Source organism: Phyllobacterium sp. SL163, assembly GCF_049896885.1.
Lineage (GTDB): Bacteria > Pseudomonadota > Alphaproteobacteria > Rhizobiales > Rhizobiaceae > Phyllobacterium > Phyllobacterium calauticae.
In genome coordinates this window covers 112,074-341,193 of the sequence record NZ_JAFCVE010000008.1, presented here as the reverse complement: position 1 = coordinate 341,193, position 229,120 = coordinate 112,074, and the positions used below count along the sequence as shown (strand labels likewise).

The following is a 229,120-nucleotide window of genomic DNA, read 5'->3' as shown; positions in this document are numbered from 1 at the left end:
CGGGCCATGCTGCTCGTGGGCACCAAGCGGAAGAAGGGCAATGGTTCTGGCGGAAGAAGCGGGCATGGGACACTCACGCGGTTTGACGGACCCTGTTAGCATAATTGTCGCGATGCCACGAGGATAGGCGCCGGAGGCCGGATTTTTACAGGCTTATTTCAAGCGCAACAGCAATTCGTCGGCAAATTTCATCAGAATGTCATATAAGAATTGTAACGCGGATTCATCGGGGGGATTGGACTTATGGTGCGGAGCTGAATGTTGGGGCGCCAGGATCTGTTTTCCATACAATTGCGGACTGCGCAGCACCGATATTCTTCGCCTGATAATTGCCATTTACCAAAAAGAGCTAGCCGCCTTATCATCAACCGGACAATGGGTTCATAGCGAGCAGGAATTTGAATGGTCAAGGAACGCAAGCCTCTCATCCTTCATCGTCTGCAATCAACCGCTCGCTTGACGCGAACGGCACTGGCCACCCGGCTGCTGGCCCATGGTTTCTACGCCGGGCAGGATGCCGTCATGTTGCAACTGGCCCATGAAGACGGCCTTTCGCCGAGCGTTCTGGCAAAACGCCTGGGTGTCCGGCCGCCGACGATCACCAAAACCATCTCCCGGCTGCAAACGCAGGGTTTCGTCAAGAAGGAAGGGTCGGCGACCGATCAGCGCCAGGCCCATATCTTTTTGACCGATACCGGCAATGAAGCGATCCGGGCGATCGAAAAATCCATCCGCAAGACTGAGAAGGATGCGATGAAGGGCTTCGACAAAAAAGAGCGCAAAGCCCTGATCAAAATGCTGCAGCGGCTGGAGATCAATTTGTCGGCTGCCGAATTGCTGCGCCAGACCGGCTCGGAGGACGATCACGAGGAGGACGAGGGGGAAGAAGAGTAATTTTCTCGTCGCTCGTGGTGATTTACCGTTACAAATGATGTGAAATTGCTAACATGACGGCACGTCCCGCCGTCTGATTGGTTAGCTCCTTGCCTGTACCCGCTCCTTCCTCCCAGGAAGCCGTTCCTGCTGCCGCAATTCTTTATATCTTTGCGGCGGGCATCCTGTTTTCCTGCCTGGATTCGAGCGCCAAATATCTGGTTCTCCAGGGTATTCCGCCCGCATTCATTTCGTGGATGCGGTTTGCCGAGCATACGGTGCTGGTTTTCATCTTCTTTCGCGGCTGGACCAATCCGGCGCTGTTCAGGGTCAAGAGCATCCGCTTTCAGCTGCTGCGGGGCCTGTGCCTGTTCGGTTCCACCTATTTCAATTTCTATGCGCTGCAGACCATGCAGCTGGGCGAGACGATCACGATCACCTTCGCCGCCCCCATGGTCATTGCCGCCCTGGCAGGGCCACTGCTGGGGGAATGGGCCGGCTGGCGCCGCTGGGCGGCGATCATCGTGGCATTCATCGGCGTGCTGATCATTGCGCGGCCCGGCTTCGGCACGCTTAATCCCGGCTTGCCCTATTCGATACTGGCCATGCTCAGCTATTCGCTCTATGTGCTGCTGACCCGCCGCATGGCTGCCACCGAATCACCGGAAAGCCTGATCTTTTTTTCCGCGCTTGCGCCTGCCGTCCTGATTTCGCCCGCCATCACCCAAGCCGTGATGCCGCAGACATGGTTCCAGATTGCGCTTCTGCTCATGCTCGGTTTTTTCGGCGGGGTAGGGCACTATCTGATCATTCTGGCCTACCGGCGCGCAACCACGGCCGCGCTTGCGCCCTATCCGTTTCTGCAGATCGTCTGGATGCTCGCCTTCGGATATGTGTTTTTCGGCCAGTTTCCCGATGTTTACACGCTTGTTGGCGCCGTTATCGTCATCGGCAGCGGGCTTTACGTCGTGCATCGCGAACACCGGTTGCGGCGGCGGTCCTGATCGCAGTCCGCATCCGTACGTCACCGGTTCAATTGCTGCTTTGCGGGCACGGGCGGCGAAAGGGCTTTGATTTATCGGGTTGCAGTGGCATAACGCCAGAGAATGACACTATACTTGTCTGGCTAGACGGCGGGGAGGCGGTTTTTGGCGCAAAAGATCAAACTATCGACAATTGCCGACGCGCTGAAAGTGTCCACTGCAACCGTATCGCTTGCATTGCGCGACAGTCCGCTTGTCGCCGATCAGACCCGCGAAAAGATCAAGGAACACGCGCGCGCCATCGGTTATATCTACAACCGCCGGGCGGCCAGCCTGCGCACGTCACGCTCGGGCATTGTCGGTGTGGTGGTTCACGACATCATGAACCCGTTCTTTGCCGAAATTTTGCGGGCAATCGAAGGAGAACTCGATCGCTCCGGCCAGACCTTCATCCTGTCGAACCATTACGACCAGCTCGACAAGCAGCGCACATTCATCGAGACCGTTCTGCAATTGGGCGGCGACGGTGTCATCATGTCGCCTGCCATCGGCACCCCTGCCGAGGATATCCGCATGGCGGAAGACAATGGTCTGCCGGTCGTCCTGATTGCGCGTACGGTCAAGGATGCCAACGTGCCGGTGTTCCGGGGCGATGATTCCTACGGTATCAGCCTGGCAACGAATCATCTGATTTCACTCGGCCACACGCGGATTGCCATGGTCGGCGGCACCGACCAGACGTCGACGGGCCGTGACCGCTACGAAGGTTATCTCCTGGCGATGCAGAAGGCCGGTCTTGAGGTCAAGCCGGAATGGCGCATTCCCGGGCCGCGCACCAAACAGGCCGGTTTTGATGCCGCGCCGCAGTTCCTGGCGCTGAAGGATCATCCGACGGCGGCCGTCTGCTGGAATGATCTGGCCGCCATCGGCATGATGAACGGCATTGCCCGTGCCGGGCTGGTGCCCGGCGTGGATATTTCCGTGACCGGTTATGACGACCTGGAAGAAGCAGCGATTGCCACGCCGGCGCTGACGACCGTGTGGAACGGCCAGCGCGAGGTCGGCCAGCGTGCCGCGCGCGCCTTGCTCGACCAGCTCAACGGGGCGGATACCCATGCGCGGCAGGAGCTGATCAAGCCGGAACTGCGCATCCGGCAGTCCACATCCAAACCCAAGGAACGGTAGTCCGGTTCAAGGCTGCGTTTTCAACAGGCGGCTTAAAGCTTGATTAAGGCTGTTTGCCTAAGGTCCCTCCAGGCCAGTAATCCCCGGGGAGATCGTCGTGAAGCTGAGTTTGCCTGCCGGGATTGGCCTTGCCGCCTTTTTCGCCGCCGTTGCGGTGCTTGGAGATTTTTTGTCGTCCGCCAGCGCGCCGCCCGTGCAGGTCGATCCGACGACGACCGCTTCCATCGGACTGACAGATTTCGACCGGCCCGCCTTTCTCATCAGCAGCCCGGGAGGCGCGGCAAAGTGCAAAATCTTCCCGCAAGGCAACGGCATTGCAGGGCATGACGCGCTGCGCGTCGCCAAGGGGTGTGCGGCGCTGTATGCGCCCCTGGCCGACGCGACGGAGTGGCGCAACAATCAGGACGGAACCATCGCTCTGGCGGATCAGTCCGGGAAAACCATCGTTGAATTCAGCCCCGGCGATGGACGGGCCTATGTCAGCGTTGCGCCGCGTTCCGTCCTGCTCTCGCTGTCGGCGAGCGGGCTGAATCTGTTCTAGCGGGGATTATTCCGCCGCCTGAAGCCTTTCACGGGTGGCCTTGTGCGCCCGGGCGGCATCACCGAAAGCGGCAAAAATCTTGCGCGACGGACTGTCGCTTTTCACCCAATATTCCGGATGCCATTGCACGCCGACAGCAAAACCGCGGGCGTTTTTGACCGACACGGCCTCGATGGTGCCATCCTCCGCCACCGCTTCGATATCCAGCTGGGCCGCCGGCTTGTCGATGGCCTGCCGGTGCACGGAATTGACCTGAACCGTATCCGCCTGCATGACATTGGCGAGGCACGAGCCCGGCTTGATGCGCACGGGATGGCGGATGGCAAAACGCTCCGCCTGCTGCTCGGATTGCGGCGCCCGGTGATCCATGCGGCCATCCAGTTCCTGTATCTCGGTGGCGAGCGTGCCGCCAAGCGCGACGTTCAGCTCCTGAATGCCGCGGCAAATGGCAAGCAGCGGCACACCGCGCTCGATGGCGCGCCGGATCAGGGGCAATGAGGTCGCATCACGGGCGGGATCGTAGGGCTCGTGTGCTTCGGTGGGTTCGACGCCGTAGAGCGCGGGATGGACATTGGATTTGGAGCCTGTGATCAGAACCCCGTCCACGCCGTCAAGAATGGCATCGATATCGAGGCCTTCGCCGAAAGACGGGACAATCAGGGGGATGACGCCCGCTGCCTCGTAGGCAGCCTTCAGATACTGATCGGGCGCTGCGTGCCACGTGTAATTTTCAAAGGCACGAACGTCTGATGTGATGGCGACGAGTGGCTGCCGCATGGGGATGCTCCATAAACAAATCTTGATAGAATGTAGTGCAGTTCGAGGGTGTTTCCAATGGGTCCGGCCCTGAGAGCCTTTCGGCCGCAAAGACGGCTTTTCTGTGAGGTTTCCCCGGATTTTCGCCGGCTTTGCACCGCGCCCCGTTTGTGTTTTCAGCGACTGGACTTGAAGAGTCGAGTGTGTATGGTGGTCGGCGGACCGGGAGAAATGGACTGTTTGTCCGGGGGGTCTGAACCGAAATACTGGAGGAGAATATATGGATCGTCGTTCATTCATCAGGAATGCCGGATATGCCAGCGCGGGGGTGGCTGCGGCTACCACACTGGCCGCGCCGGCAATTGCGCAGTCGATGCCGAAGATCACGTGGCGCTGTGCGTCGTCATTTCCAAAATCACTCGACACGATCTATGGCGGCGCCGAGGTTCTGTCGAAATACCTGAAAGAAGCCACGGACGGCAATTTCGTCATCCAGCCCTTCGCGGCCGGCGAAGTCGTTCCGGGATTGCAGGCTGCCGATGCGGCCGCAGCGGGTACTGTCGAACTGTGCCACACCGTTGCCTATTATTACTGGGGCAAGGACCCCACCTGGGCTCTGGGTGCAGCCGTACCTTTCGCGCTCAATGCCCGCGGCATGAATGCCTGGCAGTACCAGGGCGGCGGCATTGACCTGATGAACGAGTTCTTCAACAAGCAGGGCCTGCAGGCCTATCCGGGCGGCAATACCGGCGTGCAGATGGGCGGCTGGTTCCGCAAGGAAATCAAGACCGTCGAGGATTTGAAGGGCCTCAAGATGCGCGTCGGCGGTTTTGCCGGCAAGGTGCTGGAAAAGCTGGGTGTCGTGCCGCAGCAGATCGCCGGCGGTGACATCTATCCGTCGCTCGAAAAGGGCACGATCGATGCCGCCGAATGGGTTGGCCCCTATGACGATGAAAAGCTCGGCTTCCAGAAGGTGGCGCCCTATTATTATTATCCCGGCTGGTGGGAAGGCGGTCCGACCGTCAGCTTCATGGTCAACAAGCAGAAGTGGGATTCGCTGCCGCCGAGCTATCAGTCGCTGTTCCGCACGGCGGCCCAGGCAACCGATGCGAACATGCTGCAGAAGTATGACTATGTGAACCCTCCGGCCATCAAGCGGCTGGTTGCCGGCGGTGCGCAGCTGCGTCCGTTCACCCCGGAAATCCTCAATGCCTGTTTCGAGGCGGCCAATACGGTCTATGCCGAAATCGAAGCGACCAATGCGCCGTTCAAGAAGATCTGGGACTCCATCAAGGCTTTCCGCAACGAGCATTTCCTCTACGCTCAGGTGGCCGAATACACTTTCGACACGTTCATGATGGTCCAGCAGCGCAACGGCAAGCTCTGAGCCAGCCGTTTTGAGCAAACAAAAGCCCGGCAGCGATGCCGGGCTTTTTCGTGTCCTGCCGTCACATTTTCGGTGGCTGGCTCAAATCCGGTGCCGCGGGTTGCGCGGGCGCCGCCGGATTGGGCGCGGGACCACCAAGCGGCGGTGCACTGAGGTCGGTGCCCAGTCCGCCGCCAAGGCCGCCACCCAAACCGCCTCCAAGCCCGCCGCCGAGATCGGAATTGGGAATCTGGATGGTCGCCGGATTGATCGTGCTGGCAGGGCCGGTGTAATGCATGACCATTTGCGGGAACATGATCGTCAGGGCCACCATGACGATCTGGATGCCGACGAAGGGCACGGCGCCCCAATAGATCTGCCCGGTGGTGATCGGCTGGATTTTCTTGCCCGTGATCTTGTCCATATAGGGCACCTTGGCCGCCACGGAACGCAGATAGAACAGGGCAAAACCGAACGGCGGATGCATGAAGCTGGTCTGCATGTTGATGCCGAGCAGCACGCCGAACCAGATCAGGTCGATGCCGAGCTTGTCCGCGACGGGCGCAAGCAGCGGCACGATGATGAAGGCCAGCTCGAAGAAATCGAGAAAGAACGCCAGGAAAAACACGAGGATGTTGACGACGATCAGGAACCCGACCTGTCCGCCCGGCAGGGATACCAGCAGGTGCTCGACCCAGACCTGGCCGTTGACGCCGTAGAACGTGAGCGAGAACACACGGGCTCCAAGCAGGATGAAGAGCACGAAGGATGACAGTTTGGTCGTTGACGCCAGCGCCTGATTGATCACGCTGAAACTGAGGCGACCCTTCGAAGCGGCCATGAGCAGCGCACCGACGGCCCCCATGGCGCCGCCTTCCGTCGGCGTGGCGATGCCGAGGAAGATCGTGCCGAGCACGAGGAAGATCAGGGCGAGCGGCGGAATGAGAACGATGATCACCTGCTGCGCCAGCCGTGACATCAGGTTGAGGTTGAATGAGCGGTCCGCCAGCGCGAATGCGTAGACGGCGATGGTGCCGATGGTCGCGCCCCAGATATCCGCGTTGGTTCCCGCCACGGGTCTCAGCCAGACAATCGCGGCGTAGGCAATCGCACCGGCAATGGCCAGGGCGACGATGAGCGATGTGACGCCCGATCCCAATGTGCGCGCCTCGACAGGAAGAGCCGGCATGGATTTCGGTTTGAAGATGGACAGGGTCAGGACATAGGCCATGTAGAGACCGGTCAGCACCAGCCCCGGGATCAGCGCGCCATGATACATGTCGCCGACGGAACGCCCAAGCTGGTCGGCGAGAACGATCAGGACGAGGGATGGCGGAATGATCTGTGCCAGCGTGCCGGATGCGGCGATGACGCCGGATGCGACACGGCGGTCATAGCCGTAGCGCAGCATGATCGGCAGCGAGATCAGGCCCATGGAGATGACCGATGCCGCCACGACGCCGGTGGTGGCCGCGAGCAGGGCGCCGACGAAGATGACGGCATAAGCGAGGCCGCCGCGAATCGGACCGAACAGCTGGCCGATCGTATCGAGCAGGTCCTCGGCCATGCCGGAGCGCTCGAGGATGATGCCCATGAAGGTGAAGAACGGAATGGCAAGCAGGGTGTCATTCGACATCACCCCCCAGAACCGTTCGGGCAGGGCGTAAAGAAAGGGCCAGTCGAGGGTGATCGTGCCGTTGGAATAGGGGGCAAGCTCGACGCCAATGAAGAAAAACAGCAGCCCGTTTGCAGCAAGGGCAAAGGCGACGGGGTAGCCGATCAGCATGAAGACGATCAGCGAAACGAACATGATCGGCGCCATGTTCTGCGCAATAAATTCAATCATTGCGCGCCTCCGCCATGGCGACTTCCTGTTCCGCAATCTCTTCGAGGCTGAGAGGCGGATTGGGATCGGGGATATCGCCGCGCATCACCGCAATCTTCTTGATGATTTCCGAAATGCCCTGAATGGCCAGAAGCAGGAAGCCGACCAGCAGGATCAGCTTGCCGGGCCATTGCACCAGCCCGCCGGCGCTGGGCGAGCCTTCGCCGCTGCGATAGGACAGGCTGACATAGGGGACGAAGTAAAAGCACATCAGCAGGACGAAGGGCATCAGGAAAAACAGATGCCCGAGCAGATCGATCCAGTGCTGCACCCGGCGCGAAAAGGCGCCATAGACGATGTCGATGCGGATGTGCTCGTTCTGCTGCAGCGTATAGGCCGCGGCCAGCATGAACGCGCCGCCAAACAGGAACCACTGCAATTCCAGCCAGGCATTGGATGACTGGTTGAACACCTTGCGCACGATGGCGTTGCCGGCGCTCACCACCACGGCCAGGAAAATCAGCCAGGCGACGTTGCGGCCAATAAATTCGTTGAAACGGTCAATGGCTCTCGATACGGCAAGCAAAGCCGACATGCAGTTCCTCCCCCTCAGTCCGGCAACCCTCCGTTGCCGGGAAAAGCACCCGGACAGCCCTTGGCCGCTCGTCAAAACGGCGGCAATGCCTTCGTTGCGGCTGTCCCTCCCGATATTCCATCTGAACTGTTACCAGCCTCATACCGGTGCAGCAACCCGGGATGTTGCAGCCCGGCCTTTGTTTTCATGACGGCGGCGGTTCGGTGGTTGTCATCGCTGCATGGGCAGTCTAACAGTGGATAAAACAATCCGGGGTTGGTATTTATTGTAATGACAAGTGCCTCTTCTCTTTCCGTTGCAGGAAAGACCATTGCGGTAACAGGCGGGTCCTCAGGTCTGGGGCTCAGGATGGTTCACGTGCTTGCCGCGCATGGCGCGAATGTTGTCTCCATTTCGCGCACACCCGCGCCGGACAATGAGCACAGCCCCAATATTCTCAATATTATTGCCGATGTGACGGTTGCCGACGATATCGAGCGCGCGTTTGACGAGGCCGAGCAGAAGCTTGGAACGGTCACGGTGGTTTTCAACAATGCCGGTGTCGCCACGATGGAACGGGCGCTCACCACGACGCGCGAACAGCTCCGGCATATTTTTGAAGTGAATGTCGAGGGTGCGTTTTTCATTGCGCAGGAAGCGGCCAAACGGATGATTGCCGCCGGTGTCGGCGGATCGATCATCAATTCCTCCAGCATCCTTGCCGATGCGCCGGTCAAGGGGTCGGCGGGCTATGCCATGTCGAAGGCGGCGATCAGCCAGATGACCCGCTCCCTGGCGCTGGAATGGGCGTCCCATGCGATCCGGGTGAACGCCATTGCGCCGGGATGGTTTCCGACGCGCCTCAACGAATCCATCATGAGCGGCCCGGCACACGGATTCCTCAAGGGCAAGAACCCGATGCGCCGCCTCGGCGAGCCTGAGGATATCGATGGCACCGTTCTGCTGCTCGCCTCCGATGCCAGCAGCTACATCACCGGCACCGTCATCACCATCGATGGCGGCCACAGCCTGCAGGGTTAAATTCGCTCCGCTTCATTGTTGTTGGTGCGCACCGCGAGAACAAAGACCAGCAGCGCGAAGACGGCGGCATCGCGCCACAGGACCGGAAAATATCCGCCCCACAGGGATTCGACGACACCGACAGCCGCTGCGCCTAATGCCGCGTGGAGCGGTCTCGACAGGCCTCCGGCGGCGGTGATGAACAGGATCTTCAGGCCGAAGATCATTCCGGTATTGAAGCTGACATTGCCGTAGTACAGCGCTGCAAGAAAGCCGGCGAGGGCGCAGACCGCACAGGCGGCAAGGATTGCCCGCGTCCGCACGCGGCGCGGATCAATCCCGCACATGGACGATGCAAACGGCTCGTCGCTCACCGCACGCCATATCCGCCCTGCGGATGTGCGGTGCATGATCAGTTCACCGGAGGCGATGACGATCAGGGCCACGCCGATGTTGACGAGCTGAATCTGTGTCAGGCTGATGTCGACGGCCGCGCCCAGCACGTGCACCGGCTCGGCCAGCATGGGCGGAAGCCAGTAGTCCCTGGTATCGGCGGCAAGGCGCGACAGTTCCATCAGGAAAATGCTGAGGCCGAGCGTCGCCACCAGAATCGTGTTCCTGTTCCCTGCCTCGAGCGGCGTGTAGATCAGTCTGGCGATGGCATAGCCGCCGAGCCCGACATACACCGCAGCAACGGCCAGCCCGAACCCGAGCGCCAGCGGCAAGGTCATCCACAGGACCGTCCAGCCGAATGCGGTGGCCAGAATGAAGGTCTGGCCTGAAAAGGCAAAGAGGGCGCCGAGCGACAAATCCGTTCGATGGGTCAGCCCGTGGATCAGGACATAGCCGTAGGCCAGCAGCGCATACAGCGCGGCGTTGTGGATGCCATTGATCAGCAATTGAAGGAAATAGGCCATCGGTCACCCGCAGATTTCCTTATATACTAACTTGCAAAAACGATTTTACCAGTTAGAATTTCGCCATGACCTTTGACTGGAATGCGCATCGATTCAGTGGCGGCGTGCTGGCTCTCGACCTGGCCAATACGGTGGTTTTTCGTGACGCGCCCGACCGCGCGCTGGACCGGTTTTCAGACCGTTCGGAACTGCGGGGATTTGCCGAAGCGGCAGCGCAATTCCGGCAGGCGGAGTGGGGCGATGCCCGCTTCCACCCGCCGGTGCAGCCAGCGCAGATCAACCGGCTTATCGATGTGCGTGAAGCCATCAATGCGCTCTTTCGCACGGCCGTGCGAGGTGGAGGGCTCCCGCCTGCGAACATGGCGGCATTTCTGCAGCTTGGCTCGGCGCTGGTGTGCGATGAACCGGGCAGGCAGGATCTGGCGTTGCCGGGCGCGGGCAAGGGCGAACGCGATCTGTCGCTCGGCACCGCCGCTTTCCTGTCCGCCATGCGCCTTCTGGAGCCGGCGCGGCTGGAGCGGATCAAGATCTGCCCGAACTGCCATTGGCTTTATCTCGATGAAAGCCGCAACCGCAGCCGCCGCTGGTGTGACATGACCGTATGCGGAAACCGGGCCAAGGCGCAAAGACACTATCGCCGCAATCGCGAACCATCGGAGTCCGGCCATGGGTAAGAGCATGAATCACTGGCGCCGGCTTGTCCTGTTGCCCGTACTGGCGGGCGCATTGGCCCTGGGGGCCTGCCGCGATTCGGGCGAGGGGGATTACCTCGCCGTTGCCGGAAAGCTGTTTGTCTTCAACTACCGGATTGCCCAGGCAACCTATCATCTGACGCTGACAAAGGTCCGCAAGGTGCCGGGTGATGCCATGCTTGAGACCACCTTTGAAAACCCGGCCGGAGGAGAGCCGTTCATCGTCCGGCAGAATGTCTGGCCCGCAGCCGAAAAGATTTCGGTCGACAGTCCGCCGGTCAAGTGCGTGAAGGCCGATCGCGGCTACAAGGTAACGATCCGTCTCAGGGATGCGGGGGGCAAGCTGCTGCAGACAATCGACCGGACGATGATATCGGACACGGATGAATCGGTGCTGCCCAACAGGCCGCTGGTCATCGGTCCGTTCTACGATCCCAACCCGGACAAGGACAAGCCCGACAGTAATGCTGTCGCCTGTCCGGCGTGATCCTTGCTGCCAAAGGCATCCATACACGGGATGGCGGTTTCATGCCGTTCGCTCAGTCGCTTTAGGAATTGGTAATTGTGTTTCCCATTTGATAAATATCAGTTTGACATGGGGGGCAAATAAATATTCTAAATGCATGCCTCATACATAATCTGAGTATCGTTGGCGTTTGTTCGAAAGTATTCGTTAACGTATCCAATTATGGGTACAGTTATTCACGGACATTTTGATGAAAATTGAACGCAACGAGAGTATTTTTCTCGAAATTTTGTTCCTTCGCACGCTTTATGCGAACAAGAAGGCTGTCTGGTGGACCTCGGTCATCCAGATTCTTGCGACATTGGTTATTTATGTCAAAACCGATCATCCCATTTATGCGGCCTTTGCCCTCGCATTCTTCTTGATTGTCCTTGGGCGTACTGCAAACGCCAGCGCATTCGAACGAAAAGATCTTTCGTCCGCCACCATGGCGGACCTGCGGACATGGGAGTGGCGCTATCTCCTCGGGGCCATCAGCACGTGCATCCTTCTCGGCCTGCTTTGTCTGGTCAGTATCTATGTTCTCGCGGACCCCTCGGCTGCCATCACCAGTGTCGCAATCGTTGTCGCGTCGATGGTGGCGCTGGTGACGCGCAACTACGTTTCGCCGACGGTCGTCATCGGCATGTCCATTGGCATTCTGGCGCCGCTGTTCCTGACATTCGTGCTCCTGGGCGGCATTTACAACTGGCTGCTGGCGCTGCTGATCCTTCCCTATTTCTGGAGCAATATCCGCATCGCATCCAAGCTGCGGCAATCGCTCTGGGATGCACTGCTGGGCAAACAGCAACTCAGCGTCGTTGTCAGCCATTTCGATGCCGCGCTGAACGGCATGCCGCAAGGGTTGCTGATGTTCGACCGCAACCAGACAATCACCGTCGCCAATATGAAGGCGGCGAAAATGATGGGCTTTGACGAGCCGGAGCAGGTTCACGGCCATTCCCTGCAGAGCCTGCTGCGGCTTGCCCGGGTCAAAGCCTATTTTCCCGAGGAGACGCAGGCTTCATTGTCCGGCAAGATGCAGGACCTGCTCAGCGGGCGCAAGGAGCGCGACATGTTCATGTCTCCCGCCAAGCGCCATTATGAATTCACGGCAACGCCGGACCCGCAGCACGGCACGGTACTCATTTTCCAGGATGTGACCCGGCGGGCGGAAGCGGAGGCGCAGATCAGCCGCATGGCGCGCTATGACAGCCTGACGGGCCTGCCCAATCGCAGCCAGTTCGCCGAGATCGCCAGGACCTATACCGATGGCATCGAACCGGGCACGCAGATCGCGCTTATGGTTGTCGATGTCGACGGCCTGAAGCGGACCAATGACACGTTCGGTCATCGCATTGGCGATGAATTGCTGCGCGCCTTTGCCGACCGGCTTGCCTCGATCGACGTGAAGCACCCGGTCATTTCCCGCTTCGGCAGCGATGAATTCGTGCTGCTGTTTTCCGCCGCCACGCGCGATGACGTGCTGCAGAGTGTCGAGCGCATCATGGCGGCCATATCGGGGCAGTACACGATTTCCGGTCATGAAATCCTGACCGGCGCGCATGCCGGGGTGGTGATCGTCTGCGCGGCGGAGTTCGATCTTGCGGTCATGCACATGAATGCCGATCTGGCGCTCGATGTCGCCAAGAAGGACAGCCAGAAACAGTGGGTGGTTTTCGTCGAGACGATGGACCATTCCTTCCGCAGCAAACAGCGGCTCAAGTCGGATTTGCGCAAGGCCATTGGCGAGGGCACCCTGTCGGTCGCCTATCAGCCCATCATCAATGTCCGTACCCTGCGCATGGTCGGGTGCGAAGCGCTTTCGCGCTGGAACCACCCGGAATACGGTCCGATTTCCCCGGCGGAGTTCATTCCCATGGCGGAAGAGATGGGGCTGATCTCCGATTTGACCCAAAACGTTGTGGAACAGGCGATCAAGGATTGCAGCCTTTGGGGGTCGCGGATTGCGGTCTCCATCAACCTGTCGTCGCATGACCTGCAGAACATGGACATGGCCGACATCATCCGTTCTGCCCTGCATCGCCACAATGTGGAGCCGGAACTGATTGAAGTCGAGGTGACGGAAGGCGCGATCATTACGGACCGCGAGGCGACGGGAGGCGTTCTCCAGAGCCTCAAGGCCATGGGGCTGCAGGTTGCCATCGACGACTTCGGCACCGGCTATTCCAGCCTGAGCTATCTGAAGGATCTGCCGGTCACCAAGGTGAAGATCGACCGCTCCTTCATCACCGATATCACCGAGGAAGGCCGTTCCCTGAAGCTTCTGCGCGGCATCGTGCAGATGACGCATGAGTTGGGCCTGTCCGTGACAATCGAAGGTCTTGAGACGCGGGAACAGTTTGCCTTGATCAACCGTTGGATCGGCGCCGAATATGTGCAGGGCTTTCTCTATGGCGCGGCCACCACGGCGGAGAATATCGCCAAGAACTTCGATATCGAGATGGTGCAGTTGCCGGTGAAGCCGCGAAACAGCGAGATCGCGGCAGCCAGCTGACCGGCGGGCAGCGGCAACTGCTGCGCCGTGTTCTGCGTGCTTGTGCTTGACCTGCTCCCGATCTTGTCGAAAACTCCCGCCGCTGACCAAGCCAGACTCAACAGGAAAGTATCGCTGTCATGATTGCACAAATTGCCATTGCGCCGCTCGTCGCGCTGATCGCCGGGATCATCATCCTGATCGCGCCGCGCCTGCTCAATTACGTGGTTGCGCTCTATCTCATCATCATCGGCGTGACCGGACTTTTCCCGCATCTGCTCAGCTGAGTGCAGCGGGGAAGAAAGGCCCGGCTGATAAAATCAGCGCAGTTGCCATTTTTATCGATTGAGAGGCTTTTCAGCGACCATCTGCGCATTGCGCTGCTGCGGGCTTTTCGCTATTGCCAATAGGACTAAGACTTTATGAGGTTTGAAGATGGCTGAACATCACGACACGGCGCCCGCAGAACTGGGTGCACCCATGGACTACAACGAGCATGAAAAGACGTATGATCTGTTCATTGCTCTTTCAAAATGGGGTGCGGTTGTCTGCATCGCTTTGGTAGCTGCGATGGCGTTCGGCTTTTTCGCTGGCGGGTTCTTCTCCGCAACTATTCTGTTTATTCTTATTTGCGTTGCTGCCTGGTTCGTTCTGTAAACACGCTCCATCAGCGTTGTTCATGAGCCGGGCGGATAATCCTGTTGACATCCGCTTGCATGAGCGGGCCCATCACCAGGATTGCCAATCGTCATAGCGGGGCAGGCGCGCTGGTCTTCGGGCCACTGCCTGTATAGTGGCAACATGCTTGGGGGTGAGGGCTTGGCTCAGACACTGTTCATACCGAAAGAGACCGACGTAAATGAACCGCGGGTTGGCGGTTCGGCGGAAACGGTCAAGAAACTGATCGGTCTTGGTTTTTCAGTCATTGTGGAAGGCGGCGCGGGTGTCCTGTCCCGCATTCCGGACCGCGAATTCGAAGCGGCGGGCGCGACCATCGGCAAAACCGCCGACATCCGCAATGCCGATGTCGTTCTGAAAGTCCGGCGTCCATCCACGGCTGAGCTCAAATCCTACAAAAAGGGCGCTGTCGTCATCGCCATGCTCGACCCTTACGGCAATGATGCTGCCGTCAAGGAGCTGGCCGATGCGGGTGTCAGCGCCTTCACCATGGAATTCATGCCGCGCATCACGCGGGCGCAGGTCATGGACGTGTTGTCGAGCCAGGCCAACCTTGCCGGCTATCAGGCGGTGGTCGATGCGGCCGGGGAATATGACCGGGCCCTGCCGATGATGATGACGGCGGCCGGTACCGTTCCTGCGGCCAAGATCTTCATCATGGGCGTCGGCGTAGCCGGTCTGCAGGCGATTGCCACGGCGCGCCGCATGGGCGCCGTCGTCACCGCGACGGACGTGCGCCCCGCCGTGAAGGAACAGGTTGCTTCGCTCGGTGCGAAATTCCTCGCTGTCGAGGACGACGAGTTCAAGGCGGCTGAAACCGCTGGCGGCTACGCCAAGGAAATGTCGAAGGAATATCAGGCAAAGCAGGCGGCGCTGGTTGCCGACCATATTGCCAAGCAGGATATTATCATCACCACCGCGCTCATTCCCGGACGGCCCGCACCGCGGCTCGTCACCCGGGAAATGTATGCGCGCATGCGTCCCGGTTCGGTCATCGTCGATCTCGCTGTCGAGCGCGGCGGCAATGTCGAAGGGGCTGTGGCGGGCAAGACCGTCGATGTCGACGGTGTGAAGATTGTCGGTCATCTCAATGTCGCCGGCCGTATTGCAGCGACCGCCTCGCAGCTCTACGCCAAGAACCTCTTGGCTTTCGTCGAGACGCTGGTCGACAAGGATGCCAAGGCCGTCAAGATCAATTTCGATGACGAGCTGGTCAAGGCAACCGTGCTCACCCATGACGGCAAGGTGGTTCATCCGAACTTTGCCGCAGCGGCTGCAACGGCTGCCGCACCTGCGGCGAAACCCATGGCCAAAAAGGCTGCGGTGAAGGCAGCGCCAGCCGCACCGGCTGAAGCAAAGGCAGAGCCCAAGAAGGCTGCGCCGAAAAAAGCTGCCGCACCCAAGAAAACCGCGCCCAAAACGGCGGCCCCCAAAACGACTGAAGGAGAGGCGTGATGGCTGATACCGCACTTGAAAAAGCGCTTGATAGTCTCAATCAGGCGGCCGAAACGGTTCGCCAGGTGGCTGAGAACATGCCGGAAGCAGCCGGTGCTGCGGCCCATGCGGTGACCGGCGGTGCCGTTGATCCCTTCGTCTTCCGCCTCGCGATCTTCGTGCTGGCGATCTTTGTCGGCTACTACGTCGTCTGGTCGGTAACACCGGCCCTGCACACGCCGCTGATGGCCGTCACCAACGCCATCTCGTCGGTTATCGTCGTCGGCGCACTGCTTGCGGTCGGCCTGTCGGCCAGCGGCTTTGCCACCGGCTTCGGCTTCATCGCCCTGGTGCTTGCCAGCGTCAATATCTTTGGCGGCTTCCTTGTGACCCATCGCATGCTCGCCATGTACAAGAAAAAAGAAAAGTGAGACCTGGGCAATGAGCGTAAATCTCGCAGCTTTTCTTTATCTTGTCTCCGGCGTCCTGTTCATTCTGGCGCTGCGCGGCCTGTCGCATCCCACCACAAGCCGTCAGGGTAATTTCTACGGCATGATCGGTATGGGCATATCGATCCTCACCACACTCACCCTTGCCGAGCCGAGCTTCAGGGGTCTTGGCCTCATCGTCATCGGTCTTGCCATCGGCGGCGGCGTTGGTGCCTATACGGCCAAGCGCATCGCCATGACGGCCATGCCGCAGCTGGTTGCCGCCTTCCACTCGCTGGTCGGTCTGGCCGCCGTCATGGTGGCTGCGGCGGCCATCTACTCGCCCAACTCCTTCGGGATCGGCGAAGTCGGCTCCATTCACGGGCAGGCGCTGGTGGAAATGTCGCTGGGTGTCGCCATCGGCGCGATCACCTTTACCGGCTCCATCATCGCCTTCCTCAAGCTCGACGGCCGCATGTCGGGCAAACCGATCATGCTGCCGGGCCGCCATGTGCTCAATGCGGGCTTGGCAATTGCCATCGTCGTGCTGGTCGTGGCGCTGGTGATGAGCGAAAGCCATTTCGTCTTCTGGCTGATCGTCCTGCTCTCGCTGGTTCTGGGTGTGCTGATCATCGTGCCGATCGGCGGCGCCGACATGCCCGTCGTGGTGTCGATGCTCAACTCCTATTCGGGCTGGGCTGCAGCCGGTATCGGCTTCACCCTCGGCAATCTGGCGCTGATCATCACCGGCGCGCTGGTGGGCTCTTCCGGTGCCATTCTGTCCTACATCATGTGCAAGGGCATGAACCGTTCGTTCATCTCGGTCATTCTTGGCGGCTTCGGCGGCGAGACCGGTGGTGCTGCGGCCGGTGAAGTCGAACAGCGCCCTGTGAAGCAGGGCTCGGCTGACGATGCCGCCTTCATCATGAAGAACGCCTCCAAGGTCATCATCGTGCCGGGTTATGGCATGGCGGTGGCGCAGGCCCAGCACGCCCTGCGTGAAATGGCCGACAAGCTGAAGGCTGAGGGTGTGGAAGTCAAATATGCCATCCATCCGGTCGCGGGCCGTATGCCCGGTCATATGAACGTGCTTCTGGCCGAAGCCAATGTTCCCTATGACGAAGTGTTCGAGCTGGAAGACATCAACTCCGAGTTTGCGCAGGCCGACGTGGCTTTCGTCATCGGTGCCAATGACGTCACCAACCCGGCAGCGAAGACCGATCCGAAATCGCCGATCTTCGGCATGCCGATCCTCGATGTGGACAAGGCCGGTACGGTTCTGTTCATCAAGCGCGGCATGGGTTCCGGCTATGCCGGCGTCGAGAACGAGCTGTTCTTCCGCGACAACACGATGATGCTGTTTGCCGACGCCAAGAAGATGGTCGAAAACATCGTCAAGGCTCTGGATCACTGATCCGGTTGCTGACGGAACAAACGGAAAGCCCGCCAAACCGGCGGGCTTTTTCATTTCAAGGTCTGTTGGATTGTCCGCTGAATCTTTTGCTCAAACGCCGCCAGCCGGGCAGGGGCCAGTTTCTCGCAATTGTAGAGCGACAGCATGGAGAAGCGCGCCTTGGGTGCGCAGGTGCCGATGATGGCCGTGCCGAGGATACGGCGCACCGGACGGAACATGATCAGCCGGTCGATCCACCAGGGCGATCCGAGCGTGGTGATGGCGATGCATGCGGTCATGGCGTTGAGACGGGGGATCATCCGGCCGAAGTCCGGCGCATGATCGTAGGCGGTGCCGGGCACGAAGACCCGGTCGATCCAGCCCTTCAGGATGGCAGGCAGTCCGAACCACCAGGTGGGAAAAACCAGGATGAGCACATCCGCATTCTGCAAGGCGGTGGCGTCGTCCGTGACTTCGGAGGCATCGTATTGCGTGGTGTAGTAGCTCTGCCTTTCCTCGGGCGAAAGCCTGGGATCAAAACCACGCTGATAAAGATCGAACAGCTTGAGTTCATGCGGTGACGCGGCAATCTGTTCCGCCACCAATGCGGTCAGGTGCCCGCACAGGCTTTCTTTCAGGGGGTGAGCGGAAACAACGACGAACCGCTTCATGGGATGGGATCAGGAGCGCGTGCGCGCCAGACCATCAAGGGCAGGCTTGTACTTGGGATCGAGCTGCGCCGCCTTGGCATAGGATTTCGCCGCACGGGCCTTGTCGCCGCGATGCTCGTAGATCAGCGCCTGATTGGCCCAACCCTCGGCAATCGTGCCGTCCAGCTTGATCGCGTTGTTGAAATCGTCAAAGGCGTTGTCGTCATCGCCCATGGCCACATAGGAAATGCCGCGGCCGTTATAGGGCTCGGCGGCATCGGGCTGCAGCGAGATCGCCGTGGAGAAATCTTCGATCGCCTGCTTGTGCTGGCCGCGCGCCTGATAGATCAGGCCGCGATTGTGATAGGCGCGGGGATCGGTCGTGTTGAGCTGGATAGCCTGCTGGAAATCGCTGAAGGCGCGGTCGAGCTGTCCCGACAGACGGTAGAGATTGCCGCGGCCGATATAGGCGGCGTCATATTGCGGATTGATCTGGATGGACTTGCTGTAGTCCGCTGCCGCCTGGGCCGTGTTGCCCATGTTGCGGTAGACCAGCGCGCGGTTCGCATAGGCCTGGTAGAAATTCGGGTTCAACTGCAACGCCGTGTTGAAATCCTTGATCGCATCGCTGTTGCGGCCGGCCCGGCCGAAGGCGGAGCCGCGCACATTGTAGGCTTCGGGATCGCGGGGATTGCTGCGGATGACGCTGTCGAGCGAACTGATGTTCTCGGAAGACCCTTGCGCCTTGTCGATCCCGGTCATGTCGCTGGTCGAGGTTTGACACCCGGCAACAGCCAGGGTGAGAACCGAAGCGATCACCAGTCCGGTGGTGCGCAACGCCTTGAATGCCGATTGCGGGTCGCGATACGAAACCATTTCAAGTGAATGTGTCATACTCTTGGTATCCCGTTCAATCCAAAACGCAAAAAGGGCGGTGTGACGCAAGCCACTCCACCCCGTTATTGTGTCAAGGCGTTAATAAATGCTGATCAACGAGCCGCAGAAGCGCGGACCGGTGCCTTGCGTGCTGGCATTGGCAGAAGACCTTCGCGCTGTGCCTGCTTGCGGGCAAGCTTGCGGGCGCGGCTGATGGCTTCTGCCTTCTGGCGGGCGCGCTTGATCGAGGGCTTCTCGTAATGATCATGCATCTTCATTTCGCGGAACATGCCTTCGCGCTGCATCTTCTTCTTGAGAACGCGGAGAGCCTGATCAACATTGTTTTCGCGTACGAGTACCTGCACGTTTTATCCTGTATCTCTTAGAATTTCGTTGAGCTTGAATCCGAACCCATATCCTTGGTCAGTGGGTCAGCAATCCAAACTTCGCGACGGTCATCCATCGCAAACTGACGAGGCCATTATCAGAATGGCAATGGAATGTCCATGGTGAAGCTGTTTAAAATGGCGGATATTCTTCCCCGCCGCCGGTTTACGCGCCCGTGCAATTTTAGAATAACCGGCACGGAACGCCAATCTCCGTCGCAAAATGGCAAAAGACCTTTGAGCGGATGCGTTACTGATGCATAAAAGTGCGATCCTGCGCTTGAAAATCGATGTCGATTTCAGGACAGGATACTGCTCTCGCAAATCGTGGAACAAAACGCTCTGCCAAGGTCACCGGTACGGCCGAAAGCTCTGCAAAGGATTGAATGATGCGGAAATATTCAGTGTTTGCTTTGGCCCGCGAGGCATTGCGTGCCCACAAGGGGTGGGAACAGCAATGGACGTCGCCCGAACCCAAGTCGGAATATGACGTCATCATTGTTGGCGCTGGCGGACATGGTCTTGCCACTGCCTACTACCTGGCGAAGGAGCATGGCATTACCAATGTCGCTGTTCTGGAAAAGGGCTGGCTGGGCGGCGGCAACACCGGCCGCAACACCACGATCATCCGGTCCAACTATCTCTATGACGAATCGGCCGGCATTTACGAACATGCGGTGAAATTGTGGGAGGGCCTGAGCCAGGACCTCAACTACAACGTCATGTATTCGGCGCGCGGCGTGATGATGCTGGCGCACAACATCCACGACGTCCAGGTATTCAAGCGCCATATCCATGCCAACCGGCTGAACGGCATCGACAATGAATGGCTAACGCCCGAACAGGTCAAGGAATTCTGCCCGCCGATCAACCTGTCCGCCGATGCGCGCTATCCCATCATCGGTGCGGCCCTGCAGCGGCGCGGCGGCACGGCCCGTCATGATGCCGTTGCCTGGGGCTATGCCCGCGCGGCTGCCGATCGCGGCGTGCATATCATCCAGAACTGCGAAGTGACCGGCATTCGCCGCGCTGCCAATGGCGCGGTTGTCGGCGTCGATACCAATCGCGGCCCGATCAATGCCAAGAAGGTCGGTGTGGTGGCCGCCGGTCATACCTCGGTGATCATGAATATGGCCGGCGTGCGCATGCCGCTGGAAAGCTATCCGCTGCAGGCGCTGGTGTCCGAGCCGGTCAAGCCGCTGATCCCCTGTGTGATCATGTCGAACACCGTGCACGCCTATATCTCGCAGTCCGACAAGGGCGAAATGGTCATCGGTGCGGGGACGGACCAGTACACGTCCTATTCCCAGACCGGCGGCCTGCACATCATCAATCACACGCTGGACGCGATCTGCGAAATGTTCCCGGTGCTGACACGGCTGAAAATGCTGCGGTCCTGGGGCGGCATCGTCGACGTGACGCCGGACCGTTCGCCGATCCTCGCCAAGACGCCCGTCCCCGGTCTCTACGTCAATTGCGGCTGGGGAACCGGCGGGTTCAAGGCAACGCCCGGCTCCGGCAATGTGTTCGCCCATACGATCGCCCGGGATGAGCCGCATCGGATCAATGCGCCGTTCACGCTCGAGCGCTTCACCACCGGGCGCCTGATCGACGAAGCCGCCGCCGCCGCCGTGGCGCACTGACAGATTCAAGAAACGAGACGACGACAATGCTTCTCATCAAATGCCCCTATTGCGAAGAAGAGCGCCCGGAGCTGGAATTCCGCAACGCGGGTGAAGCGCATCTCGTGCGCTCCCCGGCCATATCGGAACAATCGGACGAAGACTTTGCCGCCTTCCTGTATTTCCGCCAGAACCCCAAGGGGCTGCAGTTCGAGCGCTGGCGGCATATTCACGGCTGCGGACGTTTCTTCAATGCCGTGCGCGATTCCGTCTCCGACAAGTTCCTGACCGTTTACAAGGCGGGCGAACCGCGCCCGGATGTCGAAACGCTTCTCAATCCGGAAACCGTTTCCGATGCTGAACCTGCAAAGAAACGCGCCCCCCGCGCCAAGAAAGGGGAGCTGTAAGCCATGAGCACTCCATCCCACTCCGGAAGCAACCGTATTGCCGGTGCCGGCCGCCTGGTCCCGGCGAAGACCGTCCGCTTCACCTTTGACGGGCAGAGCCTGACGGGTCTTGAAGGCGACACGCTGGCCTCGGCGCTGCTGGCCAACGGCATTCATCTGGTCGGCCGTTCGTTCAAATATCACCGTCCGCGCGGCATCCTCTCCGCGGGCAGCGAAGAGCCGAATGCGCTTGTTGATATCGAGCGGGACAAATCCCGCAAGCAGCCGAACGTGCGGGCGACGGTGCAGGAGATCTATGACGGGCTGCAGGTCAAGTCGCAGAACCGCTGGCCGTCGCTGACCTTCGACGTCGGTGCGATCAATGACGTGTTTTCGCCCATGCTGCCTGCAGGCTTCTACTACAAGACGTTCATGTGGCCGAAGTTCGCATGGAAAACCATCTACGAGCCAAAGATCCGTGCGGCGGCCGGTCTTGGTGTTGTTCCGGGTGAAGCCGACACGGACCGTTATTCCAACCGTTTCGCCCATTGCGATGTGCTGGTGGTCGGCGGCGGCGCTGCCGGTCTTGCCGCTGCGCTCAGCGCCGCGCAAACCGGTGCCAAGGTCATCATCTGCGATGAGCAGGCGGAAGCGGGCGGCGCGCTGCGCTACGAGACCGACGTGACCATCGACGGCAAGCCGGGTTATGACTGGGCGACGGAGACGCTGGCATCCCTGCGCGCCATGGACAACGTCACGGTTCTCACCCGCACCACGGCGTTCGGTTACTACGCCCAGAATTTTGTCGGCCTTGTCGAGCGGATCAGCGACCATCTGAGCAATCCCGGTTCCGACATGCCGAGGGAGCGCCTGTGGCAGGTGCGTGCCAGGAAGGTCATCCTGGCGACCGGTGCCATCGAACGGCACATGGTTTTCGCCAACAATGACCGTCCCGGCATTCTGCTGGCTTCGGCAGCGCGCGCCTATCTCAATCAGTATGGTGTCGCGGTCGGCCGCAAGGTTGGCGTCTATACCGCCAATGATTCCGCCTATGCGGCGGCCATCGATCTGAAGCGCGCCGGCGTCGATATCCCTGTCATCGTCGATACGCGCGACAATCCATCCTCGCCGGTAATCGAGGAAGCCCGTTCGCTTGGCATCGACGTCGTGACCGGTCATGCGGTGTTCAGCGCCGGCGGCAAACGCCGCGTCTCCTCCATCAGTATCCGCCCCAACCGGGGCGGCAGGGAGCGCAAGGTCGTGGTCGATGCGCTGATCATGTCGGCGGGCTGGACGCCCTCCGTGCACCTGTTCTCGCAGTCGCGCGGCAAGGTGGCATGGGATGCCGCCAATGAGCGGTTCCTGCCCGGCACCTATGCGCAGGATTGTGTCTCGGTCGGTGCCTGCAATGGCAGCGACGGGCTGCAGCAGGCGCTGGACGAAGCCGTTGCCGCAGGCGGCAAGCTTGCCGGCGAGACCGGTTTCAAGGGCAAGACCGCAACGCTCAAGGCGACAGGCGGAACCGACTGGGTGCTCGGCATGATCGGCTCGGCGCCGGGTGCCGGTGCCGATACGACAGTCAAGGCTTTCGTCGATTTCCAGAACGACGTGACCGCCAAGGATGTTCGCCTTGCGGTGCGCGAAGGCATGCATTCCATCGAGCATGTCAAGCGTTTCACCACCAACGGCATGGCGACCGATCAGGGCAAGACCTCCAACCTGCACGGGCTGGCCATTGCCGCCGAAGCGCTCAACCGGCCGATCCCGGCCGTGGGTCTGACAACCTTCCGGGCGCCGTTCACACCCGTGACCTTCGGCGCCATCGTCAACCATGCCCGCCATGACCTGTTCGATCCCACCCGCCGCACGCCGATGCATGCGTGGCATGCGGCACAGGGCGCGGCCTTCGAGGATGTCGGACAGTGGAAGCGCGCCTGGTATTACCCGCAGGCGGGTGAAGACATGCATGCGGCGGTGAACCGCGAATGCGTCGCCGTGCGCAACCAGGCCGGCATCTTCGACGCCTCGACACTCGGCAAGATCGAGGTGGTCGGGCCCGATGCGGCAAAATTCCTTGAGCTGCTCTACACCAATCCATGGGAAAAACTCGGTGTCGGCCGCCTGCGCTACGGCATCATGCTGCGCGAAGACGGTTTCATCTATGATGACGGCGTCGTTGGCCGATTGGCCGAGGACCGCTTCCACGTGACGACGACGACCGGCGGTGCGCCGCGCGTCATGAACCACATGGAAGACTATCTGCAGACGGAATTCCCGCACCTCAACGTCTGGTTGACCTCGACGACCGAGCAATGGGCCGTCATTGCAGTGCAGGGTCCGAAAGCCCGCGAGATCATCGCGCCGCTGTTGGAAGGCATCGACCTTTCCAATGAGGCCATGCCGCATATGAGCGTGCGCGAAGGCAGGATCTGCGGTGTGCCGACACGGCTGTTCCGCATGTCCTTCACCGGTGAAGCGGGCTACGAAATCAACGTGCCTGCCGACTATGGCCGGGCCGTCTGGGACGCCATCTACGAGCGCGGCAAGCCGCTGGGCCTGACGCCCTACGGCACCGAGGCCATGCACGTGCTGCGGGCCGAGAAGGGCTATATCATCGTCGGCCAGGATACGGATGGCACGGTGACGCCGCAGGATGCGGGCCTGACCTGGGCCATCGGCAAGAACAAGACGGACTATGTCGGCATTCGCGGCCTGTTGCGCCGCGACCTGGTGGCGGATGGCCGCAAGCAGCTGGTTGGCCTGAAGACCAAAGATGCCCATGTGGTGCTGGAGGAGGGCGCGCAGATCGTCGCCAACCCGAACCAGCCCGTGCCGATGACGATGATCGGCCATGTGACATCCTCCTACTGGTCGCAGAATTGCGGCCGGTCGATTGCCATGGCCCTGGTGATCGACGGAACAAAGCGGCTCGGCGAAACGCTCTATGTGCCGATGCCCGATGGTGTGATCGAAGTGGAAGTGACCGGAACGGTGTTCTTCGACGAAAAGGGAGAACGGTTGAATGGCTGACCTTGCTCAAACAGCGCAGCGTGCGCATCCATTGCAGACCGGCCATGCCGGGGTCGGGTCCGTATCGGTAACCCTTGCTGATAACGCCACCCGCGTTTCGCTGCGGGCGCGGCCCGATGCGGTGGCGGCGCTGTCGAAGGCGCTCGGCCTTTCCCTGCCGCTGAAGCCGAAGACAACCACCAGTCAGGGCAACCGCGCGGCCCTGTGGATCGGTCCGGATGAATGGCTTCTCATCGATGCGGACGGCAGTTCGCTGGTGGCCGATCTTGCCAAGGTGAAGGTGCTGCATTCCGCCGTCGACGTCTCCCATCGCAATGTCGGGATCATTGTCTCCGGCAAGGGCGCCGATGCTGTTGTCAATGGCGGTTGCCCGCAGGACCTGTCGCTCGGCGCCTTTCCGGTCGGCGCGGCCTCACGCACGGTGCTCGGCAAGATCGAGATCGTGCTGTGGCGGACGGCCGAGGACACGTTCCGGGTTGAATGCTGGCGCTCCTTCTCCGGCTATGCCTACAGCTTTCTGCAGGAATCCGCGCGCGACGTTGCAGTCTGACGGTTGGACCGGAAACAACGACGATCTTTTTTGCCGAATGCGCGGGTATTTGACAGCCCCGCGTAATAATAGTGTGCAGATTGATCGCCGGTGAAGTTATCGATCACAATTGCGCCGTGCTTTGCCATAATGAGAATGCCGATGGCTGCCGATTCGCGCGGTCGCGTCGCGAGAGTGGTTTATGGCTGTCAAAAAGCGCCTTGTTATCAATTTTACAGGCTATGAAGGCCTGCATCCCGATGCCGTGCGCGGGCGCTATCTCAATGCCTCGGCCGATTTCAACACGCTCTGGCACACGAAAACCAAAGCGGGGCCCATGCAGCCGGAAGGGCCGAACATCGCCTCAATGCAGCTCGACACGACCGGGGCGAACTGGACGGTCGAAACCGAGTTCTGCCAGTACGGCACGGCCGATATCTTCGATGCCTATTCCGCGCGCAATGTCGTAACGCGTTTTGCCACCGGCCTGATGGCGTTTCTCGATATTCTCATCACCGGCACCTTCTGGCGGTATCTGCGCACAAGCTGGCGGTTCTGCATCTTTTTCATGTGGCCGTTTGCGCTGACCTGTTTCATTTCGCTGGTCGCGCTGCTGATCGGGCTTGGACCATTGTTTGGCGGTTTCAGCGCCTACCACATGTTTTGGACCATTCCCCTTGCGCTCGGCATCGCCCGCCTCCTGATCCGCTGGCCGGGGGAAAAGGTGTTCCTTTCCTACCTCTTGGATGACTGGGCGGCGGCGTCAGACCGGATTTACCGCCGCAGTCCGGCTTTGCTGGAACGGCGCAAGGCTTTTGCCGACCATCTGACCGAGAAGCTGCGGGAGAGCGGCGCGGACGAGGTGGTCATCATCGGGCACAGCCTTGGCACGGTGCCCGCTGTCGAGGCCATTGCCGATGTCTGGCGCAGTGCGCCGCAGCTCATCAGGCAGCAGCCGGTTTCGCTGGTGGCGACCGGCTCGTGCCTGTTGATGATCGCCTTTCATCCGCGTGCAACGGATTTGCGGGAAGATGTGCGGGTTGTTCTGCAGGATACGCCGGTTCTGTGGGCGGAGTATCAGACCATTGCGGATATCGTGCATTTCTACCGGTCGAACCCGGCGGCGGCGCTGGGGATAATCCCGCGCACCGAACCGCTGATCCGGCGTATCCGGTTCAAGCGCATTCACAGTGCCAAACGCTATGCGCGTGCCAAGAAGAATTTTTTCAAGATGCACCTTCTGTTCCTGAAGGGCGCGCAGATCCGCAATGCCTACGATATGGGCATGTTCGTGCAGGGGCCGTTTGCCTTCCAGGATCTGGCCGCGCGTGACAGTGCGCCGCCGCTGGACGATGCCGGGCGGCTTGTCGAGGCGGTCCGCGCCTGATCAGTCCATTTCCGGCGGATGCTCAAGCACGGCAATCGTCAGCCAGTTTGCAACGAGTGCCGGTTTGATCGAGCCTTCGATTTCCAGGGTGACTTCGTAGTTGTTGAGCACGCGGCCGGACGGGCGGATATCCGCATCCACCAGCTTGAAGCGGGCACGCACCTGCTTGCCGGATTTGACCGGCGCCATGAAGCGCACCTTGTCGAAACCGTAATTGATGCCCATCGTCGCGCCTTCGATCATCGGCAATGCCTCATAGGCGAGCGTCGACAGCAGCGAGATGGTCAGGAAGCCATGGGCAATGGTGCCGCCGAACGGCGTTTCCTTGGCCGCGCGCTCCGGATCGGTATGGATGAACTGGTGATCATCGGTCGCATCGGCAAACTTGTCGATCATGTCCTGACTGACCACGCGCCATTCCGAACAGCCGATTTCTGTGCCGACACCGGCCTTCAACTGCTTGAGCGTGATAGCGTTCTTCATGGTTCCAAGGCTTTCCGAAAATTGGATCAGATCATCGATGGGGCTGTCGATAGACTTTTATGCGCCAAATGTCATCCCTTGCGCGCTGCCGTATTATTTCAAAGCCGGAACGCACCGTTATGATCAGCACGTCAGAACGCCCGGGGGGCCTTGCTCCTTCTTGCTTGACGCCAGTTCAATATGGGCAAGCATGCCTCTGATCAGCGTATCGAAGATCAGCCGAAAGCGGTGTGAAGACCGCAGGTTTTCGTGCATGGCGATCCAGGTGGGCAGCATGATCGAAAACGCGCCGGGCAGCAGGCATACGAGGTCAGGATTTGCCTGACCGAGACTGTCCTGGCATATGCCGATGCCAATTCCTGACCGGATAGCGGCGAGTTGGGCCAGATTGTTGTCCGTGCGATAGCTGAACTTGAGCTCATGCGACATCGGAAAACGTTTCTCGATGCTGCGTATGAAGGCGGTCTGCCTGTCGAACCCGATGAGCCGGTGATTTTTCAATTCTGCCAGCGTACGGGGCACGCCGTATCTGGCAAGATAGGCACGGTGTGCGTAGAGCCCGAGCGAAATGCCCCCGACATTGCGCACAAGCAGCGCCTCCTGCGTGGGCTCTGCCATTCTGACAGCAATATCAACCTCGCGGTTCAAGAGATTTTCGACCGTATCGGAGGCGGATAACTCGATGTGCAAGTCGGGATATGTCTCAAGCAGCGGCGCGAGTATCTGTGGGAGAACTTCGGTGCCGATAACCTCGCTCGCGCCAATGCGTACCGTGCCTTCCACAGCGTCACGCTGTGCTGTTGCCAGACGGACCAGTGCCGCGGCATTGGCAGCCATGGCGGCAGCGTAGGGTTGCAGTTCCAGCGCGGCATCGGTTGCAAGCAGGCCGTTCGGCGAGCGGGTGAAGAGCTGGGCGCCAATAAGGTCCTCCAGCGTATCGATATGCCGTCCCACGGTAGGCTGTGTCAAACCGAGCTCGCGCGCCGCTGCGGACAGCGAGCCGTGCCGGATGACATGAAGAAAGGTCCAGTAAAGATCCCAGTTCGGCATCTGTTGCATTATTTATGTATAGCTAGTCAAGGAATTTTGTCAATTTTGTTTATCACATTGCTGGTGCACTCTTGCCTAGACAACGGAGAAAACGCGCATGCAATCAACAGAACAGAAGATGGCGCTTGTATTGGGCGCAACAGGTGGCATCGGCGGTGCGGTAGCACGCAACCTCCTGAAGCGAGGCTGGCATATCAAGGCCCTGACGCGCGACGTCGGCAAGGCCGGGAAAACCGCGGGTGATTTCGAATGGATTGCGGGTGATGCCCTCAATCCGCAGGATGTCAGCAATGCAGCAGAGGGCGTGTCCCTGATCGTCCATGCCGTCAACCCGCCCGGATACCGGGACTGGGAGAAGCTTGTTGTGCCCATGCTCGACAATACCATCGCGGCGGCAAAACGGGTGGGCGCCCGCCTGCTTCTGCCCGGCACTGTCTATAATTTCGGACCCGATGCCTTTCCGGTTCTGGGTGAGGACAGTCCGCAACATCCCGTCACGCGAAAAGGCAGGCTGCGTGTCATGATGGAGCAGCGTCTGAAGGATGCTTCCGCATCCGGTCTCGACGTGCTGATCGTGCGCGCTGGTGATTTCTTTGGCCCGAAGGCCGCAAACAACTGGTTCTCGCAAGGGCTTGTCACGCCGGGAAAGCCGGTATCGCTCGTCAGCAACCCTTCAAGGCGCGGCATCGGACACCAATGGGCGTTTCTTCCCGATGTCGCCGAAACAATGGCTCAACTGGTCGACCGGGCCGAAACCCTTCCCCGTTTCGCGGTCTATCACATGGAAGGCTTCTGGGATGCGGACGGCATCCAGATGGCAGCGGCCATCAGGCGTGTGGTTGGCCGCCCGGTGAAGGTCAGATCGTTTCCATGGTGGATCGTGCCGATCATGGCACCCTTCAATGCATTCATGCATGAGTTGAAGGAGATGCGGTATCTGTGGAAGCAACCGCTGCGCATGACGAACACGCGGCTGGTTGGCATACTCGCGGCCGAGCCAAGGACACCGATCGATGAGGCAGTACGGCAGACACTGGCTGACCTCGGCTGTCTCTGACAGCCCGGGTTGCCTTTGGCGGGTGCCGCCTTCACGCGGCAAAGCTGCCACGAACCGCAGATGCAAGACAGAATATGGTTCAGGGAAGTTCGGATGGTGGGCGTGACAGGGATTGAACCTGTGACCCCTACGATGTCAACGTAGTGCTCTCCCGCTGAGCTACACGCCCATCCGACAGGGGCGCATACACCATATTGATTCCGGTCCGTCAATAGGGTTGGAAGAAGTTATCAGGCTTTCTTCACCGGAGCAGGCAGATAGGGCCTTTGATCAGGCCGCTACCAGCATTTTTTCAATCTCATTGACGAGATCGCGCAGGTGGAAAGGCTTGGAAAGCACTTTCGCATCCTTCGGCGCTTTCGAATCGGAATTCAGCGCCACGGCGGCAAAGCCGGTGATGAACATGATTTTCAGGTCCGGGTCGATTTCCGACGCACGGCGTGCCAGCTCGATGCCGTCCATCTCCGGCATGACAATGTCGGTGAGCAGCAGTGAAAACGGCTCTTCGCGCAATCGGTCGTAGGCGCTGGCGCCATTGTCGAAAGGCGTGACGTGATATCCTGCCTTCTCCAGCGCCTTCACCAGGAAGCGCCGCATGTCATTGTCATCTTCTGCTAGCAGGATTCTCTTCATCAGTCCGTCCGAATTGTCTGTCGCCTGATCATCCCCAGACAGGCGCCCCATCATGCTTAACAAGACGCTTTTTTGGTAAAGATCGCGTGAATGATTTGCTGAAAATAAGGGGGAACCCCGGAAAAGTCGAGCAAGATCGCAGCCGGGCGGCTGAAGAATGCGCCTGGTCCGGTCAGCCTGGAAAAGTTCCGCTGCCTTTGGCGGCTGATCAATTCCCTCCGGGGCGAAGTTGCTCTAAAGTAACGGCATATTCAAGCAAACCGTCGAAGTGAATGATGACCCTCGAGCGCGATTTCCCTGACAAGCTGCCCTATGAACTGCGCCGGCCGGCTGACCAGCGTATTCCGTTTGTGTTCAATTCGCCGCACAGCGGTCAGGTTTATCCGCCGGCCTTCCTGCAGCAGTCGCAGCTCGATGCGCAAACGATTCGCCGCTCGGAAGACTGTTTTGTCGATCAGCTCTTTGCCGCCAGCGTCATGCTCGGTGCGCCGATGCTGGTGGCGCATTTCCCCCGCGCCTATCTCGACGTCAACCGCGAGCCCTATGAACTCGACGCGAAGATGTTCAGCGATTCGCTTCCCTCTTTTGCCAATGCAAATTCGGCCCGGGTTGCCGGCGGTCTTGGCACCGTTCCGCGCCTTGTCGGCGAAGGGCAGGAAATCTACGCGCAGAAACTGCCTGTCGAGGAAGCGCTCGGCCGCATCACCACGATCTACAAGCCCTATCATGCGCTGCTTGCCGGGATGCTGGTGGAAACGCGCAGCCGCTTTGGCTATGGCGTTCTCGTCGATTGCCATTCCATGCCCACCGGTATCCGGTTTCCGGAAAGCGGCCTGCGCCCGGACTTCATCATCGGCGACCGGTTCGGCACCAGCTGTTCGCCGGAATTGACGCACACCGCCATCCACCTCCTGCGCGAGATGGGCTATGCGGTGGCGCACAACAAGCCCTATGCGGGCGGGTACATCACCGAGCATTACGGGCGTCCGCTCAAGCGTTTCCATGCATTGCAGATCGAGGTCAATCGCGGCCTTTATCTCAATGAGCACAATTACGAGCGCAAATCGGGCTTCGGGCAGCTGCAGCGCGATATCAGCCAGTTCCTGGCCGATCTCGTTTCGCTGCCGGACTTCCACTTCCTCGATGTGCCGCTCGCGGCGGAATAAGGTCTTGTTGCTGTTGCCCGTCCGCAAACAAAAAAAGACCGCGCAAGTGCGCGGTCCAAGTCTAGGGAGGAAACGCCCAAGGAGGGCATAGACAGGTCACCCCGTCTGTTAACCAATCTATGCTGCATCGCACAAATGTCAAGTGATTTGTGCGTTTTTTTAAGCAACATCATTATGTGCCTAAAAAAAATGCAATAATTTAGCCGACAATGCAGGTAAATGAGAAAATTTTGATCGCGAGGAACCATTTTGGCCATTGAACTTTCGTTTTTGCGGCGGATTGCCGAGGTTGCGGCAGCGCAGACATTGCCCCGCTTTCGCACCGTTTCGTCCATCGACAACAAATATCAGGTGGGATTCGACCCGGTCACCGAGGCCGACAGGGAAGCCGAACGGGCGATTCGCGCGCTGATCAACAGCACCTTTCCCGCTCACGGCATCATGGGCGAGGAGTTTGGTTCGGAAAATCTCGACGCTTCGCATGTCTGGGTGATCGATCCCATCGACGGCACGCGCGCCTTCATTTCAGGCCTGCCGGTGTGGGGCACGCTTGCGGGCTTGACCATTGATGGCGATGCGGTGGCCGGCGTCATGGCGCAGCCCTTCACCGGTGAGCTGTTCATGTGCGACGGCACGGCATCTTATTACGAGGGGCCGGGTGGCGCGCGCCAGCTGAAAACCCGGCAGAACCCGGATATCGCCCAGGCCACGCTGTTCACCACGACACCCGCCCTATTCAAGGACAAGAAGCGCGAGGCCTATGACCGTGTGGAGCGCAGCGTGCGCATGCCGCGTTACGGCGCCGACTGCTATGGCTATGCCATGATTGCCGCCGGTTTCGTCGATCTGGTGGTGGAGACCGCCTTGCATCCCTACGATATCGTTGCGCTGGTGCCGATCATCGAAAAGGCGGGCGGTGTCATCACCAATTGGGATGGCGGCCCGGCGGAAAAGGCCGGCGATATCGTGGCGGCGGGCTCAAAGGAACTGCACGCGCAGGCGCTGGAGCTTCTCAACCGCTGAAAGCTCACATCTGCGTGGCCTGTTCGTTCTCTATACCAGCCATGTCGCCGCCGGTTCCGGGAATGAAGGCATCGAATGCCGCGAAAAACTGTTCGCGGTAAAAATCCTTTTCCTGCAGGATTTCATGCTTGGCGCCGTCGATGGTGACCAGTGTCGCATTGCGCAATTGCAGGGCGAACCGTTCGATTGCCGGAGTGGACACAACGCTGTCCGCCCCGGCGGCGACGACAAGGCTGGGGATGCGGATCGCCTCGATATAATCGGGATTCGTCACGCGTTTGATCGCCTTGGCCGCCGACGCTATCCACCCGGCGGTCGGGCCGCCAATGGCGAGCTCCGGCGCGGTTTTCACTATTTCGCTGTTGCGCAGGTAGCGCGCGGCGTCCGATGTGACCTCGTTGAGGGCGAAGGGCTTGATCACCGGCTTGCCGCCGCGGATGTACATCCCGCCGAGACCGGTCAGCCGCAGGCTATTGGCGACGGCGCTGAGCAGGATCTTGCCGAGCCGGCTGCCGTTGACGTCGAGTAGCGGCACCATCAGCACCATGCGGCGGATGCGGTTTGCCAGGGCAGGCGCAGCGAGAAGCGCCGCCAGCGCGCCGGTGGAATGGGCCAGCACGTAAAACGGTCCGCGGCAGTCGGGCAGGAGCACGCTTTCGAACAGCAGCTCCAGGTCGGCCGCATAATGGTCGAAACTGCGGACATGGCCGCGCAGAGGGTCCTTCAGCAGGCGGCTCGAACCACCCTGGCCGCGCCAGTCGAAGGTGGCCACGGCAAAACCCCGCTTGGCAATGTCACGGATGGTCTCGAAGTATTTTTCAATGCATTCGTTGCGGCCCTGCAGGATGATCACGGTGCCCTGGACGGGATGGGTGGTGGCGGGGAAAATCGCGTAACGCAGCTGCCTGCCGCCCTTGAGCGGCAATGCGGCAACGCGGGCATCCTGCGGTGTCGGGTTGGCGGCTGTTTCGACAAGCGGATGGGTCATGAATACCGGTCAGTCCTCGTCCCGCCCATGGGGGGATCACACGGGTGCATTTGCATCTTTTGATAAAATGCATGGCAATAAAGGTCAAACCGGGTTCTCGTAAAAACAAAAAAATGACCGGAAACCCTTGGGAGGGCTTCCGGTCAGTACATTCCAGGCGGAAGGGACGTTACACCTGGAACGATCTCAGGAAATCAGTAACCGTTCGCCGGGCGGATCTCGATGCTGAACCCGTTGTCACTGCGGCGGTCGCGGTAGCCGCGCCGATCGCCCATCACGCGGGTATCGAGGATGTCGCCATCGCGGGATACGGTGACCAGAACCGGCGCGCCGCGGCGCCATGCCTGGACAAAATAACGGCCGCGTTCGAAGTTCACATCGCGGACACGGTAGCCGCGGCGCTCCAGCATGCGGGTTACTTCGCGCGGACCGATCTGGTCGCGGAAGCGCTCATCGCGGCGCCATTCTCCGCGCCGATCACCATAGAAACGGCGGTCCTGAACGAGCAGGCCATCCATGTCACCGCCGCCATCCATGTAGATTGCCCGGTCACCGCGATAGGTGAAGTCGTCGGCCATGGCCGAGGCAGAAAAGCCTGTGACCAGCAGGGCGGCGGCGGTCAGTGCCAGAACAGTCTTTTTCATCATCTTGTCCTCGTCTCTTGCCGGTCAAATCCCGGCGTTGGATGTGTTTATAGGGGAGGGCGTGTGAACGTATCCCGAAGGGCGCGTTCATCTGGCGTTCATCGCTGCGGGATGCGTTCGGAGGTGTAAAAACCGGAACATCCGGCAGCAAAAGGGGGCTTGAAATGGCTCTGGCCGTTTCCCAAATACCTGATGTGACCGCCATAACGGGGTCACTGGTTCAGCGGGACTTGCCGATTGAGGGAGTCTCTTGACGAGCCAGAACACGCAACATTGTCGCTCTAAAGGAGGGCTTACTATGCGTCACGTGGATTTTTCCCCACTCTATCGTTCGACTGTCGGTTTTGACCGGCTTTTCACCATCCTCGACTCGCTGGCTCAGCCAGACGGTGCTCAGTCCTATCCGCCCTACAATATCGAGCGGACCGGCGAGAGCACCTACCGCATCACCATGGCCGTTGCCGGCTTCTCGGAAGACGAAATCCAGATCGAAGCCCATCGCAACCAGCTCAAGGTAACGGGCGAGAAGGCTGCCGAAACATCGGACGATAATGCCGAAACCCTGTATCGCGGCATTGCTTCCCGCGCGTTCGAGCGCCGCTTCCACCTTGCCGATTTCGTTGAAGTCAGTGGTGCCAGCCTGAAAAACGGCTTGCTGCACATTGATCTCAAGCGCGAAATCCCCGAGGAAATGAAGCCGCGCAAGATCGCTGTCACTGCCCTGTCGGAAAAGACAGCCAAGCAGATCGAAGCCAAGACCACGAACTGAGCTTTTATGGCTTGAGTGAAAGAAGCGGCGCGTTTGCGCCGCTTTTTTTATGTGATCAGGTCGCCGAAGCGGCGGATGTCTTCGGAGGTCGTGGCGAAGCTCGTGACAAAACGGGTGATCGTCTCGTCTTCGGCAACGTGGCCCTTTTCGGCTTGGGGCGTGTGCCAGTCATAGAAAACGGCGCCCGCCGCCTGCAGTTTTGCCGATGTCTGCTTTTTCATGATCGCGAACACTTCATTGGCGCGTGGCTGCCAGGCGAGACGCAGATCGTTCGAATTGCTGATCAGCTTTGCCAGTTCCGCCGCCATGGCATTGGCATGCGTTGCCGTTTCCAGCCACAGCCCGTCGGCAAAATAAGCCTCGAACTGGGCCGCGATGAAGCGGGATTTTGAAAAATTCTGTGCCGACCGCATGCGGATATAGGGCATCTGCCTTGCCTGTTCGGGGTTCATGAAAACCAGCGCTTCCGCACACCAGCAGCCATTCTTGGTGCCGCCGAATGACAGGATGTCGACGCCCTGTTTCCAGGTCATTTCCGCGGGGGAACAGCCAAGCGAGACAAGCGCATTGGCAAAACGCGCGCCATCCATGTGCAGCGGCAGGCCGTTTTCCCGGCACAACGCTGAGATGGCGGCGATCTCGGCCAATTCATACAGTGTACCGCTTTCAGTCGACTGCGTAATGGAAACGCTCATCGGCTGGCCCGCATGGACGTGGCCTTCGGGGAAGCCGTTCAGGGCGGCTTGCAGATTATCGATGGCAATGCGGCCGGTTGGCCCGTCGATGGCCTGCACCCGTGCGCCGCTCGCGAAAAATCCGGGGGCACCTGCCTCATCGGCAATCATGTGCGCTTCGCGGTGGGCAAAGGTGATGCCGCCCGGACGGACGATGCTGGCCTGTGCCAGGGAATTGGCCGCTGTTCCGGTCCCGACAAAGAAGACGACGACGTCGCGCTCGAAAATTGCGCTGAATGTCTGCTGGACGGCGCGGTCGAGATCGCCCGTGCCATAGGCCGCGGCGAAACCGCTGGCATGTCTGGTCAGATTTTCGGCAATTTTCGGATGGGCTCCGGCCCAATTATCGGATGCGAAAAGCATGAAATAACCTCGGATGTGAAACTGACGCCGCCACGCTTACGCTTTTCCCCGCGGGCTGGAAAGCAGAAGATGATGTCTTTCCCGCAAGGGGTTTTCGAGGTGTGTGGCGGAACCATCTGTTTTTCCTTGCCTATTTAGGGGAAAACGCCTGCCTCGAAATGAAATGCATAAATCACCCGATGTTTGCGCAATGATATTTCGTCCAATGCTGTTATTTTTTGCTTTTCCATCTTGTTTGTTTGGAATTATTCTGGCATACGAGGATATGACAGCAATGCTGTCCTAATTTGCACGATCCAAACGCGGGATGGCAAGCAAGGGTGCTTCCGTCCTCAAAATGGTGACCGCAGTTTGCAACCGGAAGATATGCCGCACCAGAAGGGGCAGGAATATATGCTATTCCGTCCCGCGAGGAATTGACCGCCCCAAGGGGCCCATTTGGAGGGAATGACGATGTCGGATTTGACGCCATCTGTAACGACTGAACTTGCTCAGGCCGTACAGAACCGTGCGGTCAAAACCAATAAATCGTCCGGCATTCCCACCCGACAAGGCTTGTACGACCCGCGCAATGAACATGACGCCTGCGGCGTCGGCTTCGTCGCGCATATGAAGGGCGTCAAGTCGCACAAGATCATTGAAGACGGGCTGTTCATGCTCGAAAACCTGACGCATCGCGGTGCCGTCGGCGCCGACCCGCTGATGGGCGATGGCGCAGGCATGCTCGTGCAGATTCCCGATGCGTTTTTCCGCGCGGAATGGGCCGAAAAGGGTGTCGAGCTGCCGCCGGTCAATCATTACGCGGTCGGTTATCTCTTCATGCCGCAGGATGCCGAAGAGCGCGCCCATATCGAAACCGTCATCACGGATGTGATCGCCTCGGAAGGTCAGACGCTGATCGGCTTCCGTGATGTTCCCGTCGACAATTCGTCCCTGTCCAAGGCGCCGCATATCGCGGCGACGGAACCGTTCCACCGCCAGGTGTTCATCGGGCGCAACCCCAACATCGAATCCAATGAGGATTTCGAAGGCCGGTTGTTTATCCTGCGCAAGGTGATTTCCAACCGCATCTATCAGGAGAACGGCGGCAAGGAGAGCGACTTCTACGTCGTGTCCATGTCGGCGCGCACCATCGTCTACAAGGGCATGTTCCTCGCCTATCAGGTCGGCGCCTATTACAAGGATCTGAAGGATCCGCGTTTCGTCAGCGCGGTGGCGCTGGTGCATCAGCGGTTCTCGACCAACACTTTCCCGTCGTGGAAGCTGGCGCATCCCTACCGCATGGTTGCGCACAATGGTGAAATCAACACCCTGCGCGGCAACGTCAACTGGATGGCGGCGCGTCAGGCCTCGGTCGACAGCGAATTCTTCGGCAACGACATCTCGAAGCTCTGGCCGATTTCCTATGAAGGCCAGTCCGATACGGCCTGTTTCGACAACGCGCTGGAATTCCTGTTCCAGGGCGGCTACTCGCTCGCCCATTCGATGATGATGCTCATTCCCGAGGCATGGTCGGGCAACAAGCTGATGTCGGACGACCGCAAGGCGTTCTACGAATATCATGCCGCCCTGATGGAACCATGGGACGGCCCGGCAGCGGTTGCCTTCACCGATGGCCGCCAGATCGGCGCGACGCTCGACCGCAACGGCCTGCGTCCGGCCCGCTATATCGTCACCGACGATGATTTCGTCATCATGGCGTCGGAAGCCGGCGTGCTGCCGGTGCCGGAAGAAAAGATCGTCAAGAAGTGGCGGCTTCAGCCGGGCCGCATGCTGCTGATCGACATGGAAAAGGGCGAAATCGTCTCCGACGACACGATCAAGTCCGAGATCGCCAACCGGCATCCCTACAAGACATGGCTGAAGAACACCCAGCTCATCCTTGAAGAGCTGAGCCCAGTCGAGCCGCGCGCGCTGCGCAAGGATGTCAGCCTGCTCGACCGCCAGCAGTCCTTTGGCTATACGCAGGAAGACACCAAGCTGCTGATGTCGCCGATGGCGACGACGGGGCAGGAAGCCATCGGCTCGATGGGTACGGACACGCCGATCTCGGCCATGTCCGACAAGTCGAAGATGCTCTACACCTATTTCAAGCAGAACTTTGCGCAGGTCACCAACCCGCCGATCGATCCGATCCGCGAGGAACTGGTGATGAGCCTTGTTTCGTTCATCGGTCCGCGTCCGAACATTTTTGACCTGGTCGGCACGTCCCGCCGCAAGCGTCTGGAAGTGCGCCAGCCAATCCTGACCAATGGCGATCTGGAAAAGATCCGCTCCATCGGCCACACGGAAGACCGCTTCGATACGAAGACGCTGGATATCGCCTATAATGTCGAGGAAGGCGCGGCTGGCATGGCCGGTGCGCTGGAGCGTCTGTGCGAACGCGCCGAGGCGGCCGTGCATGGCGGCTACAACATCATCATCCTGTCCGACCGTCAGGTCGGGCCGGACCGCATTCCGATCCCGGCACTGCTGGCGACGGCTGCCGTCCACCACCACCTTATCCGCAAGGGCCAGCGCACCTCCGTCGGTCTGGTCGTGGAATCGGGCGAGCCGCGCGAAGTGCACCATTTCTGCTGCCTCGCCGGCTATGGCGCGGAAGCGATCAACCCCTATCTTGCCTTCGATACGCTGCTCGACATGCACAAGCGCGGCGAGTTCCCGCCGGAAGTGGACTCCAAGGAAGTCGTATCGCGTTACATCAAGTCCATCGGCAAGGGCATCCTCAAGGTCATGTCCAAGATGGGCATCTCCACCTACCAGTCCTATTGCGGCGCGCAGATTTTCGATGCGGTCGGCCTCAAGTCGGAATTCGTCGAGCGCTTCTTCTTCGGAACGGCGACGACGATCGAAGGTGTCGGCCTGGAGGAAGTGGCTGAGGAGACGGTGCGCCGCCACCGCGATGCATTCGGCAATGACCCGGTCCTGCTCAGCACGCTGGATGTCGGCGGTGAATATGCCTACCGCATGCGCGGCGAGGCACATCTCTGGTCGCCGGATGCGGTAGCCAAGCTGCAGCACGCGGTGCGCACGGAGTCGGCCACCACGTTCAGGGAATACTCCGATCTGGTGAACAGCGAGTCCGCCCGCGCGCAGACCATACGCGGCCTGTTCAAGATCAGGATGGCTGGAGATGCCGGGCGCAAGCCTGTCTCCATCGACGATGTCGAACCGGCCAAGGATATCGTCAAGCGGTTCTCGACCGGCGCCATGTCGTTCGGTTCGATCAGCCGCGAGGCGCACACGACCCTTGCCGTCGCCATGAACCGGATCGGCGGCAAGTCGAACACGGGTGAGGGCGGGGAGGAGCCTGACCGCTTCTATCCGCTGCCGGACGGCAAGCCGAACCCGGAGCGCTCGGCCATCAAGCAGGTCGCATCGGGACGCTTTGGCGTGACGACCGAATATCTCGTCAACTCCGACATGATGCAGATCAAGGTGGCGCAGGGTGCCAAGCCCGGCGAGGGCGGCCAGCTGCCCGGCCACAAGGTCGACGCGACGGTTGCCAAGACCCGCCACTCCACGCCGGGTGTCGGCCTGATTTCGCCGCCGCCGCACCATGACATCTATTCCATCGAAGATCTGGCGCAGCTCATCTACGATCTGAAGAACGTCAACCCTGAAGCCGATGTTTCGGTCAAGCTGGTGTCGGAAGTCGGCGTCGGCACGGTTGCGGCCGGCGTTGCCAAGGCGCGCGCCGACCACATCACCATATCGGGCTATGACGGCGGCACGGGTGCATCGCCGCTCACTTCGCTCAAGCATGCCGGTTCCCCGTGGGAAATGGGCCTTGCCGAGACCCAGCAGACGCTGGTGCTCAACGGCCTGCGCTCGCGCATTGCCCTGCAGGTCGACGGCGGTCTGCGCACCGGCCGCGACGTGATCATCGGTGCCCTGCTGGGCGCCGACGAATTCGGCTTCTCCACGGCGCCGCTGATTTCCGCCGGCTGCATCATGATGCGCAAGTGCCATCTCAACACCTGCCCGGTCGGCGTGGCAACGCAGGATCCGGTCCTGCGCAAGCGCTTCAAGGGCACGCCGGAACACGTCATCAACTTCTTCTTCTTCATGGCGGAAGAGGTGCGGCAGTTCCTGGCCGACATGGGTTATACAAGGCTGGAAGAGATCGTCGGCAAGGCCGAACTGCTCGAAAAGCGCGAGTTGATCGATCACTGGAAAGCCAAGGGTCTCGATTTCACCCGCATCTTCCACAAGCCGGAGGCGGCGGAGGAAAAGACGCGCTGGACCGAGCGGCAGAACCATCCGATCACCGATATCCTGGATCGCAAGCTGATCGAGCAGGCCATGCCCGCGCTGGAGAACAAGATTCCGGTCAAGATCGAAATGCCGATCAAGAATGTTGACCGATCGGCGGGTGCCATGCTGTCGGGTGAGGTGGCCAAGCGCTACCGGCACAAGGGTCTGAAGGAAGACACGATCTCGGTCACGTTCACCGGGACGGCCGGCCAGTCCTTTGCGGCATTCCTCGCACGCGGTATCTCGTTCGAGCTGATCGGCGACGGCAATGATTATGTCGGCAAGGGCCTGTGCGGCGGACGTATCGTTATTCGCCCGCCGGACAACACGAAAATCGTGCCTGAGAATTCCATCATCGTCGGCAATACCGTGCTGTACGGGGCCATCGAAGGCGAAGCCTATTTCCGCGGCGTCGCGGGCGAACGCTTTGCCGTGCGCAACTCCGGCGCCATCGCGGTGGTTGAAGGCACGGGCGATCATGGCTGCGAATACATGACCGGCGGTGTCGTCGTGGTCATCGGCCAGACCGGACGCAACTTCGCGGCCGGCATGTCCGGCGGTGTGGCTTACGTCCTCGATGAAGCCGGCGATTTTGCCCAGCGCTGCAACATGGCGATGGTCGAGCTGGAGCCGGTGCCGGAAGAGGATGATATTCTCGAAAAACTGCACCATCACGGCGGCGATCTGGCCCATAAGGGCCGCGTCGATGTCTCGGCCAATATGACCAGGCATGACGAGGAACGCCTCGTGCAGCTCATCTCGAACCACATGCATTACACGGGTTCGGGCCGGGCGAAGGAAATTCTCGACAATTGGGAAGCCTTCCGGCCGAAATTCGTGAAAGTCATGCCGGTCGAATACCGCCGGGCGCTCGAAGATATGGAGCGCATGCGGATGGGTGTCGCAGCGGAATAAAATCAACGCACTCCTGCTTCGAGCGTCATCACAATGATGCTCGGCATGGGGTCCAATGCTGCCCAGACCCAACACGGGAACGGGTGGTCCTCCAAGGGTGAGGGGAGCAGTTTTATGGGTAAGGTTACAGGTTTTCTCGAGATCGACCGGCAGGTCGGAAAGTATCAGCCCGCGTCTGACCGCATTCGCCATTTCCGGGAATTCACCATTCCCATGACCGATGGCGAAGTGAAGAAGCAGGCCGCCCGCTGCATGGATTGCGGCATCCCGTTCTGCCACGGGCCGACCGGCTGCCCGATCCACAACCAGATTCCGGATTGGAACGATCTCGTCTACAACGACAATTGGGACGAGGCGATCCGCAACCTGCATTCCACCAACAATTTCCCGGAATTCACCGGCCGCATCTGCCCGGCCCCGTGCGAGGAAGCCTGCACACTGAACCTGGAAGACGTGCCGGTGTCCATCAAGACGGTGGAACAGGCGATTGCCGACAAGGCCTATGAAAAGGGCTTTATCATCCCGCAGCCTGCGGCATCGAAGACCGGCAGGAAAGTGGCCGTCATCGGCTCCGGCCCGGCCGGCCTGGCCGCGGCGCAGCAGCTTGCCCGCGTCGGCCATGAAGTGCATGTCTATGAGCGCGAAAGCCGCGCTGGCGGCCTGCTGCGTTACGGTATTCCCGATTTCAAGATGGAGAAGCATTTCATCGACCGCCGCGTGGCGCAGATGGAAGGCGAAGGCGTCACCTTCTTCTACGGCGTCAATGTCGGCATCGACAAGCCGGTGCAGGAACTGCTCGATACCTATGATGCGGTGCTCTATTGCGGCGGCGCCGAAACGCCACGTCCTGCGGGCATTCCGGGTGCCGATCTCGACGGCGTCCACGATGCCATGAACTATCTCGTGCAGCAGAACCGCCGCGTCGGCCGCGAGAACATCGAATCCGTGGCCTGGCCGAGCGATCCGATTGTGGCGTCAGGCCGCCATGTGGTTGTCGTCGGCGGCGGCGATACCGCCTCCGACTGTGTCGGCACCGCATTCCGCCAGGGCGCGGTGAAGGTCACCCAGCTCGATATCCGCCCGCAGCCGCCGGAAAAGGAAGACAAGCTCAGCGTCTGGCCCTATTGGGCGACGAAGATGCGCACGTCCTCCTCGCAGGCGGAAGGCGCGGACCGCGAGTTCCAGGTGGCAACGCTTGAATTCATCGGTGAAAACGGTGCATTGACCCATGTCAAATGCTGTGAAGTCGACGAGGCGCGCAAGCCGGTTCCCGGCACGGAATTCTACATCAAGGCGGATCTCGCCTTCATCGCCATCGGCTTTTCCGGTCCGTTCGAAACCAGTGTTGTCAAGGAACTCGGCGATGCGCTGGAGATGCGGGCGGATCGCCGCGGCAACCATTCGATTGCCGCCGATGACAAGGATTACCGCACCAGCGTCGACAAGCTGTTTACCGCCGGTGATATCCGCCGCGGCCAGTCGCTGGTCGTCTGGGCGATCCGTGAGGGCCGCCAGGCGGCACAGGCCATCGATGTCGCGCTGATGGGATCGTCGGTTCTGCCGCGATAGTCAGGCCGTTATCTCGGTGCCGCGTCGGACTTTGCCGGCCATGCATAGTCGTTCATGCGGCCCGGCTGGGCGTCCGGCGCCTTGCCTTCGAGAAGCAGCTTGTCCTGCGCCGACTTGTCGGCGGCCGCGGCTTTCGGTGCGGCGCCGAGGAGATCGGTGCCGCCATCCAGTTCCGGGTCGCTCAGGCTGATCGGTGCGATGCGGTCGACCTTGACCGGTGCCTGCGGCGTTTCCGGCAGTGCCTGCACGGGCGAGCCCGGCTTGACGGCGGCGATGGCCGGTGACGTGGCGTTGCCCAGCATCTGGCGCAATGGTTTTTCCGCATAGAAGGCCAGTTTGCGCTTGCCTGCAGTGGTCAGGCCGACGCCGTCATTGTTGCGCAGGCGGGCTGTCTGGCCGGAGATGTCAAAGCCCGACAGCGTAAAGCTGCCGCCCTGGTCGACAAAGCCTTCCCAGACATCGACGAATTTGCCGTCGGCCTTCTCCGTCGCATTGCGGTAGAGCTCATTGAACGCCAGCAGGTCGGTGCTCATGTTCTTGAACTTGAACGAGGGCTGGCCGACCCACACCACGGGGTGCCCGGTCTTCTTGACCGCTTCGAGGAAGGCGTTGATGCGGCCCTGGTATTCCTTTGTCCAGGCTTCGCTCTGCGGCGCGGGGCCGTTGGCGAATTGCTGGCGGTCATTGGCACCGATCATCACGACGACAACGGCCGGTTTTTCCGCGTCGATCAGACTGCCGATGGTGGCGGGCCAGTTGCGGTGGTCGCTGCGCACGAAACCGGATGAGCCGTCGCTCTTGTCGACCACGCGCACGCCGGGCGAATCCATGAAGGCCGCGTTGAGGCCTTCGGCAAGGCCGCTGGCCATGAAGTCACCGACAACCAGGATGGTTTTGGCATCGGCCAGTTTCGACGGAATGACCGGTTCGTCCGCCGGCGCGGAGGGTTGGCTGGCGGGGGCTGCCGGTTGCGGCCGCGGCCGCTCGGCCCGCTTGGTCGTGCGGTTCTTGGAGGGGCGGACGGGCCGGTTGTTCTCATCGAAAATCATCCGGTCGGTATTTTCGCGGTAGACTTCGCGGCGCGAGCCGAAGAGCATGTCGAGCAGCGTGCGCTGCTGGGCGGCGGCGATGTCGGTAAAGACAAGGCCGCCGGCCGCACCGAGGGATACGGACACAACGATGCAACGGATGAGGCGAGCCGGCCGTTTCATTGTATCCATCGTATTCCAAACCTTATCGCTTGCGGATAATGGTCAGCACTTCCTTGCTGGGATGACCATCGGGATCGAGCCCCATTTTCTTCTGGAACGCCTGGATGGCATCCCGTGAGCCGGAGCCGATTTTCCCGTCCACTTCGCCGTCATAATAACCCAATGCGCGCAGATGTGTCTGCAATTCTTCACGCTCCTTCATGGAGATGGGCGTGAATGGGCGATTCCAGTCGCGGCGCAGCGGCGGCGCACCGCCGATCTGATCCGCAAGAAGACCAACGCCAAGGGCATATTTGTCGGCATTGTTGTAGTTCTTCAAAACGGAGAAATTCCGGGTCATCAGGAAGGCGGGCCCCTCGCGCCCGTCGAGCACTTTCAGCTGGGCCTTTTCATTGCCGCGCGGGAATGGCTTGCCGTTGGCGCGCACCACGCCGAGGCTCTGCCATTCCGCCATGGTCTTTGAGCCAGCGGGAAATTTGCGCCCGGCCGGAAGGGTCACTTCGTAACCCCAGGTCCGGCCCGATTCCCAGCCATTCTTGGCCAGGAGATTGGCGGCTGTCGCCAGCGCATCGGGTACGGATGTCCAGATATCGCGCTTGCCGTTGCCGTCCATGTCGACGGCATAGGCGAGATAGCTCGTGGGAATGAACTGTGTATGGCCAAGGGCGCCCGCCCAGGAACCGGTGAGGTGGCTGCGGTCGATATCGCCGGTCTGCAGGATCTTCATCGCCGCAATCAGCTGGGTGCGGGCATATTTTGCCCGGCGCTGGTCGGCATAGGCGAGGGTTGCGAGCGAACGCACGGCGTCGCGCATGATGTCGGGCCGCTGCATGGCTTCGCCGTAATTGGTTTCCATCGACCAGATCGCCAAAAGGATATTGCGGTCGACACCGAATGATTTTTCGATGGCGGCGAGCCAGCGGCTGTATTTGCGCGCCATTTCCCGCCCGGTGGTGATGGAATGCTCATTGACGCGGTTATCGATGTAATCCCAGACCGGTGCCGTGAATTCCGGCTGATAGGCGGCTTTCTGCAGCACTTCGGGATCGATATCCTTGACGCCGGCAAAGGCGCGCTGGAACGTCGAGGCAGAAATTCCGCTCTGCAGCGCCGTGGTGCGGAAATTGGCAATCCACGTCTGGAACTTTGCATCGGCGGAGGCACTCGTCGCCGTGACTGCAAAAGCCAGGCTCGCGGTTGCGGCCAAAATCATGATTCGCTTTGCAAAACTCGACGGGCTCTTGAACATGTTGTCTCCTTGAACTGGGTTTCCACCTATTCCGGCAAACAATAAATTATGCACATCAAAGTTAGGAATTGGTTTACCATGCATATTTGACGGGCGGTTCCTGCGGGAACATTACCGGTCGAAAAAAATGTTTATTATGCAGCTCAAACTATTTTCATTCTTTGCAGGGCAAATGTCCATTACCAATGTTAACTGAGTTTTTGTGTGAGATGGGGAATATATTGTGACGACAGCGAAGAGAATCCGCAAAGCCGTTTTTCCAGTCGCAGGTTTTGGCACCCGCGTTCTTCCGGCAACCAAGTCTATCCCGAAGGAAATGCTGACCGTTGTCGACAAGCCGGTCATCCAATACGTGGTGGACGAAGCCCGCGAAGCCGGTATCGAGCACTTTATTTTCGTGACCGGCCGCAACAAGGCGGTCATCGAAGATTATTTCGACGCCCAGTACGAGCTCTATTCAACCCTGGCCGAGCGCGGCAAGACGGCGCTGCTCGACGAGTTGCAGAGCATCCAGCCGGGACCCGGCACGACCAGTTTCACCCGCCAGCAGGTGCCGATGGGGCTGGGCCACGCCGTGTGGTGTGCCCGCGATATCGTCGGCGATGAGCCTTTCGCGCTGCTGCTGCCCGACATGATCATGCAGCCGGAGAAAAACGGCTGCCTTGCCGACATGGTCGAGCTGTATAATCAGGCGGGCGGCGGCAACATCGTTGCCGTGCAGGAATGCGATCCGGAAGAAGCCCACAAATACGGCATCGTCGGCAAGGGCAAGGATGTCGGCAACGGTTTCGAGCTCACCGAAATGGTCGAGAAGCCGGCCAAGGGGACCGCGCCGTCCAATCTCTACATCAACGGCCGCTATATCCTGCAGCCGGAGATTTTCGACATTCTCGAGCATCAGGAGCGCGGTGCCGGCAATGAAATCCAGCTGACCGACGGCATGCTGAAACTGGCCAAGGAGCAGGATTTCTTCGGCTATCACTTCCAGGGCCGCACCTATGATACGGGCTCGAAGGAAGGCTTTGTCGAAGCCAATGTGGCGTTTGCCCTGTGGCGCAACGATATCCGCAACGGTGTCATCGACAATATCGGCAACATGCTGAAGACCATCCAGCCGCGCAAGGGTTGAGATGCGTTGAGGGGGGGATATCACCCCCCTCTGTCCTACCGCTGCAGCGTCAGGCCCATATAGACGCTGCTTTCGCTGGTCTGGCGGGTATCGACCTCGCTGCGTGTGACGCGGTGCCGGGCGCTGACATCCAGCCCGAGGAAGCGGTTGAACCAGTAGGTGGCGCCGACTTCCGCACCAAAGCCCTTGTCGAGGCCGCTGCCATCCTTGTTGTCGCGCAGCGACGCGCTCAACTCGGCATTGACGCTGAGGTTTGAGCGGATCTGGCGCTTTACGCCAAGCCGTCCCTCATAAAAGATCGAACCGCTGTCATTGGGCGTTGTCCCGCCTTCGACACGGGTGAGCAAACCAAGATTGACATCGGTGCCGCGCTGCGGCGACCATTTGATGGCCCCGTCGACGCTCAGACCATCGATATTGGACAGCCGCTCATCGTCGATACTCTGGCGCAGATAGCCCAGCGCCAGCTCGCCCGAGAGCTTCTCGCCGAAATCGGCCTCGATACCGCCGCGCAGCGCGGTGCGCATACCGGAGCGGCGAAAGCCGTTGGAATCTTCGGTTTCATCATAGATCAGCTTGCCGATCTCCACTTCGGCGAAGGGTTTGATCGCCGGGGACATTTCGAAGCCGCCGCGCAGGGCGATGCTGGCAAAGGTGTTGTTGCGATCCTTCTGGCTGAGCGTTGTCCCGTCGGGGAACTGGGCCTGACCATAGGTTGTCCGGTCGACCTTGCCCTTCACCTGGCCAAAGAACCGGCCAAATTCGTGCCTTATGCCCAATGTGCCATCCAGTTCCTGCACGCCGGGCCTGTTGGATGCGCCGACAACCGCCGTCGGCGCGCTGGCATCCTCCTGCCGGTAGCGGTAGCCGCCTTCGCCGGTCACGGTCGTGCGGTCGCCGAGATCAAGCTTGAAACCACCGCGCAGCCCGACATTGGGCGCGGAATACTCCTGGCCAGACAGCGTCTTGTCGTAGAGACCGTCGAAATCGAGAAAGGCCGAATGGCGCGACCAGTCCGTCGTCGCCCGCAGGCGTAGCCGTGTTTCCGAGAGAATCGCGCTCTTGCCGGTTGAACTGCCGTCGGCGTTGGTCGTGGCGCGCAGGCCCTGCGAAATGGATGGCCGCAGCGTGACCGTACCGGCCCTGATGCCGAAGGGTGCAAACGGGTCCGGATCCGGCCGCACGGTCCGCCGCTCGATGGCCGGTTCAGACACGCTGTCCCTGCTTTCGCGCTGCACGCGCGGATTGCCGTCCGTATCGTCGGCAATGCTGCCGGTGGTTGGTGTGGCCGGCGTCTGTCCGTTGCGTTGGGCGCGTGGAAGAGGACGTGTTCGCTGCGTTGCTGCCGTCGTGCGGTCGGCCGGAAGCGGAACGGTGCCTGGCGTGGCAGTGGGACGCGGATTGAGCGTGCGGCTGTTGTTCACCGGTCCGGATGACAGCGAGGTGTCATTCGCCGTCCCGGTCGCCGTCGGCGGAGCGCCCACATCGTCATTGGGCAGGGCGCCCGGACTGACGGGTTCATAGGGGTCCGACGGAATACCGCCCGCGGTGGCGGGTGATGGCGCCGGCGCTGCGGCAACCACAGGCGCGCGCCGCACCGGGGCGCGCGGCGCATTCTGCTGGGTTTGCAGGACATTCTCGTCCACCGCGCCGCGCAGGGGCACGGCCTGCTGGGCCATGGCCGTTCCACTGGCGGAAAACGCAACACTGCTCATCAACCCCGTCCACAGACACAGGTTGATCGCAGAGGTGAAGCTGCCGCGATAGGCCGGTGCTCCGATGCGGGATTGCCGATGATACATAAATAGCATTGCCAATGAGTTCGAACGTTTATGGAGCGTAAACTGTCATGGTTAATGACTGGTTTCCGCTTCGGCTGCCGGACAGGTTTGAAAGGGGCGGCGCAACAAAAAATGGACAGCGGCGCGGCAAAGCGCTAACGGTTCTCGCCATGCAGGCAATAAACGATAGCGAACTGGACAAGACCGCAGCGGTGGACTCCGCCAAGCGGACGATTTCAACCGAAAGAGACGGGCTGAGCGCGCTGCGCGATGCGCTGGATGGCAGCCTTGCGGATGCCTTCGGCAAGGCCATCGAACGCATTGCGGCAGTCCGGGGCAGAATCATCGTCACCGGGGTCGGCAAGAGCGGTCATATCGCTTCCAAGATCGCCGCGACCTTTGCCTCAACCGGGACGCCGGCCTTTTTCGTGCATCCGGCCGAAGCCAATCACGGCGATCTCGGCATGATCGGCAGCGACGATGCGATTCTGGCCCTGTCATGGTCGGGCGAAACGGCGGAGCTGAAGGGGATTGTCAGCTATTCCAGGCGGTTCCGCATTCCGCTCATCGCGGTTACATCAGGGGAAAACTCGGCACTGGCCCTCGCCGCCGATGTCGTCCTGCTGCTGCCCAGGGTCACCGAGGCCTGCCCGCACGGGCTGGCGCCGACCACCTCGCCGCTGCTGCAGCTGGCCATGGGCGATGCGATCGCCATTGCCCTCCTGGAAGCGCGGGGCTTTACCGCCGTTGACTTCAAGACATTCCACCCCGGCGGATCGCTCGGCGCGAGCCTGACCCATGTGCGCGAGATCATGCATCGCGGTGACGAGATTCCGCTGGTTCCGCTGGGGACGCTCATTCCCGATGCGATGAAAGTGCTGTCCGGAAAGCGTTTTGGCTGTGTTGCGGTTCACAATGAGGACGGCTCGCTGGCCGGGATCATCACGGATGGCGACCTGTCGCGCAACCTTCACCGCAATCTGGTGACGGTGCGGGTCGAGGAAATCATGACCCGCAATCCCAAAACCGTGCCGACGAGCATGCTGGCGAGCGCCGCGCTCGCCCTGCTCAATGAGCACAATATCGGGGCGCTGATCGTGACGGAAGACCGCTTCCCCGTCGGTATCGTGCACTTCCACGACCTCTTGCGGATCGGCGCCGCCTGATTTCAGTGTCTGCAGGCTCGTGGTGCGTGGTTCGACAAGCTCACCATGAGGGATGGAGTGGGCTGTAGAGCGCTGTATTCTGCAACGTTTATGATTAGCGTTGCACCAAACCACTTCCCTCATGGTGAGCTTGTCGAACCACGCACCGCACATTAACGTCCCTGAATCAAGCCACTTCGACCGTCAGCGTTCCCTGATCGGTGCCGGTGATCCTGACCCGGCTGCCGGCGGGCAGATCGGGGCCTTTGACACGCCACAGGCTGTCGCCGATGCGGGCGCGCCCGTGCCCGTTCACCGTTGCCTCCTCCAGCACGACGATCTGGCCGATCATCTGTTCGTTGCGCCGGTTGAGCAGTGGCTCATCGGTCGGCACGTCAGCCGCGCCCATCAGCCTGCGGCCGATGAAGACGGTGATGACAGACAGAATCAGAAACAGGATGATCTGCATCTGCCAGCCGAGGGCGAGCATCGGTCCAAGCACGAGGATCGTCAGGAAGCCGACGATGATGGCGGCAATACCGAACCACAGCAGGAAGATGCCGGGCACCGCCACTTCGAAAATCAGGAGGATGAAACCGAGCACCACCCAGTTCCACGGGCCGAGTTCATAGAAGAGATGTTCCAACATCAGTGCAACTCCTCCATCGATGCGTCAGGTCGCCGAGCCGGTCCCGCCGCCCGTGCCGGGAACGGTGCGCCCGCGCCCCGGCTGTGCCGGGGGCGATGTCCGTTCCGTCTGCGCCGCATCGCCGAATACTTCCCTGGCGATTGCGCCGATGCCGCCGAGCGTGCCCACCAGTGACGAGGCCTCCATCGGCATCAGGATCAGCTTCTGGTTGTTGCTGGTCGCAAACTTGCCAAAAGCCTCGGTGTATTTCTGCGCGACGAAGTAGTTGATGGCCTGCACGCTGCCCGCGTTGATCGCGGCGGACACGAGTTCGGTCGCCTTGGCTTCGGCCTGCGCGAGGCGTTCGCGGCCTTCGGCCTCGCGGTAGGCGGCTTCACGCTTGCCCTCCGCTTCGAGAATCTGCGCCTGCTTCAGGCCTTCGGCGCGCAGGATCTGCGCGGCGCGGTTGCCTTCGGCCTCCAGGACCAGCGCGCGCTTGTCGCGTTCCGCCTTCATCTGGCGCGCCATGGAATCGATCAGGTCCTTTGGCGGATTGATGTCCTTGATTTCAACACGGGTCATCTTGATGCCCCAGGAATGGGCGGCCTCATCCACCACCCGCAGCAGGCGGTCGTTGATCGCGTCGCGATTGGACAGGAGCTCGTCGAGATCCATCGAGCCCATGACCGTGCGGATATTGGTCATGGTGAGGTTGAGAATGGCGTTCTTCAACCCGCTGACCTGGTAGGCGGCCTGCGGTGCATTCAGGATCTGGTAGAAGGCGATGCCGTCGACGGCAATATTGGCGTTGTCCTTGGTGATGACCTCCTGCGTCGGCACGTCAAGCACCTGTTCCATCATGTTCAGCTTGGCGCCGATACGGTCGAAGAACGGAACGATGAGATTAAGGCCGGGTGCGAGGGTACGGGTATACTTGCCAAAACGCTCGATGGTGTAATTGTAGCCCTGCGGCACGGTCTTGACGCCCGCAAACAGCACCACCAGAACCAGAAGAACCAGCACCGGAATGGTAAAATCGAAACCGCTGAACGGCATTGTACTCCCCCTTGCCTGACATCAGGATCAATGTCATCTCGCATCATCATCCTCTATATGGATGAGGCCAAGATAGACCAAAGTCTTGATCTCAGAAAGGCTTAAGCCGGGAATTATACAGGCGTTCCGTCGGCTCAGATCCAGCCCTGCAATTCGCGCCGCACCAGCTCTTCGATTACCCGCATGCCTTCCTCGGAATCATTCAGGCAGGGGATATGGGTGAAGTTGATGCCGCCATGCTCGCGGAAGGTGTTGCCGGCTTCAACGGCGATTTCCTCCAGCGTTTCCAGGCAGTCCGCGACGAAACCCGGATTGAACACGGCAACGGATTTTACGCCGTCCGCAGCGAGCTTTTCCATCGTCTTGTCCGTATAGGGCTGCATCCACTCTTCCGGGCCGAAGCGGGACTGGAAACAGGTGATCAGCTTCTTCTCGTCCCAGCCAAGCCGCTCGCGCAGCAGGCGCGTGGTCTTCCAGCAATGGCAGGGGTAGGGGTCACCGCGCTTGAAATAGCTTTGCGGGATGCCGTGATAGGAGGCAACCACCACCTCCGGCTCAAAATCCAATGTCGCAAAATGCTTCTCGATGGAGACAGCAAGCGCTTCGATATAGACAGCCTCGTCCTGATAGGAGGGGACGGTGCGGGTGGCGGGCATGAAGCGCATCTTGGTAAGCGCCTCGAAGAATTTATCGTTGACCGTCGCCGTGGTCGTTGCCGAATATTGCGGATAGAGCGGGAACATGACGATGCGCTTGCAGCCCTGCCTGTCGAGCCGTTCCAGCGCCTCTTCGATGGAGGGCTGTCCGTAGCGCATGCCCCAGTCGACGATCACATCGGGATGGGCGGCGAGGCTTGCAGCCAGCTTTTCGCTTTGCGCGCGGGTATAGGTGCGCAGCGGCGATTCATTGCGCTCGCGGTTCCAGATCTTGTCATAGAGCGCGCCGGATTTTTTCGGGCGGGTGTTGAGCACGATGCCATACAGCACCGGCAGCCAGATGGCGCGCGGCCATTCGATCACGCGCTTGTCCGACAGGAATTCCTTGAGGTAGCGCCGCATGGAGGTGACATCCGTGCCGTCAGGCGTGCCCAGATTGACCAGAAGCACGCCGACTTTCGAGGTTTCGATGCGCGGATGGTCGCCGGGCTTGCTCATTGCCACACCAACCTCACCAGACATCACCATCTCTTTCAACTCCTGCTTTGCGGTTGGAACCTAGTGGCGGGAACCGGGATTGCAAGGGCGCGAAAAGACGCAGCAAAATGGGGTAAATCGCAATCCGGCGGGGAAAACCCTGGCTGCTATGAAAGAACCCGGTACAACATTCAAGTTGCACCGGGTCGAAATAACAGACCTGGGACCGTTTGTCCTAGGGGATTACTTCGGCGGGATTGTCATGGCGCCGCCGATGGGCAGTTTGCCGGCAATCATCCGCGGATTGGCTGCCGCCAGCTTTTTCCAGTCCGAACCCTTGCCGTAGACCTGCTTGGCAATATTCCAGAAATTGTCACCGCGCTTGATCGTATAGGTCGATGGGGCGGCAGCGGCAGCGGGTGCCGGTGCTGCTGTTTGCGCCGCAGGCTTGGCGGGCGGTGCCGGGTCCGCTGCGGCTGGTGTGGCCGCTGCGGCCAGAACGGTTATGCGCCCGTCCGTATAGGGCTTGTAGGGCGTGTTCTTGGCGAGATAATCCGATACCACGGCTTCAAGGCCGGGGCCGTAATCATAGGCGTTCTGGGCATTGCTGGCGAAAATCTTGTAGCCGTCGCCGCCCGCGCGCATGTAATTGTTGGAGACGACGCCGTAGGTGGCGGCCGTGTCAATCGGTTTCCAGCCGCTGCCGTCGCGCACCTCCACGGCGGAAACGCGCTGGCCGACGGGTTTCGACACATCGAATGCGTATTTGAGGCCGGAAACCTGCGCGAAGCGGCCCGCACCCTGATCGATCTGGCTGACGCCGTTTTCCAGCGCGGCCACGACGTCGGCCCCCTTGAGCTGGAAGGTCGACAGCGTGTTCTGGAATGGCAGCACCGTCAGGACTTCGCCCATGGTCACATCCCCGGCATCGATGGATGCGCGCAGACCGCCGCCATTGATGATGGCGATGGTCATGCCCTGATCCTTGACCCGGTCGAGCATGGCGTCGGCGACGAGATTGCCCATGGAGCATTCGACCACCCGGCAAACTTCGCGGGCCGCTTCGATGACACCGGTGGATTCGGCCACCTTTTGGGCTTTCAAGGCTTCGATCGGCTTGGCCAGTTCCTTGACCCGCGCGAGATAGGCGGGATCAGGCACCACGGAGGAATCGAGCAGGATCGGCGCGCCCTCGCTCCTGATGACATTGCCGTCATCGTCGAAGGTCACCTTCAGCTCGCCCAGATATTTGGAATAGGATTTCGCCTGGACGATTGGCACATCGCGGCCGGATGGCCCCTTGACGAGGGTCGGGTAGGGTCCAAGTGCCTGCGGATCGGTGTTCGACAGCAGGGTATGGCTGTGCCCGCCGACAATCACGCTGATCCCGGCAACACTGGCGGCGATCTGCTTGTCCTTGACATAGCCGTCATGGTTGAGCGCGATGATCTTGTTGACGCCCTCGGCCTTCAGCGCCTCGACCTGCTTTTTCAGGGTCTCGATCTCATCAGCGAACTTGACCGTCGGTCCGGGCGTTGAAATATCCGCCGTGTCGGTGGTGATGGCCGACACGATGCCGATCTTCTGGCCGCCGATGTCCTTGATGACATAGGGCTTGTACTTGCCGGCGATGGGCGAGCCGTCAGCGGCGATGGTGTTGGCCGAGATGACAGGGAATTTCACCTTGCCGAGGAATTTTGCCAGCGTGTCGACGCCATCATCGAATTCATGGTTGCCGAGGGCCATGACATCATAACCGATGCCGTTCATGAATTCGGCGGTGTCGTCGCCCTTATAGGTCGTATAGAACAGCGAGCCTTGGAATTCGTCGCCTGCATTGAGCACGATGACATTGCCGCCATCCTTGGAGAGGGCGGCGCGGCGCTCGTCAATCTTGGCTTTTACGCGGGCAATGCCGCCAAAGCACTCGTTCTTGCTCTCCTCTTCGGCGGAGCAGGTCGAATCATATTTGTTGATCGATTCCTGGCGCGAGTGAAAATCGTTGATGTGCAGAATGGTGAGCGTGTAGTCGGCCATGGCCGCACCGGCGGTCATGACGAGGGCCGAGGTGCCGAGCAGAATTCTGGCGAGGATTTTTGACATGAACTGTTCCCCTGTTGCGATCGCCTGATGCTGTCACCGGTCGTTGGCATCCGTGTGACAGATGCGCCGATGCTTTCATTCCTTGGCGTGGCATGCAAGGGAAGAGCGGCGGTTTTTGCCGCTCAGGGTAAAGGCAGAACCGGCCGGCGCAGCTGCCTGCGCGGGCCGGCGATGGTGTCAGCCTGTCTGGCCGCCGCGGCGTGTCAGCGAGAACTGCTGGCCGCTGGAGGAGGTGCAGTTCAACTGGCCGGGATTGACGAGGGCGCAATTGACCTTGGACTGCGTGCCGCGGGCAAGCGAACGCAGGTTGATCTCGATGAGGCTGGCGGAGGCAAAGCGGTAGCTGCCTTCAGCCAGTTTTTCCTTGGTGTCATTGGCGCGGGTCTCGAAAACGCCGCCGTTGAAATTCGAGAAGGCAACGCCCGATGTATCAAACCATTGGCCCTGCACGGCGTCGGTCGGGCGGGAAGCCTGCACCGGTCCGCTGTCGTGAATGGGGCCGCTGGTCTGGCAAGCAGCAAGTGCCACTGCCATGGTCGCTGCGCTGAAGGCCAGTGAAATACGTTTCATCCGATCAATCTCCTGATGGGTTGCCCTTTTAAATGCCGTGAAAACCAAGCAAAAACAAGACATAAGTTTAATAAGCCGCAGAGTTTCGCCGCGTGTGGCTTCCGCAAAACTGCCATGTTGTCCGTTGGCGGGCGCTCATGTCAGATCGGTGTTCACCCCCTCTGGCCTGAAACTTATCCAACACTTCCCATCCGCGCTTATTCTTCTCGTGTCCTTTCCGGCGGGAATGCTTCCGGAAACTTTCGAAAGTCGGGAAAGGATCGGCGCTTCGGCCTGTGGGAGAACCCCTGGGCGGGGGAGGTTCAGTCCAATCGTGCGATATTGGGCAAGACCGATTGCCGGGGCGGGTGGTCCAAGGGATCGCAACAACCGCAACACCAACCAAAGACCTCAGCGCTCCCGATGGACCGCCCGTCTTTCCCACCTTCTCAACAGCCAGACGCGAAAGCGGGCGTGGCAAGGGAGAAGAGCGTTGCAGAACAACCATGCGTGGTTCGACAAGCTCACCATGAGGGAAGTGGAGGATTGCAGGGGGTATACTCTGCAACTTTTGCGATTAGCAATACAGCGCCAACCTCCCTCATGGTGAGCTTGTCGAACCACGCACCGCAGCCACGCAGCGGATATGAAAACGGCAACCCTTGGGTTGCCGTTTTTGATCAATGCACGAGAATGTTGCGGAACTGCCAGGGGTCGCTGGTGTCGATGTCTTCCTTGAAGAAGCCAGGACGGTTTTCCAGCGGCGTCCAGTCGGTATAGTGCCCCTTGAGCGGCCCGAGATAGGGCTTCTGGATTTCAAGGCAGCGGCGGAAGTCGATCTCGTCGGTTTCGACAATCCCGGCTTCCGGATTTTCCAGCGCCCAGACCATGCCCGAGAGAACAGCCGAACTGACCTGAAGACCGGTGGCGTTCTGGTAAGGCGCCAGTTTGCGGGCTTCCTCGATGGTCAGCTGCGAGCCGTACCAGTAGGCGTTCTTGTCGTGGCCATAGAGCAGGACACCGAGCTCATCCGCACCATCGACGATCTCGGATTCCTCCAGAACGTGGTGGATTGCCTGCGGCTGGCCGGCAGCGCCGAACATTTCGTCAAGCGACAGCGTTGCCACGTTGGACGGATGATAGGCGTAATGGCAGGTCGGCCGGTAGGCAGCCTTGCCCTTCTTGTCGAACACGGTGAAGAAGTCGGCAATCGAGATCGCCTCATTGTGCGTCACCAGCAGGCCGAACTGCGGTCCTTCGGTCGGACACCAGGTGCGGATACGGGTATCGGCGCCGGGCTGTTCGAGGAAAATCGCGGCCTTGTTGCCCTTCTTCTGCTTGCGGGCGTTCTTGGGCAGCCATTTTTCATGCGTGCCCCAGCCCAGTTCCGCCGGCTGCAGGCCTTCGGAAATGAAGCCGTCCACCGACCAGGTGTTCCAGAACACGCCGAACGGCTTCGGTTCGCCCGCGCGCTGGGTGTCGCGTTCGGCAATGTGAATGCCCTTGATGCCGGTCTGGCGCATCAGGCGCGCCCAACCGTCGCGGTCATTGCGCGCCGGTTCGGTGTGCTCGATACCCAGATCCTTGGCGAGATTGACAACCGCCTGTTTTACGAACCACGACACCATGCCGGGATTGGCACCGCTGCAGGAGACGGCCGTGGTGCCGCCGGGCTTGCGGCGCTTTTCCGCCAGCAGCGTTTCGCGCAGCGCATAATTGGTGCGTTTCGCGTTGTCGCCGCCCGCATTGTAAAATCCGGCCCATGGCTCGATGACCGTGTCGATGTAGAGCGAGCCGAGCTTGCGGCACAGGCGCATGATATCGACCGACGATGTATCGACGGACAGATTGACGCAAAAACCCTGGCCATCGCCTGCAGTCAGCAACGGCTTCAACAGCGTCTTGTAATTTTCCTTGGTAACGGCTTCCTGAATGAAGCGGATGCCACGCTCGTCGAGCAGTTTCTTGTTGGCATCACTCGGGTCGATGACGACCAGGCGGGACTTATCGAATTTGAAGTGGCGCTCTATGAGGGGCAGGGTACCCCGTCCGATGGACCCGAAACCGATCATCACGATCGGACCAGTAATTTCTCCATGTACAGGCCAATTCGCCTTCGTCATTTTTTTGCTACTCCTAATTTTTTAATCTCCATCAATGAGGGCAGCGGTTATTTCACCGCTTCAAAGAAACCATAGAGCATAGTGATGACAAAGAGCAAACAACCGTTCACCCAAAAGGGGTGAAAACCGCAACTACTGTTAATTGAAATGCTTCAAAGCGACTTTAAAGCCGCGACAAGCCTGTCACGGACAGCCATGATGCCTTTGTAATGCGCCTGCGCCTCGCTCAGCGACTGGAGCTGATGGGCAAAGGCTTCGGCCACGCCGCGGCATTGCGGGTGTTTTTTCAAGGCACTCACCGGATCGAGATGAATGCGGATGGTGAAGAGAATGTCGCCGGATGCCGGCAGTTTGCGCAGGGTCTGGCGTTCGACGCGGACAAAGCTCTGGGCAACGATGTCCGCGTCCGTATAGCGTGCGCCCTTCTGCTGGCTCGACAATGGGTGGTAGAGGTCGCCGTCCGGCTGCAACGACCAGTTCATGCGATAGACCGAACGGTCCGGCCGCAGATTGTCGAACATGCGGCTGATCAAGCCCGCATTGCGGGTGCCCGCGCCGAAATCCGGCACCGGCGCATGGATGTCCTCCATGGAGCGACCGAACTTTTCCAGAAGGGTCCAGGAGGAGGGGAAGGACAGCGATGCCGCCGCCAGATGCCAGCCGCGCCGTTCGTCCTTGCGCATCAGGACGAGGTCTTCCTGCACGAGATTGGCGGCGCGATGCAGAAAGGGCGAACCGGCATCGCCGAGCGGAACCTGTTCGTCCCAGCCGGTAACCGCGATGGTCCCGCCGTTCCGGCGGTAAAGCGCGGGATAGTGCTCGGCGAGATGCGCGCTCAAGAGGTCGAGTACTTCCCTTTGCGCGTCGCCGGTTCCCGGCTCCTCGACGAAAATCTTCGCCGCATGCAGCCCGAACAGCCGTCGCTTTTCCCTGAGGTAGGGAACGAGATTGCCGTCAATCTCGATCCAGTCCTTCAGGTCCAGCTGGTGCAGCCCGATGGTGAAGGGCTGCGCCGAACCGTCATAGGGCGTGTGGGCGGGGGACGTGTGGGTAGGCGCACTCATTCGGCGTTGTCCATCGCCTCCAGCTCGTCGATGATGCCTTCGATGACGAAAAGGCCCTTCTGCCAGAATGCCGGGTCGGTGGCATCGAGGCCGAACGGCGCCAGCAGCTCCGAATGGTGTTTTGTGCCGCCGGCCTTCAGCATGTCGAAATATTTTTGCTGAAAACCCGCATCGGCATTCTGGTAGACCGCATACAGCGAATTCACCAGGCAATCGCCGAAGGCATAGGCGTAGACGTAGAACGGCGAATGGATGAAATGCGGAATATAGGTCCAGAATGTTTCGTAGCCGGGGCCGAAGCGGATCGCCGGTCCGAGGCTTTCCTTCTGCACATCCAGCCAGATCTCGCCGATGCGGTCGGAGGTCAGTTCGCCATTGGCGCGCTCGGTGTGCACCCGGCGTTCGAACAGGTAGAAGGCGATCTGGCGCACGACCGTGTTGATCATGTCCTCGGCCTTCTGCGCCAGCATGGCCTTGCGTTCGCGCTTGTCTCTGGTTTTTTCCAGCAGCGAGCGGAAGGTCAGCATTTCACCGAAGACGGAAGCGGTTTCGGCGAGCGTCAGCGGTGTTGAGGCCATCAGCGCACCCTGATCGCCGGCCAGAACCTGATGCACGCCATGGCCGAGTTCGTGGGCAAGGGTCATCACGTCACGCGGCTTGCCCATGTAGTTGAGCAGCACGTAGGGATGGACCGAAGGCACGGTCGGATGGGCGAAGGCGCCCGGCGACTTGCCGGGGCGCGTGGGCGCATCGATCCAGTTCCTGTCGAAGAAGGCGCGGGCGATATCGGCCATTTCCGGGGCAAAGCCGTTATAGGCAGACAGCACGGTATCCCTGGCCTCGGTCCACGGGATCACTGCCTGCGGCGTCTCCGGCAAGGGTGCGTTGCGGTCCCAGTTGTTGAGGTAATCAAGGCCGAGCCACTTGGCCTTCAGCGCGTAATAGCGGTGCGAAAGGCGCGGATAGGCCGCCTGTACAGCCTCGGCCAGCGCATCCACCACCTCCCGCTCGACGCGGTTGGCCAGATGGCGGCTGTCGGCAATATCCTGGAAACCGCGCCAGCGATCGGAGATTTCCTTGTCCTTGGCCAGGGTATTGGTGATCAGCGTGAAGGTGCGCAGATTGTCCTTGAATGTCTTCGCCAGGGCGTCGGATGCCTTCTTGCGCACGGCTCCGTCGGCATGCTGCAGCATGTTGAGCGTCGGTTCGAGTGCAAGGTCCTCGCCGTCGACATCAAACCGCAGTGCCGTCATGGTTTCGTCGAACAGGCGGTTCCAGGCGCCGCGCCCGGTGATTGATTTCTCGTGGAACAGCTGTTCGATCTTGTCATCGAGCTGGTAGGGCTTGTCCTTGCGCAGGTCGACCAGCCAGGGCCGGTAATGGCCGATGGCGGGATTGCCGTCCATCGCCTTCTCGATCACCGCATCGTCGATGCGGTTGAGTTCGAGACTGAAGAAGATCAGGTGTGCGCTGGCATTGGTCATCTTTTCCTGGATGTCGCCATAGAGCTTGGCGCGCTTCGGATCGGAAGTATCGCCCGCATAGACCAGCCCGGCATAGGAGACGATCTTGCCGATCAGTTCTTCCAGCGCTTCGAATTCGCGGATCGCTTCGGCAAAGGTGCCGCCCATTGGCTTGGCGGCTTCTGCGGCCAGATTGCCCTTCCAGCGACTGGCGAAGAGCACGGCAAGTTCATCGGCCTTTTGCAGGTCCGTCTTGAGTTCGGTGCTGTCCGCCGAGGGATAGAGATCGGCAAGGTTCCACTCGGGCAGGACGCCGAGAGCGGTCTGTTCCGCCTTGGCGGCGGCAGCGCCAGACTTTCCGGAAGGCATGTGGTTCGTGATTTCGAATTTCATTTTGGCACCGTTTTTTGGCAATCAAGCGCTTGTTCAAACGCGAATCATGAGGGATAGTTTCGGCGAGCGAAAGCTTAAAAGTCCATTGGCGATTGTTCCAGTTGCGTATTCCGCGTTTACAAAACGTGCGTGTGTAAGACCTAAGAAGGGTGGATTCTCACGCCAAAAGGTCTTAATGGTGCTGTTAACCACCCGTTGACCATGTCTTGAATCAGCTTTTCGCGTCTGGGTTTTTGCCATGCTCTCAACGTATTTGTTCTTCAATAAGTGACCATTAACCATTAAATCGGATAATCCAGATATTCGGGGACTGGAAAAAACGGTCAAGGTTGGGACGACATTGTCAAACATGATTCATGCACAGAACGGCAAATCGACGGCAGGTTCTTTTGTACGCGCCAGCTGGTTTGTGTTCCTCATGGTCTTCGGCTCGATGCTGTTTGCATCGGCACAGGCTTCCGCTGAGACACGCACGCTCAAGCTCTATTTCATCCATACGAAGGAACGTGCGGAAATCACGTTCAAGAAGAATGGACGCTATCAGCAGGACGGCCTGAACAAGCTCAACCGCTTCCTGCGCGACTGGCGCCGCAACGAACCGACGAACATGGATCCCCGCCTGTTCGATCTGGTCTGGCAGGTTTATCAGGCTGTCGGCGGCTCCGATTATATCCACGTGGTTTCCGCCTACCGCTCTCCGGCTACCAATTCGATGTTGCGCTCGCGCAGCCGCGGCGTCGCCCAGAAAAGCCAGCACATGCTGGGGAAGGCGATGGACTGGTATCTTCCCGGCGTGAAACTCTCGACCCTGCGCGTGACCGCGCTGAAGTTCCAGGCTGGCGGCGTCGGCTATTACCCGACATCCGGCTCGCCTTTCGTCCACACGGACGTGGGCAATGTCCGCATGTGGCCGCGCATGAGCCGCCGCGAACTGCTGGCCGTGTTCCCCGATGGCAAGACGATGCACATCCCCGCGGATGGCAAGCCGCTGCCCGGCTATGAACAGGCCGTTGCCGCCTACGAATCGCGCAAGCGCAGCGGCGGTTCCGTTCAGGTTGCCAGCAATTCCTCCAGCTCCGGCCGTCGCGGCAAGACCCTGTTCGGCATGCTCTTTGGCGGCGGCGGTGCCGACGACGAGGAGGATTCCAGCGAAGGCAGCGTCGCCGTGGCCTCCGCGCCGACCCCGTCGCGCGGCGTAGCCCGTGTCGCACGGCCGGCTGCATCGGATGATGACGAGGGCGGCGGTGCAACATCGTTGCCGGGCGTGGCGGTCGGACAGTCCGCCCCTGCAGCAGCGCCGGCGGCGGCCGCTGCACCGGCTCTGCCGACCCGCAATGCGCCTGCGCCTTTGACAGCGCCGCGGCCTGAAACGCCGGTCGAAGCCTCGCCGGAAGACAATGCCGCGCTCGCCTTTGCCGTTCCCGTGCCGCTGCGCCGTCCGGATTATGCGCCGACGCCTGAAGCGGGCGCCCCGGCCACACTGAACGCGCTCGCCGAGGATCAGTCGACCGTTGTCGCAGCCCTGCCGACGCCGCGTCCGACCGACAGCGCCGGTGCGATCCGTGACATGATCGCCGCCAATGTGAACACCCCGGCCAATGAGCCCGCACCGGCCCAGCCGGAAATGGTCAACGCGCTGGTTCCCGTTCCCTTCGACAAGCCGCAGTCCGGTCCCAAGCGCACCGACATGATGGTGGCATCGGTCGTGCCGAACCCGCGCCCGGCCATGCCGCCTGCGCAGGCACAGGTCGCCGCTGCGTCGGAACATGATGTCATTCCGGTTCCGAACGAAGATCTGGAAACGATCATCAAGCAGTCCGATGCCGTCCATGCCAAGGCACCGGCCGTTGCCGTGGCCCAGCCGGCCCAGGCCATTCCGACAGTGCCGGCAACCACGGGCGGCCGCGTCGTGCGCAACAAGCCTGCGCCGACACAGAACACGCAGCTGGCATCCGCTGAGCCTCAGCCGTCGCTGCGCCGCACCATGCTGGATGCGGGCGGTTCGGCCGATCCGGTTGCCATGCTCGACAGCGGTGTGATCACCACGGGCAAGACCTCGAAGCCGCGCCGCCAGACGGCCAAGAACCAGGGCGCCAAGGCCATTCAGGTTGCCTCGGAAGTGCCGGACCGGGCGCTGTCCAGCCAGCAGGTCGCCGAGACATCGCCGAACGTCGAACCGGCTGTCCTGCGCAACGAAGCCATGCGCACTGCGCCGACGACGGTGTATACGGCAGGCTTCCAGCAGGCGCTGCCGGTGGCCGACACCAACAAGTTCACGGGCAAGGCTGTGACCTTCCTGTCGATCGCGAAGTTCACCGCAACCAACTGATCGCCTGTTCGCGGGTCAAACAAAAGGGCGGCCCGTTGCGGAGCCGCCCTTTTTCATGAATTCCACTATCTGTTGCATCCTGCCAGTGCGTGGTTCGACAAGCTCACCATGAGGGAGGTGGTTTGGTTTACATGCCAATCGCGATGGTTACAGAATATACCCCTTGCAATCCTCACCCTCCCTCATGGTGAGCTTGTCGAACCACGCACCAAGCGGCATGCTGCTTGAAAATAGCGCTTTATGCTTTTGCCAGTTTGGCGGCCTCGGCGGCGAGCTTGGTGATGTCGTCCCACTTCCCGGCCTGAACCAGATTTTCCGGGGCAACCCAGGAACCGCCGACGCAGACGACGTTCGGCAGATCGAGATAGGTCTTCGCGTTGCCAGCACCGATGCCGCCGGTCGGGCAGAACTGGATACCGGCAAAGGGTGACGACAGAGATTTGAGGAAGGACGCCCCACCTGCCTGCTCGGCCGGGAAGAATTTCAGCATGGTATAGCCTTCTTCGCGCAGGGCCATGATCTCAGCCGGTGTGATCGCACCGGGAAGCAGAGGCACCTTGCCGGCGCTGGCAGCCTTCAGCAGCTGCGGCGTGGCGCCGGGGCTGACGATGAAACGCGATCCCGCGGCGCTGGCCTCTTCATACTGGCGCGCATTGAGAATGGTGCCGGCGCCGACGATGGCCTCGGGCACCTCATTGGCGACGGCGCGGATGGCGTCGAGCGCGGCGGGCGTGCGCAGGGTGATCTCGATCGCCGGAAGGCCACCGGCGGCCAGCGCCCGGGCCAGAGGCGCCGCATGGGCGACATCGTGGACGAGAATGACCGGGATAACCGGCTGGCCCTTCAGAACGGGTAATAGCAAATCGGTCTTCTGGGCCATGTCAAACTCTCCGCGGTTGATGGGTTCAATCGATTTAGTCATACCGGGCCGCTTTGTCCACCGGTTGCTGTGGTGCCGCGAGATTCCGCCGCGGCAAAACGGCGCCAGGCGAGGGCCAGTTTGGCATCATAGCGGTTCTGTGTGAACTTTGGACCATTATAGGCGCGGGCAAACCTCTTCCAGTCGTGCTGTGCCAGGGCGGGCATGAGGTTGTTGTGCCCGATGAAGCGGATCATCAGACGAAGCTGCCCCTTGAGGCAAGCGCGCGCCTCGGCGGCGAGCGCCTCGACGCTGTCATGGCCAAGGCATTTCCAGTGGGCACCCATGACCTGGCCTATCCCCCAGGATACGGATTCAAGCGCCGCCTGCCGGTCTATGGCGATGGCTGCCTCCAGCAGCTGCCAGCGCGCCGCCTGCGATGCGGGATTGCGGACCGCACCGGCGGCAGGGTTGGCAAGACCCCTGCTGCGGGCGACCTGCCGCTGCGCGTTAGAGAGACGCTGGTCGAAATAGTGCCCCTCGAAGCGGATGGGCGGTTCGCTGCGCCCATTAATCCGGTAAAGGCAGACGCCGCCGCTTTCCACCTCGGCGACGGCCAGCAGCACCGCCGGTTCGATCCCGGCCTGCTGCGCCTCGTCACGGATGTCGTGTATATCCTGTTGTGAAAACATATTCTCAGTCCCTCGGGAATTGTACCTGTTCACCAGGGATTATCCGGGGCCTTGGGCCGCGATGGATAAGTAAACGCTGCAAATCTCTTGAAATCATCGCTTAGGAGCAGTAGTTGCAGGGGATCATGACCGATCACACCGCAAACTTGCCCTTCAAAGTGGCAGCACTCTACCGTTTTGCCCGGCTGGAACATTACCAGTCGTTGCAGGAGCCGCTGGCGCAGCTATGCTGCGGGTCGGGCATCAAGGGCACGCTGCTGCTGGCCGCCGAAGGCATCAACGGCACCGTGGCCGGCACGCCCGAAGCCATTGACAGGCTGGTCGCGTTCCTCGAAGCGGAGCCGGCCATTGCCGGCATGGAACTGAAATTTTCCCACGCGAGCGAAATGCCGTTCAAGCGCATGAAGGTGCGGCTGAAAAAGGAAATCGTCACCATGGGCGTCGAGGATATCGACCCGCTCCAGAGCGTCGGCACCTATGTCCCCGCGCAGGAGTGGAACGCGCTGATTTCCGATCCCGGCACGATCGTCATCGATACGCGCAATGATTATGAGACGGCAATCGGCACCTTTGCCAATGCGGTCGATCCGCAGACAAAGACGTTCCGTGAGTTCCCGCAATGGGTGGAAAACCACCGGGGCGAACTGGAAGGCAAGAAGATCGCCATGTTCTGCACCGGCGGCATCCGCTGCGAGAAGGCGACGGCCTTCGTCAAGGGGCTGGGCTTCGACGATGTGTTCCACCTGAAGGGCGGCATCCTCAAATATCTCGAGGACGTGCCCGCCGCCGAAAGCCGCTGGGAAGGCGAATGTTTCGTCTTCGACGAGCGCGTCTCGGTCGGTCATGGCCTGGTGGAAGGGGCGGCGGAGCTGTGCCACGCCTGCCGCAATCCGATTGCGCCGGAGGACAAATTGTCCCCGCTGTTCGCGGAAGGCATTTCCTGCCCGAAATGCTATCACGAGCGGACGGACGCTGACCGCGCCCGCTTTGCCGAACGGCAAAAACAGGTGAAACTCGCCAAATTGCGCGGCGAAAAGCACCATATCGGCTCCTGATCACAAAAAATCCATCTGTCATTGCAATGACGCCATGCCGACCCTAACTAGGTCGGGACGCATCCGTGCAGCCATGAGGAGATTTGCATGTTCGACCCGAAGAAGATTCTTGATGATTTTCTGGGAAGCAGTATTCCCGGAACTGGAACCTCCGTTCGAGATACGGCCGGCAAGGCAACACAGATGGCCAAGGACAATCCGCTGGCTGCCGGCGCTCTGGCCGCTGTGCTGCTGGGCACCGGCACGGGCCGCGACATCGCCGGCGGTGCGCTGAAGCTCGGGGGCCTCGCCGCCGTGGCCGGGCTCGCCTACAAGGCCTATCAGAATTACCAGTCGGGCAATGCACCGGCCGAAATGGCAAAGGCCGGGGAGCCGGACCTGCTGCCGCCGCCCGACGATTCAAGCTTCCATCCGGCAACGGCGCCGCAGGGCGAGCATGAGTTTGCGCTTGTGCTGGTGCGCGCCATGATTGCCGCTGCCCGCGCCGATGGCCATGTGGATGAGGCGGAACGGGCACGCATCGTCGAAAAGCTCTCGCTTTCCGGCATGAACAGCGACACGCAGGAATTCCTGGCGACAGAGCTGAACGCCCCCGTCAACGTCGACGCGCTGGTTGCCGCCGCCGCCACCGATGCACAGAAAGTCGAACTCTACACGGCATCGCGCCTGGCCATCGAGGCCAAGACCCGCGCGGAACGCGGCTATCTCGATCTCCTGGCCGGACGGCTGAAACTGCCTGACAATCTCATCGATCATATCGAGGCCACCGTGGCCAATGTGAAAACGCCCGCGCCGCAGGCGTAACGGCGAGCGCACCGGTCTGGAAGACACCCGCCCCCACAGGCGGGTGTTTTGCTCTCGACAAGACAAACGACTCCAGTCTAGTTTGACGCGTTCTGACTCGGGGCCGAGGGTTCGTCAGGACATAAGGGCAGTGTCGATGGCTGCCATTGCGTCAAGGGTTTTGAGAGCGTCCGGGTCGCGCGCGCTTTGTTCGGACCCACCATCATGTCTCTATGTATGCAACTGGATGCATGGCCGGTGTGAGACCGCCATGGATTCGTGGACAGGGGTGGACCTCATGAAAAAAATTCTCATTCTGGGCTTTATGGTTCTGGCGGCGATGGCGGGTGTCAACGGTGCCTCTGCCGCCGAGAAGGTAACGGTGTTTGCGGCTGCAAGCATGAAGGAAGTGGTCGAAACGGCGGCTGCGAAGTTCGAAGCAAAGACCGGCACGAAAGTGACCTCCTCCTTTGCCGCATCGTCGGTGCTGGCCAAGCAGATCGAGCAGGGCGCGCCTGCGAACATCTTCATTTCCGCCGATCTCGACTGGATGGACTATCTCGAACAGCGCAATCTCATCGACAAGCCATCGCGCAGGGTCGTTGCGGGCAATGCATTGGTGATCCTGACCAAAGCCGACAAGGGCGATGCAGCGGCCATCCTGAAGGCCGGGCGCTTTGCCATGGGCGATCCCAGCAACGTGCCGGCCGGCAAATATGGCAAGAGCGCACTGGAAACATTGAAAGTCTGGGACGACGTCGCCAAGAACGCCGTTTTCACCGAGAACGTGCGCGCGGCGCTGGAATTCGTGCGCCGCGGCGAGGCGAATTCCGCCATCGTCTACGCCTCGGACCATACGGCCGCGCCCGAACTGATCGAAGCCTATCGTTTCGCCGGTTCGACCCATAAGCCCATCCTCTATCCGGCCGCGCTGGTCGGCAAGGAGCCTTCGGTTGAAGGCAAGGCATTCCTCGATTTCCTCGCCAGCGATGAAGGCCAGGACATCATCAAGTCGAAAGGCTTTGTCGGCGCATCTGACAAGGCAGGCTGACAGTGCTGGGTGAGACAGAATGGGCCATCGTTCTTCTGTCGCTGAGGGTCGCGCTGGTCGCGATCCTCGTCGCTCTGCCCTTTGCCTTCGTTTTCGCCTGGATTCTGGCGCGCTTTTCCTTCTGGGGCAAAAGCCTGCTGCAGGCGCTGATCACCATGCCGCTGGTCATTCCGCCAGTGGTCACGGGCTATCTCCTGCTGGTGTGGTTCGGCGCGCGCGGCATGCTGGGCGGTTTCTTCAATGACGTGTTCGGGCTGACGTTTTCCTTCCGCTGGACCGGTGCGGCGCTGGCGGCGGGCGTCATGGCCTTTCCCCTCCTGGTGCGGCCGATGCGCCTTTCCATTGAAAGCCTTGATCGCGGCCTTGAGGAGGCGGCGCGCTCCCTCGGTGCCGGCCGCGTCGTGGTGTTCCTGACAGTGACGCTGCCGCTCCTGCTGCCGGGTATTCTCGCCGGTGCGGTGCTGGGCTTTGCCAAGGCGCTGGGCGAATTCGGCGCGACGATCACTTTTGTGTCCAATATTCCGGGTGAAACGCAGACCCTGTCGCTTGCCATCTATTCGCTGCTGCAGAGCCCGAATGGCGATGTGGCCGCGCTGCGCCTGATCCTCGTTTCCGTGGTGATCTCGATCGTTGCGGTTGTGGCATCCGAATGGCTGCAGCGGCGCCTCAGCGGAGGCCGGGCATGAGCGAGACGCTGATTGTTTCCGTTGAAGGGCAGGTCGGGACATTCCCCGTCGCTGCCGCGTTTACGGCAGGCGGCGGCGTCACCGCGCTGTTCGGCGAATCCGGTGCCGGCAAGACGACGCTGCTGAAAATGATCGCCGGGGTGACGCGCCCGGCCAAGGGCCGGATCGCCATCCGGGATCACGTGCTGTTCGACAGCGCCAGGGGTATCCATCTTGCGCCGGAACAGCGCCGGATCGGCTATGTCTTCCAGGATGCGCGGCTGTTTCCGCATCTTTCGGTCAAGAACAACCTGACCTATGCGCGCTGGGCGGGGCGGCGCAGCGCGGGCCTGTCCTATGACCGGGTGGTGGCGCTTCTCGGCCTTGAACATCTGCAGCAGCGCGCACCGGCACTGCTGTCCGGCGGCGAGCGCCAGCGCGTGGCGATCGGGCGGGCGCTTCTGTCCAATCCGGCACTGCTTCTGATGGACGAGCCGCTGTCATCTCTCGATCATGCCCGCCGTCAGGAAATCCTGCCTTTCCTCGAAACCCTGCGTGACGAAACCGGGTTGCCGATCCTTTATGTCAGCCACGAGATCGACGAGGTGGCGCGGCTGGCCGACGAGATCGTGCTGCTGCAAGGCGGCCGGGTCACGGCGAGCGGACCGGCCGAGGCGATCTTTTTGCGACTCGGTAGCCATGACGATGCCGGAGCTCTGGTGACGGGCGTGGTCACGGCAAGCGACGAGGCGTTCAGACTGACATCGCTCGACATCGGCGGCCAGCCGTTCCAGATCGCCAGGCTCGGCTTTGCCGCCGGAACAAAGCTGCGGCTGCGGATAAGGGCGCGGGATGTGTCGATTGCGCGGGCATTGCCCGATGCCATCAGCGTGCGTAATATCCTGCCCGCGCGGATTACCGGCATGGAGACCAATGACGGTCCGGACTGCGACCTGACCCTCGACATTGGCGGACAGACCATCGTTGCGCGGCTGACGCGCAAGTCGGCGAGCGAGCTTGCGCTGAAACAGGGCGAGGCGGTGTTCGCCCTGGTTAAAGCCGCATCGGTGGATCGCGGCGTGCTGCGCGGCTGAAACCTATCTGGCGAGGAATCGTTCGATGCGTTCGATGGCACGTAGGATGTTTTCCTCCGAATTGGCGTAGGAGAGGCGGATATAGCCCTCGCCGAGAATGCCGAAATCGGGGCCGCCGATCAGCGCCACACCGGCTTCATCCAGCAAGGCCGCAGCCAGCTGCTTGGCCGGCCATCCCGTCTGCTTGATATTGGGGAAGGCATAGAACGCGCCCTTCGGCGTGGCGCAACTGATGCCGGGCAGGCTGTTGAGGCCGTCGACCACGATCCTGCGGCGGCTGTCGAAAGCGCGGCACATCTTTTCGACATCGTCCTGCGGACCGTCGATGGCGGCGATGCCGGCATATTGGCTGGGAGCGTTGACACAGGACCAGCAATTGACCGCGAGCTTGCGCACCTTGTCATAAAGGCTGTCCGGCCAGATCGACCAGCCCATGCGCCAGCCGGTCATTGCCCATGTCTTGGACCAGCCATTGAGCACGATCAGCCGGTCGCGGATCGACGGGAAGGTCAGGAGCGAGCAGTGTTCCTCGCCGTCATAGGTCATCACGTCGTAGATCTCATCGGACATGATGGCGACGTGCGGATGCGCTTCCAGCCCCTTGACCAGCTTTTCAATCTCGGCCTTCGGGGTAACGCCGCCTGTCGGATTGGCCGGTGAATTGAGGATCAGCAGCCGCGTCTTGGGTGTGATCAGGGCAAGCGTCTCCTCAGCGGAGAAGGCAAAGCCGTTCTCCTCGCGGATCGGCACGGGAACCGGGGTGGCACCGGTGAATTCGATCATCGAGCGATAGATCGGGAAGCCGGGATCGGGGTAGAGGATTTCCGCGCCGGGTTCACCGAAAATCAGGATGGCGGCAAACATCGTGACCTTGCCGCCGGGAACGATGATGACGTTCTCCGGCGAGACTTCCACGCCCGTGGTGGTCAGCGTGCGGCGTACCACGGCCTCGCGCGCAGCGAGCAGTCCGGTTGCTGGCGTATAGCCGTGATGGCCGTCCCTGAGCGCCTTGATGGCCGCCTCGACGATATGGCCGGGTGTTTTGAAATCCGGCTGGCCGATGCCGAGATTGATGATGTCTTTGCCCTGTGCGGCGAGGGCTGTGGCGCGGGCGAGAACAGCGAAGGCATTTTCTTCACCGATACGGTCGAAACCGGAGATGGTACGCAGCATTATCTTGTCTCACATACAATTTATGTCTTCTGCTTTGTGCGGTTCCGATTGTATGGAGTCAAATACTCATATGCAAAACAGGTCCGCTAGTATGACTGATCTCAAAGACTGGACACCGCGCCCTCTGCCCGCCCGCGAAGCCATCGAGGGGCGATACGTCACTCTGGAGCCGCTGGATGCCGCTAGGCATGGCGACGGGCTTTACGAGGCATCGAGCGTTGCGGATGCGGCCGACCGTTTCCGCTATCTGTTCGAAACGCCGGCGGGCGACCGCCCGGCATTCGACGCGTGGTTGGAAAAGGTTTCGGCCAGCAAGGACCCGCTGTTCTTTGCCGTCATCGACAAGGCCTCCGGTGCGGTGGCCGGTCGGCAGACCCTGATGCGGATCGACCCGACATTCGGCGTCATCGAGATCGGCAACATCTACTGGGGACCGCTGATCTCGCGCAAACCGGCGGCCACCGAGGCGCAGTATCTCTTCGCTTCCTATATCTTCGATACGCTCGGCTATCGCCGCTACGAATGGAAATGCAACAATGCCAATGAGCCGTCCAAGCGGGCGGCCGAGCGTTTCGGCTTCACCTTCGAGGGCGTTTTCCGCCAGCACATGGTGCAGAAGGGTGAGAATCGCGACACCGCATGGTATTCGATCATCGACAGCGAATGGCCGGCGCTGAAAGCCGCCTATCAGGCATGGCTGTCGCCGGATAATTTCGATGCACAAGGCATGCAGATCAGCCGGCTTGAGGATTTGCGCGCGGGTTAGAGCTTGCGTTCGGGCGCAACGGGGCTAAAAAGGCTGCGACAGTTGTGCCCCAGGAAAGACAATGACCGTGAGTGATCCCAAAAGCCGCAATGCTGCCATCGCCGCAGCCTGTATCATGCTTGGTTTCGGGTTTGCCGCGTTCTACATGCCCAACATGATGATCGCGCTGGGTGCCCGCTCGCCGGTGCTGGCGGGCGTTTTCGCCGCTGTCTTTGTGGTCGGTTTTTTTCTGGTGTTCTGGTTGCGCGGCAGGAGCCAGCGCCGCAAGGACTAGAGCCTTTCCGTTAAAAACGCAGCGCCGCCGTCAGCAGCAGCACGCCGACCAGCACGATGAACAGCGCACCGCCGACTTCGATGGTGTTCTGAACCCGGGTTGAAAGCGCGCCGCCGCCGGAAATCCTTAAGGCGACATTCTTGGCCGTGACCGCCAGCGTCGCCAGCACCGCCACGGTGATGAAGGTGCCGAAGGCCATGGCGAAGACCGAGAGCACGCCGCCGAGCATCAGCCCGTTCAGCAGCGAGAATGTCAGCACGATCAGCGCGCCGGAACAGGGGCGCAGGCCCACCGCAACAATGGCCGACCATGCGGTCTTCCAGTTGAACTCGCCGCCGAGCATCGCCGGATCGGGCGCATGGGAATGTCCGCAGGTGGCGCAGACCTCGCCCGCCGCATGATGGTGATCGTGATGATCATGCGTGTGGTGGGCGTGCGCATGCGCCGCGTGGCTGTGATCGTGGTGGCCATGATCGTGATGGTCATGCCCGCAACCACGATCATCGTCATGGCTGTGATGATGATCGTGGTGGTGGTCGGTCAGGACGGAACCGTGATCGTGCTTTTCCGGCATGAGATGGGCGACGCGCGGGCCGAACAGGAGCGGCAGCTTGCGCCAGAGCAGCGACAGGCCAAAGGCGATGATCAGGACGAAACTGGCGATCTCCATATAGCGCGCCGCGTCGTTCATCGACACGGTGGTGCCGCGCAAGACGAGCCAGGCCAGGCCGACGATGAACAGCGCGGTGATGGCCTGCAGCATGGACGAGGCGAAGGACAACAGGATGCCGCGCTTCAGCGTGGTCTCGTTGGCGAGCATGTAGGAGGAAATCACCGCCTTGCCGTGTCCGGGGCCGACCGCATGCAGGATGCCGTAGAGGAAGGAAAGGCCAACGAGGACAGAGGCCTGCCAGGGGTCCTCGCGCATGGCTTTGAGTGCATGGGTCATGGCGAGGTAGAAATTGCGCTGCTGGATGTTGATCCAGAGGATGATTTCAGCGAAAGGCCCGGTCGGCTGCATCGCCACCTCGTTCGAGCCGATACCGAGCGACGAGGTTTGCGCCCATGCGTGGCCGCCAAACAGCGCTGCGAGAATCAAGGCACAAACGAGGGTTGTTTTCCGCATCATCTTATCCTTTTGCCGGGCAGTCGATTTCCAGCTTGGTCGCGAAGATTTTCGACATGTTGGTCCCGGATGGGTCGTTGAAGAAAGAATCGGTTAGCGTTGCCTGATTGGCGGCAAGCGCCTCGTCCGGATTGGGCCGCACCACTTTGGATTTGCAGTTGGCGGGCAGGCCGGTGACATGAATATCACTGTCATTGACGTAGTCGATCGCGGTGTAGAACGTCGGATCATAGACGCCGAAACTCGTGACCTTGCCGAGCTTCAGCGGCTGCTTCGGCTTGCTCTCGAAGATGATCAGCAGCTGGTTGTTCTGGAAATCAGCGATCAGATGCTCCGGCGGCGCCATGACGACCTTCTTGTTGTCGAGCGTTACGGTCTGGAAATAGTCGAATTCGGAAATCGACGCGTTGATCGTGTTTGCAAGGTCGGTCAGTTCCTTCTCGTCCAGCTTCAGGTCGCCGTTCTTGTCGAATTCGACGAGGACGGTGCTGGAAAAGAGATCGTCGAAACGCCAGACATGGCCGAGTTTCTGCACGGTTCCGTCGGGATTGATGGTGACGTCGAGGCGCGCTTCGGCGAAGACATGCGGGTGCACATACGCCGGTGAGGCGATCATCATGCCTGCTGCGAGGGTTGCGATGAAAATCGCGAATCTTTGGTGCATTATTCCGCCTGTAACATGAGCGCAAAGGACATTCCGAACGTGTCGAAATTGGGACGATATAACATATTCACGCCCTGCGGTTGTCCTTGAACCATTTTGCCAGATAGTCAACAAGCACGCGCACTTTGGCCGGAAGATAGCGGCGATGCGGGTAAACCGCATAAATTCCGCCATCGCGCAGCGAAAAGTCCTCGAGCACACTGACCAGCCTGCCGCTTTCGATATCCGGCCTGGCGATGAAATCCGGCATGGAGCCGAACCCCAGCCCGGCCAGCACGGCGCGGCGGGTGGAAAGCGGGCTGTTGATTTCCATCTGGCCGGATACCTGAACTGAAATCGTCGGGCCGCTGTCGTTGAGAAACTGCCAGTTGTTGCGCGAGCGGTTGTTGGTATCGATGATGCAGGGCAGGGACGCCAGCTGTTCGGGGCGGGTCGGACGCCCGACCCGCTCGATCAGATCGGGAGAGGCGCACAGCAGCGTGCCGAAGGGGGCGATGCGCTTGGCGATGAGCGAGGAATCCTGCAGCCGGGTGATGCGGATGGCAAGATCGAAACCCTCCTCGACCAGGTCGACGAACCGATCATCCAGGCGCACGTCGAGAATGATATCCGGCTGCGCGATGCAGAAGTCGATCAGGCATTGGCCGATATCCGCATCGGCGAAGGTGCGCGGCGCCGATATCTTGATGCGGCCTTTGATGTCGCTGCTCGATTCGCGCACCGTTTCCTGCAGGCTTTCCACCTCGCGCAGGATTTCGCTGGCGCGCTGGTAATAGGTGTGCCCGGCTTCGGTCAACGAGAACTGCCGGGTGGTGCGGTTGAGCAGCAGCGCGCCGAGCTCGTCCTCCAGCTCCCGCACATACTTGGACAACAGCGCCTTGGAGCGGCCGATCTTCCGGGCTGCGGCGGAAAACCCTTCCGCCTCCACCACATCGATATAGGCCCGCATCCGGGTGAGTGTGTCCATGTCAGTGGGTTCCTTCCGCGGCGGACAGGATGGCGCTGCCAAGCCGGATGAGGGCGCTGTCGCTGCCCTTGGGGCCAAGCAAGGAAATGCCGAAGGGTGCGCCGTGCACCGCGCCGAGCGGCAAGGTGATCTGCGGAAAGCCCGAAAGGACGGACAGGCAGAGCAGGTGCAGGGCGCGTTCCCGGTAGGTCTGCAGTTCGTCGAAGGGCGAGCTGACCATGGGCGCGGCACCCGGAACGGTCGGCAGGACCATGACGCCGTCATCCCCAAGCACATCGGCAAGTTCGCGGCGGAAGAGATCGCGCCGCCGGGTCTGTGCCTCATAGGTCTGCGTATCGATGGCCGAACCATAGTCGAAGCGATCCTTGACGCCGGGGCCAAGCTGGCGATCTCCTGCCGATATCCAGGCGCCATGGCTGGCCCAGGCCTCGAAGCCCTGGATCTGCCGGAAGCACAGATAGAGATCGTCCATGGAAGCCGTCGACTGGCGGGCGGATTTGGCGTGGCCGAGATGGGCGGCGACGTGCCGGTACATGGCGCGGAAGGCGGCGTCTTCGGCCTCGCCGAGCAGATAATGCTCAAGCAGCGGGATGAACAGCGGGCGGTTGAGCTTGAAATCCTCTGCATCCGGTCCAAGCAGGACCGCGCCGACCTTTTCGTAGAGGTCCCTGTCGCGGGCGAACCAGCCGAACGTGTCGAGCGAGGGGGCAAGCGGCATTGTGCCGGCAAGCGATATGCGGCCGTGGGTGGTGCGCAGGCCGATCAGTCCGCAGAAGCTCGCCGGCGCGCGGATCGAGCCGCCGGTGTCCGATCCGGTGGCGATGTCGGCCAGCCCGCCGGCCACGGCCGAGGCGGAACCGGACGACGATCCGCCGGTTACCCGGTCCGGTGCCCTCGGGTTGACCGGAAAGGGGTAGTGGCTGTTCTGCCCCATCAGCGAAAACGCCAGTTCGTCCGTCTGCGTCTTGCCGATGAAACGGGCGCCGGAATCCAGCAGTTTCTGCACCGACGGCGCGGTAATACTTGCGGCTGATTCGTGATTTTTCGCCGGATTGCCGCATTGCGTCGGCAAACCGGCCACGTCGAAGATATCCTTGACGGCGAGCGTATAGCCGCTCAGCGGGCCCTCCACGGATGGAAAGGCCTGAAAAGGCAGATTCAGCAGGGCATTCAGGGGCGAAATCGTGCTCATCGTTCAATGATTCTATGTGATTTGACCCCCTTTGTTCAATGAATAAAAAAAATTCGCAGATGCGAGATTTGTCATTGATTGGACACAAGTTTGGACTTATATCGCCCTTGCCCAAAGTCGCACGTGCCCCATGGGTGTCCGCCGATCTTCATTATGGTGAAGAAACGGTATGGTACCTGGAACTAACCCCTCCAGTCAGTTTGACGGCCTACTGCCAGACTGAGGACATCTTGAAGCAACGACGGTGCGGGCCTTTCTGGTGTCTTTCGGCTGTCCACAAGCCGGAATTACTGAAGAGGCACACCTTCATTGCCGGTAGTGCGGATGGTATCATCCAAACCAAGGCAGACAAAGCGGATCAACGCTGGCTTAGCGTAGATCCATCGCCGCATGAACTTGTCCGTGTTTCCAGCATCTCCAAAGGCTGGCTTCGCGCGAGATGGATTCACGCACTTTGTCCTGGCGGTCATACGGGGGAGAAACCCCTGCGATCGCGACTTGTTGAGGCGGCCGGAAGTGCCGTCACGATTGGAGACCCAAGATGGCTACACAGCGCATTCTCGATTTCATCAATACCCGACGCCCGAATGGCCCTTGCATGGTGCTCGACCTCGAAGTCGTGCGCGAAAATTTCCACAATTTCGAGATGGCCTTGCCGGACTCAAAGATTTTCTATGCCGTGAAGGCCAACCCTGCGCCGGAAATCCTGCGCCTCTTGGCTTCGCTTGGCTCGAACTTCGACACCGCGTCGGTTGCGGAAGTCGAAATGGCGCTGGATGCCGGTGCATCGGCTGACCGCATTTCTTTCGGCAACACCATCAAGAAGGAGCGGGACATTGCCCGCGCCTTCGAACTCGGCATTCGCCTGTTCGCCGTCGATTGCGTCGAAGAGGTCGAAAAGGTTGCCCGTGCCGCTCCCGGCGCCCGCGTGTTCTGCCGTGTCCTGACCGATGGTGCCGGCGCCGAATGGCCGCTGTCGCGCAAGTTCGGCTGCGTGCCGGCCATGGCTGTCGACGTTTTGCGCGCGGCGCAGAAGCTCGGCCTCGAATCCTACGGTGTGTCGTTCCATGTCGGTTCGCAGCAGACGGACCTGGCTGCCTGGGACCGTGCCCTGGGCGATGCCAAGCAGGTTTTCGACGCGCTGGCCAAGGAAGGCATCACGCTGAAGATGGTCAATATGGGCGGCGGTTTCCCGACCCGTTACCTGAAGGACGTGCCGACCGCACAGGCCTATGGCCAGGCGATCTTCCAGTCGCTGAGCAAGCATTTCGGCAACCGCCTGCCTGAGACCATCATCGAGCCCGGCCGTGGCATGGTCGGCAATGCCGGTGTCATCAAGGCGGAAGTCGTGCTGGTGTCGAAGAAGGCCGACAACGACAATGTCCGCTGGGTCTATCTCGACATCGGCAAGTTCGGCGGCCTGGCAGAGACCATGGACGAAGCCATTCGCTACCAGATTACCACCCCGCGGGATGGCGATCGCAGCGAACCCTGCGTGCTGGCCGGTCCGACCTGCGACTCCGCTGACGTGATGTACGAAAAGAACCCCTATCCGCTCCCCATTTCGCTGACCATCGGCGATGAGGTGCTGATCGAGGGAACAGGTGCCTACACCACGACCTATTCCGCTGTGGCCTTCAACGGCTTCGAACCACTCCGATCATACGTCATCTAAACCGGCTTCAAACCCGGTTGAAACGTTCTGCCCGGCAACGCGCCGGGCAGCGGTGACACGCACATGACACGATTGGTCGAGACAATGGACGCAGCAGAAAACATCGAACAGAACCTGGTACCCGACGGCCTGTATTTCGCCGGCGCGGGTGCCTATGCCATCGTCAACGAACTGCCGCAGGACGAGAAGGCGCGCGAAGATTTGCTCGACCGCGCCATGGGCGAGGGCCGCCGCCGCAAGTCGTCGGAAAAGCTGCGCCGTGGCCGTCTGCCGTCGGAAGGTCTTGCTTTCTCGGCACGCGGCGCGGGCGGTGCGCTGCTCGGCACGGTCCGGCTCTGGGACATCCAGGCCGGCCATGACGCGGCGGGCAAGGGCGTGCGCGCGCTGCTGCTCGGACCGCTTGCCGTCGATCCCGCGTCGAAGGATCTCGGCATCGGTTCGGCGCTGATGCGCCATGCGATCAAGGAAGCCGCCCGGCTCGGCCACGGCGCCGTCATCCTGGTCGGCGACCCTGAATATTACGAACGCTTCGGCTTTACCGGCGCGAAGACGGCAGGGCTTGCCATGCCGGGTCCGGTCGAACGCCGGCGCTTCCTCGCGCTTGAATTGAAGCCGGGGCATCTGGATGGCGCCAAGGGCCTGCTGACGTCGAAAGGCCGCCGCTCGTCGCGGGCGATGCGGATCATTCCGGTGTCGCTGCGGTTCTCCGCCTGAATGAAAAAGCCGGCCCTTTGGCCGGCTTTTTGTTTAGCGGGCGAGGAATTCCTGGATCGCTCCGATCTCGCTCTGCTGGATTTCATGTCCGCCGGGATGCCAGGCAATTTTCACGTCGGTGCCCTGTGCCGCAAGATAATCCGCCAGCGCCTGCGTGCGGTCGGGCGGGCAGATCGGATCACGCTGCCCGGCGGTGATCAGTATCCGCTTTCCCGCCAGTTTCGGCTGCGGCGCCGGTGTCCAAGGAATCAGCGGATGCATCAGGACGGACGCGTCAAACAGCTCCGGTTGGTCCAGCATGACCGAGGCAAGAATGTTGGCGCCGTTGGAATAGCCAAGACCGACAACGTCGGATGGATTGGCAGCGTCCTTGTGCGCTTTGACAAAATCCGCCATGGCCCGTGTCCGCACGGCGAGATCGTCCATGTCGTAGACGCCCTCGGCGGTGCGGCGGAAAAAGCGCGCGGCACCATGTTCCGAGACATCGCCGCGCGGCGAGACGATACCCGCTGACGGGATCAGGCGGCGGGCGAAATCGAAGAACTGGTTCTCGTCGCCGCCCGTTCCGTGAAAGACGAAGAACAGGGGGCTGTTCGGGGTTTGCGCCGCATGGATGCGGTGCTGATAGGAATGCGTCGACATATCCGTCCCTTCCGCCCGGTGCTTTTGCACCTGGGCCATGGATTGCACTGTGTTGCCTCACATATGGAATGCCTGATGCCATCGCGGAAGCTGCCCGCCGCTTGATGGATTGTCTCCGTGGCGGAGACAGTGAGCGTGCATGGTTCCGAAATCTTTGACAACGCTTGCAATGGAGTTGGTGCGTGGTTCGACAAGCTCACCATGAGGGAGGTGAGTTGGCCGCAAGGCCAATTCTGCAATGTTGCAGAATACGGCTCCCTGCAATCCTCCACTTCCCTCATGGTGAGCTTGTCGAACCACGCACCAGATGGAAGTGCAAAGGAATGCGATTGATGTCCTTTTTTGTCCGCTTCTCGTCCGCTGCATGCGTATCTGCCGATTGCATCGCATTGTACTGTTGGGATATCAACACACAGGAGATGCCAGAAATGTCCGCAGATACCGCTCTTATCGTCATCGACGTGCAGGAATCCTTCCGCCAGCGCGCCTACTGGAACGAAGCCGAAGCACAGGCTTTCATTGCCAATATCCAGCGGTTGATCGATGGCGCCAAGGCTGCCGGCCTTCCGGTCATCCAGATTTTCCATGTCGACGGCGATGGCCCGTTTGCACTGGACTCCGGCTTCATCAAGCCGCTGGCGCCGGTTTCTCTCGAAGCCGATGTCGTGTTCCACAAGGCCCGGCACAGCGCGCTTGTCGGCAGCGGGCTCGATGTCTGGCTGACCGAGAACGGTATCCGCAAGCTGCTGGTGTCGGGCATCCGCACCGAACAGTGCTGCGAAACCACCACGCGCCATGCCTCGGATCTCGGCTATACCGTCGATTACGTCTCCGAGGCGACGCTGACCTTCGCCATGACCAATGCCGCAGGGCGCACCTTCAGCGCCGACGAGATCCGTGCCCGCACCGAGCTGGTGCTGGCCGGGCGCTTTGCCCGGATCGTCACGGTCGATGAGGCGTTGAACGGGGCGGGGCAGGCGCTGGCCGCATGAAAACGGACGGCACCCGGCATATCGATGTTCTGGTGGTGGTGCCCGCAAGGGCGCTGCTGCTGGATATTGCCGGACCGGTGGAGGTGCTGCGCAAGGCCAATCTGGAACAGGACACGGTGCATTTCGACGTGCGCTATGTCGGCCCGCTCGCCAGTGTCACCACGTCCATCGGCTTGACCATCAGCGGCATCGAGCCGTTGCCCGACCATGTGCCGGATGATGCGATGATCATGCTGGCGGGCGATACCACGACGCTGCTGGACACGGCGGCGAGCCGCGAGGCGGAGGCGCATGGACACCGCGATGCGGACATCGTCGCCTGGCTGAAAGCGCATCTGGGGGAAACCCAGACGCTGGTGACCATCTGTTCCGGCGCCTTGCTGGCGGCGCGTGCCGGCCTGTTCGATGACCGCATTTGTACCACGCACTTTGCTTCGGTTGACGAGCTGCGCGCGCTGGTGCCGACGGCGCGGGTGCTGGACAACCGGCTCTATGTCGAGGACGGCAACCGTTACTCAAGTGCTGGGATCACGGCGGGTATCGACCTGATGCTGCATCTGGTCAGCGAGATGGCCGGTCCGGCCTGTGCCGTATCCGTTGCCCGCTATCTGGTGGTCTATCTCCGGCGCAGCGGCACCGATCCGCAATGGTCGCCATGGCTGGACGGACGCAATCACATCCACCCGGCGATCCACCGGGTGCAGGACCGGCTTGCCGCCGACCCGGCGCAACACTGGACGCTGGAAAGCCTGGCGGATATCGCCGCAACCAGCCCGCGGCACCTGTCGCGCCTGTTCAACGAACATGCCGGAATGAGCATTCCCGATTATCTCAACCGCCTGCGGGTGGCGCTGGCGCAGGAAATCCTCAGCCATACGCGGCTGGATATGGAGGGTGTGGCGGAGCGCACGGGTTTTGCCTCGGCGCGGCAGCTGCGCCGGGCGTGGGGCCGCATCCACGCCACCCCGCCGAGCGGAGCGCGGGGAACGTAGGTAGTCAGTTGGCAGTAGTGGTGCATGGCATCTCGGTCGTGCGTGGTTCGACACGCTCACCATGAGGGAGAGTGAGGGTTGCAAGGAGCACTATTCTGCAACAGATCAATTTGGCTTGCAGCCCGCACCATCCCTCATGGTGAGCTTGTCGAACCACCAACCATGCCCCATGCAATCAGCCCAAAAAGAAACCGCCCCGTTGGCGGAGGCGGTTTCAGGCAATCATTTTAGCACGTGATATTGTCAGCCGACATCCGACCACGGGCCGTGGAAATCGCCTTCCTTGTCCACGCGCTTGAAGCCGTGCGCGCCGAAGAAATCCCGCTGCGCCTGGATGAGATTGGCCGTGCCGCGCGCCTGCCGGTAGCCATCGAAATAGCCGAGAGCTGCAGCCAGCGCCGGGGTCGGCAGACCGGCCACGGCCGCCTTGGCAACCACGTCGCGCAACGCCGTCGATGCTGTCTTCATGCGTTCGACGAAGGAGGGCGCCAGCAGCAGATTGTCCTGGCCGCCACCGGCGAAAGCCGAGGCGATCTCGTCGAGGAACTGCGAACGGATGATGCAGCCGGCGCGCCAGATTTTCGCCGTGGTGTCGAGCGGGATGTTCCAGCCGTGCTCGGCCGAAGCACCTGACATGACGGCAAAGCCTTGCGCATAGGCGGCAATCTTGCCAGCCAGCAGGCCCTGTTCGAGTGCGTCGATGAACGACTGGTCGGTGCCCGCAAGCTTGGGCGTGCCGAGCGAGGCATAGGCCTTGGCCGCCTTGGCGCGTTCGCCGCGCAGCGCGGAAATGGAGCGCGCGGCAACCGCCGCTTCAATGCCGGTTGCGGGGATGCCGAGCATCTGCGCCTCGATGGCGGCCCAGCGGCCGGTGCCCTTCTGGCCAGCACTGTCGACGATGATCTCGACGGCCGGCTTGCCGGTTTCCGTGTCGGTGGCGGCGAGCACCTTGGCGGTGATTTCGATCAGGTAGGAATTGAGCGGGCCCTTGTTCCATGTGTCGAAAATCTTGCCGATCTCAACCGGCGACAGCCCGAGACCATCGCGCAGGATGCCGTAGATTTCGGCGATCATCTGCATGTCGGCATATTCAATGCCGTTGTGGATCGTCTTGACGAAGTGACCGGCGCCATCGGGGCCGAGCAGCGCGGAACAGGATTCGCCCTCATACTTCGCCGAAATGGCTGTCAGGACCGGCTCGATCCGCGCATAGGATTCGGGCGTGCCGCCGACCATGATCGATGGACCATGCCGTGCGCCTTCCTCGCCGCCGGAAACGCCCATGCCGACGAAGGTCGGATCGTTGGCGCCGAGTTCCTTCAGGCGGCGGACCGTGTCGTGGAAGTTGGCATTGCCCGCATCGATGATGATGTCTTCCTTGGCAAGGAAGGGCTTCAGCGCTGCAATCTGCTCATCGACGGCCTCGCCGGCCTTCACCATCAGGATGATCGGGCGGGGGGCGCGGATGTTTTTGGCCAGGTCTTCCAGCGTTTCGCAGGGAATGATCTTGTCTTTGAGGGAGCCCGCTTCCTGATGGAAGGCGTGGGTCTTTTCCACCGTCCTGTTGTATACCGCGACGCGATAACCGTTTTCGGCAATATTGAGCGCGAGATTGGCACCCATGACGCCAAGGCCGATCAATCCAATGTCAGCTTGCTGCATGATTATGTCCTTGCTTTATTCGATTCGAACGCAGGCCCAGAGCCCGGGTGAGCATTTGTATATCAATGTGCCTGCCGGGCAATGACAATCTCAGCCGTCACGCAACTGTTCCATGTCGCGGATGCGTTCGGCGCTGCTGTTCTGCAGCTTGTGCGTCACCCCGGCGATCAGGGTTTCCGCCATCAGGAAAAGCGTGGTGGAGGAGTCCCAAGGCGAGGGGACGGCCGTGCGCCCGGCGATGACATGGCGGGCGAAGCGGGCGATGGGGGACAGCCACTGGTCGGTGATCAGCACGATCTCGACACCGCGCGCCTGGGCCTTCTCGGCGAAGCGGATGAGGCTGTCCTGATAACGGCGGATATCGAAGATGACGAGGACATCCTTCCTGCCCATGTCGATCAGCTGGTCGCGCCAGTTGCTTTCCTGGCCGGTGAGATGGGTGACGCCGGAACGGATGATCTTCAGATGTGCCGCCATATAGATGGCGATCGGATCGGTGAAGCGACCGCCGAGCAGATAGACGTGGGTGCGGGTGCGGCTGAGCGCCTCCGTCGCATCGTCCAGCTGCTGCGTCGAAAGATGGTGAAATGTTTCACGGATGTTCTCGATGGCCGCTTCCATGAGGGGGTAAGCGGCGCTGCCCTTGGATGACTGAATGATCGTCGCGCGGTTGAGCGGCGACTGGATCTGGGCTGCCAGCTCCTGCTGCAGGGCCTGCTGAAATTCCGGATAGCCCTGAAAGCCGAGACGCGAGACGAAACGCAGGATCGTCGGCGAACTGACCCCCGCCTGCGCCGAAAACTCCGCCACCGTGCGCAGGCCGATCAGCGGGTAGTTGGCGATGAGGGTCTGCGCGGCCTTGCGTTCCGACGTCGACATGGCATCGATTTTTTCGCTGATCAGTTCGGAAATGCTTGTTCCCATCAAACTTCTTTCGGTCAAAGTCAAGAAACGCAATTTTCGCATTTGACAATTTTGTGACTTGTGTATCAAATCATACGTGAGTGGAAATAAAAATACAAAATGTAATACAAAGTACAAATTGCCGAAGAGGGCAAAATGGGATTATCGCAGGCCACGCACAGTGTCTGGGAGCCGGTCCGGGTATCCAACCCCGATGGTGGCTCGCCGTTTGTCATTCTCTGCGATCACGCTTCCAACCACATTCCCGCGCCCTATGGCCGTCTCGGGCTCGAGCCGGACGATCTGCAAAAGCATATCGCCTGGGACCCCGGCGCGCTGGGGGTCAGCCAGGGGATGGCTGCGCTGCTGGATGCGCCGCTGGTTGAATCCTGCGTCTCGCGGCTGATCATCGATTGCAACCGGCCGCTCGAGGCGCCCGATCTCATCCCGGCCACGAGCGAATTGACCACGGTGCCCGCCAATACGGGGCTCGATGCTGCGGAAAGGCAGCGGCGCATCGCGCTGTCGCATCAGCCCTATCATGCGGCCATCGAAGAACTGGCACGGGAGCGTGCGCGCAAGGGTTTTCCGGCGCCGGTCTATGTGGCGGTGCATTCGTTCACGCCGGTCTATCGCGGGGTCGAGCGGCCCTGGCACATCGGCATCATCCATGACGATTACGATCAGGTTGCGGCACCCCTCATTGCGGGCCTGCGGGCGCTCGATCAATACTGCGTCGGCATCAATGAGCCCTATTCGCCCGCCGACCGGGTCTATTACACGCTTGACCGCCATGCGTCGGCGCAAGGGCTTGCCGCGGTGATGATCGAGATCCGCAACGATCTCATCACCACACCCAAAGAAGAAAAAGCATGGGCCGGGACACTCTCGGCCATTTTGAAGGAAATTGCCCAAGGGCCGCTTTCCACAACCAGGAAGGCTGCAAACAGGATCGCATAAGGATTGGTATCTGACGTTAGAAATTTCTCAAGAATAACGGGGAACGTGAGTACGATGACACACCAAGATTATACCGACGTGGATAAATCGGAGGACATCAAAGTTCTCCACGGCATGGGCTATGCCCAGGAACTGGAACGGCGCATGAGCCGTTTCTCCAACTTCGCCATCTCGTTTTCGATCATCTGCATTCTGTCCGGCGGCATCAATTCGCTGGGGCAGGCGACGGCGGGTGCCGGCGGTGCCGCCATCGGCATCGGCTGGCCGCTCGGCTGCCTGGTCTCGGCGGTCTTCGCCATCGCCATGGCGCAGATCAGCTCGGCTTACCCGACCGCAGGCGGCCTCTATCACTGGGGTTCGATCCTCGGCAATCGCGGCACCGGCTGGCTGACAGCCTGGTTCAACCTGCTCGGCCTGATCACCGTGCTCGGCGCGATCAATGTCGGCACCTATTATTTCTTCATCGGCGCCTTCGGCACCTATCTCGGGATCACGGATTCCATCACGGTGCAGATCATCTTCCTGATCATCCTGACCGGCATTCAGGCCCTGGTCAACCATATGGGCATCGGCCTCACCGCCAAGCTGACCGACTTTTCCGGCTATCTGATTTTCGCCACGGCGATTGCCCTGTCGCTGGTCTGCCTCGCTTCGGCCAAGTCGTTCGAATTCAGCCGCCTGTTCACATTCGCCAACTATTCCGGCATGCCGACGCCGGCAGCGGACGGATCGATGACCGGCAGCCCCGTCTGGCCCACGAGCTCGAGCCTGTGGGTATTCCTGCTCGGCCTGCTGCTGCCGATCTACACGATCACCGGTTATGACGCATCCGCCCATACCTCGGAAGAAACCGTCAAAGCCGCGCATTCCGTGCCGCGCGGCATGGTTTCGTCGGTGCTCTGGTCGGCCGTCTTCGGCTATATCATGCTGTGCTCGTTCGTGCTGATGCTGCCAAGCATGGATGCGGCGGCGGCACAGGGCTGGAACGTGTTCTTCTGGGCGATGGGCGAACAGGTCAATCCTGTCGTCAAGAACATTCTCTACTTCCTGATCTTCATCAGCCAGTTCCTCTGCGGTCTGGCGACGGTAACCTCTGTCTCGCGCATGATTTTCGCCTTCGCCCGCGACAAGGGCCTGCCGGGATCGAGCCTGTTGTCGAAGGTCAGCCCGCAATACCGCACGCCTGTCGCCGCCATCTGGACCGGCGCCACCCTGGCGGTGCTGTTTGTCTGGGGGTCGAACATGGTGTCCATCGGTGACACGCCGGTCTATTCGGTGGTCGTTTCCTGCACGGTCATCTTCCTGTTCTTCTCCTTCGCCATTCCGATCGCGCTGGGCTTTTTCGCCTGGGGTACGCCGAAATGGAACAAGATGGGACCATGGAACCTGGGTGAAGGCATGTTCAAGCTGTTCGCCATCCTGTCGATCCTTGCCATGGCGCTGATCTTCGTCATCGGCATCCAGCCGCCGAATGAATGGGCTCTCTACATCACCGTCGGCTTCCTGGTGGTAACGGCTGCTGTCTGGTTCGGCTTCGAACGCCGCCGTTTCCAGGGCCCGCCCATCGGCGATGCCGTGGCCAAGCGTGCCGCCGAGATCGCTGCCGCTGAAAAGGCCGTCGGCGAACGCGGCTGATTGCAAAACGGGGGCGGCGGGCTCGGCCGGTCGCCCTGTCTTTTGACCCAATCCAAATTCTGTTTGAGGATAGACAAGAAATGCCCGGACATTGGAGTTTCGACGAATTAAAGCGCCATGTAACCAATGGCGAAATTGACACGGTGCTGGCCTGCTTCGTCGACATGCAGGGCCGCCTGATCGGCAAGCGCTTTCATGCCAGCTTCTTCGTCGACTCCGCCCATGACGAGACGCACGGCTGCAACTATCTCTTGGCCAACGACATCGACATGGAGCCGGTGCCCGGCTACAAGGCGGCCAGCTGGAAACAGGGCTATGGTGATTTCGTCATCAAGCCCGACCTTTCCACCATCCGCCATATTCCGTGGCTGGAAAAATGCGCGCTGGTCCTGTGCGATATTCTCGACCATCACCATCACGAGGATCTCGCCCATTCGCCGCGCGCTATCCTGAAACGCCAGTTGGCGCGGCTGAAGGAGCGGGGCTATCTCGCCTACTTCGCCTCGGAGCTGGAATTCTACCTGTTCGACGAGACCTATGAGAGTGCGCGTGCCAAGCACTGGAAGGGCATGACCACCGCATCGCCCTATATCCAGGATTACGTGATCCAGATGACCACCAAGGAAGACGCCGTCATGCGCGCCATCCGCAACGGTCTGTTCGATGCGGGCATTCCCGTCGAAAACTCCAAGGGCGAATGGGGCCCGGGCCAGGAAGAAATCAATGTGCGCTATGCCGAAGCGCTTGAAATGGCCGACCGGCATGTGATCATGAAGAACGGCTGCAAGGAAATCGCCACCCAGATGGGCAAGGCGATCACCTTCATGGCGAAATATGATTATGCGCTGGCGGGCAGTTCCAGCCACGTGCACAACTCGCTGTGGAGCGCCGATGGCAAGACGCCGCTGTTCTATGACAAGAACGCCGAACACACCATGTCGCCGCTGATGCGGCAGTGGGTGGCCGGGCAGCTGAAATATGCCGACGACTTCACCTTCTTCCTCGCGCCCTACATCAACTCCTACAAGCGTTTCCAGGCGGGCACCTTTGCGCCGACGAAGAACGTCTGGAGCCTCGACAACCGGACGGCGGGCTTCCGCCTATGCGGCGAAGGCACCAAGGGCATTCGCATCGAATGCCGCATCGGCGGGGCTGATCTCAATCCCTATCTCGCCTTTGCCGGTCTGATCGCGTCGGGTCTGGCAGGCATCGACGAGAAGCTTGAACTCGATAAGCCGTTCCAGGGCGATGCCTATGGCGGGGCGCGGTTGCGGGAAATCCCCAAGACCCTGCGCGAGGCGACCGAAACGCTGGCGAAGTCGAAGATGCTGAAGACGGCGCTCGGCGACGAGGTGGTCGAGCATTACGTGCATACCGCCAAGTGGGAACAGTTCGAATATGACCGCCGCGTCACCGATTGGGAGTTGCATCGCGGTTTCGAACGGTATTGAAGATCACGGCAAAGGCCTGTCCCGCGGCATGCGTCCGCGGGGCGGGGCCAGCTTTTGGAAAACACAGGCTAGAGGTTTACCCATGACCGAGACGGTCAAACTGATCACCCCCATCGACGGCTCCGTCTACGCGGAACGTCCCGTTGCAACGGACAAGGCCATCGACGCGGCCGTGGAAGCGGCAAGGCAGGCGCAGGCCGGCTGGTCGCAGACCAGCATTGCCGAACGCGGCCGGCTCTGTCTTGCGGCGCTGGATGCCTTGCTCGGCATGAACGACGAGATCGTGCCGGAGATTGCCTGGCAGATGGGCCGCCCCGTGCGCTATGGCGGCGAAAAGGGCGGTGTGGAGGAACGCACCCGCTACATGGTCGCGATTGCCGAACGGGCGCTTGCGCCTGTTATCGAAAACGACAAGCCGGGCTTCCGCCGCTACATCAGGCACGTGCCGCTGGGCGTCGTCATGGTCATTGCGCCGTGGAATTATCCATATCTGACCGCCGTCAACACGATCATCCCGGCGCTGATGGCTGGTAATACCGTCATCCTCAAACATGCGGCGCAGACGCTGCTGGTGGGCGAGCGCTTCGCCCAGGCTTTTGCTGCGGCCGGGCTGCCGAAGGGCGTTTTCCAGAATATCGTGCTGAACCATGCCCAGACGGAAAAACTGCTGGGGTCGGGCCGGATCGACCATGTCAATTTCACCGGCTCGGTCGGCGGTGGCCGCGCCATCGAAAAGGCGGCAGCGGGCACCTTCATGTCGCTCGGGCTTGAACTCGGCGGCAAGGATCCGGCCTATGTGCTGCCGGACGTCAATCTCGACCATGCGGTGGCCAATCTGGTCGACGGCGCCTTCTTCAACTCCGGCCAGTGCTGCTGCGGCATCGAGCGCATCTATGTGCATGCGGATGTCTATGACCGTTTCGTCGACGGCTTTGTCGACCTGACCAAGCAGTATGTGGTCGGCAATCCGCTCGATGCGGCAACGACCATGGGACCGATGGCGCAGACGCGCTTTGCCGAACTCATCCGCGAGCAGAAGGCGGAAGCCCTGCGCAAGGGCGCCAAGGCGCATGTCAATATGCGTGTTGCCAATGACGCGGCCGGGTCGCCCTATCTTGCGCCCGAAGTGCTGACCGGCGTCGACCACCAGATGAGCGTCATGCGCGAGGAAAGCTTTGGCCCCATCGTCGGCATCATGAAGGTGCGCAATGACGAGGAAGCGCTGGCGCTGATGAATGACAGCCAGTACGGCCTGACGGCGTCGCTGTGGACCACCGATACGGACCGCGCCGCCGCCATCGGCGAGCGGATCGAAACCGGTACGGTGTTCATGAACCGCTGCGATTATATCGATCCGGCGCTGGTGTGGACCGGCGTCAAGGAAACCGGCAGGGGCGCCGCCATGTCGGCCATCGGCTATGGCAACCTGACCCGTCCCAAATCCTTCCACCTGCGTGAAGCGATCTGATTTTCTGAAAGAGACACATGATGAGCAAGCTGATCTCCAAATGGAATTACCCGACCACCGTTCGCTTCGGCGCGGGCCGTATCAAGGAACTGCCCGAGGTTCTCGAAGCGACCGGCATCAAGAAGCCGCTGTTCGTCACCGATCCCGGTCTGGCCAAGCTGCCGGTGGTGGCGAGCACGCTGAAAATCCTCGACGATGCCAAGGTTCCCTACGGCGTTTTCTCCGAGGTGAAACCCAACCCGGTCGAATCCAACCTCACCGCCGGCATTGCCGTGTTCAAGAAGGGCAAGCATGACGGCGTCATCGCCTTTGGCGGCGGCTCGGCGCTGGATCTGGGCAAGCTTATCGCCTTCCAGGCGGGCCAGACCCGGCCGGTCTGGGATTTCGAGGATGTGGGCGACTGGTGGACGCGCGCCAACAGCGATGTCATCGCGCCGATCATCGCCGTGCCGACCACGGCGGGGACGGGTTCGGAAGTGGGCCGCGCCGGTGTCATCACCAATGAAGAGACCCACACCAAGAAGGTGATCTTCCATCCGAAGCTGCTGCCGGCAATCGTCATCGCCGATCCGGAATTGTCGGTCGGCATGCCCGCCTTCATCACCGCCGGTACCGGCATGGACGCGCTGGCGCATTGCCTCGAAGCCTATTGTGCACCGGGCTATCACCCGATGGCCGACGGCATCGCGGTCGAGGGCATCCGCCTCGTGTTCGAAAACCTGCCCAAGGCCTATGCCAACGGCAAGGACCTGACGGCGCGTGCCCATATGATGAGCGCGGCGGCCATGGGTGCCACCGCCTTCCAGAAGGGGCTCGGCGCGATCCACTCGCTGTCGCATCCCATCGGCGCGCTGTATGACACCCACCACGGCATGACCAATGCGGTGTTCATGCCCTACGTGCTGGCCTTCAACCGCGATGCGGTGGAAGAGCGCATTGCGCGGCTGGCCAGCTATATCGGCATCAAGGGCGGGTTCGACGGCTTTGCCAAGGCGATCATCAAGCTGCGCAAGGAACTGAAGGTGCCGCATGCGCTGCCCGGTCTGATCAAGGATCTCAACATGAGCAAGAAGCAGAAGGAACTGATCGCCGACATGGCGATTGTCGATCCGACCGCTGGCGGCAATCCGGTCAAACTGACAAAGAAAGCAGCGCTCAAGCTGCTGGACGAAGCGATTGAAGGATAGGCTCCGGCCTGCTTCAATCGTCAAATTAAAAGGCGCTGGAAACAGCGCCTTTTTGCTGGGCTCTGGTCAAGCAGGAATGACAAGTGTCGGGTGATAGCGCCAAAGCTTCGCGTCCGCCGTCAGGAGTGGCATCGCTTCATGCAGAGCTTGGGCAATCATGATGCGATCAAACGGGTCCGCATGATCCGGGTATTGGGCCAGCGAAGTAAGCGCCAGTGTGTGGTCAACGCTGACTGGCAGTTCGGTCATTCCTGTCTGATGAAACGATGACCTGGCCTCAAGCGGGTGAAGAGCCAACTGTCCTTTGCCGTGCTTGATCGCGATTTCCCATATGACCGCGCTGCTGATGAACAAGGAGTTTTCGGGATCGTCAGCAATATCCTTGATTTTCTGCGAAGCGTTGGGGTTGCCCGCAGCAACCCAGATCGCGACGTGCGTATCGAGCAAGACCTTCATGGAAAAATGTCTTGCTCGCCACTCGCTGCAAAATCTGCTGCTATCTCGGCATCGCCTGCTTTGAACTCTTCCACCGTTTCAGGGAGGTTCAAGCCAGCAAGAATATGGTGTGCTGCGCCGAAGCGTTTCGGAGCACTATAAGCGACAAGTCTGGCGACGGGCTTGCCATTACGTGCCAGAACGATCTCGTTGTCGCGACCAGTTTCCAAACCCTCGACCAGGCTTGAAAGCCTGGTTTTGGCTTCGTGCATATTCACGGTGACCATGGACAATATCCTATTAGCTAATGTAGTCTAGCTAATAGCATGATTGCCGATTGCAAGCAATATTGGCCTTCAGTGCTCCAGAACCAGCAGGTCCTTGGCGGCAAGGCTGACCTTGACGTCTTCACCGGGAACCGGCGGCGGCGCGCTGGGATCGTTGAACGTATCGAAGGACACGGTGTTCTGGCCGAGCGAGGCGCGGATGCGGATGACCGAGCCGAGGAAGTGCACGCTGTTGATCTTGCCGTCCAGCGTCGTCTCGCGATTGCCGGTGGCTCCGCCGAGGCTCACGGCCTCCGGGCGCACAGCAAGGGAAATCTTGTCGCCAGTCTTGTGGCCGTTGAGGCGCTTGAGGCCGATCGACACGTCCTTGCCGTCGACGGTGATGGTGCCGGTGGCCGCATCGCGCACAACCGCATCCAGCGTGTTGAGCGTGCCGACGAAGGACGCGACAAAACGCGATGAGGGCTGGTTGTAAATCTCAAACGGCGCGCCGACCTGCTCGGCCTTGCCTTCATACATGACGACGATACGGTCGGAGATCGACAGGGCCTCTTCCTGGTCGTGGGTGACGAAAATCGTGGTGATGCCAAGTTTGCGCTGGATCGCCCGGATTTCCTCGCGCAGCGACACGCGGATCTTGGCGTCGAGCGCCGACAGCGGCTCGTCGAGTAGGAGAACCTGCGGCTTGGTGGCAAGGGCGCGGGCGAGCGCCACGCGCTGCTGCTGGCCGCCGGAGAGCTGATAGGGGAAACGTTCGGCCAGATGGTCGAGCTTGATCAGCGACAGCATCTCGTGCACCGTCGCGTTGATCTCCGCCTGCGGCTTCTTGGCAACCTTCAGGCCGAAGGCGACATTCTGCGCCACGGTCATGTTGGGGAAAAGCGCATAGGCCTGGAACACCATGCCGATATTGCGCTGGTTGGGCTTGAGGTTGACGACGTCCTTGCCGCCGATGCTGATCGTGCCGGATGTCGGGGTTTCGAAACCGGCGACCATGCGCAGCACCGTTGTCTTGCCGCAACCGCTGGGGCCGAGGAAGGAAATGAATTCACCCTTCTCGATGCTCAGGTTGAAATCATGAACAACCGTCGTGGCTCCAAAACTCTTTTTCAAATGGCTGATGGTGAGAAATGACATTGGCAAGGTTCCCGATTATCGCTTGGTTGCAGCGAGGGATTTGTTGAAGCGGGTGACGACCTGGATAAGCCCCATACAAACCCAGGTTATGGCAAAGGCGATGACGGAGAGCGCCGCCGGTTCATAGGCGCGATTTGCGCCGAGCAGCTGCAGGAACGGTCCGAAAGCCGGACGGTTCAACAGGGCTGCCATGGTGAATTCGCCGATGACGATGGCGAAGGTCAGGAACGCACCCGACAGCACCGCAATGAGCACATTGGGCAGGATGATGCGTGCCATGATGGTTATCCGGCTTGCGCCAAGGCTTTCGGCGGCTTCCGTCATGGTGCGGATATCGATGGCGCCAAGGCCGGTATCGACGGCGCGGTACATGTAGGGCAGCGCCAGTGTCGTATAACCGAAGCACAAAAGGATGTTCGTGCCCATGGCCGAACCGGTCAGCGGCAGCATCGAGGAGGTGTTATACAGCCTGATATAGCCGAACACGATGACAATTGCCGGAATGACCAGCGGCAGCAGCGTGATGAACTCGATGAACGGCCGCCAGCCCGGCAGGCGCAGGCGCACCCAATAGGCCGTGGGAACGATGAGCAGCACGCCGACGAAAATGGTGGCGACGGCCATGACGACGGAATAGGCGAACGTCGCCTGGAAGCCGGGATCGCTCAGCACGACCCAATAGGCATCGAGCGAATAGACCCCGCGCCGCATGCGCAGCGAAAACTCAAACAGGCCGATCAGCGGCAGGGCAAAATAGAGAATGCCGAATGCGAGGGCGAGCCAGGACCAGAAACGGTTCTTCTTCATTTGAGCCACCGTTCACTGCGGGCACGCATCCAGATGTAAATGCCGTTGGAAATGCCTGTTATGATGATCATGCCGAAGGCCAGGGCGTAGCCGAGCTGCGGGTCCTGCAGGACATCGCCGCGGATCTGGGCGTAGAGGACGATCGGGACGATGCTGAGCGATGAGCCGGTCAGCGCATAGGCCGTGGCGATGGCACCGAAGGAATTGGCGAAAAGCAGAAGAATGGTGCCAAGCAGGGCAGGCCACAGGATCGGGAAGGCGACCATGCGCCAGTATTGCGGCCCGGTTGCGCCGAGAATGAGCGCCGCTTCCTTCCATTCGCGCTTCAGCCCGTCCAGCGCCGGGGTGATGATCAGCACCATCAGCGGAATCTGGAAGTAGAGATAGGTGATGGTCAGGCCCCAGAAACTGAGAAGATTGAAGCCATGCGCGTAGAGATTGAACCCGAAGACGTTGACCAGGAGGTAGGTGACGAGGCCTGTCCGTCCGAGTGTGAACAGAAAGGCATAGGCCAGCGGAACGCCGGCGAAATTCGATGCGACGCCGGAAAACGTCATCATGGGTGCGCGGATCCAGCTCGGCAGGCCGCCCAGAGTGATGGCCGCGGCAATGGAGAAGCCGATGAAGGCGCCGAGCAATGCCGATGTCAGCGAGATTTTGATCGAAATCCAGTAGGCATCCATGATGGACGGCTGGAACAGATTGACGAGATTGGCGAACGTCAGATTGCCCTGCGCATCCTGGAACGCCCCGGCGACGAGATAGATCGTCGGCAAAACCAGAAACATCACGGCAAACAGGAAGAACGGCATGACACCGAGCCAGTCAAGCGACAAGCGCTTGCGCTCCTGGGTGGCGGCAGGTGGACTAGAGGAGGTGCTTGCTTCTGAAATCACACTCATGGATTTTGAAGACCGCTTTCTGAGCTGCATTATAGACGCTACCGCATCAATTGCGAAGCGAACAAACTGACCGAGGGTTCGAGCAGGGCGCGCCTTGTCTCTGAAAAAGGGAATCCCCGCGGATGTTTCCACGGGGATCCGATGGTCAGAGATTACTTGACGTTGGCGCCGACAACCTTGTCCCAGCCCTTGGTGATGACTTCCTTGGCGGCAGCCTGTTCATCAAGCGTCGGGAAGAAAGCCTTTTCGTAGGCTGCTGCTGGTGGCAGCTTGTCGAGGACTTCCTTCGGTACCTTGTTGTTCTTTATCAGATCCTTGAAGCGGGTCGGATGGCAATAGCCCTTGAGGTAACCGATCTGGCCTTCGTCGGAATAGAGATATTCCATCCAGAGCTTGGCGGCATTGGGATGCGGTGCATAGGCGCTGATGGCCTGGACATAGACACCGGCAAGAACGCCCGATGCGGGAACAACGACTTCAACCGGCGGATTGCCCTTGAGCGTATCACGACCGGCGAGGGCGTTATAATCCCAGGTGATGATGATCGGGGTAGCACCCTGTGCCAGTGTGCCTGATTTGCCGATGACCGGGACGAAATTGCCGGCTTTGTTGAGGTCAGCAAAATACTTCAGGCCGGCTTCGGCAGCAGCGGCACCGGGCTTGGCACCGGTGGATGCACCGGCAGCCTGTACGGCGAGAATGGCCTGGTTGGACGCGCGGGGATCACCGGCAAGCGCCACAGTGTTGGCGTATTCCGGCTTGAGCAGGTCAGCCCAATCCTTCGGGACATTCTTGACGATGTCGGTGTTCACTTCGAGTGACATGACGCCGTAATAGTCGCCATACCAATGGCCATCGGCATCCTTCAGTTCGGCCGGGATCGAATCCCAGGTGGAAACCTTGTAAGGCTGTGTCAGGCCGTCTTTCTTGGCATCGGGGCCAAAGGAAAGACCGACGTCGATGACGTCAGGCGCCTGCGGGCCCTTGTTGTCCTTGTTGGCCTTGATCGCTTCGACTTCGTCCTTCGATCCGGCATCCGGATTGAGTTCGTTGACGGTCAGGCCGTACTTTGCCTTGAAACCGGCAATGATATCGCCATAACCACACCAGTCGTGCGGCAACGCGATGGTCGTCAGCGACCCTTCCTTTTTCGCGGCGGCAACCAGATCAGCCGGCGCATCCGCGAACGAAAGCGTGGTGCTTGCGAACAGCAGCGCTGTCGATAGAGAGAGCAAGCGTTTTGAAGAAACAACCATTTTAACACCCCTGTTTAAGCGACAAACGTCATTGGCTCTGTTTTCGACGTTCCTGCCTCCCGATATAGGGCTCTCATGTCAGTTAGATGACAGGCCTGCGAACGTCTTTTGCTGAGCAGTGGAAAGAAGTGAAACATTTTTTTGGTGGCTTAGCAATTCGCGCGTGAGAGAATTATGACAGTGTCCGGACAGTCGGCTGAATTGCTCCTATAACGACAAAAAGATTGGCATGAGCGGCAATTAGCCGAATAATGAATGTCGCATTTGATTTCCTGCGACATGCTCATCCACAAGGATCGGCGGGGGCTCGAAAAATCCGGTTAGCGGACTAACATTATTTTGCAAAATTCGGGAATCTGCCGCGTCTGGCGGATACCGTGGCACAGCCGTTTTCCGGTGGAATCGCCGTGCTGGATTCGGGTCGCAATTCGGCGCAAATCCTGCTAGAAAACCGGGCATCATGACGATCAAAGATTGTACAATCGCACTGCTGACCGGTGCCCTCGCGCCGCTCGGCGACAAAAAAATACCGAGCGGGATAGCAAAAAAGCCGGTCAACGGGCGGCTCTGGCTTGGCGAGACCGGTTTTGAGGGGGATGCGCAGGGCGATCCTGTGCGCCATGGCGGCATCGAGAAGGCCGTCCACCACTATCCCTACGATCACTATGACAAATGGGTTGCCGATATCGGGGCAATCCCCCTCCTCGAACAGGCCGGGGCCTTCGGCGAGAATATATCGACCACCGGGCTTGATGAGACCACGGTGGCGCTCGGCGATGTATTCCAGCTAGGCGGCGCGCGTGTCGAGGTCTCGCAGGGACGCCAGCCCTGCTGGAAGCTGACCGCGCGTTTCGGCGTCGCCGACATGTCCATGCGGGTGCAGAAAACGGGACGGACAGGCTGGTATTACCGGGTTCTGCAAAGCGGCTATGTCGCGCCCGGTGATACGCTGGCGCTCATTGACCGCACTTCGCCCGAGTGGACCATCCACCGACTGTGGCGCACGCTGTACGTGGACACCATGAACCTCGATGAACTGGCGCAGATGGCCGCGCTGGAACGGCTTCCCGATGGATGGCGCCGCTATGCCGAGCGCCGTCTGGCCACCGGCAAGGTCGAGGACTGGTCAAGCCGCCTCAAGGGCGAACAAGAAGGGCACTAGTGCCCGCCGCCTCCGCCGCCCGAGGCAGCGGGTGCCGGTTTGCGCATGAGCACGGCAAAAAGCGCCAGCGAGGCGAACAGCATCGTCAGGATATAGAAGACGTCCATGAACGACATCAGCGAGGCCTGCTGATGCACCATGCCGGAAATTCGGCTGAGTGCCGCGGACGAGCCGTCAATGCCGTGCGACTGGAAATTCTTGGCCATGCTGGCCATCAGATTCTCGGCTTCCGGATTGCCCCAACGCACCTTTTCGGACAGCTGGGCGTAATGCTTGACACCGCGATCCGTCAAGATCGTGTTGATGACGGCAAGGCCCACGGCACCGCCAAGGTTGCGTGTCAGGTTGAACAGGCCCGAAGCGTTCTTCAGGCGGGACAGCGGCAGGGTGCCGAGCGCCAGATTGTTGATCGGCACCATGCACAGCATCAGCGAGCAGCCGCGCAGGATCTGCGGCAGCAGCAATTCATAGAAATCCCAGTCGGCGGTGAGGCCGGTCATGGTCCAGGTGCCCGCGGCAAAACCGATGAAGCCGATCATCATCATCAGGCGCGGATCCATCCGGTTGGACAGGAAGCCGGCGACAGGGGCGGTCATGAACATGGCCAGACCGCTGACGAACAGGGCTTCGCCGATCATCAGCGCGTCATATCCCCGGATGCGGCCGAGATAGAGCGGATAGAGATAGGTCAGGCCATAGAGGCCGACGCCCATGATGAAGGAGAACACCGAGCCGAAGGCGAAATTGAGGTTCTTGAAGGCGCGCAGGTCGACGATCGGCTCCTCGGCGGTGAAGGCACGATAGAAGAACAGCAGCGCACCGAGGACGAGAACGATGGCGAAGAAAAAGATCGTGCTGTCCTGCAGCCAGTCATTGCGCGGACCTTCCTCGAGCACGTATTCGAGCGAGCCGAGGAACGCGCCCATGCCGGCCAGACCCCACCAGTCGAACTTGCTGAACAGCGACTTGTCGCCCTTGTCGAAGTCGATGAGGTTCCAGGCGGCAAAGGCAACGATGATGCCGGGAATGACGTTGACGAGGAACAGCCAGTGCCAGGAAAAGGCGTGGCTGAGATAGCCGCCGACGGTCGGCCCGATGGTCGGCGCCAGCGTGGCCACGAGGCCGATGATGGGCGAGACGATCGAGCGCTTGGAAGGCGGGAAGATGGTGAACGCAGCGGCAAAGACGCTGGGGATCATGCCGCCGCCGATGAAACCCTGGATGGCGCGGTAGACAATCATCTGGTCGATGTTGGTGGCCGTGGCACACAGGACGCTGGCTGCGGTGAAGCCCGCCGCCGAAATGGTGAAGAGCACGCGTGTCGACAGGAGCCGGCCGAGGAAGCCGGACAACGGGATCATGATGACTTCGGCGATGAGATAGGAGGTCTGCACCCAGGAAATCTCATCGGAGCTTGCGCTCAAACCCGCCTGAATTTCGGCAAGCGATGCCGAAACGATCTGGATGTCGAGGATGGCCATGAACATGCCAAAGACCATCGCCACGAAGGCGATGGCTTTCTTCGGATCGATGTGATCGGACGGCACGGCCGGTGCCGCTGGCTTTCCGCTGATGGTCGTGCTCGACATGATCTCGGGTCCGGTGCTGGTTGCGCTTACTTGGCCGGTGCCGTGCGGGTATCGACGTCAACGATGACGCTCAAGCCCGCCTGAAGCCTGCCGGATGCCAGAATGTCGGCGGGCAGGGCGATGCGAACCGGGACGCGCTGGACAACCTTGGTGAAATTGCCCGTGGCATTCTCGGCTGGAAGCAGCGAGAACACGGCGCCGGATGCCGGGGCAATCGAGGCGACGGTGCCTTCAAACGTGTCACCGGAGAGCGCGTCGACCCGTACCCGTACCTTTTCGCCCGGCACGATGTCCCGCAGCTGCGTTTCCTTGTAATTCGCGTCGATATAGAGCGAATTGACGGGAACGAGGGCGGCAAGCCGCTGGCCGGGGGTGACGAGATCACCCTTCTTGGCCGAGAGATTGCCGACAACGCCATCGAGAGGCGCACGGATGACGGTGAAGGAGAGGTCGCGGGCGGCCTTATCCTTGCTCAGCTGCAGCGAGGCAATCGATCCCTCGGCTTCCTTGTACTGGGCTTCCAGCACACCGACATTGGCGACTGCCGCAGCGATCTGGGCATCGGCGGCAACGAGGTTGGCCTTGGCCTGATCCAGCGCCGCGGTGGCATCGTCGAGTTGGGACTGGGAGGCAAAACGCGTGGCATGCAGCTGGCCGGCGCGGGTTGCGGCGGCTTCCGCATTGGTCAGGACCGCCTGTGCGGCGACCTTGCTGGCTTCGACCTGCTTGACGGATGCCTTGGCTGCTTCCGTCTGGGCCTCGATGCGCAGAAGCGTCAGGCGCTGTGTCGCGATCTGCGCCTCGGCCTGTTCTTCGGCGATGGTATAGTCGCCATTGTCGAGCGTGATCAGCGGATCGCCCGCCTTGACGCGCTGGTTGGCGACGACGTTGATCGTATCGATATAGCCGGTGATCTTGGGCGCAATGGCGGTGATGTCGCCCTGGATGTAGGCGTCGTCGGTCGAGACCATGAAGCGGCCCGTTGTCCACCATTCGTGGCCATACCAGGCACCGGCGCCGACAGCGGCGACAATGATGACGGGCAATATGAAGCGCTTCACCGAGCGTTTTGGCGGTGCCGGGGTCGCAGTGACCACGTCGTGCTGCGGGGCTTCACTTTTCACCGGTGCTTCGGCTTTGGAAGCAGGGGCGGGTGCAGGGAACTGACGAATCTCAGCCTCGTTGGTGGATTTCGGCGCGGACATAGAGAGCTCTTTCTACAGATGTTCAATCTGAAAACTGATTGAACCAATCGGTTCGATCGTTGACATAGCGCAAATGAGAGCGCATATCAAGGGGATCGAACCGCTTGGTTCGAAAAAGAATCGAAAATGAGGAAACTTGACTACTATGTCGTCTACCAAGGCACCCGTTATGGACCCAGGCATGACCGCTTCCGAACGTCCCGGCCGTCTGGCCGCAGGGCAGGATCCCGTCAAACGGCAGCAGATACTGGATGGGGCCAATCGCGTTTTTTCGCAGATGGGTTTTGATGCGGCCAGCATGAATGACATTACCCGCGAAGCGGGCGTGTCGAAGGGCACGATCTACGTCTATTTCAACAACAAGGAAGAGCTGTTCATTGATCTGTGCCAGCAATACAAGGCGGCGCTGTTCGACGGTATCTATCATGCGCTGGAGAGCAACAACAGCGACCTGCGCGAAGCCTTGATCCAGTTCGGCATCTCACTGTCGACGCTGATTACCTCGAATGCTGGTATCCGGGCGCAGCGTGTCATCATCGGGGTGGCGGAGCGCATGCCCTCCATGAGTTCCAGTTTTTACGAAAAAGGGCCGAAAAAGGGCCTCGCCCTGATGCGCGCGCTTCTGGACAAGCACGTCGCGGCGGGATTTCTCGCGATCGAGGATACGGAGCTGGCGGCCTATCAGCTTTCAGACCTTTTCCATTCGGGCCTGCTGCGCCGCCGCCTGTTCGGCCAGATGGAGCAGGAACCGGAGCCGGAGCAGATCCGCAAGACCGTGACTGCGGGTGTCGACCTGTTTCTCAAGGCCTACAAGGCCTGATCAGGCGGTGCCGCAGGCGGCACAGACGCCACGGATTTCGATGGTGGTCTTGGTCTGTTTGAAGCCGTTCTGCGTGGTCCATTCGCGCACCCGCTGGGTGATGATATCATCGGAAAATTCCGAGACCTGCCCGCATTTCTCGCAGATGGCGAAGGCGATCATGCCGTGATTGTGGCTGTGATTGTGGGGATGCGCGCAGGCGACAAAGGCATTGATGCTTTCGAGGCGGTGGACCATGCCGTAATCGAGCAGCTTTTCCAGGGCGCGGTAGACCTGCAGCGGCGCACGGAAACCGTCGCCGCGCAGTTGGTCGAGGATGGTGTAGGCGCTCAAGGGCCCTTCGGCGCGCGACAACGTATTGAACACCAGGGTCTGGTTCTTCGTCAGCTCATGGGCGGTTGTCATTGCCTTCGGGTCTCCTGAACGTACACGTTTAAGTCGCTAGCGCGTGATATTGCCGTAAACAAGTCCGTTTCCGTAAAAATCTGCTGTCTCTAAGATAAGCAGCGGCGTCATCGGCTGCCAGTGGATAAATTAATTTCGTCTGTTCTCAAATTTGCCATTGTTGACTAATGTAATAACATCACATATCGAGACGTCAAGAAGATGCCGGATGGACGTGACCGACCGAACACCGCCGTCCGGAGCATGCGGATAGACCATGACTGACCAATGCCTGACCTTTCGTGACCTTACCCTGGGGTATCGCAGTCACCCTGCCGTTCATCATCTGAGCGGTGTGGTCGAGCGCGGTTCGCTGACGGCGGTCGTGGGTGCGAACGGTTCGGGCAAGTCGACGCTGATGAAGGGTATTGTCGGTGTTCTCAAGCCGATGTCCGGTTCCGTCGTGGTCGAGAAGGACGTTCGCGTCGCCTATCTGCCGCAGCAATCGGAACTGGACCGCTCGTTTCCGGCGCGGGTCATCGATCTCGTTTCGCTGGGGCTCTGGCCCAAGCGCGGCCTGCTTGGCCGCTTTACCGCCGGTGACCGTGAACAGGTTTCGCGGGCCCTGATGGGCGTCGGGCTGGGCGGTTTTGAAAAACGTCCCATCGACAGCCTGTCGGGCGGGCAATTGCAGCGCGCCCTGTTTGCCCGGGTGCTGGTGCAGGACGCTGACCTCATTCTGCTCGACGAGCCGTTCAATGCCATCGATGCCAAGACGGTCGGCGACCTGATCGCGCTGATCAAGCGCTGGCACGGCGAAAAGCGCACCATCATGGTGGTGGTCCACGATCTCGACCTGGTGCGGGAGCATTTTCCTGAAACCCTGCTGTTGGCGCGCAAGCCCATTGCCTGGGGTGCCTCGCGGGAGACGCTTCGTCCGGAAAACCTTTTGCATGCGCGGCAGTTCCACGAGGCCTGGGCCGAGAGTGCGCCCTGGTGCGAAGACGATGCCCGATTGTCCGCGACCGGCGGTCATGAACACGATCATGCGCATGATCACACGCATCATGCGCATCATGATGGTCACAGCCGGGCGGGGGGCTGATCGGGATGTATGATTTCCTCATTGCCCCTTTCATCGATTACAGCTTCATGCAGCGCGCCTTGCTCGGCTCGCTGGCGCTGTCGCTCAGTTCCTGCCCTGTCGGCGTGTTCCTGATGCTGCGGCGGATGAGCCTGACCGGCGATGCCATGTCGCACGCCATCCTGCCGGGAGCCGCCGCCGGTTTCCTGCTCTACGGCCTGCAGATCGTGCCGATGACCATCGGCGGGCTGATCGCCGGGGTGATCGTGGCGCTCGGCGCCGGGGCGGTGTCACGCTTCACGATCCAGAAGGAAGATGCCTCGATGGCGGCCTTCTACCTGATATCCCTTGCGCTGGGGGTGATGATCGTTTCGCTGCGCGGTTCGAATGTCGACCTGATGCATGTGCTGTTCGGCACGGTTCTTGCGCTCAACAACGAGGCGCTGAGCCTGATCGGCCTGATCTGCGGCGTCAGCATCGTGACCCTCGCCATTTTCTGGCGCGGCCTGGTGGCCGAGTGCCTTGATCCCCTGTTCCTGCGTTCGGTCAGCCGCATCGGCACGCCCGTGCATTTCATCTTCCTGGCGCTGGTGGTGCTCAATCTCGTCGGCGGCTTCCAGGCGCTCGGGACGCTGCTGTCGGTCGGCCTGATGATGCTGCCTGCCGCCGGCGCGCGCTTCTGGACGACCCGTGTCGGCCCGATGTGCGCGGTTGCAATCCTGATCGGGATGATATCCTGCGTTGCAGGCCTGCTGATTTCCTATCATTTTGCCCTGCCGTCCGGCCCGGCGATCATCCTTTCCGCCGGTGCGATGTATATCGCGTCCATTCTCATCGGCTCACGCGGCGTTCTCAGCAGCCGCATGCGTTCCCACCGCCACAGAACCGCCTAAACCTCGATAAAGGAGACTACCAATGCGCAAAGCTCTTAAACTCGCTACAACTCTGAATGTTATACTGTTACTGTCTGCGGCTTCATCCACCGCTTTTGCGGCTGACCTGAAGGTTGTTTCCAGCTTCTCCATCATCGAGGATTTTGCCAAGAACGTCGGCGGCGACAAGATTTCGCTGACCAATCTGGTCGGCCCGAACGGCGACAGCCATGTCTATGAGCCCAAGCCGTCCGATGCGGCGGCGCTGGCAAAGGCGGATGTGGTTCTGGTCAATGGTCTTGGATTTGAAGGTTTCCTGCCGCGGCTGGTCGAGGCCAGCGGCACCAAGGCGCCCATTGTCGAACTGACCAAGGGTATCGAGCCCCTCAAGGCGCAGGAAGAGGAAGAAGGCCATGCGGAGGCAGGCGCTGAGCATCACCACGATCACGGTGCCTTCGACCCGCATGCGTTCCAGTCGATCGCCAACGCCAAGATCTATGTGAAGAACATCGTCGATGCCTTCTGCAATGCCGACAAGGCGAATTGCGATACCTACAAGAAGAATGGCGCGGACTATACCCAGAAGCTGGATCAGACCGAGATCGATGTGAAGGCCGGTATCGCTGCCATTCCGGAGGCCAAGCGTCTGATCATCACCTCCCACGATGCATTCGGCTATTTCGAGCATGCCTATGGGCTGAAGTTCCTGGCGCCCGAAGGTCTTTCAACGGATGCGGAACCGTCCGCGGCCGATGTCGTCGCGCTGATCAAGCAGGTCAAGGAAGACAAGGCCTCGGCGATCTTCGTCGAGAACATCACCAATCCGCGCCTGATCGAGCAGATCGCCAGCGAGACCAAGCTGAATGTCGGCGGCACACTGTTTTCCGATGCTCTGTCGGAACCGGGCGAAGGCGCCAGCACCTATATCGACATGATGCACCACAATATCAGTGCCTTCAAAAAGGCCATTATCGGCAGCTGATAGACCGAAGCGGAAAAAGCGGGGGATGACTCCGCTTTTTTCATTGGCAAGAATGTAATGTTATTACATTATATCGACGGACTCCCACGACGCATAAGGAACAAGCATGTCACGACATCTGAAGAAAGTTTTGCCCCTCGCCATGGTCTTTGGCTTTGCCGCCTTGCCTGCACTGGCCAATGAGCAGACCGCCTGGCGCGTTTTCGTCTCGGACCATGCGGAGCCGACCATCCGCGTGCTCGACCCGCGAACCGGCGGGATTATCGATACGTTCAAGGTGAAGGCGCCGGTTGGCCTGTCGCTGTCCGACAGCGGGAAAACAATTTTTGCCGTGCAGCGGGACGGCGGCGAGGTGGCGGTCCTGTCGACTGGCATTGCCGTTGAGGACCATGGTGCCCATGGCGATCTCAAGGTCGAGGCGCCGAAACTGCTCGATCTGAAACTGGAAGGTCAGCGGCCTTCACACTTCGTCGATCACAACGGCAACATCGCCCAGTTCTTTGACGGCGATGGCGTGGTGAAGGTCGTCAGGGAAAGGGATGTGCTTGCCGGAAAAGCCGATGTGCGCAGCATCAAGCTCGCGTCACCGCATCACGGCGTTGCCGTCTCCTATGGCGGCACGGTGCTGGTGACGGAGCCGCATCCGGAAAAGCCGGTGGATGAATTGCCCATCGGTATCAAGGTTCTCGGCAGCGACGGCTATCCCGTCGGCGCGCTACACGCATGCCCTGACCTGCATGGGGAAGCTTCGTCCGGCAATATTCTGGCTATCGCCTGCAAGACCGGACTGCTTCTGGTCAAATCCGGCGCGGATACGCCCGAGATCAATCATCTCGCCTATGCGACATCGCTGCCGGATGCAAAGATCACCACGCTTCTCGGCGGCAAGGGCCTGCAGTATTTCCTCGGCAATTACGGTCCGCAGGCGGTGGTGCTGGTCGAACCGGGCAATGCCGAACCGTTCCGCCGGATCGAACTGCCCGCCCGCCGCGTGCATTTCGCCGTCGATTCAGCGCGCCCGCGGTTCGCCTACATCTTCACCGAGGACGGACAGCTGCATCAGCTGAATGTTATTACCGCCAAAATCGAAAAGTCGATCAAGCTGACGGAACCCTACAGCATGGATGGTCACTGGAGCCTGCCGCGGCCGCGCATTGCTGTTGCCGGTGACGAGATCATCGTCAGCGATCCGCTGAAAAGCCGCCTGCACGTGATCAAGGCGGCCGCCTTCGCGAAGGACCGCGAGATCGCGCTCGAAGGCAAGCCTTTCAATGTCGTGGCCGTCGGCGGCTCCGGCGAAGTTCACGACTGACGTTATCCGGCCTGCTGCGGCCCTCGCGGCAGGCCATTGCAAGAGGGCAATAGCCATGCACAACACAGCCATACCCAACCGTCTTCCGGTCACGGTGCTCTCGGGCTTTCTCGGAGCCGGCAAGACCACTTTGCTCAACCATATTCTCAACAATCGCGAGGGGCGGCGCGTTGCCGTCATCGTCAACGATATGAGCGAGGTGAACATCGATGCCGCACTTGTACGCGACGGCGGCGCCAATCTTTCGCGCACCGATGAACAATTGGTCGAAATGACCAATGGCTGCATCTGCTGCACCTTGCGCGACGACCTGCTGCAGGAGGTGGAAGCCCTGGCCAAGCAGGGACGTTTTGATTATCTCCTCATCGAGTCGACGGGCATTTCCGAACCCTTGCCCGTGGCGTCGACCTTCGATTTCCGCGACGAGAACGGCCGCAGCCTGTCCGATGTGGCAAAACTCGACACCATGGTGACCGTGGTCGACGCGGCGAATCTCCTGAAAGATTACGCCTCGGCGGATTTTTTGAAGGACCGGGGGGAATCGCTCGGTGATGCCGACAACCGGACGCTGGTCGATCTGCTGGTCGACCAGATCGAGTTTGCCGACGTCATCATCCTCAACAAGATTTCCGACTCGTCTCTCTATGACCGGGACCTGGCGCGCAAGATCATCCGCGCGCTCAACCCGGATGCAAAACTCATCGAGACGGATTTTGCCGATGTGCCGCTTAACGAGGTGCTCAATACCGGCCTGTTCGATTTCGACAAGGCGCAGGAGCATCCGCTCTGGTTTAAGGAACTCAACGGCTTTGCCGACCATGTGCCGGAAACCGAGGAATATGGCGTCCGTTCTTTCGTCTACCGGGAGAGGCGTCCGTTCGATCCGCAGAAGCTCCATGCCTTTCTCGACAGGAACTGGCCCGGTGTCATCCGCTCCAAGGGGTTCTTCTGGCTGGCGACACGGCCGGATTATGTCGGCGAACTCAGCCAGGCCGGTGCGCTGGTGCGGGCGGAAAAACGCGGGCTGTGGTGGTCGTCGATCCCGCGCAACCGCTGGCCGGAGCATCCGGAATGGCTGAAATCCATGAAGCCCTACCTGCACAAGGTCTGGGGCGACCGGCGGCAGGAGATTGTCTTCATCGGCGTCGATCCGATGAATGAAGTGCACCTGCGGGCACAGCTGGATGCCTGTCTGGTGGACGCGGATGAGTTCACGCCGGGCAAGTGGGAAGACCTGTTCGACCCATTCCCGAGCTGGGTCCGGCAGGCCGCCTGATTTCGGCCGGACTGATAGGGTTATCGCTTGGGCACCGCACGACAGACACGACAATCATACCGCTGGGACCATAGGCCAAATCCAGCGGGTCGTGTTGCTGGACGATGCTCCATTCCCGTCCCGGGGTCAGCCGGGACGGGAATATTTTTGGTGGGGTCAGATATAGGCGGCGGTTTCGGTGGGCGAAATCCGCACCTTGCCGATGTTGCGGCCGTCCATTTCGACGATTTCATACTCGTAATCATCGACCTTCAGCTTTTCGCCCTGTGCGGGGATGTGGCCGAGATTCCACAGGATGTAACCTGCCAGCGTCGTGTAGCGGTCGCCGTCATCGACGAGGTCGCGTTCGATCAGGCCGCCGAGGCGGCGGATGTCGATATAGGCGTCCACCACCATGCTGCCGTCTTCCGACCGCTCGAGGATCGGGCTTTCCTCGCCTTCATCCGGGAAGTCGCCGGCGATGGCCTCAAGAATGTCCGTCGGCGTGACCACGCCCTCGAATGAGCCGTGTTCGTCGAGAACAATCGCCATCTGCACCGTCGTGCCGCGCAATTGCTCCATCACGCGCAATACGTTGGCATTCTCGTGCAGGATCAATGGCTGGCGGGTCACCTTGTCCCAATCGATCTTGCCGCCGTCGAGAATGGCGAACAGCAGGTCCTTGGTCAGGGCCACGCCGACGAATTCGTCAACCCGTCCGCGGGCCAGAACCACGCGGCTGTGGGAGAGCGTGCGGATTTCCGCCAGCAGTTCCTCGTTGGTCTCGTTGAGGTCGAGCCATTCGACCTCGTTGCGCGGTGACATGATGGACCGCACCGGCCGCTCGACCAGGTCGAGAACGCCGCGGATCATTTCCTTTTCTTCCGGGTGGAAGACTTCGCCCGCTGCCGTCTGCTCGGCGATCACATCCAGCGCATCCGAGTGATGGCTGGCATCGCCGGAACGGCCGCCGCCCAAAAGGCGCAGCACCGCGCCTGCCGTGCGGTCACGCAGGTCCATCGAGGTAACGCGCTTGTCGCGGTTATGCCGTCCGACCTGATTGGCCGCTTCGATGAGGACGGAGAAGCCGATGGCGGCGTAGAGGTAGCCCTTCGGAATATGGAAGCCGAAGCCTTCGACGATCAGGCTGAAACCGATCATCATGAGGAAGCCAAGGCAGAGGATGACAACGGTCGGATGGCGGCTGACGAAGGCCATGAGCGGTCTGGACGCAAGCATCATGACGCCTACCGCCACGACAACGGCGATCATCATGACTTCCAGAGATTTGACCATGCCGACGGCGGTGATCACGCTGTCGAGCGAGAAGACGGCGTCGAGCACGACGATCTGGGCGATGACCTGCCAGAAAACCGCATGGGCGACGTTGGATTCCTTGGCGGACATATGTCCTTCAAGACGCTCATGCAGTTCCATCGTGCCCTTGAACAGCAGGAACAGTCCGCCGATGATCAGGATGAGGTCGCGCCCCGAAAAGCCGAAACCCGCCACGCTGAACAGCGGTGTCGTCAGTGTCACCACCCAGGAGATGGAGGCAAGCAGCGCCAGGCGCATGATCAGGGCGAGGGACAGGCCGACGATGCGCGCGCGGTTGCGCTGGCTCGGCGGCAGCTTGTCGGCAAGAATGGCGATAAACACGAGGTTGTCGATCCCGAGTACGATCTCGAGCACGATCAGCGTGGCGAGACCAATCCAGGCATTGGGGTCGGCAATCCATTCCATTGGGAAGTCGGTTCCTTCTAAGAGATGCGGGTCAGGGCACGACATGGCGTGCGGATGCGGCTGGAAAAGCCAGCGCAAATCCGCCCGCGATGCAGGCCAAATCGGATGTTGGGGAGAAAAACGGGAATTGTTGCTGACGCTGCGTGGGCAGAGTCAGCTTGCTTCGCAAGTCCGGACTTGGAGGCTCTTCAGATTGTTCGTCCGGCATCGAGGCGCGGTCAGTCCCTGTTTGACTGGCGTCATGGGTGAAACTTACGGGTGCCAGATGCGCTTATAATGGCAGTCAGTACGGCTGCGTTCAAGAGGATGTGGCGAAAATTCGGCAGCGGGGCCGCAAATCCGCCTATCCGGCAAAGCCACCCGCATCGAGGAATGCCTGTTCGTCCGGCGTGGATTTCCGCCCGAGAATGGCATTGCGATGGGGAAAGCGGCCAAACCGGTGGATGATGTTGTAATGATCTTCGGCCCATTCGAGCTGGCTCGGGGCCGATGCGGTGTAAAGCTTCACGCAGCGCAATTGCTCGTCGATGTCTTCCGAATGCATGAAGGGCAGATAGAGAAAGCCGCGCACGGATGGCTCGAGGGCAAGATCATGGCCTCTTTCCAGCGCCTCTCCGGCGTAATGGCGCGCCAGCGAGTCCGTCGCATACATGTGGCCGGTGCCGCGAAAGCAGTTGCGCGGGAACTGGTCGAGCAGGATCATCAGCGCCAGCGCGCCGTCGGCGGTTTCGATCCAGTGGTCATAGTCGCGCCGGGCGGCAGCGAAATGCCTGTTGTGAAAGGTCTGGTGGAACGTTTCGTCAAACGCCGCGTCCTTCTTGAACCAGGCGTCGGGTCCGGCCTTGCGCCAGAAGCCGACAATACCGTCGATGATGGCCTGATCGGTTTCAACCATTGCTTGTCCTTCCATGGTGGTTGCAATCAGTTTGCACTGTCGGCGGTTTGCGCCGCCGGCAGCACGCGGGCGGTTTCTTCGCTCAGAGCCCGGCCGGTTTGCCGTGGTTTGACCAGGGGGCCTGGCACCGGTGCGTTGCCCCTCATCAGATCGTTGCCGGCGCGGATGCCGCCGGCGAGCTGCAGGTCGAGGCGTTCGGCATCACGCTGGCGCACGTCACCGATGATCTCCGCCGCTTCCTCGGGCGCGACGCCGAGGCCGATCAGCGTGTTCTCGCCAAATGACAGGGCCGATTCGAAGGTTTCGCGGATCTGGTACTCGACGCCGGCTTTGATCAGCGCCAGCGTGTTGCCGCGGTCGAAGGAGCGGGCATAGACCTGCACCAGCGGATATTCCGCCTTGATATGCTCGGCGATGGCGAGAATGGTGTCGGGCTTGTCGACGCAGATGAGGACGGCCTGCGCACGGCCGGCGCCTGCCGCATGCAGGATGTCGAGACGCGTGCCGTCGCCGTAATAGACCTTGAAGCCGAATTCGGCTGCGGCCTGGATCATTTCGATATCATTGTCGATGATCGAGACATCGACGCCGCGCATCAGCAGCGGTTGGCTGGCGATCTGCCCGAACCGGCCGAAACCGATGACGAGGACGCTGCCGGACAGGCCTTCCGCGACATCGACGCCATCCAGCGACTGCTTTTCGCGCGGCAGGATATAGCGCAGGCCGATGATGGCGATCGGGGTGAGCACCATGGAGATGATGATGATGGCCGTCAGCATGGCATTGGCACGGCCATCGAGAATGCCGACCGACGTGGCGGTGGAATAGAGCACGAAGGCAAATTCGCCGCCCTGCGCCATCACGACGGCGCGCTCCAGCGCTTCCGTGTGGGACGAGCGCATCAGGCGGGCGACGATATAGATCGCGATGCCCTTCACCACCATGAAGGCGGCGACGTAGAACAGCACGCTGCGCCAGTTGGCGGTGACGACGCTCAGGTCAAGCGACATGCCGACGGCGAGAAAGAACAGGCCGAGCAGGATGCCGCGAAAGGGTTCGACATCGGCTTCGAGTTGATGCCGGAAGGTGGATTCGGACAGGAGCACGCCGGCAAGGAAGGCGCCCATCGCCATGGAGAGGCCGCTGACCTGCATGACAAGCGCGGCACCGAGCACGACGAGGAGGGCGGCGGCAGTCATAACCTCGCGCGCCCGGGACTGGGCGAGGAAGCGGAAGAGGGGGTTGAGCAGATAACGGCCGGCGACGACGAGACCGACCACGGCGCCGACGCCGATGCCGATATCCATCCAGCGCAGGCCCGACGGCGGCGCATCGGTGGCGGCGATCGGCGCAAGGAAGGCGACGAGCGCGAGAAGCGGCACGATGGCCAGGTCTTCCAGCAGCAGGATCGACACCATGCGCTGGCCCTTGGTGCTTGATATCTCGCCGCGTTCTTCCAGCAGCTGCATGACGATGGCCGTCGAGGTCAGGACGAAACCGGCACCGGCGACGAAGGATATGGCGACGGGAAAGCCGGTGGCGATGCCAACCCCGGTGAGCAGGAGTGCACAAACGCCGACCTGCAGGGCGCCAAGGCCGAAAATCTCCTTGCGCAGGCCCCAGAGGCGGGAGGGCTGCATCTCAAGGCCGATGATGAAGAGGAACATGACGACGCCGAGTTCGGCGACGTGCAGGATCGTCTGCGGATCGGAGAAGAATTTGAGGCCGAATGGCCCGATCACCAGACCGGCGGCGAGATAGCCGAGGACGGAGCCAAGCCCGAGCCGCTTGAAGACGGGCACGGCGACGACGCCTGCGCCCAAAAGCACGACGGCACTGAGAAGGTCCGGTCCATGAAGCTCCGCTGCCATTGTATCTCCCGCCATTGGTTATGCTGCTGGTTACCAGAGGTAAAGCGCCGGGGGCTGGCAGGCAAGGGTGAGCTTGTCGAACCACGCACTGTGATCCTGCAACCATCACCGAATGATAACGGAAACGGGGTGGAACTCCGGCCTACAACCCCCACAGCCGCTTGGCGTTGCCGGAAAACAGCCTGGTCTTTTCGCTTTCACTGCATCCTGAAACCAGCGCGTGCGTGGCGGCGATCCACGTGGCAAGGCCGCCGCCCAGCGTGCAGACCGGCCAGTCGCTGCCCCAGACAATCCGGTCCCAACCGAAACTGCCGATGACATGCTGCACATAGGGTTTGAGCGTCTCCGCGCGCCATGCCCCGTCGGCATAGGCGACGATGCCGGAAATCTTGGCGATGACGTTGGCACGTCCGGCGATTTCGGTGATCTTGCCGCGCCAGATGGCAAAATCATCGCCCTTGATGTCAGGCACGCCGCAATGATCGAGGATGAAGGTCACGTCAGGGGCAAGATCGACCAGGGCGATGGCCCTGTCCATCTGGCGCGGCAGCACGCACAGATCAAAGGTCAGGCCCGATCCGCCCATACGCCGGATGTTCTCGCGGAAGACGGAACTCTCCGACAGATCGTCCGGCATGGTGTGCAGGATGCGGCGAAAACCCTTGATGAACGGGTTGGCCTTCTGGCGTTCAAGATAAGCGGCAAAACCGGCCTCTTCCGGGCGGCATGCGGCAATTGCCCCGGCAATCAGGCTGCCCTCCTGCTTCGCGAGGCTGGCGACGTAATCGATTTCCGTCTGGATTTCGGATGGGGTCACATCCACTTCCATGTGCAGTGCCCGGACTATTCCTGCCCGCTGCGCCTGCAGTGCATATTCGCCGTAGAGAAAATCCCGGTTGAGCGCCTCGACGCCGGCAAGCCACGGATAGTGCAGGGCCGACTGGTCGATGAGATGAAGGTGTGTGTCGATGAACATGCCTGATCTGCTCCCGTTCACGCGTGGCGCACAACACTGGAATGGATGACATCCGCGCCCGCAAGCTCGGAGAGTTTGTGTGCCGTCGTCACCAGCATTTCGCGCGCCTGATCGACGTCCGGGGCATCGGGGATGTTCAGGAGCTTGATATAGGGACAGGTCAGGGCCGCAATGGACCGGCCATCGGGGCCGAGAATCGGCGCGGATATATTGTAGACGCCCGCGGTCTGGGCGCTGGGCATGATTTCATAGCCGCGCGCGCGGATATGATCGAGCCGTTCGCGAAAATCCACCGGCTGGGCAATGTCATCGGCATGTTTTTCATATTCGGCAATCATCATGGCGCGTTCCTCATCCGAGCGGAACGCCAGCAGCACGTGACCGGAGCCGGTATTGAAGAGGCTGATATGCGAGCCGACGCGGATGGAAATGCCCCAATAGTCCGGCGCCTCCTGCTGGGCGATGACGACTGCGGCGCCGCGGTCAAAGACGCTGAGCTGGTTGGCCTGCTTGGTCAGGACCGCAAGATCGCGCATCAGCGGCGTGGCATAGGAAGCGAGCCGGCGAACCGGCGCATGCAGCTGGGCGAGGCCGAACAGTTTGAGCGTCAGCGAGTAGCGGTCGCCTTCGAGCCGGGTGACATAGCCGCGCCGGACCAGCCGGTCGAGCATGCGGTAGAACTCATTGGGGCTGCGGCCGAGATGCTTGGCAATTTCCGCCTGGGTGAGGCCGCCGTCGATGCCCGAAAGCAGTTCGAGAATGTCCAGTCCCTTGTCGAGTGCCGGGGCGCGATACCGGTCGCTGTCGTCTTCTTCCAACATGGTTGTCCCCCTCATTTCACTCAATGCATATACGAAGATTATCTTCATAGGAAAGCGTTTCCGCGCTTGACGGTCAAGCCTGTAAATGTTTGTATATGAATGACACGCCCATATATGGGTGAAGAAAAGTGCCGGGAGGCGGCACTCTGGATGTTGGGAGGAACTGCATGAAAAACCTGCTAGCCAGTGTTTCGGCCGGCGCTATCGCGCTGTTGAGCACAAGTTTTGCCTTTGGCGCCGAACTGCCGGGCAAATTCGAGGGCGTCACCATCGACGCCAAACTGATCGGCGGCCAGCAATATGAGCCGCTGTACGAGCGCATCGGTGAGTGGGAGAAACTGACCGGCGCCAAGGTCAACATCCTGTCCAAGAAGAATCACTTCGAGCTCGACAAGGAGATCAAATCGGATATCGCCTCGGGCAGTCTGAAATGGTGCGTCGGTTCGAACCATTCATCCTTCGCGCCGCAATACCCGAAGATCTATACGGATCTGACGGCGCTGATACCGGCGGCGGAAGTCGCGGCTTTCGTGCCGGCCAACATCAAGGCCTCGACGCTTGACGGCAAGCTGGTGATGCTGCCGCGCGCGCAGTTCGACGTTTCCGCGCTGTACTACCAGAAGAGCATCTATGCCGACGAAGCCAACAAGAAGGCCTTCAAGGCCAAGTATGGCTATGACCTGACGCCGCCCGATACCTGGCAGCAGGTGACGGACCAGGCGATGTTCTTCACCAAGGCGCCGGATTTCTACGGCACGCAGTTTGCCGGCAAGGAAGAGGCGATCAACGGCCGCTTCTACGAAATGCTGGTCGCTGAGGGCGGCGAGTACATCGGCAAGGATGGCAAGCCCGCCTTCAACTCGGCAGCGGGCATCAAGGCGCTCGACTGGTTCGTCAATCTCTACAAGGCCAAGGCGGTTCCGGCGGGAACAACCAACTATCTGTGGGACGATCTCGGCCAGGGCTTTGCCTCCGGTTCCATCGCCATCAATCTGGACTGGCCGGGCTGGGCAAGCTTCTTCAATGATCCGAAGTCCTCGAAGGTTGCGGGCAATGTCGGCGTCAAGGTTCAGCCGGCGGGATCGTCGGGCAAGCGGACCGGCTGGTCCGGCAGCCATGGCTTCTCGGTCACGGAAGCCTGCGCCAACAAGGAAGCCGCCGCTTCGCTCGTCTGGTGGCTGACCAACGAAGACAGCCAGAAGCTGGAAGCGAAGGCTGGCCCGTTGCCGACGCGTACGGCGGTCTGGGCTTGGGATATCGAGCAGGCCAAGAGCGATCCGTACAAGACGGAGGTTCTGGCGGCTTTCCAGGAAGCGGCGAAGAATGCCTTCCCGGTTCCGCCGCTCGCCGAATGGATCGAGATTTCCAACGCGGTCTATCCGGAGCTGCAGGCGGCCATCCTCGGAGACAAGACCTCCAAGGAAGCGCTCGACACTGCTGCCCAGAAGGCAACCGATATCCTCAAGGATGCCGGCAAGCTTTGATGCGGTTGGGAGGCGGGGTGATGAATGTCACCCCCCTCTATCCTGCCGGACAGGGGGGTAACGCATGCGACCTACCCGAGAGCAGAGATTAAAAGGCCAATATCTCCGATGAAATTTCCCAAACTATCAGCGCCGACGCTCCTGCTGCTGCCTGCCATTATCGTGCTGGCAGCGGTCATCGTCCTGCCCCTGCTGTTTTCGCTCTACTCCAGCTTCACGCCGTTCCGGCTGACGAAACCCGAGACGATCTGGGTTCTCATCGGGTTCCGCAATTATATGAGTGCGCTGACGAGCTTGGAATTCTGGACCGCGTTCGGACGGACGGTTCTCCTCCTGACCATCGCGCTCAACGCCGAAATGTTCCTTGGCCTTGGCCTTGCCATGCTGGTCAACAAGGCCACGCGCGGCCAGCGCCTGTTGCGCACGCTGATGATGTTTCCGATGATGTTCTCGCCGGTGCTCGTCGGCTTCCAGTTCAAGTTCCTGTTCAATGACAATATCGGCTTCGTCAACAATGTGCTGCAGTCGCTGGGGATAACCACATCGGCCATCCCGTGGCTGATCGACGGCAACCTGGCGCTGTTCTCGATCATTGTCGCAGAAATCTGGTCATCGACCTCGGTGTTTGCCATTCTGATCCTTGCCGGCCTGCTCGCCATGCCGCAGGAGCCCGTGGAAGCCGCGCGGGTCGATGGCTGCACGCCGTGGCAGACCTTCCGCTATGTCACCTGGCCTTACCTCATGCCCTTCGCCATGATCGCCATGACCATCCGCTCGCTCGACGTGGCGCGCGCCTATGACATCGTCAAGATCATGACCGATGGCGGTCCGGCCAAACGCACGGAACTGTTGTGGACGCTGGTTGGCCGCACGGCCTACAGCGATGCGCGCATGGGCATGGCCAACGCCATGGCCTATATCTCGATCCTGCTCTCCATCCTGTTCACCGTGTATTTCTTCAGAAAGCTCGCCGCGGCGCGCCAGCAGATCGGAGCGGAGTGGTAAGATGGATCAGAACAACGCACATCGTCTCAAGCGCCGCGGCCTGAAAGTCCTGCATCTCGTCGGCCTGTTCCTGGCCATGCTGGTCATCTGCCTGCCGGGACTGTGGATCGTCCTCAATTCGCTCCGCCCGACGGTGGAGATCATGGCCAAGCCGCCCGTGTGGATTCCGCAGGATATTTCGCTCGATGCCTACCGTTCCATGTTCGGCGGCGCCGGGCAGGGCGGCATTCCGGTCTGGGAGTATTTCCGCAATTCGCTGATCATTTCGATCACCTCGACTATCATTGCGCTCATCATCGGCATGGCGGGCGGCTACGCCTTTGCCCGCTACAAGTTCAAGGGTAAGTCGGCGGTGTTCCTCGGCTTCATGCTGACCCGTGCGGTTCCCGGCATCGCGCTGTCGCTGCCGCTGTTCATGATTTTTGCCCGGCTCGGCATCATCGATACCCATTTTTCCATGATCCTGATCTATGTGGCGCTGAACGTGCCCTTCACCATCTGGCTGATCGACGGGTTCTTCCGGCAGGTGCCGAAGGATCTTGCCGAGGCCGCACAGATCGACGGCTGCACGCGCTGGCAGGCCTTCTGGCAGGTGGAGTTTCCGCTGGCGGGTCCGGGTATCGCCTCGGCGGGTATTTTCGCCTTCCTCACCTCGTGGAACGAATATGCGCTGGCATCGCAGATCACCCGCTCGGTCAATTCGAAGACGCTTCCCGTGGGGCTGCTCGATTACACGTCGGAATTCACCATTGACTGGCGCGGCATGTGCGCGCTCGCCGTGGTCATGATCGTTCCGGCGCTGACCCTCACATTCATCATTCAAAAGCATCTGGTGTCCGGACTGACGTTCGGCGCGGTGAAAGGTTAAAGGCTCTACCCATGGCACCCGTAACCCTGAAAAAGCTGGTCAAGCGCTACGGCAATGTGGATGTCGTCCACGGCATCGATCTTGAGGTGAAGGACCGCGAATTCATCGCGCTGGTCGGGCCGTCCGGCTGCGGCAAGTCGACGACGCTGCGCATGATAGCCGGGCTGGAAGACATCAGCGACGGCGTCATCGAGATCGGCGGCAAGCCGGTCAACGATCTGCCGCCGCGCGCCCGCAACATCTCGATGGTGTTCCAGTCCTATGCGCTCTATCCGCACATGACCGTGCGCGAGAACATGGGTTTTTCGCTGAAGATCGGCAAGGTGCAGCAGGCCGAGATCGACCAGCGCGTCAATGAAGCCGCTGCCATTCTCGATCTGGAAAAATACATGGATCGCCGTCCGTCACAGCTCTCCGGCGGCCAACGCCAGCGCGTGGCCATGGGCCGTGCCATCGTGCGCAAGCCGGAAGTGTTCCTGTTCGATGAACCCCTGTCCAACCTCGATGCCAAGCTGCGCACGCAGGTGCGCACCGAAATCAAGCGTCTGCACGCCAAGGTGCAGGCGACGATGATCTACGTGACCCACGATCAGGTGGAGGCGATGACGCTGTCCGACCGTATCGTCATCATGCGGGACGGCTATATCGAACAGGTCGGCACGCCGGAGGAAGTGTTCAAGCGTCCCGCCACGCGCTTTGTCGCGGGTTTCATCGGCTCGCCGCCGATGAACCTCAACGAGGCCACGGTCGATGGCGGCAGGCTGGTACTGAAGGGCGGCCAGAGCCTGCCTTTGCCGCTCGAATTCCGCAACAAGGTGGTTGCGGGCGAAAAAGTCATCTTCGGCCTGCGGCCCGACGATATCTATCCGACCGGCCATGGCCTGAGTTCCGGTGAAGCAACCGACGTTCATGAACTGTCGCTGCCGGTCTCGATCACCGAACCGCTCGGCAACGAGACGCTGGTGTTCATCACGCTGGGCGAAAAGGAATGGGTATCGCGCATGCTCAACCCGCGCCCGCTCGCGGCGGGCGAAACCATCAAGCTGAGTTTCGACCTGTCGCAGGCGCATCTCTTCTCGGCTGAAACCGGCAAAACCCTGCGGAGCTGACCATGGCCAGAATCGAACGCGTCGAATTGCGGATGGTCGACCTGCCGCCGAAAGTGCTGCGGACCGATGCCATCCAGAGCTTTGTTTCGCAGGAAACACCGATTGTCACGATCACCGACAGCGACGGCGCTGTCGGTACGGGGTACAGCTACACGATCGGCACCGGCGGTTCCTCGGTGATGCGCCTGCTCTCGGACCATCTGGTGCCGCGCCTGCTCGGCAGGGATGCGGACCAGATCGAAGCGATCTGGCGCGAGCTTGAATTTGCCACCCACGCGACAACCATCGGTGCGATCACCGCGATTGCGCTCGCCGCCGTCGATATCGCCCTGTGGGACCTGCGGGCGAAGAAACAGAACCTGCCTTTGTGGAAGCTGGCGGGCGGGGCAAAAGACCGCTGCCCGCTCTACACCACCGAAGGCGGTTGGCTGCACATTGAAGAACAGGCGCTGGTGGATGATGCCTTGCAGGCGAAAGCCAAGGGGTTCAAGGGCGCCAAGGTGAAGATCGGCCGTCCGCACGGATCGGAAGATCTTGACCGTCTGTCGGCGGTGCGCGCTGCGGTGGGTGCCGGTTTCGAGATCATGACCGATGCCAATCAGGGTTTTACGCTGGATGAGGCCATCAGGCGCTCGCAGGTGCTGCGCGATATTGACCTCGCCTGGCTGGAAGAGCCGCTGCCCGCCGACGACATCGACGGCCATGTGCGCCTGTCCGCGGCAACGCAGACGCCGGTTGCCGTCGGCGAGTCGCTCTATTCGATCCGGCATTTCCGCGAATATATGCAGAAGCGTGCCTGTTCCATCGTGCAGGTGGATGTGGGCCGTATCGGCGGAATCACGCCCTGGCTGAAGGTGGCGCATACGGCGGAAAGTTTCGATATGCCGGTCTGCCCGCACTTCCTGATGGAGCTGCATGTCAGCCTCACCTGCGCCGTGCAGAACGGCAGGTATGTCGAATATATTCCGCAGCTGGACGACCTGACACGGACGCAGATGCGCATTGAAGATGGCTATGCCATCGCCCCATCGGAACCCGGCATCGGCATCGATTGGGATTGGGATGCGGTGAAGGCACGCAGCATCGATGAATTCACCACGGAAATCCGGAGTTAGGCTGATGCAGCGCATGGGCATGATGATCGGGCTGAACGGTGACAAGGTGGCGGAATACAAGCGCCTGCACGCGGCTGTCTGGCCGGAAATCCTGGCGCTCATCTCCAGCTGCAACATCCGCAACTACACGATCTTCCTGCGCGAGCCGGAGAATGTCCTGTTCGGCACGTGGGAATATCACGGCACGGATTTTGATGCGGATATGGCCCGCATGGCCGCCGATCCGAAAAACAAGGAGTGGTGGGACGTCTGCATGCCCTGTCAGGTGCCGCTGGCAACACGGGCGCCGGGCGAATGGTGGGCGATGATGGATGAAGTCTTCCATCTGGATTGAGGAATACAAATGAACAACCGTCCTTTCACCCCCCTCTGGGCTGCCGCCCATCTCCCCCACAAGGGGGGAGATCAGCCTGCATTGCCGTCTTCGCGAAAATTGAAATATTTCCTAGTGTGCAAAGGTGTTGATGCCAATGTGATCTCCCCCCTTGTGGGGGAGATGCCCGGCAGGGCAGAGGGGGGTATCTGAAGCGTGCAAACACCTGCAAAACCCTTCAATCCATCCACCCTGCAGCAAAGCTGGCCGCTTCCGGCGACGCCGCGCCCCATCGTGACCTTCGGGGCGGGCAGCATCGTCGGTGACGCGCATTATCCGGCCTACCGGAAAGGCGGCTTTCCCATCGCCGGTCTGTTCGATCCTGACCAGGCGAAGGCCGCGAAAATTGCCGCTGAATGGAATGTGACTGCCTATGCATCGGTGGCGGAAGCCGCGGTCGTGGAAAACGCCATCTTCGATCTGGCCACGCCGCCCGCGCGCCATGCGGACGTGCTGAAAGCCCTGCCGGAGGGTTCCTTTGCCCTGATCCAGAAACCGATGGGCAACGATCTTGTGCAAGCCTCGGAAATTCTTGCGATCTGCCGGGGGCGCAACATCACCGCTGCCGTCAATTTCCAGCTGCGGTTTGCCCCGATGATGCTGGCGCTGAAAAACGCGATCGCGCAGGGCTGGCTGGGCGAGGTGATCGATTTCGATGCCTGGCTGGCGCTGGACACGCCGTGGTCGCTGTGGCCGTTTCTCAACGGCCTGCCGCGTGTCGAGATCGCCATGCATTCGATCCACTACATCGATGTGATCCGCGAGATTCTCGGCAATCCGCTGGGCGTGCACGCGAAGACGCTGGGTCATCCCGGTCACGCGGTGGCGCAGACACGCACGAGCGCCATCCTCGACTATGGCGATCGGGTGCGCTGCTCGCTGTCGATCAATCATGATCATAAGTTCGGCCGCAGGTTCCAGGCCTGCGAGTTCCGCATCAGCGGCACGCAAGGTGCCGCCTATGTGAAGCTCGGGGTCAATCTCGACTATCCGCGCGGTGAACCGGACGCGCTGATGATCTACCCGAAGGGCGGCGCCGATTGGATCAATGTTCCGCTGCACGGCGCATGGTTCCCTGACGCCTTTGTCGGGCGCATGGCCAATCTGCAGCGCTTTGCCAGCGGCGAGGACAAGGCGCTGGTGAGTTCGGTCGAAGACGCCTGGCACACCATGGCGCTGGTCGAAGCCGCCTATCAATCAAGCGCGGCGCCGGCGACACCGCTGGCGCGAAAGCCGGAGGCTTGAATGTCTGAACAGGCCATCTATTTCGAGGATTATGCCATCGGCCATGTGCGCACCACGACGGGCCGCACAATCACCGAAACCGATTTCGTCGTGCATGCGGGCCATACCGGGGATTTCTTCCCGCATCATATGGATGCCGAATTTGCCAAGACCACGCCGTTCGGCCAGCGGGTTGCGCATGGCACGATGATCTTTTCCATCGGTGTCGGCCTCACCGCCAGCCTGATCAATCCGGTGGCATTCTCCTATGGCTATGACCGTCTGCGGTTCGTGCGGCCGGTCTTCATCGGCGACACGATCCGCACGCGCGTGACGATCAGCGCCAAGGAAGACGATCCGAAACGCCCGGGGAGCGGGCGCGTGGTCGAGCGCTGTGAAGTTCTCAATCAACGTGATGAAGTCGTGCTTGCGGCGGACCATATCCTGATCGCCGAGCGCAGAACAACTTGATATGACGGGCACCTCAATGTGCCAAATGGAGGTTTGAAATGACGGGTAAGCTTGCAGGCAAGCGGGTTTTGATTACAGCGGCAGGGCAGGGCATCGGCCGGGCTTCAGTGCTGGCTTTTGCGCGCGAAGGTGCAATCGTCCATGCCACAGATATCAACCAGCAATTGCTCGATGCGCTGCCGAAAGAGGCGGGGATCAAACCGCGCAAGCTGGATGTATTGAAAACCGAAGAGGTCAATCAGGTTGCGGGCGAGATCGGTCCGATTGACGTCCTTTTCAATTGTGCCGGGTTCGTCCATGGCGGTTCCATCCTCGAAATGCCCGATGCGGACCTGGATTTCGCCCTCGATCTGAATGTCCGGGCGATGATCCGCACGATCCGCGCCGTTCTGCCCGGGATGATCGAACGCGGCGATGGCGCGATCATCAACATGTCGTCGGTGGCCAGCAGTGTGAAGGGCGTACCGAACCGTTTTGCCTATGGCGTTACCAAGGCGGCGGTGCTCGGCCTGACCAAGTCGGTGGCGGCCGAATACATCACGCAGGGCATCCGCTGCAACGCGATTTGCCCGGGGACCGTGGAAAGCCCATCGCTGGAACAGCGCATGCGCGCTGGCGGTGACTACGAAGCCGCGCGCGCCGCCTTCATTGCCCGCCAGCCGATGGGCCGTCTCGGCCTGCCGGAGGAAATTGCCGACCTTGCCGTCTACCTCGCCGGTGCGACCTACACGACGGGGCAGGCCTACAACATCGATGGCGGCTGGACCGTCTAGGAGACTTTGCCAATCCACCCTGATGGGCATCTGATGCGATTTTCTGCGCTTCCGGTGCTCATGGACGAAAATGTCCACTGCGCTCCGGTTCTCGAAAACCGCACCAGCTCCCTCATCAGGATGAATTGTCGGAAGCCTCCTCCCATGCAATCGGAAGGAATGAACGATGAAATTTCTACGTTATGGCGAACCGGGACAGGAAAAGCCCGGCGTGCTGGATGCCAAGGGGCACATCCGCGATCTCTCCGGCAAGGTGAACGATCTTGCCGGGGCCGTGCTCGACCCGGAAGCGCTGGCAAAATTGTCAGCGCTGGATGTGGAGAGCCTGCCGCAGGTCGGCGGTAATCCGCGCCTCGGCCCCTGTGTTGCCGGCACCGGGAAATTCATCTGCATCGGCCTCAATTATGCCGACCATGCGGCGGAATCCGGCATGGCCGTGCCGCCGGAGCCGGTCATTTTCATGAAAGCCACCTCCGCCATATCAGGTCCGAATGACGATCTGGTCATCCCGCGCGGTTCGGAAAAGACGGACTGGGAAGTCGAGCTTGGCATCGTCATCGGCCGCACGGCAAAATATGTCAGTGAAGCCGATGCGCTGGATTATGTCGCGGGCTACTGCACCGTGCATGATGTCAGCGAGCGCGCCTTCCAGACGGAGCGTGCAGGGCAATGGACCAAGGGCAAATCCTGCGACACGTTCGGTCCGACCGGCCCGTGGCTGGTGACCAAGGACGAGGTGGCCGACCCGCAGAACCTCGGCATGTGGCTGAAGGTCAATGGCGAGACCATGCAGAACGGTTCGACCCGGACCATGGTCTATGGCGTTGCCTTCCTCGTCTCCTATCTCAGCCAGTTCATGTCGCTGCATCCCGGCGACATCATCTCGACCGGGACGCCGCCCGGCGTCGGCATGGGCATGAAGCCGCCGCGCTACCTCAAGGCAGGTGACGTGATCGAGCTCGGCATTGACGGTCTTGGCACCCAGAAACAGGTGGCACGCGCCGACGTCTGACGCGTGCTGACCCGCAACATTATTCAAGAGGCATATTGTGACCCGCATTACCGATCTTCGCGTCTTCGACGTCCGCTTTCCCACCTCGCAGAGTCTGGATGGATCGGACGCCATGAACCCGGACCCGGATTATTCCGCCGCCTATGTCATCCTCGATACGGACAACAAGGCTTTGTCCGGCCATGGGCTGACCTTCACCATCGGTCGCGGCAATGAAATCTGCTGCCTGGCGATTGAAGCGATGAAGCATCTCGTCGTCGGGCTGGAACTGGACTGGGTGAAGGAAAATCCCGGCCGTTTCTGGCATTTCATCACCGGCGACAGCCAGTTGCGCTGGATCGGGCCCGACAAGGGCGCGATGCATCTGGCGACGGGTGCGGTGGTCAATGCGGTCTGGGACTTGCTTGCCAAGGAGGCGGGAAAGCCGGTCTGGCAGCTGGTCGGCGAAATGACGCCGGAAGAAATCGTCGATATCGTCGACTTCCGCTACCTGACCGACGTGCTGACGCGCGAGGAGGCGCTCGCCATCCTGCGCAAGGCGGAGAACGGCAAGAAGGAGCGGATCGCCACGCTGCAGGCGGAAGGCTATCCCTGCTACACCACATCGGCAGGCTGGCTCGGCTATTCCGATGAAAAGCTGCGCCGCCTCTGCCAGGAAGCCGTTGATGCCGGTTTCAACCACATCAAGATGAAGGTCGGCCGCGATCTTGAAGACGATATCCGCCGCCTGACCATTGCCCGTGAGGTCATCGGGCCGGACCGTATCCTGATGATCGATGCCAATCAGGTCTGGGAAGTGGGCGAGGCCATCGATTGGGTCAACAAGCTTGCCTTCGTCAAGCCGTTCTTCATCGAAGAGCCGACCAGCCCGGATGACGTGGCGGGCCACCGCAAGATCCGGCAGGCAATCAAGCCGGTGAAGGTCGCGACCGGCGAGATGTGCCAGAACCGCATCATGTTCAAGCAGTTCATCGCCGAAGGCGCCATCGACGTGGTGCAGATCGATTCGTGCCGCATGGGCGGTCTGAACGAAGTGCTCGCCGTGCTGCTGATTGCCGCCAAATATGAGCTTCCTGTCTGGCCGCATGCGGGCGGTGTCGGCCTGTGCGAATATGTGCAGCATCTGTCGATGATCGACTATATCGCCGTGTCGGGGACGAAGGAGGGCCGGGTGATCGAATATGTCGACCATCTGCACGAACATTTTGTCGATCCCTGCCATATCCGGGATGCCGCCTATATGCCACCGTCGCTGCCGGGTTTCTCGATTGAAATGAAACAGGCGTCGATCAAGGAATATCTCCACCGGCCATAGGAAAAGGGGCGGGGCTTCATCAGTCTGACAAAGAGCTGTCCTATGGCGATTGCATTGTCTTTTCTCGTCACGGGGTTCCCATGCTCGATCTGATCAAGCCTTCGCTTGCCCGCTTTGCCGCCAGCCTGCACCCGGAACCACCGGTGCATCTTGGCCGGCGCTACAACAGCGCGGGCGTCTTTCAGCCGGAACCTGGCAATACGGTGGTCTGCCATCTCGTGAAGGGGTCCGAGTCGGAAGGCTCGGTCATTGCCGTGCGCGACCGGATGCTGGCGATGCCCGATGCCGGGCAACTGGCCTTTACCCCCGTCTCCAGCCTGCACATGACGCTGTTTCAGGGCATTATCGAATATCGCCGCCGCCCGTCCTATTGACCGGATGATGTTCCATTGGAGACAAGCATCGACGACATGACGCGGCTTTATGTGGATCGCCTGCGGGATTTCGAGGGATGCGGGCCGTTCAACGTGGAGGTGATCGATGTCACGCCGGCAGGTCTGACCGTGGCGGGCGCCAGTGAATATGACGAGCGCATCATGCGCGCCTGGCGCGATGAACTGGCCGTGCCGTTCGGTTACCGGCATCCTGATCACGACACCTATGTCTTCCACATCACGCTGGCCTATCCGATCGCGCGGTTCCCGGATGAAAGGCTCGGGGCCTGGCAGGAACTTCTGGATGATTGCCTAGCATTCATCCGGCGTGAATCGCCGGTCATTGCGTTGAATGCGCCCGCATTGTGCAGTTTTGTCGATATGAATCATTTCGAGGAACTGGTGGTTCTGGATTGAACCAGAGGCCGTTTGATCGCCAATCTGCGACATAGTGTACACGCGCCCGGCGTGTCGTCTTACGTAAATGCGATGTCGTTTCCGCACCTATTCTTTTTGGGTGCCGGATGCTTTTATCGGGGCACTTGAGGTGCCGCTTTTCTAGGGAAGCGGAGAATTGGGAAGCCGGTCGGAAACCCGGCGCTGCCCCCGCAACGGTAGTGGAGTGAAACACGGCATAACAGCCACTGGGTCACAACCCCGGGAAGGCGTCGTGACAGCCGATACGGCAACTCCAGAGCCCGGAAACCAGCCTCGGTACTGAAAACCGACTGATCGCGGTGGGCGATCAAGGAGCATGATTCTGTGCGGGCACCAGCCGGTGGCTGGCCGTGCAGGCGTTCTTCCTCCGTCACCACCAGTCAGTTCTTTCGCAACATCGAGGCGAGGACACGACATGGATATACGCAACGAACTGCTCCGGAACCTGAGAAACCGGAAACCCGGCTACGGCCTTGAACAGTCTTTCTATTCCGATCCGGATTATTTCCGGCTGGATATGGAGAACATCTTTTATCGCGACTGGCTGTTCATCGGCCATGATTGCGAAGTCGCCAAGCCCGGCAACTTCTTCACGGTGCAGGTCGGCGACTATCCCGTGGTCATCGTGCGCGACCGCCAGGGCCAGATCCGGGCTTTTCACAATTCCTGCCGCCATCGCGGCTCGCGCGTCTGCTCGGCTGAGCGCGGCACGTCGGCCAAGCTCGTCTGCCCCTATCACCAGTGGACCTACGAGCTTGACGGGCGCCTGCTGTTCGCCCGCCAGATGGGCGATGATTTCGACGCCAGCCAGCACAGCCTGAAGCCGGTGCAGTGCGAAAGCGTCGGCGGTTACATCTTCATCTGCCTGGCGCAGAATCCTGTCGATTTCAGCGCGACGCGCGCACTGATCGAACCCTATCTCGCGCCGCACCACCTCACCGAAACCAAGGTGGCCTATCAGAGCACCATCGTCGAAAAGGGCAACTGGAAGCTGGTCTGGGAAAACAACCGCGAGTGCTATCACTGCGTGGCCAATCATCCCGAGCTGTGCAAGACTTTCCCGGAAGCGCCGAGCGTAAGCGGTGTCCAGGGCGCCGCCGACGATCCGGAGATTGCCGCGCACTGGCAGCGCTGCGAAGCGGCAGGCCTGCCCAGCATTTTCCGCATGTCCGATGACGGCCAGTACCGCGCCACCCGTGTGCCGCTGCTGCGCGATGCGGAAAGCTACACGATGAGCGGGCGCCGCGCCGTCGGCCGGCAGCTCAGCGACAGCGTCAACGAGAAGCAGATCGGCTCGCTGCTGCTGTTCCATTACCCGACCACCTGGAACCATATCCTCGGCGACCATGCCATTTCCTTCCGTGTGCTGCCGCTCGGCCCGGATGAAACGCAGGTCACCACCAAATGGCTGGTGCACAAGGATGCGGTCGAGGGCGTGGATTACACCATCGAGGAACTGACGCATGTCTGGCTCGAGACCAATGACCAGGACCGCCGGATCGTCGAGGAAAATGCCTTCGGCATCCGCTCGCCCGCCTATGAGCCCGGACCCTATTCGCCCGAGCATGAAGGCGGCGTGCTGCAATTCCTCGAATGGTACTGCAGGTTCATGGAAGAGCGTCTCTCCGGCGGCGATACGCGGCTCAGCAAGGTAGCATAGGTACACAATGAACATGGGCGTTCCTCAGTCTTACCCGCACCTTGACCAGATGCAGCCATGGAATGACCGGCTGCATCTGCTGGAGTGTCTGTCGATCATCGAGGAAGCGCCGAATGTGAAGACCTTCACATTCCGTTCCGACAACCAGAACTGGTTCCGCTACGAGCCGGGCCAGTTCATGACCTTCGAGCTGCCGGTGCAGCCCGAAGCCGTCCTGCGCACCTATACGCTCTCCTCCAGCCCGTCACGGCCCTTCACCATCGCCGTGACGGTCAAGGCACAGGAGAACAGCATCGGCACCCGCTGGATGCTGGATCACCTGACCCCCGGCATGCGGCTGAAGGCCTTCGGTCCGCTCGGCGATTTCTCCATGCGCAGGCATCCGGGGGAAAAGTACCTGTTCATCTCGGCCGGGTCCGGCATCACGCCGATGATGTCGATGACCCGCTGGATGCATGATTGCGCCCCGCAGAGCGATATCAGCTTCGTCACCTGCGCCCGCCGGCCCAGCGACATCATTTTCCGCCGGGAACTGGAATATCTGACAAACTGCATGCCCAACCTGAAACTGTCGTTCCTGATCAAGGAACATGAGATGGGGCAGGTGTGGACCGGTATCCGCGGGCGGTTGGAAGCGCCCAAGCTGCCGCTACTGTCACCCGATTTCAAGGACAGGACGATCTTCTGCTGCGGTCCGGAAAGTTTCATGCGCGATGTGCGCGGCATGCTCGAAGCCAGCGGTTTCGACATGGCGCGGTATCATCAGGAAAGCTTCGGTCCTGCCGCAGAACCCGTCTTGCCCGCCTTCGATGTGATGTCCACCGACGCCGTGGAAGCATCGGCGACGATCACCTTTTCCATGTCGGGCATGGACGTGCCGTGCATGCCGGGGGATACGATCCTCAAGGCGGCGCGCGGCGCCGGTATCCGCATTGCAGCGGCCTGCGAATCCGGCCTGTGCGGCACGTGCAAGGTGATGAAACTCTCGGGCAAGTCCGAGATGGATCACAATGGCGGCATTCTCGACGAGGAGATCGACGAGGGATTTGTCCTTGCCTGCTGCACGAAACCCCTCGGCAATGTGGAGATCGAGGCCTGAGCGCCACCTTTTGAGGTATTCTCCGCTCTGAAGTGCAGGCAATAACTGGCAGGGAAGGCTGGCATTGCGATTGTGCGTGGTTCGACAAGCTCACCATGAGGGAGAGGGTTGGGCTGCAATGCTTAATCACAAGGATTGCAGGATATGACTCCCTGAAGTCCTCATCCTCCCTCATGGTGAGCTTGTCGAACCACGCACCACGCACCGTAACAAATGCCTGTGCTTAGAACACCACGGTCTTGTGGCCGTTGAGCATGACGCGGGATTCGAGGTGCTTCTTGACGGCACGGGCGAGCACCCGGCTCTCGATATCGCGGCCGGTGGCGACAAAGTCCTCGGCGCTCATGGCATGGCTGACCCGCTCGGTCTCCTGCTCGATGATCGGGCCCTCGTCGAGGTCGGGCGTGACATAATGCGCCGTCGCGCCGATCAGCTTCACCCCGCGCTCGAACGCCTGGTGATAGGGTTTTGCCCCCTTGAAGCTCGGCAGGAACGAGTGGTGGATGTTGATCACCTTGCCGAACAGCCGTTTTGACAGGTTGTCCGACAGCACCTGCATGTAGCGGGCGAGGATGACGAGATCGGCGCCGGTGTCCTTGACGATCTTCAGCAGCGCCTCCTCCTGCGCCGTCTTGTTGTCCTTCGACACGGGCAGCACATGGTAGGGGATGCCCTCATGCTCGGCAAAGCGGCGGCTGTCCTCGTGGTTGGAGACGATGGCGGCGACTTCCGCATCGAGCCAGCCGACCTTGATCTGGTAGAACAGGTGCAGGAGCGCATGGTCGAACTTCGACACCATGATGACGATCTTCGGCTTCTTGGCCTGATCGATCAGCGTGGTCTTCATGCCGAAGCGCTCGATGGCGGGTTTCAGCGCCCGCTCGACATCGTCCTTGGAGGTTTCTTCCGAGGCGGCAAAGGCGATGCGCATGAAGAAGCGGTTGGTCTGGCGGTCCCAGAACTGGTTGCTCTCGGCGATATTGGCATCCAGCGCCGCAAGCTCCGTCGTCACCGATGCCACGATCCCCGGCTTGTCTTCGCATGACAGGGTGAGGACGAAACCGTGCGTATAATCAGAGGGCTGACGGGTTACGGGCGAGGTGGGGGACTGATGATCCATCGGTTCAAACTCCAGGAAGCTCTTTGAGAAAACGGTCCAGTTCGTCATGCGGAATTCCAACCACATGTTCGGCTGCCGGATAGTTTTTTGCGTGCACGTCTGCGACAAACTCGGAAAAGGCTGCGACCCTTTCCTGCTGCAGGCGGTCATATTCGGCGGAAAAGTTGCGGTAGGTCTTGGCATGGCGCGGATAATGGCCGCGGTTCGATCCAAGAATATCCTCGGCGAAGAGGTATTGCGCATCGCAGCCGGCGCCTGCGCCCATGGAAATCATGAACAGCGAGGTGCGCTCGGAAATGGCGGTTGCAACCGCCACCGGCACCACCTCGATTTCGGCGGCAAAGGCCCCGGCCTCGTCCAGCGCCTTGGTCTGGCGCCAGATATCGAGCGCGCTTTGCGCCGTCTTGCCGACAGCTTTGAAGCCGCCGGTCCAGGTCGCCTTTGACGGGATCAGGCCGACATGGCCGCAGACAGGAATGCCTTCATCGCGCAGGCGCCGGATGGTTGACAGGCTGGCCGCGCAATAGACGGCATCGCCGCCTGCGCGCAAGGCGCAAAAGGCGGCGCGCAGGTAATCTTCCGCTGTGATGAAATCGCCGTATTCAAGGCCGGGAATGGTGAAACAGGATGGCGCCGCATCGCGGAAAGCGGGAGAGAGCAGCGCCGGCGGCACGGACAGGATATCGACCCGCGCGCGTTCGGCGGCTTCCGCCTCTTCAAGCGTTTCGACCCGCAGCATGGTCAACTGGCGACGGCCCTTCATTGCGAGAATGTCCGCCACCGTAGGGCGTTTGCTGGTCATGGTGTCTCCGTCCGTTTCAGGCTGCGAGCAGCGATTTGAGTTTGATGTCCGGAGCGGCAAGATGAGCCTGATCGGGACAGGCGCTGCGGGCAATCAGCATTTCCGCCAGCCGGATATCCCGGGCGACGCTGTTGCCAGGACCAATGCCGCTGGCAGCGACAAGGCGTCCATCCGCCGCGAGATGAAACAGGATGAACGCGCCGTCGCCGAGATCCCGGCGGATTGTCCTGATACCCTCGTCGGCAAGCCCGGCCACCTGCAGCCCCAACTCGTACTGATCGGACCAGAACCACGGAACGGCGCGATGCGGCTCGCAGAGCCCAAGCATGTTGCGGGCGGCGAGCGTGCCCTGTTCTTGCGCATTGCGCCACGCTTCCAGCCGCACCTGGCGACCGCCATAGAGGGCAAGCGGAAACGCACAGCAATCGCCGGCAGCAAAAATATCCGGGTCGCTCGTCTGCAGATGCGCATTGACGAGGATGCCATTGTCGGTTTCAAGACCGGCTGCCTCGGCGAGGGCCGTAACCGGCAGGGCGCCGATGCCGATGACGGCGAGGTCTGCTTCAAGCTTTTCACCATCGGCAAGCGTCATGGTGACGCCGGCTTCCCGGTCGGTGATCGCTGCAATGGCAACGCCGCAGCGGATGACAACGCCTTCCTGCCGGTGACGTGCCGCGATGACTGCGGCGATTTCCTCCGGTACGCCGCGCATCAGAATGCGCGCCTGGGTTTCGAGCACGGTCACCACGGCGCCGCGCTGGCGCGCACTGGCCGCAAGTTCAAGGCCGATAAAGCCGCCGCCGACAATGACAATGCGCGCGCCCGGCTGAAGCTGCGCCCGGATGGCCAGCGCGTCGTCATAGCTGCGCAGACAGGCGCAATGCCTGCTTGCCGCCGCCAGCGGCAGCGGGCGGGGGACGGCACCCGTTGCGAGCAGCAGCCGGTGATAGGCGAGGTGATCGCCATCCGCAAAGATGACTTTTCTCGTTTCCCGGTCTATCCCAATGGCGGTCGTGCCGCCAAGGAAGCGGATATCCTGCTCGGTGAACCGGTCCTCTCCCGCGATGGTTCTGGCGAGGGGATGCTCCGGTGAAATCATGGTGCCCTTGGACAAAGGCGGTCGTTCATAGGGAAGATGCTTTTCCGCGCCGATCAGCGTGACCGGCCCGGCATATCCGTTCTCCCGCAGCGCGAAGGCGGCGCGGGCGCCGCATTCGCCACCGCCGATGATGACCATACCGGCGGTCATCGTCAGGAAGCCAGCTGGATGAGGACCTTGCCGGCCTCGACTTTCACCGGATAGGTCTTCAGGTTGACGCAGACCGGCGCGCCCTTGGCCTGGCCGGTCTTGTAGTTGAAGCGGCCATTGTGCTTGGGGCACTCGATGATATCGTCCATGACGAGCCCGTCGGCCAGATGGATATGCTCATGGGTGCAAAGCCCGTCGGTGGCGAAGAATTCGTCGTCGGGGCTGCGATAGATCGCAAAGGTCCGGCCCGCGTGGTCGAAACGCATGACATCTTCCTCGTCGATATCATCCGCCGTGCAGGCCTCAATCCAGTCGCTCATGCTCTTTCCTCCCTTTGGCAGGAGCCGCACAGGCCCTGCTCATTGGTCTTATTCGTAAGCTGTTTCTTACCAATTCTATTCCGCTGCAGCGCGGGCATCCTCGCCGTGGAATTCCTCGCGGTAGGGTTTTGCTGTCAGCGGCAATTCACGCCTGAGGTAATAGTCTTCATTGCGCAGCTGGCGCAGGAAGGCGGGGATCATCTCGCGGTAGCCGTCGAGGATGGACGGATTGGGGGCGGGCAGGTCGTGCCTGATCATGGCATACAGGCGCGGCAGCGCATGATAGGGCACCATGGGAAACATGTGATGCTCGACGTGATAATTCATGTTCCAGTAGATGAAGCGGCTGACGGGGTTCATCAGCACCGTGCGGCTGTTGAGGCGGTGATCGATGACATTGTCGGCAAGCCCGCCATGCTGGAGCAGGCCGGTCAGGACATGGTGCCACGCGCCATACAGGCGGGGCAGGCCGACCAGCATCAGCGGCAGGATCGAGCCTGTGTACACAGCCAGCGCAATGGTGGCGACATAGATCACCAGCCAGATGCGGGCGAAGCGCACGACCTTGTGCTGCTCCTGCGCGGGAATGAAGCTCTTTTCCTCGGCGCTGACAAACCCGGCGGCGTTGCGCAGCATATCCGCAACCGCATGCCATGCATCGAGAATGCCGAAGACATTCAGGATGAGGCGGACGAGATCGGGCGGACGCATGACGGCAATCTCCGGGTCACGGCCGACGATGACCGTGTCGGTGTGATGGCGCGCATGGCTCCAGCGCCAGGTCACCGGATTGCGCATGATCATGAAGCAGGCGATCTGATAGACCGCATCGTTCATCCAGCGGGTCTTGAAGGCGGTGCCGTGGCCGCATTCGTGCCAGCGGGAATCCGAGGCGGAACCGTAGAGCACGCCATAGGCGAGAAAGACGGGAATGCACCAGATCGTGCCCCAGAGAACAATGCCCAGCCCGGCAAGGACAACCATGCTGCCGAGCCAGATCGCCGTATCGCGCATGGCCGGCCCGTCCTCGCGCTTCATCAGCTCCTTCATGGCCTTGCGCGGCACATCGGTGTGATACCACTCGGCGGCAGCCAGTCCGGTTTCGACAGCGCGCTGTGAATCGCGGCCGACAAGGCTGTAATCGCGTGATGCCGGTAATGCTGCGTCCATGGCAGGACCTCCCAATCCTTCGGCACGCACTTCAAACACTGCGGCCCGATGGGAGAAGTGTAGCGATGGCAGGGGGCATGCTCAATTCGCGATGATAAAATCCTATCAATATCCATCATTGGATGATACGGTTTATGATAGAATCTATCATTCGAGGCGATATGGCCAACAGACCGACAATTGCCGATCTTGCCCGGGTTTCCGGGGTCAGCGTGGCGACGGTGGACCGCGTGCTCAACAACCGCCTGCCCGTGCGCGAGGAAACGGCGCGGCGCGTCTATGACGCTGCCAACAGCATCGGCTATCATGCGGCGGGGCTGATCCGCCAGCGTATGCGGCAGGAACTGCCGGAATACAGGCTGGGTTTTCTCCTGCAGAAGTCCGGCCAGCATTTTTATCAGGATTTTGCCCGCGAAATCGATCAGGCGGTGCATGCGGCGCCGCATTTTCGCGGCGTGCCGGTCGTCGACTTCTGTCCGTCGCTGGCGCCGGAGGACATCATCGTCAAGCTGCGGTCTCTGGCCGGGCGCACGCAGTCGGTCGCGCTCGTCGCGCCGGACCATCCGTCGATCACGGCCGTGATAGAAGAACTGAAGGCGAGGGGCATGGCCGTTTTCTCCCTGCTGTCCGACTTTGCCGCTGGCGTGCGCGAGGGCTATGTCGGCCTGAACAACCGCAAGGCAGGACGCACGGCGGCCTGGATGATCGCCAAAACGGCGCGCCGTCCGGGCAAGGTGGCGATCTTTGTCGGCAGTCACCGGTTTCAGGGGCATGAGCTGCGGGAAATCGGCTTCCGCTCGTTCTTTCGCGAAGAAGCGCCTGAGTTTACCGTGCTCGATACGCTGATCAATCTGGAGACACGGCAGATCACGCACGAGGCGATGCTCAATCTTTTGGAACACCATCCGGATCTGGCGGGGTGTTATGTCGCTGGCGGCGGTATGGAAGGGGCGATCGCAGCCCTGCGCGAGAGTATCCTGCCGGAGCCACCGGTGATGATCTGCAATGAAATCACGCCGGAATCGCGCGCGGCACTGGCCGATAAGGTCGTCACGATGGCCATTGCCACCCCGCTGCCGCGTCTCTGCCGCGAACTGGTGGATCTGATGGGCCATGTCATCGAAACCGGCGCGGCCAATACGCCGGGACAAACCTTTCTGCCGTTCGATATTTATCTGCCTGAAAACATCTGAAACAGCCGAATCTATCAGAGATGATAGTTTCTGCGGCGTCGGAACGATTGACTGACCGCTGAATGGAACAGATGTTTCGCGCGGCGCCGGCATTGTGCTGGCATTTCATTCCTGGGAGGTTTTCCGATGAGCGCGACGCGTTCCGCACCGGTTTTTGCAATCAATCACATGGTCACGCCGGCGTTACGGCCGCAGGCTTTCTTCCAGCTGGCGCGCGCCATCGGTGTGCAGGACGTGGAAATCCGCAACGATCTCACCGGCAATGCCATCATCGACGGAACGCCGGCTGCGGATATTCGCGCGCAGGCGGTAGAGGCCGGGGTGAAGATCGCGACGATCAATGCGCTGCAGCGCTTCAATGAATGGACGCCCGAGCGCGAAAAGGAAGCCATTGAACTCGCCGATTATGCCAGGGATGCAGGCGCGGCGGCTCTCGTTCTGGTGCCGGTCAATGACGGGACCGGTCAGGAGGACGGCGCGCGGCAGAAGAGTCTGCGTGCGGCGCTGACAGCGCTCAAGCCGATCCTGACGGCGCGGGGGCTGCTCGGGTTCGTCGAACCGCTCGGCTTTGAAATCTGTTCGCTGCGCTCAAAACGCGAGGCCATCGAGGCCATCGAAGCGGTTGGCGGGCAGGACACGTTCCGGATTGTCCACGATACCTTCCATCACCATCTCGCCGGGGAACCGGCGCTTTTCCCGCAATGGACCGGGCTGGTGCACATCTCGGGTGTCACCGATGCCGCCGTCTCCATAAGCGACATGCGCGACTCGCACCGCGTTCTCGTCGATGTGCAGGACCGTCTCGGTAACATCGCGCAAATCCGGGCACTTCTCGCCGGGGGCTATGCGGGGCTGTTCTCGTTCGAGCCATTCGCCGAGGAGGTGCAGCGGTTGGACGATCCGGCGAGGGCGATCACGGCAAGCATGACCGCGATCAGGAATGGCCTTGCGCAATACTGATTGCTGACGACTGCCAAAAAGTTGGCGCCGGGGATGAGCCGGCGCCGGTTTTCAAGGTCAGAAATTTCATCACTCTACGGGATGATTTGTGCACCCGCGGGCGGTTTGGCTGTGGGCTTGCTGTAGTCGGCGCCCGGCCCCGAGGGCGGAACAAGACTGTCATCTTCGCCCCATGCCGTTGGCGTCGCTGACAGCTTGAAGTTCAATTTGCCGCCGTCTCTGATCTTGTCGAGGGGCAGCCACAGACCCTGATAGGGCGTGTCATTGAGCTTCATTTCACCGATGTAACGGACATTGTCGAGCATCGCATCCTTGTCGGTATTGATGTGAAGTTCTTTATCGTTCCCAAGCCGGACGGTGATGTCGGAGAATTGCGGCGTGGATACTGCCAGCCCGGGTGCAGACGGGATGACCGGGTAAAGCCCGAGGGCCGCCCAGACATACCATGCCGATGTCGCCCCCATGTCATCATTGCCGGGCAATCCGCCGACGTTAATGGAGAAGTTTTTATTCATGATCACCGGAATGATGTATTGCGCATATTTCGGCGCAGCCGCCCAGTTGTAGGCCCACGGTGTCTGAAAGGCCGGTTCATTGCCGATGTAGTATTTTGAGGATTTTTCACCGTCGTTCAGGCTCTTTGGAGTAGGCTCGCGGCTTGTATCGTTGAATTCTGAGAGTGCAGGGATGGAAAACAGCTTGTTCAGCCGTGCGATGGCCGCATCCTTGCCGCCGAGCTTGTCGATGAGCGCGGTCCAGTCATGGGCAAATGCCCAAATGTAATTTTCCTCCGTCGATTCGTGGAAATCGCCGTCTCGCGATTGGTCAGCATACCATTGGCCCGCAATGTTTTTGGCGCGCAGTTTCTTCTGGCTTATGTCAAAAATGTTCAGCCAGTTGGATGCGCGTTTGAACAGGTTCTGAATGGTGCCGGGACCAACACCTGCCGATGCGGGCAGACTGGCAAGGAAGGCCCCGGCGGATCGATCGCTGGTTGTCATTTCAATGGTGGCAGAAGATGCATGCCACTTTGCGGCTGCATCGGTAGCGATGTAACCAAGTTTCAGATAGTCCGGCAACGCAGGTTTGTCGGCATCGCGTCCGACGCTGAGCTTGTCATTGCAGGTGCTTTTGGGATCCGACGTGGATTGTTCCATGTATTTGCGGGCTTTGGTCAGGTCGAATTTCCGGGCCCCGAACATGTAGGATCCGGCGATAACGTTAAGGGCGTGATCGCCCTGCATGGGGATGGTGTCCTCGCTGCCATTCACCCAATGCGGAAATGCACCGCATTGCTGCGCGTCGGCAACAAGCGATTGCATCATCTCGCTGGCTTCATCCGGAGCGACAAGAGCCACCAGTTGCGCGGCGGAACGGTAGGTGTCCCACATGGAGAAGCCGGAATAATGCGTCTTGTAGCCGCTTTCCTTGCCGTCCAACGCGAATTTGTAATTGGCCACGTTCTCGGTTATGCGGTCAGGCAGAGTGTCCTTTGCCGGGAACGGCAACGTCTGTTTCATGCTGCGGTAGTCGCCGTTGACATCGCTGAAGATCGTAGGCCCGCTGTAAACGCGGTAAAACGCCGTGTAGAATTTTGTCAGATTGGCTACTGCGCGCTGCTGTTGGTCCGATGTCAGCTTTACTTGTTCCTCAGCTTTGGCAAGACCGATCTGGATGGTATTGAGGCGCTTGTTCCAAGTATAGCGTGATTGCTGGCTGACGGTTTCGAATAACCAGCCATTGTTCTCGGCCTCAAGATTCTTCCTGGCATTGTCAGCACTGACTGATGAAATGCCGATTTTGACCTGGACGGCTTTATCAATATCGGTCAGATCGAATTGCAGAGTGGCTGCACCGTCTTTGACCGAAGATGTGTTCTTCAAGGGTTTGTCGAAGACGGCATGGAAATAGACGGGCTGATCCCATGTTCCGCCACAGAAGCTCCCGGCTAAAGCTTTGCCGGAAATCGTTCTTTTATCCTCGCCCAAGGTGATTGTGGCAAGATTGGCAAGCTTATTTAAGTCTCTCGTTTTTGCTCGGTTGTTGAGCGTGGCGTCAATGACGAGGAAAGCCTTGTCCTTGTCGGCGTAGGAGAAACGCGCCATGCCGGTTCTCGTCGTTGCGGTCAGTTCGCTGATGATGTTGTTGAATTTGACCCGGTAGTAGCCGGGCCGGGCTCGTTCGTCGGTGTGGTTGTATCTTGCGCCGTTGCTCGATATCGGGCCAGCAGTTTCCTGCGGCAGCATGGCGACCGCGCCCTGGCTGCGGCAGCCGGGACCGTTCAGATGGGTCATGCTGAAATACTGAATTGCCGCATCGTCGTAATAATACCCACCTGATCCCACGCCAAACTCGCCGCCGCTGCCCTTCGTGTCCGGTCCGAAGCTGACCATGCCGAAGGGTGTCTGTGCGCCGGGGTTGACGTTGCCGGAATGACCGCCGCCGCTATCGGTATTGGTCGTGCCAATGAAGAGATTGACAAACTGGGCCAGCGCCATGTCAGACTCAGATCGCGGTTGCAGGCTGTCAAGTGCGTTGTCCAATGCAGCCAGGCGCGGGCTGAGGTCCTTGGTTGCACCGCCGCTGCTTCTCTTCAGCGCTTCAATCGCGATTGACAGACTGACGATCTGGTCTGTCAGCGCTGTAATCGATGCTGCATCGGCTTTGGTTTTCACCGTTTCCAGCAGTTGCCGGATAGCATCATTCGCTGATGCGAGAGCGGCGCGGTCTGTGTCGAATTTGGTGCTGGCGGCAATCAGATCAGTCTTGGCTTTTTCAAGGTCGCCGGCCAAATTCTGCAGGCGGGCCCTGTCAGCCGCCACCAGCGGGAAATTGGTCTGCAACACACCGATACGCTGTTGCAGGTTCTCTGCGTATGCCATCAACGGGTTAAATTTGGACGGGCCGATGTCACCCAGTTTCAGTGCAAGTGCGGCGGCATCGTCTTCTGCCTGCGGAAGATTGAACCGCCGCAATTTGGTAAGGTCGTTTTCCGTCTTCGCTGCGGTTACGCCGGCTTCCAGAGTCTTCAGGGTTTGCTGGACCTCGCCAAGCGTTACTCGCAAAGCCGCAATGTCGGCATCGCCCTGAGCTTGTTTGACCTGTACTGCTTGGCTGATTGTGTCCGATGGTTGAGATGCCTGCGTGTTCAGGTCCTTGGCTACTCCGCCGAACGTTCCCTGGGATGCCACAGTGTCCTTGTTATCCGAGCCGGTACAACCCACCAATGCGACGCAGCTGAACAAGCCCGCAATAAGCGGTGCCTTTAATCTCATAATGTCCTCCCAAAATTTTTTGTCGTTGAAAATGGAATGCAGCTGCAAATGTCGTCGCCGCTGGCAAGCCTCGCCCAAATCGGCCCCTCCAAAGTCGATTTAAAACGATTGAAAGCGATAATTTTATCAATTCAGGATGCGGGTCAATTATCAATAAGTCTGAAGAATACCTGATGTGAGGGTAAAAACCGGCGTTGAAGACAGGCAATCCGGTTGCGCAGCTGTGCAAAATTTACCCCTCAATCATTGCCTGGTTTTCACGAACCCCGCTTGACGCCGTCTTGAGAAAATGGAATAAATATTTCAGAAACTGGATGCGACGGTTTTTATATTCCGTATGACAAGTCCAGAAAAGTTTGCGCGACGTTTCGCGCACTCTAGGGGCAGAGGCATCGCTGGCAGCAGGGGTTGCGTGGCTACGATGCCGACGTTCGCGGAGCTTCCGGATCAGGACGGTGTGGCCGGGCACCATGTGGAGGAGACGAAATGAAAAAACTGATATTGAGCGTGGCTGTTGCAGCCTTGATGAGCACGTCGGCATTGGCCGCCAATATTGGCGTGTCGATGGCGCAGTTCGACGACAACTTCCTGACAGTCCTGCGCAATGGCATGCAGGACTATGCCAAGACGCTGAATGGCGTGAAGCTGCAGGTGGAAGACGCGCAGAACGACGTTGCCAAGCAGCAGAGCCAGATCCAGAACTTCATCGCCTCGAAGGTCGATGCCATCATCGTCAACGCGGTGGATACGGACGCGACAGCCGCCATGTCGAAGCTGGCGACCGCAGCGGGCATTCCGCTGGTCTATGTCAACCGCGAGCCGGTCAACGTCAACGAACTGCCGGCAAAGCAGGCCTTTGTTGCATCCAACGAAGTCGAGTCCGGCACGCTGGAAACCAAGGAAGTCTGCAAGCTCCTGAAGGGCAAGGGCAAAGTCGTTGTCATGATGGGCGAGCTGTCCAACCAGGCGGCGCGCCAGCGCACGAAGGACATTCACGACGTGATCGCCACGGATGAATGCAAGGGCCTCACCATCGTCGAGGAGCAGACCGCCAACTGGTCGCGCACCCAGGGTGCCGACCTCATGACCAACTGGCTCTCCGCAGGTCTGGAATTCGATGCCGTCATTTCCAACAATGACGAAATGGCCATCGGTGCGATCCAGGCTCTCAAGGCCGCCGGACGCAAGATGGACACGGTTATTGTTGCCGGTGTCGACGCGACGCAGGATGCGCTCGCTGCCATGGCTGCCGGTGATCTCCGCGTGACCGTGTTCCAGAATGCTGCCGGTCAGGGCAAGGGTGCGGTCGACGCCGCATTGAAGCTGTCGAAGGGCGAAAAGGTTGAGACCAAGGTCTATATTCCTTTCGAGCTGGTGACGCCGGACAACCTGTCGAAGTACCAGTCCAAGAACTAAGGCACCGCGCCTTGCACGGGGACGCGCCTCCGGGCGCGTTCCCGCCTTTGCTCAATGTCTCGGGAGGAGACGATTATGGCAGTCAGCCCAACAACGATGGCTGCGGTTCGCGCCAGTGGTGCGGTGCCGAACGCCGAATATCTGTTGAATGTCGAAAATATCCGCAAGGAATTTCCCGGTGTGCTGGCGCTGGACGATGTGTCGTTCCGCCTGAAGCGCGGGACAGTGCACGCGCTGATGGGCGAGAACGGCGCCGGCAAATCCACGCTGATGAAGATCCTGGCTGGAATATATGTTCCAGATCAGGGCGAGGTGTTTCTCAAGGGGCTGCCGATCCGGCTGAAATCGCCGCTCGATGCGCTGGAGAACGGCATTGCCATGATCCATCAGGAACTGAACCTGATGCCGTTCATGACGGTGGCCGAGAATATCTGGATCCGGCGCGAGCCGAAGAACATGTTCGGCTTTGTCGATCACGGCAAGATGTTCGCAATGACCGCCGAGCTGTTCAAGCGGCTGAACATCGCGCTTGATCCGGAAGCGCAGGTGCGGGATCTGAGCGTCGCCAATCGGCAGATGGTCGAGATCGCCAAGGCGGTCTCCTACGAATCCGACGTGCTGATCATGGATGAGCCGACCTCAGCGCTGACCGAGCGCGAGGTGGCGCATCTGTTCGAGATCATCCGCAGCCTGCGCAGCCAGGGCATCGGCATTGTCTACATCACCCACAAGATGAACGAGCTGTTCGAGATCGCCGACGAATTCTCGGTGTTCCGCGATGGCCGATATATCGGCACGCATGCCTCCACCGACGTGACGCGCGACGACATCATCAAGATGATGGTCGGGCGCGAGATCACCCAGATGTTTCCGAAGGAGACCGTGCCGATCGGCGATGTCGTCCTCTCGGTGAAAGACCTCGCGCTGAAGAATGTGTTCAGCGGCGTTTCCTTCGATGTGCGGGCCGGCGAAATTCTCGGCATTGCCGGGCTGGTCGGGTCGGGCCGCTCCAATGTCGCCGAAACCATATTCGGCGTGACGCCCGCCACGACGGGCTCGATTGCCATCAACGGCAAGCCGGTTGCCATCGCCTCGCCGAACCAGGCGATCCAGCATGGCATGGCCTTCATCACCGAAGACCGCAAGGAAACCGGCTGCCTGCTCATTCTCGACGTTTTGGAGAACATGCAGATCGCCGTGCTGCAGGACCGGTTCGTCAAATTCGGTTTTGTTTCGGAAAAGGGCATTGCCGCGGCCTGCAAGGTGATGAGCGACAAGCTGCGGGTCAAGACGCCCAATCTGCAGGAGCGGGTCGAAAATCTTTCCGGCGGCAACCAGCAGAAGGTGCTGATCGGCCGCTGGCTTTTGACCAATCCGAAAATTCTCATTCTCGATGAACCGACGCGCGGCATCGATGTCGGCGCCAAGGCGGAAATCCACCGCCTCGTTTCCGAACTCGCCAAGCAGGGTGTCGCCGTCATCATGATCTCGTCGGAAATGCCCGAGGTTCTCGGCATGAGCGACCGCATCATGGTGATGCACGAGGGCCGCGTCACCGGTTTCCTGGATCGGGAAGAGGCAACCCAGGTAAAAGTCATGGAGCTGGCTTCCAAGTGAAGCCGCTGCCGGACGGGGAGGAACAACAATGACAAGCGAACAAGCAACCGCAAAGGCGGCCGCACCGGCGGTCTCGAAGCAGGGGCGCCGGCTGCCGCCGGAGGTCAGCATCCTCCTGGTCCTGATCGGCATTGCCCTGATCTATGAAGTGCTCGGCTGGATTTTCGTCGGGCAGAGCTTTCTGATGAACCAGCAGCGCCTGACCATCATCATCCTGCAGGTGTCGGTCATCGGCATTATCGCCGTCGGCGTGACGCAGGTCATCATCACCGGCGGCATTGATCTGTCGTCGGGCTCCGTCGTCGGCATGACAGCGATGATCGCCGCAAGTTTCGCGCAGGCCTCGACCTGGGCAAGGCCTGTCTACCCCAGCCTGACGGACCTGCCTTTCATCATTCCGCTGGCCATCGGTCTCGGTATCGGCCTGATCGCCGGTATCATCAATGGCGCGCTGATCGCACAGACCAAGATTCCGCCGTTCATCGCGACGCTTGGCATGATGGTGTCGGCGCGCGGCGTTGCCAAGTGGTACACCAAGGGCTCGCCGGTTTCAGGGCTCACCGACCAGTTCAATTTCATCGGCACGGGCATCTGGCCGGTGGTAGTGTTCCTGGTCGTGGCTTTCATTTTCCATATCGCGCTGCGTTATACGCGCTACGGTAAATTCACCTATGCCATCGGCGCCAATGTCCAGGCGGCACGCGTCTCCGGCATCAATGTCGAGCGGCACCTGATCAAGGTCTATGCCATCGCCGGCGTGCTGGCCGGCCTTGCCGGTATCGTCACCGCGGCCCGCGCCCAGACGGCGCAGTCGGGAATGGGCGTAACCTACGAGCTGGATGCGATTGCGGCCGCCGTGATCGGCGGCACCTCGCTGACGGGCGGCGTCGGGCGCATCACCGGCACGGTTATCGGCGCCATCATTCTCGGCGTGATGATTTCCGGGTTCACCTTCCTGCGGGTCGATGCCTATTACCAGGAAATCATCAAGGGCGTGATTATCGTTGCGGCTGTCGTCGTGGACGTCTATCGCCAGAAGAAGAGAAAAGTCTGAAACCAATCTGTAATGCCCGGAACCCATCCGGGCTTCTTTCCAAGAGGTAATGAAATGACTGTACGCTTTGGCCTGCTCGGTGCGGGCCGTATCGGCAAGGTTCACGCAAAGGCCGTGATCTCCAACCCACAGGCGAAACTTGTTGCGGTGGCGGATGCGTTCGAACAGGCGGCGAAGGATCTCTCCAGTGCCTATGGCTGTGAAATCCGCACCATCGATCAGATCGAAAAGGCCGGGGATATCGATGCGGTCATCATCTGCACGCCGACCGATACGCATGCGGATCTGATCGAGCGCTTTGCCCGTGCCGGCAAGGCGATCTTCTGCGAAAAGCCGATTGATCTCAATGTGAAGCGCGTCGAGGAATGCCTTGCCGTCGTCGATGAAACCAAGGCGACCCTGATGGTCGGGTTCAACCGCCGCTTCGATCCGCATTTTGCCGCCGTGCGCAAGGCCATCGATGACGGTGCCATCGGTACAGTGGAAATGGTGACGATCACCTCGCGTGATCCGGGTGCACCGCCTGCCGAATACATCACCCGTTCCGGCGGCATTTTCCGCGATATGACGATCCACGACTTCGACATGGCGCGTTTCCTTTTGGGTGAAGAACCGGTGGCCGTGACCGCCCATGCTTCGGTTCTGGTGGACAAGAAGATCGGCGAGCTCGGCGATTATGACAGCGTCAGCGTCATTCTCTCCACCGCCTCCGGCAAGCAGTGCGTCATCTCCAATTCGCGCCGCGCGACTTATGGCTATGACCAGCGCATTGAAGTGCATGGCTCCAAGGGGATGGTCGCCGCGGAGAACCAGCGTCCAGTGTCGATTGAAGTCGCCAATGGCAACGGTTATACCCGTCCGCCGCTGCATGATTTCTTCATGACCCGCTACACGGAAGCCTATGCCAACGAGATCGCCGCTTTCATCGATGCGATTGCGACGGGCGCCAAGGCCGCTCCCAGCGGCAAGGATGGTCTGATTGCCCTTGCGCTTGCCGATGCCGCCCTGCGATCGGTCAAGGAAGGCAAGACGATCAGTCTCTGAGTTTCAATGAAAACGCCCTGCCGGTGCGGTCACTGGCAGGGCGGTTATATACTGGGTGACGAGGGGAGATTTCCCCTCATTACCGCACATCCACCCAGCGCTGTTCACTGAATGACCGGGCCATGGCGTGCACGGTGCGCTCGATCTCCAATCCGTCCTCGAAACCGATCAGATGCGCCTCCTTGCCATCGATGCGCTTGATCAGTTCATGGCACTCGATGATCTTGAGGTCGTTGAAGCCGAGACCGTGGCCGGGAGCCGGGATGAAGCGGCCATACGGCTCGTGATGCGGCGCGGTCAGGATCGTGCGGTAGCCCTGTTCCGTCGGCCGGTCTGCGGTGACGTAGAGCTGGAATTCATTGGCGCGTTCCTGATCGAACAGGATCGAGCCTTTCGAGCCGAAAATCTGCAGGGCAATGCGTCCCTTGCGGCCCCAGGCGGAACGGTTGACCTGCAGCGTGCCGGCCACGCCGTTTTCCATATGCAGGAGCACGCTGGCGCTGTCATAGGTTTCAACAGCCTTCATGCCGCCATCCTGCGTCCGGCGTTCGGCATAGGGTTTTGACATGTCGCACATGACCCGGCTGACCCGGCCGAACAGCGCCCAGAGCAGCGACAGGGGATGCACGGCAAAGTCGTCGAGCGCGCCATAGCCTGACGTTGCAGCATGCTTCCAGTAGAACAGCGCGTCAGGATCGGCCATGAAATCCTCGTCCATCTCGATGCGCAGATGATTGACGTCGCCGATGATCTTTTCCGCCAGCAGCTGGCGGATATGGCGGATGGCCGGACCCTGGATGTAATTATAGCCGAGCGCCGCAACCTTGCCGGACTGTTTTGCCGCCGCGGTCATGGCTTTCGCGTCATCGAATGCCGGGGCCATGGGCTTTTCGCACCAGACGTGCTTGCCGGCCTGAAGTGCGGCAAGAGCCATCTCGGGGTGAAACTGGTTGGGCGTGGTGATGGAGACGACGTCGACATCGGGATCGTTGATCACGGCGCGCCAGTCGCCCGATGCCTTGGCAAAGCCGAACTCGGCGGCACGCTGGCTGGCAAGCTCGGCATTGGCTTCACCGAGATGCACAAGGCGGACCGGAGGGACATCACCGAAAACCGCACGGACCGAATTCCACGCCAAGGCATGGCATTTGCCCATGAACCCGGTTCCGATCAGCCCTACACCCAGTGCGCGCGCATTCCCATGACCCGACATGTCTTCACTCCCACGACATTTGAGGATGTCTGCATCTCTTGCAGATGCTGATTGAAGTAATCTATAACGGATGAAAATGGAATAACTGATCCGTTTTGCGGAATGGATTATTTTGGTAGTCTCGCCATCCGTATCGCAAAACCAAGGGGAACGATTCGCAATGGGCAGCACGGCCACAGAAGCAACTCTGCCGCAGGACTTCGATGCCTTGCGCACGCTGATCCTGGATCGCCGCCAGCTCCTGCCCAAGCGGCTGGCACAGATCGCAGCCTATGCCCTCGGCAATCCCGATGAAATCGCCTTCGGCACGGCGGCAAGCATTGCCCAGTCGGCCGGCGTGCAGCCCTCCACGCTTATCCGCTTTGCCCAGCATCTGGGTTTTGACGGGTTTACCAGCCTGCAATCGGTGTTCCGCGAACGCCTGCGGGAACGGCAGGGCTCGTATGAAGAACGGCTGTCGGGCCTGCGCGGCGATACGCCAGGCCTTTCCAAGAACCGCGTCATTCTCAATGGGTTCCTGTCGGCGGCCAGCCAATCCATCCAGACCATTTCCCGCAGTGCCGAGGAGGATGTGCTGGAGCGCGCGGTGGAAATTCTGGCGCATGCGGACACGATCTATCTCATCGCCCGCCGCCGGTCCTATCCGATCTCCGCCTATATGGCCTATGCCTTCGGCAAACTGAAAATCCGCAATCAGCTGATTGAATCGACGGCCGGTATCGACCCGGAAATCCTTTCCTTTGCCCGGCCGCAGGACGCGGCGATTGCCATCAGCTTTTCGCCCTATGCCTCGGCAACGGTCGAGCATGCGGCAGCGCTGGCAGCGCGCGGTGTGCCTGTCGTCGCCATCACCGACAGCGCGTTTTCGCCGCTGGCACAATCGGCCAGCGTCTGGTTCGAGGCGGCGGAAGGAGATTTCTCTGGATTCCGGTCTCTCTCGGGGACAATGGCGCTCGCCATGGCGTTGACTGTGAGCGTGGCGGAACGGCGCCGCAGCCTGTAACAGCGCCAAATGAAATGCGGGAAATCTAAAAAGAATATACATTCCATGTTGACGATTTGATAGAATTATTATTTCATATGCAAAAATTCCCGGCCTGTTTTCAGCGGGATGGATCAGCATATCGGGAGGATCGTCATGGGCAGCGCTGCAACAGGCAAAAAGCTTGATGTCATCACAATTGGCCGCTCGTCGGTGGATCTCTACGGCCAGCAGATCGGCTCCCGCCTTGAGGATATCGCATCCTTCGCCAAATCCGTCGGCGGCTGCCCGGCCAATATCGCCATCGGCACCGCCCGTCTCGGATTGCGCTCGGCACTCCTGAGCCGCGTCGGCGACGAGCAGATGGGCCGTTTCATCCGCGAGCAGATGCTGCGCGAAGGCGTGGCCGTCGATGGTGTCATCACCGATGCGGAACGGCTGTCGGCACTGGTCATCCTGTCGGTCGAGAACGACAGGAGCTTTCCACTGATCTTCTACCGCGAGAACTGCGCCGACATGGCGCTGAACGAGGACGATGTCGATCCGCAGTTCATCCGCTCGGCCCGCGCCGTGGTGGTGACGGGCACGCATTTTTCCAAGCCCAACACCGATGCCGCGCAGCGCAAGGCGATCCGCCTGATCAAGGAAGCCGGCGGCAAGGTGGTGTTCGACATCGACTACCGGCCGAACCTCTGGGGGCTTGCCGGCCATGGGGCAGGCGACAGCCGCTATATCGCCTCCGATGCCGTATCGAGCCATCTGAAGACGGTGCTGGCCGACTGCGACCTGATTGTCGGCACGGAAGAGGAAGTGCTGATTGCCTCCGGCGAGGCTGATCTGCTTGCGGCATTGAAGACAATCCGCGCGCTTTCCGCCCATGCCACCATCGTGCTCAAGCGCGGTCCGATGGGCTGCATCGTCTATGAAGGCGCGATATCTGACAATCTTGAAGACGGCATTGTCGGCAAGGGATTTCCCATCGAGGTGTTCAACGTGCTGGGCGCGGGCGATGCCTTCATGTCCGGTTTCCTGCGCGGCTGGCTCGGCGGCGAAAGCCTTGCCACGGCGGCGACCTGGGCCAATGCCTGCGGCGCCTTTGCGGTGTCGCGTCTCCTGTGCTCGCCGGAAATTCCGACATTCGAAGAGCTGCAGTTCTTCCTTGAACATGGCAGCCCGCAGCATGCCCTGCGCAAGGACGAGGCGATCAATCATGTGCACTGGGCAACCACGCGCCGCCATGACATCCCTTCGATGATGGCCTTTGCCATTGACCATCGCGTGCAGCTTGAGGACCTTTCCCAGAGGCTTGGCGCGGATATCGGCCGGGTGCAGGCATTCAAGGAACTGGCCGTCAAGGCCGCCGCACGGGTTGCGGATGGCCGCAGCGGTTATGGCATGCTGCTCGATGAAAAGTTCGGGCGCGAGGCGATGTTCGAATTTGCCCGGCACAATTTTGACTGGCTCGGCCGCCCGGTCGAACTGCCGGGCTCGCGCCCGCTGCGTTTTGAATTCTCGCAGGATATCGGGTCGCAGCTGGCGGAATGGCCGGTGGATCATTGCATCAAATGCCTGTGCTTCTATCATCCGGACGATCCGGCAGACCTGAAGGCAGAGCAGCAGGCCAAGCTGCGCGCCCTGTTCGAAGCGGCGCGCAAGGTCGGACGCGAACTGCTGATCGAGATCATTGCCGGAAAGCACGGGGTGCTCGACGACATGACCATTCCGCGGGCGCTGGAAGAGCTCTACGCGCTTGGCATCAAGCCGGACTGGTGGAAGCTGGAGCCGCAGGCTTCGGCCGCCGCATGGAAGAAGATCGAGGCGGTGATCGAAAAGAACGATCCGTGGTGCCGTGGTGTCGTCCTGCTCGGGCTGGAAGCGCCGCAGGATGAGCTGGAAGCAGCCTTCGCTGCCACCGCCAACGCGCCTGTCGTCAAAGGCTTTGCAGTCGGGCGGACGATTTTCATGGACGCCGCCGAACAATGGCTGGCGGGAAAGATATCCGACGAGGCGGCCATTGCCGACATGGCCGATCGTTTCGAAAAATTGACCAGGGCGTGGCTTGCCAGCCGCAAGCAACAAGCGGCATAGCATCAGGCCGGGAGGAGATTGACATGACCAAGACGATACGCCTGACGATGGCGCAGGCATTGACGCGTTTCCTTACCAGCCAGATGACCGTGATCGATGGCAGGAAGGTGCCGGTGTTTGCCGGTGTCTGGGCGATTTTCGGCCACGGCAACGTGGCGGGTCTCGGCGAGGCGCTGTATCAGGTGCGCGACGAGCTGCCGACCTACCGCGCCCATAACGAGCAGGCCATGGCGCATGCCGCCATCGCCTTCGCCAAGGCCAGTTTCCGCCAGCGCATGATGGCGGTGACGAGTTCCGTCGGGCCTGGCGCAACCAATATGGTGACGGCGGCGGCACTTGCCCATGTCAACCGCCTGCCGCTGCTGCTTTTGCCCGGCGATGTCTTTGCCAACCGTATTCCCGATCCGGTGCTGCAGCAGGTGGAAAGCTTTGGCGACGGCACGGTTTCGGCCAATGACTGCTTCCGTCCTGTCTCGCGCTATTTCGACCGGATCACCCGGCCCGAACAGATCATTCCGGCACTCGCCCGCACCATGGCGGTGCTGACCGATCCGGCCGAGTGCGGCCCGGTGACGCTGGCGCTGTGTCAGGATGTGCAGGCGGAAGCCTATGACTATCCGGAAAGTTTTTTCGACGAACGCGTGTGGACGACGCGCCGCCCGCGCCCGGATCGCGCGGAATTGGCTGCCGCCGTCGAACTGCTCACATCGGCGAAAAAGCCGCTGGTCATTGCCGGCGGCGGCGTCATCTATTCGCAGGCATCGAACGAGCTGAAAGCATTCGCGGAAGCGGCGGGTATTCCCGTCTGCGAAACGCAGGGTGGCAAGTCCTCCTTGCCTGACAATCATCCCCTGAACATGGCGGCCATCGGCGTGACCGGTACATCGGCGGCCAATCGTCTGGCGGAAGAGGCGGATGTCATTCTGGCCGTCGGCACGCGCCTGCAGGATTTCACCACCGGTTCCTGGGCGCTGTTCCGCAATGGAGACAAGAAATTCATCGGCCTCAACGTGCAGGCTTTCGATGCGGGCAAGCACCGTGCAGCGGCTCTCGTCGCCGATGCGCGGGAAGGGCTGCTGGAACTGGCTGCCGCGACCGCCGGTTACAAGGCGCCCGTGAGCTGGGCCGAAAATGCCAGACAGGGCAAGGCGGAGTGGCAGAAGGCCGCCGCCGAGGTCACCGGACCGACCAACGCGGTCCTGCCATCGGACGCGCAGGTGATCGGCGCCGTGCAGCGGACCATGGGCAGCGCGGCGACAGTCCTGCATGCGGCGGGCGGCTTGCCGGGAGAAATGCACAAACTCTGGCAGGCGGGCGCACCGGGCTCCTATCACGCCGAATACGGCTTCTCCTGCATGGGCTACGAGATTGCGGGCGGTCTCGGGGCGAAGATGGCCAAGCCGGATGACGAGGTGGTCGTGATGATCGGCGATGGCTCCTATCTGATGCTCAATTCGGAGATCGCCACCTCGGTGATGCTGGGCAAGAGGATCACGATCGTGCTTCTCGACAATCGCGGATTCGGTTGTATCAACCGGCTGCAGATGGGCACGGGCGGGGCGAACTTCAACAACCTCTTGAAAGACTCGCGCCACGAGGTTCTGCCTGACGTCGATTTTGTCGGCCATGCAAAAAGCCTCGGGGCCATTGCCGAGAAGGTTGCATCGATCGCGGAACTGGAATCTGCACTTGCACGCGCTAAACAGAACGACCGGACCACGGTTGTCGTCATCGATACGGACCCGCTTGTCTCTACCGATGCCGGCGGCACCTGGTGGGATGTGGCTGTGCCAGAGGTCAGCCCGCGCCCGCAGGTCAATGCCGCGCGCAAGGCCTATGAAGAGAAGCTGAAACTGCAGCGCGTCGGCGATTAACCCGATTTGTAGATAAATAGTGCGTGGTTCGACAAGCTCACCATGAGGGACGTAGATGATGACAGGAAGTCATATTCTGCAATCTTTGCGATTGGTGTTGCAGCCAACCCACCTTCCTCATGGTGAGCTTGTCGAACCACGCACCCCGCACACAACAACTGAAGGAAGACAAGAATGATCCGTATCGGGGCGAACCCAATCGGCTGGTCCAATGACGACATGCTCGAAATCGGCGGCAATATTCCTCTGGAAACCTGTCTGGAACAGGCGAAGGCGGCCGGGTTCACCGGCATGGAGCTCGGCAACAAGTTTCCGCGCACGGCGGACAAGCTGCGCCCGATCCTCGATGCGTTCGGACATAGTCTTGTCAGCGGCTGGTACTCGACAGAGCTGCTCGTGCGTGATGTCGACGCTGAACTCAAGGCTGTTGTCGGCCATGCCACGCTCTTGAAGGATATGGGCTGCAAAGTCCTCATTGCCGCCGAGACGTCGAACGCCATCCACTCCAACAAGGATCTGCCGCTGTCGGCCCGTCCGGTTCTGGAAAAGTCGGCGTGGGCTGAATTCGGCAAGCGCTATACGGCCTTTGCCGAAGCGGTGAAACAGACCTATGGCCTGCAGGTGGTCTATCATCACCACATGGGCACCGTGGTGCAGACCGAATCCGAGATCGACCGGTTCATGCAGGTAACGGGCGACGCGGTGCATCTGCTGCTCGACACCGGCCATGCCACATGGGGTGGCGGCGATCCGGCACGTCTCGCCCGCCATCATAAGGCGCGCATCAGCCATGTGCATTGCAAGGATATCCGCGAAGCCGTGATGTGGCAGTCCAACCGCGAAGACTGGTCCTTCCTCGATTCCGTCCTTGCCGGCGTTTACACGGTTCCCGGCGACGGCATGATCGACTATGTTCGTGTTCTCAAGGAACTCCAGGGCTATAGCGGCTGGGTGGTTGTCGAGGCAGAGCAGGATCCCGTGAAGGCTGATCCAGCCGTCTATTCCAAGCTTGGCCATGCCAATCTCAGCCGCTTCATCAAAGAGGCAGGATTGGTTTGACCAGCGATTCCAAGCATCCGTTCTTTCGTCCCCTGTGGCGGCGCATCGCTGTCGTGGTCTTCTGCGTGGCATGGGCCATTTTCGAGTTCGTCACGGGCACGCCGTTCTGGGGGACGATAGCGCTTGGTTTCGCCGGTTATGGCGTCTGGCAGTTTTTCATCGCTTTTGACCCATCCGAACCGGCCAAGCCGGCGGATGCGGACGGGAAAGAGGAATAGGACCATGTCGAAATTGTTGCTCAAGGCGCAAACCGGTACCGGCCGCGTGGCGCATGTCACGCCGGAAACCGCCGGCTGGACCTATGTCGGCTTCGACCTCAATCGCGCTGCGCCCGGGCAGACCATTGCCGGGCGCAGCGGCGACACGGAAGTCTGTCTTGTCTTCGTGACGGGCAAGGGATTTGCTCAAGTCAACGGTCACGACCTCGGTCTGCTGGGCGCGCGCATGTCGCCCTTCGAGGGCAAGCCGTGGTCGGTCTATATGCCCGCCAATTGCGACTGGTCGGTGGTGGCCGATACGGCTGTCGAACTTGCCGTCTGTTCGGCGCCAAGCCTCGGCGGCGATCTGCCGGTACGCGTGATCGCGCCTGATGATCTCGGCCAGGAAACGCGCGGCAAGGGCACCAACACGCGCTATGTCACCAACATCCTGCCGGAAAGCGAACCGGCGGATTCATTGCTCGTGGTCGAGGTGATCACGCCGGGCGGACATACGTCGAGTTATCCGCCGCACAAGCACGATCAGGACAATCTTCCGGCGGAATCCTATTTGGAGGAAACCTATTACCACCGGCTCAATCCGCGCCAAGGTTTTGCCTTCCAGCGGGTCTATACGGATGACCGGTCACTGGACGAGGCGATGGCGATCGAGGATGGCGATGTGGTCATGGTGCCCAAGGGCTATCATCCCTGCGCTGCCTGTCATGGCTATGACCTCTATTATCTCAATGTCATGGCTGGTCCCAAGCGCACGTGGAAATTCCACAACGCGCCCGAGCATGAGTGGCTGATGAAGTAGGCTCCTGGCTACAATCTACCACCGCAGAATGAAGCGGCCGGCAATCGCGCCGATCAGGCCGGAGGAAATCACCCCGAGCGTGTACCAGATGGCGATGAACGGCATGGCGCTTTCGTCGCAGTGGAAAGAGTAGATAAGCGCTGCAATCGACCCCGCCGCAAGGCCTGCCGCGATTCCGGCAACCGTGGGCCGCGTCGGCGCCAGGCCACGCAGCACCCAGAAGGCGCCAAACAGCAGCGGCAGCGACAGCACCACGATGTTGAAGGTGCAGACCGTGATCGTGTGCCCCTTCATCATGTTGGCGTAGTGATCGCGCGGCGACATGGCGAGCTGGGCGAAGGCAAGCATGCAGATGAGGGCAATGGCGACCGCCATCACGGCAAGGCTGATGCGGATGCTGCCAAGCGGGTAGGCAATGCGCTTGACCGCCCAGGCGCCGCCGACGGCAAGCGCGAGCGTATAGGTGAATTTGACCCAGAAGGCCATGGTCCCCGCCGCGGTCATCAGGTCCGGGCGCATGCCCAGCCACGACCACATGAGAATGGCGGAGGCGACCGAGCTGATGCCAAGGCCGATGCCGATCCGCCGCAGCACGGCTTTGCGCGATACCGGCTTCAATTCGCTGGCGAGACGCTCGATCAGATCATTTGTCGTCATCGGCTGCCTGTCCTCTCAACTTCGCGGCTATGGCCTTCAATCCCCTGTGAATGCTGACCTTCACGAGCGATTCGGAAAGGCCGGTGCTTCGGGCCGCTTCCGCGATCGACTGCCCTTCTATCTTGGTCCGGTAAATCAGATCCCGTGATTTTTCCGGTATGGTCTGCAACAGCCTGTCCACATCCATGCGGTCTGCGGCGGCGTCTGAATTGTCCTGCAGAAACAGGTCTTCCACATCGTCCAGCGGCACGGTTGCCCGGATGCGGTTGCGCCGGAAATGATCGATCAGCTTGTAGCGCGCAATCGCATGCAGCCACGCGGTGAAGGGCCGATCCGGCTCATAGGTCTGCCGCCGCGTGTGCAGGGCGAGCAGTGTTTCCTGCACCAGATCGTCCGCGTCGCCCCGGTGGGCATCGGCCAGACGGCGCAGAAAATACCGGCGCAAAAGCTTGGCCACCTCATCGAGCAGCACACGATAGCTCTGCGCGTCGCCCGCAAGGCTTGCGAGCATCAGTTCCTTCAAACGCGCTTCGACCGAATGCACCCTGGTTCATTCCTTTATTCGCAGCAACGGCGAAAAGGTTACAGATGCGCCGATCATATCGACAGCGGTTACCGCATGCCAGTGGCCGCTGGCCGAACTTTTCGATCACCAATCCGTGATCGGTGTAACCAAATTCCAGCTTCCGGCGAATTGCCTGATGTGACCGGCCGACAGGTCCGGATCACGCCACGGAAATCAGGAGGCCGTTATGGGGTCGCGCAAAAATATCGGATATGTGTCTGCAGTGTCTGTGATTGCAGGATTGCTGAGCCTTGGCGCCAGCACCGCCTTTGCTGGCAATGGCAAGCCGTTGACTGTCGTTGAACTCTTCACCAGCCAGGGCTGCTCGTCCTGCCCGCCTGCCAATGCCAATCTGATCGAGATCAGCAAGCGGCCGGATGTTCTGGCCCTCAGCTTCGGCGTAACCTATTGGGACCGGCTCGGCTGGAAGGATATCTTCGCCGCACCTGAATATACGGACCGGCAGGTCACCTATGAAACCCCGCTCGGCCGCGACGGGCCGTTTACCCCGCAGATGGTCGTCAATGGCCGCGCGGATGTCGTCGGCAACCGCATCGGCGAGATCGACCACCTGATCGCCACGGCGCCAAAGCCCGATCCCTTGTCCGTGACGATCACCGGCAATTCCCTCGCCATCGCTGCGGGGAAGGCACCGGCAAGCGGTGCCGATATCTGGGTGGTGACCTATGATGACAAGACCGTCAACGTTCCCGTCAGCCGCGGCGAAAATACCGGCCACACGCTGCCGCACAAGAACGTGGTTCACAGCCTTTCCAATCTTGGAAACTGGAACGGCAAGGCGGTCAGCCTACATATTTCACCGGCCAAGCCCGGCCTGCGCACGGCCGTCCTGATCCAGGCGCCGCATGGCGGGCCGATCCTGGCCGCCGCCACCAACTGAATTCCGCGGCTGCGGACAAAGAATTCCTGGCATGAACAGCTGTGAGACACGCAGCGCGATGCCCAGGAAGTGTGGATGACCGCATGGCATCCGAAACTCAACGGCACGCAGATACGTGTCTTATTCAAATCGAGGAGACCACCATGAACATTCTAGCACGCCACATTGCTCTGTCGGCTTTCGTTCTCGCTTCCGGACTGGCCGGCATCAACAGCGCTCTTGCGGAAGATGCCATGAAGGCAGACCCTATGAAGACGGAAAGCATGAAGGCTGACTGCATGAAAAAAGCCGGCATGGAGAAAGACTCCATGAAGAAGGATGCCATGACCAAGGAATGCGACAAGCAGGCCATGGCCAAGGATGCGATGAAGCCCGATGCCATGAAGAAAGATGCGATGAAACCAGCCGACGCCATGGCACCGAAAAAGAACTAAAATCCCTCCGGTGCCGTCTCACTGACGGGACGGCACCGGATCCATTGCCCGACAGCCAAGGATAGCATCATGACGAGCGTAACTGATCATGAAACGGCACGGCCCAGGAAAATCCTGTTCTACCGGCATTCGATTGCCGTGCGGCTGACCCACTGGCTCAATGTCCTGTGCCTCAGCTTCCTCCTGATGAGCGGTTTGCAAATCTTCAATGCCCATCCCGATCTCTATTGGGGACAGTATGGTGCGGATGCCGACCATTCCTTCATCTCGATCGGTGCCGTCAGCGATGGCGACACGATCAAGGGCATCACCCGCGTCGGTTCGATTTCCATCCCGACGACAGGGGTTCTCGGCGCATCGACGGTCGAGGGAGAGCTGACGCCGCGCGCCTTTCCAAGCTGGATCACCATCCCGGGTTATCAGGACCTGGCATCCGGGCGGCGCTGGCATTTCTTTTTTGCCTGGTTCTTTGTCATCAACGGCTTCGTCTACCTGCTGTACGGCCTGATCGCCGGACATTTCCGCAGGGATATCGTGCCGACGAAGGACCAGTTGACGCCGCAGCATCTGGCGCATGAGATTGGCGAACATGCCCGCCTGCGCTTTCCCAAGGGCGAAGAGGCGCGGCGCTACAACAGCCTGCAGAAACTGACTTATATGGCGGTCATTTTCATCCTTCTGCCGCTGATGGTGCTGACCGGCCTTACCATGTCGCCGGGCTTCGATTCCATCTTCCCGTGGCTGCTCGATGTTTTCGGCGGACGCCAGTCGGCGCGCACCATTCACTTCATCACCGCATCGCTGCTCGTCGCCTTCGTCATCGTGCATCTGGTGATGGTGCTGGTATCCGGCGTCTGGAACAATCTGCGCTCGATGATCACCGGCTATTACGGCCTGACGGTCGAGACCGACAAGGAAACAGTGAAATGAAGTTCGAACTCTCACGCCGCCGTTTCCTCATCGGCTCCAGCGTTGCCGCGACCGGGCTTTTGACCGGATGCGACGCTCTGGTGGAAAATACCAGCGTCAACAATATCCTGCAGAAGGCCGAAGCCCTGACCATGGGCTCCCAGCGTCTCATGCAGGCGCACGAACCCCTGGCGCGCGAATTCACCGAGGCCGACCTGTCACCCATATTCAAGGCCAACGGCACGCAGATGCCGGACAGCGAAGACTATGCGAGGCTGATGGAGGGCAATTTTGCCGACTGGCGGCTGGTGGTCAACGGCATGGTGCGCACCCCGCTCAGCCTGTCGCTGGCCGATCTGAAGGCGATGCCGTCACGCACGCAGATCACCCGGCATGATTGCGTTGAAGGCTGGAGCGCCATCGGCAAATGGACCGGCGTTCCCCTCGGCCTTGTCCTGCAGAAGGCGGGCCTTGCCCCCGGCGCGCGCTATGCGGTGTTCTATTGCGCCGATGAGTACGAGAAATCACTGGATGGCAGCGGCCAATATTACGAGAGTGTCGATCTCATTGATGCCTTCCATCCGCAGACCATCCTGTCCTACAGCATGAACGGCAAAGACCTTGAGGTGGCGCACGGTGCGCCCCTGCGGCTGCGGGTTGAACGGCAGCTCGGTTACAAGCATGCCAAATATCTCATGCGGATTGAACTGGTCGACAATTTCAGGGGCCTGTGGGGCGGGAAAGGCGGTTTCTGGGAAGATCGCGGCTATGAATGGTATGCGGGCATCTGAGTGGTTTGACCGAGTTCAGGCAGCGGCGATGACCTCGATTTCGACGAGCCAGGCTTCGGACAATGTCTGGGCGGCAATGGTTGTCGTGGGGATCGTGCGGCCACCCAGCGCCGCCACCCGCGCATTCTGGTTGGCTTCGGCAAAGGCGGGATCGCGCAGGTAACTCGTCGTCCTGACGATATTGTCGACCGTCATCCCGGCGCTCGCAAGAATGGCCCGGATGTTGTTCCAGACAAGATCGAGCTGTTCCGCCAGGGTCGTGCCGGCTACGCCGTTCTGGTCGAGGCCCATGGTACCGCTGATGTAGAGGAAGCGTTCCGGCTGCTGCACTTCCAGTGCATGGAGATAGTCCGGTGTTGCCGGGTAAACGCCGTTGCGGGGATTGCGCGGGATCAGTTTCATGATCTCAGTTCCTTTCGTGGCACGTTGCAGGATGTCTTGGGCCGATGGGGCTCGGATTGCCGGTCGCAGTGCTGGGGATGCGCAGCGCGCCGGGAGGCAAGGCGGGTTCCTCGCTCCTTGACGGACCGGGGGAAAAACTATCACGGCCGCACCCCTTCGCAAATGGGCTGTTCCATTGAAAGTGCTGACGGGTACCCTCACATCCGTGGTAGAACACAAGGCGGAGAAGACCGGAGGAAAACACCATGGACATGAACGCCACACCTGCCGATGCCTTGGTGCCGACCCTCCATCGCCTGCGAACCGCATGGCTGGCGAAGCGGCCCGATTACGCCCAGCGCCAGGACGATCTGAAACGCTTGCGTGCGGGGCTGAAGGACCGGCTCGAACCGATGGTCAAGGCGATCAGTGCGGATTTCGGCCATCGCTCACGTCATGAAAGCATGCTGGGCGAAGGCATGACCGTCTTTGGCGAGATCGACCACATGCTCGCGCATCTGAAATCCTGGATGAAGCCGCAGCGCCGTTCGGCCGGCTGGCACATGTGGCCGGCCCGGGCGGAAGTGCGTTATGTGCCGCTTGGGGTTGTGGGTGTCATCGCCCCGTGGAACTATCCAGTCAACCTGGCGCTGACGCCGCTTGCCACCGCCATCGCTGCCGGCAACCATGTTTACCTCAAACCCTCCGAACACACGCCGCGCACCAGCGAGTTCCTGCGGGAACTGCTCACCGATGTCTTTCCGCCGGACCGGGTTGCCGTGGCGCTGGGCGGCGCCGATGTGGGCGGGGCGTTTGCCGGTCTGCCCTTCGATCACCTGCTGTTCACCGGCTCCACCGCCGTCGGCCGCAAGGTCATGGCATCGGCTGCCCCGAACCTGACGCCCGTCACCCTGGAACTCGGCGGAAAATCACCCGTATTCATTGGCGCGGACGCGCCCTTGGCCAAGGCGGTGACGCGCATTGTCACCGGCAAGCTCTACAATGCCGGCCAGACCTGCATCGCGCCGGACTACGCGCTGGTGCCGGAGGCGCGGCGTGATGAATTTGTCGAGGCCGTGCGGGCGGAGGTCAAGTCCCGCTATGCACAGCTCGATGCCAATCCAGACTACACCCATATCGTCAATGAGGGGCAGTATCGCCGCCTGCGCGGTCTGCTTGACGATGCGCGGGCACGCGGATTTGACGTGATGACGCTGGTGGAGCCGAAAGATGCGGCACGGGCGGCAAACGAGCGCCTGCTGCCGCCGACGCTGGTGCTCGATCCGGGCGATGACAGCAAGATCATGCAGGAGGAAATCTTCGGGCCGATCCTGCCGGTCAAGACCTATCGCAGCGCCGATGAGGCCATTGATTATATCAACGGGCATGACCGGCCGCTGGCATTCTACTGTTTCAGCAATGACAAGGCGGAAACGGAAAAAATGCTGGCGAACATTGTGGCCGGCGGCGTCTGCGTGAACGAAACGCTGTTCCACAATGTCTGCAACGATCTGCCGTTCGGCGGTGTCGGCGCCAGCGGCATGGGCCATTATCACGGCCGCGAAGGCTTTCTGACCTTCAGCAAGATCATGCCGGTCCTGCATCAGGCCAGGATGCCGCTGACCGACCGGATCAAGCCGCCCTACAGGGGATTGGCAAACATGGTGGTCAGGCTTTTCGCGCGCTGAAATTCACGGAAACGGCCGTGTCGATGACCTTCAGTACCGTGCCGGCTTCAAAGGTTCGCGGCGGTCGCTTCGCTCAGGCGTTTCCTCGGCCCGAAGATCAGGAAGCTGATCACCGCCAGAACCCAGACGCCGGCACCGCCATAGAGCATGATCAGGCCAAAACCGTGGATCAGCGCATCATGGACAAGCGTTCCGTCCGGGTCCAGAGCCGTGAGTTCCGGAAAGGACTGCGGGAGGCTCGCAAAGTTTCCGGCGGCGATTTTTTCCGCCAGCAGGCGCAACCGGGATGGGTCGAACGACCCGGCAAAGACGCTTTTCAGATAAGACAGCGTGCCCTCCAGCAGGATAAAGCCCATCAGCGCGATATTGATGGCGAGCGTGATCAGCCGGGCGCTCATGTCGATGCCTGAGGCCATGCCGGCGCGGGTGCTCGACACCGAACCGGTGGTCGTGTTGGTAACGGGTGTATTGGTCAAACCCAGCCCGATACCCGCCAGCAGGCAGCCGGGCAGCATGGTCAGCCAGCTTGCGTGGTCAACGCTGCTGCCAACGCGCATCAGCATGAAGCCGAGGCCGATGGTGAACAGCCCGAGCGGAATGACGATACCGGGCCGGTAGCGCAGCGAAAGGCGCTCCGCCAATGGCGGGGTGACCAAAGTAGGCAGCGTATAGGCCAGCAACGACAGTCCAGCCGCGACAATATCGTAGCCGAGGCCGCTCTGAAAATAGATCGGCAGGTAGATCATCAGCGGCCAGAAGCTGAAATTCATGCCGATGGAGCCGAGGATAGCCCCGGAAAAGTTGCGGATGCGGAAGACGGAAAAGTCGAACATGGGATGGGGACTGCGGTTTTCCGCGACGATGAAGGCGATGAAGCTCGCCGCCGATGCGCCGATGATGGTCAAAGCAGTGATGCTGGTAAAACCGAGGTCGGGGCCCTGCGTGATGAAATAGGTGAGGCCGAAAACCGCCAGCGACAGGGTGGTGATGCCGAGGACATCCAGTTTTTTCGCTTCGGGATCACTGGATTCTTCGATGCTGCCGAAGACGAGAATCAATGTCAGGATGGTGAGGGGTACGTGGACCAGGAACACCCATTCCCAGCTCGTCAGCGCAACGATGATGCCGCCGATGATCGGCCCGAAACCGAGGCCGATGCCGAAGACAATCCCCCATATGCCGAAGGCCTTGCTGCGCTCGCGCCCTGCCTGAAACTGATGCGACAGAATGGCAATCTGGCAGATCAGCATGGCACCGGCGGCAATGCCCTGGAGAAAGCGGCTGACGATCAGAATGGCGGCATCCTGCGCCAGCCCGCACACGAAGGACGTGATGGCAAACAGCACGAGGCTGATGACGAAGATGCGTTTGCGGCCATAGCGGTCAGCCAGGGTGCCGACCGCCATCAGCACGGTGGTGCAGGCAATGGTATAAGCGTTCATGATCCACTGCATGTCCTTCAAGGTGCCATGCAGGACCTTTTCCAGGGTTGGCAGAATCACCGGCACGCTCGAAATTTCGAGGCCGAACATGAGGGACGACAAACATATGGCAGCCAGCGCCACCATATTCTTGCGGGACGAGGAGAGCGACATGGAAGGTTCTTTCCAAGGTTGCACCTGGCAATAGAACGCACCTTCCCCGGCACGCATGCGGTGCCGGTGAGTTCCGGGCCAAGTCAGGACGAAAAAGCACCGGCACGGCGGGATGACCGGTCCGATGGTCGCCGAAGCGGATAATGCACCCACTTTAGGTCAGTTCGTATCATGACAAAAATGATTTAATTTACTAGAATAAATTAGTGATTGTCATTAATCTGCTGACATGGATTTCGACCCCACACTGTTACGCGCCTTCGTGGCTGTCAAAGAAGCGGGAAACTTTACCCGGGCGGCCCGACGGCTGAACCTGACGCAATCGGCTGTCAGCCATCAGATCCGGCGGCTGGAGGAGCAGGTTGGCCGGTCGCTGCTCTACCGCACGACGCGCAGCGTCAGACTGACGGAAGATGGCGACGATTTCCTGCGCTATGCCTGCCAGATCCTGCATTCGCTCGATGCTTTGAGCCGCCGCTTTCAGGCATCGCCGGTGTCCGGCATCGTCCGCTTCGGCGTTCCGGAGAATTTCATCGGGGACCGGCTGCCGACATTGCTGTGCCAGTTTGCCCGCACCAATCCGGAGGTTCAGCTGGACGTGAATGTCAGCATGAGCCTTGATCTCCATGCGATGGTCAAGGCCAGCGAACTCGATCTGGCCGTCGTGCTGACATTGCCGGAGGCGGCCAACGGCAAAGTTCTCAAGCAGACGCAGTTCGTCTGGGTGGCGGCCGAAACGTTCAAAGTGCTGCCGGGCACGTCATTGCCTTTCGCCTTCATCCCGGCTCCATGCCTCAACCGCAAGGTCGGCGTCGAAGCGCTGGACCGGACGTCGATCGATTGGCACGTCGTCTTCACGTCGGCGAGCATGCAGGGGATCCGTGCCGCCGTGCTGTCGGGGCTGGCAATGACCGTGATGACCCGGGATGACCTTGAACCGGGAATGAAGATCCTTGACGGCCAGTATGGCTTGCCGCCGCTGCCGACGGCGGTGTTCAGCCTGATCTGGAGCGAAGAGGGGCAGACGCCCGCCACCCGCGAATTCGGTCAGCTCGTCGTCGACATGCCGGAACAGGCGGCTGCGGCAAAACTGGTCAGAATCAGCTAGCCAAGGACCCGCCCGCGTTCATTTTGCCGCCATCAGACCGGCGGCAACGATGAGCAGCCCGCCAGCGCCGCCTTCGACGATTCTCCGGCGCCGGTCGCTGAAACCGCCGCGTCCGGCCAATCGCCCGATGACCAGGCTGAGAATCACATAGACCACGCCGCACCAGAAGACGAAGACAGCCGACAGGGCCGCCGCCTGCAGCGCAATGCTGCTTCCGGGCTGGATGAATTGCGGCAGGATCGCAAAATAGATCATCATGCCTTTGGGATTGAGAAAGGCCGTGAGGAAACCGCGCTGGAGCTGCCGGCTCGCCGGTCTGGCGGCGACGGTCACCCGCCCGGCCTGCAATGCCGACGCGATGAGCTTGCAGGCGAGATACAGGAGATAGGCGATGCCGATCCAGCGCAGCGCTTCAAACAGCAGCGGCGACGCCGCCACGATGGCCGCAAGGCCGAGGGCGACGAGGGTGGAGTGGACGAGATAGCCAAGGCACACGCCAGCTGTCGCGCGCATGCCTGCGGCGCGTCCGCCCGCAATCGCCTGCGATGCAACGAACAGCATGTCCGGTCCCGGCGTACAGATCAGCGGCAGCACGGTCGCCGTAAACAGCAATAGCGTGTGTATTTCCATGATTGGAACAGTACCGCACACGGCGCGCAATCGGATTGCGAGTATATCACGGCATGGTGTTTTCCTGATATAATTGCTGTATTCTATCGGAAATATTGGCAGGAAATTTCAACGATGCTGGATGAGATCGACAAGCGTATCCTTCGCGCGCTTCAGAAGGACGGGCGCATGCAGAATGTGGAACTTGCCAGGGAGGCCGGCCTGTCGCCATCGCCCTGCCTGCGCCGCGTGCGGCTGCTGGAGGAGGCCGGTGTCATCGATCGCTATGTCGCCGTGCTCAATCCGGCCAAGGTCAATTTATCGCTTTCGCTGTTCGCGCGGGTGTGGCTGACAGCGCAGGATGCCGAAACGATTGATCATTTCATGGATGCCATGAAGAGGCTGCCCCAGGTGGTGGAATGCTACATCATGCTTGGAGAGAGCGACGCGCTGCTGCGGGTTGTGGTCGCCGATCTTGACGACTACCGGCACTTTCAGGCCTCTCATCTGACGCGGATCAACGGCATCCAGAATGTCAAAACCGATGTGCCGAGCCAGATTGTGAAGCAGACCTATGCTCTGCCGCTCGATTGACCGGTAAAAAGCCGAAAATCGCCGGTATTTCAATGGATTACCTCGGCAAGAACGGGAACGGCCAGCAAAGCTCTCTTTCGCGCGCGATCTTCACAATGTCACTCTGATTGGCAAGATATCAATGATCGTAACGGCGAAGTGGTCAATCTATTCCGCATTCTTCAGCGCCACTATCCGCATTTCATGGACGCAATGCTTTTCCAGATATCGTCCCGCCGCGAGTTCAACCGGCTGAAAGCAAGCGATCCTGCGACACTGACCGATTTAGAGCGGGCTCCTCGGTTCAACCTTAATCGTTCGTGCGCCTCTGCTGGAGGATGCGCCGAACGATTAGCTGGTGTCATCCTTGAGAACATGGACTGGATGGAGTTCATCAGTCGCTATGATGGGGCGGGAACTTTGTCTTATCTCGATCCGCCATATTGGGGATCGGAAGGCGAATATGGAAAGGCAACGTTCAGCCAGGATCAGTTTGAGCTTTTGGCATCACGTCTGAGTCCATTGAAGGGACGTTTCATAATGCCGATCAATGACGTGAATGAGATAAGAGAGCTTTTTAGGCTCTTTGAACAGACGGAGGTGTCATTGACCTACTCTCTCAACGAGGGCAAAGGTTCGGATGCTCGTGAACTGATAATTGTTGGTGGTGCGCCTGCTTCCATTGAGACAAGACGGAAAGGAATTTAGTGGTGACGGATAATTCTGTGATCAGCGATTTGTTCGATCGATGGGAACGAGTTTGGCACGAGGGCCAGTACGATCTCGTGCCAAGCTGCGTCGGGGAACACTATATTCGGCATGACGAGGCAGGTGACCGGACGGTGACGCGAGAGGCCTACGCAGCAGAAATTGCGAAAGTGCGGGAAGATCGACCAGATATACGTGTCGTCGTGTATGATCACTCCTTCGAAGGTTGCCGCGCGTGGTTTCGCTTTGCTTTTAAGTGGACTGATAGAGAAACGGGGGAGCCGCGCAGTCGGGCAGGTATGCAGTCGTATCGAACCGAAGCGGGCAAGCTCGTGGAGACCTGGTTGTCAATGCAGCCACTCGGCTCGTCGTGGACCGGCAACGCACAGGAAAATTGGACGAGTCCGGCTTCAACCAAGTGAAGCTGGCTGAAGTTCAAAATTGAATTTGTACAACAAAGAGCCCTGAAACCAGCTTTGAGGGCTCTTTGAATTTTCGATCTTGTGAAGGCACACGAAATACCCAGAGCGTTTTAAAATGGCATTGTTCTAAATTCTGCTGTCCAAAAATCAGTTTTTCGCGACCGGCTACAGTGGCAAACCGCAATTCGCGCCGCGCCGATCTGAAAACCGCCTTCTTTGGAAAGACAATGGTAGCGAAGGACTGTTTGCAGTCCGATAGCCGACATCAAGTTATTGATCTTATTGATCTCGGAACTTGGCGCGCCGCGATGATCAAGGCACTCCAAGAATATAGCCCCTCCACACAGGAAACATAATGAGAATCCTATCAATCCGACCCTTGGATGGGCCGGGCGCTTTGGCGCGCGTTGACGTTGAACTCTCGGAGTACGTCAGACTTTACAGCCTCCTTCTCAAGAAGAACCAGGATGGCAAAGTCAGAATTCACGCCCCACATTCGTGCGGCAAACACGTTGCAACTTTCCATCCCGTTATCGCAAAGGAAATCACAGACGCGGCGATAGCCGCCCTGCGGGAGGCGACAGCCTATGACATCGGAAGATAAAAGACCCAAACCTGAATCGCTGGAGGCAAAGTTCAAGCTGCTGCAACTGCTTCCCTATGATGCTCGTGCGAAGCGTAAGCACTGCCTCGTGTTCGGCTTCATTCTCGACTGGTACCACTCAAAATACGGTGATGCGCTTGCCAGTGTGCGCCATATCGTAAGTACAACCAAAGATCGGGATCCGTCCGGCAAGGGCCTCTATGCGGGTGACGTTCACCAGGCACTGACTGACCTTGTTTCATGGGGCTACCTAAATCAAGAAAAAGGCATCGGTAGCCGTGCCAGCCGCTATGTCCCAATTTGGGAAAAACTCTCTAGCGTTCATAAAATTCCGAACACTACGGATTACGAAATTAGCGTTCGGGAAAACACTAACACATGCGTTCGGGAAAATACGAACACTACGGCGGTTAGCGTTCGGGATTCTATGAACAAAGACCCATCTACCTCGACCCGGGTACCAGACCCGGAGACGAGAGTAGATGGCAATGTGCATGTTCCGCCTGTGGCTGCCCTCACGGGCGCCCCGGCGAACACGCAGATAAAGAGTCCATTCGACGAACTATGGTTTGCATATGGCGTGAAGAAAAACCGCGTCGAGGCAGAATCTGAATATGCAAAGCTGGAACTGGACGATGAACGGCAGGCTGTACTGGTTTCTTCGGCAACAGCTTGGCGCGAGGCCTGGGAAGCCCAAGGCAAGCCTGACGCTCCCCGGAGACATCTGCACGTGTGGATTCGCGATCGGCGTTATATGGAAGACCCGCCCACCGGATATGCGAAAAAGGAACGCATCCCCAAGCCAGCCAATAGCAACAGGCCTTCCACGACAGTACAAGCTGCCGAACCAAGGGAAGAAGAGATCACAGCCACGCTTGAGGTTGTCACTACAGCGTCCGATGAGGGTGTCGACTATATGGATATGTACTTTGATGATGAGTCAGGACTCGAATGCCATGAGATTGTTTTGCAATCCCCAAATGAGGCAGAACAGTTGCGAGGGCAGCAGGAGCTTCAAAAGCTTATTTTGAGCCTTGGGATTATCGTGGATGATGACACCGACCCAGGAGATTGGGACGGAATGAAAGTCCGTGTTCTCCGAAAGGGAAAGCGCGTTATCGAGTGGCTGCCCAAGATGGGGCTGGCCGCGTGAACAACGCCCCACCGAAAAACCACCACTTCCAGTGGATGGATCAACAAACGGTTGTTAACAGGAAAAATGTCGGTCGTTGTCCGTAATCAGATCGACAGACACCCAACCATGTTGCGAAAAGCGCACCGAAGTGTAAGGTGAGCTTAAGTTTCAGTCATACTGAAATTGCAAAAGGGGACCGGCGCCAACCGATCCCCCCAGTCCCCGCAGTGGGAGCCAACTGGAATGATGAGGCCTGCGGTTTAAGTCAGTTGTTAGCGGACGCCGTAGGTCTCTTCCAGTGCGAATCAGGTTCGGTGATTCATGGTAGAATCGCAAGGCTGCAATCGGGGTAATACCCAGCTCATCCCAGTTATCCAGTGCTCTCCGCGTTTACTTTATCATAAAACCACCGCTTGGCTCTGTCCGACGCCACTATCCTGCAAATGCCCGGTGGCATGCGCGATCCTCGCACAGTCACGCTTGACACCCTGCGCTGAGTCCCTTGTTCGTTAGATGGTAGCCCCATCACCACCAAAACATTCCTCGCACCCGTTTGCACAATTTTGCGCGAGCACCCGCATACTGACCATCAATCGCTTACCAGCCCGACCGTGATCGGCGGCGGGATATTTCATGATGACCAGGAGCCGACCAAGCCCATGCCCAAATTAGTCTCGCCGCACAGCGCGGACAATGACAATGTCCCGTTCAACCGCGTTGAGCATTTGCTCTATTGCCAGAAGCTTTATTCCAATCACGAAGACGCCGGCCTTCTCGCTGGGGTGACCACAAAGCCTCAGCGTAAGAAGTTCGATGAAGCAGAAGAAAAGTATGTTCCTGTATCGGGTGCAGAACCCCTGAAAATCACTGTCCCCTATGACGAGTTCCGCGCAATCCTTCGAAAGGAACGCAACCAACTTGCAAAAGGTTCGGCAAAGGTTGGCTGCATCACAACCGACCCTCTCAACTTCCGATTGCCCGAAGAACGCTCACTGAGCCGCGCGCGCATTGAGATAAAATCTAAGGTTGAAAGGCTGCTGATGGACCGGGAACGAGCGCGGATCGTCATGCGTCAATCAATTGGACGGCTCAGGTACCGGGAGGCGAACGACAACATCGACCTTCCCATCGTCAAGCTTCTGAAGACGGAAGGCGAGGCCGATTTTCTGAAGTTGGTTCTTTCCTATCGCAAGCTTGTTCGGGACTGTGCATATGAGTTGCGGGGCCAAGATATACCGGCTGGTACATCACAGCTTGTTCACAAGGGCAAACTCGATGAAACAACAGGGAAAATTGATTACAAGGGTGTAAAACTCATCACCGGCAAACGTGCTCTGGTCGCAACGTCAGCGACGACCGCAACACCGACTACAGCCGAAACAAGCAACCCAGCGAAGAAAAAAGCCAAGCCTGTAGCGAAACCGTGGAATGGCGACGACGCCATGAATGCCGCCATTGATGGTCGGAAAACTCTGGAACGTTTGCACGCAGCACTTGGCCCGCTAGTTGAGCCATTCGAAGAGGCCGTACTGGATAGCGCAACACTCAGAGACATCGGAGAGCGCTATGGGTGCGGCAACGATAAGGCGGCCAAGGGTGGCGGGCGCGCCATGCTATGGTTGGCCCTGGTGACGCTGCAAGAAGCATGGGGCGGGACGAACCTGACGGCACGCGCTGCTTAGGGGTACCCCATTTCTGCGTCCCAATAGGTATATATGAATAGTGAATTTGGGGGCTCGCTTCGGCGGCCCTTTTTCGTTTCAGGGCTTGTCCCTGACGGAGGGAGTGCCTGCGGGTTGCGCCCTTCGACATATTGCGCGGCTGCTTTGGTCGGCTCGTCGCGTAATTCATTCGGGCTGCGGCGCCTCGAAAGCATCAGCATCCACGCTGCCAATAGGGTGCTGATGCGCCTTTTTTCACACTGAAACATTACCGATAAACGAAAGGAGCCACGCAATGGCAACTGCACGTCAAGCTACTGAGTACATCGCCGATGCGCTGCGCATTCCCATCGGCATCGTCACGGATTGCCAAGAGGTCGTTCGCGCCGCTGGTCTGATTCCAGCAACACCCGGCATCCCGGCACAGATCGAAACCAAGCATATCGCAACAATCCTGCTTTCCGCATTGCTCGGCAACCAGTGGGCAGACGGCCACGCCGAACGTGTTGCCGATTATTGCTCCATGCGCCCGATCGCGGGCAGCGCCACATTTGGCCAGACATTGGCCGCGTATATCGACAATCCGCACGATCTCTTCGAAATCAGGATCGACGCGCACGTCCCTGGCGCGACGATGACATATCGCCAGACAAACGGCGGAATGGCCGTTACCTCGTTCGTCATCGACACCCCGCAGCCAAGACCAGCCTTTGGTCGGGAGGTCATCATCGGACCTGAGCCGCTTATTAGTCTGGCCGCAGCAATCGAAACCGCACCGGCAGTCAAGGCTGGCCGCCCGCGCGAGCGGGACCGCTATCGCCGCACAGAACGTGCCGTCCTCTATAATTGAAAGGAACACAATGTCTCTACTAAGCAAAAACAAACCCACACCATCCACGCCCCGCGTCCGCAGTCTCGCTGAGGCTGATCAGACCTACGCCGCAGCGTTGGCGTTGGTGCACACTCTGCAGGACAAAATGGCAGTCCTATACAGTGAAGAAACCGATCTTCTATATCGCATTGGCAACGAGAAGCAGGACGGACAGAAGGCGCAATCGGCCAAGGTCGCAGCCCTGCTTGGCGAGGAGCCGGACGATCTGCCCGTATCTGGACCGCGTGCGCGTTTGACGGAAATCATGGTTGAGCGCCGCGATCTAACAACTGCTATCGATATCGCGCAATCCCGCGTCCAAAAGGCACGACACGCAGCCTCAGTAATCATTTGCGAGGAAGTCCGCAGCGAATACACAGCCCGCGTCCAAGCTATGGCTGAAGCCATTAAGGCCTTCATAGGTGCGCACGCCGGATTGGCAGCGCTGACCAACGATCTCGAATCTCACGACGTGGCATGGGTAGGCCATCTCCGCCCGCTCGGCGCGGACCGCATCGTTAGCCGTGCTGAAGGGTGGCTTGCCGAGGCAAGGGAGTATGGATTCATCGAAAAGGATAAAAAATGACCATCCGCACGGTACCAACCGCAGCCCGCGGCATCGAGCATGCTACGAAAGGCGCCAAGCCCGAAGGCCTGCGCCGCGTCACCGTTAAAACCGCAACCGGCAGTCGCAGTGAGTTGTTGCCATCCGATCCGCAAGAGGTTGCTCGCATCCTCACCGCGCGTAGGGCAAAGAAAACACCTGCGCAACGAGCTATCGATGACATGGTTGCCAACATGAGGCGGCGCGGCATTGTCTGACGAAGGGCATTCCGTAACAGGAAGGCGGATGGTGGGCTATGCTCTGAAATGGGGCCAGCCTGCCTGGGTGACGGTTGATGGCAAGGTCGTTGAGGAACGGTTCGCAAAGGGAGCGTTTCTATCGTCTATTGCAGGCGGCAAAGTCCGGCTATGCGTTGATCACTGTTGGGATGACATCGTTGCCCGGCAAGACGACGGTTCCCTTCACTTGGTTGAAGACAGCGTCGGTCTGCGCATCACCGCCACTGCCAATCACACTGATGCTGGCGATGTTGCAATGGAAGCAGTGCGCACGCGGTATCGTGCTGGGTTATCCGTGTCGTTTAATCGCCCGTTGGTTGAATGGCAGAATGGTGAAGATGGCAGGGTTCGAATGATCACCTCAGCGCGCTTGTTAGAGGTGTCTGTGTGCCGCAATCCGGCATATCGGTCCAGCGAAATTCATGCAGGCAAGATGCGGATTGAACGGTTCACGGCAAGCCTGCCTGATCCACGGCTTGAGAGGTTGGAAGCTGCCGAGGCTGCAATGGCAAAGTACAGGTCGGCACCCTGACATCATTGTCACCAACCGCCCTGGCAGACGGGTGGCCGACCTAGGGAGGGGTACCCAAAAGGTTGGCGCGACCGATTCCCTAGGACCTGTGCCCCCGCTTTTCACGCGCATCCACAATTCAGAATATGACCCTAGTCAACGAGTTTTGAGGAGTCTCCTTGAGATCGTCGATTGATTAACTGCCTCAAACCCTGGAATTGTTCGCCAAGTAACAACATCCCAACCATTGCGCTCTCAACGTCTTGCCAACTAATGTCAATTGGAATGGACGATGTTTCGCGACGAGCATAATCAAATATTGATTCAGCGCGTTTATGTATGACCATCGCATTGAGCATGTACTCTTCCACGTTCGCACGAAGTTCGCTTCGCCGACTATGGGGGGATCCTTCAATGCTGGAGAACATGGATCGTACCCGAGCCTCACAGACTTGAATATTTGATAACAAGCGGGCAAAGATTTCGACCTCTACTGACGTTGAGAATTCTATTGTTTCCTTAAGTGAAGATATCACATCGTATGGGAAGTCGGGTAGAGAGGGCACTATCGCGTCAGGCTTAAATCGCTGCCCGTTGTACTGCTGATGGAGCATTCTCAACGAACCAATTAGTTCTCTTTCGTAGCCTGTAATGGATGATAACGTTAGTGGTAGAACGGCTCTCGCTGCTTCTTTCTTGCTTGATATACGTCGCCTCTCCAGATCTTCGGTTTGGTGGATTTGCTTCCGTATTGCGGAAACACCCCACCACGCTCCAGCAAGTGCCAGTAGAGCGCCTATTAGAGTCTGAAAGTCATAGATAAAGCTCCCAATGGCTTTGATAATATACGGGTACTTAGTACTCCAAGCCCCAAGCATGATCAAAAAAACACAACCAATAAGTACGAGAGGCACAACTCGATGCCTCATATCTAATTCCGTTGCCATAGGTGCCACTGCCCTCTCCATCTCGCCCGCCATCTCGTAGCAGGCCTTGAGACAAGTCGCCAAGCCCTCACACCTCACCTTTTCGCCCGCCTTTGAGCGGGTTTTTTCATATCAACGGAGGCCAAAATGGCCAACAACAACAACGATGATCTAATTATCGGTGTAAGCACCGACACTTCCACAATTAGTCGCGCACTCAACAAACTCGTAAGCGATGTCGGTGTGTCGGCGGCTCAAATCCAGAGCCGATTTGAAAGTGTAGGTAAGGGCGTCGACAAGTCGATGACCACGGCCCTGCAGAACCAAATCAACGGTATCGTTGGTGTCGGCGTCAAGGCCACCAAAGAGTGGTCTGGCGCCTTGGCTGATCAAGGCAAGCAATTCGATGACTTGCGCGCCAAGATCAATCCTGTCTTTTCTACCATCAGCAATTACAAGGCTGCCATCGCTGAGATTAAGACAGCCAACGCCCTCGGCGCAGTTTCTGCCGATGAAATGGCGGCTGCGATGAGTCGTGAACGTCAGGCCGCGTTGGCCAGCATTGCGGCGATCAAGGGGCGCAATTCCGCTGGTGGACACGGCTCCAGCCAACTGGGTCCAACGCAGATGATGGCCCTGCAGCACTCCGTGCGCAGTATCACGGAACAGTTAGCGCTCGGTATTTCGCCGGTACAGGCGCTTACAGGACAGTTGAGCCATTTGTCATATGTTGCTAGCGGGCCTGGCGGGGCGATGGGCGCCGTTCGGGCTGTTGGCGATATGGCCATGGGTATCGTCACAAAGTTTCCGTTGGCAACTGCTGCCGTAGCGGCTGGTGGCGCTGCATTTCTGGCCTATAAGCTGATGGCCGCGAAGGAGCTTCCAACCGTCGATGAGGTGCTCAAAAGGCATGGCGAGTATATCAAAGAACTAAAAGACTACTATGACGGCGCTAAATCCAGCGCCGAAAAATATGGCGCCACGGCATCCATCGTTTTAGACGCAATCACACGCAGGCAGGCAGAAGAGGCCAAAAAGGTCGCGGAGCAGAGTAACCGTGAATTCTTCGGAAAAGTCGCATTGTCGGGCTTCATCACCGGCTCTGACGATTTCGTTGTCGACAAGAAATTCAAAGCGGCTGAGCCGGCGATTCTGAAATTCAGGGAGCAGTTGGCGAAAGGTAAGGGCGACTTTGACGCTTTCAACGAAGCAATACAGAGTTCAGCGCTTAGTCAAAAGCTTAAGGGTGAGCTTCTAGAGGGTGCGCAGGGACTCCGCGAACTGAATGCCGCAGCCAATATTCAACCACCGAATGATTATCAAAAGGCTCTGGCCGATTTAAGCTCGACTGCCAACGGACTGAAGAATAGTGAGGCAAAGACTGCTCTTCAGGATATGATTGAAAAGTTCAAGAATGGCGAAGTATCGGCAAAAGACTTGATCCATGAGATTGACCTTTTGTCCGGGAAGTCTCTCGACCTGTCGAGCATGACCAGTGAGCTTGATAAGCTCATCAAAAAAGCGGAAGACGCCAAATTCTCTATTGGCACAATTTACGGCATGCCGTCGTCTTCCGTCGCCGATATTGCTGCAGGCCTTCGGGGGCCAAATGTTGCCGGTCTTACGGGCGATCGCGTTGGCAAGCCAAGTACAAAAGATGCGCTCGACCAAGCTCAGGCATTGTTTAAGACGCGCTTCAACTTTGAGCAAAGGTTTGGTGGTCCAGAGCTTCAGAAACTCGAGTCTTCCAACAAATCGCTCAATCACGTCGACAAGCCGAAGGTCGACAAGGACGCCAACGCCGAGCGCGACAATCTAAAGCGCGGGCAAGATCGTATCGACCGCATGAACGAAGAGATCAAGACAATTGGTCTCAACGGTACTGCACAGGATACGCTGCGATTTAAGTTGGATCTTCTGCAAAAGGCGACTGACAAGGGCCGCAAGCTCACGCCTGAATATCGCGCTGCAATCGATAAGCTGACAGAGTCGTACGGAAAGGCCGCGGAGAAGGTAGCTGGACTAAAACTGCAGCAGGATTTGACGTTTGAACGCGAACAGATGTTCAGGTCGCCCACAGAGCAGCGCGTCTATTCTCAGCTTAAGAGTGCCGGGCTGGACCCGAATTCCCCACAGGGTGAGCTGAATGCGAGCCTCATTCGTATGAACGAGTCGCTCGCCCAAAGCAGAGACCTGGCTTTGGATTTCGCAAGCGGATTCGTTTCTGATCTTCGCAACGGCGTGAAGGCCACCGAGGCACTTGGCAATGCACTGGGCCGGCTTGGCGACAAGCTCATCGATATGGCTCTGAATCAGGCAATCAACAGCTTGTTCAGCAATATCGCAGGCGCCACTGGCGGCGGCTCGTCAGGTGGTAGCATTCTAGGCGGCATCGGTAAGATTTTAGGCTTTGCTGATGGCACGGACAATGCGCCTGGTGGTCTTTCATGGGTCGGTGAGCGTGGCCCGGAATTGATGAACGTCCCGAAAGGCGCACAAATCATTCCCAACCACAAGCTACGTGGCCCGAGCATGCCCAGTCTTTCTTATGGCGGTGGTGGAAGTTCGCCCGTTTCAGTGACTTACGCACCGACCATTGATGCCCGCGGCGCCGACGTTGGCGCGGTTGCACGGATTGAACAAGCCATGGCGCGTGACCGTGCCGAATTGCCTGCGCACATCGTGACCACCGTGAGGAAAGCGCAGAAGTCGCGGGTGTTGTAGCTATGTTAAAATCCTGCCCACCTTTTATATTTGAGTATGAGGTGGGCAGAGTTTTCTCTAATTTGGGATTGCGATGCGATATTGTCACGAGTTAAGTGGCACAATTATGCGGCAATGCCATTACCTAAGGAGATAAATACTTGCACGCTCGTTGCCTTAAAGAATAACGTGGGAGAATAATATTTACGGGCGGAGAGAAAAGTGCCGAGAATTAAAAAGTTTGCGATCAAGAATTTTAAAGGCATTGAATCTGCTGAGTTTGATTTTCATAACCGTATAGAAAACAAGATTCTTACATTCATCGGGTTAAATGAAAGTGGGAAAACAACGGTGCTAGAAGCACTCTCACACTTCATCACATCCGATCGTACCAACAATCAACTTTTTGATGGACCGTATGCGCAACAGCACATTGCAAGTTTAATTCCCATCCACGAGAGCGCAGCATTCAACGGAAAAGTATCTATCTCATCAACTGTTGAATTAACAGAAAAAGATAAGGACGATATTGTTTCTATTTTTTCCGACGAAAAGCTTTCTCTTGATCGGAAAAGCATTCCCGACATGATGACAGCGGAACGTGCTTACTTGTTCAAAGATAGCACGTACAAAGAGTTTATGAATTACTGGAACGGTTTTGAACCAATAATTCTTCACGGGAAAAGCAAAAAACCTAAAAATTATGTACGACCGGATAAGGGTTCGTCCGAAAAAGATCTATGGATTGCCTCTGTAAATTCGATCAAGAATAAGCTTCCGAACATGGCATATTTTCCGACATTCTTGGTGGATTTGCCTCAAAAGATATACCTGTCCGAACATGAAAATGAAAAGCCGGTAAACCGATATTACCGATCAGTGTTGCAGGACGTTCTTGATTCTATCGATGGCGGCCTCAATCTCGAAACCCATGTTGTTAAGAGAATTTCTGATTTCAAAGCGCGAGACGCTACGCCTTCTTGGTTTCCCAAGTTTTTCGAAGACACTGACAAGCGCAGCGTTGAAGCAGTTTTTCATAAACTGTCTGCCGCCATTACAAAAGAAGTACTCGGCAACTGGCAACGGGTGTTCAATCGCCCAGTTTCCGCAAAACAGATTAAGGTTGATTGGAATATCGATCCTGGTTTCAATGACCTGCCGTATGCGACATTTAGCGTATCGGACGGAGAGTCTTTGTATCAAATTAATCAGCGATCATTGGGCTTTCGCTGGTTCTTTTCGTTCTTGCTTTTTACTAGATTCAAGTCAAGCGGAGGTAAAGTAACGTTATTTCTTTTTGACGAACCTGCTGCCAATTTGCATGCGAGGGCTCAGGCACAACTTTTGGAAAGTTTTGAAAGGATAGCCAAAGACGGAAATATAGTCTTCTACTCGACACACAGTCACCATATGATTGAGCCCAAATGGCTCTCAGGTGCATATATAGTGGAGAATGAGTCAGTCGACTATGATTCTGACGATTTTGCTACATCGTTTTCTTCGACACCAACGAATATTAAGGTGACGTCTTACCGCGATTTTGTAAGCCAACAACCGGACCGTGTATCCTATTTTCAACCAGTTTTGGAAAGACTTCAGTACCAAGAGCCAGCTCTTGTTGGTTCTGGGCCTCAAGTCTTCGTTGAAGGGATAAGCGATTTCAACGCATTCGAGTATGTATTGAGGCAGATGAAGAGACCAGGGGGTATGCGAATAGTCCCAGGCTTCGGTGCCGGATCATTGGGACCCGCAATTTCTCGCGCTCTGTCAGAGGGTCGCCAATTTCGCATACTTTTAGACGATGATGTTGCCGGGAAGAGGGCAAGAGAAAAGTACATAGCAGACTGGATATTATCCGACGGTATAGCATTAACACTTGCGGATATGGACAGCAGTCTCGCTGGTAAAAAATTAGAAGACCTCATTGCAGAGGAGACGAAGGAAAAAGTTCGCCAACGGTTTGATGGTAAATCTGGTAAAAAACAGCTGAATTTTTATCTGGCAGAAATTCTCGCGACGTCGGAGATAGACGGCATCGACCCTAAAACCGTGGCCAATATCTCCAACCTATTGTTGAAATTGAAAGATGGGATGGCAAAGTAGCTATTCCTCATTTGCTTCCAGTAGGAACCATCACACCCTCACACTTCAGTTGATCGCTGTCGGCCAGATATCGCTTGCGATTGCCGTGGCGCATGTCCTTATGCCGAGGGCAGGCGCCATTTGTCTTATGGGATTTACAAAGACCACATGCCGCAATCCGCGGGCGCTTCCGTTTGAAGTTCACGACCATCTCCGCAATCAAGCGGTGCGCCCTCATGGCGCCCGCACGTGTGGAGGTGATTTGAAATGGTGTTCATGGATGGACTTTACAGTTGGTGTCCCAGTTTGGGAAGGTGGTTGCCAATACACTAGGAGCTTTGATGAAACACCCCAACGCCGACAACGCAAAGCTAAATACTAGCTTCCTCTTGCTTGCTCAATACGGCCCAATGACAATCATTCCAGTGGAAATCTTATGTCGAGACTTCTTCACCCATTTAACCGTTGAGAAGTTCCTGAGAAAGGTCAGCCTTGGCGAAATTGTCCTGCCTCTTCTGCGGCTAGAATCCAGCCAACGAAGTGCGAGAGGTGTTCACTTACAAGATTTCGCAGATTACCTGGATGCTCGGCGTGCAGAGGCGTTGAGGGAGTACAAGCAACTGCACGGATAGGTGTCTTATATGCGTCGTATCATAGTTCGCAAAATTTCAGATTTTTGCAAAATCCGAGTTTCGGCATATTTCCCACCAAATGACGTTCAATCGCTTCAACAGTTTCTTAGCGAGAGCTATCTGGAAGCGCGATATCCGCCAAGGTTGGGGCACGGTTTCAACTGGTATCTCATTGGTAAGGCGTGCGACATCGATCCAGAAGGATTGATTCAAGCGTCAAAGGATATCAGCGCAATCTTTGAACTAGTTGTTCGTGAGATCAAGAAGCTACCGACGAAGCCTACCACGTCTAATAAAAGGCAGACGCTGGATGGCTCGGCAGCCGTGCCGATCGTCGTCAGCACAAAAAGAATTCGAATAAAGCCTCAGCATATTGTTCAGGAGGATCCTCTCGATCAGCTTTTCCCCGCCCGAATCAAACCGGGTACAAAGCCCAAATCAGTGGTCGAATTTCCGGAAGCTCTATGGGCTACGTGGGAAGATCCTGAAACATTTCATGGCGCCCTAAGGCTCCATATGGACAGACATGGCGACACGACTTGGTCATTGACCAGAGCCATAATTAAACCAAGTGAAAAATTTGACCGAAAAACTTTTTGGAGCTGGATGGCTGCTACCCGAGCGCCCAGAAATATAGAAAGCTTTGAGGTCCTTGAGCGTATCGAGCGTCGATATCAATTGCCTGCAGGCTATTTCAAAGCGAAGCTACCGCATAAATCACGTGCTGCTTATGGATTTAAGCCCGTAGAGATAGCAGATTCCGAACGTCGCCGTTTGGCATGGCATTTGCCCGATGATTTTGAATCGCGTCCTATAAATGAACAGGAAAAAATACTGGCTTGGGTTAGGGGGGTCATCGTAAGTGGCGCCACTGACTACAGGCGTTTTCAAGCTATCGCTATGAAGCAGCGATACGCAATTAGCTTTCGAAATCCCATAGATAGAGAGCGTCTTATTCTGGGCAAGGATGCAGACCCAGAGCTCGATCGAGCAAGCGTTGAAGCGCCTATCCATCTTAGGAATCAGATGAATGATCTGTTGCGATTCAAGACAGCCACATTAGTTGCGTATGGATACCAGCGAAATGGTATTTGGGGTGAGGAGACGGCATCTCAAAAAGTTGAACATCTTGGATTATTGTTTGGAGCGCTGGTCGCAAGCGAGAGTGGCCCCGTCCGTGGTCTAGGCGTTGCACATGCCAAATTAACTTTTGGCTTGCTTGCATTTCCCTCAGTCTGGGACTGGTATCTCCGATGGAGAGAGCAGCGAAGAGGATTCTACACGTCTTGGGAAATCGACATGTTACGGTTGGCGATTGCTCTGACACGCCCCGAAACAGGGTGGCTCCGTCAAACACCGTCTTTGGCGAAAACTCTTTCGGCTATTGATGGCCTGATAAGTGCAACTGACATAGAGAGTGCATCTAGCAATTGGCACTCAGTTTGCGATGCTTGCCACAAACACTGTTTAACCAGGGCAAAAGAAATACAGAAGGTAGCGCGCGTACATCGTGATGCATTTGAACCAATTTTACCAATCCTAGAGTCTGACAGTCCCGTCGCCGAATATCGAAAGATTACAGATGAGATAGTTAGATTGATGCCAGACGAGAAGCGGTATCCCAAATCTGCCGCCGAGTCTGTTCGCTCAATATTGATGTTACGGCTTGGCCTCCATCTGGGCCTCCGTCAAAAAAACCTGAGGCAACTGTTGTTGTGTCGGCGGCACGAATTACCTCGCAGCGAACGCCAGCTTGTCGAATTAAAGCGGGGAGAATTGCGCTGGAACAATAAGGAAATGGGCTGGGAGGTCTTCATTCCCGCAATTGCATTCAAGAATGCTGACTCGTCATATTTCGCGAACAAACCGTTTAGGCTCATATTGCCAAATCTTGCTGGGCTTTATGAATGCCTAGAACAATACATTGAACGCCATCGCGCATGTCTCTTATCCGAAGCGGCGGATCCAGGTACACTGTTCATCAAGACGGTCAAGTCTAGTTCTGAAGATGCTTCCTACGATAGAACCACTTTCTACGAAGCATGGCGTCTCATCATCCAGCGGTACGGCATTTACAACCCATTCACGAAACGTGGCGCCATCAAGGGTCTGTTGCCACACGGCCCCCACAATGTGCGCGATGTGCTCGCGACGCACATTCTTAAAAAGACCGGATCATACGAACAGGCCAGCTATGCTATCCAGGACACCCCAGACACCGTAGCCAAACATTATGGGCGATTCTTGCCTTTCGACAAGGCGGCGCTTGCCGCCAAAGTACTGAACGAAGTTTGGGAAGCGGGGTGACTAACGTCCCACCGATCCATTCGAGGCGACGCGATCCAGGACTGGCCAAAGCCGAGTAATGAGCGTGGTATAATGCGTCGCGCATTTTTTCTCGTCCCATGTTGACCGATAATTCCAGTGTTGTCCGTATGTATACAGGCTCCCGCATGCTAATCTCACTGGATGCTCTTCTGGCAATTTTTCCACAAGTTCAATCATAAAGACGAGCCAACTGTCGTATTGCTCTCCTCCCATCTGCAACTCGTTGGGCACCTGCAAAGTGCTATTGTGAATCACTTCCAACACTTGATCGATGGAAATATCTCCCGTCCGGTACGCTACACCAAATCGTCTCATCATCGATCCCTCAGCCTCACACCAGGACCATTGCCGTTCGGATCGATAAACAACACGCCTGCATCGACGAGGGCGCGTTCGATTGCCGCGAGATTATTCGCAATAGGTATCCGTCGAGAAGCTTCAAAATCTCGAATCGTTGACGCAGAGACGCCGGCCTCCTTCGCTAATTCAGGTTGCGTCCATTCCAACATTGCTCGTGCAGCTCGACATTGAGCAGGGTTCATCGCGCTATCCTCAATAAAAAACACCAACATCAATAAATAATGTTGACTTTGCACCAAGGTTGGTGTTTTTTACTGATATAGAAGTTTATTGCTGAACGCAACGAGGAGCCGCACTATGTATCTTGAAGAGTTTGCAGACAGACCCCGGATTTCATCTCGCATGCCAATTGCCGGCGTTGACTATGCGCACGGCACGCCTCTCGATTCTTTCATCCTTCCAGACACGCAGATCTCCTGGCAGGATTTCCACGAACTTGCTCGCGACACCATCAAGAATGCGAAGAGCCAGCAAGAACTCAAACTGGCTATCATGCTCAGTAATGCGATTGCCAACCGGATGGGCAATCCATGGGCTGGCGATACGAGCAGAATCCGCCGGCAAGCACAGGCTCGCATGGCGCTGCTGGAGCGCACCAAGAGCAAACATCGGGATGTGATTGTGGCGATGCTGCGCGCCGGATACGAGATCAACGTTATCGCTGATGTGACCGGCCTTCACGCGTCTTCTATACGCCGCTGGCGCCGGCAGGTGGCAGCGTACAACAGCAGGTTCCACTAATCACGACCATCAACGCAGTCACCACCTGCGCGAGGAGAACCACAACCGCCGCAACCTCCCCAGTGCGGCGAACCCGAGGAGCCCGGAATGAGACCATCGAAAAGAAGATAAGACGCGGGTGGCCACCCATCGACGCGGGTAAGTTTCAGCTTGCCCGCGTTTTTTATTGAAAACGGTCCGAAAAACTTTTGTTGGGGCCGTTTGCACAATTTTGCGTTTGGATCGAGATAATTCCGACTAGCAACCATAACCAGAAGGAAGGTGAGTCAAAGATGATATTGATTAAAGCCAAACCGCCTTTGCTAGCATCAGAGCCGCTCTTGAGCATGATCCGCACGATGGCCCGCCGACAGGCCCGCATCGACGCGCGCGCACCGGAGGCCGCAAACGATAATAGGCGAATGGCACCATGACTATGTGTTTCCATGCGACGTACGACATTCTCTTGGAAACACTTATATGAGCCGCGGACCCGGAAAAATCGAAAGGGCGGTTGAGAAAGTGTTTCTGGAGAATCCAGACAGCTCATTCACTGTGGAGGATTTAGCTGACCGCGTATTCTTCGGCGCAAATCGGATAGAGAAAAAGCACCGAGTGTCGCTGATCCGAGCCACGCGGAAGGTCTGCGCTCGATTGGATTGGGACTACTTTTTGGCGGGAAGCAGGGGCGGCACGATCGTCTATTTCAACCCATACGATGTAATCTCTTATGGATCGGCTCAAATTAAGAGCGGCGATTGCTTCAATCATTACCGCTCAAAGGATAATCGCATACCTGACCATTGGCGCACAACGGATGATGATGTTCGTAAGATGCTACAGCCGGGAGGCCGCAAACACGACTATGTAGCCGAGGGAGGGACATGGTGGAAGTTTGTAAAAATGAATGTCATTGTGCGGGACAAGGATTCATCTCCCGAAGCCAAAAAAATCTTTGAGGGCCACAACCGGTTCCGCGTGAGGTATGGCGCAAAGCCCTGGAATCTGCCTGAGCATTTTAACGAGGTCACAATATGAAGCGTGCTGCCATCTATGCGCGGTTCTCTACTGACCTTCAGAACGATAAATCAGTAGATGACCAGATCATGCTATGCTCGGAATACGCGGTGCGTATCGGGTGCAGCTTAGTTGCGTGTTACTCAGACAAAGCGCGCTCTGGCGCCTCGATGTTCGGTCGTCCCGGATTGGCTGATTTAATGGAATCCGCTCATGAGGGTGGTTTTGACGTTTTGATATCAGAGGCACCTGATCGCATCAGCCGCGATATGGAAGATCTAGCAGGCATACACAAGAAACTGAATTTCCGTGGCATTGAGATAAATTGCGTCAACGGCGGCAGGCAGGATTCTCTTCAGATCGGCATGCACGGCATTGTTGGCCAAATGCAGCGCGAGGAGGGGGCTCGCAAAGTAAAGCGTGGCCTCATGGGCGTCATTGACGATAAACGCAACGCAGGTGGCAAGGCGTACGGATATAGCCCTATCCTGGGGGAGGCTGGCGAGCTAAGCATTGTTCCTGCTGAGGCTGAAACGGTACTTCGGATATTTAAAGCTTACGCTGCTGGTCAAAGTCCGCGCGATATCGCGGGTACGTTGAACAACGATGGCATTCCTGCGCCACGCGGTCCGCGCTGGTCCGCTCCTACGATCAATGGCAATGGCAAGCGTGGTAATGGCATTCTACGCAATCCTATTTATTCGGGCCGCATCATCTGGAATCGTGTGCGCATGGTGAAAGACCCCGCGACCGGCAAGCGGGTATCACGGCCAAACGATCCCTCCGAGTTTCGATATGCCGATGTGCCGCACCTTCGAATTATCGACCAGACGCTTTTTGATGCTGTGCAGGCACGCAAGGAAGCTGTCGGCGGGGTGCATGCTAACCATGCACCAAGGAACAAGCGCGTACTTAGCGGGCTGCTGAAATGCGGTGGATGTGGAGGCGGTCTGGTTATGATTGGCCATGACAGGAGCGGCCCGCGTATTCAGTGCAGCACATACCGGGAGTCTCGTTCCTGCAGCAATTCCGCGCGATACTATATCGAGAAGGTGGAAACCCATGTGATCGATGCGTTACGGCTCCAATTCGCAGATCCGATAATCATCGCGGAATACGTCAAAGCCTATCGTGATGAGCGCCGGCGAATAGAGTCGGAGGCTCGCAGAAGTCGCGGTACAACCTCGCAGAAGTTGGCAGAGACGCAATCCAAACTAGACAGATTGATTGGTAAGATAGCTGCCGATCTAATATCCGATGATGAAGCCAAGCCGCTACTTGCCTCATTGAGGGCGGAGAAAGATAGGCTTAACGCCGATCTGGCAACTGCCGGTGAAGACACCAATGTCATTGAGCTTCATCCGCAGGCCGTAGAGCGCTTTCGGGAGAACATAGAGAATCTGGCCTCCATCCTTTCACAGGGGGATGTTGCGCCCGATAGTGAGCTCATAGGTTCGTTCCGTGAGCTGGTTGCAGAAGTAATCGTCATGCCTCGCCACAAAGGTGACGAATACGTAGTTCAAATAAAGGGGTATCTATCCAGTCTTCTGGGAGCCGGCTTGTCGGCTGTGACAATGGTAGCGAAGGAGGGATTCGAACCCCCGACACAAGGATTATGATTCCTCTGCTCTAACCTACTGAGCTACTTCGCCCCATATGTCATGCGACCCGTGAACGGCTAGCCTGCAAGTGAGGACCGGGGGACGCGCTGTCAATTGACAGGGACGGGGCGGATATATGTGGGGAGCAACGGCCTGTCAAGCAATCTTCTCCGTATCGAAGACTTGTGTTCGTTTCTTCCTGCGGATAATGGATGCCGATATGAAAAAGGCTGAAAAGATGGCTCCACGGATTGCAGTGCTGGGTTGCGGCTATTGGGGCAGCAATCATATCCGGACATTGAAGAGTCTCGGGGCGCTGTTTGCAGTCTCCGACCAGAACACCGATCGCGCCGCCGGCTTCGCCGCGGAGCAGAATGTTCTGCACATTGAAGTCGACGATCTTTTCACCCATCCGGAGGTCGATGCCATCGTCATGGCCCTGCCGCCGCAATTTCACGCGGCTGCGGCGATTCGCGCCGTCACCAATGGCAAGGACGTCCTCGTCGAAAAGCCGATTGCCCTGACCGTTCCCGATGCGGAAGCCGCCGTGAAGGCCGCGCGCGACAACGGGCGCATCTTCATGGTCGGACACGTCCTGCGTTTTCATCCGGCATTCGAACGGCTTCTGGAGCTCATCAAGGCGGGCGATCTCGGCGATGTGCGCTATATCCATTCCCATCGTCTCGGTCTTGGAAAATTCCACACGGAAAACGATGCCCTCTGGGATCTGGCGCCGCATGACCTGTCGATGATCCTGGCCATCACCGGCACCGAACCTTTGGAAGTGCGCGGCGAGGGCGCGGCGGTGCTCGATCACCTCAGCGATTTCGCCCATCTGCACATGCGCTTTCCCAATAATATTCGCGGGCACCTTTTTGCCTCGCGGCTCAATCCCTATCGCGAGCGCAGGCTTACGGTGGTGGGAACCAAGGCCATGGCCGTTTTCGATGACATGGAGCAGTGGGACAAGAAGCTTGCCGTCTACAAGCATTCGATCTGGCAGGATAACGGCCAGTGGGCGTCGACGACGGAAGAGCCGACCTATGTCAAGATTGCGCAGGGCATGCCGCTGACCCGGGAATGCCAGAATTTCATCGACAGCATCAACACGCGCAGCGAGCCGGTCACCGATGGTGAGGAAGCGATTCGCGTCCTGCGGATTCTGACCGCCGGCACGGTCGCGCACGACAAGGCGAGCTGATCCGTCCTGCGGCCCCACAAGTGCTGCAAGATTGCGCTCAGTGTAAAGCGTTGTTACAAGACCGGACAAACTTTGAACGACAACGTCTGGCAGACCTCCCACGGCCCTTCTAAAGAGTTGTCTTGACCGTTTTCCGCGACGGATTCGCGGAACAATTGATATTGGAGCAATGATGCAGTTCATCGATCTCGGCGCACAGCGTGAACGGATTAGCAGCAAGCTTGATGCGGCAATCGCCAAAGTGGTGCGTGAAGGCAAATATATTCTCGGACCGGAAGTTGCCGAGTTCGAAAAGCGTCTTGGTGCATATCTCGGTGTCGAGCATGTGGTTGCCTGTGCCAATGGCACGGATGCCCTGCAGATTCCGCTGATGGCCCGCGGCATCGGTCCGGGTGATGCGGTGTTCTGCCCGAGCTTCACCTTCGCCGCCACCGCCGAGGTCGTGGCGCTTGTCGGAGCGGAGCCGGTTTTCATCGATGTCGACGCCGACACCTACAACATCAATGTCGAGCAGCTGGAAGCGGCGATCAAGGCCGTCCTGGCGGAAGGCCGGTTGCAGCCAAAGGCCATCATCCCGGTCGATCTGTTCGGCCTCGCCGCCAACTACACCTCGGTATCGGCGATTGCCGACAAGTATGGCCTGTTCGTGATCGAAGATGCGGCGCAGTCGATCGGCGGCAAGCGCGACAATGCGATGTGCGGCGCGTTCGGCCATGTCGGCGCGACCAGTTTCTACCCGGCAAAACCTCTGGGCTGCTATGGCGACGGCGGTGCCATGTTCACCAATGACGCGGCGCTGGCCGACCTGTTGCGCTCCATCCTGTTCCACGGCAAGGGCGAGACGCAGTATGACAATGTGCGCGTCGGCATGAATTCGCGCCTCGATACGATCCAGGCGGCGGTCCTCATTGAGAAGCTCGCCATTCTCGAAGACGAGATGGAAGCGCGCCAGATCGTGGCCAAGCGCTATGCCAACGGCCTGAAGGATGTGGTCAAGGTCGCCCTTATGCCGGAGGGTTCACGCTCGGCCTGGGCGCAATATGCCATCGAGACCGAGAACCGCGACGCGCTCAAGGCGCATCTGCAGGCCAACGGCATTCCTTCAGTGATCTATTATGTCAAGCCGCTGCATCTGCAGGAAGCATATGCGCACTATATGCGCGCGCCGGGCGGCCTTGCCGTGTCGGAAACGCTGCCGAAGAACATCCTGTGCCTGCCGATGCATGCCTATCTGAGCGAGGCTGATCAGGACCGCATCATCGGAACCATTCGCGAGTTCAAGACCAAAAGCGCTGCCTAAGCGCTTTTGGGGCTGCATCGCTGACAGAGGTTTGTGCGATCAGGCGACGGCCTGGCCCTGTTGTGCCAGGCGCTTGAGCATGGCTTCCGCCTGCGGGGCCCGTTCGGAGCGGCCGATGAAGCCGCCGCCATAGACACGGGCGGTGTTGCTGTCATCGGAATAGAGAACGCAGGCCTGGCCGGGGGCGATGCCGCTTTCACCATCGACCAGCTCGACCCAGGTCTCGCCGTCGCGGTGGTGCATGACAGCCGGGCGCGGCGGACGGGTCGAACGGACCTTGGCATATACTTCAACGCCGCCTTCCGGAATGCTCTCGAGCGCATCATCTCCGAGCCAGTTGACGTTGCGCAGGAAAACCTTGCGGGTTTCCAGCGCTTCGCGCGGGCCGACGACCACACGTGCATTGGCCGCGTCGAGATGGACAACGTAGAGCGGGTCGCCCGTCGCCACGCCGATGCCGCGGCGCTGGCCGATGGTGTAGTGCACGATGCCCTCATGGCGGCCAAGCACGCGTCCGTCGATATGGACGATATCGCCGGGATTGGCGGCCTCGGGCTTCAGCTTGGAAATAATGTCGGAATACTTGCCCTGCGGAACAAAGCAGATGTCCTGGCTGTCCTGCTTGTTGGCAACGGACAGGCCGAGCTCTTCGGCAATGGCGCGGGTTTCCGGCTTGGTCAGTGATCCCAGCGGGAAGCGCAGGTAGTCGATCTGTTCCTGCGTGGTTGCAAACAGGAAATAGCTCTGGTCCTTGTCCGTATCGACCGGGCGGTAGAGCGCGCGGTGCGCGCCATTGGCATGGCTGCGGATATAATGTCCGGTGGCGAGCGCATCGGCGCCCAGATCCCTGGCCGTCTGCAGGAGATCGGCAAACTTCACCGTCTGGTTGCAGGATACGCAAGGGATAGGCGTTTCGCCGCTGACATAGCTGTTGGCAAAGGGATCGATCACGGCCTCGCGGAAGCGCGCTTCGTAGTCCAGCACATAATGCGGAATGCCAAGGCGTTCGGAGACGCGGCGCGCATCTTCGATATCCTGCCCGGCGCAGCAGGAGCCCGCGCGGTGGGTCGATGCTCCGTGATCATAGAGCTGCAAGGTAACGCCGACGACATCATAACCCTGACGTTTGAGAATGCCCGCCACAACAGAAGAATCCACGCCGCCAGACATGGCGACGACGATACGTGTGTCTTCCGGCTTGCCCGGCAGATCGAGATTATTCAGTGTCATAAGCGGATCCGGTTCTTGCAGCGACATAACGGCGCAGGGATATTCAAGGCCCCTATATAGGTCAATTGACTCGATCTTGCCAACAGGAAGTGGCAGGCGGCGCATTTTTCTCACGCAAAGGTGAGCGATGTGTCGCTGTGGCCACGGCCGGTGACACCGGTCAAAGCCGGCAAAATGGTCATTTTCAACAATCTCCTGGAATTTGCAGAAGTTACCAGAGAATGACTCGCTGTTTAGGCAATTATTAAAGCCCTGCCTGTAATGTCGGCTGCGATAGGTCTTGAAGTTTAGTGTAGAGAGTACAATGACCGATCTTGTTCGACCGAGAGTAAAATATGTAATCGGCCCGGATGGCAGCCCGCTGACCATCGCCGATCTTCCGCCCGCCAATACGCGGCGTTGGGTTATTCGCCGCAAGGCTGAGGTGGTTGCCGCTGTGCGCGGTGGTCTTCTTAGTCTTGAGGAGGCTTGCCATCGCTATACATTGACGGTGGAAGAGTTCCTGTCCTGGCAGTCCTCGATCTCCGATCATGGCCTGGCTGGACTAAGAACAACCCGGATACAGCAATATCGTCATTAGATGATGTCGCCTTTGAGTTTGGCTGAGGCTGGTCGTTGAGACCAGCCTTTTCCTTTTCACGGGAAGCATGAACGCGTTGCTGCCAAGATGTTCCGCTGAGCCACAAAACCTGATCTAACTGATCACGGATGACGGCAAGGCACTTCTTGCGTCAAGGAGACGTTGAATGGCAGACGATATCAAAATTACCAAGGAAGAAACCGCCAAGGGCGGACGCTATGTGACCGTCGTCTCGGGGCACGAGGCGGAGATGACGTTTTCCCGGGTGAATCCCGAACTGATCATCGTTGATCACACGGGTGTGCCGGATGCGCTGCGCGGCCAGGGCGTGGGGCAGGCGCTGGCGCTGCATGCGGTGGAAGATGCGAGGGCAGGGGGATGGAAAATCATTCCCCTATGCCCGTTCATGCGCGCCCAATCCCTGCGGCACAAGGATTGGGCCGATGTGGTGCGGCAGAGCTGAAACAGACCCGGCTGCCGTTCCCGGTCAGCCGATCATGGCGCGTTTGTCGGCGACCGGCATGTCGTCTATATCGCGGACCTTGCCGTCGCGCTGTTCCAGCGCCTCGGCTTTCGCCAGTTCGGCTTCTGATTCGGCCAGTGCCGCCTCGGCATCGTCCTTCTGAGCCTTCAGATCACGGATCGAATCAAACAGATTGTCGCGACGCTGGCGCGCAGCCTTGGCGAATGTCGGGTAGGCAAAATGCGACGTGTCGGTAATGCCCGCCTTCTTTTCCTCGGACATAATCTGCGCGTCCAACTCAGCAGCCATGCGTTCGAATTCACCCATCATGAGATCAAGCTGGCCGAGCTGGCGGCGCTTTTCCTTGACCTGAAACAGTTTCAATCGAACCAAACCTTCATGCGACTTCATACTCACTACCCCCACAAAGCCGGTACGCAGACCCTTCAACAGGAGTCATCCGGCTGGCGTTTCACCCGAATCACTTCGGGAAAATGAAACAAAAACTTAAAGGTTGCCGCGTCTGGTAACCTTTCCTTTACGTTCAGCATTAATCATACGCCTTAAGACTTAAAGCTCGGTAAATCGAAGTCGGCCGTGTCTGGCTAAAAATTTATTGAGTCGAATGAATCGCTTAGGCGCAGAACCTGAAGCTTTGGCTGATGGTTTCTGGCCGGGTGACTCACCTTATGAATCAATGCGGTGCCTGTGATTTTTAACTTATGAGTCAAAGACACTTGCAAAGCGGAATTAGATTTTGTTAACCATTCGGTGGCAATCTTAACGTTATGGAAACGGCTTGTTTCGCGACCTGACTTCGGGATTGCACGGCAACCCATTTCAGCGGCGGGAAAAGGGGAATGATATGCGGGTTCTTTTAATCGAAGACGATAGTGCGACGGCCCAGAGCATCGAGTTGATGCTCAAGTCGGAAAGCTTCAATGTTTATACGACGGATCTGGGCGAAGAGGGTGTCGATCTCGGCAAACTCTACGACTACGATATCATCCTCCTCGACCTCAACCTGCCGGATATGTCCGGCTATGAAGTCCTGAGGACCCTGCGTCTGTCCAAGGTCAAGACGCCCATCCTCATCCTCTCCGGCATGGCCGGCATCGAGGACAAGGTGCGCGGCCTCGGTTTCGGCGCCGACGACTATATGACCAAGCCTTTCCACAAGGACGAACTGGTTGCCCGCATCCACGCGATCGTTCGCCGCTCGAAGGGCCATGCCCAGTCGGTCATCACCACAGGCGACCTGATCGTGAACCTCGATGCCAAGACGGTTGAAGTCACCGGCCAGCGCGTTCACCTCACCGGCAAGGAATACCAGATGCTGGAGCTGCTCTCGCTCCGCAAAGGGACGACGCTCACCAAGGAAATGTTCCTCAACCACCTCTATGGCGGCATGGATGAGCCTGAATTGAAGATCATCGACGTTTTCATCTGCAAGCTGCGCAAGAAGCTCGACAGTGCTTCCGGCGGTATCAACTACATCGAGACCGTCTGGGGCCGCGGCTATGTGCTGCGTGAGCCGGATGCGTCGGACATGCGCGAAATCGCCTGAGCCTTCGTCTCGGGTCATTCAAGCAAAAAGGCTCCGTCAGTGACGGAGCCTTTTTGCGTTTTGCATGTTTGATGCGGGTCAAACGGCCATGTCCAGCTCGCGGCTGCGGCCGATGCGGGCCATCCATTCGAGATAATTCGGCTCGCGCTTGATCTGCCAGCCATAGTGGCGGCGCAGTTCATCGACCAGCTTGCCATTCCGGCCCAGGAGATCATCCGCATACTGGATCATCAGGGAATTCGGCCAGGCCTGCGGGCGTATCTGCCGCAGGCGCTCGAACAGCCGGACTTCGGATTCATCGGGATAGGTCTGGGCGAGGAGGGAGAGCATGGCTGCTGTCGAGCGGGATATGCCCATGTGGCAATGGATCAGCAGGTGGCCCTCGGCGCCTTCCGCCTTTGATTCAGCCAGCGCCTTGCCGAAGTTCAGGATTTCCGCAACGTGTTGCGGCTGCGGCAGGATCTTGCCTTCATCGGCGTCGATGATGTCGTGAAAGTTCAGTGTCGTGCGGTGATGGGTGCCATAGGCCCGGAATGCCTCGAGTTCCGGCCAGTTCGGGTCGAGAATGGACAGGACATGGGTGACGGTGCGTCCGCTCTGGGCGGGCAGTTCATCAATGCCGCAGATGGTCAGCGTGGAGATGGACAAAGGTTTCATGGGGAATCGGTAATCCTGATGCTTGTGTGGCGCCAATCGCATTGTGGAAGCGTTCCGCGGCGATGGCAAAGATTATCCGAGGTTTTCCGGCATATTTACGACGCGGACTGGCAAAGGCAATTCATCTGGGCTGCATCAGTTCGATGCGGTTGCCGAAGGGATCGTGGACGAAGCGCCGGTCGTATTTTTCCAGCGGCTGGTCTTCGGCAATGGCATAGCCCGCCGCTTCCAATGCGTGGACCAGCGCAGCAAGATTGTCCGTCAACAGCGCGGGATGCGCTTTTTTCGCGGGAGAAAAATTCTGCTCGACGCCAAGATGAAGGCGGACGCTGCCGGTTTCAAACCAGCATCCGCCGCGCCCGGCGAGCGATGCGGGCTTGGGCACTTCGGGGATGCCGAGAAGGCCATCATAGAATGCGCGTGCCGCCTGTTCTTCGCCCGCGGGCATGGCCAGCTGGATGTGTTCAATTCCGGTTATCGCCATCGTCTTCAGCCTTCGGACTGCTTGCTCTTGAGATATCAACCTAGCGAGCACGCGGCGGGGCGGCAACAGGCATGGTCAGGTGGTCAGAATGACACTGCCCGTTGTTTTGCCCGCTTCCAGATCCGCTTGTGCCCCGGCTGCATCGCGCAGGTGATATTCCGCGCCTATCGGGTTGCTCAAGCCGTCCTGCAGGGCGGTAATCAGGGCTTTTGACCCGCGCTGGTAGAACGCCGGATCGTTGACGGCAGCAATGACGCTTGGGCGCATGACCGCGATGTTGCCCAGGTCTTCGAGCCGGACCGGCGGCACCGGGCCCGCCGGCTGGCCGATGGAGCCCAGGATGCCGAAGGGCCGGATTGTCTTCAACGTTTCCATGAAGATCGATCCGCCGATACCGTCGACGGCGAGGTGGACACCCTTGTTGTCGGAGATGCGGCGGACGTCATTGGCCCAGTCGCCTGATTTGTACAGCAGCACCTCATCGGCGCCCGCCGCCTTTGCGGCTGCGATTTTGCCTTCCGACCCGACTGTGCCGATGACATTGGCTCCCAAACGCTTCGCCCAGCGCGAGACCAGCTGGCCGACGCCGCCTGCCGCCGCGTGAACCAGCACCCATTCGCCCGGCCTGACAGAGCGGACCTCGTGCAGAAGCATGTAGGCCGTCAGGCCGCGCAACAATGTGCTTGCGGCGACGCGATCCGAAACCGCATCCGGCAGCTCGATCAGGCGTGACTGCGGGATCAGCCGCACTTCAGCGTAGCCGCCGAGCGGCATGCCGGCATAGGCAACCCGGTCTCCGGGTTGGAGATGGCTGACGTTTTCCCCGATGGCGTCGACAAAGCCCGCCCCCTCGAGGCCAAGCACGGCGGGCAGGCTTGGCGGGAAATAGAGACCGCTGCGGAAATAGATATCGACAAAATTGACGCCGATAACCGTTTGTCGGATGCGCACCTCATCCGGTCCCGGATCGCCAACAACGATGTCCCTTGCCCGCAATACTTCAGGGCCGCCGGGGCCGGTCATTTCGATCGTCAGTGCCATGATGTTCTCCTTTGGAATAAGGGCATTCGAGCACATTGCGGGATGTGAGAAAATTCTGTGTTTTGTCTCCATAGATGTGCAATAATTCACCAATGATCGATTGGCAGGATTTGCACTATTTTTCCGTTCTGACCCGGACAGGGTCGCTGTCCGCCGCCGCCCGCGCGCTTGGCGTCGACCATGCGACGATCGGGCGGCGCGTTGCATCGCTCGAACAGGCGCTTGCACTGCGTCTTGTCGATCGTCTGCCGCGCCGTTCGCCTTTGACGGCGGAGGGAAAGGCGATTGCCGAACTTGTCGAAGACATGGCGCGGCTGACACAATCCATTGAGCGGCGTGCCCGAGGCTTGTCACTCTCGCCGGTCACAACGGTACGCATCAGCGCACCGCCGGCGGTTGCGGCAAGGCTGATTGCACCGCGCGTGGTGGAGTTTCACCGCGAACACCCGGACATAACCCTGGCGCTTGCGGGGGCGACGCAGAACGCCGCACTTGATCGCAGCGAGGCCGATCTCGCCGTCCGCATGGCGCGGCCCGTGGAGAAGGATCTGCTCATCCGGCGGATCGGGGCCATGCGCTTCGGGCTCTATGCCACGCGCGAGCAGGCGGCCCGGCCGCCGGAAGCGCTGGCGTTCATCGCCTATGATGCAACGCTGGATCACGTGGCCCAGCAGGTCTGGCTGCGCTCGATCCTCGCCGGACGCCCGATCATCTTTCAGGCCAGCGATCTCTTTGGCCAGCAGGAAGCGGCGCGCGCTGGTCTGGGGGCGGCTGTCCTTCCCTGCTTCATGGGGGACAATGATGCAATGCTGGTCAAACTGCCGGTCGAGGAGCTGCCGCCAGTCCGCGATCTCTGGCTGACGGCCTATCCGGATATCGGCCGCTCGCCCGTCATGCGGACGGTGATGACCTTCCTCGCCGATATCATCGGCAGGGAGTGTCCGCTCAGAATAGCATGACCACTGGATTTTACCCGACGGACGTCGACGGCAGGATTTCCGAGATGGACTCCCGGTTGAAGGGTTTCAGGAGATAACCATATGCCCCGGCCCGTTTGGCCCGCATGATCTTGGTCACATCGATTTCGGCAAGGCAGAGGTAAATCCGGCTTTCCTTGCCGCCGGGCAGGGCGCGAATCTGGCTGATGATGTCGACGGACGGCATATCCGGCAGTGCGCAGTCCAGAATGATGATGTCAGGCATTTCTACGCTGCAGGCCGAAACCGTTTGAAAGCCCGTGTCGGCTGTGGTCACGACAACGCTGTCGCTTGCGAGCAGACGCGTCGCAACTTTCCTGACCACCGGCGCTCCATCAACGACCATACAACGTAACACGTGCCAACTCCCCCCGGAATCACTGCGACATTGCAGCTGCTTCAAGGGAGAGTATCAGGCCGATTGTGAAGAAATGGCCAAGGCGGATGGTAAATTTTTACCGCCTCAGACCGCCGAGAACACGATCTCTTCCGGTGTAGCGTGGATGGAGATCGTCATTCCGGCCTCCTGCGCCAGCAGCAGCGTGTAGTAAGGCTGCACCGCATGGGCGTCGATCGGCTCTTCCGGTGTCTTGCCGCTGTGCAATTCAAGGAATTTCGGCGGAACCCGCAGCATCGGGCCGCGCGATGTCAGGACGAAGCGCGGTTCGGTTTCCGGCGTCTCCAGCGCAACATTCAGCGTGCCGCCGCGCGGCAGGGCTGCATTGGCGATCAGCACGAGATTGAGCAGCAGCTTGACCTTGTTCTTGGGCAACAGGACGCGATTACCAGTCCAGGTGAACTCGGCTTTCTCGCCCTTCATATATTCATTGGCCACGTTCTGGGCATCGCCGGTATCGATCTGGACGCCGGCTGACCCGGCGGCACCGAAGGCAATACGCGCAAACTGCAGACGGGCCGAGGCGCTGCGCGCGCTCGATTTGATGAGGTTCATCGCATCTTCGTCGGCGCCGCCTTCTTCCAGAAGTTCCAGCCCGTTGTTGATCGCGCCCACCGGCGAAATGATGTCGTGGCAGATGCGGCTGCTCAGGAGGGCTCCGAGGTCCGTTGCCGAGAGAATTACGGGCAATGTCATGAGAGAAACTCCTAAGGATTTGGCTGACGGTTGGAATCTGCGTATTGGGGTTATGCCGAATCAGATGTTCATGCCGAATCACTCTGATGGCTGCTGCATTTGGATACATAGCTCGGTCCGGATCGGCAAGAACGACGTCAACGATACCGGTAGATGCTGAATTCCTTATCTTTTTCCCGTCCCCGGCAAGCCATTGAAATGCCAAGATCGATTCATAAACTTTTATACAAGGTTTAGACCTTTAAATGGTGCTTCAATTACAAGGCGAACACAAGATTCGCATCTGGCGTCGGACAAAGAAGCGAACAGCCAAAAGGAATTATGATGGCGTCTCTATTCTTGTCTATGAACCGTTTTTTTCTCCTGATCCTGACGATGGTGTCACTGGTTGTCGCACAGCCGCATGCGGCCAATGCAGCGCAGGACCAGTTCTCCATGGACGAGATCGTCAATTCGGGGCAGAGATTCTTCGGATCGACGTCCGGTGGTTTGGCATCGGCGGTCGAGAAGATTTTCCAGAGCTACGGTCTGCCGAACGGCTATATCCTGGGTGAAGAGGGATCGGGCGCCATCATCGGGGGCCTCACTTATGGCGAGGGCACGCTTTATACAAAAAATGCCGGGGATCACAAAAGTTTCTGGCAGGGGCCATCGATCGGATGGGACTTCGGCGGCCAGGGTTCCCGTGTCATGATGCTCGTCTATAATCTCGACGATATACAAAATCTCTATGGCCGCTTTGTCGGCGTCGCAGGTTCAGCCTATCTCTTCGCAGGTGTCGGCTTCAATGTGCTCAAACGCAATCAGGTCTTGCTGGTCCCGATACGCACCGGCGTTGGCGCGCGGCTCGGCGTGAATGTCGGTTATCTCAAGATCACCCAGTCTCCGACCTGGAACCCGTTTTGATCTTTCTCCTTTGCTGACGTTTGGGCAAGACGCGGAAGCCGTTCCGCGTCTTTGCCGTTTGATGCCGGACCGGCATTGTGCCAGATTTGAAGCAGAGGACGTTCCGCTCTATCCTCTGCGCGATCTTCCAACAGGACCCTTATCGTGATCCAGACCGCACTTTATCTCGCCCTCGGATTTTTGAGTGCCGTCCTGCTGGTGCTGATCTTCGCGCCTCCGGTCTGGCGCCGCGCCATGCTGCTGACACGCAGGCGCGTCGAAGCGGAAACACCGCTGACGCTCAACGAAATCCAGGCGCAGCGCGATGGTCTGCGGGCAGAGCACGCCGTGAGTGAACGCAAGCTGGAAATGACCCTTGCGGGCATCAAGGAGAAAGCGGCGCAGCAACTGCTGACGTTCAGCGAGAAGGAGCGGCAGGTCCGCCTGCTCTCGGCCGATCTCGCCGCCCGCGATGCAACGATCGCTGAATTGCAGGCATCCCTTGCGCAACGCGACCAGGCACTGGAAAAATCGGCGGGGGAACTTGGCGGTACCGTGCAAACCCTCGAGCAGCGTTCGGCAGAGCTTGAACTCCTGCATCGCCGCCTGAACAGTACGGAGACGAAAGCCGACAGCCTGCAGATCGATGTGGCGGCACAGACCACCCGTATCGAGAACCTTTCGGACGAGCTGAAAGACGCACGCCGGGCCAAGCGGGACAGCGAAGAACAGAAACACAAGCTGGAAACCGAGCTCAAGGCATTGCAGCATTCGCTCGAACAGGAAACAAAGCGCGGCAATAGCGCTGAAACACGGGCAAGCGAACTGGTGACGAAATTATCGGACAACGAGGCCAAGCTTTTGCGGCGGGAAAAGGAAGTCGAACGCCTCAACGAGCGGTTGCGCAGCATCATCGCCGAAGGCCGCAAGCAGGGCGTTGCCGCGGACCATGCGCCACGCGGCAAGCAGGCGCTTCTGCAGGCGGAGGAAAGCAAACGGTTGCGCGAGGAGATGAATGCGCTGGCGTCCCAGGTGGTCGCCATGGTTGCCCGGCTCGAAGGGCCGTCCTCCCAGGTGAACAAGCTCCTGGCAACCGCGGGCGGTGACGTATCGGCGGCCTATGACGAGAACGGCGAGGCAATCATGAGCCTGGCTGATCGCATCCGCGCGCTGCAAAAAGCAGCTTCTCCGGTGGAATCAAATACCGGAGAACCGGCTAAATCGTGACAGCGCTATGCCTGAGGCCGTGGCCACGTTCAGGCTGTCAAATGTTTCGGACATCGGGATTCTGATGGTCTTCAGCGTCTGCATCAGGGCTTTCGGCAGGCCTTCGCCCTCGGTTCCCAACAGCAGTGCCGTGCGCGATCCCGGTTGCGCGGCATAGAGACTTTCCGTGCCGGATGGGCTGAGCGCGTAAATGTCGAATCTGGCCCGCTGCAATTTGGCGACGAGATCGTCGATCGAGCCCTCCCGCGCGAACGGAACCTTCAGCGCGGCACCCACCGAGACGCGGATCGCCTTGCGGTAGAGCGGATCGCAGCTGGTTTCGTCCATCAGGATGCAATCGGCTTCGAATGCCGCGGCATTGCGAAAGATCGATCCCATATTGTCATGGTTGGATATGCCGCACAGCACCACGGCAAGCGAGGCGGCCGGCAGGGCATCGATCAGCTGGTCGGCTGAAGGGGGCGCGCTGCGCCGGCCGACGGCAAGTATGCCGCGATGCATGGGGAAGCCGGCAATCGCATCCATGACGGCGCGCGATACGCAATAGACCGGCACGTCCTCCGGGCAGAGGGCTATCTGCGGCGCGAGGCCGGCAAGCCGGTTTTCCAGGACCAGAAGCGACTCGACCGCGAACGCCGCATTGGCAAGCAGCACGTTGAGCACAACCTTGCCCTCGGCAATGAAACGGCCTTCCCGCCCAACCAGATCGCGTTCGCGGACGTTGCGATAGGGGCTGAGGCGCCCGTCGTCGGCGTCATCGATGCGCGTGATGCGGTGTTCCAGCCAGCCTTCATCCTGTCGCGGCATCGTGTCAGACCGTTTCGCCTGCAGAGGCCAGGCCTGCCCGCGCTTCACCGGCCATGCGCACCAGGCTCATATGCATGTCCCTGGCCGAGGTCAGCGGTGCCGGAAACCAGACGCGCTGGACATCGTCGCCATCGGCGATATCGAAACCATCGGCGTCAATTCCAGTCATGCGCCAGTTGCCTGCGGGGGCTTTGGCAAAGAAGCGGGCGTAGAGCGATATGGCGTTGGCATGATCGGCGTTCATGTGCTCGACCGCGGATTTTTCCGCCGCCGCCAGCTCGTCATTGGCGGGATTGCTGGTGAGCAAATCCTCGGCCGTCAAGTGATAGGCCTTGCCAAAGCCGCCATTGAGGCTGGCGCCCGTGGGCTCCAGCCGGAAGAAACGGAAGTCACCCAATCCGGCATAGAGTTTTGCCTTGGGTTGGTGCGAGAGGTAGCGCCATTCAATGCGGGCGTGTTCCGCCGTATCGCGGGCAATTTCCCTCGCCCGGGCAAACACGGTCACGCGCGGATGGGCAAGGGGATCGCCCTTGCCGGTCTCGCCGGCAAGCAGGGAGCAGCGCGGATCGGCGAGCAGGGCGGGGGTGTGGGCGGAGAGAGCGGAGACCAGAATGACCGGCGTTCCGTCATGGTCGGTGGAGAGGCCGACGCGGGTGGCGATCGGACCGCCGGTTGCGGGATCGAGTGTCGCGATGACGGCATGACGCGCCTTGCGAATCAATGTCTGCGCGAGCCTGACGGCTTCGGCATCGGTCTCGCGCAATACCTCTTTTTTCTGCGTCACAACTCATCCCTCGCATTGCTGGTCTCGTGGTGCTGGGCGAGAGATAAGGACTTGGCGGGTGCCCGGCAAGCCATTTTCACGGGGGGAGGGATTATGCGGCGATGGATCGGTTGTCGTTGAGGCCCACATCGTTCATGCAATCGGCAAGCAGGTCGAGATCGACCGGTCCGATCGTGCACAGCACGGGCGCAAACTCCTCGGCCGGTACCTCAAGCGCCATCAACTCGACGAGCGCTTCCATCAGTGCTTCACGCGTGTCATACCTTGCGGAATAGTGGGGCATGATTCTGTCTTTCGAGCCGGATCAGTTGCGTAAACCTTACTTCAAATACGGTAAACAAATTCTTAATTTTGCCATTTTTAGAAATTTTTTGCTTCTTTTGTGAATAAAATAACGTCATGATTTCAAACAGATGGCAGATTGTGATCACCCATTAGCTATATCTGCCATTGTTTGGCCCCAAATGACCTCAATCTGTGGGCAACTTCACCAGCAGGAAAAACAGCGATGAGAATTGCTTCGTGATCGGCGCAAGGAAGTGGAAAACCCCCTCGATTGTGGGTGTCATTGCCGCCATTGGCCTCGTCAGTGGGTGTACCACACAGAATGCCCAGCATGCCGGTAAGGTGAAGGCAAATCTGACAAGCAGCAATACGACCGTCTCCAAGACGTCGACCTATGCCTATACGCCGAAGGACAAGGAATGCCTGGAACGGGCAATGTTCTTCGAGTCCAACCGCTCGAGCAAGGATGGCCTGCTCGCGGTGGGTACCGTGGTGATGAACCGTCTCGATTCCGGTAAATATGCCAATACGATTTGCGGCGTGGTGGGCGAGAAGGGGCAGTTTGCTCCCGGCGTTCTTTCGCGGCCCATGCAGTCGGCGGCGCTTCCCGATGTACAGCAGGCGGCGGATGCCGTGCTCAAGGGCCAGCGCCATCCCAAGGTCAAGGAAGCGATGTTCTTCCACACGGCCGGTCTGCGTTTCCCCTATCGCAACATGCACTATACAGTTGTTGCCGGTGGTAACGCTTTCTACGAGAAGCGCGACAGGTACAATTCGCCGGATCTGGGCAACAAGGTTGCCAGTGTTGCCATTGCGAATGCCTATATCGCCAGCATGAAAAATACCAACCCGGCGTCGGTCAACAACATCATGGTTGCCAGCGCGCAGCCGACGATGACAACCGCGACATCCGGGCGTGTGACCAACCAGCCTTTTGCCGTGGCGCAGGTCCAGCCGGTGCATGCGGCGGCTCCGCAGCAGCTTGCTTTTGCCAATGTCGCCGTGCCGGTTGATCCGCCAGCACCGGCCATGGTTTTCACGGCGCCCGCACAGGCACCGGCAAAGACGGCAGCCATCCCGCAGAATGCGGAGCAGGCGGTGCTTGCCTTTGAAGCGCCGAAGAGCAAGTCGGTCGATGCCATCGGGCAGATGCTGCTCGCGCAGGACCGTCCGGGCTTCACAAACTAGACAGGCATGGAATTTGGCTCCGGCGTCGCCCAGGCGGCGCCGGTCACGATTCGTTTACGGCACGAGATAGTGCTGTGCCCACTCGCTGTGGGGAACCATCTGTCCAATCGCATATTGAAACGTCAGCACGGTCATATGATCAGGCGAGGTCGTGCACGTGTAGGAGAGGTGGTACCACTCACCCTTGCTGCGGAAGGCTGCACCGGTGGACTGGATCTTGTCGCCGGTCACCAGGGGTTCCTTGAAGGCATAGGCGACGAGTTCGTCGGGCACCAGCTTGACCGGATCGTGGTGGATACGCTCCATGGCTTCGAGATCGCAGCGCTGTTCCAGCCGGGTCTCGGGACTCAATCCTTCCAGCTCTTCGGCCTCGGTTGAATCCATGGCTCTGGCTGAGCCCATCATGGCTGCCGTCGCCAAAAGCATGGCCAGAACTGATTTCATCGATGCCGGGCTCTCCGAAAATGAGAAGAAGGACAATGGTCCGTGTCCGGATGCATGGCCGGTTCCGACCCTAATGTCTCCCGGATTGGGACCAAATTATGAAAAACGCTACGTCTGCTTCCGGGCGGCCGGCTTCTTGTCGCCATTGGCTTCGATATAGGCGTAGATATAGGCAAATGACGGCAGGGCGCTGTTGGACGGCTCGACAAGACCGGCAACGCTGCCCAGCGAGGCGGCATAATTGTTGCAGTTGAAACCGAACATCGTCCACTTCGGCGGATTGGCCAGATTGGCGCGTACCTTGCCGAGAAGGCTCTGATACTGCGCTTCCGTCAATGAAACGCGATAGGCCGCGCCGGTGGCGAAATGGCAGTCGGCATAGCTGGGCTTCAGTTCCGCGGGCATGGGAATGAGGGCGCCGCCATAAAGGCCCAGCAGGCTGCCCTTGGGGAAGAGGCCGTTATACTGGCGCGTGACGGGATTGCCATTGGCATCGAGCCTGCCGAAAACCGCATACATGTGGCCGCTTGGAATGCCGGGCGACAGGCGCTGGCGGAATTCGATATAGGCTGGATCACCGGGCCTGGTCCGGTTGGCGGTCAGCTTCACCGCTGATCCGCTGACGCTGCCATGGGCGGCGCAGGTCAGTTCCGGCATCTCCGCCGCATAGGCCGATGGGGTAACGGACACGCTGGCTGGCGGGGTCGACTGGCAGGCCGCGAGGGAGAGGGCAAAGGCCGGTGCGAGGAACATCTTGAACGAGGTTGATGCGTTTGAAGCGGTGTTCAGCAAGATAATTCTCTTTTCAATCCTGTGATGGCTTTGCCGCGAACAACGGCACAGCTTTCAATAGACCAATGGCAATACGCGCCATGTTCTGGCGCGATATTGGCGATACTCTTCCCCGAAGGCCTCTTCCATCATCTGTTCCTCCGCCCCAATTCTGGAGAAGAACAGGAAACCGAACCCCGCCAGACCCGATAGACCGGCGATATAATTGGGCAAAAGCAAGGCCTGGGTCAATGCCATGAGCCAGAAGGCTGTGTACATGGGATGCCGCAGGCGTTTGTAGATGCCCGTGGTAATAAGTTTGTGATCCTGCTTCAGTTGCAGGGAGACCGACCACATCTGCCCCAGGGCCTTGTGCGTGAGCCGGAACAGCAGCAGTGCGGCAATGCCGGTCAGGATACCCAGGGTGAAGAGGACGGGGCTTGGCGTATAGGATGCGAATCCCGGCCGACCGGTGGCGACGTAGACGGCCGGAATGATGCCAAGACCGGTCAGCGATATGGCAAGCCGCAGCGTGTCGGCGCCCTTGCGGCGGTCGACGGTCAGTTTCGCGCGGCGCGCGCGCCTGTCGAACGGGCGGCGCAAGAGATACCAGGCGACGATAAGAACGACCCACAGGGCCTTTCCGGCAACGGCAAGTGACATCATATGGTGGCAGTTTCGGCTATTTTCATGGGTGAGGAGGACTGGGCGGCGCATTCGCATGGCAGCCCGCCGCGTGCGGCGACATCGGCAAAGCTTTCCGGTCCGCAGAGAATCGCATGCCAGGAATAGGCCGAGCGCTTTTCGACGCCATAGACAAATTGCCGGTGCACGCGAAAGAAATTCCGCCGAATGGACCTGTAGGTTTCATCGCATAACTGGCTGCGAAAGCGGACCTTGACCAGGACAGGCGATTCCGCATCCGCGATGTTCAGATCACGGACGGGATTGGATTTGTAGAAATTCATCGGGTCTGTCAGCGATTGCGCGTCGACCCAGATGGCGCGGCTGCGCGCGACGGCTTCAACGCTTGCCCGCAGGGCTTTGGCGGCCGGATGCAACGCCAGTTTGAGCAGGCTTGAACCCACGGTCAGCAGGCCATAGCGCCGGGAATCATTCTGCTGCAGGGCAGCATCGAGAATATGCAGGGCGCAGATCGCCCCCATGCTGTGGGCGGCAACGACAACTTCGGTCGCTGGCGCCGCCTGACTGATCCGGGCCGCGGCATCGCTGATGACCTGGTGCAGTTTTGCCGTGATGTCGGGACGGCGGTTGCGTGCCATGTCACGCGCGAATGTCCAATCGTCCATGATCAGCAGGAAGTGCATCTTTTGTGCCGCCACGACCAGCAGAACGAGGGCCGTCGCCAGGCCGACGACAACGGCAACCGCCGCCTGCTGCGTCAACCCCAGGGCAATGCGCCCGGTGCCGTAGGACAGCGCCGCAATGGCACCCATGATGACGAGCGGATAAAGGAAGAAAAGCGCATAGCGCCAGCTTGTCGACAGGAAGCGAAAGAACGTGCCGCTGACAATGAAATCGATCAATGCGGCGATGCCGCTGAGAACGCGAATGGCAGGGTTGCGCGCGGCGTAGAAATGGTTGATGTCACCGAGGCCGTAAAGGACAAAATCAGTTCTGGCGGACCAGTTCGCACCGGCGGTTGCAAGCGTGAACTCTCCCACGCTGACGCCGCCTTCCGCGGACGATACCTTCAACGCGCCATCCTCCTGCAACGACATGTCATAAACAGGCGCTGTCTTGGCTGCCTCCCGCAGGAAGCGCCGATGATGGGCCTCGACCGGCATATGTTCAAAGCCTGGCAAGAGAACGACCAGGCGATTGATAACGGACATCTGCCACCTTTCCAGGTTCCGATTGCGACGGTGTCAGCGCTCTCAACTCAATCGAGCCAAGAAGGAATTTAGATGACCGACGTTAACAGAACGTCGTCAAAGGCAAAGAGTTGCAATGGTTGGTACCATGGCAGCTTTTTGGCGTATTCGCCTTCAACCTGAACCTGTCCAATCGCTGTTATTTAGGCGCCATGCGTATCGCGCCGTCAAGGCGAATCGTTTCACCGTTCAGCATGGGGTTGTCGATGATATGCAGGGCCAGGGCCGCATATTCCTCGGGTTTGCCGAGGCGGGAAGGGAAGGGAATGGAGGCTGCCAGCGAATCCTGGACCTCCTGCGGCATGGCCAAAAGCATCGGCGTGCCGAATATGCCGGGTGCAATGGCCATGACCCTGATGCCGAAACGCGCCAGTTCGCGCGCAGCGGGCAATGTCAGGCCGGCAATGCCTGCCTTCGAGGAAGCATAGGCCGCCTGGCCGATCTGGCCATCGAAAGCCGCAACCGAGGCGGTTGAAATAATCACGCCGCGCTCACCCGTATCCAGCGGCTCGAGCTTGGCGGCCGCGTCGCTGACCAGCCGCAGCATGTTGAACGAACCGATGAGATTGACCTCGATGACCCGGCGGTACAGGTCCAGATCATGCGGGCCGTCGCGGCCGACAATCCGCCCGGCATTGGCAATGCCCGCGCAGTTCACCAGAATTCGCGCGGTGCCAAGCTTGTTTGCGACATGGGCAACGGCACGCTGGGCATCGTCCGCACTGGACACGTTGCAGGCCACGGCCAGGCCGCCAATGTCATCGGCGACTTTTTGCGCTGCATCAATATTGATGTCGAAAAGGGCAACTTTAGCGCCTTTGTCTGCCAGCGCGCGCGCTGTCGCGGCACCCAGACCCGATCCGCCACCCGTAACAATCGCTGTTTGGCCCTGAACGTTCACAATGCATCTCCTCACTGATTTTCATGCGTTCTGGCACGAGTTTGGGTCCCGATCCAGTCGTTATTTATGATCGGAGCTGGGGGGAAACATGTTCTGGCCGGGATTGTGCAGATATAAAAACGCTGCTTCGCAAAAGTCGCCGGCGTCACATTTAGTGAATTTCGCTATTTTTGTGACTTTGTTAAAAAATTTCCCCAGAATCTTCGTTTCTTCGTGAGATGGCAGGTTGACTGCGAATAAATCTGCTTGCATTGCGACATTGCAAAGGCTTCCATGCAATCTCGGTTGCGGGCATGGGGGCCGGCAACACAAAAAACCTCTGAAGGTGGAAAAATGAAGACCTACAAGAAACTCCTTGCGGCGACAGCGCTTGCAATGTTGACGGGTGGGCTGATGGCAGGTGGAGCCTCGGCTAAATCTCTCGTGTACTGCTCTGAAGCTGCTCCCGGCGGTTTCGACCCTGCACTTTATACCGGCGGTGAAACGCTTGATGCGACTGGCCAGGCTGTTTTCAATCCATTGGTTGAATTTACGCCCGGCACATCGACGGTTCGCCCGGCGCTTGCAGAAAGCTGGAAGATCTCGGATGACGGCCTTGAATACACGTTCAAGATCCGCAAGGGCGTCAAGTTCCAGACCACGAGCTATTTCACACCAAGCCGTGAGCTGAATGCCGACGACGTGGTTTTCTCCTTCGAACGTCAGAAGGAAGGCAGCAAGTGGGCCAAATATGTCGAAGGCGCGACCTACGAATATTTTGAAAGCATGGACTTCCCCAAGCTGATCAAGGAAGTCAAGAAAGTGGACGATCTGACAGTCAAGATCGTGCTGAACAAGCCAAGCGCCCCGATGCTCGCAGGCCTTGCAATGGACTTCTCGTCGATCGTTTCGAAGGAATATGCCGACAAGCTCATGGCTGATGGCACACCGCAGAAATTCAACGAACAGCCGGTCGGTACCGGTCCTTTCCAGTTCGTTGACTATCAGCTCAACACGGCGATCCGCTACCAAGCCAACCCGACCTATTGGAAGGGCAAGGTCAACGTCGACAACCTGATCTTCGCGGTTACACCTGATGCGGCCGTTCGCGTGCAGAAGCTGAAGGCCGGCGAATGCAACCTGACGATCTATCCGGATCCGGCCGATGTTGATGGCCTGAAGGCCGACAAGAACCTGACCGTTATCCAGGAAAGCGGCCTGAACGTTGCTTATCTGGGTTACAACACCACCCAGGCACCTTTCGACAAGCCGGAAGTGCGCAAGGCGCTCAACATGGCCATCGACAAGAAGGCAATCGTTGATGCCGTCTACCTCGGCCAGGCCAAGCCGGCGATCAACCCGATCCCGCCGACAATGTGGTCTTACAACAAGTCGATCAAGGATGACGAATACAATCCTGAAGCGGCAAAGAAGGCCTTGGAAAAGGCTGGCGTGAAGGATCTTTCCATGAAGATCTGGGCGATGCCGGTTGTGCGTCCCTACATGCCGAACGGCCGCCGTACGGCTGAACTGCTGCAGTCCGACTTTGCCAAGGTCGGCGTAAAGGTCGAGATCGTCAGCTATGACTGGCAGGAATACCTGAAGCGCGCTTCCGATCCGAAGCATGACGGTGCGGTCATTCTCGGCTGGACCGGTGACAATGGCGATCCGGACAACTTCCTTGCCGTGCTGCTGTCGTGCCAGGCCGTCGGTCAGGCCAACCGTACCGCATGGTGCAACAAGGAGTTCACTGCACTGATCGACAAGGCTGCTGTGACTGCCGATCAGGCCGAACGCACCAAGCTGTATGAAGAAGCCCAGGTTATCTTCAAGCGCGAAGCTCCATGGGGCACGCTGGCTCACTCGCTCGTAACGACAGCCATGACCAAGAACGTGACCGGCTATGTAGCCAGCCCGTTCGGCGTTCATAACTTCGCTTACGTCGACGTCACCGAGTAATTTACTCCTCGCGGTACCGGCTTCGGCCGGTACCGCCTTTTATTGGGTTACCATGTTCCGATACATCGCTTCACGAGTGCTGCTGCTGATTCCGACCTTTATCGGCATCAGCTTTGTGGCTTTTATGTTCATCCGCCTGCTGCCTGGCGATCCTGTCATTGCGCTCGCAGGCGAGCGCGGCATGACGCCGGAGCGTCACCAGATGCTGCTTGAGCAGTTTGGCTTCAACAGACCGATCTGGGAGCAGTATTTTTCGTTCCTGTGGAATATTTTCCATGGAGATTTCGGCACGTCGATCGCCAGCAAACGCGCGGTCCTTGCCGATTTCCTGACCCTGTTCCCGGCGACGCTTGAGCTCAGCATCTGTGCGATGCTGTTTGCTGTCATCATTGGCATTCCCGCCGGTATTTTCGCCGCCGTCAAGCGCGGTTCGGTCTTCGATCAGTTGAGTATGGGGATCGCATTGGTTGGCTATTCCATGCCGATTTTCTGGTGGGGCATCCTGCTGATCATCCTGTTCGCCGGTATTCTGCACTGGACGCCGGTGTCGGGCCGCATGGATCTGATCTATTTCTTCAAGTCCACAACCGGCTTCATGCTGATTGACAGTCTCATTTCGGGGCCGAAGGGTGCGTTCAAATCCGCATTCTCGCATCTGATCCTGCCGACGATCGTGCTTGGAACCATCCCGCTCGCGGTCATCGCCCGCCAGACACGTTCCGCCATGCTGGAAGTGCTGGGCGAGGATTACGTGCGCACGGCACGGGCCAAGGGTCTCGCGCCGAAGCGGGTCATCGGCATCCATGCCCTGCGCAATGCCATGATCCCCGTCATCACGACGATCGGCCTGCAGATGGGCCTGCTGATGGCCGGCGCCATCCTGACGGAGACGATCTTCTCCTGGCCAGGCATCGGCAAGTGGATGATCGACGCCATCGCGAAACGCGATTACGTCGTCGTTCAAGGCGGCCTGATGCTGGTCGCGTTGATCGTCATGACCGTCAATTTGATTGTCGATCTGCTCTATGCGGTCGTCAACCCGCGTATCCGCGTAAAGTGAGGAACTGTGACTAACGAAGTTTCCCCTCCCGCACCGCTTGCTGCCGCCCCCAAAGAGGGCCGCATGGGCAGGTTTGCAGAATTCTGGTTCTATTTCAGCGTCAACAAAGGCGCTGTCATAGGGCTTGCCACCCTGATTTTTCTGGTCCTCGTTGCCATTCTCGGACCGTTCATTGCGCCGCATGCGCCCTATGAACAATATCGCGAAGCACTGCTGACGCCACCGGCCTGGCAGGAGGGCGGCAATCCGTCATTCCTCCTGGGAACCGATGCTGTTGGCCGCGATCTGCTGTCCCGCCTGATCTACGGCGCGCGCTTCTCGCTGTTCATCGGTTTGATCGTCGTGGCCATTTCCATGGTCACCGGCGTCATCCTCGGTGTTCTCGCCGGCTATTTCCGCGGCTGGGTCGATGCGCTGATCATGCGCATCATGGATATCATTCTCGCCTTTCCGCCGCTGTTGCTGGCGCTGGTGCTCGTCGCCATTCTGGGGCCTGGCCTGTTCAATGCGATGATCGCCATTGCGCTGGTTCTGCAGCCGCACTTTGCGCGTCTGACGCGCGCGGCGGTGATGAGCGAAAAGAACCGTGAATATGTGATTGCCGCCAAGCTTGCCGGTGCGGGCCACATAAGGTTGATGTTCAAGACAATCCTGCCGAACTGTCTGGCGCCGCTGATCGTGCAGGGCACGCTGTCCTTCTCGAATGCCATTCTTGAGGCTGCTGCTCTTGGCTTCCTCGGCATGGGTGCGCAGCCGCCCACACCGGAATGGGGTACCATGCTGGCGGAGGCACGCGAATTCATCCTGCGCGCCTGGTGGGTGGTCACATTCCCTGGTCTTGCCATCCTGATCACCGTGCTTGCGATCAATCTCGTTGGCGACGGTCTGCGCGATGCCCTCGATCCCAAACTGAAGAGGAGCTGAGATCATGGCGCTGCTTGAAATCAAGAATCTCTCGGTTGGATTCGACACCAGCTCGGGTCAGTTCATGGCCGTGCAGGGGATCGACCTGCACGTCGATGCCCGCGAAGTGCTGGCCATTGTCGGCGAGTCCGGCTCCGGCAAGTCGGTTGCCATGCTTGCTGTCATGGGGCTGCTGCCGAACACGGCCACTGTCACGGCGGACAAGATGGTCTTCAACGGCCACGACATGCTGACAATGACGACCAAACAGCGGCGGCAGATCGTCGGCCGTGACGTGGCGATGATCTTTCAGGAACCCATGGCAAGCCTCAATCCGTGCTTCACGGTTGGCTTCCAGCTGGAAGAAGTTCTGCGTTTCCATATGAAAATGGATGCCAGGACCCGGCGCACGCGGGCGATCGAATTGCTGAAGCAGGTTGGCATTCCCACACCGGAGGAACGGCTGAACTCGTTCCCGCACCAGATGTCCGGCGGACAGTGCCAGCGCGTCATGATTGCCATCGCCATCGCCTGCAATCCGAAGCTGCTGATTGCCGACGAACCGACGACGGCGCTCGACGTGACCATCCAGAAGCAGATTCTCGATCTGCTGGTCAGCCTGCAGGCCAAGCATGGCATGGGGCTGATCATGATCACCCATGACATGGGCGTTGTCGCGGAAACCGCCGACCGGGTGATCGTCCAGTACAAGGGCCGCAAGATGGAGGAAGCCGACGTGCTGTCTCTGTTTGAAACGCCGAAGAGCCCCTACACGCGCGCCCTTCTTTCCGCCTTGCCGGAAAACGCGACGGGTGACCGTCTGTCCACGGTCGCAGACTTCATGAAGAACGAAGCCGCCAATGCAGGAGCAGCAACATGAGCGAGATCGTTCTTGAAGGGCGCAACATTGTCCGCGATTACCACGTCAGCGGCGGCCTGTTCGGCAAGCCGAAGACGGTGCGCGCGGTCAAGGGTGTCAGCTTCACGCTGGAAAAGGGCAAGACCCTTGCCATCGTCGGTGAAAGCGGCTGCGGAAAGTCGACGCTCGGCCGCATCCTGACCCTGATTGATCCGCAGTCGGAAGGCGAACTGCTGATCGACGGCAAGCCCATCAACATTGCCAAGGATAGGGTAACGCCGGAAATGCGCCGCAAGGTGCAGATCATTTTCCAGAACCCCTATGGCTCGCTCAACCCACGCCAGAAGATCGGCGAGGTTCTCGGCGAACCGCTGCTGCTCAATACCAACAAGACGGCGGCGGAGCGGCGGGAACTCGCCATGCAGATGCTGGTGAAAGTCGGCTTGGGTCCCGAGCACTACAACCGCTATCCGCACATGTTCTCCGGCGGCCAGCGTCAGCGTATCGCCATTGCCCGTGCATTGATGCTGAGCCCGAGTCTGCTTGTCCTCGACGAGCCGGTCTCCGCGCTTGACCTTTCGGTGCAGGCACAGGTGCTCAACCTGCTGGCTGATCTTCAGGACGAATTCAACCTGACCTATGTGTTCATCAGCCATGACCTCTCGGTCGTGCGCTACATCGCCGACGAGGTGATGGTGATGTATTACGGCGAAGTGGTTGAGTACGGCACGCGCGACGAGGTGTTTTCGAACCCGCAGCACAGCTATACCAAGACGCTGTTTGCGGCGACGCCGAAATCCGATGTCGCCAGCATCCGCGCCCGTCTGGAGAAGAAAAAAGCCGCCGCTTGATTTTAGCGCGCGGTTCGTCCGTTAATGGCAGACCCGTTGTGCGTGGTTCGACAAGCTCACCATGAGGGATGTCGAGGATTGCAGGGAACTATATCCTGCAACGTTCGTCGTTGGCATTGCAACCAAACCACCTCCCTCATGGTGAGCTTGTCGAACCACGCACAGCACGATTTGCAGGAGGAACTGTTATGAGCGGACGTCAGCCGATTGCAACTGCCCCAAAGGACGGCAGCAAGGTTCAGGTTTTCTGGAAGGACGAGGACGGGCAGGAGAACGAATCCCTGGCGCAGTACCGGTCGCTGGACCGCCTGAAGGCGACCGGCGGCCAGTGGGATGAAACCGATGCGGGCTGGTGGATCTTCACCGATTCAAACACGCAGAAGAAAGTCACGCCGCATGCATGGCAACCGGCCGGTAAAAGCGGCGATGACGATGAGGACGGCGACGACAAGTAGACTTGTCTACGCTTCAAGCTGCCGCTGAAATCTCGAAATCGACGTGGATTTTGTCGTAAGGGAAGATCACCTTGCCATTCCCGGTCTTGGTGATGACCCCAGCATTCAGAAGCAGCGTCACATCAGCATGAACGCCTTTGAAATCGCGCTCAACCCGGCGCGCGATTTCGCGGATGCTCAAAGGGCCCGCTCCGGCCATCACCTTTACAATCTCCAATCGCTTCGGTGACAGAATTTTGTGCATGACCTCCCAGGTGACAAAACTGAACTGGGGTGTCGTCTCGGCCTCGCCTGTTTTCCAGGAGATCTCAACGTCATCGAGGACGGAGGCCAGCGTCTGAACCTTAAAGGTGATTGTTTTCATGGAGCCATCTTTCGACATCGTCTTTGAAATCCGCCAGAAGCGCTTCTATCGTCGAAAACGCGTAGGGAACTTCCGTTTCTCCAATATGCCTGTGATCGCCTTTACCGGCCTCGTTGTCATACCGTAGCACGCAGATATTATTGGCAACCAAAGCGAAACGGTATTTGCAGGTGTGTGCTGCCTCTCAGAGGCTTTGGTACGAGCCAGACAACAAGGTCGGCAATATGCCTTGATGAATGAAGACTCGCCGCGAGACGAGACTTTTCGCTCGTTCCATAAGTGTACCATCATCAAAAATCGATGTAAATCACACCATCAACAGGATGCATTTCATCGAATTCTAGGGATGTTTACACCTAATTTCTCTGATGCTTTAGTAGCCCCCGCACGATGTCGTCGGCGGAGATCATGCCGAGAATGGCGCCATTCTCGACAATGCCGACATCGCCACCGTTTTTCGACACCGCCTGCATGATCTGGCGCACGGGGGTGGCCAGACGTGCTGTTGCGGCAAAGGGACGGTTGGCGGGCCGGCTGCGGTCCAGCGGCACCATGATGTCGCCGGCGGTCAGCACACCCAGCGGATTCATGTTGGCGACGAAGTCGGCGACATAGTCATCGGCCGGGTTGAGCAGGATGTCCTGCGCCGTGCCGCACTGGATGATGCGGCCGCCTTCCATGATGGCGATGCGGTTGCCGATCTTCATCGCTTCATCGAGATCGTGGCTGACGAAAACGATGGTCTTCTTGAGCCGTTCCTGCAGGCTGAGCAGCTCATCCTGCAGACGGGTGCGAATGAGCGGATCGAGCGCCGAAAAAGGCTCGTCCATCAGCAGGATCGGTGCGCCGGTGGCGAAGGCGCGGGCAAGGCCGACGCGCTGCTGCATGCCGCCGGAAAGCTCGCTGACCTTGCGCTTGGCCCAGTCCTTGAGATTGACCAGCGCCAATTGCTGTTCCACGGCTTCCGCGCGCTCTTCCTTGGACACGCCCGACAGTTCGAGGCCGAAGCCGACATTTTCCTCGACCGTGCGCCAGGGCAAAAGGCCGAACTGCTGGAAGACCATGGAGACGAGATGTTTGCGCAGATCGCGCAGCGTATTCTTGTCCGCCTTGCCGACATCGACCGAACGGCCGCCATGATGCACGACGACGGACCCGCGCGAAATCGGGTTGAGGCGGTTGATGGCGCGCAGAAGCGTGGATTTGCCTGAGCCGGACAGGCCCATGAGCACGAGGATTTCGCCTTCGGCAATGGTGATCGAACAATTGTGGACGCCGAGCACATGGCCGGTTTCCGCCTGGATGTCCGACCGGCTCTTGCCCTGGTCGGCAAGTGCCAATGCGCTGTCCGTCTTCTTGCCGAAAATGATGCAGACGTTTTCGAGGGTGATCGCGGTCATTCACCAGGCTCCTTGCCGGGACGGAAGATACGGTCAAGCACGATGGCGACGACCACGATGACAAGGCCCGCCTCAAAGCCCAGCGCCGTATTGACCGAGTTGAGCGCGCGGACAACCGGAACGCCGAGCCCGTCGGCACCGACCAGGGCGGCAATGACCACCATGGACAGGGACAGCATGATGGTCTGGGTCAGGCCCGCCAGAATCTGCGGCATGGCGTAGGGCAGCTCGATCTTCCACAGAAGCTGGCGCGACGACGCGCCGAAGGCTTCGCCCGCCTCGACCAGATGCTGCGGGGTGGAGGACACGCCGAGATGCGTCAGCCGGATCGGGGCGGGGAGAACGAAGATCGCCGTTGCGATCAGGCCGGGAACCATGCCGATGCCGAAGAACACGATGGCCGGGATGAGATAGACGAAGGTCGGCAATGTCTGCATCAGATCGAGGACAGGCCGGATTGCCGCGTAGAACCGGGGGCGATGGGCGGCGATGATGCCGACGGGGACACCGATGCCCATGCACAGGATGCAGGAGGAGAGCACCAGCGTCAGGGTCTCCATGGTTTCCTTCCAGTAGCCCTGATTGAGGATGAACAGGAAGCCGAACAGGGTGAGCAGGGTCACGGCAATCGAGCGGCGCAGTGCATAGGCGACCGCGGAAAAGATGGCGACCATGATCAATGGGTGCGGGTATTTCAGAACGAACATGAGGCCGTCGATGAACGACTGCATGACGAAGGCGAGCCCATCGAAAAACCCGGCGAAATTGTTCGTGAGCCAGTCGACGACGGCCTTTGCCGTCTTGCCTACCGGAATCTTGTCTTGTGTCAGCCAGTCCAAGCGAAAATTCCTCTGTCGGTTGCAGTATCAGGCGAAAGAATCGCCCGGTGCGTACACCGGGCGACAATATCGGCAGGCCTTAAAGACCGAGCGACTTCTTGACGGCTGGCAGACCGTCCTTGCCGTCAACCGTCGTCACGCCGGCAAGCCAGGTGTCGAGAATGGCAGGATTGGCCTTCAGCCATTCGGAGGCTGCCTTCGGGCCGTCTTCGCCATCGTCGAGAATCTTGCCCATGATCTCATTCTCCATTTTCAGGTCGAACTTGAGATTGGCCAGAAGTTTGCCAACGTTCGGGCATTCGGTCGTATAGCCGGCGCGAACATTGGTATGAACGGTTGCACCGCCGAAGTCGGGGCCGAAGAAATCATCGCCGCCGGAAAGGTACTGAATCTTGAAGTTGGTGTTCATCGGATGCGGCGCCCAGCCGAGGAAGACGATGGGCCCCTTGGTCTTTGTCTGCTTGGCAACCTGCGCCAGCATTCCCTGCTCGGATGATTCGGCAACCTCGAAGCCCTTCAGGCCGAAGGCGTTCTTGGCGATCATGTCGAGGATCAGGCGATTGCCGTCATTGCCCGGCTCGATCCCATAGATCTTGCCGCCGAGATCGTCCTTGAACGTGATGATATCCTTGAAGTCTTTCAGGCCCTTGTCATAGAGGTACTGCGGCACGGCCAGTGTATATTTTGCGCCGGTGAGGTTCACACCGAGATCTTCAACCGTCTTGTTGTCGAGATAGGGCTTGAGATCGGCGGCCATGCTGGGTGTCCAGTTGCCGAGGAATACGTCGATGTCCTTCTTGCCAAGGGACGCATAGGTTACGGGAACCGACAGGACCTTCGTATCGGTTGAATAACCCAGTCCCTTGAGCACGGCGCTTGCCGCTGCCGTGGTCGAGGTAATGTCGGTCCAGCCGACATCGGCGAATCGAACGGACTTGCAACTCGCGGGTTCCGCGGCGAAGGCGGTGCCGGCGGTCAGCGTGAGAGCCAGTGAAATGGTCAGTTTGGTCAACATTTTCATCGATTGTTCTCCCTCTCCGGTTTTCTACCGGCTGTTAAGGGCATGAACCAAGCACCAATTTCGCAGGGGTTCAAGCATAGCCGCGCATAAATCCGGTCAATTCGCGACAGTTGTTGATATTCCGGCAAAAGTTGCACCCTCTGCACGGGAGAGGCTTCAAGCCTGACCTCAACTCTGATTAAACGCCCTTATGGCAAAACTCTATTTCAGCTACTCCACGATGAACGCCGGCAAGTCCACCATGCTGCTGCAGGCATCCTACAATTACCAGGAACGCGGCATGCGGACGATGATGTTCACGGCTGCGCATTATGCGGAAAACGGCGTCGGCGTCATATCTTCACGCCTCGGTGTGACGGCGGCCGCCGAGCTTTACCGTGACGAGGACAATCTTTTCGATCGCATCGCATCGGCGCATGGCGCGAATGCACTCAGCTGTGTTTTCGTGGATGAGGCGCAGTTCCTCACCCGGGACCAGGTCTGGCAACTGGCACGCGTTGCCGACCGGCTGCATCTGCCCGTGATGTGTTTCGGGCTTCGCACGGACTTTCAGGGCAAGCTCTTTCCCGGTTCGGCCGAATTGCTGGCCATCGCCGATACGCTGCGGGAGATCAGGACGATCTGTCATTGCGGCTCGAAGGCGACCATGGTGGTCCGGCACGATTCGACGGGCAAGGCGATCACTGAAGGAGATCAGGTATCTATCGAAAAATCCGTGTATGTCTCGCTTTGCCGCAAGCATTGGGAAGAAGAAACCGGGCGGATTGTTTCGGACCAATAGAGCTTGTTCCGGCCTAATATAGCCTGTCATTTTTCTATAGGCTTTTTTTCGTTAAATGCCGTGTCTATATTCGAACGGCAGATATATTTATGATTTTATCTTGGGCATCTAGGGGAGACACCAATGGCGAGCTTGCAGAGCTTTGATACCGAGATCGAAAAGACCCGGAATATGGTCAATGAGATGCGGACGAAAATTGACCAGTCCAGTGTCGTTCTCGACAAGTTCGCCAAGGCGGATGCTGCGATCGGAAATCCTGACTTCGATATCGAAAATGCCCGCATCGATGATGTCCTGCGCCAGCAGAAAGTCATGGAAGGCAATATTGCCGACCTGATCATCGGTCTGGAAGACGCGACCAATGTGTTCGGTTCCGAATTTGAAAGCATGAAAAGCTATTCCGGCTGGGAAAAGCTGGTCGGCGTTTTCTCCAAGGACAAGATGCAGCGCCTGCGGACGGATCGCGTGCGCAACATGTCGCTGGCCGGCAACCTGCAGGAACTGCTGTCGAAATCTGACCGGATCGTCGGCATTCTCAAAGAACAGAAGACCATTCTCGATGCGCGCTACAAGACGTCGGAAGCCAGCCTTTCCAACGTGATCGAGCGCCGCAAGACGGCAGTGGCGACACTCGAAGCCACGCAGAAGCGCATCGAAGAGCTGAACCCGCTGCTGCTCGACATTGAAAACCGGATTGCCGCGTCCACCGATCAGGGCACCCGCGCCACACTGGAGGGTGATCGCTCGAAACTGGCGACGGAATACAATGAGCGCCAGGCGAAGGAGCAGGAGCTTCTGGCGGAAAGCCAGACGCTGGAACGCTATACCTCGATGTTCCAGACATTCGTCGATTCGCTCAACAACCAGATCGCCGCGCAGAGCACGCTGATCAACAAGCTCTCCATCGATACGGAACAGCGCATCGTTCTCTACAAGGCGCTGGAGGATTCCTTGAAGACGGCGGCCCAGCAGGACGTTGCCCACAAGATCAATACCCTTGGCAGCCGGGTCGATACGGCGGCGGAAGAGACGATGGCCGGTGTCGGCGCCGCCGCGCAGAAACACATTGGCGACCTGCTCGAGATGCACGAGAAGAACATGGTCAGTACCCAGGATATCCAGCGCCGCAAGAAGCTCGCCGACGATGCATTCTCGCGCCGTTTCTCGGAAGTCCTGAAGAAACACAATTCCGCTGACTACGTGCAGAATTAATGGCCGGGAATGCTGATCTGACCGCCGCCGAACGCTATTTCGGTGCGATCCGTGCTGCGCTGGACGGGCTGGACGTGTTTCTCAACAATCAGCAGTCGCCGCTCTACAAGCACGATCTGGTTGCGCAGACCGTATCGGAATATCTGCGGCGGCTGGAAGCCTCCTTCGAATGCTGGCGCAACCGGATCGGTTTCACCGACCGGTTCCAGATTTCGCGCGCCGAAAGCGGCTTTCCGGTTTTCCAGAATGTGCTGGAACTGGAAAATGACAAGCGGGACACCAGGGCCCGGCTGGCAGCCATTCCGTCAGCGGCCGCGCTGCGCAATGAAATGGCCGATTTCATCCTGCGGCACCGCGCATTTCCGCGCGATCTGCAGAAATCGATGGCGGAGCGGATTTATCTGGAAACGGTCGAGCAGGGAGAGGTTTTCTCGCCTTTCATCCTGCCGGTGACCATTCGCGTTTCGGTCAATCCGAAGACCATGCGGCCGCTCTACGTGGTGCACTGGGGCGCCTTTGACGGCGCTTCCAATCTGCCGCTGATCTATATGGCGATCATCGAGGATTCGTCGGAGGGCCTCGTGGAAACCCTCGTGGGCAAGGATGGCAAGCTTAATCCCGGCGTGCGGATACCGCTGCCCGTCGGCGGCCTGCTCAATCCGGAGTTGGCACGGCGCTTTGATGATTTCGCCGCCAAGAATTCGGCCTATTCGCTGTCGCCGATCACGATTGCGACAAGCCTGGACACGGATTTTCCGGAACTCCACCCCAAGCAGCTGCGGCGCGTGGTTCTCGGGCCGTTCTACACGACGGGTATTACCGAACATAACCAGAAGGTTGCCGATGTCCTGGAACGCGTGCGCAAGCCGGAAGATGCCTGGCTTCTGACATGGACCATGCAGGAGGTTTTCTCCAAGGCGGAACGGCCGGGCAAGCGCGGGCTCTGGTCTTCGGAGCCGTCGCGCGAGGAGTTCTACATCAATACGGATGATCTGGAGGCGGCCCGGCAAGGCGTCAGCAGCTACGAACAGCATGCGCTGGTGCCGCACGAGGCCTATCAGGCGCTCTATGCCTCGGGTGAGGCCAGCCGCATTTTCAGCGGGTTCAAAACCCATATCCTGTCCAACGGCCAGGTCATCAGCGACATTTAGGGGAGCACGATCATGGATGTCGGTTTGACCACCATCGACGAGAAGGACATCACCAAGCATCTGCCGGTGGCGCAGGCCATGGTGACGCGTTTTGTCGTGTTGGAATCGGGCGATGCAAAATCCGGGACCGAGCTTGCCGGTACCGGGCGGCGGTTCGTCTCGACAGTTTCGACCGGCGGTCTGCGCTCAACGCGTGAAGTGGACCTGACAAAGACCATCCAGTCCGTGCGTCCCGACGACCAGATGCTGTCCATCGCCCAGCACACCCTGTTGTTCCGTGTGCGCCGCGGTGTGGCAGTCGCATTGGCCGTTGCCGATGTTTTTGGCCGCCAGAGCGATCTGGAGAACCTTCTGGCGCGCAATGCCTCGGCGCCCCTGCAGGGGGAAGATGCCAGCCATTTCAAGAAGCTTTTGTCCGCCGCCGCCTATGTCTCGGCCTTTGCGCTTGCTGCCTACCTCTCGCAACTGATCGAAGCGGATAGCCAGGCCGCCAATGACGTGACGGTTCCGGAATTCAATTTCGATACGGCGCAGGATGCCTTGAAATCGATCGTCGGCGGTTTGGACCGGGCCATTGCCGGTGCCGCCGATGAACAGACCATGCTGGCGCGGGCGAAAGCCTATGCTGCTGCGGCCATTGAAGGCCTGCTGCAGCGCAAGGGCCGTTTTGACGGGCTCGGCAGCTTTGAAGACACGCATCTGCGCCTCGACAGCGACGATTTCACGCTTGACGGCTTTGATGTGGCGCCGGGCAAGAAGCGCACGCCCTTGGTGATGACCTTCAAAAAGCCTGGTGAAGTCATCGGCAATCACATTGCCAAATATCAGGCGCTGAAGCTGTCAAAAATGCTGATGGCCTATGATTTCGACCGGCAGCTCAACCCGTTCGTCGAACTCGGCGGCTTTCTGTTCACATTCATCGGCGACGGCGCACCGGGGACGGGCAAGACGACGCTGATCCAGATGATTGCCGGTCTCGTCAACGATTACTGCCAGGTGGCGGGCTATGCCTTCCATTACGAGAATTTCGGCGTCGATCAGATTTCCTCCTATCAGGGAAAATCCGGACAGAATTGCCGGCAATTCGTCAACAACGTGCTCAATCCGCGCGTGATCGGCTTCGGCACCATCGATGATATCGATCAGGTTGCCGCGCGGCGTTCCGATGACCGGGCGTCTGCCGGCCAGCAGGAAATCACCGGCGTGCTGATGGAAGCGTTTGCGGGCGCATCCACCGTGGTGCGCGGCAACTGCGCGTTCGGCATGTTCTCCAACTATCCGGAGAATGTCGACGATGCGCTGCGCCAGCGTGCCGGAGCGCGCTGGCTGGTGGACGGGCCGCAGACCCGCAACGATTACATCGATATCTTTGCGCTGCTCGCCGGCAAGAACCACAGGATTCCGCTCGGCGAACACAAGCTGTTCGAAGACCAGCAGATCGAACGCGCCGTGGATGCCGCCTATGACCAATTGTCGAAGCCGCAGGAAGACGGGCTGAAAGCGGTGTATGAGCGCTTCATTTCTGAGAACGGCGAACCGGAAACGCTTGCCGATATCGGTACCTATCTGCACATGATCAAGGAACGCGAGCCGCGTTTCACCGGCCGTGCCATCAAGAACGTGACGGATGCGATCAAGATGCGCGCCATGGATATCGAACTGCCGGATGCATGGTTCGAAAAGCCCGAGACCTTCATGCACAAGCCCTATGATGAGAAAAAGGCAATGGTGGAGGAACTGCGCAAGCCCTTCACCATGGACATGGTGCTGCAGGAAACCAACCGGTATGCGGATTCGGAATTCCGCTATGCCGACAAGTCGGACGATGCCGCCGTGGAAAAGATCGTCCGCGATGCGCGCCTGCGCGAACGGGCGATCCGGGAAGTGGAAGCCCTGAAAGCGCGGGGGCAGTGGGACGCCTGATGGACCTTCTCTACGAAAACGAACTGATCTACGGGCGTTTGCTGACGATCGACCAGCCGCATCTGATCGAACGCTATAACCGGGCGCTGACGGCTTTTGGATTCAAGGCAACCGAACTCACCCGGTTCAATATTGACCGGACGGGTTTTTCGCCGGAAATCGCCGCTGAACTGAAGGACCCTTCCTATCTCGATCCCAATGGCGTCAACCGCCGCTTCATCATTCTGACGCCGGATCAGGCGATGCTGCCGGTGGTTCACACGCAGTTCTCCAACACGTCGCAGCTGATGTATGAATTCTTCAGCAGCAATGCGCGGGCGATCAACGCGCTGACCATCAAGGACGTGATCTTCGGCGAGATCGAGGACAGTGTTTCTATCGTCAACGACATCGAGGATCTGCTGTCGATCAACCAGGTCGAGTTCCGCGTCCTTTCGGCTGAAAATGTCATGGGGCAGGCGGCGGAACTGCGTCTGCTGGTGGACCGGCTGCAGAACGAGCCGAACACCTGGCGCGACGACGATCTCATCAACCGTATGGTCGAACTTGCCAAGGTCACCGGCGATATCCGCGAGAATTCACTGGTGCCCGACAAGGTGGTGTTCCGCCACAGCGCCTTCTGGACCAGTCATTTCGGCGGCATCTATATCTTTGTCGATGACAATACGACAACGGTCATCGGCGATCCCGCCGCTCCCGGTTTCCGGCGTTCGCGCCCCTGGCAGGTCAATTACATCTCGATTAAGGACGCCGACCAGGTGTTCCAGTTTCTTGCCGCGACGGGGCGCATCGAGTTGCCGCGCGGCTCGTGGATCGAGCAGTCGGGCTATCTGGAAAACCGCGGTGAGATGATCATCCGCCATCTCATCCGGACGCTTGAACCGGAACGCAATCTGAGCGGCATTGATCGTATCTGGCTACAGACTTGGATTCACGCCAATGCCAGCCTGATCAATCATGACGGGACATGGCCGTTCCTGAACGCCGTGAAACGTGAAATTGCCCAGACGGGGCAGATCAACCTCTCCGAGATCGACCCGGCGCGCCGTTTTCTGGTGGTGCGGGCGCTCCCAAGCCATCCCGATGCCTGGCTGGTCAATCAGCTGATCGGTGATTTTGTCCCGTGGGATTTCCTGTCGCGGTATATTTTCAACAAGCAGGGTTTCTACGCCGACTACGGCCGCTGGAGCCCCGCCTATCAGGAACACGTTGTCGATATACTCAAAACCACCTATTTGAAGGATAAGGAAGGGCTGCGCAGGCGGCTCTACGGTCTCACCTCCTAGCAAGGATGCACAATGCTCGATCCCGTCATCAACTTCTTCAGCCGGATTTTCTATCTGATCGGACGTGGCATCGGCTATGCGGTCGGTATCATCCTGTGGCCGTTCCTGTGGGCAGGGCGCTGGTACACCCAGCGCGGCTGGATCCTGAAGACGGTCGTGGGTGCGATACTCATTCTCTGGGTCGGGCTTTACGGCTATTTCTTCTGGGTCACGCAGGTCTGGACGAATTTCAATCCGGATTACGTCGCCGTCTATAATTTCGACAAGCGTGATGTTGCCGCTGGGGAACCGGTTGCTGCGCAAGCCGTCGGAACGGCGCCCAAGAGCTGCGCCCGTTCGGCCATTGTGGAAGTCACGGCTGACCTCACCGATTTCAATGTGAACCAGAATGCCTGGATTTCCTCCATGCTGCTGTTCAAGCTCGGCTTCTTCGGCATGTCATGGGACGATACGCCTTTCCTCGACAACAAGGCGGCGTTCCAGCGCGGCATCAACTCCGCCGTGCGCCGGACGGCCGTCGAGCTTGTCGACACGCTTGGCCGTATCCGTGGCACATCGCAGATCGACAATGATCTGCAGAAGGCCCGCGGCAATCTGCAGTTCACCGAAGATGCATGGTATTTTGGCCTGAACCCGTTTGGCCCCAAGACCCCGACCCCGAGCTATTACCGTTCGGCGGTCAAAGACCTCAGGACGTTCAATTCGAAGCTGGAAGCCTGCAATGCCGTATTCGATGCACGTGCCGACAATCTCATGCAGTTCATCGACCGTATTGCCAATGATATCGGCTCCACCTCCGCCATCCTGAAGGATCGCTCGGAGAAGAACAATTATGGCTGGTTCGATACCCGTGCGGATGACCGGTTCTGGTTCGCCTATGGCCAGCTCTACGCCTATTACGGCCTGATGAATGCGGCAAAGGTCGACTTCAAGCAGGTCGTGCAGCAGAAGAACCTGGCCCCCCTATGGGATGGCATGGACGGACAACTCCGTTCGGCGCTCAACATAACGCCATGGATCATCGCCAATGGCAGCGAGGGCGGTTGGTTGTTGCCCAACCATCTGACAACCATGGGTTTCTATATCCTGCGCGTGCGTTCCAACCTGATCGATATCAAGCAGGTGCTGCAGCAATAAGTGGACTTGGGCGGGTAAAATGCTATATTTAGTCTTGGAGTGAGGGCGAGCTTTCGCCCACCCTCTTTCCTGGTTATCTGAATTGGATCCGGATGGTCACCTGCCAGTGAGTCCGGATCCTTTTCATTTCCAGGGTGATGCTGAAGGGTTTAAACCACATCGTATCACCTCCAAGTTTGAGGGCATGGCTGATGCCGCAGCCGGAGCAGCCCATCTCCTCCGATACACCGCTGGCCCGGTGCTGTTGCTTTTGCCCTCAACCCGTCCATTGATGATGAAATGCGACCGGTTCGGCAACGAACGGGGAGTTGTGTCGCGATAGGTATCCGGTTGCAGGTCGATCAAACCGGCAGGTATGGAGTTTCCTTGACTTTTTTGGCAACGGGGGCGGTTGGTTGTTGCCCAACCATCTGACAACCATGGGTTTTTATATTCTGCGCGTGCGTTCCAACCTGATCGATATCAAGCAGGTGCTGCAGCAATAAGTGGACTTGGGCGGGTAAAATGCTATATTTAGTCTTGGAGTGAGGGCGAGCTTTCGCCCACCCTCTTTCCTGGTTATCTGAATTGGATCCGGAGGATCACTTGCCAGCGATTCCGGATCCTTTTCATTTCCAGGGTGATGCTGAAGGGTTTAAACCACATCGTATCACCTCCAAGTTTGAAAGCATGGCTGATGCCGCAGCCGGAGCAGCCCATCTCCTCCGATACACCGCTGGCCCGGTGCTGTTGCTTTTGCCCTCAACCCGTCCATTGATGATGAAATGCGACCGGTTCGGCAACGAACGGGGAGTTGTGTCGCGATAGGTATCCGGTTGCAGGTCGATCAAACCGGCAGGTGGGTGGTTTCCTTGACTTCCTCCATGACGGCATAGGTGTGCGTCTCGCGCACGCCCGGCAGCGACAGCAGGGCATCGGAGAGAAAGCGGCGGTAGTGCTCCATGTCCGCGACGCGCGCCTTGATCAGGTAGTCGAAACCACCGGCGACCATGTGGCATTCCATCACATCGGGGTTGCGCCGTGTCGCAGCCGCAAAGGTGGCAAAAACATCCGGGGTGGTGCGGTCCAGCTTGATTTCCACGAAGACCAGCATTGCGCGGTCGAGCTTTTTCGGCGACAGTCTGGCGGTATAACCAAGGATATAGCCGTCTCTTGTCAGGCGCTTGACCCGTTCCGTGGTCGCCGTTTGCGACAGGCTGATACGCTCGGATAACTCGGTGTTGGAGAGCCGCCCGTCCTTCTGCAGCTCGCGCAAGATGCGCCGGTCAAGGCTGTCCAGGTTTTTCATCTCTAAAATACCCCATATTTTTAGTTTTTTGCGCTGCTTTATGAGCGTTCATTGGTGAGAAGAACCAAGTGGAATAGATTATATGGGAAAAATCAATAAGGGGAAGCCTGATGACCAGACCATTGCCGTCTTCAAACGATTTTACTGCGCCATATGCTGTCGATGATCAGCAACTGGTCGCATCTTTGCTGAAAACCATCGTCCTGCCGGAAGACGTCAACCGCCGTATCGATGCACGTGCCAGCAAATACATCGCCACGATTCGCAAGGAAGCGAGTGGTATCGGCGGTGTGGAGGATTTCCTGCGCGAATATGGCTTGTCCACCCGTGAAGGGCTGGCGCTGATGGTTCTCGCCGAAGCCCTGCTGCGCGTGCCGGATGCGGCCACGCAGGACAAGCTGATCGAGGACAAGCTGAAGCAGGGCAAGTGGTCGGAGCACGAGCCGAGCGGCGATACGTGGTTTGTATCTGCATCAGCCTGGGCGCTCGGCCTTTCCGCCAAGGTGATCAAGCCGGGCGAGACGCCGGAAGGGGTGATTTCCTCGCTGGTCAAGCGTATCGGCCTTCCCACGGTCCGCACCGCCACCAAGCAGGCCATGCGTTATCTCGGCCACCATTTCGTTCTCGGCGAAACCATCAAGGATGCGCTGAAGCGCGCTGCTTCCAACGAAGCCAAGGGTTATCGCCATTCCTTCGATATGCTGGGTGAGGGCGCCCGGACGCGCAAGGACGCGCGCGGCTATTTCAAATCCTATTCCGATGCCATCGACGCGATCGGCCGGGCCACGGGCAACAAGAAGCTGCCGGATCGCATGGGCATTTCCGTCAAGCTCTCCGCCCTGCATCCGCGTTATCTCGCCACACATCATGATCAGGTCATGGCCGAACTGGTGCCGGACCTTTTGGCATTGGCGCAGAAGGCCAAATCCTACGATCTTAATTTCACGGTCGATGCCGAAGAAGCCGACCGGCTTGAGCTGTCGTTGGATGTGATCGACCGCGTCTTTGCCGATCCGTCGCTGGATGGATGGGACGGATTCGGACTGGCCATTCAGGCCTATCAGAAGCGTGCGCTTGAGGTGATCGACCACATCGACCGGCTGGCGGCGCGCCACAACCGTAAGATGATGGTGCGGCTGGTCAAGGGGGCCTATTGGGATACGGAAGTGAAGCGGACGCAGGAGCGCGGTCTGCCCGATTACCCGGTGTTCACCCGCAAGCCTGCAACCGATGCGTCCTACATGGCCTGCGCCAAGCGTATGCTTGACGCCCGGCCCCGCATATTCCCGCAATTTGCCACCCACAATGCGCTGACGGTCGCCATGATCCTGGAAATGGCCGGCGACGACAAGACAGGTTTTGAGTTCCAGCGGCTGCATGGCATGGGTGAAAGCCTCTACAAGCAGATCACGGAAAAGGACGAGAAAATCGCCTGCCGCATCTATGCGCCTGTTGGCGGCTATCGCGATCTCCTGGCCTATCTGGTTCGCCGCCTCCTTGAAAACGGCGCCAACTCGTCTTTCGTGTCGGTGGTCGGTGACAGCAATGTGCCGATAGCGGACCTGCTGGTGCGCCCGGCGGAAAAGCTCAATGACGGCAAAGGCTATCGTCACCCGCATATCCCGCTGCCCGCCAAAATCTATGGCAAGCGCACCAATTCGGCCGGCGTGGAACTGGGTGACCGCAAGGAACTGGCCGCCCTTTTGGGCGGGATCGCCAAGGCATCCCGCACGGTCAACGCTGTTCCGCTGATCGACGGCGTGAAAGCTGCGGGCAAGGCCCAGAATGTGATTTCGCCGGTCAACGGTGCAACCGTCGGAACGGTTGTGTTTGCGACGGCGGACGAAGCGGCAAAGGCCGTCGGCATTGCCAAACGGGCTTTCGTCTCGTGGTCGCGTGTTCCGGTGGAAACCCGCGCCAAGGCCCTGGAAAAGGCGGGTGACCTTCTGGAGAACAATCGTGATCTGCTGATGGACCTTCTCTCCCGTGAAGCGGGCAAGACGCTCGATGACGGCATTGCCGAAATTCGCGAGGCAGTGGATTTCTGCCGCTACTACGCTGCCGAGGCGCGCCGTCAGTTTGCAACCGACAAGGCCATGCCCGGCCCGACAGGCGAAGACAACAAGCTGCGTCATCGCGGTCGCGGTGCCTTCGTCTGCATCAGCCCGTGGAATTTCCCGCTGGCGATTTTCCTGGGTCAGGTCACGGCGGCCCTTGCTGCGGGGAACACCGTGGTGGCGAAGCCGGCGGAACAGACGCCGCTGATCGCCTATGAAGCCATCCGGCTTCTCCACGAAGCGGGTGTGCCGAAAGATGCCGTGCTTTATGTCCCGGGTGACGGCTCGGTGGGTGCGGCGTTGACATCCCATGCGGATATTGCCGGCGTGGCCTTCACCGGCTCGACCGATACGGCCTGGGCCATCAACCGTACGCTGGCGGCGAAGAAAGGCCCGATTGTTCCGCTGATCGCCGAAACCGGCGGCCTCAACGGGATGATCGTCGATGCCACTGCCTTGTCGGAACAGGTTGCCGACGATGTTGTCATGTCGGCGTTCCGTTCGGCAGGCCAGCGCTGTTCTGCGTTGCGAATTCTCTACCTGCAGGAGGATATTGCCGACAACATGCTCGAGATGATCGAAGGCGCGGCACGTGAGTTGACGCTTGGCGATCCCTCGCTGGCCTCCACCGATATCGGCCCGATCATCGATCAGACGCAACGCGACATGCTCGCAGCCCACATTGCCGCGATGCGCAAGAGCCAGAAGGTTCGCTATGCCGGCACTGCACCGGACGAAGGCCTGTTCTTTGCGCCGCATATTGTTGAACTCAATCATGCGGAAGCATTGGAGAAGGAGGTGTTCGGGCCGGTTCTGCACGTGGTGCGCTGGAAAGCCAAGGATCTGGACAAGGTACTCGACCAGATCGCCTCGACCGGTTACGGCCTGACCTTCGGTCTGCACACGCGCATTGAGGCGACAGTCGCCAAAGTCATCGACCGGCTCGACATCGGCAATGTCTATGTCAACCGCAACACGATCGGCGCGGTTGTCGGGACACAGCCCTTCGGCGGTTCGGGTCTTTCCGGCACAGGTCCCAAGGCGGGCGGTCCGTCGTACCTGACGCGGTTTGCGCTGGAACAGGTGGTCTCGGTCAACACGGCTGCAGCCGGGGGCAATGCCAGCCTCATCGCCATGGGCGAATAAGCGGGAAAACGGCTGAAATCAGATGCGCGATTGGGGATAGTGGGGCACTCACTATCCCCAATTCGCTTCTACGATGCTATTTGGCGTATTCAGAATGGTAACCGATAAATAGGGCGCAACCCTAAAATGGGGAGGATATGCCGATGGCTGTCGTGAAGTCCGATATTGAGATCGCCCGCGCTGCAACCAAGAAACCGGTTTTCGAGATAGGTGCAAAGATTGGCATTGCGCCGGAACACCTCGTTCCCTACGGGCACGACAAGGCAAAACTCTCGGCGGAATTCATCCGCTCGAAGCGCGGTGCTCCGGATGGCAAGCTGATCCTCGTGACGGCGGTCAGCCCGACACCGGCGGGTGAAGGCAAGACGACGACGACCGTCGGTCTCGGCGATGGTCTCAACCGCATCGGCAAGAGCGCGATTGTCTGCATCCGCGAGGCGTCGCTCGGGCCCTGTTTCGGCGTGAAAGGCGGCGCCGCCGGCGGCGGCTATGCGCAGGTCATCCCGATGGAAGACATCAACCTGCATTTCACCGGCGATTTTCACGCCATCACTGCGGCGCACAATCTGCTGGCAGCCCTGATCGACAATCACGTCTATTGGGGCAATGAACTCAATCTCGATACGCGCCGCGTGACCTGGCGGCGGGTCATGGACATGAACGACCGCGCGCTGCGCGATATCGCGTCTTCCCTGGGCGGCGTGGCCAACGGCTTTCCGCGTGAATCGGGTTTTGACATCACCGTGGCTTCGGAAGTCATGGCCATTCTCTGCCTTGCAACCGATCTCGAAGATCTTGAGCGGCGGCTGGGCGATATTATTATCGGCTATCGTTTCGACAAGACCGCCGTCTATGCCCGGGACCTCAAGGCCGACAAGGCGATGGCCGTCCTCCTGAAGGATGCCATGCAGCCCAATCTGGTGCAGACGCTGGAAAACAATCCGGCCTTTGTGCATGGCGGCCCCTTCGCCAATATTGCCCACGGCTGCAACTCTGTCGTTGCCACGACGACTGCGCTCAAGCTTGCGGATTACGTGGTGACAGAAGCCGGTTTCGGTGCCGATCTCGGCGCAGAGAAATTCTTCAACATCAAATGCCGCAAGGCCGGATTGAAACCGGCCGCTGCCGTCATCGTTGCCACGGTCCGCGCCATGAAGATGCATGGCGGCGTTGCCAGGGACGATCTCGGTCTTGAGAATGTTGCTGCGGTAAAGGCGGGCTGTGCCAATCTTGGCCGCCACATGGAAAATGTGCGGCAGTTCGGTGTGCCTGTTGTCGTGGCGATCAATCATTTCAGCGCCGATACCGATGCCGAGATCGAAACCGTGAAGAACTTCGTTGCGGCCCATGGCGCGCAAGCCATCCTGTGCAAACACTGGGCGCTGGGATCGGCCGGGATCGAAGAGCTGGCGCACAAGGTGGTGTCTCTCGCCGAGAGCGGTTCAGCCCAGTTCTCGCCGCTCTATGAGGATGAGCTCTCTCTGTTCGACAAGATCGAGACGGTGGTCAAGCGCATCTATCGCGGTGCGGAGGCGGATGCCGATGCCAGCGTGCGGGAGCAGTTGCGGCAATGGGAGGCCGCCGGGTACGGCCATCTTCCCGTCTGCATGGCCAAGACACAATATTCGTTCTCGACGGATTCGCACCTGCGCGGCGCACCGGTCAATCATGTGGTCCATGTGCGGGAGGTGCGCCTTTCGGCTGGCGCCGGCTTCGTCGTCGCGATCTGCGGTGAGATCATGACCATGCCGGGTCTGCCGAAATCGCCTTCGGCGGAACGCATTCATCTCAACGGGCAGGGTTTGATCGAAGGGCTGTTCTGAGCGATTTTCAGGCCGGTGATTTTTGCTGTTGCAAGCGCCGCCGCGTAACGCTAACAATCACCGCCATGAACACGCGCGTTATTATGTCAAATGGCTGGTGGTGGGCTCGCTGATCGCGGCCACGCAGCCTTTTGCACGCACGTAAAGGGATCAGGGCCGCAACGGGTTTTCCGGGCGGCCTTTTTGTTTGACCGCCAGAAGCCCGCAAAGCCAAATGCAACGGAGTGGAAATGATGATGCATAGAATTGAGGGCGACGTGGAAATATTCGACACGGCAGGCGGTGTTACCATCTCCCGGTCACGCATTGCGACTGCCTATGCCAGCGCCATCGACAGCTATGTCGACGGGCTGGATGAACGGCGCGGGGCAGTTTTCTCGTCCAACTATGAATATCCCGGCCGTTACACGCGGTGGGATACGGCCATTATCGATCCTCCGGTTGTCATCACCTCCAATGGCCGGCATATGACGATCGAGGCGCTGAACAAGCGCGGTGAAATCCTGTTGCGCCCGATCCACAGGGCGGTTTCTGCCCTTGCCGAAGTGTCGGTTTCCGCCGCAGGCGCAACGAAGCTTGACCTTGAAATCGCCCTGCCGAGCCGTCCGTTCACCGAAGAAGAGCGCTCGCGCATCCCTTCGGTTTTCACGGTGTTGCGCGGCATCGTCGCCCTGTTCTTCAGCGAGGAGGATGCCAATCTCGGCCTGTATGGCGCGTTCGGCTATGATCTCGCGTTCCAGTTCGATCCGATCCAGTACAAGTTGAAGCGGCCGGATGACCAGCGCGACATCGTGCTCTATCTCCCGGACGAAATTCTGGTCGTCGATCACCACGCCGCCAAGGCATGGCTTGACCGGTATGAATACGCGTTCGAGGGTGCTTCCACGGAAGGCCTGTCGCGGGAAACCGAAGCCAGGGCATTCAAGCCGACGAGCATGATCCCGGGTCGCGGCGACCACAATCCCGGCGATTATGCGGAACTCGTCAAGAAAGCCAAGGAAAGCTTCAAGCGCGGTGATCTCTTCGAAGTGGTGCCGGGCCAGACATTCTACGAGCGCTGCGAGACCAAGCCTTCGGTGATTTCGCGCCGTCTGAAAGCCATCAACCCGTCGCCCTATTCCTTCTACATCAATCTGGGCGACAACGAATATCTCGTCGGCGCTTCGCCCGAGATGTTCGTGCGCGTGGTTGGCCGCCGTATCGAGACCTGCCCGATTTCAGGAACGATCAAGCGCGGCGAGGATGCGATTGCCGATGCCGAGCAGATCATCAAGCTGCTCAATTCCAAGAAGGACGAGTCCGAACTCACCATGTGCTCGGACGTGGACCGCAATGACAAAAGCCGGGTGTGCGAGCCGGGTTCCGTGCGCGTCATCGGCCGCCGCCAGATCGAAATGTATTCCCGGCTCATTCACACCGTAGACCATATCGAGGGCCGTCTGCGCGAGGATATGGACGCCTTTGACGGCTTCCTGTCGCATGCATGGGCCGTAACGGTGACGGGTGCGCCAAAGCTCTGGGCCATGCGCTTCATCGAAGAGAACGAACGCAGCCCGCGCGCCTGGTACGGCGGTGCCATCGGCATGGTCAATTTCAATGGCGACATGAACACCGGCCTGACCCTGCGCACCATCCGCATCAAGGACGGCATCGCACAGGTACGGGCGGGCGCGACGCTGCTGTTCGATTCCATTCCTGAAGAGGAAGAGGCGGAAACCGAACTCAAGGCTTCCGCGATGATTGCGGCGGTGCGCGAGGCGCACAAGAGCAATATCCCCGTGGAAGAACGCGCCGTTGCGCGGGTCGGCGAGGGGCTGTCGATTCTGCTTGTCGACCACGAGGATTCGTTCGTCCATACGCTCGCCAATTATTTCCGGCAGACGGGCGCCACCGTGACCACCGTTCGCACGCCGGTGCCCGATGAAATCTTCGACCGTTTGAAGCCTGATCTGGTGGTGCTTTCGCCGGGGCCGGGCACGCCGGAGGATTTCGACTGCAAGGCGACCATCAAGAACGCGCGCAAGCGCGACCTGCCGATCTTCGGTGTCTGCCTCGGCTTGCAGGCGCTGGCGGAAGCCTATGGCGGCACGCTGCGGCAGTTGCACGTTCCGATGCATGGAAAACCGTCACGTATCCGGATTACAAAGCAGGGCAGGATTTTTTCGGGGCTGCCGAAGGAGGTCACAGTTGGCCGTTATCACTCGATCTTTGCCGATCCGGTGCGGCTGCCGGATGAGTTCATCGTGACGGCGGAGACCGAAGACGGGGTCATCATGGCCTTCGAACACAAGAGCGAACCGATTGCGGCGGTGCAATTCCATCCGGAATCGATTATGACCCTCGGGCATAATGCGGGCATGCGCATGATTGAAAACATCGTGGCGCATCTGCCGCGCAAGGCCAAGGAGCGAGCTGCCTGATGGAAGGTGAAAACGTCGTCCAGCGACTGGCATTCTGGTCGATTTTCGTCGGCATGGGCGTGCTGGCACTGAAATATGCCGCCTATCACGTCACCGGTTCCGTTGCGCTCTACTCCGACGCATTGGAATCGATCGTGAATGTCGTGGCGGCGCTTGCCGCCTGGTGGGCGATCCGTGTCAGCCACAAGCCCGCCGACCAGAATCACCCGTTCGGGCACCACAAGGCCGAGTATTTTTCGGCGGTGCTCGAGGGAGTGCTGATCGTCGTGGCGGCGCTCTTGATCCTGCGGGAAGTCTGGTCCGCCTGGGAGATGCCCAAGGTCATGGAGGAACCATGGCTGGGTCTGGCGATCAATGGCGGTGCCTCGCTTGTGAACGCCCTGTGGGCCACGCTGCTGATCAGCCGTGGTCGCCGGCACAAATCGCCGGCTTTGCTGGCGGACGGCAAGCACATCATGACCGATGTGGTGACCTCCATCGGTGTGTTCATCGGTCTCGTCGGTGCCGTGATCACCGGCTGGACGTTCCTCGATCCGCTGCTTGCGATGATCGTTGCGCTCAACATCCTCTGGCAAGGCTGGAGTGTGATCGGGTCGTCCGTGCAGGGCCTGATGGATGTGGGTGTTCCCACCGAGGAAACCATGCGCATCCGCGACGTCATCTCGGCCAATGCCGACGGTGCGCTTGAGGTGCATGACCTGAAGACGCGCATTGCCGGGCGGGTAACGTTCATCGAGTTTCATCTGGTCGTTCATGCCAGCATGAGCGTCGGCGACGCCCATGTCATCTGCGACCGGATGGAAAATGCGCTGATGCAGCAGATTCCCGATTCGAGTGTCGTCATTCACGTCGAACCGGAAGAAGAGGCCAAACTGCCGATCGGCACGGCTGCCGTTCCCTTCGCCTGAGCGATCCAACCTTGTGGGCGATGCGGGCAAGGCTCTTGGTTGGGACGGTAATCTGGTGTTTTAAATCCCCTTTTGCGTCACTTTGATTCCCGTTTTGTGTCTTGTAGAATCCCGTTTTGTGTCTTAGGGTCAATTTGCAAGTCGTTCACGCAGTTGGAAAATGTATCCGAGATTTTCTGCACAGGATATAAGGTCTGCTCTGACGGACAGTCGGGTGGTGCTGATTGCAGGACCGCGTCAGGCGGGAAAATCGACCTTGGCAAAGTCTGTGTCAGACTCGTCGAGGAGCTATTTTACGCTCGACGATGCAACGATATTGAATGCTGCCAAAGCTGATCCCAAAGGTTTCATAAGAGGCCTGGATCGCGTGACGATTGACGAGATTCAACGAGCGCCTGGTTTATTGCTCGCTATCAAGGAAAGTGTTGATGAAGATCCGCGCCCGGGACGCTTCTTGCTGACCGGTTCGGCCAACATCATGACGCTGCCAACAGTCGCCGATTCCCTGGCGGGACGGATGGAAGTGATTACGTTGATGCCGTTGGCGCGGGGCGAAATAAGCGGGCAGAAGCCAACCTTCCTTGAACTGGCTTTTCAAGGCCAGGTGGCGCCAGTCAAGGGAATATCTGTTTCAGGCCCGGAATTAATCGAGATTGTCCTGGCGGGCGGTTATCCCGAAGCAATTGCACGCTCCACGCCAGAGCGACGCACCAAATGGTATCTCGATTATATAAACGCGATCATTCAGCGGGACGTGCGCGACATCGCTGATATCACCCGTATTGGTGACATGCCGCGGCTGATACGTCTCTTTGCAAACTATTCGGCAAAACTCATCAATTTCAGTGAAATCGGCGTCGCTCTGGCGATGGATCGCAAGACCGTCCAACGCTATCTCGATATTTTCACGGCCTTGTATATCACTCACTCAGTGGAACCATGGCATAACAATCAGATATCGCGGCTGACCAAGTCACCAAAACTTCACTTTCTTGATAGCGGGCTCCTTGCTTCCGTACTCGGCGTTACAATGGATGGAATCAGGTCAGACCGGAATGTGTTTGGCCACTTGCTGGAAAGCTTTGTTTTTGGCGAGCTTCTTAAACAGGTCGGATGGATGCAGGCGCGAGGAATATCCATTCATCATTTCAGAACGACAACCAGGATCCAGGAAGAGGTTGATTTTGTTCTTGAAGGCAATCGGGGCGGGATAGTGGGTATTGAAGTCAAAGCATCGGCTACCGTGCTATCTGAGGATTTTCGTGGAATGCGTAAGCTTTCAGAGGTAACCAAGGGCCGGTTCATCGCGGGCATACTCATCTATGATGGCGATAAGATCGTTCCATTCGGTTCCGACATGTTTGCCGTGCCGGTCTCGCATCTCTGGAACTGATGGATATGGTTTGGAGAACTACAAAAACCGGTGCACGGCAGCAACATTTGTCACGCAATGTTTCGAGCTGTCATGATTTTGTTACAATTATATTGACATAGCAGAGCCGCTGAATGACACCATCATCAAGCAAAGCAATTTCTCCATCAATGATGCAGCGCCGGGGGCGTCAGTCAGGGGACACAGGATTTGGCGGCAAGCATCCATTCTCCAGGGAATCGAGCGCCGAAAACGCAGGCAGCGCCGGGCGGACAACCGCGGCTGTTTACAAAATTAGTTAACCTTTAACTGTCAGGATTAACTTATGGGTAAACCGACCCTCTACGCACTTCTCACCGGACTTTCATTGATGGCTGCGGCCTATCCCGCCAGCGCACGGATCATCATCGACTGTGAGAAGCCGGCGGCAGCGAAGGTACCGGCCCCGGCGAACCCGGTTGATCCGCTTGCGGTTACCGGTAAAACTAGCACGGCCGCCTGTGGGCAGAAGCTGCAGGCCGTGGTGCCCGCGCCAGAGAAGGCGCAGCCCATCAATATCGTTGCAACAGGCGGTGCAGGCATGTTGAAAAAAGCAGTGAAGGGCGAGATTCTTCCACAGGGCGAGAGCGCGCTGCGGGACGACCTTGCGTTCAAATACCGGCTCTACCGGCCAGATGAGCCCAATGGCGATGCGATGGTTCTCCTGCACGGTTCGGGCCAGGACGAAACCAGCCTTGTTTCCCTCGCCACCAAGATCGCGCCGCATGCGCTTCTGCTCGCCGTTCGCGGCCGGATCATGCAGGATGGCACCAGCCGGTGGTACCGCCGTCTGACGGCGGTCAGCTTCGACCAGAAGGACATTCATGTCGAGGCCAAGGCCTTCGCCGGTTTCCTGAAACAGGCGACGGAGAAGTACAAGATCGATCTCAACCGCACGACGTTCCTCGGCTATTCGAACGGCGCCAACCTGGTTGGCGCGGTGATGATGCTCTATCCGGATATGGTCAAGCAGGCGGTGCTGCTGCGCTCCATGCCGGTGCTGACGGAAAATACCGATGCCAATCTCGCGGGTGCGCGGGTTCTGACGGTTTCCGGCGTTGCCGACCAGACCTATGCGCCGTTCGCACCGGCGCTTGCGACCCTGCTGCGCGCGCACGGGGCAACGGTCGAGGCGAAGTCGATCAAATCCGATCATGGCCTCGGCAATGACGACGTGCGGGTTGTCAGCGAGTGGCTTTCGGGAACGAGCGCCGAGTTGAAGAAGAACTGAGTTCCCTGCGAACACCTCTTGCATCCGGCCGGACAGTCGTTTAATTGTCTGGCCCATGGAAACGCGCCAGACACATTTGTCGTCTTTTGCCAAATCCGCTTTTGCGGGTTTGACCAGCCGCGCCCATCTCCTTCCGCTTCTTCTCGACCTTATCGGCGATCGCCGGGCTCGTTGAGAGGAGCGTCCGGCGGTCGAAAGTGCCGCCAGGCTTTTTGCTCCTTACCCCTTTACAAGACCATTCCAACGCTTGAAAAAGTGCCGCACGAGCGCCAGAGATGCGCAGACGGCCGGAAACGAGAAGCAAATGACCGATATGACCGCTCCCCGCACCATGGGCATGCCCGATGCCCGCAAGAAATATGAACCGTATCCGCTGGTTGATCTGAAGGACCGGCAATGGCCGTCCAAGCGCATCGAAAAAGCGCCGATCTGGTGTTCCGTCGATTTGCGCGATGGCAACCAGGCATTGATCGACCCGATGGGCCACGACCGCAAGGTGCGGATGTTCGCCCTGTTGCTCGACATGGGTTTCAAAGAAATCGAGATCGGCTTTCCCTCGGCGTCGCAGACGGATTTCGACTTTGCCCGCTGGTGTGTCGAGGAAGGCAATATTTCCGACGATGTATCCCTGCAGGTCCTGGTGCAGTGCCGTCCCGAATTGATCACCCGTACCTTTGAATCCCTGCAGGGCGCAACCAAGCCGATCATCCATTTCTACAACTCGACCAGCGAATTGCAGCGCCGGGTTGTGTTCAACAAGGATGTCGGCGGCATCAAAACCATTGCCACCGATGCGGCCAAGATGATCACCGACATGGCGGCAAAGGCCGGCGGCGGTTTCCGCTTCGAATATTCGCCGGAAAGCTTTACCGGAACGGAACTCGACGTGGCGCTGGAGATCTGCAATGCGGTCACGGAAATCGTCAAGCCGACCCCTGACAACAAGCTGATCATCAATCTGCCGTCGACGGTCGAGATGTCGACGCCGAATGTCTATGCGGACCGTATCGAGTGGATGTGCCGCCAGCTCGACAACCGTGAAAACCTGATCATTTCGTTGCATCCGCACAATGATCGCGGAACGGGTATCGCCACGACGGAACTCGGTCTGATGGCCGGTGCCGACCGCGTGGAAGGCACCTTGTTCGGCAATGGCGAGCGGACGGGTAATGTCGACATCGTGACTTTGGCGCTCAACATGTTCACGCAGGGCGTCGATCCGGAAATCGACTGCTCCGATATCAACCGGATGAAGGAAGTCTACGAATATTCCAATCAGCTGGTGATTCCGGAACGTCATCCCTATGTGGGCGAGCTGGTCTATACGGCCTTCTCCGGTTCGCATCAGGACGCGATCAACAAGGGCATGAAGGCGATCAAGCAGGCCAACAAGACCCTGTGGGAAGTGCCTTACCTGCCCATCGATCCGCAAGACGTCGGCCGCAGCTACGAGGCGATCATCCGCATCAACTCCCAGTCGGGCAAGGGCGGACTCGCCTATATCCTGCAGGCTGACTATGGCATCAATCTGCCGCGTGGCATGCAGGTTGAGTTCCGCGATGACATCCAGCAGATCACTGACGAGGAAGGCAAAGAGATGCCATCCAAGCAGATTTATCAGCGGTTCCTCGAGCTTTATGTCGATCAGCCGGATGCCCGGTTGAAATTCGTCGATCACCACACCTATCCCGATACGGAGCACAAGGGCATGCGCATCCTCTCGGCGGAGATTACCGACCGCGGCGAGACAAAGCGGATCGAGGGCAGGGGAACAGGTCCGGTCGACGGCTTCATCGATGCCCTGTCGCACTATCTCGGTTTCAGGCTCTCGGTCGTCAACTATTCGGAGCACTCGCTCCAGCATGGTTCCGATGCTGCGGCTATCAGCTACATGGAAATCGAGCATCCGAACGGCAAGATTTTCGGTGCAGGCATCAACAAGAGCATTGTTGCCGCCTCGCTTGAGGGCATTGTCTCGGCGGCCAACCGCATCATCGGCAAATAAGCCGGACATCTGCAAAAGGCCGCTGCGAAGCGGCCTTTTTCTATTGGGAGCGTTTCATGCATCAGTTGCACGCAATCGAGATGGGTGAGGGGAATGGAACACCCGTCGTCTTCCTGCATGGGTTTGGCGGAACCGCCGCCGTCTGGCATGCCGTGCAAATGGCGATTTCCGCTGATCATCCGACCCTTGCATTCGATCTGCCCGGCCATGGTGCATCGCTGGATTACCCCGATGCGGTGACCGCCCGCCATTTTGCGCAGGCGGTTGTTGAGGACATCAACAGGCGCGATATTCCAAGGGTTCATCTGGTCGGCCACTCCATGGGCGGCGCAACCGCCGCGCTGGTTGCCGCCTTTGCCGCTGAAAAAGTGGCCTCGCTGACTTTGCTGGCTCCGGGCGGCTTCGGTCCCGATATCAATGGGCGGTTGCTTCGGCATTATGCGGCGGCGCGAATATACGACGCGCTTCAGGCGGCGTTGGAGGGCATGTTCGGCTGGCGCAATCCTGTTCCTGAAGAGATGATCCGGCGCGACGTGGACCTGCGCCGCAAGCCGGGACAGATCGAACGGCTCGATGCCATTCTCGCGCGCATGATGAAAGACGGTTTGCAGGGGACTATTCCCAGAGATTTCCTGCAGGCTTTCACCATGCCGGTCACCGTTGCATGGGGGCGGCTGGACAATGTCTTGCCGGTGTATCAATCGGAAGGGCTGCCGCCGCGTTTTTCGATACATCGTTTTGACGGGGCCGGACATATGCTGATCGAGGAGATTCCGGGCGAGGTCA

At 59.4% G+C, this 229,120-nt stretch carries 211 protein-coding genes, 2 tRNA genes, 2 pseudogenes and 1 riboswitch (2 of these 216 only partly in view); of the genes and pseudogenes, 129 read left to right on the top strand and 86 right to left on the bottom strand.

Annotated features, from left to right (window positions below):
* Positions 1-102 carry the 5' end (the start) of a creatininase family protein gene (locus ACP7B1_RS19525; RefSeq protein ID WP_346305312.1) on the bottom strand. 684 nt of this gene lie to the left of the window's left edge, so the window shows 102 of its 786 coding nt (coding positions 1-102); its start codon is at positions 100-102; its stop codon lies off the left edge, out of view.
* A 300-nt stretch (positions 103-402) separates the two neighbouring features.
* Here ACP7B1_RS19525 and ACP7B1_RS19520 point away from each other — a divergent pair, with 300 nt between their 5' ends.
* The 4 genes from ACP7B1_RS19520 to ACP7B1_RS19505 all read left to right on the top strand — a co-directional run bounded on the left by ACP7B1_RS19520 (position 403) and on the right by ACP7B1_RS19505 (position 3,582).
* Positions 403-894 carry a MarR family winged helix-turn-helix transcriptional regulator gene (locus tag ACP7B1_RS19520; protein ID WP_223615934.1) on the top strand — a complete coding sequence of 164 codons (492 nt, stop codon included), beginning with the start codon at positions 403-405 and terminating at the stop codon, positions 892-894.
* 89 nt (positions 895-983) lie between these two features.
* Positions 984-1,877, top strand: a complete 894-nt coding sequence (locus tag ACP7B1_RS19515) for a DMT family transporter (protein WP_288194319.1) — start codon at positions 984-986, stop codon at positions 1,875-1,877.
* 144 nt (positions 1,878-2,021) lie between these two features.
* Complete coding sequence (locus tag ACP7B1_RS19510; protein ID WP_223615936.1) at positions 2,022-3,041, top strand: LacI family DNA-binding transcriptional regulator; 1,020 nt, start codon at positions 2,022-2,024, stop codon at positions 3,039-3,041.
* A 97-nt stretch (positions 3,042-3,138) separates the two neighbouring features.
* The gene (locus ACP7B1_RS19505; protein WP_346305313.1) at positions 3,139-3,582 is read left to right on the top strand and encodes a hypothetical protein; all 444 of its coding nucleotides are present in this window, start codon (positions 3,139-3,141) and stop codon (positions 3,580-3,582) included.
* 6 nt (positions 3,583-3,588) lie between these two features.
* Here the strand turns inward: ACP7B1_RS19505 and ACP7B1_RS19500 are convergent, their stop codons facing one another.
* A complete protein-coding gene (locus ACP7B1_RS19500) occupies positions 3,589-4,359 on the bottom strand; it encodes a gamma-glutamyl-gamma-aminobutyrate hydrolase family protein (RefSeq protein ID WP_346305314.1) in 771 nt (256 codons plus the stop codon).
* 259 nt (positions 4,360-4,618) lie between these two features.
* Between ACP7B1_RS19500 and ACP7B1_RS19495 the strand changes: the two genes are divergently transcribed.
* On the top strand, positions 4,619-5,725 hold the full coding sequence (locus ACP7B1_RS19495) for a TRAP transporter substrate-binding protein (protein WP_346305315.1): 1,107 nt from the start codon (positions 4,619-4,621) through the stop codon (positions 5,723-5,725).
* Between the two features lie 61 nt (positions 5,726-5,786).
* Here ACP7B1_RS19495 and ACP7B1_RS19490 read toward each other — a convergent pair whose 3' ends face one another.
* Positions 5,787-7,550, bottom strand: a complete 1,764-nt coding sequence (locus ACP7B1_RS19490; protein ID WP_346305316.1) for a TRAP transporter large permease subunit — start codon at positions 7,548-7,550, stop codon at positions 5,787-5,789.
* On the bottom strand, positions 7,543-8,124 hold the full coding sequence (locus ACP7B1_RS19485) for a TRAP transporter small permease subunit (protein WP_223615941.1): 582 nt from the start codon (positions 8,122-8,124) through the stop codon (positions 7,543-7,545). Before ACP7B1_RS19485 ends, ACP7B1_RS19490 begins: the two co-directional genes overlap by 8 nt.
* Before the next feature lie 270 nt (positions 8,125-8,394).
* Here ACP7B1_RS19485 and ACP7B1_RS19480 point away from each other — a divergent pair, with 270 nt between their 5' ends.
* Positions 8,395-9,144 carry an SDR family NAD(P)-dependent oxidoreductase gene (locus tag ACP7B1_RS19480; RefSeq protein WP_223615942.1) on the top strand — a complete coding sequence of 250 codons (750 nt, stop codon included), beginning with the start codon at positions 8,395-8,397 and terminating at the stop codon, positions 9,142-9,144.
* On the opposite strand, the gene ACP7B1_RS19475 is transcribed toward ACP7B1_RS19480, so the two are convergent.
* Complete coding sequence (locus ACP7B1_RS19475; RefSeq protein WP_346305318.1) at positions 9,141-10,040, bottom strand: branched-chain amino acid ABC transporter permease; 900 nt, start codon at positions 10,038-10,040, stop codon at positions 9,141-9,143. The two genes, ACP7B1_RS19480 and ACP7B1_RS19475, sit on opposite strands and share 4 nt — an antisense overlap.
* A gap of 65 nt (positions 10,041-10,105) precedes the next feature.
* Here ACP7B1_RS19475 and ACP7B1_RS19470 point away from each other — a divergent pair, with 65 nt between their 5' ends.
* From ACP7B1_RS19470 to ACP7B1_RS19435, 8 genes are all read left to right on the top strand, one after another.
* Complete coding sequence (locus ACP7B1_RS19470; protein ID WP_223615944.1) at positions 10,106-10,714, top strand: CGNR zinc finger domain-containing protein; 609 nt, start codon at positions 10,106-10,108, stop codon at positions 10,712-10,714.
* Positions 10,707-11,219, top strand: a complete 513-nt coding sequence (locus tag ACP7B1_RS19465; RefSeq protein WP_346305319.1) for a hypothetical protein — start codon at positions 10,707-10,709, stop codon at positions 11,217-11,219. The genes ACP7B1_RS19470 and ACP7B1_RS19465 overlap by 8 nt, the downstream gene beginning before the upstream one ends.
* 229 nt (positions 11,220-11,448) lie before the next feature.
* A complete protein-coding gene (locus tag ACP7B1_RS19460) occupies positions 11,449-13,755 on the top strand; it encodes a putative bifunctional diguanylate cyclase/phosphodiesterase (protein WP_346305320.1) in 2,307 nt (768 codons plus the stop codon).
* Positions 13,756-13,874: 119 nt separating this feature from the next.
* Entirely contained in the window at positions 13,875-14,021 is a 147-nt protein-coding gene (locus tag ACP7B1_RS19455) for a DUF3096 domain-containing protein (RefSeq protein ID WP_091878304.1), read from the top strand.
* Between the two features lie 148 nt (positions 14,022-14,169).
* Complete coding sequence (locus tag ACP7B1_RS19450; RefSeq protein ID WP_223615947.1) at positions 14,170-14,391, top strand: aa3-type cytochrome c oxidase subunit IV; 222 nt, start codon at positions 14,170-14,172, stop codon at positions 14,389-14,391.
* A gap of 162 nt (positions 14,392-14,553) precedes the next feature.
* Entirely contained in the window at positions 14,554-15,867 is a 1,314-nt protein-coding gene (locus tag ACP7B1_RS19445; protein ID WP_426137194.1) for a Re/Si-specific NAD(P)(+) transhydrogenase subunit alpha, read from the top strand.
* Positions 15,867-16,277 (top strand): NAD(P) transhydrogenase subunit alpha, encoded by a 411-nt coding sequence (locus tag ACP7B1_RS19440; RefSeq protein WP_223615949.1) that lies wholly within the window; start codon positions 15,867-15,869, stop codon positions 16,275-16,277. Before ACP7B1_RS19445 ends, ACP7B1_RS19440 begins: the two co-directional genes overlap by 1 nt.
* Positions 16,278-16,287: 10 nt before the next feature.
* Entirely contained in the window at positions 16,288-17,688 is a 1,401-nt protein-coding gene (locus ACP7B1_RS19435) for an NAD(P)(+) transhydrogenase (Re/Si-specific) subunit beta (RefSeq protein ID WP_223615950.1), read from the top strand.
* A 50-nt stretch (positions 17,689-17,738) separates the two neighbouring features.
* Here ACP7B1_RS19435 and ACP7B1_RS19430 read toward each other — a convergent pair whose 3' ends face one another.
* The 3 genes from ACP7B1_RS19430 to rpsU form a co-directional block, all read right to left on the bottom strand.
* Positions 17,739-18,338, bottom strand: coding sequence for an NAD(P)H-dependent oxidoreductase (locus ACP7B1_RS19430; protein WP_346305322.1), 600 nt, complete (start codon positions 18,336-18,338; stop codon positions 17,739-17,741).
* Between the two features lie 9 nt (positions 18,339-18,347).
* Positions 18,348-19,193: a tetratricopeptide repeat protein gene (locus ACP7B1_RS19425; protein ID WP_346305335.1), complete on the bottom strand. Its 846-nt coding sequence runs from the start codon at positions 19,191-19,193 to the stop codon at positions 18,348-18,350.
* A gap of 113 nt (positions 19,194-19,306) precedes the next feature.
* Complete coding sequence (rpsU, locus tag ACP7B1_RS19420) at positions 19,307-19,558, bottom strand: 30S ribosomal protein S21 (RefSeq protein WP_099997993.1); 252 nt, start codon at positions 19,556-19,558, stop codon at positions 19,307-19,309.
* A gap of 410 nt (positions 19,559-19,968) precedes the next feature.
* On the opposite strand from rpsU, the gene ACP7B1_RS19415 reads away from it, so the two are divergent.
* From ACP7B1_RS19415 to ACP7B1_RS19395, 5 genes are all read left to right on the top strand, one after another.
* On the top strand, positions 19,969-21,222 hold the full coding sequence (locus tag ACP7B1_RS19415) for a sarcosine oxidase subunit beta (RefSeq protein WP_223615952.1): 1,254 nt from the start codon (positions 19,969-19,971) through the stop codon (positions 21,220-21,222).
* Between the two features lie 26 nt (positions 21,223-21,248).
* Complete coding sequence (locus ACP7B1_RS19410; RefSeq protein ID WP_223615953.1) at positions 21,249-21,608, top strand: sarcosine oxidase subunit delta; 360 nt, start codon at positions 21,249-21,251, stop codon at positions 21,606-21,608.
* 3 nt (positions 21,609-21,611) lie between these two features.
* Positions 21,612-24,617, top strand: coding sequence for a sarcosine oxidase subunit alpha (locus ACP7B1_RS19405; RefSeq protein ID WP_346305323.1), 3,006 nt, complete (start codon positions 21,612-21,614; stop codon positions 24,615-24,617).
* Positions 24,610-25,167: a sarcosine oxidase subunit gamma gene (locus ACP7B1_RS19400; RefSeq protein ID WP_346305324.1), complete on the top strand. Its 558-nt coding sequence runs from the start codon at positions 24,610-24,612 to the stop codon at positions 25,165-25,167. The genes ACP7B1_RS19405 and ACP7B1_RS19400 overlap by 8 nt, the downstream gene beginning before the upstream one ends.
* Positions 25,168-25,348: 181 nt before the next feature.
* Positions 25,349-26,533, top strand: coding sequence for an alpha/beta hydrolase (locus ACP7B1_RS19395; RefSeq protein ID WP_346305325.1), 1,185 nt, complete (start codon positions 25,349-25,351; stop codon positions 26,531-26,533).
* Here ACP7B1_RS19395 and ACP7B1_RS19390 read toward each other — a convergent pair whose 3' ends face one another.
* A complete protein-coding gene (locus tag ACP7B1_RS19390; RefSeq protein WP_223615957.1) occupies positions 26,534-27,016 on the bottom strand; it encodes a MaoC family dehydratase in 483 nt (160 codons plus the stop codon). It lies immediately after the preceding gene.
* 123 nt (positions 27,017-27,139) lie between these two features.
* Entirely contained in the window at positions 27,140-28,075 is a 936-nt protein-coding gene (locus ACP7B1_RS19385; protein WP_346305327.1) for a LysR family transcriptional regulator, read from the bottom strand.
* Between the two features lie 88 nt (positions 28,076-28,163).
* Between ACP7B1_RS19385 and ACP7B1_RS19380 the strand changes: the two genes are divergently transcribed.
* Complete coding sequence (locus ACP7B1_RS19380; RefSeq protein WP_346305328.1) at positions 28,164-29,123, top strand: NAD(P)H-binding protein; 960 nt, start codon at positions 28,164-28,166, stop codon at positions 29,121-29,123.
* A gap of 94 nt (positions 29,124-29,217) precedes the next feature.
* Here the strand turns inward: ACP7B1_RS19380 and ACP7B1_RS19375 are convergent.
* Positions 29,218-29,292: transfer RNA gene (locus ACP7B1_RS19375), tRNA-Val, on the bottom strand.
* Positions 29,293-29,393: 101 nt separating this feature from the next.
* A complete protein-coding gene (cpdR, locus tag ACP7B1_RS19370; RefSeq protein WP_091878276.1) occupies positions 29,394-29,756 on the bottom strand; it encodes a cell cycle two-component system response regulator CpdR in 363 nt (120 codons plus the stop codon).
* 275 nt (positions 29,757-30,031) lie between these two features.
* Here cpdR and ACP7B1_RS19365 point away from each other — a divergent pair, with 275 nt between their 5' ends.
* Positions 30,032-30,922 (top strand): N-formylglutamate amidohydrolase, encoded by an 891-nt coding sequence (locus tag ACP7B1_RS19365; protein ID WP_346305329.1) that lies wholly within the window; start codon positions 30,032-30,034, stop codon positions 30,920-30,922.
* A 249-nt stretch (positions 30,923-31,171) separates the two neighbouring features.
* Positions 31,172-31,945 (top strand): histidinol-phosphatase, encoded by a 774-nt coding sequence (gene hisN, locus ACP7B1_RS19360; RefSeq protein WP_288194345.1) that lies wholly within the window; start codon positions 31,172-31,174, stop codon positions 31,943-31,945.
* Positions 31,946-31,949: 4 nt separating this feature from the next.
* On the opposite strand, the gene ACP7B1_RS19355 is transcribed toward hisN, so the two are convergent.
* Complete coding sequence (locus ACP7B1_RS19355) at positions 31,950-32,933, bottom strand: alpha/beta hydrolase (RefSeq protein ID WP_346305330.1); 984 nt, start codon at positions 32,931-32,933, stop codon at positions 31,950-31,952.
* A gap of 194 nt (positions 32,934-33,127) precedes the next feature.
* Positions 33,128-33,577: a hypothetical protein gene (locus tag ACP7B1_RS19350; RefSeq protein ID WP_346305331.1), complete on the bottom strand. Its 450-nt coding sequence runs from the start codon at positions 33,575-33,577 to the stop codon at positions 33,128-33,130.
* A 298-nt stretch (positions 33,578-33,875) separates the two neighbouring features.
* Between ACP7B1_RS19350 and ACP7B1_RS19345 the strand changes: the two genes are divergently transcribed.
* Positions 33,876-34,346 carry an Hsp20 family protein gene (locus tag ACP7B1_RS19345; RefSeq protein WP_346305332.1) on the top strand — a complete coding sequence of 157 codons (471 nt, stop codon included), beginning with the start codon at positions 33,876-33,878 and terminating at the stop codon, positions 34,344-34,346.
* A 47-nt stretch (positions 34,347-34,393) separates the two neighbouring features.
* Here the strand turns inward: ACP7B1_RS19345 and ACP7B1_RS19340 are convergent, their stop codons facing one another.
* On the bottom strand, positions 34,394-35,443 hold the full coding sequence (locus ACP7B1_RS19340; RefSeq protein ID WP_346305333.1) for a low specificity L-threonine aldolase: 1,050 nt from the start codon (positions 35,441-35,443) through the stop codon (positions 34,394-34,396).
* A 453-nt stretch (positions 35,444-35,896) separates the two neighbouring features.
* Between ACP7B1_RS19340 and gltB the strand changes: the two genes are divergently transcribed.
* Positions 35,897-40,615, top strand: a complete 4,719-nt coding sequence (gene gltB / locus ACP7B1_RS19335) for a glutamate synthase large subunit (RefSeq protein ID WP_426137191.1) — start codon at positions 35,897-35,899, stop codon at positions 40,613-40,615.
* Positions 40,616-40,729: 114 nt separating this feature from the next.
* Positions 40,730-42,184: a glutamate synthase subunit beta gene (locus ACP7B1_RS19330; protein WP_346306269.1), complete on the top strand. Its 1,455-nt coding sequence runs from the start codon at positions 40,730-40,732 to the stop codon at positions 42,182-42,184.
* Positions 42,185-42,192: 8 nt separating this feature from the next.
* Here the strand turns inward: ACP7B1_RS19330 and ACP7B1_RS19325 are convergent, their stop codons facing one another.
* A complete protein-coding gene (locus ACP7B1_RS19325) occupies positions 42,193-43,395 on the bottom strand; it encodes an SGNH/GDSL hydrolase family protein (RefSeq protein ID WP_346306270.1) in 1,203 nt (400 codons plus the stop codon).
* Positions 43,396-43,417: 22 nt separating this feature from the next.
* Entirely contained in the window at positions 43,418-44,644 is a 1,227-nt protein-coding gene (locus tag ACP7B1_RS19320; protein ID WP_223615969.1) for a lytic murein transglycosylase, read from the bottom strand.
* A 223-nt stretch (positions 44,645-44,867) separates the two neighbouring features.
* On the opposite strand from ACP7B1_RS19320, the gene galU reads away from it, so the two are divergent.
* Positions 44,868-45,773 carry a UTP--glucose-1-phosphate uridylyltransferase GalU gene (gene galU, locus ACP7B1_RS19315; protein ID WP_346306744.1) on the top strand — a complete coding sequence of 302 codons (906 nt, stop codon included), beginning with the start codon at positions 44,868-44,870 and terminating at the stop codon, positions 45,771-45,773.
* A gap of 35 nt (positions 45,774-45,808) precedes the next feature.
* Here galU and ACP7B1_RS19310 read toward each other — a convergent pair whose 3' ends face one another.
* Entirely contained in the window at positions 45,809-47,488 is a 1,680-nt protein-coding gene (locus tag ACP7B1_RS19310; protein ID WP_346306745.1) for an outer membrane beta-barrel protein, read from the bottom strand.
* A 236-nt stretch (positions 47,489-47,724) separates the two neighbouring features.
* On the opposite strand from ACP7B1_RS19310, the gene ACP7B1_RS19305 reads away from it, so the two are divergent.
* Positions 47,725-48,720 carry a KpsF/GutQ family sugar-phosphate isomerase gene (locus tag ACP7B1_RS19305; RefSeq protein WP_346306746.1) on the top strand — a complete coding sequence of 332 codons (996 nt, stop codon included), beginning with the start codon at positions 47,725-47,727 and terminating at the stop codon, positions 48,718-48,720.
* A 166-nt stretch (positions 48,721-48,886) separates the two neighbouring features.
* Here ACP7B1_RS19305 and ACP7B1_RS19300 read toward each other — a convergent pair whose 3' ends face one another.
* From ACP7B1_RS19300 to ACP7B1_RS19265, 8 genes are all read right to left on the bottom strand, one after another.
* Positions 48,887-49,348: an NfeD family protein gene (locus tag ACP7B1_RS19300; RefSeq protein WP_346306410.1), complete on the bottom strand. Its 462-nt coding sequence runs from the start codon at positions 49,346-49,348 to the stop codon at positions 48,887-48,889.
* Between the two features lie 24 nt (positions 49,349-49,372).
* Positions 49,373-50,383 carry an SPFH domain-containing protein gene (locus tag ACP7B1_RS19295; protein WP_346306411.1) on the bottom strand — a complete coding sequence of 337 codons (1,011 nt, stop codon included), beginning with the start codon at positions 50,381-50,383 and terminating at the stop codon, positions 49,373-49,375.
* Positions 50,384-50,517: 134 nt separating this feature from the next.
* On the bottom strand, positions 50,518-51,561 hold the full coding sequence (gene hemH, locus ACP7B1_RS19290) for a ferrochelatase (protein WP_426137190.1): 1,044 nt from the start codon (positions 51,559-51,561) through the stop codon (positions 50,518-50,520).
* Positions 51,562-51,759: 198 nt separating this feature from the next.
* Entirely contained in the window at positions 51,760-53,619 is a 1,860-nt protein-coding gene (locus ACP7B1_RS19285; RefSeq protein ID WP_346306413.1) for a 5'-nucleotidase C-terminal domain-containing protein, read from the bottom strand.
* Positions 53,620-53,796: 177 nt separating this feature from the next.
* The gene (locus ACP7B1_RS19280) at positions 53,797-54,189 is read right to left on the bottom strand and encodes a hypothetical protein (protein ID WP_223615976.1); all 393 of its coding nucleotides are present in this window, start codon (positions 54,187-54,189) and stop codon (positions 53,797-53,799) included.
* 659 nt (positions 54,190-54,848) lie between these two features.
* Positions 54,849-56,291, bottom strand: a complete 1,443-nt coding sequence (locus ACP7B1_RS19275) for a homospermidine synthase (protein ID WP_426137189.1) — start codon at positions 56,289-56,291, stop codon at positions 54,849-54,851.
* Between the two features lie 152 nt (positions 56,292-56,443).
* Complete coding sequence (locus tag ACP7B1_RS19270; protein ID WP_346307576.1) at positions 56,444-57,355, bottom strand: DUF3445 domain-containing protein; 912 nt, start codon at positions 57,353-57,355, stop codon at positions 56,444-56,446.
* On the bottom strand, positions 57,352-59,187 hold the full coding sequence (locus ACP7B1_RS19265) for a M3 family oligoendopeptidase (RefSeq protein WP_346307578.1): 1,836 nt from the start codon (positions 59,185-59,187) through the stop codon (positions 57,352-57,354). The genes ACP7B1_RS19270 and ACP7B1_RS19265 overlap by 4 nt, the downstream gene beginning before the upstream one ends.
* Before the next feature lie 457 nt (positions 59,188-59,644).
* Here ACP7B1_RS19265 and ACP7B1_RS19260 point away from each other — a divergent pair, with 457 nt between their 5' ends.
* Entirely contained in the window at positions 59,645-61,540 is a 1,896-nt protein-coding gene (locus tag ACP7B1_RS19260) for a DUF882 domain-containing protein (RefSeq protein ID WP_403184225.1), read from the top strand.
* A 238-nt stretch (positions 61,541-61,778) separates the two neighbouring features.
* Here the strand turns inward: ACP7B1_RS19260 and ACP7B1_RS19255 are convergent, their stop codons facing one another.
* Both ACP7B1_RS19255 and ACP7B1_RS19250 read right to left on the bottom strand, forming a co-directional pair.
* Complete coding sequence (locus ACP7B1_RS19255) at positions 61,779-62,420, bottom strand: 2-dehydro-3-deoxy-phosphogluconate aldolase (RefSeq protein WP_346307206.1); 642 nt, start codon at positions 62,418-62,420, stop codon at positions 61,779-61,781.
* Positions 62,421-62,458: 38 nt separating this feature from the next.
* Complete coding sequence (locus tag ACP7B1_RS19250; RefSeq protein WP_346307205.1) at positions 62,459-63,091, bottom strand: N-acetylmuramidase family protein; 633 nt, start codon at positions 63,089-63,091, stop codon at positions 62,459-62,461.
* Positions 63,092-63,216: 125 nt separating this feature from the next.
* On the opposite strand from ACP7B1_RS19250, the gene ACP7B1_RS19245 reads away from it, so the two are divergent.
* The 5 genes from ACP7B1_RS19245 (at position 63,217) to modC (ending at position 67,739) form a co-directional block, all read left to right on the top strand.
* On the top strand, positions 63,217-64,146 hold the full coding sequence (locus ACP7B1_RS19245; protein WP_346307204.1) for a rhodanese-related sulfurtransferase: 930 nt from the start codon (positions 63,217-63,219) through the stop codon (positions 64,144-64,146).
* Positions 64,147-64,233: 87 nt separating this feature from the next.
* Positions 64,234-64,950, top strand: a complete 717-nt coding sequence (locus ACP7B1_RS19240; protein WP_346307203.1) for a tellurite resistance TerB family protein — start codon at positions 64,234-64,236, stop codon at positions 64,948-64,950.
* A 277-nt stretch (positions 64,951-65,227) separates the two neighbouring features.
* A complete protein-coding gene (modA, locus tag ACP7B1_RS19235) occupies positions 65,228-65,980 on the top strand; it encodes a molybdate ABC transporter substrate-binding protein (protein ID WP_346307202.1) in 753 nt (250 codons plus the stop codon).
* Complete coding sequence (modB, locus tag ACP7B1_RS19230) at positions 65,977-66,666, top strand: molybdate ABC transporter permease subunit (protein WP_426137202.1); 690 nt, start codon at positions 65,977-65,979, stop codon at positions 66,664-66,666. Before modA ends, modB begins: the two co-directional genes overlap by 4 nt.
* The gene (gene modC, locus ACP7B1_RS19225; RefSeq protein ID WP_346307201.1) at positions 66,663-67,739 is read left to right on the top strand and encodes a molybdenum ABC transporter ATP-binding protein; all 1,077 of its coding nucleotides are present in this window, start codon (positions 66,663-66,665) and stop codon (positions 67,737-67,739) included. The genes modB and modC overlap by 4 nt, the downstream gene beginning before the upstream one ends.
* 3 nt (positions 67,740-67,742) lie before the next feature.
* Here modC and ACP7B1_RS19220 read toward each other — a convergent pair whose 3' ends face one another.
* Positions 67,743-68,912: a pyridoxal phosphate-dependent aminotransferase gene (locus ACP7B1_RS19220; protein WP_346307200.1), complete on the bottom strand. Its 1,170-nt coding sequence runs from the start codon at positions 68,910-68,912 to the stop codon at positions 67,743-67,745.
* 91 nt (positions 68,913-69,003) lie between these two features.
* Here ACP7B1_RS19220 and ACP7B1_RS19215 point away from each other — a divergent pair, with 91 nt between their 5' ends.
* The gene (locus ACP7B1_RS19215; protein WP_346307199.1) at positions 69,004-69,678 is read left to right on the top strand and encodes a GNAT family protein; all 675 of its coding nucleotides are present in this window, start codon (positions 69,004-69,006) and stop codon (positions 69,676-69,678) included.
* Positions 69,679-69,739: 61 nt separating this feature from the next.
* Positions 69,740-69,952: a hypothetical protein gene (locus ACP7B1_RS19210; RefSeq protein ID WP_403184110.1), complete on the top strand. Its 213-nt coding sequence runs from the start codon at positions 69,740-69,742 to the stop codon at positions 69,950-69,952.
* 10 nt (positions 69,953-69,962) lie between these two features.
* Here the strand turns inward: ACP7B1_RS19210 and ACP7B1_RS19205 are convergent, their stop codons facing one another.
* The 4 genes from ACP7B1_RS19205 to ACP7B1_RS19190 all read right to left on the bottom strand — a co-directional run bounded on the left by ACP7B1_RS19205 (position 69,963) and on the right by ACP7B1_RS19190 (position 73,901).
* Positions 69,963-71,078, bottom strand: coding sequence for a nickel/cobalt transporter (locus ACP7B1_RS19205; protein ID WP_346307198.1), 1,116 nt, complete (start codon positions 71,076-71,078; stop codon positions 69,963-69,965).
* A gap of 4 nt (positions 71,079-71,082) precedes the next feature.
* Positions 71,083-71,697: a DUF1007 family protein gene (locus tag ACP7B1_RS19200; RefSeq protein WP_346307210.1), complete on the bottom strand. Its 615-nt coding sequence runs from the start codon at positions 71,695-71,697 to the stop codon at positions 71,083-71,085.
* 112 nt (positions 71,698-71,809) lie between these two features.
* Complete coding sequence (locus ACP7B1_RS19195) at positions 71,810-72,709, bottom strand: LysR family transcriptional regulator (protein ID WP_346307197.1); 900 nt, start codon at positions 72,707-72,709, stop codon at positions 71,810-71,812.
* 1 nt (position 72,710) lies between these two features.
* A complete protein-coding gene (locus ACP7B1_RS19190; protein WP_346307196.1) occupies positions 72,711-73,901 on the bottom strand; it encodes an amidase in 1,191 nt (396 codons plus the stop codon).
* A gap of 541 nt (positions 73,902-74,442) precedes the next feature.
* Here ACP7B1_RS19190 and odc2 point away from each other — a divergent pair.
* Together odc2 and ACP7B1_RS19180 are read left to right on the top strand one after the other, a co-directional pair.
* A complete protein-coding gene (gene odc2 / locus ACP7B1_RS19185; protein ID WP_105731891.1) occupies positions 74,443-75,576 on the top strand; it encodes an ornithine/lysine decarboxylase in 1,134 nt (377 codons plus the stop codon).
* Positions 75,577-75,660: 84 nt separating this feature from the next.
* A complete protein-coding gene (locus ACP7B1_RS19180; RefSeq protein ID WP_346307209.1) occupies positions 75,661-76,290 on the top strand; it encodes an N-acetyltransferase in 630 nt (209 codons plus the stop codon).
* A 33-nt stretch (positions 76,291-76,323) separates the two neighbouring features.
* Here the strand turns inward: ACP7B1_RS19180 and ACP7B1_RS19175 are convergent, their stop codons facing one another.
* Positions 76,324-76,932, bottom strand: coding sequence for an alpha/beta hydrolase (locus ACP7B1_RS19175; protein WP_346307195.1), 609 nt, complete (start codon positions 76,930-76,932; stop codon positions 76,324-76,326).
* A 428-nt stretch (positions 76,933-77,360) separates the two neighbouring features.
* Between ACP7B1_RS19175 and ACP7B1_RS19170 the strand changes: the two genes are divergently transcribed.
* The gene (locus tag ACP7B1_RS19170) at positions 77,361-77,924 is read left to right on the top strand and encodes an isochorismatase family protein (RefSeq protein WP_346307194.1); all 564 of its coding nucleotides are present in this window, start codon (positions 77,361-77,363) and stop codon (positions 77,922-77,924) included.
* A complete protein-coding gene (locus tag ACP7B1_RS19165; protein ID WP_346307193.1) occupies positions 77,921-78,916 on the top strand; it encodes a GlxA family transcriptional regulator in 996 nt (331 codons plus the stop codon). The genes ACP7B1_RS19170 and ACP7B1_RS19165 overlap by 4 nt, the downstream gene beginning before the upstream one ends.
* 243 nt (positions 78,917-79,159) lie before the next feature.
* On the opposite strand, the gene gndA is transcribed toward ACP7B1_RS19165, so the two are convergent.
* Together gndA and ACP7B1_RS19155 are read right to left on the bottom strand one after the other, a co-directional pair.
* On the bottom strand, positions 79,160-80,578 hold the full coding sequence (gene gndA, locus ACP7B1_RS19160; RefSeq protein WP_346307192.1) for an NADP-dependent phosphogluconate dehydrogenase: 1,419 nt from the start codon (positions 80,576-80,578) through the stop codon (positions 79,160-79,162).
* A gap of 90 nt (positions 80,579-80,668) precedes the next feature.
* Entirely contained in the window at positions 80,669-81,502 is an 834-nt protein-coding gene (locus tag ACP7B1_RS19155) for a MurR/RpiR family transcriptional regulator (protein WP_223612448.1), read from the bottom strand.
* A 135-nt stretch (positions 81,503-81,637) separates the two neighbouring features.
* On the opposite strand from ACP7B1_RS19155, the gene ACP7B1_RS19150 reads away from it, so the two are divergent.
* The 5 genes from ACP7B1_RS19150 (at position 81,638) to ACP7B1_RS19130 (ending at position 88,182) form a co-directional block, all read left to right on the top strand.
* Positions 81,638-82,441: an N-formylglutamate amidohydrolase gene (locus ACP7B1_RS19150; protein ID WP_346307191.1), complete on the top strand. Its 804-nt coding sequence runs from the start codon at positions 81,638-81,640 to the stop codon at positions 82,439-82,441.
* 54 nt (positions 82,442-82,495) lie between these two features.
* Positions 82,496-84,076, top strand: a complete 1,581-nt coding sequence (locus ACP7B1_RS19145) for an APC family permease (protein WP_346307190.1) — start codon at positions 82,496-82,498, stop codon at positions 84,074-84,076.
* Between the two features lie 80 nt (positions 84,077-84,156).
* Complete coding sequence (locus tag ACP7B1_RS19140; RefSeq protein ID WP_223612451.1) at positions 84,157-85,527, top strand: glutamine synthetase family protein; 1,371 nt, start codon at positions 84,157-84,159, stop codon at positions 85,525-85,527.
* Positions 85,528-85,609: 82 nt separating this feature from the next.
* Positions 85,610-86,995 (top strand): aldehyde dehydrogenase family protein, encoded by a 1,386-nt coding sequence (locus ACP7B1_RS19135; protein WP_346307189.1) that lies wholly within the window; start codon positions 85,610-85,612, stop codon positions 86,993-86,995.
* Positions 86,996-87,015: 20 nt separating this feature from the next.
* Complete coding sequence (locus ACP7B1_RS19130) at positions 87,016-88,182, top strand: iron-containing alcohol dehydrogenase (protein WP_223612453.1); 1,167 nt, start codon at positions 87,016-87,018, stop codon at positions 88,180-88,182.
* Between the two features lie 66 nt (positions 88,183-88,248).
* On the opposite strand, the gene ACP7B1_RS19125 is transcribed toward ACP7B1_RS19130, so the two are convergent.
* From ACP7B1_RS19125 to ACP7B1_RS19100, 6 genes are all read right to left on the bottom strand, one after another.
* Positions 88,249-88,638 carry a type II toxin-antitoxin system VapC family toxin gene (locus ACP7B1_RS19125; protein ID WP_346307188.1) on the bottom strand — a complete coding sequence of 130 codons (390 nt, stop codon included), beginning with the start codon at positions 88,636-88,638 and terminating at the stop codon, positions 88,249-88,251.
* Positions 88,635-88,904 (bottom strand): type II toxin-antitoxin system Phd/YefM family antitoxin, encoded by a 270-nt coding sequence (locus tag ACP7B1_RS19120; protein WP_346307187.1) that lies wholly within the window; start codon positions 88,902-88,904, stop codon positions 88,635-88,637. The genes ACP7B1_RS19125 and ACP7B1_RS19120 overlap by 4 nt, the downstream gene beginning before the upstream one ends.
* Positions 88,905-88,973: 69 nt before the next feature.
* On the bottom strand, positions 88,974-90,041 hold the full coding sequence (locus ACP7B1_RS19115) for an ABC transporter ATP-binding protein (protein WP_223612456.1): 1,068 nt from the start codon (positions 90,039-90,041) through the stop codon (positions 88,974-88,976).
* 15 nt (positions 90,042-90,056) lie between these two features.
* Positions 90,057-90,848: an ABC transporter permease gene (locus ACP7B1_RS19110; RefSeq protein WP_346307186.1), complete on the bottom strand. Its 792-nt coding sequence runs from the start codon at positions 90,846-90,848 to the stop codon at positions 90,057-90,059.
* Positions 90,845-91,660: an ABC transporter permease gene (locus tag ACP7B1_RS19105; RefSeq protein WP_426137201.1), complete on the bottom strand. Its 816-nt coding sequence runs from the start codon at positions 91,658-91,660 to the stop codon at positions 90,845-90,847. Before ACP7B1_RS19105 ends, ACP7B1_RS19110 begins: the two co-directional genes overlap by 4 nt.
* Positions 91,661-91,902: 242 nt before the next feature.
* Positions 91,903-93,006, bottom strand: a complete 1,104-nt coding sequence (locus ACP7B1_RS19100) for an ABC transporter substrate-binding protein (RefSeq protein ID WP_223612458.1) — start codon at positions 93,004-93,006, stop codon at positions 91,903-91,905.
* 460 nt (positions 93,007-93,466) lie between these two features.
* On the opposite strand from ACP7B1_RS19100, the gene ACP7B1_RS19095 reads away from it, so the two are divergent.
* Positions 93,467-94,168, top strand: coding sequence for an MOSC domain-containing protein (locus ACP7B1_RS19095; protein WP_346307184.1), 702 nt, complete (start codon positions 93,467-93,469; stop codon positions 94,166-94,168).
* Here ACP7B1_RS19095 and ACP7B1_RS19090 read toward each other — a convergent pair.
* Entirely contained in the window at positions 94,165-95,757 is a 1,593-nt protein-coding gene (locus ACP7B1_RS19090; RefSeq protein ID WP_346307183.1) for a DHA2 family efflux MFS transporter permease subunit, read from the bottom strand. The two genes, ACP7B1_RS19095 and ACP7B1_RS19090, sit on opposite strands and share 4 nt — an antisense overlap.
* Before the next feature lie 26 nt (positions 95,758-95,783).
* Complete coding sequence (locus ACP7B1_RS19085; RefSeq protein ID WP_346307182.1) at positions 95,784-96,962, bottom strand: HlyD family secretion protein; 1,179 nt, start codon at positions 96,960-96,962, stop codon at positions 95,784-95,786.
* Positions 96,963-97,143: 181 nt separating this feature from the next.
* Between ACP7B1_RS19085 and ACP7B1_RS19080 the strand changes: the two genes are divergently transcribed.
* Complete coding sequence (locus ACP7B1_RS19080) at positions 97,144-97,782, top strand: TetR/AcrR family transcriptional regulator (RefSeq protein WP_346307181.1); 639 nt, start codon at positions 97,144-97,146, stop codon at positions 97,780-97,782.
* Here the strand turns inward: ACP7B1_RS19080 and ACP7B1_RS19075 are convergent, their stop codons facing one another.
* A complete protein-coding gene (locus ACP7B1_RS19075) occupies positions 97,783-98,187 on the bottom strand; it encodes a Fur family transcriptional regulator (RefSeq protein WP_223612462.1) in 405 nt (134 codons plus the stop codon). It abuts the gene before it with no gap.
* A gap of 256 nt (positions 98,188-98,443) precedes the next feature.
* On the opposite strand from ACP7B1_RS19075, the gene aztA reads away from it, so the two are divergent.
* From aztA to zigA, 5 genes are all read left to right on the top strand, one after another.
* Complete coding sequence (gene aztA / locus ACP7B1_RS19070; protein ID WP_346307180.1) at positions 98,444-99,271, top strand: zinc ABC transporter ATP-binding protein AztA; 828 nt, start codon at positions 98,444-98,446, stop codon at positions 99,269-99,271.
* Between the two features lie 5 nt (positions 99,272-99,276).
* Positions 99,277-100,143 (top strand): zinc ABC transporter permease AztB, encoded by an 867-nt coding sequence (gene aztB / locus ACP7B1_RS19065; RefSeq protein WP_223612464.1) that lies wholly within the window; start codon positions 99,277-99,279, stop codon positions 100,141-100,143.
* A gap of 22 nt (positions 100,144-100,165) precedes the next feature.
* Positions 100,166-101,104: a zinc ABC transporter substrate-binding protein AztC gene (gene aztC / locus ACP7B1_RS19060; protein WP_346307179.1), complete on the top strand. Its 939-nt coding sequence runs from the start codon at positions 100,166-100,168 to the stop codon at positions 101,102-101,104.
* Between the two features lie 106 nt (positions 101,105-101,210).
* Positions 101,211-102,416, top strand: coding sequence for a zinc metallochaperone AztD (gene aztD, locus ACP7B1_RS19055; protein ID WP_346307178.1), 1,206 nt, complete (start codon positions 101,211-101,213; stop codon positions 102,414-102,416).
* 70 nt (positions 102,417-102,486) lie between these two features.
* Complete coding sequence (gene zigA / locus ACP7B1_RS19050) at positions 102,487-103,692, top strand: zinc metallochaperone GTPase ZigA (protein WP_346307208.1); 1,206 nt, start codon at positions 102,487-102,489, stop codon at positions 103,690-103,692.
* Between the two features lie 156 nt (positions 103,693-103,848).
* Here the strand turns inward: zigA and ACP7B1_RS19045 are convergent, their stop codons facing one another.
* From ACP7B1_RS19045 to ACP7B1_RS19025, 5 genes are all read right to left on the bottom strand, one after another.
* Entirely contained in the window at positions 103,849-105,414 is a 1,566-nt protein-coding gene (locus ACP7B1_RS19045; RefSeq protein WP_346307177.1) for a TerC family protein, read from the bottom strand.
* A gap of 343 nt (positions 105,415-105,757) precedes the next feature.
* Positions 105,758-106,309 (bottom strand): DUF924 family protein, encoded by a 552-nt coding sequence (locus tag ACP7B1_RS19040; RefSeq protein WP_346307176.1) that lies wholly within the window; start codon positions 106,307-106,309, stop codon positions 105,758-105,760.
* 26 nt (positions 106,310-106,335) lie between these two features.
* Positions 106,336-108,180: a monovalent cation:proton antiporter-2 (CPA2) family protein gene (locus ACP7B1_RS19035; RefSeq protein WP_346307175.1), complete on the bottom strand. Its 1,845-nt coding sequence runs from the start codon at positions 108,178-108,180 to the stop codon at positions 106,336-106,338.
* Positions 108,181-108,322: 142 nt separating this feature from the next.
* Positions 108,323-109,156 carry an amidohydrolase family protein gene (locus tag ACP7B1_RS19030; RefSeq protein ID WP_346307174.1) on the bottom strand — a complete coding sequence of 278 codons (834 nt, stop codon included), beginning with the start codon at positions 109,154-109,156 and terminating at the stop codon, positions 108,323-108,325.
* Between the two features lie 17 nt (positions 109,157-109,173).
* Positions 109,174-109,977, bottom strand: coding sequence for an IclR family transcriptional regulator (locus tag ACP7B1_RS19025; RefSeq protein ID WP_403184063.1), 804 nt, complete (start codon positions 109,975-109,977; stop codon positions 109,174-109,176).
* Positions 109,978-110,144: 167 nt separating this feature from the next.
* Between ACP7B1_RS19025 and ACP7B1_RS19020 the strand changes: the two genes are divergently transcribed.
* The 14 genes and pseudogenes from ACP7B1_RS19020 to ACP7B1_RS18955 all read left to right on the top strand — a co-directional run bounded on the left by ACP7B1_RS19020 (position 110,145) and on the right by ACP7B1_RS18955 (position 124,297).
* On the top strand, positions 110,145-111,461 hold the full coding sequence (locus ACP7B1_RS19020) for an ABC transporter substrate-binding protein (protein WP_288194395.1): 1,317 nt from the start codon (positions 110,145-110,147) through the stop codon (positions 111,459-111,461).
* A 108-nt stretch (positions 111,462-111,569) separates the two neighbouring features.
* Entirely contained in the window at positions 111,570-112,466 is an 897-nt protein-coding gene (locus ACP7B1_RS19015) for a carbohydrate ABC transporter permease (protein ID WP_288194393.1), read from the top strand.
* Position 112,467: 1 nt separating this feature from the next.
* Positions 112,468-113,334 (top strand): carbohydrate ABC transporter permease, encoded by an 867-nt coding sequence (locus ACP7B1_RS19010; RefSeq protein ID WP_346307173.1) that lies wholly within the window; start codon positions 112,468-112,470, stop codon positions 113,332-113,334.
* Positions 113,335-113,345: 11 nt separating this feature from the next.
* On the top strand, positions 113,346-114,443 hold the full coding sequence (locus ACP7B1_RS19005; RefSeq protein WP_223612474.1) for an ABC transporter ATP-binding protein: 1,098 nt from the start codon (positions 113,346-113,348) through the stop codon (positions 114,441-114,443).
* A 2-nt stretch (positions 114,444-114,445) separates the two neighbouring features.
* Positions 114,446-115,558: a mandelate racemase/muconate lactonizing enzyme family protein gene (locus ACP7B1_RS19000; protein ID WP_346307364.1), complete on the top strand. Its 1,113-nt coding sequence runs from the start codon at positions 114,446-114,448 to the stop codon at positions 115,556-115,558.
* Between the two features lie 4 nt (positions 115,559-115,562).
* Positions 115,563-115,892, top strand: a complete 330-nt coding sequence (locus tag ACP7B1_RS18995; protein ID WP_346307365.1) for an L-rhamnose mutarotase — start codon at positions 115,563-115,565, stop codon at positions 115,890-115,892.
* 195 nt (positions 115,893-116,087) lie between these two features.
* Complete coding sequence (locus tag ACP7B1_RS18990; protein WP_426137187.1) at positions 116,088-117,176, top strand: Gfo/Idh/MocA family protein; 1,089 nt, start codon at positions 116,088-116,090, stop codon at positions 117,174-117,176.
* Complete coding sequence (locus ACP7B1_RS18985; RefSeq protein ID WP_346307367.1) at positions 117,177-117,626, top strand: MaoC family dehydratase; 450 nt, start codon at positions 117,177-117,179, stop codon at positions 117,624-117,626.
* A gap of 38 nt (positions 117,627-117,664) precedes the next feature.
* Positions 117,665-118,399 (top strand): SDR family oxidoreductase, encoded by a 735-nt coding sequence (locus tag ACP7B1_RS18980; RefSeq protein ID WP_105731930.1) that lies wholly within the window; start codon positions 117,665-117,667, stop codon positions 118,397-118,399.
* 166 nt (positions 118,400-118,565) lie between these two features.
* Positions 118,566-119,411 (top strand): fumarylacetoacetate hydrolase family protein, encoded by an 846-nt coding sequence (locus ACP7B1_RS18975; RefSeq protein ID WP_346307368.1) that lies wholly within the window; start codon positions 118,566-118,568, stop codon positions 119,409-119,411.
* A gap of 37 nt (positions 119,412-119,448) precedes the next feature.
* Positions 119,449-120,726 carry an L-fuconate dehydratase gene (locus tag ACP7B1_RS18970; RefSeq protein WP_346307369.1) on the top strand — a complete coding sequence of 426 codons (1,278 nt, stop codon included), beginning with the start codon at positions 119,449-119,451 and terminating at the stop codon, positions 120,724-120,726.
* Positions 120,727-120,806: 80 nt separating this feature from the next.
* Positions 120,807-121,517 (top strand): annotated as a pseudogene (locus ACP7B1_RS18965) (DUF1868 domain-containing protein).
* 111 nt (positions 121,518-121,628) lie between these two features.
* Positions 121,629-121,828, top strand: a riboswitch (cobalamin riboswitch).
* 125 nt (positions 121,829-121,953) lie between these two features.
* The gene (locus ACP7B1_RS18960) at positions 121,954-123,198 is read left to right on the top strand and encodes an aromatic ring-hydroxylating oxygenase subunit alpha (RefSeq protein WP_288193477.1); all 1,245 of its coding nucleotides are present in this window, start codon (positions 121,954-121,956) and stop codon (positions 123,196-123,198) included.
* 7 nt (positions 123,199-123,205) lie between these two features.
* Entirely contained in the window at positions 123,206-124,297 is a 1,092-nt protein-coding gene (locus ACP7B1_RS18955; RefSeq protein ID WP_346307370.1) for a hybrid-cluster NAD(P)-dependent oxidoreductase, read from the top strand.
* A gap of 223 nt (positions 124,298-124,520) precedes the next feature.
* Here the strand turns inward: ACP7B1_RS18955 and purU are convergent, their stop codons facing one another.
* The 5 genes from purU to ACP7B1_RS18930 all read right to left on the bottom strand — a co-directional run bounded on the left by purU (position 124,521) and on the right by ACP7B1_RS18930 (position 128,958).
* Complete coding sequence (gene purU, locus ACP7B1_RS18950; protein ID WP_346307385.1) at positions 124,521-125,417, bottom strand: formyltetrahydrofolate deformylase; 897 nt, start codon at positions 125,415-125,417, stop codon at positions 124,521-124,523.
* 4 nt (positions 125,418-125,421) lie between these two features.
* A complete protein-coding gene (locus ACP7B1_RS18945; protein WP_426137186.1) occupies positions 125,422-126,219 on the bottom strand; it encodes a 3-methyl-2-oxobutanoate hydroxymethyltransferase in 798 nt (265 codons plus the stop codon).
* Positions 126,220-126,235: 16 nt separating this feature from the next.
* On the bottom strand, positions 126,236-127,468 hold the full coding sequence (locus ACP7B1_RS18940; RefSeq protein ID WP_346307372.1) for an NAD(P)/FAD-dependent oxidoreductase: 1,233 nt from the start codon (positions 127,466-127,468) through the stop codon (positions 126,236-126,238).
* 2 nt (positions 127,469-127,470) lie between these two features.
* Positions 127,471-127,788: a MocE family 2Fe-2S type ferredoxin gene (locus tag ACP7B1_RS18935; RefSeq protein ID WP_346307373.1), complete on the bottom strand. Its 318-nt coding sequence runs from the start codon at positions 127,786-127,788 to the stop codon at positions 127,471-127,473.
* A 75-nt stretch (positions 127,789-127,863) separates the two neighbouring features.
* Positions 127,864-128,958, bottom strand: a complete 1,095-nt coding sequence (locus ACP7B1_RS18930) for a fatty acid desaturase family protein (protein ID WP_346307374.1) — start codon at positions 128,956-128,958, stop codon at positions 127,864-127,866.
* Positions 128,959-129,119: 161 nt separating this feature from the next.
* On the opposite strand from ACP7B1_RS18930, the gene ACP7B1_RS18925 reads away from it, so the two are divergent.
* Positions 129,120-130,151 (top strand): LacI family DNA-binding transcriptional regulator, encoded by a 1,032-nt coding sequence (locus ACP7B1_RS18925; protein ID WP_346307375.1) that lies wholly within the window; start codon positions 129,120-129,122, stop codon positions 130,149-130,151.
* Between the two features lie 126 nt (positions 130,152-130,277).
* Complete coding sequence (locus ACP7B1_RS18920) at positions 130,278-131,111, top strand: TIM barrel protein (RefSeq protein WP_346307376.1); 834 nt, start codon at positions 130,278-130,280, stop codon at positions 131,109-131,111.
* A gap of 74 nt (positions 131,112-131,185) precedes the next feature.
* On the opposite strand, the gene ACP7B1_RS18915 is transcribed toward ACP7B1_RS18920, so the two are convergent.
* Complete coding sequence (locus ACP7B1_RS18915) at positions 131,186-134,434, bottom strand: glycoside hydrolase domain-containing protein (protein WP_346307377.1); 3,249 nt, start codon at positions 134,432-134,434, stop codon at positions 131,186-131,188.
* A 438-nt stretch (positions 134,435-134,872) separates the two neighbouring features.
* Between ACP7B1_RS18915 and ACP7B1_RS18910 the strand changes: the two genes are divergently transcribed.
* The 4 genes from ACP7B1_RS18910 to iolG all read left to right on the top strand — a co-directional run bounded on the left by ACP7B1_RS18910 (position 134,873) and on the right by iolG (position 139,517).
* Positions 134,873-135,802 carry a sugar ABC transporter substrate-binding protein gene (locus tag ACP7B1_RS18910; protein WP_346307378.1) on the top strand — a complete coding sequence of 310 codons (930 nt, stop codon included), beginning with the start codon at positions 134,873-134,875 and terminating at the stop codon, positions 135,800-135,802.
* Between the two features lie 75 nt (positions 135,803-135,877).
* A complete protein-coding gene (locus ACP7B1_RS18905) occupies positions 135,878-137,419 on the top strand; it encodes a sugar ABC transporter ATP-binding protein (protein ID WP_403184031.1) in 1,542 nt (513 codons plus the stop codon).
* A gap of 28 nt (positions 137,420-137,447) precedes the next feature.
* On the top strand, positions 137,448-138,473 hold the full coding sequence (locus tag ACP7B1_RS18900; RefSeq protein WP_346307380.1) for an ABC transporter permease: 1,026 nt from the start codon (positions 137,448-137,450) through the stop codon (positions 138,471-138,473).
* A 54-nt stretch (positions 138,474-138,527) separates the two neighbouring features.
* Positions 138,528-139,517 (top strand): inositol 2-dehydrogenase, encoded by a 990-nt coding sequence (gene iolG, locus ACP7B1_RS18895; RefSeq protein ID WP_346307381.1) that lies wholly within the window; start codon positions 138,528-138,530, stop codon positions 139,515-139,517.
* A 79-nt stretch (positions 139,518-139,596) separates the two neighbouring features.
* On the opposite strand, the gene ACP7B1_RS18890 is transcribed toward iolG, so the two are convergent.
* The gene (locus ACP7B1_RS18890) at positions 139,597-140,730 is read right to left on the bottom strand and encodes a Gfo/Idh/MocA family oxidoreductase (protein ID WP_346307382.1); all 1,134 of its coding nucleotides are present in this window, start codon (positions 140,728-140,730) and stop codon (positions 139,597-139,599) included.
* Positions 140,731-140,890: 160 nt separating this feature from the next.
* Between ACP7B1_RS18890 and ACP7B1_RS18885 the strand changes: the two genes are divergently transcribed.
* The 6 genes from ACP7B1_RS18885 (at position 140,891) to iolB (ending at position 147,750) form a co-directional block, all read left to right on the top strand.
* Positions 140,891-141,733: a MurR/RpiR family transcriptional regulator gene (locus tag ACP7B1_RS18885; protein WP_223612496.1), complete on the top strand. Its 843-nt coding sequence runs from the start codon at positions 140,891-140,893 to the stop codon at positions 141,731-141,733.
* Positions 141,734-141,868: 135 nt separating this feature from the next.
* Positions 141,869-143,800 carry a bifunctional 5-dehydro-2-deoxygluconokinase/5-dehydro-2-deoxyphosphogluconate aldolase gene (locus ACP7B1_RS18880; RefSeq protein ID WP_346307383.1) on the top strand — a complete coding sequence of 644 codons (1,932 nt, stop codon included), beginning with the start codon at positions 141,869-141,871 and terminating at the stop codon, positions 143,798-143,800.
* Positions 143,801-143,823: 23 nt separating this feature from the next.
* Positions 143,824-145,674, top strand: a complete 1,851-nt coding sequence (gene iolD, locus ACP7B1_RS18875; protein WP_346307384.1) for a 3D-(3,5/4)-trihydroxycyclohexane-1,2-dione acylhydrolase (decyclizing) — start codon at positions 143,824-143,826, stop codon at positions 145,672-145,674.
* A gap of 174 nt (positions 145,675-145,848) precedes the next feature.
* The gene (gene iolE, locus ACP7B1_RS18870) at positions 145,849-146,733 is read left to right on the top strand and encodes a myo-inosose-2 dehydratase (RefSeq protein WP_426137185.1); all 885 of its coding nucleotides are present in this window, start codon (positions 145,849-145,851) and stop codon (positions 146,731-146,733) included.
* Positions 146,730-146,951 (top strand): DUF3329 domain-containing protein, encoded by a 222-nt coding sequence (locus ACP7B1_RS18865; RefSeq protein WP_127172300.1) that lies wholly within the window; start codon positions 146,730-146,732, stop codon positions 146,949-146,951. Before iolE ends, ACP7B1_RS18865 begins: the two co-directional genes overlap by 4 nt.
* 4 nt (positions 146,952-146,955) lie before the next feature.
* Positions 146,956-147,750 carry a 5-deoxy-glucuronate isomerase gene (gene iolB / locus ACP7B1_RS18860; RefSeq protein ID WP_426137184.1) on the top strand — a complete coding sequence of 265 codons (795 nt, stop codon included), beginning with the start codon at positions 146,956-146,958 and terminating at the stop codon, positions 147,748-147,750.
* Between the two features lie 15 nt (positions 147,751-147,765).
* Here the strand turns inward: iolB and ACP7B1_RS18855 are convergent, their stop codons facing one another.
* Both ACP7B1_RS18855 and ACP7B1_RS18850 read right to left on the bottom strand, forming a co-directional pair.
* Positions 147,766-148,407: an NrsF family protein gene (locus ACP7B1_RS18855; RefSeq protein WP_223612502.1), complete on the bottom strand. Its 642-nt coding sequence runs from the start codon at positions 148,405-148,407 to the stop codon at positions 147,766-147,768.
* Positions 148,394-148,951, bottom strand: a complete 558-nt coding sequence (locus ACP7B1_RS18850; RefSeq protein ID WP_223612503.1) for a sigma-70 family RNA polymerase sigma factor — start codon at positions 148,949-148,951, stop codon at positions 148,394-148,396. Before ACP7B1_RS18850 ends, ACP7B1_RS18855 begins: the two co-directional genes overlap by 14 nt.
* A 208-nt stretch (positions 148,952-149,159) precedes the next feature.
* Here ACP7B1_RS18850 and ACP7B1_RS18845 point away from each other — a divergent pair, with 208 nt between their 5' ends.
* From ACP7B1_RS18845 to ACP7B1_RS18830, 4 genes are all read left to right on the top strand, one after another.
* On the top strand, positions 149,160-149,873 hold the full coding sequence (locus ACP7B1_RS18845) for a DUF1223 domain-containing protein (RefSeq protein ID WP_346307221.1): 714 nt from the start codon (positions 149,160-149,162) through the stop codon (positions 149,871-149,873).
* A 143-nt stretch (positions 149,874-150,016) separates the two neighbouring features.
* Entirely contained in the window at positions 150,017-150,307 is a 291-nt protein-coding gene (locus tag ACP7B1_RS18840) for a pentapeptide MXKDX repeat protein (protein ID WP_426137183.1), read from the top strand.
* A gap of 69 nt (positions 150,308-150,376) precedes the next feature.
* Positions 150,377-151,237 (top strand): cytochrome b/b6 domain-containing protein, encoded by an 861-nt coding sequence (locus tag ACP7B1_RS18835; RefSeq protein ID WP_346307678.1) that lies wholly within the window; start codon positions 150,377-150,379, stop codon positions 151,235-151,237.
* Positions 151,234-152,007: a molybdopterin-binding protein gene (locus tag ACP7B1_RS18830; RefSeq protein WP_346307679.1), complete on the top strand. Its 774-nt coding sequence runs from the start codon at positions 151,234-151,236 to the stop codon at positions 152,005-152,007. The genes ACP7B1_RS18835 and ACP7B1_RS18830 overlap by 4 nt, the downstream gene beginning before the upstream one ends.
* 15 nt (positions 152,008-152,022) lie before the next feature.
* Here the strand turns inward: ACP7B1_RS18830 and ACP7B1_RS18825 are convergent, their stop codons facing one another.
* Complete coding sequence (locus ACP7B1_RS18825; protein ID WP_223612508.1) at positions 152,023-152,409, bottom strand: RidA family protein; 387 nt, start codon at positions 152,407-152,409, stop codon at positions 152,023-152,025.
* Between the two features lie 245 nt (positions 152,410-152,654).
* Between ACP7B1_RS18825 and ACP7B1_RS18820 the strand changes: the two genes are divergently transcribed.
* The gene (locus tag ACP7B1_RS18820; RefSeq protein ID WP_346307681.1) at positions 152,655-154,076 is read left to right on the top strand and encodes a coniferyl aldehyde dehydrogenase; all 1,422 of its coding nucleotides are present in this window, start codon (positions 152,655-152,657) and stop codon (positions 154,074-154,076) included.
* Between the two features lie 47 nt (positions 154,077-154,123).
* Here ACP7B1_RS18820 and ACP7B1_RS18815 read toward each other — a convergent pair whose 3' ends face one another.
* Entirely contained in the window at positions 154,124-155,671 is a 1,548-nt protein-coding gene (locus ACP7B1_RS18815; protein ID WP_346307682.1) for an MFS transporter, read from the bottom strand.
* Between the two features lie 229 nt (positions 155,672-155,900).
* On the opposite strand from ACP7B1_RS18815, the gene ACP7B1_RS18810 reads away from it, so the two are divergent.
* Entirely contained in the window at positions 155,901-156,779 is an 879-nt protein-coding gene (locus tag ACP7B1_RS18810) for a LysR family transcriptional regulator (RefSeq protein ID WP_346307683.1), read from the top strand.
* A gap of 18 nt (positions 156,780-156,797) precedes the next feature.
* Here the strand turns inward: ACP7B1_RS18810 and ACP7B1_RS18805 are convergent, their stop codons facing one another.
* Positions 156,798-157,409: a LysE family translocator gene (locus tag ACP7B1_RS18805; protein WP_346307684.1), complete on the bottom strand. Its 612-nt coding sequence runs from the start codon at positions 157,407-157,409 to the stop codon at positions 156,798-156,800.
* A gap of 114 nt (positions 157,410-157,523) precedes the next feature.
* Between ACP7B1_RS18805 and ACP7B1_RS18800 the strand changes: the two genes are divergently transcribed.
* The 9 genes from ACP7B1_RS18800 to ACP7B1_RS18760 all read left to right on the top strand — a co-directional run bounded on the left by ACP7B1_RS18800 (position 157,524) and on the right by ACP7B1_RS18760 (position 164,737).
* The gene (locus tag ACP7B1_RS18800) at positions 157,524-157,982 is read left to right on the top strand and encodes an Lrp/AsnC family transcriptional regulator (protein WP_346307685.1); all 459 of its coding nucleotides are present in this window, start codon (positions 157,524-157,526) and stop codon (positions 157,980-157,982) included.
* A gap of 138 nt (positions 157,983-158,120) precedes the next feature.
* Positions 158,121-158,669, top strand: coding sequence for a DNA adenine methylase (locus ACP7B1_RS18795; protein ID WP_346307686.1), 549 nt, complete (start codon positions 158,121-158,123; stop codon positions 158,667-158,669).
* Complete coding sequence (locus ACP7B1_RS18790) at positions 158,669-159,091, top strand: nuclear transport factor 2 family protein (protein ID WP_426137182.1); 423 nt, start codon at positions 158,669-158,671, stop codon at positions 159,089-159,091. Before ACP7B1_RS18795 ends, ACP7B1_RS18790 begins: the two co-directional genes overlap by 1 nt.
* A gap of 587 nt (positions 159,092-159,678) precedes the next feature.
* Positions 159,679-160,848 (top strand): hypothetical protein, encoded by a 1,170-nt coding sequence (locus ACP7B1_RS18785; protein WP_346307687.1) that lies wholly within the window; start codon positions 159,679-159,681, stop codon positions 160,846-160,848.
* 641 nt (positions 160,849-161,489) lie between these two features.
* Positions 161,490-162,512, top strand: coding sequence for a hypothetical protein (locus ACP7B1_RS18780; protein WP_346307688.1), 1,023 nt, complete (start codon positions 161,490-161,492; stop codon positions 162,510-162,512).
* Positions 162,513-162,786: 274 nt separating this feature from the next.
* Entirely contained in the window at positions 162,787-163,341 is a 555-nt protein-coding gene (locus tag ACP7B1_RS18775) for a hypothetical protein (protein ID WP_346307689.1), read from the top strand.
* A gap of 10 nt (positions 163,342-163,351) precedes the next feature.
* On the top strand, positions 163,352-163,948 hold the full coding sequence (locus tag ACP7B1_RS18770) for a hypothetical protein (protein ID WP_426137181.1): 597 nt from the start codon (positions 163,352-163,354) through the stop codon (positions 163,946-163,948).
* Positions 163,945-164,184: a hypothetical protein gene (locus tag ACP7B1_RS18765; RefSeq protein ID WP_426137180.1), complete on the top strand. Its 240-nt coding sequence runs from the start codon at positions 163,945-163,947 to the stop codon at positions 164,182-164,184. Before ACP7B1_RS18770 ends, ACP7B1_RS18765 begins: the two co-directional genes overlap by 4 nt.
* Before the next feature lie 28 nt (positions 164,185-164,212).
* The gene (locus ACP7B1_RS18760) at positions 164,213-164,737 is read left to right on the top strand and encodes an HK97 family phage prohead protease (protein ID WP_426137179.1); all 525 of its coding nucleotides are present in this window, start codon (positions 164,213-164,215) and stop codon (positions 164,735-164,737) included.
* Positions 164,738-164,868: 131 nt separating this feature from the next.
* Here ACP7B1_RS18760 and ACP7B1_RS18755 read toward each other — a convergent pair whose 3' ends face one another.
* Positions 164,869-165,672: a hypothetical protein gene (locus ACP7B1_RS18755; RefSeq protein ID WP_426137178.1), complete on the bottom strand. Its 804-nt coding sequence runs from the start codon at positions 165,670-165,672 to the stop codon at positions 164,869-164,871.
* 117 nt (positions 165,673-165,789) lie between these two features.
* Between ACP7B1_RS18755 and ACP7B1_RS18750 the strand changes: the two genes are divergently transcribed.
* The 4 genes from ACP7B1_RS18750 (at position 165,790) to ACP7B1_RS18735 (ending at position 173,366) form a co-directional block, all read left to right on the top strand.
* Positions 165,790-168,366 (top strand): hypothetical protein, encoded by a 2,577-nt coding sequence (locus ACP7B1_RS18750; RefSeq protein ID WP_229489974.1) that lies wholly within the window; start codon positions 165,790-165,792, stop codon positions 168,364-168,366.
* A 201-nt stretch (positions 168,367-168,567) separates the two neighbouring features.
* Positions 168,568-170,448, top strand: coding sequence for an AAA family ATPase (locus ACP7B1_RS18745; protein WP_229489975.1), 1,881 nt, complete (start codon positions 168,568-168,570; stop codon positions 170,446-170,448).
* Positions 170,449-170,768: 320 nt separating this feature from the next.
* Positions 170,769-171,059 (top strand): pyocin activator PrtN family protein, encoded by a 291-nt coding sequence (locus tag ACP7B1_RS18740; protein WP_229489976.1) that lies wholly within the window; start codon positions 170,769-170,771, stop codon positions 171,057-171,059.
* Positions 171,060-171,068: 9 nt separating this feature from the next.
* Positions 171,069-173,366: a hypothetical protein gene (locus tag ACP7B1_RS18735; RefSeq protein ID WP_229489977.1), complete on the top strand. Its 2,298-nt coding sequence runs from the start codon at positions 171,069-171,071 to the stop codon at positions 173,364-173,366.
* 335 nt (positions 173,367-173,701) lie between these two features.
* Here the strand turns inward: ACP7B1_RS18735 and ACP7B1_RS18730 are convergent, their stop codons facing one another.
* Complete coding sequence (locus ACP7B1_RS18730; protein WP_426137177.1) at positions 173,702-173,929, bottom strand: helix-turn-helix domain-containing protein; 228 nt, start codon at positions 173,927-173,929, stop codon at positions 173,702-173,704.
* A gap of 115 nt (positions 173,930-174,044) precedes the next feature.
* On the opposite strand from ACP7B1_RS18730, the gene ACP7B1_RS18725 reads away from it, so the two are divergent.
* From ACP7B1_RS18725 to ACP7B1_RS18715, 3 genes are all read left to right on the top strand, one after another.
* Positions 174,045-174,488: a hypothetical protein gene (locus ACP7B1_RS18725; RefSeq protein ID WP_229489978.1), complete on the top strand. Its 444-nt coding sequence runs from the start codon at positions 174,045-174,047 to the stop codon at positions 174,486-174,488.
* Positions 174,489-174,947: 459 nt separating this feature from the next.
* Positions 174,948-175,505, top strand: coding sequence for a hypothetical protein (locus tag ACP7B1_RS18720; RefSeq protein WP_229489979.1), 558 nt, complete (start codon positions 174,948-174,950; stop codon positions 175,503-175,505).
* The gene (locus tag ACP7B1_RS18715) at positions 175,502-177,103 is read left to right on the top strand and encodes a recombinase family protein (protein ID WP_426137200.1); all 1,602 of its coding nucleotides are present in this window, start codon (positions 175,502-175,504) and stop codon (positions 177,101-177,103) included. Before ACP7B1_RS18720 ends, ACP7B1_RS18715 begins: the two co-directional genes overlap by 4 nt.
* On the opposite strand, the gene ACP7B1_RS18710 is transcribed toward ACP7B1_RS18715, so the two are convergent.
* A tRNA-Met gene (locus ACP7B1_RS18710) sits at positions 177,060-177,136 on the bottom strand. The genes ACP7B1_RS18715 and ACP7B1_RS18710 overlap by 44 nt on opposite strands.
* Positions 177,137-177,323: 187 nt before the next feature.
* Between ACP7B1_RS18710 and ACP7B1_RS18705 the strand changes: the two genes are divergently transcribed.
* Complete coding sequence (locus ACP7B1_RS18705) at positions 177,324-178,286, top strand: Gfo/Idh/MocA family protein (protein ID WP_223613445.1); 963 nt, start codon at positions 177,324-177,326, stop codon at positions 178,284-178,286.
* A 172-nt stretch (positions 178,287-178,458) separates the two neighbouring features.
* Positions 178,459-179,586, top strand: a complete 1,128-nt coding sequence (locus ACP7B1_RS18700; RefSeq protein ID WP_403183988.1) for a DegT/DnrJ/EryC1/StrS family aminotransferase — start codon at positions 178,459-178,461, stop codon at positions 179,584-179,586.
* 39 nt (positions 179,587-179,625) lie between these two features.
* On the opposite strand, the gene mnmA is transcribed toward ACP7B1_RS18700, so the two are convergent.
* Entirely contained in the window at positions 179,626-180,816 is a 1,191-nt protein-coding gene (gene mnmA, locus ACP7B1_RS18695; RefSeq protein WP_229489983.1) for a tRNA 2-thiouridine(34) synthase MnmA, read from the bottom strand.
* A 304-nt stretch (positions 180,817-181,120) separates the two neighbouring features.
* Here mnmA and ACP7B1_RS18690 point away from each other — a divergent pair, with 304 nt between their 5' ends.
* Positions 181,121-181,396 carry a DUF1153 domain-containing protein gene (locus ACP7B1_RS18690; protein ID WP_091878079.1) on the top strand — a complete coding sequence of 92 codons (276 nt, stop codon included), beginning with the start codon at positions 181,121-181,123 and terminating at the stop codon, positions 181,394-181,396.
* Positions 181,397-181,562: 166 nt separating this feature from the next.
* Positions 181,563-181,859, top strand: a complete 297-nt coding sequence (locus tag ACP7B1_RS18685; RefSeq protein WP_229489984.1) for an N-acetyltransferase — start codon at positions 181,563-181,565, stop codon at positions 181,857-181,859.
* Between the two features lie 24 nt (positions 181,860-181,883).
* On the opposite strand, the gene ACP7B1_RS18680 is transcribed toward ACP7B1_RS18685, so the two are convergent.
* The gene (locus ACP7B1_RS18680; RefSeq protein WP_105731965.1) at positions 181,884-182,270 is read right to left on the bottom strand and encodes a flagellar export protein FliJ; all 387 of its coding nucleotides are present in this window, start codon (positions 182,268-182,270) and stop codon (positions 181,884-181,886) included.
* A gap of 454 nt (positions 182,271-182,724) precedes the next feature.
* Here ACP7B1_RS18680 and ctrA point away from each other — a divergent pair, with 454 nt between their 5' ends.
* Positions 182,725-183,426, top strand: coding sequence for a response regulator transcription factor CtrA (ctrA, locus tag ACP7B1_RS18675; protein ID WP_223612517.1), 702 nt, complete (start codon positions 182,725-182,727; stop codon positions 183,424-183,426).
* A gap of 78 nt (positions 183,427-183,504) precedes the next feature.
* Here the strand turns inward: ctrA and ACP7B1_RS18670 are convergent, their stop codons facing one another.
* From ACP7B1_RS18670 to ACP7B1_RS18660, 3 genes are all read right to left on the bottom strand, one after another.
* The gene (locus ACP7B1_RS18670) at positions 183,505-184,083 is read right to left on the bottom strand and encodes a protein-tyrosine phosphatase family protein (protein WP_229489985.1); all 579 of its coding nucleotides are present in this window, start codon (positions 184,081-184,083) and stop codon (positions 183,505-183,507) included.
* A gap of 121 nt (positions 184,084-184,204) precedes the next feature.
* The gene (locus tag ACP7B1_RS18665; protein ID WP_229489986.1) at positions 184,205-184,567 is read right to left on the bottom strand and encodes a VOC family protein; all 363 of its coding nucleotides are present in this window, start codon (positions 184,565-184,567) and stop codon (positions 184,205-184,207) included.
* Between the two features lie 75 nt (positions 184,568-184,642).
* Positions 184,643-185,608: a quinone oxidoreductase gene (locus ACP7B1_RS18660; protein ID WP_346307496.1), complete on the bottom strand. Its 966-nt coding sequence runs from the start codon at positions 185,606-185,608 to the stop codon at positions 184,643-184,645.
* Positions 185,609-185,700: 92 nt separating this feature from the next.
* Between ACP7B1_RS18660 and ACP7B1_RS18655 the strand changes: the two genes are divergently transcribed.
* A complete protein-coding gene (locus ACP7B1_RS18655) occupies positions 185,701-186,567 on the top strand; it encodes a LysR family transcriptional regulator (RefSeq protein ID WP_346307495.1) in 867 nt (288 codons plus the stop codon).
* A gap of 10 nt (positions 186,568-186,577) precedes the next feature.
* Here the strand turns inward: ACP7B1_RS18655 and ACP7B1_RS18650 are convergent, their stop codons facing one another.
* Positions 186,578-186,931, bottom strand: a complete 354-nt coding sequence (locus ACP7B1_RS18650) for a response regulator (RefSeq protein WP_226904627.1) — start codon at positions 186,929-186,931, stop codon at positions 186,578-186,580.
* 117 nt (positions 186,932-187,048) lie between these two features.
* Positions 187,049-187,678 (bottom strand): histidine phosphotransferase ChpT, encoded by a 630-nt coding sequence (gene chpT, locus ACP7B1_RS18645; RefSeq protein WP_223612525.1) that lies wholly within the window; start codon positions 187,676-187,678, stop codon positions 187,049-187,051.
* A 345-nt stretch (positions 187,679-188,023) separates the two neighbouring features.
* Here chpT and ACP7B1_RS18640 point away from each other — a divergent pair, with 345 nt between their 5' ends.
* On the top strand, positions 188,024-188,584 hold the full coding sequence (locus ACP7B1_RS18640) for a DUF1134 domain-containing protein (protein ID WP_223613446.1): 561 nt from the start codon (positions 188,024-188,026) through the stop codon (positions 188,582-188,584).
* Positions 188,585-188,728: 144 nt separating this feature from the next.
* Positions 188,729-189,790: a hypothetical protein gene (locus tag ACP7B1_RS18635; protein WP_346307494.1), complete on the top strand. Its 1,062-nt coding sequence runs from the start codon at positions 188,729-188,731 to the stop codon at positions 189,788-189,790.
* Here the strand turns inward: ACP7B1_RS18635 and ACP7B1_RS18630 are convergent.
* The 3 genes from ACP7B1_RS18630 to ACP7B1_RS18620 all read right to left on the bottom strand — a co-directional run bounded on the left by ACP7B1_RS18630 (position 189,761) and on the right by ACP7B1_RS18620 (position 191,664).
* Positions 189,761-190,597, bottom strand: a complete 837-nt coding sequence (locus ACP7B1_RS18630) for an RNA methyltransferase (RefSeq protein WP_346307493.1) — start codon at positions 190,595-190,597, stop codon at positions 189,761-189,763. The two genes, ACP7B1_RS18635 and ACP7B1_RS18630, sit on opposite strands and share 30 nt — an antisense overlap.
* A gap of 4 nt (positions 190,598-190,601) precedes the next feature.
* Positions 190,602-191,381, bottom strand: coding sequence for a HugZ family protein (locus ACP7B1_RS18625; protein WP_346307492.1), 780 nt, complete (start codon positions 191,379-191,381; stop codon positions 190,602-190,604).
* Positions 191,382-191,472: 91 nt separating this feature from the next.
* Positions 191,473-191,664, bottom strand: a complete 192-nt coding sequence (locus ACP7B1_RS18620; RefSeq protein ID WP_223612529.1) for a hypothetical protein — start codon at positions 191,662-191,664, stop codon at positions 191,473-191,475.
* 239 nt (positions 191,665-191,903) lie between these two features.
* Between ACP7B1_RS18620 and ACP7B1_RS18615 the strand changes: the two genes are divergently transcribed.
* Positions 191,904-192,854, top strand: a complete 951-nt coding sequence (locus ACP7B1_RS18615; protein ID WP_346307491.1) for a cell wall hydrolase — start codon at positions 191,904-191,906, stop codon at positions 192,852-192,854.
* Between the two features lie 54 nt (positions 192,855-192,908).
* Here the strand turns inward: ACP7B1_RS18615 and ACP7B1_RS18610 are convergent, their stop codons facing one another.
* The 5 genes from ACP7B1_RS18610 to ACP7B1_RS18590 form a co-directional block, all read right to left on the bottom strand.
* Entirely contained in the window at positions 192,909-193,298 is a 390-nt protein-coding gene (locus tag ACP7B1_RS18610) for a DUF930 domain-containing protein (RefSeq protein WP_223612531.1), read from the bottom strand.
* Positions 193,299-193,406: 108 nt separating this feature from the next.
* Entirely contained in the window at positions 193,407-194,090 is a 684-nt protein-coding gene (locus tag ACP7B1_RS18605) for a hypothetical protein (RefSeq protein ID WP_346307490.1), read from the bottom strand.
* A gap of 54 nt (positions 194,091-194,144) precedes the next feature.
* Entirely contained in the window at positions 194,145-194,735 is a 591-nt protein-coding gene (locus ACP7B1_RS18600) for a protein-S-isoprenylcysteine O-methyltransferase (protein ID WP_346307489.1), read from the bottom strand.
* Positions 194,732-195,925 carry a hypothetical protein gene (locus ACP7B1_RS18595; RefSeq protein ID WP_346307488.1) on the bottom strand — a complete coding sequence of 398 codons (1,194 nt, stop codon included), beginning with the start codon at positions 195,923-195,925 and terminating at the stop codon, positions 194,732-194,734. The genes ACP7B1_RS18600 and ACP7B1_RS18595 overlap by 4 nt, the downstream gene beginning before the upstream one ends.
* 178 nt (positions 195,926-196,103) lie before the next feature.
* On the bottom strand, positions 196,104-196,865 hold the full coding sequence (locus ACP7B1_RS18590; protein WP_346307487.1) for a 3-hydroxyacyl-CoA dehydrogenase: 762 nt from the start codon (positions 196,863-196,865) through the stop codon (positions 196,104-196,106).
* A 333-nt stretch (positions 196,866-197,198) separates the two neighbouring features.
* On the opposite strand from ACP7B1_RS18590, the gene ACP7B1_RS18585 reads away from it, so the two are divergent.
* From ACP7B1_RS18585 to ACP7B1_RS18560, 6 genes are all read left to right on the top strand, one after another.
* Positions 197,199-198,803: an ABC transporter substrate-binding protein gene (locus ACP7B1_RS18585; RefSeq protein ID WP_346307486.1), complete on the top strand. Its 1,605-nt coding sequence runs from the start codon at positions 197,199-197,201 to the stop codon at positions 198,801-198,803.
* A 52-nt stretch (positions 198,804-198,855) separates the two neighbouring features.
* Positions 198,856-199,863: an ABC transporter permease subunit gene (locus tag ACP7B1_RS18580; RefSeq protein ID WP_346307485.1), complete on the top strand. Its 1,008-nt coding sequence runs from the start codon at positions 198,856-198,858 to the stop codon at positions 199,861-199,863.
* Positions 199,864-199,926: 63 nt separating this feature from the next.
* Positions 199,927-200,787, top strand: coding sequence for an ABC transporter permease subunit (locus tag ACP7B1_RS18575; protein ID WP_346307484.1), 861 nt, complete (start codon positions 199,927-199,929; stop codon positions 200,785-200,787).
* A 4-nt stretch (positions 200,788-200,791) separates the two neighbouring features.
* Positions 200,792-201,646, top strand: coding sequence for an ABC transporter ATP-binding protein (locus ACP7B1_RS18570; RefSeq protein ID WP_288192664.1), 855 nt, complete (start codon positions 200,792-200,794; stop codon positions 201,644-201,646).
* Entirely contained in the window at positions 201,643-202,476 is an 834-nt protein-coding gene (locus tag ACP7B1_RS18565; protein ID WP_223612539.1) for an ABC transporter ATP-binding protein, read from the top strand. The genes ACP7B1_RS18570 and ACP7B1_RS18565 overlap by 4 nt, the downstream gene beginning before the upstream one ends.
* A 188-nt stretch (positions 202,477-202,664) precedes the next feature.
* On the top strand, positions 202,665-202,931 hold the full coding sequence (locus ACP7B1_RS18560; protein WP_288192665.1) for a hypothetical protein: 267 nt from the start codon (positions 202,665-202,667) through the stop codon (positions 202,929-202,931).
* 13 nt (positions 202,932-202,944) lie between these two features.
* Here the strand turns inward: ACP7B1_RS18560 and ACP7B1_RS18555 are convergent, their stop codons facing one another.
* From ACP7B1_RS18555 to ACP7B1_RS18535, 5 genes are all read right to left on the bottom strand, one after another.
* Positions 202,945-203,295: a transcriptional regulator gene (locus ACP7B1_RS18555; RefSeq protein WP_346307483.1), complete on the bottom strand. Its 351-nt coding sequence runs from the start codon at positions 203,293-203,295 to the stop codon at positions 202,945-202,947.
* Positions 203,276-203,425 (bottom strand): toxin-antitoxin system TumE family protein, encoded by a 150-nt coding sequence (locus tag ACP7B1_RS18550; protein WP_403183949.1) that lies wholly within the window; start codon positions 203,423-203,425, stop codon positions 203,276-203,278. The genes ACP7B1_RS18555 and ACP7B1_RS18550 overlap by 20 nt, the downstream gene beginning before the upstream one ends.
* 226 nt (positions 203,426-203,651) lie before the next feature.
* Entirely contained in the window at positions 203,652-204,695 is a 1,044-nt protein-coding gene (gene choV, locus ACP7B1_RS18545) for a choline ABC transporter ATP-binding protein (RefSeq protein ID WP_346307482.1), read from the bottom strand.
* Positions 204,692-205,534 carry a choline ABC transporter permease subunit gene (choW, locus tag ACP7B1_RS18540; RefSeq protein WP_105731991.1) on the bottom strand — a complete coding sequence of 281 codons (843 nt, stop codon included), beginning with the start codon at positions 205,532-205,534 and terminating at the stop codon, positions 204,692-204,694. Before choW ends, choV begins: the two co-directional genes overlap by 4 nt.
* Positions 205,535-205,613: 79 nt before the next feature.
* Positions 205,614-206,555: a choline ABC transporter substrate-binding protein gene (locus tag ACP7B1_RS18535; RefSeq protein WP_346307481.1), complete on the bottom strand. Its 942-nt coding sequence runs from the start codon at positions 206,553-206,555 to the stop codon at positions 205,614-205,616.
* A gap of 190 nt (positions 206,556-206,745) precedes the next feature.
* Between ACP7B1_RS18535 and ACP7B1_RS18530 the strand changes: the two genes are divergently transcribed.
* The 7 genes and pseudogenes from ACP7B1_RS18530 to ACP7B1_RS18500 form a co-directional block, all read left to right on the top strand.
* A complete protein-coding gene (locus tag ACP7B1_RS18530) occupies positions 206,746-207,336 on the top strand; it encodes a thymidine kinase (RefSeq protein ID WP_223612543.1) in 591 nt (196 codons plus the stop codon).
* Positions 207,337-207,459: 123 nt separating this feature from the next.
* Positions 207,460-208,548 carry a hypothetical protein gene (locus tag ACP7B1_RS18525; RefSeq protein WP_223612544.1) on the top strand — a complete coding sequence of 363 codons (1,089 nt, stop codon included), beginning with the start codon at positions 207,460-207,462 and terminating at the stop codon, positions 208,546-208,548.
* Entirely contained in the window at positions 208,548-209,699 is a 1,152-nt protein-coding gene (locus ACP7B1_RS18520; protein WP_346307480.1) for a hypothetical protein, read from the top strand. The genes ACP7B1_RS18525 and ACP7B1_RS18520 overlap by 1 nt, the downstream gene beginning before the upstream one ends.
* 12 nt (positions 209,700-209,711) lie before the next feature.
* Positions 209,712-211,622 carry an AAA family ATPase gene (locus ACP7B1_RS18515; RefSeq protein ID WP_346307479.1) on the top strand — a complete coding sequence of 637 codons (1,911 nt, stop codon included), beginning with the start codon at positions 209,712-209,714 and terminating at the stop codon, positions 211,620-211,622.
* A complete protein-coding gene (locus ACP7B1_RS18510; RefSeq protein WP_346307478.1) occupies positions 211,622-212,908 on the top strand; it encodes a DUF6638 family protein in 1,287 nt (428 codons plus the stop codon). The genes ACP7B1_RS18515 and ACP7B1_RS18510 overlap by 1 nt, the downstream gene beginning before the upstream one ends.
* A gap of 12 nt (positions 212,909-212,920) precedes the next feature.
* Complete coding sequence (locus tag ACP7B1_RS18505) at positions 212,921-214,045, top strand: DUF2333 family protein (RefSeq protein ID WP_426137175.1); 1,125 nt, start codon at positions 212,921-212,923, stop codon at positions 214,043-214,045.
* A gap of 398 nt (positions 214,046-214,443) precedes the next feature.
* Positions 214,444-214,530, top strand: a pseudogene (locus tag ACP7B1_RS18500) (DUF2333 family protein); the annotation flags it as partial.
* A gap of 341 nt (positions 214,531-214,871) precedes the next feature.
* Here ACP7B1_RS18500 and ACP7B1_RS18495 read toward each other — a convergent pair.
* The gene (locus tag ACP7B1_RS18495; protein WP_105731999.1) at positions 214,872-215,333 is read right to left on the bottom strand and encodes an Lrp/AsnC ligand binding domain-containing protein; all 462 of its coding nucleotides are present in this window, start codon (positions 215,331-215,333) and stop codon (positions 214,872-214,874) included.
* A 110-nt stretch (positions 215,334-215,443) separates the two neighbouring features.
* On the opposite strand from ACP7B1_RS18495, the gene putA reads away from it, so the two are divergent.
* The 8 genes from putA to ACP7B1_RS18455 form a co-directional block, all read left to right on the top strand.
* The gene (gene putA, locus ACP7B1_RS18490) at positions 215,444-218,536 is read left to right on the top strand and encodes a bifunctional proline dehydrogenase/L-glutamate gamma-semialdehyde dehydrogenase PutA (protein ID WP_426137174.1); all 3,093 of its coding nucleotides are present in this window, start codon (positions 215,444-215,446) and stop codon (positions 218,534-218,536) included.
* A 143-nt stretch (positions 218,537-218,679) separates the two neighbouring features.
* Complete coding sequence (locus tag ACP7B1_RS18485; protein WP_346307475.1) at positions 218,680-220,359, top strand: formate--tetrahydrofolate ligase; 1,680 nt, start codon at positions 218,680-218,682, stop codon at positions 220,357-220,359.
* Positions 220,360-220,595: 236 nt separating this feature from the next.
* Positions 220,596-222,779: an anthranilate synthase gene (locus tag ACP7B1_RS18480; protein ID WP_346307474.1), complete on the top strand. Its 2,184-nt coding sequence runs from the start codon at positions 220,596-220,598 to the stop codon at positions 222,777-222,779.
* Entirely contained in the window at positions 222,779-223,687 is a 909-nt protein-coding gene (locus ACP7B1_RS18475; protein ID WP_346307473.1) for a cation diffusion facilitator family transporter, read from the top strand. Before ACP7B1_RS18480 ends, ACP7B1_RS18475 begins: the two co-directional genes overlap by 1 nt.
* A gap of 214 nt (positions 223,688-223,901) precedes the next feature.
* The gene (locus ACP7B1_RS18470; RefSeq protein ID WP_346307472.1) at positions 223,902-225,080 is read left to right on the top strand and encodes an ATP-binding protein; all 1,179 of its coding nucleotides are present in this window, start codon (positions 223,902-223,904) and stop codon (positions 225,078-225,080) included.
* Positions 225,081-225,384: 304 nt separating this feature from the next.
* On the top strand, positions 225,385-226,329 hold the full coding sequence (locus tag ACP7B1_RS18465) for an alpha/beta hydrolase (RefSeq protein ID WP_346307471.1): 945 nt from the start codon (positions 225,385-225,387) through the stop codon (positions 226,327-226,329).
* Between the two features lie 304 nt (positions 226,330-226,633).
* Positions 226,634-228,334: a 2-isopropylmalate synthase gene (gene leuA / locus ACP7B1_RS18460; RefSeq protein ID WP_346307470.1), complete on the top strand. Its 1,701-nt coding sequence runs from the start codon at positions 226,634-226,636 to the stop codon at positions 228,332-228,334.
* A 56-nt stretch (positions 228,335-228,390) separates the two neighbouring features.
* On the top strand, positions 228,391-229,120 hold the 5' portion of the coding sequence (locus ACP7B1_RS18455; protein WP_346307469.1) for an alpha/beta fold hydrolase. 35 nt of this gene lie beyond the right edge of the window; 730 of the gene's 765 nt are visible here — the first part of the coding sequence; the start codon lies at positions 228,391-228,393; its stop codon lies off the right edge, out of view.

Excerpts from the sequence above, each read along its gene's own strand:
- ACP7B1_RS19520 (WP_223615934.1), top strand. The coding sequence starts at position 403 with ATGGTCAAGGAACGCAAGCCTCTCATCCTTCATCGTCTGCAATCAACC.
- ACP7B1_RS19500 (WP_346305314.1), bottom strand. The coding sequence starts at position 4,359 with ATGCGGCAGCCACTCGTCGCCATCACATCAGACGTTCGTGCCTTTGAA.
- ACP7B1_RS19495 (WP_346305315.1), top strand. The coding sequence starts at position 4,619 with ATGGATCGTCGTTCATTCATCAGGAATGCCGGATATGCCAGCGCGGGG.
- ACP7B1_RS19490 (WP_346305316.1), bottom strand. The coding sequence starts at position 7,550 with ATGATTGAATTTATTGCGCAGAACATGGCGCCGATCATGTTCGTTTCG.
- ACP7B1_RS19485 (WP_223615941.1), bottom strand. The coding sequence starts at position 8,124 with ATGTCGGCTTTGCTTGCCGTATCGAGAGCCATTGACCGTTTCAACGAA.
- ACP7B1_RS19480 (WP_223615942.1), top strand. The coding sequence starts at position 8,395 with ATGACAAGTGCCTCTTCTCTTTCCGTTGCAGGAAAGACCATTGCGGTA.
- ACP7B1_RS19475 (WP_346305318.1), bottom strand. The coding sequence starts at position 10,040 with ATGGCCTATTTCCTTCAATTGCTGATCAATGGCATCCACAACGCCGCG.
- ACP7B1_RS19470 (WP_223615944.1), top strand. The coding sequence starts at position 10,106 with ATGACCTTTGACTGGAATGCGCATCGATTCAGTGGCGGCGTGCTGGCT.
- ACP7B1_RS19465 (WP_346305319.1), top strand. The coding sequence starts at position 10,707 with ATGGGTAAGAGCATGAATCACTGGCGCCGGCTTGTCCTGTTGCCCGTA.
- ACP7B1_RS19460 (WP_346305320.1), top strand. The coding sequence starts at position 11,449 with ATGAAAATTGAACGCAACGAGAGTATTTTTCTCGAAATTTTGTTCCTT.
- ACP7B1_RS19455 (WP_091878304.1), top strand. The coding sequence starts at position 13,875 with ATGATTGCACAAATTGCCATTGCGCCGCTCGTCGCGCTGATCGCCGGG.
- ACP7B1_RS19450 (WP_223615947.1), top strand. The coding sequence starts at position 14,170 with ATGGCTGAACATCACGACACGGCGCCCGCAGAACTGGGTGCACCCATG.
- ACP7B1_RS19440 (WP_223615949.1), top strand. The coding sequence starts at position 15,867 with ATGGCTGATACCGCACTTGAAAAAGCGCTTGATAGTCTCAATCAGGCG.
- ACP7B1_RS19435 (WP_223615950.1), top strand. The coding sequence starts at position 16,288 with ATGAGCGTAAATCTCGCAGCTTTTCTTTATCTTGTCTCCGGCGTCCTG.
- ACP7B1_RS19430 (WP_346305322.1), bottom strand. The coding sequence starts at position 18,338 with ATGAAGCGGTTCGTCGTTGTTTCCGCTCACCCCCTGAAAGAAAGCCTG.
- ACP7B1_RS19425 (WP_346305335.1), bottom strand. The coding sequence starts at position 19,193 with ATGGTTTCGTATCGCGACCCGCAATCGGCATTCAAGGCGTTGCGCACC.
- ACP7B1_RS19415 (WP_223615952.1), top strand. The coding sequence starts at position 19,969 with ATGCGGAAATATTCAGTGTTTGCTTTGGCCCGCGAGGCATTGCGTGCC.
- ACP7B1_RS19410 (WP_223615953.1), top strand. The coding sequence starts at position 21,249 with ATGCTTCTCATCAAATGCCCCTATTGCGAAGAAGAGCGCCCGGAGCTG.
- ACP7B1_RS19405 (WP_346305323.1), top strand. The coding sequence starts at position 21,612 with ATGAGCACTCCATCCCACTCCGGAAGCAACCGTATTGCCGGTGCCGGC.
- ACP7B1_RS19400 (WP_346305324.1), top strand. The coding sequence starts at position 24,610 with ATGGCTGACCTTGCTCAAACAGCGCAGCGTGCGCATCCATTGCAGACC.
- ACP7B1_RS19395 (WP_346305325.1), top strand. The coding sequence starts at position 25,349 with ATGGCTGTCAAAAAGCGCCTTGTTATCAATTTTACAGGCTATGAAGGC.
- ACP7B1_RS19390 (WP_223615957.1), bottom strand. The coding sequence starts at position 27,016 with ATGAAGAACGCTATCACGCTCAAGCAGTTGAAGGCCGGTGTCGGCACA.
- ACP7B1_RS19385 (WP_346305327.1), bottom strand. The coding sequence starts at position 28,075 with ATGCAACAGATGCCGAACTGGGATCTTTACTGGACCTTTCTTCATGTC.
- ACP7B1_RS19380 (WP_346305328.1), top strand. The coding sequence starts at position 28,164 with ATGCAATCAACAGAACAGAAGATGGCGCTTGTATTGGGCGCAACAGGT.
- cpdR (WP_091878276.1), bottom strand. The coding sequence starts at position 29,756 with ATGAAGAGAATCCTGCTAGCAGAAGATGACAATGACATGCGGCGCTTC.
- ACP7B1_RS19365 (WP_346305329.1), top strand. The coding sequence starts at position 30,032 with ATGACCCTCGAGCGCGATTTCCCTGACAAGCTGCCCTATGAACTGCGC.
- ACP7B1_RS19355 (WP_346305330.1), bottom strand. The coding sequence starts at position 32,933 with ATGACCCATCCGCTTGTCGAAACAGCCGCCAACCCGACACCGCAGGAT.
- ACP7B1_RS19350 (WP_346305331.1), bottom strand. The coding sequence starts at position 33,577 with ATGAAAAAGACTGTTCTGGCACTGACCGCCGCCGCCCTGCTGGTCACA.
- ACP7B1_RS19345 (WP_346305332.1), top strand. The coding sequence starts at position 33,876 with ATGCGTCACGTGGATTTTTCCCCACTCTATCGTTCGACTGTCGGTTTT.
- ACP7B1_RS19340 (WP_346305333.1), bottom strand. The coding sequence starts at position 35,443 with ATGCTTTTCGCATCCGATAATTGGGCCGGAGCCCATCCGAAAATTGCC.
- gltB (WP_426137191.1), top strand. The coding sequence starts at position 35,897 with ATGTCGGATTTGACGCCATCTGTAACGACTGAACTTGCTCAGGCCGTA.
- ACP7B1_RS19330 (WP_346306269.1), top strand. The coding sequence starts at position 40,730 with ATGGGTAAGGTTACAGGTTTTCTCGAGATCGACCGGCAGGTCGGAAAG.
- ACP7B1_RS19325 (WP_346306270.1), bottom strand. The coding sequence starts at position 43,395 with ATGAAACGGCCGGCTCGCCTCATCCGTTGCATCGTTGTGTCCGTATCC.
- ACP7B1_RS19320 (WP_223615969.1), bottom strand. The coding sequence starts at position 44,644 with ATGTTCAAGAGCCCGTCGAGTTTTGCAAAGCGAATCATGATTTTGGCC.
- ACP7B1_RS19310 (WP_346306745.1), bottom strand. The coding sequence starts at position 47,488 with ATGAGCAGTGTTGCGTTTTCCGCCAGTGGAACGGCCATGGCCCAGCAG.
- ACP7B1_RS19305 (WP_346306746.1), top strand. The coding sequence starts at position 47,725 with ATGCAGGCAATAAACGATAGCGAACTGGACAAGACCGCAGCGGTGGAC.
- ACP7B1_RS19300 (WP_346306410.1), bottom strand. The coding sequence starts at position 49,348 with ATGTTGGAACATCTCTTCTATGAACTCGGCCCGTGGAACTGGGTGGTG.
- ACP7B1_RS19295 (WP_346306411.1), bottom strand. The coding sequence starts at position 50,383 with ATGCCGTTCAGCGGTTTCGATTTTACCATTCCGGTGCTGGTTCTTCTG.
- hemH (WP_426137190.1), bottom strand. The coding sequence starts at position 51,561 with ATGTCTGGTGAGGTTGGTGTGGCAATGAGCAAGCCCGGCGACCATCCG.
- ACP7B1_RS19285 (WP_346306413.1), bottom strand. The coding sequence starts at position 53,619 with ATGTCAAAAATCCTCGCCAGAATTCTGCTCGGCACCTCGGCCCTCGTC.
- ACP7B1_RS19280 (WP_223615976.1), bottom strand. The coding sequence starts at position 54,189 with ATGAAACGTATTTCACTGGCCTTCAGCGCAGCGACCATGGCAGTGGCA.
- ACP7B1_RS19275 (WP_426137189.1), bottom strand. The coding sequence starts at position 56,291 with ATGACGAAGGCGAATTGGCCTGTACATGGAGAAATTACTGGTCCGATC.
- ACP7B1_RS19270 (WP_346307576.1), bottom strand. The coding sequence starts at position 57,355 with ATGAGTGCGCCTACCCACACGTCCCCCGCCCACACGCCCTATGACGGT.
- ACP7B1_RS19265 (WP_346307578.1), bottom strand. The coding sequence starts at position 59,187 with ATGCCTTCCGGAAAGTCTGGCGCTGCCGCCGCCAAGGCGGAACAGACC.
- ACP7B1_RS19260 (WP_403184225.1), top strand. The coding sequence starts at position 59,645 with ATGCTGTTTGCATCGGCACAGGCTTCCGCTGAGACACGCACGCTCAAG.
- ACP7B1_RS19255 (WP_346307206.1), bottom strand. The coding sequence starts at position 62,420 with ATGGCCCAGAAGACCGATTTGCTATTACCCGTTCTGAAGGGCCAGCCG.
- ACP7B1_RS19250 (WP_346307205.1), bottom strand. The coding sequence starts at position 63,091 with ATGTTTTCACAACAGGATATACACGACATCCGTGACGAGGCGCAGCAG.
- ACP7B1_RS19245 (WP_346307204.1), top strand. The coding sequence starts at position 63,217 with ATGACCGATCACACCGCAAACTTGCCCTTCAAAGTGGCAGCACTCTAC.
- ACP7B1_RS19240 (WP_346307203.1), top strand. The coding sequence starts at position 64,234 with ATGTTCGACCCGAAGAAGATTCTTGATGATTTTCTGGGAAGCAGTATT.
- modA (WP_346307202.1), top strand. The coding sequence starts at position 65,228 with ATGAAAAAAATTCTCATTCTGGGCTTTATGGTTCTGGCGGCGATGGCG.
- modC (WP_346307201.1), top strand. The coding sequence starts at position 66,663 with ATGAGCGAGACGCTGATTGTTTCCGTTGAAGGGCAGGTCGGGACATTC.
- ACP7B1_RS19220 (WP_346307200.1), bottom strand. The coding sequence starts at position 68,912 with ATGCTGCGTACCATCTCCGGTTTCGACCGTATCGGTGAAGAAAATGCC.
- ACP7B1_RS19215 (WP_346307199.1), top strand. The coding sequence starts at position 69,004 with ATGACTGATCTCAAAGACTGGACACCGCGCCCTCTGCCCGCCCGCGAA.
- ACP7B1_RS19210 (WP_403184110.1), top strand. The coding sequence starts at position 69,740 with ATGACCGTGAGTGATCCCAAAAGCCGCAATGCTGCCATCGCCGCAGCC.
- ACP7B1_RS19205 (WP_346307198.1), bottom strand. The coding sequence starts at position 71,078 with ATGCGGAAAACAACCCTCGTTTGTGCCTTGATTCTCGCAGCGCTGTTT.
- ACP7B1_RS19200 (WP_346307210.1), bottom strand. The coding sequence starts at position 71,697 with ATGATGATCGCCTCACCGGCGTATGTGCACCCGCATGTCTTCGCCGAA.
- ACP7B1_RS19195 (WP_346307197.1), bottom strand. The coding sequence starts at position 72,709 with ATGGACACACTCACCCGGATGCGGGCCTATATCGATGTGGTGGAGGCG.
- ACP7B1_RS19190 (WP_346307196.1), bottom strand. The coding sequence starts at position 73,901 with ATGAGCACGATTTCGCCCCTGAATGCCCTGCTGAATCTGCCTTTTCAG.
- odc2 (WP_105731891.1), top strand. The coding sequence starts at position 74,443 with ATGGCTACACAGCGCATTCTCGATTTCATCAATACCCGACGCCCGAAT.
- ACP7B1_RS19180 (WP_346307209.1), top strand. The coding sequence starts at position 75,661 with ATGGACGCAGCAGAAAACATCGAACAGAACCTGGTACCCGACGGCCTG.
- ACP7B1_RS19175 (WP_346307195.1), bottom strand. The coding sequence starts at position 76,932 with ATGTCGACGCATTCCTATCAGCACCGCATCCATGCGGCGCAAACCCCG.
- ACP7B1_RS19170 (WP_346307194.1), top strand. The coding sequence starts at position 77,361 with ATGTCCGCAGATACCGCTCTTATCGTCATCGACGTGCAGGAATCCTTC.
- ACP7B1_RS19165 (WP_346307193.1), top strand. The coding sequence starts at position 77,921 with ATGAAAACGGACGGCACCCGGCATATCGATGTTCTGGTGGTGGTGCCC.
- gndA (WP_346307192.1), bottom strand. The coding sequence starts at position 80,578 with ATGCAGCAAGCTGACATTGGATTGATCGGCCTTGGCGTCATGGGTGCC.
- ACP7B1_RS19155 (WP_223612448.1), bottom strand. The coding sequence starts at position 81,502 with ATGGGAACAAGCATTTCCGAACTGATCAGCGAAAAAATCGATGCCATG.
- ACP7B1_RS19150 (WP_346307191.1), top strand. The coding sequence starts at position 81,638 with ATGGGATTATCGCAGGCCACGCACAGTGTCTGGGAGCCGGTCCGGGTA.
- ACP7B1_RS19145 (WP_346307190.1), top strand. The coding sequence starts at position 82,496 with ATGACACACCAAGATTATACCGACGTGGATAAATCGGAGGACATCAAA.
- ACP7B1_RS19140 (WP_223612451.1), top strand. The coding sequence starts at position 84,157 with ATGCCCGGACATTGGAGTTTCGACGAATTAAAGCGCCATGTAACCAAT.
- ACP7B1_RS19135 (WP_346307189.1), top strand. The coding sequence starts at position 85,610 with ATGACCGAGACGGTCAAACTGATCACCCCCATCGACGGCTCCGTCTAC.
- ACP7B1_RS19130 (WP_223612453.1), top strand. The coding sequence starts at position 87,016 with ATGAGCAAGCTGATCTCCAAATGGAATTACCCGACCACCGTTCGCTTC.
- ACP7B1_RS19125 (WP_346307188.1), bottom strand. The coding sequence starts at position 88,638 with ATGAAGGTCTTGCTCGATACGCACGTCGCGATCTGGGTTGCTGCGGGC.
- ACP7B1_RS19120 (WP_346307187.1), bottom strand. The coding sequence starts at position 88,904 with ATGGTCACCGTGAATATGCACGAAGCCAAAACCAGGCTTTCAAGCCTG.
- ACP7B1_RS19115 (WP_223612456.1), bottom strand. The coding sequence starts at position 90,041 with ATGTCATTTCTCACCATCAGCCATTTGAAAAAGAGTTTTGGAGCCACG.
- ACP7B1_RS19110 (WP_346307186.1), bottom strand. The coding sequence starts at position 90,848 with ATGAAGAAGAACCGTTTCTGGTCCTGGCTCGCCCTCGCATTCGGCATT.
- ACP7B1_RS19105 (WP_426137201.1), bottom strand. The coding sequence starts at position 91,660 with ATGCCGTTCTTCCTGTTTGCCGTGATGTTTCTGGTTTTGCCGACGATC.
- ACP7B1_RS19100 (WP_223612458.1), bottom strand. The coding sequence starts at position 93,006 with ATGGTTGTTTCTTCAAAACGCTTGCTCTCTCTATCGACAGCGCTGCTG.
- ACP7B1_RS19095 (WP_346307184.1), top strand. The coding sequence starts at position 93,467 with ATGACGATCAAAGATTGTACAATCGCACTGCTGACCGGTGCCCTCGCG.
- ACP7B1_RS19090 (WP_346307183.1), bottom strand. The coding sequence starts at position 95,757 with ATGTCGAGCACGACCATCAGCGGAAAGCCAGCGGCACCGGCCGTGCCG.
- ACP7B1_RS19085 (WP_346307182.1), bottom strand. The coding sequence starts at position 96,962 with ATGTCCGCGCCGAAATCCACCAACGAGGCTGAGATTCGTCAGTTCCCT.
- ACP7B1_RS19080 (WP_346307181.1), top strand. The coding sequence starts at position 97,144 with ATGACCGCTTCCGAACGTCCCGGCCGTCTGGCCGCAGGGCAGGATCCC.
- ACP7B1_RS19075 (WP_223612462.1), bottom strand. The coding sequence starts at position 98,187 with ATGACAACCGCCCATGAGCTGACGAAGAACCAGACCCTGGTGTTCAAT.
- aztA (WP_346307180.1), top strand. The coding sequence starts at position 98,444 with ATGACTGACCAATGCCTGACCTTTCGTGACCTTACCCTGGGGTATCGC.
- aztB (WP_223612464.1), top strand. The coding sequence starts at position 99,277 with ATGTATGATTTCCTCATTGCCCCTTTCATCGATTACAGCTTCATGCAG.
- aztC (WP_346307179.1), top strand. The coding sequence starts at position 100,166 with ATGCGCAAAGCTCTTAAACTCGCTACAACTCTGAATGTTATACTGTTA.
- aztD (WP_346307178.1), top strand. The coding sequence starts at position 101,211 with ATGTCACGACATCTGAAGAAAGTTTTGCCCCTCGCCATGGTCTTTGGC.
- ACP7B1_RS19045 (WP_346307177.1), bottom strand. The coding sequence starts at position 105,414 with ATGGAATGGATTGCCGACCCCAATGCCTGGATTGGTCTCGCCACGCTG.
- ACP7B1_RS19040 (WP_346307176.1), bottom strand. The coding sequence starts at position 106,309 with ATGGTTGAAACCGATCAGGCCATCATCGACGGTATTGTCGGCTTCTGG.
- ACP7B1_RS19035 (WP_346307175.1), bottom strand. The coding sequence starts at position 108,180 with ATGGCAGCGGAGCTTCATGGACCGGACCTTCTCAGTGCCGTCGTGCTT.
- ACP7B1_RS19030 (WP_346307174.1), bottom strand. The coding sequence starts at position 109,156 with ATGTTCATCGACACACACCTTCATCTCATCGACCAGTCGGCCCTGCAC.
- ACP7B1_RS19025 (WP_403184063.1), bottom strand. The coding sequence starts at position 109,977 with ATGTTGGAAGAAGACGACAGCGACCGGTATCGCGCCCCGGCACTCGAC.
- ACP7B1_RS19020 (WP_288194395.1), top strand. The coding sequence starts at position 110,145 with ATGAAAAACCTGCTAGCCAGTGTTTCGGCCGGCGCTATCGCGCTGTTG.
- ACP7B1_RS19015 (WP_288194393.1), top strand. The coding sequence starts at position 111,570 with ATGAAATTTCCCAAACTATCAGCGCCGACGCTCCTGCTGCTGCCTGCC.
- ACP7B1_RS19010 (WP_346307173.1), top strand. The coding sequence starts at position 112,468 with ATGGATCAGAACAACGCACATCGTCTCAAGCGCCGCGGCCTGAAAGTC.
- ACP7B1_RS19005 (WP_223612474.1), top strand. The coding sequence starts at position 113,346 with ATGGCACCCGTAACCCTGAAAAAGCTGGTCAAGCGCTACGGCAATGTG.
- ACP7B1_RS19000 (WP_346307364.1), top strand. The coding sequence starts at position 114,446 with ATGGCCAGAATCGAACGCGTCGAATTGCGGATGGTCGACCTGCCGCCG.
- ACP7B1_RS18995 (WP_346307365.1), top strand. The coding sequence starts at position 115,563 with ATGCAGCGCATGGGCATGATGATCGGGCTGAACGGTGACAAGGTGGCG.
- ACP7B1_RS18985 (WP_346307367.1), top strand. The coding sequence starts at position 117,177 with ATGTCTGAACAGGCCATCTATTTCGAGGATTATGCCATCGGCCATGTG.
- ACP7B1_RS18980 (WP_105731930.1), top strand. The coding sequence starts at position 117,665 with ATGACGGGTAAGCTTGCAGGCAAGCGGGTTTTGATTACAGCGGCAGGG.
- ACP7B1_RS18975 (WP_346307368.1), top strand. The coding sequence starts at position 118,566 with ATGAAATTTCTACGTTATGGCGAACCGGGACAGGAAAAGCCCGGCGTG.
- ACP7B1_RS18960 (WP_288193477.1), top strand. The coding sequence starts at position 121,954 with ATGGATATACGCAACGAACTGCTCCGGAACCTGAGAAACCGGAAACCC.
- ACP7B1_RS18955 (WP_346307370.1), top strand. The coding sequence starts at position 123,206 with ATGAACATGGGCGTTCCTCAGTCTTACCCGCACCTTGACCAGATGCAG.
- purU (WP_346307385.1), bottom strand. The coding sequence starts at position 125,417 with ATGGATCATCAGTCCCCCACCTCGCCCGTAACCCGTCAGCCCTCTGAT.
- ACP7B1_RS18945 (WP_426137186.1), bottom strand. The coding sequence starts at position 126,219 with ATGACCAGCAAACGCCCTACGGTGGCGGACATTCTCGCAATGAAGGGC.
- ACP7B1_RS18940 (WP_346307372.1), bottom strand. The coding sequence starts at position 127,468 with ATGACCGCCGGTATGGTCATCATCGGCGGTGGCGAATGCGGCGCCCGC.
- ACP7B1_RS18935 (WP_346307373.1), bottom strand. The coding sequence starts at position 127,788 with ATGAGCGACTGGATTGAGGCCTGCACGGCGGATGATATCGACGAGGAA.
- ACP7B1_RS18930 (WP_346307374.1), bottom strand. The coding sequence starts at position 128,958 with ATGGACGCAGCATTACCGGCATCACGCGATTACAGCCTTGTCGGCCGC.
- ACP7B1_RS18925 (WP_346307375.1), top strand. The coding sequence starts at position 129,120 with ATGGCCAACAGACCGACAATTGCCGATCTTGCCCGGGTTTCCGGGGTC.
- ACP7B1_RS18920 (WP_346307376.1), top strand. The coding sequence starts at position 130,278 with ATGAGCGCGACGCGTTCCGCACCGGTTTTTGCAATCAATCACATGGTC.
- ACP7B1_RS18910 (WP_346307378.1), top strand. The coding sequence starts at position 134,873 with ATGAAAAAACTGATATTGAGCGTGGCTGTTGCAGCCTTGATGAGCACG.
- ACP7B1_RS18905 (WP_403184031.1), top strand. The coding sequence starts at position 135,878 with ATGGCAGTCAGCCCAACAACGATGGCTGCGGTTCGCGCCAGTGGTGCG.
- ACP7B1_RS18900 (WP_346307380.1), top strand. The coding sequence starts at position 137,448 with ATGACAAGCGAACAAGCAACCGCAAAGGCGGCCGCACCGGCGGTCTCG.
- iolG (WP_346307381.1), top strand. The coding sequence starts at position 138,528 with ATGACTGTACGCTTTGGCCTGCTCGGTGCGGGCCGTATCGGCAAGGTT.
- ACP7B1_RS18890 (WP_346307382.1), bottom strand. The coding sequence starts at position 140,730 with ATGTCGGGTCATGGGAATGCGCGCGCACTGGGTGTAGGGCTGATCGGA.
- ACP7B1_RS18885 (WP_223612496.1), top strand. The coding sequence starts at position 140,891 with ATGGGCAGCACGGCCACAGAAGCAACTCTGCCGCAGGACTTCGATGCC.
- ACP7B1_RS18880 (WP_346307383.1), top strand. The coding sequence starts at position 141,869 with ATGGGCAGCGCTGCAACAGGCAAAAAGCTTGATGTCATCACAATTGGC.
- iolD (WP_346307384.1), top strand. The coding sequence starts at position 143,824 with ATGACCAAGACGATACGCCTGACGATGGCGCAGGCATTGACGCGTTTC.
- iolE (WP_426137185.1), top strand. The coding sequence starts at position 145,849 with ATGATCCGTATCGGGGCGAACCCAATCGGCTGGTCCAATGACGACATG.
- iolB (WP_426137184.1), top strand. The coding sequence starts at position 146,956 with ATGTCGAAATTGTTGCTCAAGGCGCAAACCGGTACCGGCCGCGTGGCG.
- ACP7B1_RS18855 (WP_223612502.1), bottom strand. The coding sequence starts at position 148,407 with ATGACGACAAATGATCTGATCGAGCGTCTCGCCAGCGAATTGAAGCCG.
- ACP7B1_RS18845 (WP_346307221.1), top strand. The coding sequence starts at position 149,160 with ATGGGGTCGCGCAAAAATATCGGATATGTGTCTGCAGTGTCTGTGATT.
- ACP7B1_RS18840 (WP_426137183.1), top strand. The coding sequence starts at position 150,017 with ATGAACATTCTAGCACGCCACATTGCTCTGTCGGCTTTCGTTCTCGCT.
- ACP7B1_RS18835 (WP_346307678.1), top strand. The coding sequence starts at position 150,377 with ATGACGAGCGTAACTGATCATGAAACGGCACGGCCCAGGAAAATCCTG.
- ACP7B1_RS18830 (WP_346307679.1), top strand. The coding sequence starts at position 151,234 with ATGAAGTTCGAACTCTCACGCCGCCGTTTCCTCATCGGCTCCAGCGTT.
- ACP7B1_RS18825 (WP_223612508.1), bottom strand. The coding sequence starts at position 152,409 with ATGAAACTGATCCCGCGCAATCCCCGCAACGGCGTTTACCCGGCAACA.
- ACP7B1_RS18820 (WP_346307681.1), top strand. The coding sequence starts at position 152,655 with ATGGACATGAACGCCACACCTGCCGATGCCTTGGTGCCGACCCTCCAT.
- ACP7B1_RS18815 (WP_346307682.1), bottom strand. The coding sequence starts at position 155,671 with ATGTCGCTCTCCTCGTCCCGCAAGAATATGGTGGCGCTGGCTGCCATA.
- ACP7B1_RS18810 (WP_346307683.1), top strand. The coding sequence starts at position 155,901 with ATGGATTTCGACCCCACACTGTTACGCGCCTTCGTGGCTGTCAAAGAA.
- ACP7B1_RS18805 (WP_346307684.1), bottom strand. The coding sequence starts at position 157,409 with ATGGAAATACACACGCTATTGCTGTTTACGGCGACCGTGCTGCCGCTG.
- ACP7B1_RS18800 (WP_346307685.1), top strand. The coding sequence starts at position 157,524 with ATGCTGGATGAGATCGACAAGCGTATCCTTCGCGCGCTTCAGAAGGAC.
- ACP7B1_RS18785 (WP_346307687.1), top strand. The coding sequence starts at position 159,679 with ATGACATCGGAAGATAAAAGACCCAAACCTGAATCGCTGGAGGCAAAG.
- ACP7B1_RS18780 (WP_346307688.1), top strand. The coding sequence starts at position 161,490 with ATGCCCAAATTAGTCTCGCCGCACAGCGCGGACAATGACAATGTCCCG.
- ACP7B1_RS18775 (WP_346307689.1), top strand. The coding sequence starts at position 162,787 with ATGGCAACTGCACGTCAAGCTACTGAGTACATCGCCGATGCGCTGCGC.
- ACP7B1_RS18770 (WP_426137181.1), top strand. The coding sequence starts at position 163,352 with ATGTCTCTACTAAGCAAAAACAAACCCACACCATCCACGCCCCGCGTC.
- ACP7B1_RS18765 (WP_426137180.1), top strand. The coding sequence starts at position 163,945 with ATGACCATCCGCACGGTACCAACCGCAGCCCGCGGCATCGAGCATGCT.
- ACP7B1_RS18760 (WP_426137179.1), top strand. The coding sequence starts at position 164,213 with ATGGTGGGCTATGCTCTGAAATGGGGCCAGCCTGCCTGGGTGACGGTT.
- ACP7B1_RS18750 (WP_229489974.1), top strand. The coding sequence starts at position 165,790 with ATGGCCAACAACAACAACGATGATCTAATTATCGGTGTAAGCACCGAC.
- ACP7B1_RS18740 (WP_229489976.1), top strand. The coding sequence starts at position 170,769 with ATGAAACACCCCAACGCCGACAACGCAAAGCTAAATACTAGCTTCCTC.
- ACP7B1_RS18735 (WP_229489977.1), top strand. The coding sequence starts at position 171,069 with ATGCGTCGTATCATAGTTCGCAAAATTTCAGATTTTTGCAAAATCCGA.
- ACP7B1_RS18730 (WP_426137177.1), bottom strand. The coding sequence starts at position 173,929 with ATGAACCCTGCTCAATGTCGAGCTGCACGAGCAATGTTGGAATGGACG.
- ACP7B1_RS18725 (WP_229489978.1), top strand. The coding sequence starts at position 174,045 with ATGTATCTTGAAGAGTTTGCAGACAGACCCCGGATTTCATCTCGCATG.
- ACP7B1_RS18720 (WP_229489979.1), top strand. The coding sequence starts at position 174,948 with ATGAGCCGCGGACCCGGAAAAATCGAAAGGGCGGTTGAGAAAGTGTTT.
- ACP7B1_RS18715 (WP_426137200.1), top strand. The coding sequence starts at position 175,502 with ATGAAGCGTGCTGCCATCTATGCGCGGTTCTCTACTGACCTTCAGAAC.
- ACP7B1_RS18705 (WP_223613445.1), top strand. The coding sequence starts at position 177,324 with ATGGCTCCACGGATTGCAGTGCTGGGTTGCGGCTATTGGGGCAGCAAT.
- ACP7B1_RS18700 (WP_403183988.1), top strand. The coding sequence starts at position 178,459 with ATGCAGTTCATCGATCTCGGCGCACAGCGTGAACGGATTAGCAGCAAG.
- mnmA (WP_229489983.1), bottom strand. The coding sequence starts at position 180,816 with ATGACACTGAATAATCTCGATCTGCCGGGCAAGCCGGAAGACACACGT.
- ACP7B1_RS18690 (WP_091878079.1), top strand. The coding sequence starts at position 181,121 with ATGACCGATCTTGTTCGACCGAGAGTAAAATATGTAATCGGCCCGGAT.
- ACP7B1_RS18685 (WP_229489984.1), top strand. The coding sequence starts at position 181,563 with ATGGCAGACGATATCAAAATTACCAAGGAAGAAACCGCCAAGGGCGGA.
- ACP7B1_RS18680 (WP_105731965.1), bottom strand. The coding sequence starts at position 182,270 with ATGAAGTCGCATGAAGGTTTGGTTCGATTGAAACTGTTTCAGGTCAAG.
- ctrA (WP_223612517.1), top strand. The coding sequence starts at position 182,725 with ATGCGGGTTCTTTTAATCGAAGACGATAGTGCGACGGCCCAGAGCATC.
- ACP7B1_RS18670 (WP_229489985.1), bottom strand. The coding sequence starts at position 184,083 with ATGAAACCTTTGTCCATCTCCACGCTGACCATCTGCGGCATTGATGAA.
- ACP7B1_RS18665 (WP_229489986.1), bottom strand. The coding sequence starts at position 184,567 with ATGGCGATAACCGGAATTGAACACATCCAGCTGGCCATGCCCGCGGGC.
- ACP7B1_RS18660 (WP_346307496.1), bottom strand. The coding sequence starts at position 185,608 with ATGGCACTGACGATCGAAATGACCGGCCCCGGCGGCCCTGAAGTATTG.
- ACP7B1_RS18655 (WP_346307495.1), top strand. The coding sequence starts at position 185,701 with ATGATCGATTGGCAGGATTTGCACTATTTTTCCGTTCTGACCCGGACA.
- ACP7B1_RS18650 (WP_226904627.1), bottom strand. The coding sequence starts at position 186,931 with ATGGTCGTTGATGGAGCGCCGGTGGTCAGGAAAGTTGCGACGCGTCTG.
- chpT (WP_223612525.1), bottom strand. The coding sequence starts at position 187,678 with ATGACATTGCCCGTAATTCTCTCGGCAACGGACCTCGGAGCCCTCCTG.
- ACP7B1_RS18640 (WP_223613446.1), top strand. The coding sequence starts at position 188,024 with ATGAACCGTTTTTTTCTCCTGATCCTGACGATGGTGTCACTGGTTGTC.
- ACP7B1_RS18630 (WP_346307493.1), bottom strand. The coding sequence starts at position 190,597 with ATGCCGCGACAGGATGAAGGCTGGCTGGAACACCGCATCACGCGCATC.
- ACP7B1_RS18620 (WP_223612529.1), bottom strand. The coding sequence starts at position 191,664 with ATGCCCCACTATTCCGCAAGGTATGACACGCGTGAAGCACTGATGGAA.
- ACP7B1_RS18610 (WP_223612531.1), bottom strand. The coding sequence starts at position 193,298 with ATGAAATCAGTTCTGGCCATGCTTTTGGCGACGGCAGCCATGATGGGC.
- ACP7B1_RS18600 (WP_346307489.1), bottom strand. The coding sequence starts at position 194,735 with ATGATGTCACTTGCCGTTGCCGGAAAGGCCCTGTGGGTCGTTCTTATC.
- ACP7B1_RS18595 (WP_346307488.1), bottom strand. The coding sequence starts at position 195,925 with ATGTCCGTTATCAATCGCCTGGTCGTTCTCTTGCCAGGCTTTGAACAT.
- ACP7B1_RS18585 (WP_346307486.1), top strand. The coding sequence starts at position 197,199 with ATGAAGACCTACAAGAAACTCCTTGCGGCGACAGCGCTTGCAATGTTG.
- ACP7B1_RS18580 (WP_346307485.1), top strand. The coding sequence starts at position 198,856 with ATGTTCCGATACATCGCTTCACGAGTGCTGCTGCTGATTCCGACCTTT.
- ACP7B1_RS18575 (WP_346307484.1), top strand. The coding sequence starts at position 199,927 with ATGGGCAGGTTTGCAGAATTCTGGTTCTATTTCAGCGTCAACAAAGGC.
- ACP7B1_RS18570 (WP_288192664.1), top strand. The coding sequence starts at position 200,792 with ATGGCGCTGCTTGAAATCAAGAATCTCTCGGTTGGATTCGACACCAGC.
- ACP7B1_RS18565 (WP_223612539.1), top strand. The coding sequence starts at position 201,643 with ATGAGCGAGATCGTTCTTGAAGGGCGCAACATTGTCCGCGATTACCAC.
- ACP7B1_RS18560 (WP_288192665.1), top strand. The coding sequence starts at position 202,665 with ATGAGCGGACGTCAGCCGATTGCAACTGCCCCAAAGGACGGCAGCAAG.
- ACP7B1_RS18555 (WP_346307483.1), bottom strand. The coding sequence starts at position 203,295 with ATGAAAACAATCACCTTTAAGGTTCAGACGCTGGCCTCCGTCCTCGAT.
- choV (WP_346307482.1), bottom strand. The coding sequence starts at position 204,695 with ATGACCGCGATCACCCTCGAAAACGTCTGCATCATTTTCGGCAAGAAG.
- ACP7B1_RS18535 (WP_346307481.1), bottom strand. The coding sequence starts at position 206,555 with ATGAAAATGTTGACCAAACTGACCATTTCACTGGCTCTCACGCTGACC.
- ACP7B1_RS18530 (WP_223612543.1), top strand. The coding sequence starts at position 206,746 with ATGGCAAAACTCTATTTCAGCTACTCCACGATGAACGCCGGCAAGTCC.
- ACP7B1_RS18525 (WP_223612544.1), top strand. The coding sequence starts at position 207,460 with ATGGCGAGCTTGCAGAGCTTTGATACCGAGATCGAAAAGACCCGGAAT.
- ACP7B1_RS18520 (WP_346307480.1), top strand. The coding sequence starts at position 208,548 with ATGGCCGGGAATGCTGATCTGACCGCCGCCGAACGCTATTTCGGTGCG.
- ACP7B1_RS18515 (WP_346307479.1), top strand. The coding sequence starts at position 209,712 with ATGGATGTCGGTTTGACCACCATCGACGAGAAGGACATCACCAAGCAT.
- ACP7B1_RS18510 (WP_346307478.1), top strand. The coding sequence starts at position 211,622 with ATGGACCTTCTCTACGAAAACGAACTGATCTACGGGCGTTTGCTGACG.
- ACP7B1_RS18505 (WP_426137175.1), top strand. The coding sequence starts at position 212,921 with ATGCTCGATCCCGTCATCAACTTCTTCAGCCGGATTTTCTATCTGATC.
- ACP7B1_RS18495 (WP_105731999.1), bottom strand. The coding sequence starts at position 215,333 with ATGAAAAACCTGGACAGCCTTGACCGGCGCATCTTGCGCGAGCTGCAG.
- putA (WP_426137174.1), top strand. The coding sequence starts at position 215,444 with ATGACCAGACCATTGCCGTCTTCAAACGATTTTACTGCGCCATATGCT.
- ACP7B1_RS18485 (WP_346307475.1), top strand. The coding sequence starts at position 218,680 with ATGGCTGTCGTGAAGTCCGATATTGAGATCGCCCGCGCTGCAACCAAG.
- ACP7B1_RS18480 (WP_346307474.1), top strand. The coding sequence starts at position 220,596 with ATGCATAGAATTGAGGGCGACGTGGAAATATTCGACACGGCAGGCGGT.
- ACP7B1_RS18475 (WP_346307473.1), top strand. The coding sequence starts at position 222,779 with ATGGAAGGTGAAAACGTCGTCCAGCGACTGGCATTCTGGTCGATTTTC.
- ACP7B1_RS18465 (WP_346307471.1), top strand. The coding sequence starts at position 225,385 with ATGGGTAAACCGACCCTCTACGCACTTCTCACCGGACTTTCATTGATG.
- leuA (WP_346307470.1), top strand. The coding sequence starts at position 226,634 with ATGACCGATATGACCGCTCCCCGCACCATGGGCATGCCCGATGCCCGC.